This window comes from Priestia sp. FSL P4-0332 (genome assembly GCF_038005845.1).
GTDB lineage: Bacteria > Bacillota > Bacilli > Bacillales > Bacillaceae_H > Priestia.
In genome coordinates, this window is record NZ_JBBOUA010000001.1 from 4,958,603 (window position 1) to 5,135,788 (window position 177,186).

At 38.2% G+C, this 177,186-nt stretch carries 166 protein-coding genes, 4 tRNA genes and 1 pseudogene; 42 read left to right on the forward strand and 129 right to left on the reverse strand.

The features are described from left to right. Positions 1-46: 46 nt before the first annotated feature. The 7 genes from MKY06_RS26040 to MKY06_RS26070 all read right to left on the reverse strand — a co-directional run bounded on the left by MKY06_RS26040 (position 47) and on the right by MKY06_RS26070 (position 6,597). Positions 47-640: a ComF family protein gene (locus tag MKY06_RS26040; protein ID WP_236019578.1), complete on the reverse strand. Its 594-nt coding sequence runs from the start codon at positions 638-640 to the stop codon at positions 47-49. A 95-nt stretch (positions 641-735) separates the two neighbouring features. Beyond that, positions 736-2,244 carry a DEAD/DEAH box helicase gene (locus tag MKY06_RS26045; RefSeq protein ID WP_098196942.1) on the reverse strand — a complete coding sequence of 503 codons (1,509 nt, stop codon included), beginning with the start codon at positions 2,242-2,244 and terminating at the stop codon, positions 736-738. Positions 2,245-2,323: 79 nt separating this feature from the next. Further along, the gene (locus tag MKY06_RS26050) at positions 2,324-3,169 is read right to left on the reverse strand and encodes a DegV family protein (protein ID WP_013059769.1); all 846 of its coding nucleotides are present in this window, start codon (positions 3,167-3,169) and stop codon (positions 2,324-2,326) included. Positions 3,170-3,275: 106 nt separating this feature from the next. Beyond that, positions 3,276-3,713 (reverse strand): YaaR family protein, encoded by a 438-nt coding sequence (locus MKY06_RS26055; protein WP_013059770.1) that lies wholly within the window; start codon positions 3,711-3,713, stop codon positions 3,276-3,278. Between the two features lie 119 nt (positions 3,714-3,832). Next, positions 3,833-4,264: a flagellar export chaperone FliS gene (fliS, locus tag MKY06_RS26060; RefSeq protein ID WP_340961787.1), complete on the reverse strand. Its 432-nt coding sequence runs from the start codon at positions 4,262-4,264 to the stop codon at positions 3,833-3,835. A gap of 423 nt (positions 4,265-4,687) precedes the next feature. Then, positions 4,688-5,371, reverse strand: a complete 684-nt coding sequence (locus tag MKY06_RS26065; RefSeq protein ID WP_013059772.1) for a response regulator — start codon at positions 5,369-5,371, stop codon at positions 4,688-4,690. Positions 5,372-5,448: 77 nt separating this feature from the next. Then, positions 5,449-6,597 carry a sensor histidine kinase gene (locus MKY06_RS26070; RefSeq protein WP_013059773.1) on the reverse strand — a complete coding sequence of 383 codons (1,149 nt, stop codon included), beginning with the start codon at positions 6,595-6,597 and terminating at the stop codon, positions 5,449-5,451. A gap of 439 nt (positions 6,598-7,036) precedes the next feature. Between MKY06_RS26070 and MKY06_RS26075 the strand changes: the two genes are divergently transcribed. Further along, a complete protein-coding gene (locus tag MKY06_RS26075) occupies positions 7,037-7,672 on the forward strand; it encodes a YigZ family protein (protein WP_029319369.1) in 636 nt (211 codons plus the stop codon). A gap of 196 nt (positions 7,673-7,868) precedes the next feature. After that, the gene (locus tag MKY06_RS26080; protein ID WP_013059775.1) at positions 7,869-8,867 is read left to right on the forward strand and encodes an LCP family protein; all 999 of its coding nucleotides are present in this window, start codon (positions 7,869-7,871) and stop codon (positions 8,865-8,867) included. 40 nt (positions 8,868-8,907) lie between these two features. Here MKY06_RS26080 and MKY06_RS26085 read toward each other — a convergent pair whose 3' ends face one another. Next, on the reverse strand, positions 8,908-9,960 hold the full coding sequence (locus MKY06_RS26085; RefSeq protein ID WP_013059776.1) for a glycosyltransferase family 4 protein: 1,053 nt from the start codon (positions 9,958-9,960) through the stop codon (positions 8,908-8,910). A gap of 629 nt (positions 9,961-10,589) precedes the next feature. On the opposite strand from MKY06_RS26085, the gene MKY06_RS26090 reads away from it, so the two are divergent. Then, on the forward strand, positions 10,590-11,123 hold the full coding sequence (locus tag MKY06_RS26090; protein ID WP_013059777.1) for an NfeD family protein: 534 nt from the start codon (positions 10,590-10,592) through the stop codon (positions 11,121-11,123). 20 nt (positions 11,124-11,143) lie between these two features. Further along, the gene (locus MKY06_RS26095) at positions 11,144-12,673 is read left to right on the forward strand and encodes a flotillin family protein (RefSeq protein ID WP_013059778.1); all 1,530 of its coding nucleotides are present in this window, start codon (positions 11,144-11,146) and stop codon (positions 12,671-12,673) included. A gap of 36 nt (positions 12,674-12,709) precedes the next feature. On the opposite strand, the gene MKY06_RS26100 is transcribed toward MKY06_RS26095, so the two are convergent. From MKY06_RS26100 to galU, 3 genes are all read right to left on the reverse strand, one after another. Beyond that, complete coding sequence (locus MKY06_RS26100; protein WP_013059779.1) at positions 12,710-13,417, reverse strand: WecB/TagA/CpsF family glycosyltransferase; 708 nt, start codon at positions 13,415-13,417, stop codon at positions 12,710-12,712. 66 nt (positions 13,418-13,483) lie between these two features. Further along, complete coding sequence (locus tag MKY06_RS26105; protein ID WP_013059780.1) at positions 13,484-14,767, reverse strand: nucleotide sugar dehydrogenase; 1,284 nt, start codon at positions 14,765-14,767, stop codon at positions 13,484-13,486. Between the two features lie 244 nt (positions 14,768-15,011). Next, on the reverse strand, positions 15,012-15,896 hold the full coding sequence (gene galU / locus MKY06_RS26110; protein WP_029319374.1) for a UTP--glucose-1-phosphate uridylyltransferase GalU: 885 nt from the start codon (positions 15,894-15,896) through the stop codon (positions 15,012-15,014). Between the two features lie 241 nt (positions 15,897-16,137). On the opposite strand from galU, the gene MKY06_RS26115 reads away from it, so the two are divergent. The 3 genes from MKY06_RS26115 to MKY06_RS26125 all read left to right on the forward strand — a co-directional run bounded on the left by MKY06_RS26115 (position 16,138) and on the right by MKY06_RS26125 (position 21,667). Next, entirely contained in the window at positions 16,138-17,700 is a 1,563-nt protein-coding gene (locus MKY06_RS26115) for a replication initiation protein (RefSeq protein ID WP_098277599.1), read from the forward strand. After that, on the forward strand, positions 17,693-20,323 hold the full coding sequence (locus tag MKY06_RS26120) for a DEAD/DEAH box helicase (RefSeq protein WP_064472198.1): 2,631 nt from the start codon (positions 17,693-17,695) through the stop codon (positions 20,321-20,323). Before MKY06_RS26115 ends, MKY06_RS26120 begins: the two co-directional genes overlap by 8 nt. A gap of 297 nt (positions 20,324-20,620) precedes the next feature. Further along, positions 20,621-21,667 carry a C40 family peptidase gene (locus tag MKY06_RS26125; protein ID WP_063670706.1) on the forward strand — a complete coding sequence of 349 codons (1,047 nt, stop codon included), beginning with the start codon at positions 20,621-20,623 and terminating at the stop codon, positions 21,665-21,667. 537 nt (positions 21,668-22,204) lie between these two features. Here the strand turns inward: MKY06_RS26125 and ssb (MKY06_RS26130) are convergent. Beyond that, positions 22,205-22,567, reverse strand: a complete 363-nt coding sequence (ssb, locus tag MKY06_RS26130; RefSeq protein WP_016765913.1) for a single-stranded DNA-binding protein — start codon at positions 22,565-22,567, stop codon at positions 22,205-22,207. Positions 22,568-22,663: 96 nt separating this feature from the next. On the opposite strand from ssb (MKY06_RS26130), the gene MKY06_RS26135 reads away from it, so the two are divergent. Together MKY06_RS26135 and MKY06_RS26140 are read left to right on the forward strand one after the other, a co-directional pair. Next, the gene (locus MKY06_RS26135) at positions 22,664-23,101 is read left to right on the forward strand and encodes a YwpF-like family protein (RefSeq protein WP_014457773.1); all 438 of its coding nucleotides are present in this window, start codon (positions 22,664-22,666) and stop codon (positions 23,099-23,101) included. A 523-nt stretch (positions 23,102-23,624) separates the two neighbouring features. After that, the gene (locus MKY06_RS26140; RefSeq protein WP_013059787.1) at positions 23,625-24,047 is read left to right on the forward strand and encodes a helix-turn-helix domain-containing protein; all 423 of its coding nucleotides are present in this window, start codon (positions 23,625-23,627) and stop codon (positions 24,045-24,047) included. A gap of 28 nt (positions 24,048-24,075) precedes the next feature. On the opposite strand, the gene fabZ is transcribed toward MKY06_RS26140, so the two are convergent. The 41 genes from fabZ to MKY06_RS26345 all read right to left on the reverse strand — a co-directional run bounded on the left by fabZ (position 24,076) and on the right by MKY06_RS26345 (position 60,093). Next, entirely contained in the window at positions 24,076-24,510 is a 435-nt protein-coding gene (fabZ, locus tag MKY06_RS26145) for a 3-hydroxyacyl-ACP dehydratase FabZ (protein ID WP_013059788.1), read from the reverse strand. A gap of 83 nt (positions 24,511-24,593) precedes the next feature. Beyond that, on the reverse strand, positions 24,594-25,415 hold the full coding sequence (locus tag MKY06_RS26150; RefSeq protein ID WP_098277600.1) for a flagellar hook-basal body protein: 822 nt from the start codon (positions 25,413-25,415) through the stop codon (positions 24,594-24,596). Positions 25,416-25,438: 23 nt separating this feature from the next. Further along, positions 25,439-26,263 carry a flagellar hook-basal body protein gene (locus MKY06_RS26155; RefSeq protein ID WP_029319385.1) on the reverse strand — a complete coding sequence of 275 codons (825 nt, stop codon included), beginning with the start codon at positions 26,261-26,263 and terminating at the stop codon, positions 25,439-25,441. Positions 26,264-26,377: 114 nt separating this feature from the next. After that, on the reverse strand, positions 26,378-27,379 hold the full coding sequence (locus MKY06_RS26160; RefSeq protein ID WP_013059791.1) for a rod shape-determining protein: 1,002 nt from the start codon (positions 27,377-27,379) through the stop codon (positions 26,378-26,380). A gap of 186 nt (positions 27,380-27,565) precedes the next feature. Beyond that, positions 27,566-27,829, reverse strand: coding sequence for a sporulation transcriptional regulator SpoIIID (gene spoIIID, locus MKY06_RS26165; RefSeq protein ID WP_013059792.1), 264 nt, complete (start codon positions 27,827-27,829; stop codon positions 27,566-27,568). A 275-nt stretch (positions 27,830-28,104) separates the two neighbouring features. Beyond that, positions 28,105-28,935: a M23 family metallopeptidase gene (locus MKY06_RS26170; protein ID WP_028409695.1), complete on the reverse strand. Its 831-nt coding sequence runs from the start codon at positions 28,933-28,935 to the stop codon at positions 28,105-28,107. A gap of 162 nt (positions 28,936-29,097) precedes the next feature. Then, positions 29,098-30,120, reverse strand: a complete 1,023-nt coding sequence (spoIID, locus tag MKY06_RS26175) for a stage II sporulation protein D (protein ID WP_013059794.1) — start codon at positions 30,118-30,120, stop codon at positions 29,098-29,100. 162 nt (positions 30,121-30,282) lie between these two features. Further along, positions 30,283-31,587, reverse strand: coding sequence for a UDP-N-acetylglucosamine 1-carboxyvinyltransferase (gene murA / locus MKY06_RS26180; protein ID WP_013059795.1), 1,305 nt, complete (start codon positions 31,585-31,587; stop codon positions 30,283-30,285). A 31-nt stretch (positions 31,588-31,618) separates the two neighbouring features. After that, positions 31,619-32,359, reverse strand: a complete 741-nt coding sequence (locus tag MKY06_RS26185) for a YwmB family TATA-box binding protein (protein ID WP_013059796.1) — start codon at positions 32,357-32,359, stop codon at positions 31,619-31,621. Between the two features lie 160 nt (positions 32,360-32,519). Further along, a complete protein-coding gene (locus MKY06_RS26190) occupies positions 32,520-32,756 on the reverse strand; it encodes a DUF1146 family protein (protein WP_013059797.1) in 237 nt (78 codons plus the stop codon). Positions 32,757-33,030: 274 nt separating this feature from the next. Further along, complete coding sequence (locus MKY06_RS26195) at positions 33,031-33,435, reverse strand: F0F1 ATP synthase subunit epsilon (RefSeq protein ID WP_013059798.1); 405 nt, start codon at positions 33,433-33,435, stop codon at positions 33,031-33,033. Positions 33,436-33,461: 26 nt separating this feature from the next. After that, positions 33,462-34,883: a F0F1 ATP synthase subunit beta gene (gene atpD, locus MKY06_RS26200; RefSeq protein ID WP_013059799.1), complete on the reverse strand. Its 1,422-nt coding sequence runs from the start codon at positions 34,881-34,883 to the stop codon at positions 33,462-33,464. A gap of 36 nt (positions 34,884-34,919) precedes the next feature. Beyond that, positions 34,920-35,777: a F0F1 ATP synthase subunit gamma gene (locus MKY06_RS26205; protein WP_013059800.1), complete on the reverse strand. Its 858-nt coding sequence runs from the start codon at positions 35,775-35,777 to the stop codon at positions 34,920-34,922. A 105-nt stretch (positions 35,778-35,882) separates the two neighbouring features. Further along, entirely contained in the window at positions 35,883-37,391 is a 1,509-nt protein-coding gene (gene atpA / locus MKY06_RS26210; protein WP_013085461.1) for a F0F1 ATP synthase subunit alpha, read from the reverse strand. Positions 37,392-37,406: 15 nt separating this feature from the next. After that, complete coding sequence (locus tag MKY06_RS26215; RefSeq protein WP_025601428.1) at positions 37,407-37,952, reverse strand: F0F1 ATP synthase subunit delta; 546 nt, start codon at positions 37,950-37,952, stop codon at positions 37,407-37,409. Next, positions 37,949-38,467 (reverse strand): F0F1 ATP synthase subunit B, encoded by a 519-nt coding sequence (locus tag MKY06_RS26220; RefSeq protein WP_013085463.1) that lies wholly within the window; start codon positions 38,465-38,467, stop codon positions 37,949-37,951. The genes MKY06_RS26215 and MKY06_RS26220 overlap by 4 nt, the downstream gene beginning before the upstream one ends. Positions 38,468-38,569: 102 nt before the next feature. After that, positions 38,570-38,782 (reverse strand): F0F1 ATP synthase subunit C, encoded by a 213-nt coding sequence (gene atpE, locus MKY06_RS26225; RefSeq protein WP_013059804.1) that lies wholly within the window; start codon positions 38,780-38,782, stop codon positions 38,570-38,572. Between the two features lie 90 nt (positions 38,783-38,872). After that, positions 38,873-39,583, reverse strand: a complete 711-nt coding sequence (gene atpB / locus MKY06_RS26230) for a F0F1 ATP synthase subunit A (protein WP_013059805.1) — start codon at positions 39,581-39,583, stop codon at positions 38,873-38,875. 18 nt (positions 39,584-39,601) lie between these two features. Then, the gene (locus tag MKY06_RS26235) at positions 39,602-39,973 is read right to left on the reverse strand and encodes an ATP synthase subunit I (protein ID WP_013059806.1); all 372 of its coding nucleotides are present in this window, start codon (positions 39,971-39,973) and stop codon (positions 39,602-39,604) included. Positions 39,974-39,979: 6 nt separating this feature from the next. Continuing rightward, a complete protein-coding gene (locus MKY06_RS26240) occupies positions 39,980-40,201 on the reverse strand; it encodes an AtpZ/AtpI family protein (RefSeq protein WP_013059807.1) in 222 nt (73 codons plus the stop codon). A gap of 297 nt (positions 40,202-40,498) precedes the next feature. Continuing rightward, entirely contained in the window at positions 40,499-42,691 is a 2,193-nt protein-coding gene (locus MKY06_RS26245; protein ID WP_098277601.1) for a S8 family serine peptidase, read from the reverse strand. Between the two features lie 68 nt (positions 42,692-42,759). Next, positions 42,760-43,911: a non-hydrolyzing UDP-N-acetylglucosamine 2-epimerase gene (wecB, locus tag MKY06_RS26250; RefSeq protein WP_025601419.1), complete on the reverse strand. Its 1,152-nt coding sequence runs from the start codon at positions 43,909-43,911 to the stop codon at positions 42,760-42,762. A gap of 22 nt (positions 43,912-43,933) precedes the next feature. Then, positions 43,934-44,563, reverse strand: coding sequence for a uracil phosphoribosyltransferase (upp, locus tag MKY06_RS26255; RefSeq protein ID WP_013059810.1), 630 nt, complete (start codon positions 44,561-44,563; stop codon positions 43,934-43,936). 213 nt (positions 44,564-44,776) lie between these two features. Continuing rightward, positions 44,777-46,021 (reverse strand): serine hydroxymethyltransferase, encoded by a 1,245-nt coding sequence (glyA, locus tag MKY06_RS26260; RefSeq protein ID WP_013059811.1) that lies wholly within the window; start codon positions 46,019-46,021, stop codon positions 44,777-44,779. Between the two features lie 117 nt (positions 46,022-46,138). Beyond that, positions 46,139-46,711: a TIGR01440 family protein gene (locus MKY06_RS26265; protein WP_029711154.1), complete on the reverse strand. Its 573-nt coding sequence runs from the start codon at positions 46,709-46,711 to the stop codon at positions 46,139-46,141. Between the two features lie 14 nt (positions 46,712-46,725). Then, positions 46,726-47,187 (reverse strand): ribose 5-phosphate isomerase B, encoded by a 462-nt coding sequence (gene rpiB, locus MKY06_RS26270; protein WP_025601414.1) that lies wholly within the window; start codon positions 47,185-47,187, stop codon positions 46,726-46,728. Between the two features lie 80 nt (positions 47,188-47,267). Next, positions 47,268-47,696: a low molecular weight protein arginine phosphatase gene (locus MKY06_RS26275; protein ID WP_025601411.1), complete on the reverse strand. Its 429-nt coding sequence runs from the start codon at positions 47,694-47,696 to the stop codon at positions 47,268-47,270. A 50-nt stretch (positions 47,697-47,746) separates the two neighbouring features. Then, positions 47,747-47,902 (reverse strand): hypothetical protein, encoded by a 156-nt coding sequence (locus MKY06_RS26280; RefSeq protein WP_155660731.1) that lies wholly within the window; start codon positions 47,900-47,902, stop codon positions 47,747-47,749. Between the two features lie 22 nt (positions 47,903-47,924). Next, a complete protein-coding gene (locus MKY06_RS26285; RefSeq protein ID WP_013059815.1) occupies positions 47,925-48,485 on the reverse strand; it encodes a manganese efflux pump MntP in 561 nt (186 codons plus the stop codon). Between the two features lie 67 nt (positions 48,486-48,552). Next, entirely contained in the window at positions 48,553-49,593 is a 1,041-nt protein-coding gene (locus tag MKY06_RS26290) for an L-threonylcarbamoyladenylate synthase (protein ID WP_025601926.1), read from the reverse strand. A gap of 192 nt (positions 49,594-49,785) precedes the next feature. Beyond that, positions 49,786-50,232 (reverse strand): GNAT family N-acetyltransferase, encoded by a 447-nt coding sequence (locus MKY06_RS26295; protein ID WP_029319403.1) that lies wholly within the window; start codon positions 50,230-50,232, stop codon positions 49,786-49,788. Between the two features lie 85 nt (positions 50,233-50,317). Continuing rightward, a complete protein-coding gene (gene spoIIR, locus MKY06_RS26300; protein WP_055991595.1) occupies positions 50,318-51,208 on the reverse strand; it encodes a stage II sporulation protein R in 891 nt (296 codons plus the stop codon). A gap of 120 nt (positions 51,209-51,328) precedes the next feature. Further along, a complete protein-coding gene (gene prmC, locus MKY06_RS26305; RefSeq protein ID WP_029319407.1) occupies positions 51,329-52,180 on the reverse strand; it encodes a peptide chain release factor N(5)-glutamine methyltransferase in 852 nt (283 codons plus the stop codon). After that, positions 52,180-53,247 carry a peptide chain release factor 1 gene (gene prfA / locus MKY06_RS26310; protein WP_013059820.1) on the reverse strand — a complete coding sequence of 356 codons (1,068 nt, stop codon included), beginning with the start codon at positions 53,245-53,247 and terminating at the stop codon, positions 52,180-52,182. Before prfA ends, prmC begins: the two co-directional genes overlap by 1 nt. A gap of 138 nt (positions 53,248-53,385) precedes the next feature. Then, entirely contained in the window at positions 53,386-54,000 is a 615-nt protein-coding gene (locus MKY06_RS26315) for a thymidine kinase (RefSeq protein ID WP_153252841.1), read from the reverse strand. Positions 54,001-54,204: 204 nt separating this feature from the next. Beyond that, positions 54,205-54,405: a 50S ribosomal protein L31 gene (rpmE, locus tag MKY06_RS26320; RefSeq protein WP_013059822.1), complete on the reverse strand. Its 201-nt coding sequence runs from the start codon at positions 54,403-54,405 to the stop codon at positions 54,205-54,207. Between the two features lie 154 nt (positions 54,406-54,559). Further along, positions 54,560-55,834, reverse strand: coding sequence for a transcription termination factor Rho (gene rho, locus MKY06_RS26325; protein ID WP_013059823.1), 1,275 nt, complete (start codon positions 55,832-55,834; stop codon positions 54,560-54,562). A 526-nt stretch (positions 55,835-56,360) separates the two neighbouring features. After that, positions 56,361-57,647, reverse strand: coding sequence for a UDP-N-acetylglucosamine 1-carboxyvinyltransferase (locus MKY06_RS26330; protein ID WP_013059824.1), 1,287 nt, complete (start codon positions 57,645-57,647; stop codon positions 56,361-56,363). A gap of 207 nt (positions 57,648-57,854) precedes the next feature. Continuing rightward, complete coding sequence (gene fsa, locus MKY06_RS26335; RefSeq protein ID WP_013059825.1) at positions 57,855-58,499, reverse strand: fructose-6-phosphate aldolase; 645 nt, start codon at positions 58,497-58,499, stop codon at positions 57,855-57,857. A gap of 137 nt (positions 58,500-58,636) precedes the next feature. Further along, positions 58,637-59,494 (reverse strand): class II fructose-bisphosphate aldolase, encoded by an 858-nt coding sequence (locus MKY06_RS26340; RefSeq protein ID WP_013059826.1) that lies wholly within the window; start codon positions 59,492-59,494, stop codon positions 58,637-58,639. Positions 59,495-59,718: 224 nt separating this feature from the next. Continuing rightward, positions 59,719-60,093: a response regulator gene (locus tag MKY06_RS26345; RefSeq protein ID WP_087944205.1), complete on the reverse strand. Its 375-nt coding sequence runs from the start codon at positions 60,091-60,093 to the stop codon at positions 59,719-59,721. Between the two features lie 237 nt (positions 60,094-60,330). Between MKY06_RS26345 and MKY06_RS26350 the strand changes: the two genes are divergently transcribed. Continuing rightward, entirely contained in the window at positions 60,331-60,861 is a 531-nt protein-coding gene (locus MKY06_RS26350) for a DUF2529 family protein (protein WP_057275279.1), read from the forward strand. Positions 60,862-60,900: 39 nt separating this feature from the next. On the opposite strand, the gene MKY06_RS26355 is transcribed toward MKY06_RS26350, so the two are convergent. The 9 genes from MKY06_RS26355 to MKY06_RS26395 form a co-directional block, all read right to left on the reverse strand. Next, positions 60,901-62,508 carry a CTP synthase gene (locus tag MKY06_RS26355; RefSeq protein WP_013059829.1) on the reverse strand — a complete coding sequence of 536 codons (1,608 nt, stop codon included), beginning with the start codon at positions 62,506-62,508 and terminating at the stop codon, positions 60,901-60,903. 320 nt (positions 62,509-62,828) lie between these two features. Next, a complete protein-coding gene (gene rpoE / locus MKY06_RS26360; protein ID WP_013059830.1) occupies positions 62,829-63,365 on the reverse strand; it encodes a DNA-directed RNA polymerase subunit delta in 537 nt (178 codons plus the stop codon). 350 nt (positions 63,366-63,715) lie between these two features. Then, positions 63,716-66,958, reverse strand: coding sequence for a fused isobutyryl-CoA mutase/GTPase IcmF (gene icmF, locus MKY06_RS26365; RefSeq protein ID WP_098277602.1), 3,243 nt, complete (start codon positions 66,956-66,958; stop codon positions 63,716-63,718). After that, positions 66,955-67,599, reverse strand: a complete 645-nt coding sequence (locus tag MKY06_RS26370; RefSeq protein ID WP_013059832.1) for a TetR/AcrR family transcriptional regulator — start codon at positions 67,597-67,599, stop codon at positions 66,955-66,957. The genes icmF and MKY06_RS26370 overlap by 4 nt, the downstream gene beginning before the upstream one ends. A 28-nt stretch (positions 67,600-67,627) precedes the next feature. After that, a complete protein-coding gene (locus MKY06_RS26375; protein WP_025601786.1) occupies positions 67,628-68,761 on the reverse strand; it encodes an acyl-CoA dehydrogenase in 1,134 nt (377 codons plus the stop codon). Between the two features lie 11 nt (positions 68,762-68,772). Next, positions 68,773-69,900: an acyl-CoA dehydrogenase gene (locus MKY06_RS26380; protein ID WP_025601785.1), complete on the reverse strand. Its 1,128-nt coding sequence runs from the start codon at positions 69,898-69,900 to the stop codon at positions 68,773-68,775. Between the two features lie 12 nt (positions 69,901-69,912). Then, on the reverse strand, positions 69,913-70,767 hold the full coding sequence (locus tag MKY06_RS26385; protein ID WP_025601784.1) for a 3-hydroxybutyryl-CoA dehydrogenase: 855 nt from the start codon (positions 70,765-70,767) through the stop codon (positions 69,913-69,915). 15 nt (positions 70,768-70,782) lie between these two features. Then, positions 70,783-71,946 (reverse strand): acetyl-CoA C-acetyltransferase, encoded by a 1,164-nt coding sequence (locus MKY06_RS26390; RefSeq protein WP_013059836.1) that lies wholly within the window; start codon positions 71,944-71,946, stop codon positions 70,783-70,785. A 104-nt stretch (positions 71,947-72,050) separates the two neighbouring features. Beyond that, positions 72,051-74,162 carry a (Fe-S)-binding protein gene (locus MKY06_RS26395; protein WP_029319419.1) on the reverse strand — a complete coding sequence of 704 codons (2,112 nt, stop codon included), beginning with the start codon at positions 74,160-74,162 and terminating at the stop codon, positions 72,051-72,053. 198 nt (positions 74,163-74,360) lie between these two features. Between MKY06_RS26395 and cls the strand changes: the two genes are divergently transcribed. Together cls and uvsE are read left to right on the forward strand one after the other, a co-directional pair. Further along, complete coding sequence (gene cls / locus MKY06_RS26400; RefSeq protein WP_049815259.1) at positions 74,361-75,554, forward strand: cardiolipin synthase; 1,194 nt, start codon at positions 74,361-74,363, stop codon at positions 75,552-75,554. Between the two features lie 24 nt (positions 75,555-75,578). Then, positions 75,579-76,532 carry a UV DNA damage repair endonuclease UvsE gene (uvsE, locus tag MKY06_RS26405; RefSeq protein ID WP_013059839.1) on the forward strand — a complete coding sequence of 318 codons (954 nt, stop codon included), beginning with the start codon at positions 75,579-75,581 and terminating at the stop codon, positions 76,530-76,532. Between the two features lie 31 nt (positions 76,533-76,563). Here uvsE and argS read toward each other — a convergent pair whose 3' ends face one another. The 4 genes from argS to speE all read right to left on the reverse strand — a co-directional run bounded on the left by argS (position 76,564) and on the right by speE (position 80,640). Next, entirely contained in the window at positions 76,564-78,234 is a 1,671-nt protein-coding gene (argS, locus tag MKY06_RS26410) for an arginine--tRNA ligase (RefSeq protein WP_025601750.1), read from the reverse strand. Then, positions 78,231-78,671, reverse strand: coding sequence for a DUF1934 domain-containing protein (locus MKY06_RS26415; RefSeq protein ID WP_014457736.1), 441 nt, complete (start codon positions 78,669-78,671; stop codon positions 78,231-78,233). The genes argS and MKY06_RS26415 overlap by 4 nt, the downstream gene beginning before the upstream one ends. Positions 78,672-78,858: 187 nt before the next feature. After that, positions 78,859-79,737 carry an agmatinase gene (gene speB, locus MKY06_RS26420; protein WP_216888906.1) on the reverse strand — a complete coding sequence of 293 codons (879 nt, stop codon included), beginning with the start codon at positions 79,735-79,737 and terminating at the stop codon, positions 78,859-78,861. A 75-nt stretch (positions 79,738-79,812) separates the two neighbouring features. Then, the gene (speE, locus tag MKY06_RS26425) at positions 79,813-80,640 is read right to left on the reverse strand and encodes a spermidine synthase (RefSeq protein WP_013059843.1); all 828 of its coding nucleotides are present in this window, start codon (positions 80,638-80,640) and stop codon (positions 79,813-79,815) included. Between the two features lie 266 nt (positions 80,641-80,906). Here speE and MKY06_RS26430 point away from each other — a divergent pair, with 266 nt between their 5' ends. Continuing rightward, positions 80,907-82,973, forward strand: coding sequence for a transglycosylase domain-containing protein (locus MKY06_RS26430; protein WP_289920428.1), 2,067 nt, complete (start codon positions 80,907-80,909; stop codon positions 82,971-82,973). A 37-nt stretch (positions 82,974-83,010) separates the two neighbouring features. Here MKY06_RS26430 and MKY06_RS26435 read toward each other — a convergent pair whose 3' ends face one another. After that, positions 83,011-83,523 (reverse strand): YwhD family protein, encoded by a 513-nt coding sequence (locus tag MKY06_RS26435; protein ID WP_013059845.1) that lies wholly within the window; start codon positions 83,521-83,523, stop codon positions 83,011-83,013. Between the two features lie 19 nt (positions 83,524-83,542). Then, positions 83,543-84,187, reverse strand: a complete 645-nt coding sequence (locus MKY06_RS26440) for a site-2 protease family protein (protein ID WP_013059846.1) — start codon at positions 84,185-84,187, stop codon at positions 83,543-83,545. A gap of 274 nt (positions 84,188-84,461) precedes the next feature. Between MKY06_RS26440 and MKY06_RS26445 the strand changes: the two genes are divergently transcribed. Beyond that, the gene (locus tag MKY06_RS26445; protein ID WP_013059847.1) at positions 84,462-84,647 is read left to right on the forward strand and encodes a 2-hydroxymuconate tautomerase; all 186 of its coding nucleotides are present in this window, start codon (positions 84,462-84,464) and stop codon (positions 84,645-84,647) included. 46 nt (positions 84,648-84,693) lie between these two features. Here MKY06_RS26445 and MKY06_RS26450 read toward each other — a convergent pair whose 3' ends face one another. The 3 genes from MKY06_RS26450 to MKY06_RS26460 form a co-directional block, all read right to left on the reverse strand. After that, positions 84,694-85,203, reverse strand: a complete 510-nt coding sequence (locus tag MKY06_RS26450; RefSeq protein WP_029319424.1) for a YwgA family protein — start codon at positions 85,201-85,203, stop codon at positions 84,694-84,696. A gap of 23 nt (positions 85,204-85,226) precedes the next feature. After that, on the reverse strand, positions 85,227-86,534 hold the full coding sequence (locus MKY06_RS26455; protein ID WP_013059849.1) for an HD domain-containing protein: 1,308 nt from the start codon (positions 86,532-86,534) through the stop codon (positions 85,227-85,229). 193 nt (positions 86,535-86,727) lie between these two features. Then, on the reverse strand, positions 86,728-86,952 hold the full coding sequence (locus tag MKY06_RS26460; RefSeq protein ID WP_013059850.1) for a DUF1450 domain-containing protein: 225 nt from the start codon (positions 86,950-86,952) through the stop codon (positions 86,728-86,730). Between the two features lie 201 nt (positions 86,953-87,153). On the opposite strand from MKY06_RS26460, the gene MKY06_RS26465 reads away from it, so the two are divergent. Beyond that, positions 87,154-87,828, forward strand: a complete 675-nt coding sequence (locus MKY06_RS26465; RefSeq protein ID WP_289920435.1) for an RsfA family transcriptional regulator — start codon at positions 87,154-87,156, stop codon at positions 87,826-87,828. A gap of 128 nt (positions 87,829-87,956) precedes the next feature. Then, positions 87,957-88,808, forward strand: a complete 852-nt coding sequence (locus tag MKY06_RS26470; RefSeq protein ID WP_013059852.1) for a lipoate--protein ligase family protein — start codon at positions 87,957-87,959, stop codon at positions 88,806-88,808. 31 nt (positions 88,809-88,839) lie between these two features. Here MKY06_RS26470 and pta read toward each other — a convergent pair whose 3' ends face one another. Further along, positions 88,840-89,811 (reverse strand): phosphate acetyltransferase, encoded by a 972-nt coding sequence (gene pta, locus MKY06_RS26475; RefSeq protein WP_013059853.1) that lies wholly within the window; start codon positions 89,809-89,811, stop codon positions 88,840-88,842. 276 nt (positions 89,812-90,087) lie between these two features. Between pta and hemQ the strand changes: the two genes are divergently transcribed. From hemQ to gerQ, 3 genes are all read left to right on the forward strand, one after another. Further along, positions 90,088-90,831, forward strand: coding sequence for a hydrogen peroxide-dependent heme synthase (gene hemQ / locus MKY06_RS26480; protein ID WP_013059854.1), 744 nt, complete (start codon positions 90,088-90,090; stop codon positions 90,829-90,831). 177 nt (positions 90,832-91,008) lie between these two features. Continuing rightward, on the forward strand, positions 91,009-91,431 hold the full coding sequence (locus tag MKY06_RS26485) for a cell wall hydrolase (protein ID WP_289920439.1): 423 nt from the start codon (positions 91,009-91,011) through the stop codon (positions 91,429-91,431). Between the two features lie 26 nt (positions 91,432-91,457). Beyond that, positions 91,458-91,943: a spore coat protein GerQ gene (gene gerQ, locus MKY06_RS26490; protein WP_029319433.1), complete on the forward strand. Its 486-nt coding sequence runs from the start codon at positions 91,458-91,460 to the stop codon at positions 91,941-91,943. A gap of 24 nt (positions 91,944-91,967) precedes the next feature. On the opposite strand, the gene MKY06_RS26495 is transcribed toward gerQ, so the two are convergent. The 3 genes from MKY06_RS26495 to MKY06_RS26505 all read right to left on the reverse strand — a co-directional run bounded on the left by MKY06_RS26495 (position 91,968) and on the right by MKY06_RS26505 (position 93,450). Further along, on the reverse strand, positions 91,968-92,339 hold the full coding sequence (locus tag MKY06_RS26495; protein ID WP_013059856.1) for a DUF423 domain-containing protein: 372 nt from the start codon (positions 92,337-92,339) through the stop codon (positions 91,968-91,970). Positions 92,340-92,354: 15 nt separating this feature from the next. Further along, the gene (locus MKY06_RS26500) at positions 92,355-92,672 is read right to left on the reverse strand and encodes a YwdI family protein (RefSeq protein WP_029319435.1); all 318 of its coding nucleotides are present in this window, start codon (positions 92,670-92,672) and stop codon (positions 92,355-92,357) included. A 103-nt stretch (positions 92,673-92,775) separates the two neighbouring features. Then, complete coding sequence (locus tag MKY06_RS26505; RefSeq protein ID WP_057275270.1) at positions 92,776-93,450, reverse strand: uracil-DNA glycosylase; 675 nt, start codon at positions 93,448-93,450, stop codon at positions 92,776-92,778. Positions 93,451-93,627: 177 nt separating this feature from the next. Here MKY06_RS26505 and MKY06_RS26510 point away from each other — a divergent pair, with 177 nt between their 5' ends. Next, on the forward strand, positions 93,628-94,074 hold the full coding sequence (locus MKY06_RS26510; RefSeq protein WP_013059859.1) for a staygreen family protein: 447 nt from the start codon (positions 93,628-93,630) through the stop codon (positions 94,072-94,074). Between the two features lie 305 nt (positions 94,075-94,379). Then, positions 94,380-95,882, forward strand: a complete 1,503-nt coding sequence (zwf, locus tag MKY06_RS26515; RefSeq protein ID WP_029319439.1) for a glucose-6-phosphate dehydrogenase — start codon at positions 94,380-94,382, stop codon at positions 95,880-95,882. 42 nt (positions 95,883-95,924) lie between these two features. Here the strand turns inward: zwf and gndA are convergent, their stop codons facing one another. Further along, positions 95,925-97,337, reverse strand: a complete 1,413-nt coding sequence (gene gndA, locus MKY06_RS26520) for an NADP-dependent phosphogluconate dehydrogenase (RefSeq protein WP_013059861.1) — start codon at positions 97,335-97,337, stop codon at positions 95,925-95,927. Positions 97,338-97,733: 396 nt separating this feature from the next. On the opposite strand from gndA, the gene MKY06_RS26525 reads away from it, so the two are divergent. Beyond that, positions 97,734-98,969 (forward strand): PucR family transcriptional regulator, encoded by a 1,236-nt coding sequence (locus MKY06_RS26525; protein ID WP_025601831.1) that lies wholly within the window; start codon positions 97,734-97,736, stop codon positions 98,967-98,969. A gap of 242 nt (positions 98,970-99,211) precedes the next feature. After that, positions 99,212-100,345 carry an alanine dehydrogenase gene (gene ald, locus MKY06_RS26530; RefSeq protein ID WP_013059863.1) on the forward strand — a complete coding sequence of 378 codons (1,134 nt, stop codon included), beginning with the start codon at positions 99,212-99,214 and terminating at the stop codon, positions 100,343-100,345. 62 nt (positions 100,346-100,407) lie between these two features. Here ald and MKY06_RS26535 read toward each other — a convergent pair whose 3' ends face one another. Further along, positions 100,408-101,097, reverse strand: coding sequence for a hypothetical protein (locus MKY06_RS26535; protein ID WP_223269013.1), 690 nt, complete (start codon positions 101,095-101,097; stop codon positions 100,408-100,410). A gap of 357 nt (positions 101,098-101,454) precedes the next feature. Between MKY06_RS26535 and pdxK the strand changes: the two genes are divergently transcribed. Beyond that, complete coding sequence (pdxK, locus tag MKY06_RS26540) at positions 101,455-102,279, forward strand: pyridoxine/pyridoxal/pyridoxamine kinase (protein ID WP_013085513.1); 825 nt, start codon at positions 101,455-101,457, stop codon at positions 102,277-102,279. A 33-nt stretch (positions 102,280-102,312) separates the two neighbouring features. Here pdxK and MKY06_RS26545 read toward each other — a convergent pair whose 3' ends face one another. After that, the gene (locus MKY06_RS26545; protein ID WP_013059866.1) at positions 102,313-103,182 is read right to left on the reverse strand and encodes a Cof-type HAD-IIB family hydrolase; all 870 of its coding nucleotides are present in this window, start codon (positions 103,180-103,182) and stop codon (positions 102,313-102,315) included. A gap of 88 nt (positions 103,183-103,270) precedes the next feature. Next, complete coding sequence (pgmB, locus tag MKY06_RS26550; protein ID WP_061859834.1) at positions 103,271-103,978, reverse strand: beta-phosphoglucomutase; 708 nt, start codon at positions 103,976-103,978, stop codon at positions 103,271-103,273. 276 nt (positions 103,979-104,254) lie between these two features. Here pgmB and MKY06_RS26555 point away from each other — a divergent pair, with 276 nt between their 5' ends. The 9 genes from MKY06_RS26555 (at position 104,255) to MKY06_RS26595 (ending at position 114,325) form a co-directional block, all read left to right on the forward strand. Beyond that, positions 104,255-105,892, forward strand: coding sequence for a PTS transporter subunit IIBC (locus MKY06_RS26555; protein WP_013059868.1), 1,638 nt, complete (start codon positions 104,255-104,257; stop codon positions 105,890-105,892). A 4-nt stretch (positions 105,893-105,896) separates the two neighbouring features. Beyond that, positions 105,897-106,682, forward strand: a complete 786-nt coding sequence (locus tag MKY06_RS26560; protein WP_289920456.1) for an endonuclease/exonuclease/phosphatase family protein — start codon at positions 105,897-105,899, stop codon at positions 106,680-106,682. A 291-nt stretch (positions 106,683-106,973) separates the two neighbouring features. Then, a complete protein-coding gene (locus MKY06_RS26565) occupies positions 106,974-108,074 on the forward strand; it encodes a glycosyltransferase family 4 protein (protein ID WP_078082235.1) in 1,101 nt (366 codons plus the stop codon). After that, positions 108,071-109,009, forward strand: a complete 939-nt coding sequence (locus MKY06_RS26570) for a glycosyltransferase family 2 protein (protein WP_013059871.1) — start codon at positions 108,071-108,073, stop codon at positions 109,007-109,009. Before MKY06_RS26565 ends, MKY06_RS26570 begins: the two co-directional genes overlap by 4 nt. A 2-nt stretch (positions 109,010-109,011) precedes the next feature. After that, positions 109,012-110,730, forward strand: a complete 1,719-nt coding sequence (locus MKY06_RS26575; RefSeq protein ID WP_013059872.1) for a DUF6020 family protein — start codon at positions 109,012-109,014, stop codon at positions 110,728-110,730. Further along, positions 110,730-111,065, forward strand: a complete 336-nt coding sequence (locus tag MKY06_RS26580) for an EamA family transporter (protein ID WP_013059873.1) — start codon at positions 110,730-110,732, stop codon at positions 111,063-111,065. The genes MKY06_RS26575 and MKY06_RS26580 overlap by 1 nt, the downstream gene beginning before the upstream one ends. Beyond that, positions 111,058-111,390 carry an EamA family transporter gene (locus MKY06_RS26585; RefSeq protein ID WP_013059874.1) on the forward strand — a complete coding sequence of 111 codons (333 nt, stop codon included), beginning with the start codon at positions 111,058-111,060 and terminating at the stop codon, positions 111,388-111,390. The genes MKY06_RS26580 and MKY06_RS26585 overlap by 8 nt, the downstream gene beginning before the upstream one ends. Positions 111,391-111,420: 30 nt before the next feature. Continuing rightward, a complete protein-coding gene (gene murJ / locus MKY06_RS26590) occupies positions 111,421-112,923 on the forward strand; it encodes a murein biosynthesis integral membrane protein MurJ (protein WP_013059875.1) in 1,503 nt (500 codons plus the stop codon). 25 nt (positions 112,924-112,948) lie between these two features. After that, entirely contained in the window at positions 112,949-114,325 is a 1,377-nt protein-coding gene (locus tag MKY06_RS26595) for an O-antigen ligase family protein (RefSeq protein ID WP_078082236.1), read from the forward strand. A 27-nt stretch (positions 114,326-114,352) separates the two neighbouring features. Here the strand turns inward: MKY06_RS26595 and MKY06_RS26600 are convergent, their stop codons facing one another. The 9 genes from MKY06_RS26600 to MKY06_RS26640 all read right to left on the reverse strand — a co-directional run bounded on the left by MKY06_RS26600 (position 114,353) and on the right by MKY06_RS26640 (position 125,809). Continuing rightward, the gene (locus MKY06_RS26600) at positions 114,353-116,152 is read right to left on the reverse strand and encodes a cation:proton antiporter (protein ID WP_280166969.1); all 1,800 of its coding nucleotides are present in this window, start codon (positions 116,150-116,152) and stop codon (positions 114,353-114,355) included. A 230-nt stretch (positions 116,153-116,382) separates the two neighbouring features. After that, the gene (gene cydC, locus MKY06_RS26605) at positions 116,383-118,128 is read right to left on the reverse strand and encodes a thiol reductant ABC exporter subunit CydC (protein WP_289920466.1); all 1,746 of its coding nucleotides are present in this window, start codon (positions 118,126-118,128) and stop codon (positions 116,383-116,385) included. Next, on the reverse strand, positions 118,128-119,840 hold the full coding sequence (gene cydD, locus MKY06_RS26610) for a thiol reductant ABC exporter subunit CydD (protein WP_340961664.1): 1,713 nt from the start codon (positions 119,838-119,840) through the stop codon (positions 118,128-118,130). The genes cydC and cydD overlap by 1 nt, the downstream gene beginning before the upstream one ends. After that, on the reverse strand, positions 119,840-120,856 hold the full coding sequence (cydB, locus tag MKY06_RS26615) for a cytochrome d ubiquinol oxidase subunit II (RefSeq protein ID WP_098449250.1): 1,017 nt from the start codon (positions 120,854-120,856) through the stop codon (positions 119,840-119,842). The genes cydD and cydB overlap by 1 nt, the downstream gene beginning before the upstream one ends. Next, positions 120,843-122,249, reverse strand: coding sequence for a cytochrome ubiquinol oxidase subunit I (locus tag MKY06_RS26620; RefSeq protein ID WP_029319462.1), 1,407 nt, complete (start codon positions 122,247-122,249; stop codon positions 120,843-120,845). Before MKY06_RS26620 ends, cydB begins: the two co-directional genes overlap by 14 nt. Positions 122,250-122,550: 301 nt before the next feature. Continuing rightward, complete coding sequence (locus MKY06_RS26625) at positions 122,551-123,006, reverse strand: threonine/serine exporter family protein (RefSeq protein ID WP_013059882.1); 456 nt, start codon at positions 123,004-123,006, stop codon at positions 122,551-122,553. 14 nt (positions 123,007-123,020) lie between these two features. Continuing rightward, on the reverse strand, positions 123,021-123,782 hold the full coding sequence (locus tag MKY06_RS26630) for a threonine/serine exporter family protein (RefSeq protein WP_029319463.1): 762 nt from the start codon (positions 123,780-123,782) through the stop codon (positions 123,021-123,023). Positions 123,783-123,926: 144 nt separating this feature from the next. Then, positions 123,927-124,937 carry a LacI family DNA-binding transcriptional regulator gene (locus tag MKY06_RS26635; protein WP_063670742.1) on the reverse strand — a complete coding sequence of 337 codons (1,011 nt, stop codon included), beginning with the start codon at positions 124,935-124,937 and terminating at the stop codon, positions 123,927-123,929. 95 nt (positions 124,938-125,032) lie between these two features. Then, positions 125,033-125,809 carry an alpha/beta hydrolase gene (locus MKY06_RS26640; protein ID WP_029319467.1) on the reverse strand — a complete coding sequence of 259 codons (777 nt, stop codon included), beginning with the start codon at positions 125,807-125,809 and terminating at the stop codon, positions 125,033-125,035. Between the two features lie 189 nt (positions 125,810-125,998). Between MKY06_RS26640 and MKY06_RS26645 the strand changes: the two genes are divergently transcribed. Then, positions 125,999-127,384, forward strand: coding sequence for a sugar porter family MFS transporter (locus MKY06_RS26645; protein WP_063670744.1), 1,386 nt, complete (start codon positions 125,999-126,001; stop codon positions 127,382-127,384). A 33-nt stretch (positions 127,385-127,417) separates the two neighbouring features. Here MKY06_RS26645 and MKY06_RS26650 read toward each other — a convergent pair whose 3' ends face one another. Both MKY06_RS26650 and proB read right to left on the reverse strand, forming a co-directional pair. Then, on the reverse strand, positions 127,418-128,662 hold the full coding sequence (locus tag MKY06_RS26650) for a glutamate-5-semialdehyde dehydrogenase (protein ID WP_098277610.1): 1,245 nt from the start codon (positions 128,660-128,662) through the stop codon (positions 127,418-127,420). Further along, complete coding sequence (gene proB / locus MKY06_RS26655; RefSeq protein ID WP_035438596.1) at positions 128,659-129,492, reverse strand: glutamate 5-kinase; 834 nt, start codon at positions 129,490-129,492, stop codon at positions 128,659-128,661. Before proB ends, MKY06_RS26650 begins: the two co-directional genes overlap by 4 nt. Before the next feature lie 244 nt (positions 129,493-129,736). Between proB and cstA the strand changes: the two genes are divergently transcribed. Then, a complete protein-coding gene (gene cstA / locus MKY06_RS26660) occupies positions 129,737-131,545 on the forward strand; it encodes a carbon starvation protein CstA (protein WP_029319473.1) in 1,809 nt (602 codons plus the stop codon). A 275-nt stretch (positions 131,546-131,820) separates the two neighbouring features. Then, positions 131,821-133,281, forward strand: a complete 1,461-nt coding sequence (gene katA / locus MKY06_RS26665) for a catalase KatA (protein ID WP_029319474.1) — start codon at positions 131,821-131,823, stop codon at positions 133,279-133,281. A 326-nt stretch (positions 133,282-133,607) separates the two neighbouring features. Here katA and MKY06_RS30740 read toward each other — a convergent pair. Further along, a pseudogene (locus MKY06_RS30740) lies at positions 133,608-133,763 on the reverse strand (ATP-binding protein); the annotation flags it as partial. 283 nt (positions 133,764-134,046) lie between these two features. Here MKY06_RS30740 and MKY06_RS26670 point away from each other — a divergent pair. Further along, positions 134,047-135,498: an alpha-amylase gene (locus MKY06_RS26670; RefSeq protein ID WP_013059891.1), complete on the forward strand. Its 1,452-nt coding sequence runs from the start codon at positions 134,047-134,049 to the stop codon at positions 135,496-135,498. A 30-nt stretch (positions 135,499-135,528) separates the two neighbouring features. Here MKY06_RS26670 and MKY06_RS26675 read toward each other — a convergent pair whose 3' ends face one another. From MKY06_RS26675 to MKY06_RS26685, 3 genes are all read right to left on the reverse strand, one after another. After that, positions 135,529-136,962, reverse strand: a complete 1,434-nt coding sequence (locus MKY06_RS26675; RefSeq protein ID WP_029319476.1) for an anion permease — start codon at positions 136,960-136,962, stop codon at positions 135,529-135,531. A 278-nt stretch (positions 136,963-137,240) separates the two neighbouring features. Continuing rightward, a complete protein-coding gene (locus MKY06_RS26680) occupies positions 137,241-138,440 on the reverse strand; it encodes a class I SAM-dependent rRNA methyltransferase (protein ID WP_025601888.1) in 1,200 nt (399 codons plus the stop codon). A gap of 192 nt (positions 138,441-138,632) precedes the next feature. Continuing rightward, positions 138,633-139,670 (reverse strand): PepSY domain-containing protein, encoded by a 1,038-nt coding sequence (locus MKY06_RS26685; protein ID WP_098277612.1) that lies wholly within the window; start codon positions 139,668-139,670, stop codon positions 138,633-138,635. A gap of 233 nt (positions 139,671-139,903) precedes the next feature. On the opposite strand from MKY06_RS26685, the gene MKY06_RS26690 reads away from it, so the two are divergent. Both MKY06_RS26690 and MKY06_RS26695 read left to right on the forward strand, forming a co-directional pair. Then, positions 139,904-140,587, forward strand: coding sequence for a response regulator transcription factor (locus tag MKY06_RS26690; protein WP_029319479.1), 684 nt, complete (start codon positions 139,904-139,906; stop codon positions 140,585-140,587). Further along, positions 140,584-142,029 (forward strand): sensor histidine kinase, encoded by a 1,446-nt coding sequence (locus MKY06_RS26695; RefSeq protein ID WP_098277613.1) that lies wholly within the window; start codon positions 140,584-140,586, stop codon positions 142,027-142,029. Before MKY06_RS26690 ends, MKY06_RS26695 begins: the two co-directional genes overlap by 4 nt. Positions 142,030-142,070: 41 nt before the next feature. Here MKY06_RS26695 and MKY06_RS26700 read toward each other — a convergent pair whose 3' ends face one another. After that, positions 142,071-142,913 (reverse strand): PepSY domain-containing protein, encoded by an 843-nt coding sequence (locus tag MKY06_RS26700; protein WP_013059897.1) that lies wholly within the window; start codon positions 142,911-142,913, stop codon positions 142,071-142,073. A 381-nt stretch (positions 142,914-143,294) separates the two neighbouring features. Between MKY06_RS26700 and MKY06_RS26705 the strand changes: the two genes are divergently transcribed. Both MKY06_RS26705 and MKY06_RS26710 read left to right on the forward strand, forming a co-directional pair. Next, positions 143,295-145,193, forward strand: a complete 1,899-nt coding sequence (locus MKY06_RS26705) for a PhoX family protein (protein WP_098399574.1) — start codon at positions 143,295-143,297, stop codon at positions 145,191-145,193. 416 nt (positions 145,194-145,609) lie between these two features. Further along, positions 145,610-146,608 carry a tRNA dihydrouridine synthase gene (locus MKY06_RS26710; protein WP_029319482.1) on the forward strand — a complete coding sequence of 333 codons (999 nt, stop codon included), beginning with the start codon at positions 145,610-145,612 and terminating at the stop codon, positions 146,606-146,608. A 169-nt stretch (positions 146,609-146,777) separates the two neighbouring features. Here MKY06_RS26710 and rlmH read toward each other — a convergent pair whose 3' ends face one another. The 24 genes from rlmH to MKY06_RS26830 form a co-directional block, all read right to left on the reverse strand. Next, entirely contained in the window at positions 146,778-147,257 is a 480-nt protein-coding gene (rlmH, locus tag MKY06_RS26715; RefSeq protein ID WP_013085547.1) for a 23S rRNA (pseudouridine(1915)-N(3))-methyltransferase RlmH, read from the reverse strand. 83 nt (positions 147,258-147,340) lie between these two features. Continuing rightward, entirely contained in the window at positions 147,341-147,499 is a 159-nt protein-coding gene (locus MKY06_RS26720; RefSeq protein WP_013059901.1) for a CxxH/CxxC protein, read from the reverse strand. 73 nt (positions 147,500-147,572) lie between these two features. Then, positions 147,573-148,805: a S1C family serine protease gene (locus MKY06_RS26725; RefSeq protein WP_098277617.1), complete on the reverse strand. Its 1,233-nt coding sequence runs from the start codon at positions 148,803-148,805 to the stop codon at positions 147,573-147,575. 57 nt (positions 148,806-148,862) lie between these two features. Continuing rightward, entirely contained in the window at positions 148,863-149,657 is a 795-nt protein-coding gene (locus tag MKY06_RS26730) for an MBL fold metallo-hydrolase (protein ID WP_014457688.1), read from the reverse strand. A gap of 18 nt (positions 149,658-149,675) precedes the next feature. Further along, positions 149,676-150,455, reverse strand: coding sequence for a two-component system regulatory protein YycI (locus MKY06_RS26735; RefSeq protein ID WP_098277615.1), 780 nt, complete (start codon positions 150,453-150,455; stop codon positions 149,676-149,678). After that, entirely contained in the window at positions 150,442-151,809 is a 1,368-nt protein-coding gene (locus tag MKY06_RS26740; RefSeq protein WP_028409756.1) for a YycH family regulatory protein, read from the reverse strand. Before MKY06_RS26740 ends, MKY06_RS26735 begins: the two co-directional genes overlap by 14 nt. Further along, positions 151,800-153,707 carry a cell wall metabolism sensor histidine kinase WalK gene (walK, locus tag MKY06_RS26745; RefSeq protein WP_013059906.1) on the reverse strand — a complete coding sequence of 636 codons (1,908 nt, stop codon included), beginning with the start codon at positions 153,705-153,707 and terminating at the stop codon, positions 151,800-151,802. The genes MKY06_RS26740 and walK overlap by 10 nt, the downstream gene beginning before the upstream one ends. A 6-nt stretch (positions 153,708-153,713) precedes the next feature. Further along, complete coding sequence (gene yycF, locus MKY06_RS26750; protein WP_013059907.1) at positions 153,714-154,421, reverse strand: response regulator YycF; 708 nt, start codon at positions 154,419-154,421, stop codon at positions 153,714-153,716. A 262-nt stretch (positions 154,422-154,683) separates the two neighbouring features. Next, positions 154,684-154,756, reverse strand: a tRNA-Phe gene (locus MKY06_RS26755). 4 nt (positions 154,757-154,760) lie between these two features. Beyond that, positions 154,761-154,836 (reverse strand) — tRNA-Asp (locus MKY06_RS26760). Between the two features lie 35 nt (positions 154,837-154,871). Next, a tRNA-Glu gene (locus MKY06_RS26765) sits at positions 154,872-154,943 on the reverse strand. Positions 154,944-154,958: 15 nt separating this feature from the next. Continuing rightward, positions 154,959-155,031: transfer RNA gene (locus tag MKY06_RS26770), tRNA-Lys, on the reverse strand. Positions 155,032-155,200: 169 nt separating this feature from the next. Continuing rightward, positions 155,201-156,487: an adenylosuccinate synthase gene (locus tag MKY06_RS26775; RefSeq protein ID WP_013085553.1), complete on the reverse strand. Its 1,287-nt coding sequence runs from the start codon at positions 156,485-156,487 to the stop codon at positions 155,201-155,203. Between the two features lie 187 nt (positions 156,488-156,674). Continuing rightward, positions 156,675-158,039 carry a replicative DNA helicase gene (dnaB, locus tag MKY06_RS26780; protein ID WP_013059909.1) on the reverse strand — a complete coding sequence of 455 codons (1,365 nt, stop codon included), beginning with the start codon at positions 158,037-158,039 and terminating at the stop codon, positions 156,675-156,677. A 116-nt stretch (positions 158,040-158,155) separates the two neighbouring features. Further along, a complete protein-coding gene (gene rplI / locus MKY06_RS26785) occupies positions 158,156-158,605 on the reverse strand; it encodes a 50S ribosomal protein L9 (protein ID WP_013059910.1) in 450 nt (149 codons plus the stop codon). Beyond that, on the reverse strand, positions 158,602-160,575 hold the full coding sequence (locus tag MKY06_RS26790) for a DHH family phosphoesterase (RefSeq protein ID WP_013059911.1): 1,974 nt from the start codon (positions 160,573-160,575) through the stop codon (positions 158,602-158,604). Before MKY06_RS26790 ends, rplI begins: the two co-directional genes overlap by 4 nt. A gap of 36 nt (positions 160,576-160,611) precedes the next feature. Further along, the gene (locus tag MKY06_RS26795; protein ID WP_013059912.1) at positions 160,612-161,556 is read right to left on the reverse strand and encodes a YybS family protein; all 945 of its coding nucleotides are present in this window, start codon (positions 161,554-161,556) and stop codon (positions 160,612-160,614) included. 138 nt (positions 161,557-161,694) lie between these two features. Further along, the gene (gene rpsR / locus MKY06_RS26800) at positions 161,695-161,934 is read right to left on the reverse strand and encodes a 30S ribosomal protein S18 (RefSeq protein WP_013059913.1); all 240 of its coding nucleotides are present in this window, start codon (positions 161,932-161,934) and stop codon (positions 161,695-161,697) included. A 66-nt stretch (positions 161,935-162,000) separates the two neighbouring features. Continuing rightward, positions 162,001-162,501 (reverse strand): single-stranded DNA-binding protein, encoded by a 501-nt coding sequence (gene ssb / locus MKY06_RS26805; RefSeq protein ID WP_013059914.1) that lies wholly within the window; start codon positions 162,499-162,501, stop codon positions 162,001-162,003. A gap of 48 nt (positions 162,502-162,549) precedes the next feature. Then, positions 162,550-162,837, reverse strand: coding sequence for a 30S ribosomal protein S6 (gene rpsF, locus MKY06_RS26810; RefSeq protein WP_013059915.1), 288 nt, complete (start codon positions 162,835-162,837; stop codon positions 162,550-162,552). A 189-nt stretch (positions 162,838-163,026) separates the two neighbouring features. After that, entirely contained in the window at positions 163,027-164,127 is a 1,101-nt protein-coding gene (ychF, locus tag MKY06_RS26815; RefSeq protein ID WP_028411917.1) for a redox-regulated ATPase YchF, read from the reverse strand. A 170-nt stretch (positions 164,128-164,297) separates the two neighbouring features. After that, a complete protein-coding gene (locus MKY06_RS26820) occupies positions 164,298-164,495 on the reverse strand; it encodes a DUF951 domain-containing protein (RefSeq protein WP_013059917.1) in 198 nt (65 codons plus the stop codon). A gap of 14 nt (positions 164,496-164,509) precedes the next feature. Next, on the reverse strand, positions 164,510-165,403 hold the full coding sequence (locus MKY06_RS26825; RefSeq protein ID WP_029319512.1) for a mechanosensitive ion channel family protein: 894 nt from the start codon (positions 165,401-165,403) through the stop codon (positions 164,510-164,512). Between the two features lie 67 nt (positions 165,404-165,470). Then, complete coding sequence (locus MKY06_RS26830; RefSeq protein WP_013059919.1) at positions 165,471-166,484, reverse strand: YkvI family membrane protein; 1,014 nt, start codon at positions 166,482-166,484, stop codon at positions 165,471-165,473. Positions 166,485-166,570: 86 nt separating this feature from the next. On the opposite strand from MKY06_RS26830, the gene yyaC reads away from it, so the two are divergent. After that, complete coding sequence (gene yyaC, locus MKY06_RS26835) at positions 166,571-167,191, forward strand: spore protease YyaC (RefSeq protein WP_013059920.1); 621 nt, start codon at positions 166,571-166,573, stop codon at positions 167,189-167,191. Positions 167,192-167,223: 32 nt separating this feature from the next. Here the strand turns inward: yyaC and MKY06_RS26840 are convergent, their stop codons facing one another. The 10 genes from MKY06_RS26840 to rpmH form a co-directional block, all read right to left on the reverse strand. Beyond that, the gene (locus tag MKY06_RS26840; RefSeq protein ID WP_013059921.1) at positions 167,224-168,093 is read right to left on the reverse strand and encodes a ParB/RepB/Spo0J family partition protein; all 870 of its coding nucleotides are present in this window, start codon (positions 168,091-168,093) and stop codon (positions 167,224-167,226) included. Then, a complete protein-coding gene (locus MKY06_RS26845; RefSeq protein WP_013059922.1) occupies positions 168,065-168,847 on the reverse strand; it encodes a ParA family protein in 783 nt (260 codons plus the stop codon). The genes MKY06_RS26840 and MKY06_RS26845 overlap by 29 nt, the downstream gene beginning before the upstream one ends. 117 nt (positions 168,848-168,964) lie before the next feature. Beyond that, positions 168,965-169,840, reverse strand: coding sequence for a nucleoid occlusion protein (gene noc / locus MKY06_RS26850; RefSeq protein ID WP_013059923.1), 876 nt, complete (start codon positions 169,838-169,840; stop codon positions 168,965-168,967). A 135-nt stretch (positions 169,841-169,975) separates the two neighbouring features. Further along, positions 169,976-170,692, reverse strand: coding sequence for a 16S rRNA (guanine(527)-N(7))-methyltransferase RsmG (rsmG, locus tag MKY06_RS26855; RefSeq protein WP_029319514.1), 717 nt, complete (start codon positions 170,690-170,692; stop codon positions 169,976-169,978). Positions 170,693-170,722: 30 nt separating this feature from the next. Further along, on the reverse strand, positions 170,723-172,612 hold the full coding sequence (gene mnmG / locus MKY06_RS26860) for a tRNA uridine-5-carboxymethylaminomethyl(34) synthesis enzyme MnmG (RefSeq protein ID WP_013059925.1): 1,890 nt from the start codon (positions 172,610-172,612) through the stop codon (positions 170,723-170,725). A 22-nt stretch (positions 172,613-172,634) separates the two neighbouring features. Next, positions 172,635-174,023 carry a tRNA uridine-5-carboxymethylaminomethyl(34) synthesis GTPase MnmE gene (mnmE, locus tag MKY06_RS26865; RefSeq protein WP_029319516.1) on the reverse strand — a complete coding sequence of 463 codons (1,389 nt, stop codon included), beginning with the start codon at positions 174,021-174,023 and terminating at the stop codon, positions 172,635-172,637. Positions 174,024-174,328: 305 nt separating this feature from the next. Beyond that, complete coding sequence (gene jag, locus MKY06_RS26870; protein WP_340961688.1) at positions 174,329-174,958, reverse strand: RNA-binding cell elongation regulator Jag/EloR; 630 nt, start codon at positions 174,956-174,958, stop codon at positions 174,329-174,331. After that, complete coding sequence (spoIIIJ, locus tag MKY06_RS26875; RefSeq protein ID WP_013059928.1) at positions 174,955-175,719, reverse strand: YidC family membrane integrase SpoIIIJ; 765 nt, start codon at positions 175,717-175,719, stop codon at positions 174,955-174,957. The genes jag and spoIIIJ overlap by 4 nt, the downstream gene beginning before the upstream one ends. Positions 175,720-175,833: 114 nt before the next feature. Further along, entirely contained in the window at positions 175,834-176,187 is a 354-nt protein-coding gene (gene rnpA, locus MKY06_RS26880; protein ID WP_013059929.1) for a ribonuclease P protein component, read from the reverse strand. 110 nt (positions 176,188-176,297) lie between these two features. Then, positions 176,298-176,432 (reverse strand): 50S ribosomal protein L34, encoded by a 135-nt coding sequence (gene rpmH, locus MKY06_RS26885; protein WP_013059930.1) that lies wholly within the window; start codon positions 176,430-176,432, stop codon positions 176,298-176,300. Positions 176,433-177,186: the final 754 nt, after the last annotated feature.

Consider the following 177,186-nt stretch of genomic DNA (forward strand, 5'->3'; position numbering starts at 1 on the left):
TTTGTTTTTTATTTTACTATCGGTCAAAGTTTTAAATTATACATCTTCATGCACGAATTAAAGTGAGCGAACGAACTGAACGTGCCCCAGCTTCCTGCAAACAACTTGCCGCTTGGCGCACGGTTGCTCCTGTTGTATAAATATCATCAATCAAGAGAAATTCTTGATTCGTAACCATTGAGGAATCGACTACTTTAAATTCCAGCCTTTCTGCCAGCCGACTTCGCCTATTTTTCTTTGATTGCTTTGTTCCTGAACAGCGAACAAGAGGCATTTCTATGTTGTCACTGATCAGTTCAGCTAGCGCTAAAGATTGGTTAAACCCTCTCTCATATAATCTCTCGTCCGTTAAAGGTATAGGAACTAGTATAGCTTTTGGATTACATTCTTTTTTATAGCACTTATACCACTGCTCCTTGAATGCTTGGATAATTTCATAATCTCCTTGAAATTTAAAACGTTCTATTATGCTTTGCATAAAATCATTGTACGTATAAAGAGAACGGTTGAAAAAAGAAGCATCATTCCATTTCTGACAGTCCATACATGTGTCTAGCTCATAATGAGAAGAAGCGAGGTCTGCAAGAGAACGGCCGCATCCCCTGCAAATGCTACTGGTGATGATGGAACATTTTTGCAAGCAAACAGTGCAAATCCTGGCCGTTGAAGAAGGTTTTAACAATGATCTCCAATCGAAAGAAGAGACAAGAGGTTCAAAACAAATCAGACATATTGTCATCGATCAACCAGCCCTTCCTTATAAGCTAGAGCATTCATATATTCAATATGCTCTTTTGCTTTTCGCATAGACAGAGACTGCCCATAATGAAAAAAGACCACGTCTCCCGTTGGAAATTGAGCACTCCTCCCCACTCTTCCTGAAATCTGAACAAGAGCACTTTCAGTAAAAATCGTTTCTTCTGCTCCTAATACTGCAACATCTATGTTGGGAACCGTTACGCCTCGCTCTAATATTGTTGTCGTTACTAAAATAACTAGCTGCCCTTCTCTAAATTTCATTACTTTTTCTTTTCGCTGGGAATCTTCAGCATGGACACCGTCTACCTTTTCGGTTAGCTTCCGAATCATGTCTGTGATCGGAGCAATCCACTTAATTTGCGGGACGAAGATAAAGCATTGTTTCCCTTCATTTATTCTTTTTTTCAGCCATTTCTCAACATTAGCAGGCAAAGTATCTGTTTTCATTTTTTTCTTCCAATTGCCACACCATTCAAACCGAGGAACAGGAATAAGCATTCGGTGATAGCGGGCTGGAATTTTAACTACTTGTTTTTTCCCTTGCTCAACGTCTTTTTTTAATGATTCATTTGGAGTCGCTGTTAAATAAATCTTTGATGCAGCGTGTTTAGCTGCTTTTGCAACAGCATAGTGCAGCATAGGCTCTGTCGAATACGGGAATGCATCTACTTCGTCAATAATCAGCACATCGAATGCTTGATAATAATGCAGAAGTTGATGAGTGGTGGAAATAATAAGAGAGGATTCATGAAAACGGTCTTCGCTGCCTCCATACATAGCCAGCACAGACATATCCGGAAATGCCGATTGAATTCTTGGCTTTAACTCAATAACTACATCTGTTCTTGGAGTAGCAATACAGACTTTCTTTCCGCTGTTCAATGCTGCTTCAATACCTTTAAATAAAATTTCCGTTTTTCCTGCTCCGCAAACAGCCCAAATTAACAGCTCTTCATCCTTTTTTATAGCTTGAATGAGTTCATTTGAAGCACGTTCTTGAGCTTTAGACAGCATTCCTTTCCAATTCATCACGCTGCTTTTTGGCAGGACATTACTTGTTGGTCCTTCCCAGTTTATAAAAGGTGTGCACTCACTTACTTTCCCCATTACAATACACGCTCGGCAATAGTAGCACTCCTGGTGACATCTACTGCATGGAAATGAAGCAAAATAAAAGGGGCTATCACTTCCACACCGGTTGCATTTATATCTGTTTTCTTTCTGGGTAAGTGCTTTTTGATAGGAAATATATCCGTTTAGATAATGTTCATGAATGAGAGATAAAGGATAGGGAGTCTGAGTTAGTAGAAGTTGCTTTCCGCTTAGAGAACGCTGAAGATCTAAAGAGTAGGGGTATGAAGGATTTAAAGGTGGAGTTCTCCACGTATCGATTTTTGAGAGAGGAAAAGCAGCTGGGCTAGGTACTTGAACGGGATTTAGCAATTCTTGTTTAACAGTAAAAAGCATATCTTCATTCCTTTCCATTTTTATCGTACACATCTATATACGCAAAAAAAGGTGTTTTTTCCTGCAAAAAAACCAAATCAAATGATTTGGTTTTCGATTACTTTTTATACCAGCCTATACCGATGGCACCTTCACCTAAATGTGTGCCAATGACAGCGCCAAAATAAGAAAGGCTCCATTCAATATGAGGATATTCTTGTTCTAACTCTCGTTGAATTTCTTTTGCTTCATTTTCACGATTAGAATGAATAACTACAGCCTTCATAGGTACGTTTTCTTTTGCATCCTCATCAAGAAGCTCGGTAATTCGTTTTAATGCTCGTTTACGCGTACGAATTTTTTCAAACGGAACAATTTTTTTAGATTCAAAATGGAGCACGGGCTTTACTTGAAGCAGACTTCCAATAATAGCCTGAGCAGCATTTAGACGACCTCCACGCTGCAAGTGAGATAAATCATCTACCATAAAATACGCACGCATTGATAGTTTCATCTCTTCAAAACGCGCAATGATTTCGTCAGGATGTTTATTTAATTGGACCATCTCGGCTCCTTCAATCGCATAAAAGCCTTGAACCATACAGCTGATTTCTGAATCAAATACGTGCACGTCAAAGTCTTCTACCATGCTACCTGCCGTCAAAGCACCCTGATACGTTCCGCTAATTCCACTAGATAACGTAATAACGATAGCAGCATCGAATTGATCTCGTTTTAACTGTTCAAACAACTCTACAAATTCTCCGATAGCAGGCTGAGAAGTGGTTGGAAGATTTTTTGCTTCTTTAATTTTTTCAAAATATTGATCTGCAGTCATATCTACTTCTTCACGATATGTTTCTTCACCGAAAATAACGCTTAGCGGCACCATATGTATATGATAGTTTGATCGAATTTCCTCTGATATATAGGCGGTACTATCTGTAATAATTGCTGTTTTCATAAGATAGGGATCCATCCTTTGTTATATAAAATAATTTCACTCTATTCTACAACATTTAGGATTAAAATGCATGTAACGAGAGGTTTACCTATTAGTAAAAGCTCCCTCACGTATACATATTAATTAACAAACCTTGAATTTCTCCAACCCGCTTGAGTAAATTTAAACTGTCTTTTTCTTTTTGAAGGATATCATTTGTCAAGTCAACTAGTTTCGTATCCACTTCTTTCACTAACTTATATACTTTAGTCGTTCCTCTATGATTAAATCCTCTTTCTTCATGAAGTTCAAAACCATTTTTAACCACTTCGTTCATAAACTGCTTCACAAGCGTCTTGTATTTCCGCAAAGAATCAATAGTTTGACTTTTCACTAACTGCTTTCCCTGTTCTTCAATTTTATTTATCACTTGAGTTAAATGTTCATAGGTTAGTTCTTTTTGCTTCTTGGCCATTACTCCTGTAAATGAAACCGAACCACTTACTTCTTTTTCTCTAATGAGATTCATGGAAGAAGAAAGACTGTTAATTCGCTGTACCTCCACTATGTATCTCTCCTTTCTCTGTTAGTATACACTCCATTCAATTTAGACTTTTAGATGTGCTAGCTTGATTAGCTGAAAGTTTCGAGAGGCATCTGATGCGTGGATATGATGATTATCCTTTAGCTAAGAATGATACTTATGTGCTGTTCATAAGAAGACAGCTTGTTTTTTCGGAGCGAAGAGGTAACTTTAGGCGTCGCTTTTAACACTTCATTCCAAGCGTTAGAAAGCTTCTTCATCATTTGTTGAACTTCACATAAAATAAATGTATCTTTTTTTAAATTAGCCCTAATTAATCGCTCAGACATATAGTTGTATAGGGTATCTAACTGCTCTGCAATGATACCTGCTTGATATGTTAAGCCAATTCCTAGCCGATATAAAATATCGTTGCACTGTTTAATTTTTTCAATCGCTGTAAAATAATCGCTGTGTTGAATTGCTATAACAGCTTCATCAATATTTTGAATAAATTTTTCATATATCATAGCTGTTAGCTCTTGCGGAGATTTATGATAGATTAATTCTTCCGTTATAAAATTCAGCTTCATCACCTTCTTGTCTTCTTTAAATCAGTTTTCTATTTATTTCACTAAAAGCTAACTTTTAAATTTTTTAAAGGACACCAGTTGAGGTTTGAATAAATTCTTCTACGACCTCATATGTATCTGAATGTATTAAAGACCTTTTTTTACAAGAGCATGCATCAACTTGATGGACATTGTTTTGAGGTATGGATGCTTTCGTCGAAGGTTGTAGGATCCTCAAGATTCCCTTTATGCTTAAACGAAGTTAAAGGACGAGTAAATGTGTAAAGGTATCATCCTTTGCCTTCCTAAAAGATATTTTCTCCCCTTAACTTATCGGTTGTTTTCCTCTCTCATTAAACATGACTTTTTACCTACAATTTCAAAAAAAGTTATAAAAAGAAAAAAAAAGTCCGATATACCTAGTGGTATATCGGACTTTTGAACTTATCTTACTTCTACCCAACCGTTTTTGATTGCCACAACAACAGCTTGAGTACGATCATTTACATTCATTTTTTGCAAAATATTACTCACATGGTTTTTAACGGTTTTTTCACTAATATATAATGCTTCTCCGATTCCTCGGTTACTTTTACCATCAGCTAACAGTTGTAGCACTTCGCACTCACGACGTGTTAACAAATGTAGTGGACGGCGAATCTCAATTGGTTCGTGCGGATAAGAAGACGATTGTCCTTGAGCTGCTAGTCGACGGTACTCTTTTACTAAACTATGCGTTACCTTAGGGTGTAAATATGAACCACCTTCTGCAACTACTTTCACCGCCTCAATTAACGCATCCGCATCCATTTCTTTTAGCAGATAGCCTCGTGCACCTGTTTGTAAGGCATGAGTTACATATGTCTCATCATCATGGATAGATAAAATAATAACTTTAGCGTCCGGATTTACTTCTACAAGCTTTTTCGTAGCTTCTACACCGTTTACAGCCGGCATGTTAATATCCATGATTACAACATCAGGTTGATGTTCTTCTACAAGGTCAATAACTTCGCTACCGTCGTCACCTTCTGCAACTACTTCAAAATCTTTTTCGAAATCTAAAATTCTTTTTACTCCTTCACGGAATAATTGGTGATCGTCGATTATGATAATTCTTGTCTGCATGTTTGATTCCTCCCCAAATCGAACAACAAATGTTTTACTCTATATTGACCCCTATTTATATACATATCTCTGCCTTTTTAAGCGGCTATAATCGGTACTTTAATCATAACAAGCGTGCCTTGGTTAATTTTCGAATGAACAGAAATAGTCCCATCTAACAAATCAACACGCTCTTTCATTCCTATTAAGCCGAACGAATTCTCTTTTTTCTCTTCTTGATTAAAACCGCAGCCGTCATCTTTGACAAGCAAAATAGCGTGTTCATTGTTGAACTCTATCTTCACTTGGATTTCCGTCGCGTCTGCATGTTTTAATGCGTTCGTTACAGCTTCTTGCACTAAACGAAACAGTGCTACTTCTAATTTTGAAGCAGTTCGCTTCTCTTGTCCAATGGAAATAAACGTAATCCGAGGCTTGCCTTCGTTATAATCTTCGATTGTATCAAGATATTTACGCAGCGTCGGAATTAGACCTAAGTCGTCAAGTGCCATCGGTCTTAAATCATATATAATTCGACGCACTTCGTATAGGGCAGAACGAACCATTTTTCGTAAATCTCGAATTTCTTCCATTGCTTCTTTTGCACTACGTTCCCGGTAAATTCGGTCAATTAATTCCGATCTCATCATAACATTTGCAAGCATTTGAGCTGGGCCGTCATGAATCTCTCTTGACAAACGTTTCCGTTCCTCTTCCTGAGCTTCAATAATCCGAAAGCCAAAATACTCTTTTTGAATGGCATCTTCTACTATTTCCCCTACTTGTTTTAAATCACTTGTTAAATAATTTAACACAACGGAAATTTGACCTACTAGGTGATCTGCACGTTTAATCGTTTCTTCTAATGTAAGCAAGCGTCTTTCTAGTTCATCTCGACGATTACGCAGCTGATATTCGCTTTGCTGATTCATCAGCAGCTTGGTTTGTAATTCGTGTGCTTTTTCATAAGCGTCTTTTACTTCAGGCTCTGAATAAATTTGAAAATGTCGGCTCACATCAGACAAACGCTTTCGAGCCAACCTTGCCTGAGTTTCCAATTTATCGCCTTGCTCTATCGTCTCAAGAACTTTCCCTTTTAACACTTCTAACTCTTCTTTTATTTGCTGATATTCTTGTCTGGCATCTTCAGAAAGGCGATAGACTTCATTTTTACTATCTCCCACTGTGCCAATAATCTTCTCGAAAATTTCATCAAGTGCCTTGCTTGTTAATTTATGTTTCGACATTTACTCACCCCAAACTATACTCACATTCGGAGAAATGTCTATACGTTCATGCTATATATAGTATTCGTATGACCTATCTGAATTGTGAGGATAAGATCCATATTTTCTCCCTATCTGACTTTTTATATCCAAAAAGTAACGGTTGTTTTTAGTACCCTCAAACTCGACATCAATCGACGCTTGACTCGCGTTATTTGAATAGATTACCATTTACGCTCACTCTTCAACAGTGACTAACTGCCTGTTTAAACCATTTCATTATTTAGCTATACAAGCCTGCACACTCTTTTATTATAACGTATATTCTGTATAGCTTGTTCAAGTGATGTTGAATTTGATTAATTGATGTCTTTTCATAAACATTTTATACTAATAGCAAGTAAACAGTACGTAAATACCCGTTTTTCTTCTATTTATAACGCTAAGGAGGATTTTTTGATTGTTATCACAATATTATACCGTAAAACAAGAAGGTTCACATGAAATCACTATTCAAAAATCTAGATTCATTTGTCATATGAAACGTGTAACAACTGAGGAAGAAGCTCAGCAATTTATCCAAGACATTAAAAAACAGCACTGGAATGCTACTCATAACTGTTCAGCTTACCTAATTGGAGAACGAGATCAATTTCAAAAAGCAAACGATGATGGAGAACCAAGTGGAACAGCAGGCGTACCAATGTTAGAAGTGCTCAAAAAAAGAGGCTTAAAAGATACCGTGGTCGTCGTTACGCGCTATTTCGGAGGCATTAAATTGGGCGCAGGTGGCTTGGTGCGCGCGTATGGAAAATCCGTTTCCGAAGCGTTAAATGAACTAGGTACAGTCAAACGAACTCTCATGGCGGTTATGCATACAACCGTCGACTATACATGGCTTGGAAAATTAGAAAATGAGCTTCGCAGTTCCGTTTATCTATTAAAAGAAATCCACTATGCAGATATGGTAGAGATTGAAACATTTGTAGAGGAAGCTCAAACAGAAGCATTTACTGAATGGATGACCGAGCTAACAAACGGCCAAGCAAACATTCGAGCAGGTGAGACTACCTATTTAGAAGAAGATGTAGAATGAATTATTTACTCTTATTAAAAAACATTGTACAATTGATAAATAGCGCAACTATTCTGATGGTTGCGCTACTTGTCAATGAGTAAAAAACCTCGTACAGATGCATAGCTTTGACGAGTTTGATTCATACATTCCAATTTATAACACATACTAAGTGTCACAATAAGTGTTCGAATATACGAATAAAAGGAGAAACCGTATGGCTCAATATAGACGTTTTCAAAAAAGAGTAAACAAACGGAAAAGAAAACGAAGGCTTTTTACATTTTTTCTGTTACCTATCCTTATTTTAGGGCTTTCTGCAACCGCTTATGGCTCTTATTTATTTGTTAAAGCTAAAACAGTAGCTTCTGATTCTTATGAAGGACTTGGAGATCGCGATAATTCTCCTATGCGTGATCGTAAAATCGATCCCAAAAAAGATGATATATCTATTTTATTTATGGGCGTAGATGATAGTGAAACCAGGAAATTCGGAAAATCAGCCCGTACGGATGCTTTAATTTTGGCGACCTTTAACGAAACCAATAAAACCGTAAAGCTTGTAAGCATACCTCGAGATTCGCGGGTTTATATACCTGAAGTGAACAGAAAAGATAAAATTACTCATGCACATGCTTACGGAGGTCCAAAAGCAACTGTAGAAACGGTAGAACAGCTGTTTAATGTCCCTGTTGATTACTATGTTAAAGTGAATTTTAAAGCTTTCACAGACATTGTAGACTCACTTGGGGGAATCGATTTTGATGTACCTTATGCGATGAGTGAAAAGGACTCAAAAGATCGTCATAATGCTATTGTCTTAAAACCAGGAAATCAACATTTAAATGGCGAAGAAGCGTTAGCTGTTGCTCGAACACGAAAACAAGACAACGATATTGAGCGAGGAAAAAGACAACAGCAGTTGATTGAAGCCATGATTAAAAAAGCTGCTTCCATTGGATCACTAAATAAATATGGAAATCTTATCGAAGCTGTTGGCGATAATATGAAAACGAATTTAATGTTCGGTGAAATGCTTTCGTTTTATGATTATGCTTCGAAAAAAGTAGACATCGAAACCATTAACTTAGACGGTAGCGATGAAAAAATTAACGGCGTGTACTACTTTAAACTAGACAATGATTCAGTGGAAAAAGTAAGTGAAAAGCTCCGCAAGCATTTAGGCATTGAATCAACTTCAGATACAACAGAATAATTAAAAAGACCTCTTGGATATCCAAGAGGTCTCTTTTTAATTAATTTTTTAAACGAAGTCCACGAACCATGTTAAGAATTGGCCTATATGTCTTATCAACTAGTCCTATCTTTTCAACAATAATTTCAATGGCTACAAGGAGGATAGCTAGTACAAGAAAAGACCCCCACATTGTTTGTACCTTTGAGAAGATAACTGCCGCTAAACCAAATATCGCACTCATTCCATAAATAATTAAAACCGTTTGTCTATGGCTGTACCCTAAGCGCAACAAGCAATGATGCAAATGAGATTTATCAGGAGCCGATAGCGGTTGATTTTTTACGATTCGGCGAATAATAGCAAAGAACGTATCTGAAATTGGTACCCCTAAAATAATAACTGGAACAATGAAGGAAATAACCGCTACATTTTTAAATCCTAACAGAGACAATACAGAAATCATATAGCCTAAAAACAGTGCTCCTGTATCGCCCATAAAAATCTTAGCGGGGTGAAAGTTGTAAAACAAAAATCCGAGCGTACTTCCCAATACGATGAAACCCATGCTTGTCACAAATACATTGCCCATCATAATAGCCATACCCGAGATGGTAATCAATACAATAGAGGAAACGCCGGCAGCTAATCCATCCAATCCATCAATTAAATTAATAGCATTGGTAATTCCTACAATCCATAATACCGTAATTGGAATACTTAACATTCCGAATTCTAATTTTCCGCCAAACGGCAAGTTAATGAAGTCAATTTGGACTCCACCGTATACAACAACAATTAATGTCGCTACTAGCTGACCGCCTAATTTGATTTTAGCGGATAGCTCAATCATATCATCTAAGACACCGGTAATGATGATAATGATGCTTCCGATTAAAATCGGCAGCGCATATTTACTGTCAGGCTGTAAAACGAGGTATCCAATAAGAAAACTAAAAAATATCGCCAAACCTCCAAGGCGAGGCATAATTTTTTGATGAACTTTTCGTTGATTTGGTTTATCCGTTGCACCTATTTTAAACGCCAGCTTCTTAACCAGCGGAGTGATCAGAATAGATGTAATAAAACAAATAAACAAGGTCAAATATAGCATGGAGACCCTCCTCAGGTTTATGTTAACCAAAACCATAAAAAATGTATCCAACTTTATATAATTGGATAGTATTTCAAATTGTGTATAACAATAATTACTTACTTATTCCCAAAATGGATTATATCACAATGATTCTACTACTTAAATAGAAATTTATTCTCAAAAATTAGCACATTTACAAACTATCAATAGAAAAGAACTGTATTTTTTGGTGTATAAACAGCTGATTTACTTTATTCTTATGTGGTTATTTTATGTAGAACATTTTCTTTACTATACTTTATGAAAATATAAGCGAACTCCCCCCTTTTCGTCTAATTTATTCGTCATCTCTAACTCTTTTTCCTTTTTATTAAGCATATTTAAACCTTTATTTTTATTTCACATGGCCCCACTCATTATATGAACAAACTTTTGACCTATGCATGTCCACTATTTCAAACCACATTCACTGAATCGTTGTCCTTATCTTATATCATTTAAAAGTTAAAATATAGTGAAATGGATAGAGATGAAATTAAACAAAAAAAGGAATTTTATCAAAAAAATGAAACTTTTTTTGATACGCTTCGTAATACATAGTAGGAACAGCATCAATCATCTTACATAAAGGGGGTGTTGAATGAACTATGTTCGGTCTATCTGTTCAAACAGTGTATTTGTATGGATTAATTATCTGCGGAAGTCTCACCTTCTTATACATTTTATTTAGCGATTTGTTAGATGGATTATCTGAAGCGATACCTTTTTTTAACCCCACTCTTCTTTTTTCTTTTTTAACATTCTTTAGTGCCAGTGGATATTTGTTCACCTATACGTCATTGCAAAATTATTGGATTATTTCAATTTCCGCTCTTATTGCCCTTCTACTCGTTATTTTGCTCAACGTTTTTGTATTGATTCCTTTATCATCGGCTGAAGAGTCTCTTGCTTTTACTGAAGATTCGTTAAAAGGAAGACTTGGTACCATTATTACTTCCGTTCCTGCAGATGGTTATGGAGAAGTATTTATCGAAGGCGTTAGCGGCACTATCTCCAAACCCGCAGCCAGCTTTAAAAACACTGCTATACCTTTAGGCAGCAAAGTGCTTGTTGTAGATATACAAAGGGGCAACGCACTCGTTGTGATTTATGAAGAAGTTATGACCAATCACTCATTATAAATAGTATTAGGGGGAGTTTTATGTTTTCAACACCTATATTAGTTGTCGTTGGAATTGTTGTTTTTTTATTAATTGCGCTGATTGCCGTATTTATTACAAAATACCGTACAGCAGGTCCAGATGAAGCGTTAATTGTAACAGGAAGCTATCTGGGAAACAAAAACGTGCACATCGATGAATCCGGAAACCGCATTAAAATTGTTCGCGGCGGCGGTACGTTTGTGCTGCCAGTTTTTCAGCAGGCTGAGCCTCTGAGCTTGCTGTCAAGCAAACTGGAAGTATCTACACCTGAAGTATATACAGAACAAGGTGTTCCTGTTATGGCTGATGGGGTATCAATCATCAAAATTGGAGGTTCTATTTCAGAAATTGCAACGGCCGCTGAGCAGTTTTTAGGCAAAGCAAAAGAAGATCGTGAAACCGAAGCTAGAGAAGTCTTAGAAGGTCACCTTCGCTCGATTCTTGGTTCTATGACGGTAGAAGAAATTTACAAAAACCGTGAAAAATTCTCTCAAGAAGTACAGCGCGTAGCTTCACAAGATCTAGCTAAAATGGGGTTAATTATTGTATCGTTTACAATTAAAGACGTTCGGGATAAGAACGGCTATCTAGAATCTTTAGGGAAACCTCGTATTGCTCAAGTTAAGCGAGATGCTGACATCGCAACAGCGGAAGCTGAAAAAGAAACAAGAATCAAGCGTGCTGAGGCTCATAAAGATGCCCAAAAAGCGGAGCTTGAGCGAAATACAGAAATCGCGGAAGCTGAAAAAATGAATCAGTTAAAAACCGCTGAATATCGTCGCGAACAAGATATTGCCAAAGCTCGTGCTGACCAGGCATATGATCTAGAAACAGCTCGCGCGAAACAAGATGTAACAGAACAAGAAATGCAAATCCGCATTATTGAACGTCAGAAACAAATTGAATTAGAAGAAAAAGAAATTCTTCGTCGTGAGCGTCAATACGATTCTGAAGTAAAAAAGAAAGCTGATGCAGATCGTTACTCTGTTGAGCAATCCGCAGAAGCTGAAAAAGCAAAACAGCTTGCTGAAGCAGACGCCAACAAATATCGAATTGAAGCAATGGCTAAAGCTGAAGCTGAACGCGTTCGAATTGATGGTTTAGCAAAAGCTGAAGCTCAGCGTGCCCAAGGTGAATCTGAAGCTGAGATTATCCGCTTAAAAGGTTTAGCTGAAGCAGAAGCTAAACAAAAAGTAGCTGAAGCATTCGAGCAGTTCGGTCAAGCGGCTATTTTAGATATGATTATCAAGATGCTTCCTGAATATGCAAAACAAGTTGCAAGTCCTTTAGCAAATATCGACAAAATTACGGTTGTGGATACAGGAAGCAACGGTGAAAACAGCGGAGCTAATAAAGTGACTGGCTATGCAACAAACTTAATGTCTTCTCTTCAAGAATCGCTGAAAGCATCCTCAGGTATAGATGTGAAGGAATTGATTGAAAACTTTTCTGGAAAAGGAAATGTGCGACAAAGCTTGCACGAACTAACGGATGAAATCAAGCAACAAAACAAGAAAGAAGATATCTAAAAATAAAAAGCATGCGGACATAATCCGCATGCTTTTTTAACCTCTTAACACTCGGAGAAGAAACCTAGGTAATTCTAACTGACGCTTCCATCTCCATGGTTCTTTTAACAGTCGATAAAGCCACTCTAAACCAAACTTTTGAAAAACAGCAGGTGCTCGGTTCAATCGTCCTGAAATAACATCGAACGAGCCCCCTACGCCTTGATAAACAGAAGGATTGAGTTTCTCTTTATGAGCAATAATCCAATTTTCTTGGGCTGGACTGCCTAAAGCCACAAAAACAATTTCTGCTCCTGAATCATTAATCGTACGTTCAATGACTTCTTCATTTTTTTCGTAGCCATTTAATGTTCCAACAATTAAAATCCCTGGAAACATCTCTTCCAACTTAGCTTTGGCTTCATCTGCAATTCCAGGCTTGGCTCCGTATAAAAAAATTCTTTTACCGTTATTCGTTGCTTCTTTACACAGCTTCAGCATCATATCAATACCCGTTACACGCTCACGAATACGTCCCTTTTTGAGCTTTGAAGCTAAAATCACACCGATTCCATCTGGAATTTGATAAGTCGCTTGATTTAATAGTGACTTTAATTCCCTGTCTTCTTGTGCTTTCATAATTTTTTCAGGGTTGATTGCTACAATAAATGATTTTCGGCCTTTATCTATATCCTGAAGTAACTTTACCGCTAGCTCATCGTACGTGTCGCTACAAACGTCTATTCCTAAGATGTTTTCCTTCATTAAATCACCCGTATGTTGATTTTTTAGTTTTTTACAAACGAAAGACAGGCTGTTCAGCCCGTCTTTTTATAAAGTAGAAACTTTTGAATCACCAAGTAACACTACGTCAAAGCCTGCTGCTTTCCATTGATCACGCTGAATGCAGTTTTTCGTATCAAAAATAACTTTTGTACGCATGTGATTTTCAACAGCTGATGGAAGAAGCTCTTTGAACTCATTATGATCTGTTAAAATAAGAATCACATCCGCATGTGCAACAGCTTCATCCAAACTTTGCGTCTGACGTTCGATTTTATTCTCTTTGATATGAGGATCAAATGCTGTGTAATCAACGCCCAGCTTTTCTAAATGATGAAGTACATCTGTTGATGGACTTTCACGCATATCGTCAATATTTCCTTTAAAAGCTAAACCTAAAACAGCTACACGTCCATGTTGAATGCCCTTTTCATCTAGTAGGCTTTTCGTTTTCAATGCTGTATATTCAGGCATTGAATCATTTGTATGACGAGAAAGAGAAATAATTTTTGCCAGTTCTGGCTGAAGCTCCGTTAAGAACCAAGGGTCAACAGCAATACAGTGGCCGCCTACACCAGGACCTGGTAAATGAATGTTTACACGTGGATGATAGTTCGCTAACTTAATCGCTTCCCACGCATTTACACCAATTTTTTCACTGATTTTTGCCAGCTCATTTGCAAACGCAATGTTCACATCACGATATGTGTTTTCGATTACTTTCACCATTTCAGCTGTTGTAGCATCCGTTACGTGAATATTTCCTTTTACAAATGTTTTATAAAGCTCAACAGTCAAACGACTAGACTCTTCGTTAATACCACCGACAATACGGTCATTATTTACTAGTTCCTCAAATACCTTTCCTGGAATAACGCGTTCAGGTGAATGAGAAACAAATAACTCACTGCCTAATTCTAAACCAGTTTCTTTTAGCACAGGTAGCATAACGTCTTCTACTGTACGCGGAGGAACTGTGGATTCTAAAATTACTAAATTTCCTTTACGAACGTAAGGAACAATCGATTTTGTGGCTTCTCGAACATAGTTCAAGTTTGCCGTTTTATCTTCATTAATTGGTGATGGTACAGCAATAATAAAAATATCCGCCTCTTCAGCTGTTGTGCCTACCGTGAAGTGTCCGTTGTCAACTGCTGATTCTAAACGTTCTTGTAAGCCGTTTTCTTCTATATGAAGTTGCTTATTTTTAATTAATTCTACTGCTTTTTCATTTACGTCGACACCATGTACATATAAGCCGTGATTGGCAAACATAACAGCTGTCGGTAAACCTATATATCCTAAACCAACTACACACAATTTCTTTGTCATTGCAGAAAATCTCCTTTATATGACATGCTTAATAAATAAAACCTATCTGATATTATATCGAAAAATGTCATTTCATGATAGCATTTATATAAAAACATGAAATAATTTCTTTTACTTATTATTATGTAACATTTTATGAGAATTCATCAATAAATGATATAACCATCTTTTGTACAACGATCTCTAACCCAAAAGAACTATTGAAAATCTCCTTGATTCCCAATAGTTCCCTAGTAAATATATTTTACATATGCCCTTCTTTTTCGACAATTTCTCTAAAATAGCTCACTAACTCTTCTCGCAGCGGTTCTCTTTGCAGAGCTAAATCAATTGTTGCTTTAATGAATCCAAATTTATCTCCAACATCATAACGTTTTCCTTCGAAATAATAAGCAAGAACACGTTGAAATTCATTCAGACGTAAAATAGCATCTGTTAATTGAATTTCTCCTCCTGCGCCAATCTCTTCTCTACTTAAAATATCAAAAATTTCTGGTGTTAAAATATAGCGCCCCATAATTGCATAGCCTGAAGGGGCCTCTTCTGGATTCGGTTTTTCAACGAGCGTTTCTACGTCTAATAATCCTTTTTCAAGAGGCTCTCCTTTAGGACCTACAATTCCGTACTTTGAAGTTTCTTTCCTAGGCACCTCCTGTACACCAACTACAGCGCATTCATATTTTTCGTATACGTCCATTAACTGTTTCAAACAAGGTGTTTCTGATTGAACTACATCATCGCCTAGCATAACAGCAAAAGGTTCATCTCCGATAAAACTTCTTGCACAGTGAATGGCATGACCTAATCCTTTGGGTTCCTTTTGACGAATGTAGTGAACATTAGCCAAATTCGAAATCCCCTGCACTTCTTCGAGCATGTCCCACTTTTCCTTTGCGGCTAATGTTTCTTCTAACTCATATGATTTATCAAAATGATCTTCGATTGCTCGTTTTCCGCGACCGCTTACAATTAAAATATCTTCAATACCTGATGCTACTGCTTCTTCCACAATGTATTGAATCGTTGGTTTATCTACAATTGGCAGCATTTCTTTAGGCTGTGCTTTTGTAGCCGGCAAAAAGCGTGTCCCTAATCCAGCTGCTGGAATAATAGCTTTACGAATTTTCACTTACTTTTCCTCCTGTCAATGTCAATCGTGCTTATTGGTTATAGTATAGTAAGTCTGCGATTGAGTATGTACACAAAGTCATGTTGAGTCCATTTCTTTTTATAAAGAGTCATGTTGGATTCTGCTTTATCATAACAAAAGATTTTGTATAATTCTATTTTTATCATTTATAATGAAAAGAAAATTAATCACTTATAAATATAATTTTATGCTCCATTTATGTATAGAAAGGAATGGGATTATGAGTTCGTTTTCAGATCACTTACAGCACCAATTTATACATCATTTCCCGTACAGTGATGCAAGCTATCGTACGAATGCCCAAGCAGGATTAGACCTTTACCGTACCCATTCATTCTTCATTTTGCACAATGATGAACAGATATTAAACGTTAAAATCGATTCGTTTTATGTTGAACTAAACAAGCAGCTGCTCCCTGAAAGTACCTGTTCTTGTCAGCATAACGGATTTTGTGAACACTGCTTTGCAGCGTTTTTTTATATGTATTCATTAATAGAACCGCTTGCGCCCCTATTCAAAGAATGGCGAAATCATGAAAAAGCAGCTTTGACTATGCTATCTGCCAAACAAGTGTTAAAAAAGCCGAAGGCAACTTTTCAAGAGTGGAGACAAACTTTTGAGGAGCAGTATACGCTTTTTATGCAGGGGCGGAACGAAAATGACCGTTCCATTTATCACGAATATTATCAGTACTATTACCGTGCTTTAGTGAAAAAGGCTCCTGAGCACCCATTGCTTTATGCTTTATTTTGTATGTATGGAGCGGTCCATACATTCTATAAACTATCAGCTCAATTACAGGCACATCAGCTTTCTACTAACATCGAGGAATCATTTGTATATAGTCACGTCTACAAAATAACAAATGAAATTTATGCTACCGCTGATTCATTAAAGCAAACGAAATACGATGGAGATGCATTATCTATTATAGAGGACAGCATTCCATACATCCGAGAATTATTGCATAAAGATATGCCTTTACAATACGAACGTATTGAGATTTATCGCGTTATTTGGCAAAAAGTCTTCACGTTAGAAAAGTGGCGAAAAACTGAGGAAAGCGAATTAAAAGCCAAGCACGTTTCTTTTATAAACAATACAGCTCTTTCCTATCTTTTATTCCTTCAAGAAAAAGATGGCGAAGCAAAAGAACGTTTGAGCGATGAAACACTACAAATGATTCCCTATCTTATTCCTTGGTTAAATGATTTATTGCACGAAAAAGAAACTGACCGCTTTGCTCAGTGGGGCTCTTATATAATGGCCTATATAGGAGATTACGTACGCACCGTTCCGACTACTTATCAAGGAAGCCGAAACATGGTCTCCATGATTGTAAATTTATTTCAGCACTATAAAGACTTAACGAACGATCAAACTTTGTATACTGAAGCATTACAAACATTACTTCCCTATAGTTTTATTGAATACAGTGATTTTCTATATGCTTCTGACCAATTGAAAAAGTGGGTTGAATTACAGGTGCTTCTTCAATATGACAGCATCAAATATGACGAGCAAACGATAGAAGCCTTAAAACAAAAAGATGAAAAGCTGGTTATTCCTCTTTATCATCAAATGATTTCAAAGCTGATTTATGAAAAAAAGAAAAGCAGTTATCAAGAAGCCTATATCTACTTACAAGAATTAAAGAGACTTTATCTACAAATGAATCGCTCTCTACTATGGGAACATTATATGGAAGAATTAGCGATAAAAACGAAGAAACAGCGCGCGTTTCAACAACTATTAGAAAAAGGAGATTTACTGAATGTTTGATTTGTTTCATTTAACACTTGAAGTCGAACCTGTACACGGTGACTTTTTTCTCTACTGTGTATCACCTAGCGGCCAAATTTTGCTCCCTGATACATGGAAAGATGCGCTGTTTCTATGGCATGAACAGACCTATTACGGAAGCGAAGCTACACAGGTTGAGATTAATGGAAAAAAAGGAATTCTTCTTTCTGCATGGCAAATGTTCACTTTCATACAACTACCTATTCAACAGCATGTGTTGAAACCGGCTTTGTCCGCTTCAGCGGAAGCTTATCAGCAAATTGCAGTCGATATGACAAAGAGGATTATCCAAGGGAAATTTCATTCTCTTCCTTTAAAAAAACAAATGACTGGATCGCTTTCACAAGCTGATGAGCAAGAGTGGCGAGCACAAATTAAAGAGAGCCTGTTAAAAAAAGAAGGAAAGGACTTTTTAATAAGCATAGAAGGCGAGAGCTATAATCCTCCCTTTGACCTTTCATTGCGTATTGTAGAGCCAACGACCGATGGAGATGTATGGACGGCTGAAACATTCGTGATTCCCCACGATGAAGCCAAAGAACCTTTTATACTGGGAAGAACGCTTCCTAAAGAGTGGAACCACTACGAATCATATATCGCTTACGAACACGAACGATGGAAAGCATTGGCTCCTACTTTATACCAAAAAGGCGCGTTTATTCAGTCTGTCCTAACAGATGAGGAAGTATGGGAATTTCTAACTCAAGATAGTCCAGCATTGATTAAACAAGGTGTCTCTATCCATTTGCCAAGCTGGTGGGAATCATTAAAAAAAGCCACCATCAAAGTATCTGGCGCTATAGAAAATACTTCATCTGCATTGTTTGGTAAGCAAGCTATCAGCAGCTTCCGCTGGTCATTTTCTATTGGCGATCAAACTTTCTCAGAAGAAGAGTTTCGGAAATTAGTCGAACAAAAACGCCGATTATTATCTATTAACGGACAGTGGATTCAACTGGATTCTAGATTAATTAAACAAGCGCAGAAAATTGTTAAAGAAGCTAGTAAAAAAGGCGTCTCAATTCATGAAATTTTAAAAACGAAGCTAACCTACATGGCAGACAGTAAAACCGATGAAGAAGAGGTAAAAGTTGAGTTCCAACTCCCCGCTTCCTTTCAATCATTTATTACATCCTTAACGGATTTAGAACGGCTGCCGGAAGTGCTGCCTCCCTCTGAATTTAAAGGTGCATTAAGACCTTATCAGCAGCAAGGTTTGAATTGGCTCATGTTTTTGAGAAAGTTTAACTTAGGAGGATGTCTAGCAGATGACATGGGGCTAGGTAAAACCATTCAATTAATTGGTTATTTAACAAATATTCATCAGTTACATAGCTCTCCTTCTCTTATCGTTTGCCCAACTTCTTTAATTGGAAACTGGGAAAAAGAATTACAGAAATTTGCCCCTTCTCTTCGTGTTCATGTTCATTACGGGCCGAAAAGAACCAACGGATACGCATTTGAGAAGATATGTGAAAGTACTGACGTTGTGATCACGACTTATCAAGTTGCTCTTTTGGATGTCGAATTGTTGAAAGGGTTTATGTGGAACAGCATTTCCTTAGACGAAGCACAACATGTTAAAAACCCGCAGACTAAACAGGCGAGAGCCATCCGTCAGTTGCAAGGAAGACACAAAATTGCGCTTACTGGAACTCCAATTGAAAACCGTCTGCTGGAACTATGGTCATTATTTGAATTCATCAATCCTGGTTACTTAGGAACAATCAATTCATTTAAAAACCGATTTGTAGCAGGCATTGAAAAAGGCGAGAAACCTGAACGAACTGTTGAGCTTAAAGCACTCATTCAGCCTTTCTTATTGAGAAGAACAAAACAAGATAAAAACATCGCCCGCTCACTGCCTGATAAACAAGAACAAAAAGAATATATCCCGCTGACAGCGGAACAAGCTTCACTTTACCAAGAGCTAGTTCAAGGAATGCTTCAAGAAACAGAGGAAAAAACAGGATTTGAACGAAAAGGCATGATTTTGCAAACACTAAATAAGCTAAAATTATTATGCAATCATCCAGCTTTGTACTTAAAGGAAAGTGCAGCTAAACAAACGGTACGGCGATCTCATAAAAGTGAAAAAATTATTGAACTCGTAGAGAGCATTCGCACACAGCAAGAAAGCTGTTTAATCTTTACTCAGTATATTGAAACAGGACTCATGCTGCAAAGAACCTTAGAAAAAGAAATCAACGAGCCGGTTTTATTCCTTCACGGAAGTTTGTCAAAAGAACAACGAGATGCGATGGTTGCTCAATTTCAAGCAAGGAAAAAAGCCATCTTTATCCTTTCTCTTCGCGCAGGTGGAACTGGATTGAATTTAACAGCTGCAAATCACGTTATTCATTTTGACCGATGGTGGAACCCTGCCGTTGAAAACCAAGCAACCGATCGCGCCCATCGAATTGGGCAGAATAAATTTGTTCATGTTCATAAGTTTATTACAAGAGGAACGATTGAAGAAAAAATTGATGAAGTGATGAATCAAAAACAACATCTAAACAATGAACTCATCCAAGGAGATCAATGGGTAACAGAACTTTCTAATAAAGAACTACAAGAGCTTCTTGCATACAGAAATGAATAAGAAAAATTATAAAATGTGTTACAACGTTACTAAAAAGAGGACTTTTTTACTTGTCCTCTTTTTTTATTAGATCATTCGACACAAAAAAATAAGTGCAAATCATTCTCCAGCTACTGATAAAGATACAAAAAGCGCAATAAATAGCGTTTTTTGTATAAAAAGGTATTTTTATAGCGAAAAAGACCCTTTACTTTCTCTTTAAATTCCAGCATATTTATACATATAATATTTTTGTAATTTAATAGACATATTGGAAAAATAAATACGAAACATTTACATAATTAGGGGGATTTATTAATGAAAAAAAGGCAGCTCGCTTTATCTCTAGGCGCCATTGTTGGCGGGACATTCTTATATCAAGCTTCAGCTGAAGCATCTGCTTCAACTGTTCAAGTGAAAGCTGGAGATACACTTTGGTCATTATCTACCAAATACCATACAACGGTAGAAGCTTTAAAAAGCGTAAATAAGTTATCTTCAAATACAATTCACATAGGACAAACGTTATCTATTCCTTCCGCTTCAACCTCTCAACCATCTAATAAGGAAGAAAAGCCTTCAGCTCCTGCTACTGGTTCGACCTATAAAGTTCAAAGCGGCGATACCCTTTGGAAAGTTGCTACTCGTTTTAATATGAACGTAGAAGAATTAAAACGTTTGAACGCTCTTTCTTCTAACATTATTTACATTAACCAAACGTTAAAAGTAAATGGAAGCAATAGCGCATCGACTCCAACTACGAGTAAACCAGCAGAAACTCCTTCTAAGGATGCAAACGGAACTTACAAAGTTCAGCGTGGAGATAGCCTATCTAAAATAGCTTCGACATTTCACATGAGCGTCAGTGAGCTAAAACAAATAAACGGATTAACGTCTAATACGATTTATGTAAATCAACAATTAAAGGTATCAAAAAGCAGCCAAACAACTACGCCAACAACAAAACCAAGTACATCCACACCTTCAACTTCTAACGGAACATTAAATGTATCGCAAATGATTTCAGATGCAAAACGTTATATAGGTGTTCCTTACAAATGGGGTGGCACAACTCCTTCTGGTTTTGACTGCAGCGGATTCATTTATTACGTAATGAAACAACAAATTTCTACAACGCGCTATACGACAGCTGGTTATTGGAGTGTATCAACACCTGTCAGTAATCCACAGCCTGGAGACTTAGTGTTTTTTAATACATATTCTAGCGGTCCTACACATATGGGCATTTACCTCGGTAATCGTCAATTTATTCATGCTGGATCTTCTACGGGTGTAACCATCGCAAGCTTAGATAACAGCTACTGGAGCAAGCGCTACTTAGGGGCAAAAAGATTTTCTAAATAATTGATAGAAGCTGAAACAAAAGTATTTTAGTTGGAGGAAGATCCGAACGAGTTTGATTCTTGATGGAGAATCAAACTCGTTCGGATTTTTTCATTGGTAGGGTGGACGTAGGTTTCATATATGTAGGTTCTTCTAGCTGTTGAGCGGAGGGCAAAGCGAAGACTCCTGCGGGAAAAGCAGAATAGATGAGACCGCGCGCAAGTGAAGAGGAGGCTCATAGGCCGTCCGCGGAAAGCGAATCCTTGCACGGAAATCAACAGTGGTGTAACAAGTGATCCATACTAGCTCACCCCATTTGTTTGTCTTTAGATTGCATTAATTCAGTTATGTCTCAACCTCTTATATACAGCAAAAAAACCGTTAAATGATTTAACGGCTGAAATAGAGGAATAGTTCGGGGGTAGTGAATACTTTAGTTTTCTCTCTTGAGAACATAGAAAGAGCCTTGCTCTTAAAAAGGATCTATCTTCTATTATGATAGATAAGAGGAATTAAAACCTTAGCTGAACTAATCACCCCCTTTCATACTAGATAACTTTATTCTTCTTGTTGATTTGAATCAAATGAAGAAAAACCGGATGGCTTTCCACTTAAAAACTTAACAGCATCAGCCACAACGTCGGTCATATATACTCGTTGCTGAAGATTATTTTCAAATGTGCGCGTTTGTACACGCCCTACCACACCTACAACCGCTCCTTTATCACAGTAAGCAGCCGTATTTTCTGCATTTTTTCTCCACAGAGTAATGTTGACAAAATCAGCATCATATTCACCTTCAACATTTCGAAACGTTCGATTAATTGCTAAAGTAATAGTAGATACTGCAATCCCTTCATGGGTATATCGAAGCTCAGGTTTTTTTGTCAGTCTTCCTACAAGAACAATATGGTTAATCATAGTCTACCACTCCAACTGATTGAATAATGGGAATCTTTAAGCTCATTCATGTTATAATATGGATAACCTACTATTTACGTAAAGGAGGAAACATCAATGAAAACATTTAAACTTGTGTCATTTCAATTGGTTGATGATCAAGAAAAGCGTCAGTCTGTCTCACTAACTAATGGCCTTATTATTAATAAAGAAGACGGCGAAAATAACTGGATTTTAGAAGCAGTTATCGATAAGAAATGGTACGATGAATTTCATGTTTTGTTGAAAGATAAACAAAAAATGACGGTAGAAGCTAAAATTACGAAAGAAACAAATGATCCGGCTACCTTTATAGCTACCGTGGCTTCCATTACTTCAATTGGTGAAAATCGTATTAGTTTGTTGATGAAAGGTGTTTTAAAAGAACGGAGACTTCATTATGCTGAAATGCTCTTAGAGGATTTAATTAACCAAGGGTTATCAGGTCAAGATTTACTTCAACAGTTCAAACTGCAGCTTCGAAACAGACCGATAAAAAGTACATCTAAAAAATAAGTCAAGTCATCTCAAGGTGTCTGGATTTAAAAGAGAGGATTATTGTTTGCGGTCTTTTTCGTTGGTCCATGAGAAGGGTAAAGAAAAGAGAACTCACTGGAGAGGTACCTTTCTTTTTTTCCTAAAAATAAATGAGCACAACTAGAGCGTTTGAAGCGATTATCTCTTATGCGAGCGCCTTGCCTTTTCAAATAAAAATTTGTCATTTTTTCACTCCTTTTTCTTTGTAATTCGTATATTAATGCATTTTTCCCCGTTATTCAACCATTTTTTTCAATATACCGAACAAAAAATAGGATTTTTTTACTATAAAAACCTCTATTTTTGTTCTTTTTTTTATATCCATGCAGAAAAATGAATCTTTTTAGAGAAAAAAAAGAAATAAAAACAGGTTTTATTCCCTTTATTGCAGAAGGTAAAGTGTATATGTTTCATATTGTGCGAATTCAGCATGTTACAAAGAACATGAACTACATTCGAACAATAAGACATATACTTATCTTTACGAAATCAGGTGATGCATATGAAGGATTTTGGAGAAAGAATTAAACATTTCAGACTAAAAGGAGGATTTTCACAAGAAGAATTAGCAAATCAGTTGAATGTTTCTCGTACAACTATTTCAAAATGGGAATGTTCGAAACAAACGCCTTCCATTTTTGATTTTCTATCTCTATGTAATTGTTTTCAAATTACGCTGGACCAACTTATTGAGCCTTCCTCTTATAAACAAGATCATTTACATGACTTCCAACTTCTTTACTTAACAAGAAAATGTGAATCGGATTCACACGACGAGACCATTTTAACCCTCATAGATAAACAGCCCTTATTGAAACATGTGCTCTTACAATTTTCATCTCTGTCACCAACACTTCAAAAAGAGTTGCTAATGGATATTATACCTTTATTAAAGAAACTTTTTTCTGCTTTGCAGCGTCAATAAAAAAAGCTGCATCAGCAGCTCTTATGTACTATTCTTTTTTATCGCCTAAAGCAAACATAATATCTGTTTCGCAGACTAACTCTCCATCTACAGTTGCGATACCTTTTCCTTTGCCAATAGATCCACGCGCACGTACAATTTCAACCTCTAAACGCAGTTGATCACCAGGTCTTACTTGCTTTTTAAAACGGCAGTTGTCAATGCCTGCAAAAAATGCTAAACGTCCTTGATTTTCTTCTTTTTTTAGCATAGCTACTGCTCCTACCTGAGCCAAAGCTTCTACAATTAAAACCCCTGGCATCACAGGATAGTCAGGGAAATGCCCGTTAAAAAATTCTTCATTGGCAGATACGTTTTTTAAACCAACTGCTTTTTTTCCCTCTTCCACTTCTAAAATGCGATCGACCAATAAAAATGGATATCGATGTGGAATAATTTCTTTAATTTGTTCAATATCAAGCATAAATAAGTCTCCTTTCAAACCGCATGTAACATACGATACTATTATCAATATACAGAATGCTCAATTGAGAAGCAACTACTGGCTTAGGCTCTGATTCCATTAACCAAGCCCATCATTTGATCTGCAATTGAAATAGAGCGGGAATTAAATTGATACGCACGTTGAGCAATGGACATATCAGTAAGTTCTTTACTCAAATCTACATTTGATTGTTCCAATTTCCCTTGCTCTACGCCTGCTGTTTCTCGAGCTTTTCCAGTCAAATCTGTAAACATATTCGGTTGGTTCATCCCTGCTCGAAAGGCAAATAGATTTTCTCCTTTAGCTTCTAGCACCTGCGGCTTTTGGACATTTGTTAACCCAAGTGTAAACTGGTCAACGCCCGTATTCGTAGTAACCGTTATCGTTCCACTTCCATCAATTTGTATATCTTTGAACGCGTTATTGAAAATAATAGCTTGACCATTTTCCCCCAGCACATCCTGACCAGAACCGTTTACTAATTTAACATCGTTCGGGCCTTCAGGGCTAAGATGAAAAGAACCATCTCGCGTATACTGTACAGGCTGTTGGGAATCGTTTACGGCAACTTGAAAATAAACGTTTGGATTTGAGGCAGCTACATCTAATAGTTTATCTGTATTCTGAAAAGCACCCTGCGTCATATTCAAGCTCGTTTGATCTAAATAAGCGCCTGTGCCTTGCCGAATTCCGGCTGGCGTAAGCCGCTTTTCTGTTCCCTTATCTTCTTGATTGTTTACTTGTTGATACAGCATATCATTAAATGAAGCATCTCTCGCTTTATATCCTGGCGTATTTGTATTAGATAGATTATGACCAATGACATCAAGCTGCTGCTGCAGCTGTCCCATCGTATTGGCCGCTGTTATCATTGTACGGTTCATCCTTCTCATCTCCCCCGTTGCTTTTAGCGCACACGCCCAATTTCATTTGCCGCTTTATCCATGCTTCTATCGTAAGCTTGCATTATTTTTTGATTTGCCTCAAAAGCTCTGTAAGCCGTTAGTAAATCAGTCATACTTTGAGCAGCATCTACATTGGAACGTTCAACAAATCCTTGCTTTAACTGATAAGAAATGCCTGGATTATTCCTTGCTGAAGGCAAGGGCTGATTGTTCAGCGTTTCATACAATCCATTCCCTGCCTTTTTAATCGTTTGTAAGTCACTAGCATAAGCAATATCGATTTGTGCAACCTGCTGATTATTTTCCGTTACGTTACCTTGTGAATCAACTGTAAAGTTTTCACTTTTTAGTTGAATTGGTTGATTATTTGTATTTAATACATAAGCTCCGGTAGACGTAGTTAAAAACCCTTCCTGATCTAATGTAAAATTACTGTTTCTTGTGTATTGAGGCGTATTATCAGGGCTTTGTACCACAAAAAATAGTCCGCCCTCTTTTGTAGGCATATTTTGCTCCATCAATGCAATATCAGTTGATTGAGACGTTTGCTGAAGGTCACCTTGTGTAAAATTTGGAACTGTTTCTTGCATATACACGCCCGTATTAATCGCACCTATGTCTTTTTTGTTCTGAACAGAGATGCTACGGTCAGTAGGTAAATCTTCAGATTCCATTCGCTGCAGCAACATATCAGGAAATGCCTTTAACGTACCTTGATCTGCTTTAAATCCTGGCGTATTAGCATTTGCTATGTTATTCGTTAATAAGTCAGTTTGACGCTGTTGAGACAGCATACCCGCTGCTGCCGTGTAAAACCCTTTAAACATACTTCATCCTCCTTACAAATAAACGTTGTTCGTTATAGCCAGCTCACAGAGTATAATAGATAAAAGAAGAGACTCCTCTGTATGAAACGAGCCAATAGAGGAGTCTTCATTTATTTAAACAATATTGCGACGAGATAGTTTATCAATATTATCGAGCATAATACCTGTTCCAACAGCTACACAACCCATTGGATTTTCTGCAATTAGCACAGGCACCTTTAATTCTTCCGCTAACAGCTGATCCATACCGTGAAGCAATGCTCCACCGCCAGTTAAAATAACGCCTCTGTCTATAATATCGGCAGAAAGTTCGGGAGGTGTACGCTCTAATACACTTTTCGAAGCTTGTACAATGACGCTGACAGACTCTCTAAGTGCCTCCTCTACTTCTTCAGAATAAACAGTAACCGTACGAGGTAGGCCTGAAACCATGTCTCGCCCTCGAATGTCCAACTCTTCATTACGAGCTTTAGGAAACACCGTACCAATTTTCACTTTAATTTCTTCTGCTGTACGCTCTCCGATTAAGAGCTTATATTTTTGCTTAATGTACTGCAAAATTTCGGCATCAAAACGATCACCAGCCATCTTAATAGAAGCTGCTGTTACGATATCGCCCATTGAAAGGACGGCCACATCGGTTGTACCTCCACCAATATCTACGACCATATTTCCGCTCGGCTGAAAGATATCCATTCCAGCGCCAATAGCCGCGACTTTTGGTTCTTCTTCCAAATAAATAGTTTTTCCACCGCTCTTTTCAGCAGCTTCGCGAATTGCTTTTTGTTCAACAGAAGTAATATTTGTTGGACAACAAATTAAAATGCGCGGCTTGGATAAAAAACCTTTTACATTTAATTTGTTAATAAAGTGTTTGAGCATAGACTCTGTAATTTCGAAGTCAGCGATAACACCATCTTTTAAGGGACGAATGGCAATAATATTACTGGGCGTTCTTCCTACCATACGTCTCGCTTCTTCCCCTACTGCTAGCACTCTATTTGTATTTTTATCAATCGCCACAACAGACGGTTCATTTAACACAATTCCTTTGCCTTTAACGTGAATTAAGACGTTAGCTGTACCTAAATCGATACCAATGTCTTTTGCTAACATACCTTAAATCCTCCTTCTATTTACATATCTTTGCATGATAACCATTCTTTTTTCCTAATTTACTATTTTATCACAATTTGTATATGTATGTTGTTATTAGCAAAAATATTTATTATATACCTATTTTATCCAAAAAATAAAATGCCCTATACTACCTCTATAAAAAAGGCAATATTGGGCATTTTTTCATTTTACAGTTTCTTCTTCCTTTTTGTACTTTAATTTTGTTGCTTCTCCTCCACGCAAATGCCGAATAGATTTATGATAATCAAGAATTTCTTTTACTTCATTTGCTAACTCAGGATTTATTTCTGGTAGACGCTCTGTTAAATCTTTATGGACAGTACTTTTCGAAACGCCAAATTCTTTCGCAATTACACGAACTGTTTTCTTTGTTTCTACAATATACTTTCCAATCTTGATAGTTCTCTCTTTGATGTAATCGTGCACACTACTCGCCCTCCCCAAATTGGATATGAGAAGTATCCAAGGGAATGTATATATTATCCCTTTTCTAACATTCTCTTTATAGGTTTGTAACAGTTTATTAGCTTGTGTGCAGATATATGCTAGAAAAGTCAGTAAGGACAAGTGATTTCTTATATTTTTTTGAAAATTTAGTGTTTTTTATTTACTTTTTTAACATAATGCATCTCATTTTAGAAAAATTCATAAAAAAAGAAGCTCGATTTTATCCAGCTTCTTTTCATATTTATGGTCTTGCCTTATGCATTTGGTTTAGACGTATCTGTTGAAGGTTGTTTTGAATCTTTATCTTCTTTAGTCTTTTCATCAGATGATTTTTCGCTATCCTTTGATTCTTCAGAAGAAGAGTCGTCTTTTGGTTCTGTCACTTCAGCTGCTTTGACTTCTTTGATAGAACTAACAGATTTTCCAAAATAACTGCTTGGATTAATTGCTACACCATCTTTACGAACTTCAAAATGCACATGTGTTTTTGCTTCTTGATTATATAAGCTTTTTCCAGCTTTTGCGATCGTTTGGCCTTGTTTAACAATATCTCCTACTTCTACATCAGCTTTCTCAAGAGATTGATACTGTGTGACTAAACCATCTTTATGATCAATTTCTACTACATAACCTAGTAAAGGATCTTTTGTTGCTTTTGTTACTGTACCGCTAGCTGCTGCTACAACATCAAATGATTTATCTCCCTTAACAGCTAAGTCAACACCTGTATTTGGATGATACGTATTGTTGTAGAAAACTAGTGCTTCTTCTTGCTGTTTTTCAGATGCTTGATCGTCGTAGAAAGGCTTTTTCACGATAGCTGATGCTTCACTAGCAACTGGCATTTTTAAATTTTCAAGCGAAGCATTTACCTCTACAGCGTCGTCTCGATAAGCCGTACCGTCTTGGCTATAGCCGCTTTTGTCTTCTTTGCTAATATCGTTTCCATTAGCTTGAAACCAAAGGACTGCTGTAAGAATAATTGCTGCACTCGCTAAATAGATAGCCGGGAACACCCAACGCTTTCTAACTAATTTTTGAACTTTCGATTTTGGAGAAGTACGTTTCTTTTCTTCCTCTCTCATATATCATCACCTCAGCAATCAGTCTGAACACAATTGAATGAATATATACACAGCGATAAAAAATTTTTTTCGATTATTTTTCAACAGATGAATCTAAAATATACATTTTATTTAAAAAAAGTGAAAACCATAAAAAAAGACCCTGCTATAAGGGTCTTTGAATTAGCGTTTAGCTGTCAATTGTGCAACAAACTGATCGTTAGGGGTAATCGCAACACCTGTATAATAATGAGTAACAATATCTTTATACGTTTTTCCTTCCAGTGCCATACCATTTGCTCCGTACTGACTCATCCCAATACCATGTCCATATCCTTTTGTGTTGATGATAATTTCATTACCTTTTTTTGTCCAATGAAAGTCGGCTGACGATAAACCCAGTTTTTCCCGAACATCTTTTCCCGACAGTTCTTTACCGTTTATCTTTACGTAATCTACGCGCTGCCCCGGCGTTCTAGAGACGATTTCACCTACTGATCCACTGTTTGTTAATTTCACTCCAAGCCTCTGTTCAAAGCTAGCAACAGACATTACTTTCTGATTTGTAAATTCAGGGGACTTTTTATCCCATGGACTAGCTACACTTTTTAGATAAGGAATGGAATTCTTCCAATACGCTTCTGAATTTTCAGTGTAACCATTGCTCGTAGAAAAGAACGTAGCATTAATTGGCTTATTTTTATACGTAAGAATTTGACCTTGGGTGTCCTTCACTGCTTCTTGAATTTTTTTGATTTTCCAATCATAGTCTTTGTTCCATCTGCTTCTTAGCTCATCTTTATTTAAATATACTTGGTACTCTACGGTATCAGTCACATCCGCTCCTTGGGGAAGATGACTATTTCCATTCATCATAGTTTGCACAATATAGGTTCTGGCTGCCAAACTTTGAGCCTTAAGTGCTTCAAGCTCAAAAGTAGCAGGCATTTCAGCTGCTACTACCCCTACAAGATAGTCTTCAAGCGGCAGTTTTTCTACTTTTTTCGTTTCCGTACGATAAACACTGACGTCAAGAGGAGACGCTGTCACTTTTTGTAGTTTTTCGGTTTTTGGGGTCTGTTTGACATTTTCATGTAGCTTTCCATCTGTCTTTTCAGTAAAAGGAACAACGAGAAGTGTTGGGATGAGTAACACAACGAAAAAAAAGATGACTCCTAGTACGACGATTGGCTTTGCTTGTTTCATGAACGCCTAGCCTCCATATCTATTATTTTGACAAGGAACACCTATATCCCTATATTCCATATGTATGGAGGTGGACAACCTTTTATGACAGCAAACCGGCCATAAGGGTCGTCCAACGACAAAAAAAGCATCTCGCTATGAGATGCTTTTTTTATGACATATTTATTTGACGTCTGAAGCCTGTTGAGTTTGTTCTACTTGCTTTGTTTCGTCATTTACACGTTCAATATCAGCGCCTAAAGCGGCTAATTTATTGTGGAAATTTACATAACCACGATCAAGGTGTTTTAATTCCGTTACACGCGTATAGCCGTCTGCTACAAGTCCTGCTAATGTTAACGCTGCTGCTGCACGAAGATCTGTTGCTGCTACTTCAGCGCCTTGTAGTTGAGAAGGTCCGTTAATAATAACAGAGCGCCCTTCAATTTTAATATCAGCGTTCATGCGGCGAAACTCTTCTACGTGCATAAAGCGGTTTTCAAAAACTGTTTCTGTAATCATACTTGTGCCTTCTGCTGCTAATAATAATGCCATCATTTGAGATTGCATATCCGTAGGGAACCCTGGATGAGGCATTGTTTTAATATCTACTGATTTTAGCTTTTCAGGTCCTACAACACGTAAGCCGTCGCCTTCTTCAGTAATTTCAACACCCATTTCTTCCATTTTAGCAACAAGTGAACTGATGTGCTCTGCTACTGCACCGCGTACAAGTACGTTTCCACCTGTAATAGCTGCTGCTACCATGAATGTTCCAGCTTCGATACGATCTGGAATAATTGCATGTTCTGCACCATATAATTTATTAACACCTTCAATACGGATCGTACCAGTTCCTGCACCGCGAACTTTAGCGCCCATTGCGTTTAAGAAGTTTGCTAAGTCGACAATCTCAGGTTCTTTTGCTACGTTTTCCATAATTGTAGTGCCTTCCGCTAATGCTGCTGCCATCATAATATTTTCTGTGGCACCTACACTTGGGAAGTCTAAATAAATTTTAGCACCTTTTAGTCTTCCTTCAACTTTTGCATCAATAAAACCATTTCCTACTTGAACTTTAGCACCCATTGCTTCAAAGCCTTTAAGATGCTGATCAATCGGTCTTGATCCAATCGCACATCCGCCAGGTAAAGCTACACGAGCCTCACCTGTACGCGCCAATAAAGGACCCATTACAAGTACTGAAGCGCGCATTTTTCTTACATATTCAAAAGGTGCATCTGTTTTTAACTCTCTTGATGCATCTACAACTACACGATTTGTTTCAAAATCTACTTCTGCATTCAGATGTCTTAAAACTTCGCCAATCGTAAATACATCGGAGAGAGCTGGTACATCATTTAGAATTGTTTTTCCTTCACTAGCTAATAAGGTTGCAGTGATAATAGGTAAAACGGCGTTTTTTGCTCCTTCAACTTTAACTGTACCGCTTAATCTATTTCCACCGCGGACGATGATTTTTTCCAAGGTATTCCCCTCCGCGTCCATTTTCTCTATATTAATATTCAGACGTAATGATAGGTGTGCCAACAACTATGGTTGTTTGACCGCCCATTCTTGTCTTGCGTAATGCAATTTGTAAGTTCATTTCCTGCTTTTTCGTTTGAAGAGCTTCTTTCCACAGTCCAGTATATGCTGAAACAGAGGTAAATGACTCTTCCACTAGAGATTCCACTGGTTTAGCATTGAAAGCTCGTAATAGGTCTTGAATTTCAACAGACAAAACACTTTCCATCTTATCATTGATTTCCCCCGTTGCACAAGAGAAAATTATGGGTTCTGATAGGAAAATTTTTTCATAATTTGTCTGAAATACATTTTGAAAATGGGTCATATTTTTTTCTTTTAAACCTTGTCCCGTTACATGATACGATATGTACGCATTGCTGTGTTCATCGATCGCATAAGTTAACAGAATGACTTCGTTCACATCTTCACTTTTGCGTGTACCTATTGCTTTCCATAGGTCTCTTTCCCTCTTCACTTCCCATTTAAAACCTCTAAAATTACTTTTAATACTTTTAGCTTGCGAATAAAAGGTTTTTTGGTCAGTAACAGCTTTTACTTCTTCTCTTGCATACAACGATACTTCAGTTAACGAAACATGCTGCTTATTTAAGGTGTGAACAATCTTCTCAATAGTAGTTTCATTGTTTTGGGCATTGCTCACATAACTTCCATGATATACGAATAAGCCAGTAATGAAAATAGCCAAAAAGACACTAATTTTTTTAAACATTTCGCCACTCCCTCTCCGTACTCATCAGTCTTTCCAGAAGGCGATGATACATACATGAAAAGGGTCGTCATATTTAGACATAGCGACATACATTAGCGTATAAATTCGTATATCTTCAATGAATGAACGTCTATTTTATCATAGACTCATAGCTTGCCAATCATTGAAAAAATGAGGGAATGCGCTGTGACCAAAATAAATAATCCAAAAAGAAATTACTTACTGTTGATGAAATCGTAATGGTCAATAAAATAAGCATTAATTTTGCTTGAAACACATGATTAGGTTTCATCAGCTTTTCAATTTGAAAGCCCTGCAAAGCATACCAAGTAATCACAATAAAAATCAAATGTGAAATCATGGTTAGTAACGTTTGCTGTTCAATTCCTCCAAACAATAAAAGCACTCCTTTTAAACACCATATGAAAAGAAGAGACGATCATCGTCTCTTCTTTTCATATTAAAGCACACTTATGCAAATTCGTAAACGGTAACATGAAAAACATTTATTTTATTCCCTATTTTAAGATCCTTTTCCATTATTGAGCAAAATAAAGAAGATGGATGCGCTTAGTTAAATGGAATATATAATCATAGATCAATGCTATTTGCTCTTCCCCTTGCGCATAATAGAGCAAAAAAGCCCTCTCATTCGTTTGAGAGGGCTTTTTTTAGAACTTACGTTGACTAATATCTAAACGATTGACTGCCCGTTTCAAGGCAATTTCAGCACGCTTAACATCAACGTCATCTTGTTTGCTATCAAGGCGCATTTCAGCGCGCTTTTTCGCTTCTTCTGCACGAGCTACGTCAATCTCTTCAGCTGTTTCAGCAGCCTGTGCAAGAATTGTTACTTTGTCAGGTCTTACTTCAAGAAATCCTCCGCTAACAGCCACAAGTTCTGTACTGCTTGCTTTCTTCAAGCGGACGGCTCCAATTTGTAAAGGAGCAACCATCGGAATATGGCCATGTAAAATACCAAGCTCACCGCTCTGTGCTCGGGTACTTACCATTTCCACTTCTGATTCGTAAACTGGGCCATCAGGAGTCACTACACTGACATGGATTGTCTTCATTTAAAAAACCTCCTATGTCCCTTAAATTAAACTTCTACTCCCATACGTTTCGCATTTTCAATAACTTCTTCAATGCGACCAACTAAACGGAACGCATCTTCAGGTAAATGATCGTATTTACCTTCCAAGATCTCTTTAAATCCTTTAACAGTTTCTTTTACAGGAACATAAGAACCTTTTTGACCTGTAAATTGTTCTGCTACGTGGAAGTTTTGAGACAAGAAGAATTGAACGCGACGAGCACGTTGTACAACAAGTTTATCTTCATCAGATAACTCATCCATACCTAGGATTGCAATGATATCTTGTAACTCTTTATAACGCTGTAACGTTTGTTGAACTTGACGCGCAATTGCATAGTGCTCTTCTCCAACAATTTCAGGAGATAAAGCGCGAGATGTAGATGCTAATGGATCTACCGCAGGGTAAATACCCATCTCTGATAATTTACGCTCTAAGTTTGTTGTTGCATCTAAGTGAGCAAATGTTGTCGCTGGAGCTGGATCCGTATAGTCATCGGCTGGTACGTAAATCGCTTGAATCGATGTTACAGAACCTACGCTTGTTGACGTGATACGCTCTTGAAGCTGACCCATTTCCGTCGCTAATGTTGGCTGATAACCTACTGCTGATGGCATACGGCCAAGTAATGCTGATACTTCTGAACCCGCTTGTGTGAAACGGAAGATATTATCGATAAAGAATAATACGTCTTGACCTTGTTCGTCACGGAAGTATTCTGCCATTGTTAATCCTGTTAATGCAACACGTTGACGTGCACCAGGTGGCTCATTCATTTGTCCAAATACCATAGCCGTCTTCTTAATAACACCGGAATCTGTCATTTCATGGTATAAGTCATTACCTTCACGCGTACGCTCACCTACACCAGCGAATACCGAAATACCGCCGTGCTCTTGAGCAATGTTATTGATTAACTCTTGAATTAATACTGTTTTACCTACACCGGCACCACCGAATAGACCGATTTTTCCACCTTTAATGTAAGGAGCTAATAAGTCTACTACTTTAATACCTGTTTCAAGAATTTCAGCTTGTGTAGATAGATTTTCGAACTTTGGTGCTTGACGGTGGATTGGATCACGACGTGCACCTGCATCGATTGGGGCGTCTAAGTCGATTTTTTCACCTAATACGTTGAATACACGACCTAACGTAACGTCACCAACTGGTACTGAGATTGCTGCACCTGTATCTTCTACTTCTAATCCACGAACTAAGCCGTCAGTGGATGACATTGCTACTGTACGAACTGTGTTATCACCTAAGTGAATCGCAACTTCTAATGTTAATTCGATTGCAACTTCACTTGCACTGCTCGGTTTATGTGAAATTTTAAGGGCGTTATAAATTGCCGGAAGGTGTCCGTTGTCAAACTTTACGTCTACAACTGGACCCATGATTTGAGTAACGCGTCCTTTTGTCATCGTGTTCCCTCCTAACTTGCTTTTCCATTAAACTTTCTATTCTAACGCTGCCGCTCCGCCAACAATTTCCGTAATTTCCTGGGTAATTGCCGCTTGACGTGCACGGTTATATGACAATGTAAGATTATTGATAAGATCTTTTGCGTTGTCTGTTGCACTTTTCATCGCTGTCATACGAGCAGCATGCTCACTTGCTTTTCCATCAAGCAGGCCGCCGTAAATTAAACTCTCTGCATACTGAGGAAGTAATACTTCTAAAATCTCTTCTTGTGATGGTTCAAATTCATAACCAACAAGTTTACCAGAAGGTTGAAGATCTGTTAGAGGCAATAGCTTCTTCTCCGTCACTTCTTGTGAAATCGTATTGATAAAGTGATTGTAGTATAAGTAAAGTTCATCAAACGTACCGTCCGCAAACATTTGAACTGTTTGTGAAGCGATTCCTTGAATGTCAGCAAAAGCTGGCTGATCTGCTAAGCCTGTGATTTCAAGCAAAACCGGAATACCGCGTTTTACGAAGAAATCTCTCCCTACTCGTCCAATTGCAATCACACCATATTCATCAGGTGATTGATGGCGTTCTTCAATAGCTTGAGATACTTTTCGCAAAATATTACTGTTATATGCTCCTGCTAGACCGCGATCTGAAGTGATTACGATATAACCAGTCTTCTTCACGCTGCGCGCAGTTAACATTGGATGTGAAGCGCCTCTGCTGCCAAGGGCTACGCTTGAGACTACCTCTTGAATTTTTTCCATATATGGAACAAACGATTTTGCATTTTGTTCCGCTCTATTCAGCTTTGCAGCTGAAACCATTTCCATTGCTTTCGTAATCTGGCTCGTTTTTTTCGTCGATGTGATTCGAGTTTGTATATCACGTAATGATGCCAAAGGTTTCACCACCTTGTTTTAGAAGATCACGTGGTATGAAAGGTGAACAAATGTTCACCTTCACCTTATTGAAAGATTGTCTTAACATACCATGCTGACAATATATTATTCAGATGCAATAAATGTTTTCTTGAATTCTTCAAGTGCTGATTCGAATACGCCAGCTTCAGGAAGGCCACCAGTTGTACGGATTGATTCAAGTACTTCTTTACGGTTTGATTCTAACCATGTTAAGTACTCGTCTTCAAAGCGTGTAATATCTGATACTGGAACATCATCTAAGAAGCCTTTTGTTAATGCGTAAAGCACAGCTACTTGTTTTTCTACGCGAAGCGGTTTGTGTAAACCTTGTTTTAAGATTTCAACTGTACGCGCTCCTCGATTTAATTTTGCTTGAGTCGCTTGGTCAAGATCAGAACCGAACTGAGCAAATGATTCAAGCTCACGATACGATGCAAGGTCTAGACGCAGTGTACCTGCTACCTTTTTCATCGCTTTAATTTGTGCAGATCCACCTACACGTGATACAGAAAGACCAGCATTAATCGCAGGACGTACACCTGAGAAGAATAGATCTGACTGTAAGAAAATTTGTCCGTCTGTAATCGAAATTACGTTCGTTGGGATATAAGCAGATACGTCTCCTGCTTGCGTTTCAATAAATGGAAGAGCTGTTAATGAACCTCCACCTTTTGCGTCCGATAACTTTGCCGCACGCTCTAATAAACGAGAGTGCAGGTAGAATACATCCCCTGGATACGCTTCACGACCTGGAGGACGGCGTAATAGTAATGAAAGTTCACGATAAGCTGATGCTTGTTTTGTTAAGTCATCGTAAATAACAAGTACGTGCTTACCGTTATACATAAACTCTTCACCCATTGTTACTCCAGCGTATGGTGCTAAGAATAATAGTGGAGCTGGTTGTGAAGCTGATGCTGTTACAACGATTGTGTAATCTAGAGCACCGTGTTTACGTAATGTCTCTACTACGTTACGAACTGTTGATTCTTTTTGGCCAATCGCTACATAGATACATACCATATCTTGATCTTTTTGGTTTAAGATTGTATCGATTGCTACCGATGTTTTACCCGTTTGACGGTCACCGATAATTAACTCACGCTGTCCACGACCGATCGGCACAAGTGCGTCAATCGCCTTGATACCTGTTTGAAGCGGCTCATGTACTGATTTACGATCCATAACGCCAGGTGCAGCACCTTCAATTGGACGTGTTTTTGTTGTTTCTACTGGGCCTAAGCCGTCTACTGGCTGACCTAATGAGTTAACAACACGACCGATTAACTGCTCCCCTACTGGAACTTCCATGATGCGTCCTGTACGGCGAACTTCGTCACCTTCACGGATTTCCGTGTATGGTCCTAAAATAATGATACCTACATTGTTTTCTTCTAAGTTTTGTGCCATTCCCATGACACCATTTGAAAATTCAACCAGTTCTCCAGCCATGACATTGTCGAGGCCATGAGCACGTGCGATACCGTCCCCAACTTGGATAACAGTACCTACATCACTCACTTTAATCTCAGACTGATAGTTTTCAATTTGCTGCTTGATCAGCGCACTAATTTCTTCAGCTTTGATGCTCATGAATTTCACCCCTATCTACGATCTGTGTGCAAGAAGTCCTCGGTGGATCGTTTCTAATTTGCTGCTAATGCTGCCATCATAGATACGATTACCAATGCGAAGCTTCACGCCGCCGATTAGGCTTTTATCTACTATATTTGAAATATTTAACGTATGTTTTCCAACTTTAGAAGCAAATGATTGCGAGATTGCTCTTTTCTCATCTGCACTTAAAGGTTTGACAGAATAAACAGTTGCATCTGCCACGCCACGTACTTCGTTCGCTAGGAAACGATACTCTTGTACCATTTCGCTAACAATTTGAATGCGGTGACGCTCTAATAATAGAAGAACCGTATGTTGAACAGTTGGTGAAAGTTCAGCAAATGCCTCACTTACAAACTGTTTTTTTCGCTCAATTGTAATTTTTGGATGAGTTAATACATCCATTAATTCAGGTGTTTTAGCAAACACCTCTTCAACGATTTGTAGCTGGTCTTGCATTTCATCGATCATCTGTTTTTCTGTTGCTAATTGAAAAAGAGCTAGTGCATAGCGTTTGGCTACAGCTGGTTGACTCATCGTACATCCCCTACTTCTTGGATATATTCATGAATTAACTTCTCCTGATCTTGTTCAGAAAGTTCTTTTTCAATAACTTTCGACGCAATTAAAACAGATAATGAAGCAACTTGCTCACGTAACGCAGCAACTGCTTGATCTTTTTGCTGTTCGATTTCTTGTTTTGCTGCAGCTTTTAGACGCTCAGACTCTTCGCGTGCTGCCGCAATGATTTCTTCTTTTTTATCTTCTGCAGACTTTCTAGCGTTTTCCATCATTACTTGCACTTCTTGACGAGATTGCTTTAAGATTTCACGCTGCTCTTCAACAAGCTTCTTCGCTTCCTCATTTTGCTTTTCTGCTTCATCAATCTCACCGGCAATATGCTCTTCACGTTTTTTCATGATTCCCATTACAGGACCAAACGCGAATTTTTGAAGTAACGCAAGTAGGATAAGGAACATCACTAATTGGAAAAGAATATCTCCACCATTAATGCCTGCTGCTCCTAACACAAACATGTTCGACACGGCCATGTTCACTCCCTTCAGAGACTCCACATATATAATTTACTTATTAAAGACATAAAGTAATGGCGAAGGTTCTTTTGAATGATCTTCGCCACATGTAACACATTATTATTTACCTTGTACCATGAATGCAATAACTACGGCGATAATTGGAAGCGCCTCAACTAAGGCAACCCCAACGAACATCATTGAAGTTAATGTACCACGTGCTTCTGGTTGGCGAGCCGTGCCTTCAATCGTCTTAGAAACGATAAGACCGTTACCAATACCAGCACCTAGTGCCGCTAAACCAATCGCAATTGCAGATGCTATTAAACCCATTTTATAAAGTCCTCCCTTAATATATATGATTTTGTTTAACTAAGTTTTGTTTTGTCCAAATTGGGTATTACTTGAACAAAGCTTTATAAATTAATGGTCGCTACTCACTTTGTGAGATAAATAAACCATCGTTAACATTGTGAAAATGAAGGCCTGAATTGCGCCTACAAAAATACTGAATCCTTGCCATAAAAGCATTGGAATAGCAGCTCCAATTGTACCTAAGAAGCCTGTTGTTGCTAAACCAGCTAGCAAGCTTAACAAAATTTCCCCAGCATAAATATTACCGTAAAGACGAAGGCCAAGCGTTAACGTATTGGCAAACTCCTCGATAATCTTAAGCGGGAATAAAAATGCCATTGGCTTGAAGTAATCTTTCGTGTATGCAGAGAAACCTCGCATTTTAATACCATAATAATGTGATAGTACAACTACCATAACGGCTAACGTCAGCGTAATTGCTGGATCAGCGGTTGGCGATTTCCACCATAAGTTATGGTCAATCACGATGGCAAATGGAAGACCCAACATATTTGACACAAAAATGTACATAAGTAAAGTTACACCTAGCGTCAAAAAGCGGCCACCTGTTTTCCAATCCATATTGCTATTAACGAGTCCTTTAACAAAATCTAAGACCCATTCAATAAAGTTTTGTGCACCGCTTGGCTTCATAGCAAGAGTACGAGTACATAAAACTGCAATTAAGAATACAATAACAGAAGCTACGGTAACCATAAGCAAGTTACTTTGACTAAAAGTAAGGCCTAGAAACTCTATAGTTGGTGATTCATGACCCAACTGTGTTCACCTCTCTTTCTATCTTCTACGCATATTTTGAACAACTAAATCTATGATAATGACAACGTAATACGTCATTAATCCCACAACTACACTAATAATATGAAAGGTTTTTGGATAAGAGATGGTAATCACAACTGCGAGAGCAGCTGTTGCAAATCTTACAACAGTCCCAATTGAACGGGGCTTTTTCCCCTCATCCAACGCCTGTCCAAACTGCTCAAACTTTCTTACTAAGTTCCACAAATTATACAAACTCAGGGCGGTTCCTAAAATTAAACCTGCAAAAACAGCCTTATAACTTGTAAATCCCCAGCCGAGAACGTATAATGCTAACAAATACAATATGTATGAACGAAGTCTTGGAAAAACGTGCTGCAAATCCTGCATGAATTATTAATCTCCTGAAAAAAAATGGTGGACTGTCCGCAGCATCATAAAAACACCTGCTGCTAGCCCTAAAAGAAGGCCTAAAATCAAAAATAGTGGTTCGGTGTCAAGCCATTGATCAGCCCATCTTCCAGAGAATAAGCCAATTAAGACTGAACCTGCTAACTGTGATAGAATGATTGACACTAATGCCATCGCTTGCAAAGGATGACGGTTGCGATCTTTCATAAGCTCATACCCCTTTTGCAAAATTTTCTTTTTTCCGAATTCTCTATCGTTTTTATAGCTCAATATATGATAGAAAGGCAAAAAAAATTGCTAAAAAAGGTAAAAACAGCTAATAAAATACACAGAAATATCAACGGTTTTCACAGGTTGAAAACCTTATCATTTATATTCCCTGTAAGCATACAATAGCGTATATTTAATGTCAATGTGTTTAAGCTAAAAACTTCACAATCTCTTCTTATTGTTCACATTTCTGCCACACATAAAACCTCTTCAAATGAAAACATTTAAAGAGGTTCATTCAATCGTTATTGTACTTTGTACAACCTGCTCTTGTCTATGCTTTTTCACAAATGCAAATATTTGGTACGACCCCGGTACAAGCGATTCATCAATCGTTATTTTTCGTTTTCTCATGCCTCTTTCTACATCAACGTCAACATCTAAATACGATACAAACTGTAAAGACTGCTTATCAAAAAGAGCCACGCCTAACTGATCTGCTCCTTCAGGCAAAAACAGTTCATAGCTATACGTATTTTTCTCTTTTTCCGCTGCTACTTGCAATCCCATGACACGAGGATAATCTGGAATGCTAACCATGTACATATAAGGAAGCGAAAATGTTTCACGTGAATCATTTATTTCCAAATATCCGTCATATATACCTTTATTTTTAAAACGGGGCTGCACCGATAAAGTGACAGCTATTTCTTTTGTCTGATGGGGCTGCACCGTGACGGGTAATGGAACATCCCAGTTCACTCCTTCATCCCTTTTTGGAACGTTTAAGCGATACGTTTTTGCTTTATCAGACTGGTTATCAATTTTAAATGATAAGACTTTCTTTGATGGGCGCGTAAAAATACCGAAAGATAAAGAAGATGGATAAAATAAAGAGTCTGCTGTGACAGCTTTTGCTATTTGAATTCTCCCGGCTCCTTGTTCATATACGCGATACGTTTGGCCATTTAGCTGCTGCATTACTTTACTTGTGTTCATCAATGAAGCTTTGACTTGTTCAGGAGACCAGTTCGGGTGAGCTTGTAAAATAAGAGCGCACGCTCCAGCTACATGGGGCGCAGCCATACTTGTTCCATGCATGCGTTCATATCCCCCAGGAACTGTACTATTAATGAAGTAACCAGGTGCGACGACGTCCGGCTTGATTCCCCAAGTAGTCGTTACAGGTCCTCTTGAACTGAAAGATGTGAGCAAGTCTTGCACCACTTGCTTGCCAGTGCGTAAGTATGGCTGTTGAGACTGAATGTGTTGATTAATGGTATCACCGCTTTTTTTACTTACCCATATCACTGGAATATTTACTGACTCTTGTAGTTTACCGATTATGCTTTTTTCAGTCGGGCTATATAAAAGAACAGCTTTTGCTCCAGCCTGTTCAGCTTGTTTAATCTTTTTTTCAACCGCATTTCCTTCTACTTTTAGCAAAATGACGTTACCCAACGCATGCTTTTGCTCTTTGGAATATTCTTCATTTATTACACGCAGCGTTTGATTAAACGTCCATGGACGAGACCCTTCTACTGGCGCCATCATAATTTTTTCTTTGTTAAATCCAATTGTTAGAAATTGAACTGTTGTCGGGGAAACAGAAGCGCCAACGGAAATAGCTTTTCCCGCTGTACCTGGAGAGCCCACGGTCCATAAACCTGGACCTGAATTGCCGCTAGATGTGACCGTTACAATTCCTTTTTCAACAGCCCGATCTAATGCTAAGCTTGTTGGTAAATCAGGACCATTCACATCATTTCCCAATGATAAATTAATAATATCTACATCATCTTGAATTGCTTTTTCGATAGCTAGAATAACACTTTCAGACGTTCCAGCTCCTCCAGGTCCAAGAGCTCGGTATGCGTAGATCTCTGCTTCAGGTGCTACACCTTTAATATTTCCATTTGCTGCAATAATACCAGCTACATGAGTGCCATGCAGAGTAGGCTCTCCTTGCTCCCGAGTGGTTTCCATCGGCTCATAATCTTTATCTATTACATCATACCCTCCTCTGTAGGTTTGTTTTAAATCGGGATGAGAATAATCAACACCCGTATCGATGACGCCTACTTTGATCCCTTTTCCTGTTAAGCGCTGATTATAAGTATCAAATAAGCCTCTTACCTGTTCTGAGCCAATGAAGGTTACGCTATTTTCTTCTGCAACCTGGTAGTTTTTAATAGAATGTGAACTAATAATAGAAGGATTATGAGATAGGTTTTCAAAATCCGAGATGGAGCCATTTAACGAAAGTCCTGTAAACACCGTATGAAATTCGCTCTTAATCTTTATATTAGGATAATTTTTTTGTAGCTGACTTTTAAATTTGGCGAATTTTTCTTTTTTAATCATGACAATTATTGATTTTTCTTGATGATGCATTTCTTGTTTTATAGAAGGAAATGTGGGATTGAGCGACATTTGCCCTCCCCCGCTTCCCAATATAAAGCTAATCATTAACCATTTAATCCACATAAAAAAAACACCTCTCACACTATCGTGTCTCAAAGAGACACTTTTCATGTGAAAGGTGTTTAGAAATCTTACGAAAGCGGATTAAAAGCTTCCGGTCTGTTTTCACGACGGTTGAAATAGTAGCTAATAGCATCACAAATGCGTTTAGAAGCTAAGCCGTCTCCGTAAGGATTCGATGCTTGTGACATTTGCTTATATACGTCTTCATCTATTAACAGCTCTTTTGCTAGCGCATAAATCGTTTCTTCTTCCGTTCCTGCTAGTTTGAGCGTTCCTGCTTCAATTCCTTCCGGTCGCTCTGTTGTATCACGAAGTACCAATACAGGTACGCCTAATGAAGGAGCTTCTTCTTGAACACCGCCCGAATCTGTCAAAATAATATGAGCGCGCTCAGCGAAGTTATGGAAGTCAATTACATCTAACGGTTCAATTAAATGAATGCGTGGGTCATTTCCTAAGATATCGTTTGCTGTTTCTCTAACTACCGGATTCAAATGAACAGGATACACAACTTGCACATCTTCATGTTCATCCACAATACGTTTAACAGCACGGAACATGTTTTTCATTGGTTCGCCTAAATTTTCGCGGCGATGCGCCGTTAATAAAATAAGACGATCATCTCCCAATTTCGTTAACACTTCATGCTCATATGTCTCTTTTACTGTCGTTTTTAACGCATCGATAGCTGTGTTTCCAGTCACAAAGATTCGCTCTTCTTTTTTATTCTCTGCTTGCAAATTAGCTGCAGACTTATCTGTCGGAGCAAAGTGCAAATCAGCGAGAACGCCTGTAAGCTGACGGTTCATTTCTTCCGGATATGGAGAATATTTATTCCATGTGCGCAAACCTGCTTCAACATGTCCCACCTGAATTTGATTATAGAAAGCTGCTAGTCCGGCAATAAACGTCGTAGTTGTATCGCCGTGTACAAGTACGATGTCCGGCTTTACTTTTTTCATTACGTCGTCCAAACCTTCTAATCCTCTGGTCGTTACGTCCATAAGAGTTTGGCGATCTTTCATAATGTTAAGGTCATAGTCAGGCTGAATGTCAAAAATGCTCAATACTTGGTCTAACATTTCACGGTGCTGAGCCGTTACTGTAACAATCGCTTCGAACTCCTCCGGTCGCTTTTTAAGCTCTAGCACTAGAGGGGCCATTTTAATTGCTTCTGGTCTTGTCCCGAATATCGTCATTACTTTAATTGGCTGCTTCATGTTCATCACCCGAATCTACAAATTATTTTGTACCGAATAAACGATCCCCTGCATCACCTAAACCTGGAACAATATATCCATGGTCATTTAACTTTTCATCTAATGCTGCAATGTAAATATCTACGTCAGGGTGTGCTTCTTTTACGATTTCCACGCCTTCAGGAGCAGCAATTAAACACATAAATTTAATGTTTTTGGCGCCTCTTTTTTTAAGAGAGTTGATTGCTTCTACAGCTGACCCTCCTGTTGCAAGCATAGGATCTACTACAATAAAGTCACGCTCTTCTACATCATTAGGTAGCTTTACATAATATTCAACAGGCTGTAATGTTTCTGGATCACGATATAAGCCAACGTGTCCAACTTTAGCAGCTGGCATTAGTTTTAAAAATCCATCTACCATGCCGATACCAGCACGAAGAATTGGAACGATACCAAGCTTTTTCCCTGCAATAACTTTTGACTTTGTTTTGCAAACCGGTGTTTCAATTTCAACGTCTTCTAGCGGTAAATCACGTGTCGCTTCAAAAGCCATTAAGCTTGCCACTTCATCAACTAATTCACGAAACTCTTTCGTTCCCGTTTTTACATCGCGTATGTAAGTTAATTTGTGTTGAATAAGCGGGTGATCAAATACGTATACTTTGCCCATTGATATCTCTCCTTATATATAAAGATGTACACATTAAAATACCATTCAACGAATTGAATGGTACGTACTAGTAAAAACATATCTCTTGCTAATTAAATTTATACATTGCATTCATTTTACAGAAAAAAGTTTTTGAGTTCAAGCATTATTCAAAAAATGATTGAATTGCTACCACTTTCTCCATAAAAAAACAGGCACAAAGGCCTGTCTCTCTTAAAGTGATTTATACATTTCAAACTTGCTTGTTAAAGCTTCAACGCGTGTTTTAGCTTCAGCTAGCTTTTCTTCATCTTCAATATTTTTAAGCGTTAATCCGATGATAGAAGCAATTTCATCCATCTCTTCTAAGCCAAATCCGCGAGTTGTAACCGCAGCTGTACCAATACGGATACCGCTTGTTACAAATGGGCTTTGCTCATCGTAAGGAATTGTATTTTTGTTTGTTGTAATACCTACATCATCAAGTGCTTTTTCAGCTACTTTACCTGTCAAATTCATTGAACTTACGTCGATTAACACAAGGTGATTGTCTGTTCCTTCAGATACAAGAGCAAATCCTTCTTTCTTTAATCCTTCTGCTAAACGATTAGCATTGTCGATGATATTTTGAGCATAGTGCTTAAATTCATCTTGTAATGCTTCACCAAATGCTACTGCTTTTGCAGCGATAACGTGCATCAATGGACCACCTTGAATACCAGGGAAGATTGACTTATCAATCTTTTTCGCAAATTCTTCTTTACATAAAATCATACCGCCGCGTGGTCCACGTAGTGTTTTATGTGTTGTAGTTGTAACGAAATGAGCATGTGGCACAGGATTTTGATGAAGTCCTGCAGCTACTAGACCAGCAATATGAGCCATGTCTACCATTAAATAAGCGCCTACTTCATCAGCGATTTCACGGAAACGCTTGAAGTCGATTGCGCGTGGATATGCGCTTGCACCAGCCACAATTAATTTTGGCTTATGTGTACGAGCTTTTTCTAATACATCATCGTAGTTAATACGATGTGTTTCACGATCTACGCCATATTCGATGAAATTGTACTGAACACCACTAAAGTTAACAGGACTTCCGTGCGTTAAGTGACCGCCGTGCGATAAATTCATACCAAGTACTGTGTCTCCAGCCTCTAAAACAGTGAAGTATACAGCCATGTTTGCTTGTGCACCTGAGTGAGGTTGAACATTCACGTGCTCTGCTCCGAAAATTTCTTTTGCACGATCACGAGCTAAGTCTTCTACTACGTCTACGTGTTCACAACCGCCGTAGTAACGTTTAGCTGGATAGCCTTCAGCATATTTATTTGTTAAAACTGAACCTTGTGCTTCCATTACCGCTGTTGTTACAAAGTTTTCTGAAGCAATTAGCTCAATCTTAGTACGTTGTCTTTGTAATTCATCCTTGATCGCATTATAAACTGCTGGATCTTGTTGCATTAGTTGTTTCTCCATCAAAATCCTCTCCTCATTTCGTATTCGCAATGTTCGTTATTTGTTGATTCAACTACATTGTAACATGATTTATTTAGAATAAAAAAGAAAAAATGTGTATTATTTTAATATATTTAATTACGAAAGTTCGTAAAACGCTCTCATTCCACCAATTAGTTTTGGACGCGTCTTTGCTACAGTAACATGAGCGTGTCCAACTGCGTTTAACGTACAACGAACGGGTACTGCGACATGCTTTAAATGCATACCAATGAATGTATCTCCAATATCAATACCGGCATCAGCTTTAATAAACTCTACCAAAACAGGATCTTTAAGCTGGCCATAGGCCTGTGTAGCCATCGCTCCGCCTGCTTTATGGATAGGAACAACACTAACGATTTCTAAACGCTCTTTGCGAGCTAATTCTCTTTCTACTACCAGTGCTCGATTGAGATGTTCACAGCATTGAAATGCTAAGTGGACACCCGTTTTTTTTCGAAAATCTGCTAGTGTATCAAAAATCATTTCTGCGACTTCCATGGCGCCTGCGGTTCCTATTTTTTCACCAATTACCTCGCTTGTACTGCATCCAATGACAAGTGTATGTTCTGAAGACAACTGCACTCGTGCTAAAAAATCAGATAAAACTGTTTCCAACTGCTCTTTCCATTTCGTAAGTTCAGACACGTTTTTCTTCCTTTCTTTCATTGAATACGTTCACATTATACAGTTACTGTTGCATCGCTTTGCTGCTCATACTGTTTAATTTTATTCACGCGATTTTCATGTCGGCCGCCTTCAAATTCTGTCATTAACCAAATTTTCGCAATTTCACGTGCAAGTCCCGGCCCAATGACACGTTCACCCATTGCCAAAATATTGCTGTCATTATGTTCTCTTGTTGCTTTTGCACTGAACGTATCATGCACTAGAGCGCAGCGAATTCCTTTTACTTTATTAGCTGCTATACTCATACCGATGCCTGTTCCACAAATAAGAATGCCTCGACTTACTTCTTGGCTCGCCACTTTTTGAGCAACGGGAAGTGCATAATCCGGATAGTCGACAGACGCTGTGCATTCACACCCTAAATCCACATATTCAATATTTAATTCTTCCATTAAAGAGATAATTTCCTGTCGCAAATTTATACCTCCGTGGTCAGATGCAATAGCTACTTTCATCTTTGTTTCCTCCTCATACATACCTTCGTCTTATATTAAATTTCTGTTCATTTTAAGTCAGCAAAAATTTATGGAACCTTTTATAATTTGTCGACTATTTTGTTAATCATACGCTCTAACTCTTCTAAAGTCTGTTCGTACGTCTGTAATGATCCGCCAAACGGATCAGATACTTCACCTTGCTCGTCGGCAAATTCTTTTAGCGTAAATAATTTATCACTTACGTATGGAGCTTGGTTCAAAATCAGCATTTTATGCTGATCCGTCATCGTAAAAATATAAGTAGCCCACATCAATTGTTCTTCCGTTAATGCTACCGAAGCATGAGAACAAGCTATGCCTTTCTGGTGAAGGGCAACTTGTGCATGAACAGAAGCTTCACTTCCATTTGAAGCGAATACACCTGCAGACTTCACGTTTATTCCATCTATCTCTTTAGCTTTGAGCAACGCTTCTGCCATAGGGCTGCGGCACGTGTTTCCTGTACATACAAATAAGATGTTTTTCAAGATACATCCTCCCTTGCTTTCACTATGTTCGACTATGTTGATATTCCACCCTATTGTATCTCTATTGCTTGCATAAATCCAGTTAGCTTTTCCGGGTATTTTTTATCCATTACCGCTTCATCCATCTCGAAAAAACGACTTCGCTTTCCTTCTTTTATCGCTGCAATCCAAAAGAAGCAAAAAAAGACCATAACCTGAATGGTCATGATCCTTTACCTATTTATATAGTTAAAAAGGTAGTAACAATTTGATTCCAAAAGCTAATAAAATGCTTCCGCCCAGTGCCTCACTATATGAACCAAGCCAGCCTTGCACTCTTCTGCCTAGCAGCAGTCCTAACCAAGTTAATAGCATACTCACTACGCCAAAAACAATAATGGTCAAAAACGTTCTTGCTCCAAAAATACCTAAGCTAAGTCCAACAGAAAAACTATCTAGACTCACGCTGAGCGCAAAAAATAACAGTCCAAAGCCAACTGGTTTGATAAACGGCGTATCGTCATGCTTAAAGGAGGAATAAATCATCTGCGCCCCAAGAATCAGCAATAAAATTCCACCGCCATAGGTAGCAAACATTCCAAGTTTATCAGACAAAAGTCGTCCAATAAACATGCCTAACAGCGGCATCCAAATATGAAATACACCGATAACAACACCAATGTAGAAAATTTGGCGAAAGCGTAAACGAATTAATCCCATTCCCAAACCAACTGAGAAAGCATCCATTCCTAAGGCAAACGCCATAATGACTAACGTGATCATTTCACTAATTAACTGAGATACATTCATCTTTACCCTCCTCGGACGTGCTCCTATTTCAAAATATGCACATTCGAAAAGGTTTAGAAGATGAATTTTATTGCTTAATCACGTGATGTCCTGCAGCTTTCATTAATCGGTTCATAACGGCATGACCGACTCCTTCTTCAGAAAAACTTTCACTAACGATAATATCTACGTCACACTCATTAAATGAACGAAGCGACTCGTATAAATGGCTAGCAACCGTCTCTAAATTTGAACGAGATCCACATGTGATAACCGCATCCGCTTTATACGCATCTTCATGTTCAGATGTCGTTAATACCCCCACTCGCTTACCCTGATCTTTATAGCCATCAATAATAGACTGGAAAAAATCTGAACTGCCGTCAACGATGACAAGCGGTGAATCAGGTGCGTAATGCGTGTATTTCATACCTGGAGATTTTGGCGCTTCTTTATCACTTAGTAACGCTCGATCTACTTTTACGGGACCAATGACATTTTCCAACTCTTTCTGAGTAATGCCGCCCGGCCGTAAAATGATAGGAATCTCTTCTGTACAATCAAGGACAGTTGACTCTACTCCTACCCCTGTTGCTCCTCCATCTACAACTCCGCTAATACGCCCTTCTAAATCATTCATCACATGATGAGCTAGAGTGGGACTTGGCTTGCCGGAAAGGTTTGCACTAGGAGCTGCGATAGGCAAAGCCACTTTTTTTAATAATGCGAGGGCTACTGGATGTGAGGGCATTCTCACTGCGATGCTGTTTAAACCAGCCGTAACCTTATCTGAAACTCGATCTTTTTTGGGTAATATTACTGTAAGAGGACCCGGCCAAAAAGCATCGATCACTTTCTCTGCTTTTGAAGGAATCGACTCTACAAATGTATGAAGCTGCTCTTTATCTCCAATATGAACAATAAGAGGGTTATCACTAGGACGTCCTTTCGCTGCAAAAATTTTATCCACAGCTTTATCCGATGTTGCGTCTCCTCCTAATCCATACACCGTCTCTGTAGGAAAAGCAACCACTTCGTGATTGCGCAGCAAATCTGCTGCTTCTTCTATCTGTGGATAAATATCTTTTTCGTTCGTAAAATTATCCACAACCCATAACTTAGTTTCCATCTTCTTCAACTCCTTTTTCTTTCTATATCTAGGTTTTTTTTACTTTAAAAGTACAATATGTATCAAAGATAGTAAAATACATGCATTCATTATATCAACAAACAAGCTTTATCCACAAAATGTGGATAAAGCTTATGTTTTTGTGAATAACATTGTGGATACCCCATTAAAATGATTTATCCACATTTTCTTTTAACTAGCTGCATAAAACATCACATAGACATCCTGAGGGTTTGGTAACTTTTTTAAATAAGAATGTTCTTTTAACAACTCAGGCAGTGCACTGTAAGATGTTTGCTGAAAATTCATCATTTGAAAAAAATGTAGAGAAGATGCCTTATTTGTTAGTAAATATAGTTGCTTCACGCCATGCTTTTGAGCCAGCTGGACGATGCTTTTAAATAGCAGCAGAATATCAGATTGAATTAAAGAAGGAGACACGACAAGGGAGCGGAGAATTCCATCCACACCTTCTTTTTCAAACCCAACTGTTGCTAGCAGCTCGCCTTCTTCATTTTCCATTATGACAAATTGATGAATATGCTCTTCCACACCTGCTGTGCTGATGCCCGCTTTTTGTAAAAACTGCTGAATTCGAATATAATCATTTTCACTGGCAATTTTTAATTGTTCTCTCATTTTAATCACCTCAACTTGTTTTCTAGTAACAAATCTATGAGATAATTAAAAAAAGTAGAACTGAATTTTATTTTTAATGATTCTATTAATTAAATACTGACGATACCCATTCTACTACAAAAAACTTAACTTCTACAGAATCTTCTTTTGATTTAGAATCAGCTTTTTTCTTAGATGAAACAGACTTTTCAGCTTCTTTACTTTCCTTTTTTTCAGCCTTAGCACTTGTGTCTTCCTTTACTGTACTTGTATCTTTTGCAATTGCTTCTTTAGAAGATACTGTTGGTTGAGAAGATTCCTCAGCTTTCTGCTCAATAGAATCCGATGTAATAGTTGCAGATTGAATTTCTGTTTTCACTGCAGGCTCTTTACTTTCAGCCGATTTGTCATCTGTTTTGTCTGCAGATTTTGATTCAGAAGCTGCTGGTTTCTCTTTTTCTTCCTTTGGCTCTTCTTCAGATGGCTCCGGCGCTTTTACCGCTTCACCGTTTGAGAAATCTAAGAAGCATAAAGGAGGAAATAGTACACACCACCAGTTTGCTCCCTCTCCTTTGCCAAGAGTAATAAGCACGGCTTCATACTCACCTGCTGGATATAAAAACTGACCGTACAACTTAGTAGGAAACTCTACTTTTCCGAATTTAACATGAACAGATTCATTTACGCCTTCTTCTTTTAGCACTTCTTTCGCAATTGTTTCAAGCGCCGGCAAATTTTCTTTAATTGTTTTTCGAGCTACAGTTACAGATGTTAAATCTTTTACCCATTCTGTGATTTGTTCGTTCACGCGGTCACGAATCAGACGTTTTACGTACTGGTCTTTTTCACCGTCGCTGTTTGCTAAAATACGCAGTCGAATTGCCTCGTCTGGAATGACTGCAGGCTGATCTGCCTGCACTTGGTTATGTGTATATATAAGTTGAGCATTTGCTCCAATAATTAATAAAATAAAATAAATGATAGCATATTTCTTCATTTCGGCCACCGCCCTTTCATAGGAACAGTATGGCCGAAAGCAAGATATCTTAAACTAGTAATTTAGTAAAAAAATGCATGATTTTCAAAAATCAAAGGGAAAATTATTCCCTCTGATTTTTTAGTTCTCGCGAAGTTGTGCAAAAACCATTCGATCTTTTCCATTAATATCATATACACATTCTACAAAAGCTGTCGGAAACGTTTTTTGCAGCATCTCAGCTACATCTTTTGTCTGTCCGGCCCCAACTTCAAATCCAATAATACTATTTGACTTCGTCACATATGGCAACTCTTCCATGAAACGTCGATAAAAATCCAGGCCATCTTTTCCACCAAAAAGAGCTCGGTTTGGCTCATGATCTTTTACCACTGTGGATAACTCATCATCTGCTGGAATATAAGGCGGATTAGACACAATTACATCAAATTTCTGATTCGATAATAGAAATGGTTGTAATAGATCTCCCTGTATAAACGTGACAGCAGCGTCCAAATTTTGAGCATTTTCTTTGGCTACGCTTAAAGATTCTATAGCTATATCTGTTGCTGTAACTTCCACTCTGTCAAGCTCTAAAGCTAAAGTGATAGCAATTGCCCCACTTCCCGTTCCAATATCTACAAGCTCAATAGGCTGGTGTTGAAATTCTTTTTTTATTCGAGAAATCATTCCGTATACCAGCTCTTCCGTTTCGGGTCTTGGAATTAATACATGTTCGTTTACAATAAATGAACGCCCGTAAAATTCTTCTGTCCCAATTAGATATTGTACAGGCATACCTGTTTTATGAGCATGAACATCTTGTTCAAATCTTTTTAGGATTTCTTCTTCTAGTTCTTCCTGCAGAGAACCTAGCAAATGAGTTCTCGTCATCTGCAAGTGATGGCGAAGCAAGAGTTCTCCCGCGTTTTCATCTCGCTTTGCCTCTTTCAAAAAAGAAGAAGCCCACTTAAGGGCTTCAAATACTTTCATTAGTTCGAATCTTCCATTCGGCGCGCTTGGTCTTCCATGACTAATGCATCGATAATTTCATCAAGCTTGCCTTCTAAGATTTGATCTAGCTTTTGAATCGTCAGACCAATACGGTGGTCCGTTACGCGATTTTGCGGGAAGTTATACGTACGGATACGCTCGGAGCGATCTCCTGATCCAACTGCTTGTTTGCGCGTTGCATCGTACTCTGCTTGTGCTTCTCGCTGGAACTTATCGTACACGCGAGCACGCAATACTTTCATTGCTTTTTCTTTATTTTTAATCTGAGACTTTTCATCTTGACATGATACCACTGTATTTGTTGGTAAATGCGTTAAACGAACGGCTGACATCGTCGTATTAACACTTTGGCCACCTGGTCCACTTGAAGCAAATGTATCTACACGGATGTCTTTTTCATGAATGTCCACTTCGACTTCTTCCGCTTCAGGAAGACATGCTACCGTTGCTGTAGATGTATGAATACGACCGCCTGATTCTGTTTCAGGAACTCGTTGAACACGGTGTGCACCGTTTTCAAATTTCATCTTTGAGTACGCACCTTTACCGTTAATCATAAAGATAATTTCTTTATAACCGCCTACTCCAGTAGTCGTTGCTTCCATTACTTCTGTTTTCCAGCCTTGTGATTCAGCAAAGCGCGAATACATGCGGTACAAATTAGCTGCGAATAATGCTGCTTCATCTCCACCAGCCGCTCCACGAACCTCCATGATTACGTTTTTATCATCGTTTGGATCTTTTGGAATTAATAAAATACGTAGCTTTTCAACTAGCTCTTCTTGCTGCGTTTCTAACTCGGCAATTTCTTCTTTTACCATGTCACGCATATCTGCATCAAGCTTATCTTCAAGCATCGTTTTCGCTTCTGATAGCTGCTCTTTTACATCTTTGTATTCCTGATAAGCGGCTACCGTTTGTTGTATATCTGATTGTTCCTTCGAATATTCTCTCAACTTAGAGGGGTTGTTTACGATCTCAGGGTCACTCAGAAGTTCGTTTAACTTCTCATAGCGCGCCTCTACCGCTTCTAAACGATCAAACACGTCATTCACCTCATTCTTTATCCATAACATTGTAATTATAGTATAGCTTTAAAATAGAGTCAAAACCTTGTTAATACACGTATATGAACAAAAAAACAGAACTGCGCGTTCTGTTTTTATCATCATAAAATTCTTGCTTTATTTTTCGACCATTTCGCTTGAGTCCACAGACACAGCTTGTCCTTTAGACTTTTGCACAACGTGGCAATGACGACATCTTGGTTCGTACGATTCCGACGCACCGACTAAAATAATAGGGTCGTCATAAGAAGCAGGCTCACCGTTAATCAAACGCTGCGTACGGCTCGCAGGAGAGCCACATGAAGCGCACACGGCCTGTAGCTTTGTTACCGACTCTGCAATAGCCATTAACTGCGGCATTTGTCCAAAAGGTTCACCTTTGAAGTCTTGATCTAACCCCGCTACAATCACACGAAAGCCTTGATCTGCTAAAGATTGAACAATTTCTAAAATATCTGTGTCAAAAAACTGTACTTCGTCTATCGCTACTACGTCTGTCTCTTCATTTACTCGCTTTAAAATATCGCGCGATGCCGAGATTGAATAAGCCATAACAGATGTACCATTATGTGAAACGACAGCTTCTTCGCTATATCGATTATCAATTGCAGGCTTGAATACTTGTGCTTTTTGTTTAGCAAACTGCGTACGGCGCACACGTCGAATCAACTCTTCTGATTTCCCTGAAAACATACTGCCACAAATTACTTCTATCCAACCGCTTTGTTTCATTACGTACACCACTGCGGGACTCTCCCTTCTTCTCGTTCCGTTTCTGAGCGAACCGCTACTAACTTAATCTACGTCTTCTATGTAGATCTTATTCTTATGATAAAGTACCCACTTTTTTATCAAGCAGACACTGTTTTTCTACTTTTATAAGCAAAAAAACAGGCAAGAAGTTAAGCTACTTGCCTGTTTGTTTCGACAATGTGATTATTTAATACCGTATTTTTTGTTGAAGCGATCAACACGGCCACCAGCTTCAGCGAATTTTTGACGACCAGTGTAGAATGGGTGACATTCAGAACAAGTCTCAACGCGGATCTCTTCTTTTACAGAACCACTTTCAAATTCGTTTCCGCAAGTACATTTAACCATAACTGTTTTATAGTTTGGATGAATTCCTGTTTTCATTCGTTTCATCTCCTTCCGCCCTGAATCATTCTGAAACAGAGTTTATTGATAAAGATAGTGATGAAATAATAACTATTTCACTGTGTACTTTATCAACACACATGATGAAATTATAACAAGGGTTGTATGCTTTTGCAACCACATGTTTTATAACTTATCGTTTATTTGCTAGAAGCGTTTTTTTCTCTTCCGTTAACATCGAGAAGAACTCTTCATTTGTCTTTGTTTGACGTAAACGTTTTAAGAATTTTTCTGCAAAATCAGGAGCATCTGCCATTGATTTACGAATTGCCCATAAGTGGTCTAAATGCTCTTTTGGAATTAACAGCTCTTCTTTACGTGTGCCTGAGCGACGAATATCAATCGCAGGGAAGATACGTTTTTCAGCTAGTGAACGATCTAGATGCAGTTCCATGTTACCTGTACCTTTAAATTCTTCATAAATAACATCATCCATACGAGAGCCTGTATCAATTAAGGCTGTTGCTAGAATGGTTAAGCTGCCTCCATCTTCAATGTTACGAGCAGCTCCAAAGAATCGTTTTGGACGGTGAAAAGCAGCTGGGTCAATACCCCCTGATAGTGTACGACCGCTCGGTGGAATAACTAAGTTATATGCACGAGCAAGTCTTGTGATGCTATCCATCAAAATGACAACATCTTTTTTGTGTTCGACTAATCTCATCGCACGTTCAAGGACAAGTTCCGCTACTTTAATGTGGTTTTCTGGCACTTCGTCAAATGTAGAACTGACAACATCACCGTCAACCGAACGCTCAATGTCCGTCACTTCCTCAGGACGCTCATCGATAAGAAGGACAATCAATTCTGCATCAGGATGATTTGTTGTAATGCTATTAGCAATTTCTTTTAACAGCATCGTTTTACCTGCTTTTGGCGGCGCGACAATTAGTCCCCTTTGCCCAAATCCAATTGGTGAAATCAAGTCAATAATACGCGTAGAGAAACTTCTTGGCTGAGTTTCTAGCAGCATTTGCTCATTTGGATAAATTGGCGTTAGCGCTGGAAAATGCACGCGATCTTTTGACGTTTCCGGATCTTCTCCGTTTACTGCTTCTACATGTAATAATCCGTAGTAGCGCTCATTTTCTTTTGGAGGACGAACTTTCCCCGATACCTTGTCTCCATTACGCAGATCGAAGCGACGAATTTGTGAAGCTGAGATATAAATATCTTCTGAACTCGGTGAATAGTTAATTGGTCGTAAGAAACCGAATCCTTCTGACTGAATAATTTCAAGAACGCCTTCCATAAATAAAAGCCCATCTTGTTCAGCTTGAGCCTTTAAAATAGCAAAGACAAGTTCTTTTTTCGTTAATTTACTATAGTACGAAACTTTATACTCACGAGCATGTTCATATAGCTCTTTTAATTTCATATTTTCTAAACTGGATAATGTTAAGTTCATTAGGACACCACGCTTTATAATGAATAATTTTTAACCGTTCCTCCCATATTAAATTCAAATATAAAATTGAGAGATGATATGGATGGAATAAATCTGTGAAAATGGAGAATATAACCTTTGAAGTATAATAAGTAGAATCAATTGATTAACTATACACTTTTAGAAGAATAATTCCGACATAAAACCATTTATATTATCTTGATAAATTTAACGTAGCAATTTATATTCTAACCTTTTTCTATCTTTTTAATCAATCTTTTTTTACTTTAGAAGATGAATAAAAAAAAGGAAATTTAATAGCTTACGAGAAGCGAGGAAAACCTTTTCATAATTTCACATTAAAGGAAATAAACTGGACGTTAAAATTAAGAAGTGAAATTTATCTTTTAGCTTCCCTTTTTATCTATTTACCCTATTCATAAATATATAAGCTACACAGACATAGAAGAACGCTCCTACGCCTGTGTAGCTTATTAAAAAGCTCATTTCTAAACTTTGCTTTCATGACTGTGGCACCGATTTGCCTCTATGAATTTTGAAATTGCTCAATTTCCTCTTGAGTCATCTCTTCACGCCAAATCATTGCCCCTAAATCCGATAGCTTGTCTACTAAATGACTGTAACCTCGGTCAATGTGCTCTAAACCCGTTACCTCTGTAATCCCTTTGGCCATTAAGCCAGCGGTTACGAGAGCTGCTCCTGCTCGTAAGTCCGACGCTTTCACACGTGCACCTTGTAAGTGAATGGGGCCATTAATAATAGCAGAACGTCCTTCTACCTTAACAGATGCATTCATTCGTCTCAGTTCATCAATATGCTTAAACCTTGCACCGTAAATTGTATCCGTCACAACGCTTGTACCAGACGCTCTTGTTAGAAGCGTCGTAAATGGCTGCTGTAAATCAGTTGGAAAACCTGGATATACTAGCGTCTTAATATCTACGGGCTTCAATAGCTGACGAGTCGCTACAAGAATCTGATCTGAGCTTGTTTCGATATGAATACCCATCTCACGCATTTTAGCCGTTAATGACTCCAAATGCTGAGGGATAACGTTGTCAACAACAACTTCTTTTCCCATACTCGCTCCCATGATCATATATGTGCCTGCTTCAATTCGGTCTGGAATGATGGAATGACGGCATCCTTTTAATTGATCTACTCCATCAATTCGAATAACATCTGTACCTGCACCTTTAATACGGGCACCCATACTTGTCAGTAACGTAGCTACATCAATAATTTCAGGCTCTTTGGCAGCATTCTCAATAACGGTACGCCCTTTTGCTCTTACAGCAGCGAGCATAATATTGATTGTTGCTCCCACGCTAACAACGTCTAAATAAATTCGAGCACCAATCAGTTCCTCAGCTCGAATGTAAATAGCTCCTTGTTCATTTGTTACTTTAGCGCCAAGAGCTTCAAAGCCTTTAATGTGCTGATCAATTGGTCTAGGACCAAGGTAACAGCCTCCTGGAAGCCCAACTACCGCTTTTTTAAAGCGTCCCAACATCGCCCCCATTAAATAATAAGAAGCGCGTAATTTTTTTACTTTCCCGTTCGGTAAAGGCATTGCAACCATTCCGGATGGATCTACTGTTAATTCGTCGTTATCAATGGTTACTTTCCCACCAATTTCTTCAACTAAATCCCCTAATAACTGCACGTCTGAAATATCGGGCAGACCTTCAATTGTAACAGGTGACTCGGCTAAAATTGTTGCTGGAATAAGCGCAACGGCACTATTTTTAGCACCACTGACGCGGACGGATCCACTTAAGGTAAAGCCACCTTGTATTTTTAACTTTTCCATTTATAGCTCCCTTCTAGTGAAAGAAAGTTTCTCACCTAGTAATTGAGGAAAATTTTGGTACAAAGAATACCTAAAAGAATGGCTATTTTTCCTATTACCTACTAGTGTACACGAAAATGAAAAAATCATGTATAGTTTCGACAAGATAAAAGAAAAATATGGCATTCACCTGTCAGGATGGTAAATGCCACACAAATTTATACATGTTTAGACATTTCGTTTTTCCCAATCTGCCAAAAATTGGTCAATCCCTGCGTTTGTTAACGGATGTTTGAACAATTGCATTAAAACTTTGTAAGGAATTGTCGCAATATGTGCTCCATTTTTTGCAGCTTCTGTTACGTGCATCGGATGACGAATAGATGCTGCAATAATTTCTGATGGAATGTCATGAATCGCAAAAATATCTGCGATATCTGAGATTAAATCGAGACCATTAAAACCAATATCGTCTAATCTTCCTAAGAAAGGCGATACGTAAGTAGCACCTGCTCTTGCTGCCATTAACGCTTGGTTAGCTGAGAAAATAAGCGTAACGTTTGTCTTAATACCTAAACTAGTAAATTCTTTTACTGCTTTTAAGCCATCTGGAGTCATCGGTACCTTGATTGTAATATTCGGCGCAATCGCAGCAAGCTCTTTTCCTTCGCGAATCATGCCTTCTGCATCAAGCGCAATCACTTCTGCACTTACAGATCCTTCAACGAACTCTGTAATTTCACGAAGACGATCTTCAAACGTGATGTTCTCTTTAGCTACTAAACTAGGATTTGTTGTAACCCCCGCTAACAAACCTAATGAATGCGCTTCCTTAATTTCGTCTAAATTAGCCGTATCAATAAAAAACTTCATGAATGCCATCCCCCTGTGTTATGTATTCAGAATGATAAGAAAATTATAGTAAAAATAAAACCGCCTTACAATAAAAATAAGACGGTTTTATTTTTCAGACTCAACTAACTGCAAACAGGCAATCCGAAGATTTCAAATTATGCTTTGTTAGAAGAACCGAATTCACGCATTTTACCTTGAACCGTTTCTTTGATTGCTTCGCGAGCAGGTCCTAAGTATTTACGTGGATCATATTGTTCAGGTTGCGCAGCTAATACTTCACGAACAGCTTTAGCTGAAGCAATTTGGTTTTCAGTGTTTACGTTGATTTTAGCAGTACCTAAAGAAACTGATTTTTGGATATCTTTTGTTGGAATACCAGTTCCACCGTGTAAAACTAATGGTAAGCCTGTACGATCTCCGATTTCTTTCATTTCAGCAAAACCTAGGTTTGGTTCACCTTTGTATGGTCCGTGAACTGATCCTAATGCTGGAGCTAAGCAATCGATACCTGTACGGTTAACAAGTTCTTCACACTCGTTAGCATCTGCATAGATAACGCCCTCAGCAATAACGTCGTCTTCTTGTCCACCAACAGTTCCTAGTTCTGCTTCTACAGATACTCCGTGGAAGTGAGCTAGTTCAACTACTTTAGAAGTAATTGCAATGTTTTCTTCAAATGGGTGGTGAGAAGCATCGATCATTACAGAAGTGAATCCAGCATGGATTGCTTTTGCACATGATTCAAAGCTTGAACCGTGGTCTAAGTGAATTGCAACTGGTACTTGAACGTCGTAATCTTCGATTAGAGCTTCAACCATTGCTACAACAGTTTTGAAACCGCCCATGTAGCGTGCTGCACCTTCAGATACACCAAGAATAACTGGAGAGTTTTCTTCTTTTGCTGCTTGAAGAATAGCTTGAGTAAACTCTAAGTTATTTAAGTTAAATTGACCTACTGCATAGCCTTGTTCTTTTGCTGTAATAAGCATTTCTTTCATTGATACTAAAGGCATATTGAAATCCTCCTTAAAATCAACCTTAGATTAGATGCTAACCAAAAGGCACACTCAAATAGTATGCTCTTGAATTGAGTGTTTCATGTAGAAACAACGCGCATCTTTACATAATAGATTGTCGAATTATGAATACAGTAATTAGGATACCAACTAACAATGAAAACAGCAACATTTTTAGGCTGATATTCAAAATTTGTTAGGATGAAAACCCTACCAAAACCTTAATTCGACTTTACTGGTATATATTCCCTAACAACTTTTCGGATTTCATCAATATCAAACGGTTTTGCAAAGTGTGTTAATGCTCCTAAATCTTTTGCTTCTTGAATCATATCCAATTCACCATAAGCGGTCATAATGATGACTTTAATCGTTTCATCGTGCTGCTTTAACCTTTTTAAAATTTCAATTCCATCCATTCCTGGAATTTTCATATCTAATAAGACAAGATCCGGTGCTTGCTCTTTTGTAATATCAATCGCCTGGAAGCCGTTCGCCGCTTGAAATGTCGTATAGCCTTCTTTTTGTAGCACTTCCGTTAATAAAATACGTATACCATACTGATCATCAACAATTAAAATTTTCTCTGCCAATATAATCCCACCTTTTATATTCCTCTTCTACAGACAAAACTAACATATGTATTTCGCCTTTAAAACAAAAATCCCTGCTTATTAGAGAAATTGTTACAAAACATAGCTTTTTTTGTCATCCATCTAACTTCATTGCACTTTACTTTCATTGTAGCTCATTTCAAGATAGAATACAGATAGCTTTTTTCGTTATAATGTGTAGATAGACGGCTTTAGCCGCTTAAATCGAAGGGAGATTCTATGCTTAAAATTTTCACAACTCAACTTTCAGGTTTTTTTAAACGAATTGAAGAACAAGAAGAATTCCAATTTGAAGATGCCGCGCGTATTTTAGCACAGGCCTCTGTCGGAGAAGGATTTATCTATATTTATGGTGTAGAAGAAATGCACGCCATTACGCTTGAAGCACTAAGCAGTGCGGAACCTTTAAGTCAGGCAAAAGCTTTGCCTTTACATGAATTAGATCAGCTGACTAGCGTTGATCGCGTACTGCTTGTCTCTCGATTTTCAACAGATAATAAAGCAGTGGAAATAGCTGAACGTTTAAAGAAACAGGATATTCCATTTGTTAGCATTGCTGCTGTTCCTAAAGAGATAGCCGAACCTTCTTTAACAGCACTCGCAGATGCTCATATTGATACAAAATTGTTAAAGCCGCTTATTCCTGGAGAAGACGGCTCAAGATTTGGTTTTCCAGCAATGATGGTCGCTTTATACGCGTACTACGGTTTAACTTTCACATTAAAAGAAATCGTAGAAGAATATGAATAAAAAACACGCTGTCTAAAGACAGCGTGTTTTTTATTTCACTTATTTGTTTTGGCTTGACTCCATTGATGCGCGAATAAATTCTCTGAACAATGGTTGCGGTCTTGTTGGACGAGATGTGAACTCTGGGTGGAATTGTGAAGCCAAGAACCATGGGTGATCTTTTAGCTCTACAATTTCAATTAAACGGCCGTCTGGGCTTGTACCAGAGAAGATAAAACCTTTCTCTTCCATTTGTTGACGGTATTCGTTATTAAATTCATAGCGGTGACGATGACGCTCATATACCACTTCATCTTGATATGCTTCATATGCAAGCGTATCTTCAGACAATTTACAAGGGTATAGTCCTAAACGCAGTGTACCGCCTAGGTCCTCTACGTCTTTTTGTTCTGGTAATAAGTCGATAATTGGATAATTTGTTTCAGGTGCAATTTCCGCTGAATGTGCGCCTTCTAATCCTAATACATTACGTGCAAACTCAACTGATGCCAGCTGCATACCTAAGCAAATACCTAAGAATGGAACCTTTTGCTCACGTGCATATTGTGTTGCTACAATTTTACCTTCAATTCCACGATCACCAAATCCACCTGGAACTAAGATACCGTCTACATCGCCAAGTAAATCTTGAACATTTTCTTTTGTTACAAATTCAGAATTTACCCACTTAATGTTTACATCTGCATCGAATGCATATCCAGCATGTTTCATTGCTTCTACGACAGAAATATAAGCATCTTGAAGCTCTACATACTTACCAACCAATGCAATTTTTGTCGTATTTGAAAGTCCTTTTACTTTCTCAACCAGTGCTTTCCACTCAGTCATTTCTGCTTCTTTGCAATCTAATTTCAAGTGATCGCATGTGATTTGATCTAGGTGCTGCTCTTGTAGAGATAGTGGAATTTCATATAATGTTTCAGCGTCTGCACACTCAATAACCGCTTTTGGATCAATGTCGCAGAATAAAGCTAACTTGTCTTTCATATCTTCAGAAATTGGCATTTCCGTACGAACAACGATAACATTTGGCTGAATACCTAAGCTACGTAATTCTTTTACACTATGCTGTGTCGGTTTTGTTTTCATTTCACCAGCAGCTTTTAAATATGGCACAAGTGTACAGTGGATATACATAACGTTGTCACGGCCAATATCGCTTTTGATTTGACGAATAGCTTCTAGGAAAGGAAGTGATTCAATATCTCCTACCGTTCCGCCGATTTCAGTAATAACAACGTCCGCATTTGTTTCTTTACCTGCACGGAAAACGCGTTCTTTAATTTCATTTGTGATGTGCGGAATAACCTGAACTGTTCCGCCTAAATAATCACCGCGACGCTCTTTTTTCAATACTGTTGAATATACTTTACCTGTTGTTACGTTGCTGTAGCGATTTAAGTTGATATCGATAAAACGCTCATAGTGACCTAAGTCTAAGTCTGTTTCCGCGCCGTCATCCGTTACGAATACCTCACCGTGTTGGTATGGACTCATTGTTCCTGGGTCTACGTTAATGTATGGATCAAACTTTTGAATCGTTACGTTCAACCCACGGTTTTTTAATAAACGGCCTAAAGAAGCTGCTGTAATCCCTTTTCCTAGAGATGATACAACACCGCCTGTTACGAAAATATACTTTGTCATCTATACTTCCCCCTCTAAATAATTTGAACTGTACAATATTAAAAGTTTTCACATAAACAATCACAATTCATTCATTGTGCATGCGAAATTATAAGAAACCTTATGAATGTGAAACGTTCAAGAACCAAAAGAAAGTTTCTATCAAGGATTTATAAGAACATATCGGGGTGTAAAACATGGATAGATAAAATAAAAAAATTGCTCCCAATACCAAAACTGGATTGGGAGCAATAGTCTATTTTAAATAAAAACTTTTTAAATGCTTGTTTAAAGAGCCCAAAAAAGATTCTACCTACTTCGCTTGAAAAAGTCAAGAAGGATTATTTTTCTTTTTCGTCCTCATAATCTTCTTCTTCGTCTTCCTCATCATCGTCTAGATCATCTTCTAAATCGTCAAAATCGTCTTCTGCAAGATCATCTTCATCTTCTTCTAGCTCGTCAATGTCTTCAAAATCTTCTTCTTCGTCTAGATCATCAACATCTTCATAATCCAAATCTTCTTCTAAATCATCAAAATCTTCAACTTCTTCAACAACAGCTTTTTTCGCTTTTTTCTTTTTAGGTTTTGCAACCGGAATAACTTCTTCTTCAGCTTGGTCAAAAGGATACCATCCACGAAGACCCCAGTGGTTGTCCCCTACTGTTAAAAAGCGACCATCAATATTAATATCTGTATAAAACTGAGCTAATCTCGTTTTTAATTCTTGATCTGACATTTCAGCTGCTGCTTTAATTTCAGCAATAATTTCTTGGAATGACATTGCTTGACGATCTGTTTTTTCTTCTAGAAGCGCATAAGCAATCTCAATCATCGACATTTCTTTTAAATCCGTTTTTGAGTACTGTGCTAAACTCAAATCTGGCACATCCTTTCTATGGCTATGTATATCGAAAATCTATTAAATCAATTCATCATATGTGTAAATGATGGAAACGAATAAATACATACCATTCATTATAAACAAATTCAATACATTTATGCTAGCCTCGTTTCTAAAATTCTCGAGAATTTCGCATAAAACAACGAAAAAACAGACATTTTATCACTATAATACATTCTACTTAATACGCCAACAGCATCCTTTAACCAAAAGGAATTCACCATCAGTTATTCTGACTCCGCTAGGGTTAGGTCTATAAAAGCCGAGATGACCAACAAACGGTCATCTCGGCTTTTAATATATCACTATATACTAACGATACATTATTACATATTTCGGCGATATTGCCCACCGCATTCATATAAAGCTCGCGTAATTTCTCCTAAGCTGGCTACTTTAACGGTCTCCATTAACTCTTTAAAAATGTTCTCTCCTTCTGTTGCAGCTTTCTTTAACCTTTTCAGCGCATCTTCTCTTTTTTCTTCATGCTGCTGTTGAAACTTCTGAAGCTGATTAATTTGATGATTTTTTTCTTCTTTTGATGCGCGGGCTAACTGCATGTCATCAACTGAGGAATTTTCCTCTTCATTTGGATTAATATACGTATTTACTCCTATAATAGGTAAAGCTCCCGTATGTTTTTGCATCTCATATTCCATCGATTCATCTTGAATCTTACCTCGCTGATACTGCATTTCCATCGCACCTAAAACGCCGCCTCGATCATTTAAGCGTTGGAACTCAGCCAAGACCGCTTCTTCTACCAAGTCTGTTAGTTCATCAATAATAAAAGAGCCCTGTAGTGGATTTTCGTTTTTAGTTAATCCATGCTCTTTTGTAATGATTAATTGAATGGCCATCGCTCTTCGTACAGATTCCTCTGTCGGTGTTGTAATTGCTTCATCATACGCATTGGTATGAAGAGAGTTGCAGTTGTCATGAAGAGCCATTAAGGCTTGCAGCGTCGTACGTATATCATTAAAATTAATTTCCTGTGCATGAAGCGATCGGCCGGATGTTTGAATATGATACTTAAGCTTTTGACTGCGTTCATTCGCGCCGTATTTATCACGCATCACAATTGCCCAGATTCTTCTCGCTACACGTCCGATAACCGTGTATTCAGGGTCAAGTCCATTACTAAAGAAAAAAGATAAATTAGGAGCAAAATCATCAATGTGCATGCCTCGGCTCAAGTAATATTCCACGTACGTAAAACCGTTGGCTAATGTAAACGCGAGCTGAGAAATTGGATTGGCTCCTGCTTCAGCAATATGATAGCCTGAAATAGAAACAGAATAATAGTTGCGCACTTTCTCGTCAATAAAGTACTGCTGAATATCTCCCATCATTTTTAATGCGAATTCTGTGGAAAAAATACACGTATTTTGCCCTTGGTCTTCTTTTAATATATCCGCTTGAACGGTTCCTCTCACTTGTTTCAACGTACCCGATTTTACGTCCTCGTATTCCTCTTCTGTTAAAGGACGCTTCAGCTCCTCTTCCTTCTTTTCCACCTGCTGACTGATAGCTGTATTCATAAACATAGCTAGTAATATTGGAGCCGGCCCATTGATCGTCATCGAAACGGAAGTCGACGGATGGCAAAGATCAAATCCCTTATACAAGAGTTTCATATCATCAAGCGTACAGACATTTACGCCGCTTTCGCCAATTTTCCCGAAGATATCCGGCCTTGGATCCGGATTTTCTCCATAAAGCGTTACAGAATCAAACGCTGTACTTAAACGCTTAGCCTCATCATCTTTTGACAAATAGTGAAAGCGGCGATTTGTTCGTTCTGGTGTTCCTTCGCCTGCGAATTGGCGCTTAGGATCTTCTCCTTTTCGTTTAAACGGAAAAACACCTGCTGTATAAGGAAACGCACCCGGCACATTTTCTTTATAAAGAAAACGAAGAACTTCCCCGTATTCTTCAACTTTTGGAAGGGCCACGCGCGGAATACGCAGTCCTGATAGGGTATCAACTTGCAGAGAGGTTTTAATTTCTTTATTTCTTATCTTTGTAATAAGTTCTTCTTGCCCATACTGACTTTTTAATTTAGGCCAGTTTTCCAGCTTTTCAATCGATTCAGCCGTTAGCTGTTTTTGATATTTCTCCTTTAGCTGAGTGAGCTCTTGCTTGGCCGTTTCTGTTTCCACTTCCTCCAGAGCACCCTCTAGCTGATAAAATTTACGCGCTGTTTGCACTTGAACATCCGTATTGCGGTGATAAGAGCGAACGCTATTTACAATCTCCTGTAAATATTGCTGTTGATCATTAGGAATGATGGTATATTTCTTTTCACTTACGCGCTCTGATGATTTTTCTACGTGCCAAGACGTACGGCATGTTTGATGCAGATGATTTACAAGATCTTCAAATAAAATATTTGTTCCCCCGTCGTTGAACTGACTCGCAATTGTTCCGTAAATTGGCATATTAGAGAGATTATTTTCAAACAGCTGATGATTGCGCTGATATTGACGCTGCACTTGTTTTTTTGCGTCTTCGGAACCTTTTTTTTCAAATTTATTGATTACAATAAAGTCTGCGTAATCAATCATTTCAATCTTTTCTAACTGCGACGGCGCGCCAAATTCGCTTGTCATTACATAAAGAGAGACGTTTGCAATATCTTTAACTTGAGCATCAGCTTGCCCGATGCCGCTTGTTTCGACAATGATAATGTCGAAACCCGCTTTTTTCACGACGGCAATTCCATCTCGAATGGCCGCCGATAGCTCATGTCCAGATGAACGTGTGGCCAAACTTCTCATATACACACGAGGAGACGCTGCGATGTTCATGCGAATTCGATCCCCAAGAAGCGCTCCTCCGGTTTTTTGTTTAGTTGGATCAACGGATAAGACAGCTACATGAATATCTGGAATATGTTCAATAAACCTCCTTACTAATTCATCCGTAAGCGAACTTTTCCCCGCTCCTCCTGTTCCTGTGATTCCAATAACCGGTATTTTTTGATCCGTCTCGCTTTCGATTACACTTTCTCGGATTTCTTCAAGAGCGGCTGCATGCTCTTTTGTGTATTCATAGGCCTCATTTTCAGCGCATGTAATAAGCTGGGCAATTAAACGGTCATTAGCCGGCGTTAAGGTTCGATCCTTCGGCAGTGCAGGGGGATTGGTGTAATAACAATCATCGATCATAAATTGAATCATGCCTTCTAAACCCATTTTTCGTCCATCTTCCGGAGAAAAGATTTTAGAAATGCCGTAATCATGAAGCTCTTGAATCTCACTCGGAATAATTACCCCTCCTCCTCCGCCATAAATTTTAATATGAGAAGCCTGTTGTTCTTGGAGTAAATCGTACATATACTTAAAATATTCTACGTGGCCGCCTTGATAAGAAGAAATGGCAATCCCCTGAACATCCTCTTGTATGGAAGCGTTAACAATTTCTTCAACAGATCGGTTATGCCCCAGGTGAATGACTTCTACCCCCTTGGCTTGAAGAATTCGTCTCATAATATTAATGGACGCGTCGTGGCCGTCAAACAGGCTAGAAGCGGTTAAAAAACGAAGCGGTCTTTTGCTTGTATTCAAACTGTCTCCCCCTCACACAGTTGTTGAAATGAAAAATTTTTAAGTAAAAAATCTAACTGCATATTTGTATATTCTTCTAATGAATAATGCTTTTGCAGCCACCATCTGCGAAATGCCCACATCTGACCCTGAACAAATAAATGATGAGCAAACAGCGAAATTTCTTTATCCGTAAGTGCAAATTGATTGTTTTCTACGCAGCCTTCGATAATAACCTTAAACATTTCAACCATATCTAGCTCTTTTTTTAATACATATGGAAGCGCATCTTTAGACAACGATTTCGCTTCTTGGTACATGACTAATACTTCATCTTGAAGCTCATCCACAACTTTAAAATAGTGCTGAATCGCTTGTTGAAGCTCAGCGATTGTATAACGATCCACTACCATCTCTTCTAATCGCACTCTCACTTCATCGTAAATATTGTCACATACAAGATATAAAACATCTTCTTTAGATTGAATATATTCGTAAAGCGTACCAATGCTGAACCCAGCGGCTTTGGCAATTTCCCTTGTTGTTGTTCGGTGAAAACCTTTTTCCTTAAATAGCGTGACGGCCCCTTTAATCATTTGATTACGACGCTCTACAATCAGCTTTTCATCTTTAATGGATGTGAGAACTTCTCTCTTTTTCATTTTTTTCACCTCTCCTACAACAAGTGTTTTATTTAGCAAGATACCTAGAAATGACAAGACGCTGAATCTCTTGTGTCCCTTCATAAATTTGCGTGATTTTTGCATCTCTCATAAAACGTTCTACTGGATAATCTTTTGTATAACCGTATCCTCCAAATACTTGAACAGCTTCTGTCGTTACTTTCATTGCTGTATCCCCAGCATATAATTTTGACATGGCTGATTCTTTGCCATATGGCAGCCCTTGGGACTCCAGCCAAGCAGCTTGATAGGTTAACAGTCTTGCAGCTTCTATACTCGTGGCCATGTCGGCTAGCTTAAAAGCAATTCCTTGCTGAGAAATAATTGGCTTACCAAATTGCTGACGTTCCTTGGCATAAGCTACGGCCGCATCTAACGCCCCTTGAGCAATTCCTACAGCCTGCGCTGCAATGCCATTTCGGCCGCCATCTAGTGTCATCATCGCAACTTTAAATCCTTCTCCTTCATTTCCTAGCAAATTTTCTTTTGGAACACGGCAGTCCTCGAAAATAATTTCTGTGGTAGGTGAAGAGCGAATGCCCAGTTTCTTTTCTTTTTTACCAACTGAAAATCCCGGCATATCTTTTTCAATAATAAAAGCGCTCGTGCGTTTTTCATTGGGGTCGATGCGAGCAAATACAACGTAAATATCCGCTTCGCCGCCGTTTGTAATAAAGATTTTAGAGCCATTTAAAATATAATCTTCTCCGTCCTTTACGGCGAGCGTTCTCATTCCTCCTGCGTCTGATCCAGCACTCGGTTCGGTTAATCCATAAGCACCTATTTTCTCACCCGTTGCCATAGGTTTCAGGTATTTTTGTTTTTGTTCTTCTGTTCCGAATGTATAGATTGGCCAGCCGGCTAGAGAAGTATGAGCCGACAAAGTAACGCCTGTCGATGCACATACTCTAGACAGTTCTTCAACGGCAATGCAATAAGCTAGATAGTCACTGCCAATTCCTCCGTATTGCTCCGGCCATGGAATACCTGTTAATCCTAGATCAGCCATTTGCTTAAAGATTCCTCTGTCAAAACGTTCTTCTTCATCTCGTTGTGCAGCTGTCGGAGCCACTTCGTTTTTGGCAAAGTCCCGCACCATTTTTCGAATCATTTCGTGTTCTTCTGAAAGTTTAAAAAACATGATTATTCCCCCTATAATTGACTGCTAATGACGATGCGCTGAATTTCGCTTGTACCTTCGTAGATTTCGCATACTTTGGCATCGCGAAAATACCTCTCTACTGGATAATCTTTCATATAACCATAACCTCCCAAAACTTGAATCGCATCGATTGCTACATTCATCGCTGTTTGGGAAGCAAATAATTTCGCCATTGAGGCTTCTTTTTTACAAGGAAGTTTTTGGTCATATAAAAAAGCGGCTCTATACATTAAAAGCTTCGCTGATTCAACGGCCGTTTCCATATCAGCCAGCTTAAAGGCAATACCCTGCTGAGATAAAATCGGTTTTCCGAATTGATATCGTTCATTTGCATAGTTTTTAGCTGCCGTTAACGCACCTTCAGCAATCCCTACCGCCTGAGCAGCAATACCAATTCTTCCGGCATTTAAATTAGCCATCGCAATTCGAAAGCCTTCACCTTCTTCTCCGAGACGATTTTCTACAGGTACCTGCATATTTTCAAAGTGCAGTTGAACCGTTCGAGAACCGTGAAGACCCATCTTATGTTCATCTTTTCCTACTGAAAATCCCTCCATCGTCTTTTCAACGATAAAAGCGCTCATCCCTCTCGACCTGCGTTCGGGGTTCGTTTTAGCAAATACAATATACGTATCCGCTTCTCCGCCGTTTGTAATGAAAAGCTTTGAGCCATTTAAAAGATAGTGGTCTCCTTTTCGTTCTGCCTTTGTTTTTAAGCTTGCAGCATCAGACCCTGCACTAGGTTCGGTTAAACAAAAAGCACCTAAATATTCACCTGTCGCCAGTTTTTTTACATATTTTTGTTTTTGATCTTCCGTCCCAAATACGACAATAGGATTCGTACCTACAGAAGTATGAACAGACAAAATGACGCCGAGGGCTGGACTTACTTTTGATATTTCGTGGATGGCAATCATGTACGACACAAAGTCCAGTCCGCCCCCTCCGTATGCTTGAGGAACGGGAATGCCCATCAGGCCAAGATCAGCCATCTGCTTTAATAAACCTCGAGGAAATTCACCCTTTTCCATGTTTGGCACAGCCGCAGCGACTTCTTTTTCACTAAAATCAGCTACCATCTTTTTAATCATGTGTTGTTCAGACGTAAAAAAGATCATTTCGCCACTCCTTTATGTTTCGTACGTAAAAAATCCTTTTCCTGTTTTTCGACCAAGCCACCCTGCCTTTACATATTTCCTAAGCAATGGACAAGGACGATATTTGTCATCACCAAACCCTTTATGAAGCGTTTCCATAATGAATAAACATGTATCGAGGCCGATGAAATCTGCTAATGTCAAAGGTCCCATTGGATGGTTCATTCCTAGTTTCATCACTTGATCAATATCCTCTTCGTTTGCTACACCTTCATAGAGCGTAAACACAGCTTCGTTAATCATTGGCATTAAAATTCGATTTGAAACAAACCCTGGAAAATCATGAACTTCCACCGGGGTTTTATTTAATTTTTTCGTTGTTTCATAGACTGCTTGATACACTTCATCGGTAGTAGCCAGCCCTCTAATAATTTCAACGAGTTTCATCACCGGAACAGGATTCATAAAGTGCATGCCAATTACTTTTTCAGGTCGAGTGGTCACAGCTGCAATTTCAGTAATAGGAAGCGAAGACGTGTTGGTTGCTAAAACAGTATGACTCGGGGCTAACGAATCCAACTCCGCAAAAATGGCTTGTTTGACTTCCATCTTTTCCACAACCGCTTCGACAATTAAATCTGCTTTTTGTGCTGCTGTTATTTCATTTGCCAGGTGAAGGCGCTCCATAATTTCTTCATATTCCTTAGCTGAGAGAGAACCTTTTTCCACCTGCTTTTTCAGACGTTTATCAATACCTTCTATTCCTTTTTGTGTATTTTTTTGATCAACGTCATACAAAGAAACTTGATATCCGCTCGCAGCAAATACTTGTGCAATTCCTGCTCCCATCTGACCTGCTCCAATAACCATAACTGTTTCAATATTCAAGTTGGTATCCCCCTTTTACACTTCTACCATGATGGCATCACCTTGGCCGCCGCCGCTGCAAATAGAAGCAATGCCCAGGCCGCCGCCTCGTCGTCTTAATTCATGAATGAGCGTTACAACAATACGGGCACCGCTTGCTCCAATTGGATGTCCAAGTGCTACTGCCCCCCCGTTCACATTTACTTTTTCAGCCGGAAGTCCCGCAATCTCCATACTCATCAACGCTACTGCTGAAAAAGCTTCATTGATTTCAAACAGCGCAATATCGTCTGCTGTTTTATTTGTTTTTTGCAGTAGCTTGTTAATAGCAAACCCAGGCGTTTTCGGAAATTCCCTTGGCTCCATCGCAAGAGAAGTATGGTTTACAATCGTAGCCAACGGCTCATAGCCATTTGCTTTTGCTACATCTTCATCCATTAGCATGAGCGCAGCTGCTCCATCATTCACGCTAGGTGCATTTCCTGCTGTAATAGTTCCGCTGTGACCAAATACAGGCCGAAGAGACGAGAGTTTTTCTAACGACGTATCTTTTCTTGGTCCTTCATCTTTTTGAACCGTTATCGTTCCTTTTTTAGACGGAATATCAACTGAAATTCTTTCTGCAGTCCATATCCCTTTCTCTTCTGACTCCACCGCTAATTGATGACTGCGAAGGGCCCATTCATCCTGCTTTTCTCGGGAAATATTCATTTCAGAAGCTATTTCATTTCCATACGTACCCATTTGAACTCCTGTAAAGCTGCATGTCAATCCGTCATGAACCATCAAATCCGTCACAACACTATCTCCCATACGGAATCCCCACCTTGCTTTTGGAAGAAGATACGGTGCGTTACTCATCGATTCCATTCCACCTGCAATGATTGTTTTTGCTTCTCCTAATCGAATCAGCTGATCAGCAGTTGTAATGCTGCGCATGCCCGATGCACAAACTTTATTAATGGTTTCCGTCTCTACTTGCCACGGTAAACCTGCATAATGCATGGCTTGCCTAGAAGGCAGTTGTCCTTGGCCCCCTTGCAGTACGCACCCCATAATAACGGAATCAATTTCTGTACGTCCCTTTGATGCTGCTTGAATCGCTTTCCCGCCTAGTTCTGCCGCTTTTAGTCCACTTACGCTGCCACCTAATTTTCCAAAAGGTGTTCGAACTGCACTCACAATAACTGTTTTCCCCACTATTGTTTCCTCCTCTTTTTCCTAATCTTTGTCCTTCCCGATTGAACGCTTGCTCAATTTCCTTTCTGTAAAAAGTAGAGATGAAGACCATCTCTACTTTTCCTTTATGAAACCTGTTCTTGCACGTCACCATAAATTGACTTTTCAAGCAGTTCTGCTACGTCATACGTATGAACCTGTTCTTCTACTTCTTTTGCTTTTGTTCCGTCACTTAGCATCGTTAAGCAGTACGGGCAACCTGAACTGATAATGCTTGGGTTAACGGCTAAGGCTTGTTCCGTGCGCGCTACATTAATGCGCTGGCCGGTCGTTTCTTCCGTCCACATTAACCCTCCTCCTGCTCCACAGCACATACCATTTTCACGGTTGCGATCCATTTCAATCAAACGAACACCTGGAATCGCTTTCAAAATTTCTCTTGGTGGACTGTATACTTCGTTATATCTTCCTAAATAACAGGAATCATGGAAGGTAATTTTTTCATTAACCGCGTGTTTTGGTGACAGCTTACCTTCTTTCACTAACATAGCTAATAATTCTGTGTGATGATACACTTCTCCTTCAAAACCGAAATCTGGATATTCATTTTTGAAGATATTGTAAGCATGTGGATCAATCGTAACAATTTTTTTGATTTCATTTTTTTCAAATTCAGCGATATTTTTAGAAGCTAACTCTTGGAATAAAAATTCATTGCCCAACCTGCGCGGCGTATCACCAGAATTTTTTTCTTTATTTCCTAAAATCGCAAATGAAACACCCGCTTCATTGAGAAGCTTTGCAAACGATAGAGCGATTTTTTGGCTGCGGTTATCATAAGATCCCATCGAACCTACCCAGAACAAATACTCAAACGTTTCACCGGCTTTACTTACTTCTTTAACAGTCGGAATGTGAACATCTTCTCTTACATGCCGCCATTCTTCACGCTCTTTTCGATTTAATCCCCAAGGGTTTCCTTGACGTTCAATATTCGTCATGGCACGCTGAGCATCCGCGTCCATCTTTCCTTCAGTTAATACTAAAAAACGTCGTAAATCTATGATCTTATCTACATGCTCGTTCATTACTGGACATTGATCTTCACAGTTTCGGCACGTTGTACATGCCCAAATTTCTTCTTCTGTAATGACATCTCCGATTAAAGCTGGATTATATTCTGCTGTTGCTGCAGCCTCTGCTCCGCCTTGGCTGGCCGCCATCATCGCCAGCTGATTCCCTTTTGTTTTGGAGAATGCATACGTAGGAACCCAAGGTGCCTTAGATGTCACAACCGCTCCTTTTTCTGTTAAGTGATCGCGCATCTTTAAAATTAAATCCATTGGAGATAAAATTTTCCCTGTACCCGTTGCCGGACACATATTCGTACATCGACCGCATTCTACACAGGCATATAAATCAATAAGCTGATGCTGTGTAAATTCTTCAATCTTTCCAACTCCAAACGTCTCCTGCGTCTCATCTTCAAAATCAATCTTTTCAAGCTTACCTGGCTTAGAAACACGGTTAAAAAATACGTTAGCCGGTCCAGCCAGTAAATGAGCATGTTTTGATTGAGGAACATATACTAAAAACGTCAATAACACGGCTAAGTGAATCCACCATGAAACATAAAAAATGGAAATAGCGGCAACATCATTGATTCCCTTAAACAAGATGGCAATAGATGACGCAATCGGTTCTGTCAATGCTGGTTCATGATTATGCCAGATGATTGACATAGCGTTTCCAACCAGCACTGACAGCATAAGTGCTCCAATAAAAATCAGTACTAAACCAGATTTAAACCCTCTTTTTAAACGCACAAGCTTTTCTACGTAGCGGCGGTGAAAAGCCCAGACAACTGCTACTAAAATCAAAAACGTCACAATTTCTTGAAAAAATGTAAAGCCGGGATATAAAGGTCCAAGCGGCAAATGTTTACCTGGAAGCAAACCTTTTATAATGAAGTCTAACGCGCCGAACTGAACTAAAATAAACCCATAAAAAAACATGACGTGCATAATTCCACTTTTTTTATCTTTTAACAGCTTCTTTTGTCCAAACACGTTCACCCAAATTTTTTGCAGCCTTTCTTTTAACCGCTGATCAAATTCAACTTTTTTTCCTAATTGAATATACTCAATGCGTGTGCGAATTAAATATACAAACAAAGAAACAGCGTAAGCGGTTACAATAATAAAAAAGAGAAAATTCACCCACAGCAACCCTGTCATCTCGTCCCCTCCTTGAATAATTTGTTACCTTTCTTTCCTCCTGACGACTAAATTTTCTGATAATATATCTGTTTTCATTGTATATAATGAATGAGCATTCAGTCAATATCTTTTCTTTCTTTTGTTCATATTCTATTTAAACAAGGTGACACTAAGAACAACATAAAATGTATTTACATCGGGAAAAGAGGTGACATGATGAGCGGCATGGTTGTAATTTTACTTTTTATTATTTTTATTGCTTGGCTTGCAATTGACCTTGGCGTTGGAAAGAAAGTATTTTCTCAGGCTGAAAATACATTTCCAAAGCGCAGTGCTTCTCTTTTTTTGTTCGCAGACGGGAATGTCTTGTATAAAGATTTATTTCACGAAATAGAAAATGCCTCTTCATTTATCCATTTATCGTTTTACATCGTACAAAATGATGAAGTTAGCCAAGATTTTTTAGATTTACTAGTCCAAAAAGCACAGCAAAATATTGAAGTCCGGTTATTGGTAGACCGTGTGGGAAGCTATAAAATCAAGAAAAACAAAATTGCATTCTTAAAAAAACAAGGTGTTCATTTTGCTTACAGTCGAACGCTACGGTGGCCTTATTTGTTTTATACACTCAACGCACGCAATCACCGTAAAATGGCCGTTATTGATGGGAAAGTGGGCTACATTGGCGGTTTTAATATCGGAAGAGAATATTTAGGACTCGACGCCAAGCTTGGGGTGTGGAAAGATTACCACCTGCGTATGGAAGGTGAAGGTATCCAAGATCTTCAAATGCAGCTGTTGAGCGACTGGTATGCTGCTACCGGCTTAGACCTGCGTAAAATGGAAAGATACTTTCCACCAACCTCTGAAGGAGACTATGTTATTCAGCTACAGTCGACTGAAGGTTTTTCACTTGAAGAAAGCTTTTTATCGATTATCAACCAAGCCAATAGGGAATTGTACATAGGTACTCCTTATTTTATTCCAAGTGAACCTTTGATGAATGCTTTATTGCAAGCTCGTGCACGGGGAGTACAAGTTCATATTTTAATTCCAATGCGTGCAGATCAACCGCTTGTTCATCATGCTGCGTTTGCCTATCTTCCTACATTACTTCAAGCAGGCTGTATGATTTATCAATATTATTACGGTTTTTACCACGCAAAAGTATTAATTGCAGACAATGTTATCTGCGATGTAGGAACGGCTAATTTTGATAAAAGAAGCTTGTTCTTAAACGCTGAAATCAACTGTTTAATCTATGATGCCACATATATTGAAGAGGTAAAGAACAGCTTTAAAGCTTGTATGGGGGAATGCCCGGTTTTGTCTTTAGAAGATGTCAAAAACCGAACATGGAGTGAAAAATTAAAGCAAGGATTTGCAACCTTTATTTCTCCGTTACTTTAATGAACGAAAAGAGGAAGATTTATCATGAAAATTAGATTTGGCTATGTATCACATGCCCTGTCGCTTTGGGACTGCTCACCTGCTAAAACCCTCACGTTTACTAGATGGAAAAAAATGAAAAAAGACGAGAGACTGGATAAGCTTCATCACGTCACAAAACAAAATTTGAATCATACTAAGCGCGCTTTACATTTTAATATTGCTCATGAAATTATGCTGTATCGATTATCATCTTCTCTTGTCCCTTTAGCGACTCATCCTGAAGTAGATTGGAATTACATTGATGCGTTCCAAGACGATTGGTCAGAGATAGGAGAATTGATTCGGAATCATCAGCTGCGCGTGAGTTTTCATCCCAATCAGTTCACATTATTTACAAGCGATAAAAAACATATTACAGACAATGCGGTAAAAGATATGGATTATCACTATAGAATGCTTGAAGCGATGGGAGTAGCCGATCAAGCCCTTATTAATATTCATGTAGGAGGAGCCTATGGCAATAAAGAAAAAGCGATCGGTCGATTTCATGAAAACATTCAAACGCTGCCACCTGTCATTAAAAAGCGCATGACTCTTGAAAATGATGATAAAACATATACAACTGAAGAAACATTAGCTGTATGCGAAAAAGAGAAAGTCCCTCTCCTTTTTGATTATCACCACCACAAAGCAAATGAAGGAGAAGAACCTCTTGAATTATTGCTCCCTCGTATCTTTGACACGTGGAAACATATCGGGTTAAAACCAAAAGTACATATCTCTTCTCCTAAATCTGAAAAAGAATTTAGAAGTCACTCTGATTATGTCTCAACTGATTTTATCGCACCTTTTTTGCAAATAGCTAAAGATATCGGACAAGATTTTGACGTAATGATTGAAGCAAAGTTAAAAGATAAAGCGATGCTAAAATTAGTGGAAGATTTAGCATCAATGAGAGGAGTAAAGCGTACGGGAGGCGCCACGCTTGTTTTTTAAATAAAAAAAGAGCCAAGAGGCTCTTTTTTTGTTACATTTTTTCAGGTGCTGAAACACCAATTAGTTTTAAGGAGTTTTGAAGCGTTACTTGAACAGCTTTCACTAGTTCAATACGTGCTTTACTTGTTTCTACATTATCGCTGTCTAATACTTTTTCTGCATTATAGAAGCTATGGAACGTAGAAGCAAGATCAAATACATAGTTCGTAATGCGGTGGGGAATACGTTTTGTTGCTGCTTCCGCTACGGCCTGAGGGAACTCTCCGATTTTCTTCAGCAGTTCCATTTCTTTTTCTGCACTAATTAATGAAAGGTCAGCGCCAGATGTTGATTGAATCCCCATCTCTTCACCTTGACGAAGAATACTGCAAATACGGGCATGAGCATATTGCGCGTAGTATACAGGATTTTCATTAGATTGAGAAACAGCTAAATCTAAATCAAAGTCTAAATGTGTATCCGCACTTCTCATCGCAAAGAAGTAGCGAGTTGCATCAAGGCCTACCTCTTCTACTAGATCACGCATTGTTACTGCTTTACCTGTACGTTTGCTCATCTTCATTTTTTCGCCATTTTGATACAGTTGAACCATTTGAATAATTTCTACTTCCAGCGTATCTTTTTCATAACCAAGCGCTTGAATCGCCGCTTTCATACGAGGAATATATCCATGGTGGTCGGCTCCCCAAATGTTAATTAGCTTATCAAATCCGCGTTGAATTTTGTCTTGGTGATACGCAATATCTGGTGTTAAGTACGTAAATGAACCGTCATTTTTAATTAACACACGGTCTTTATCATCACCAAATGTCGTAGAACGGAACCACGTAGCACCTTCTTCTTCATATACATGGCCTTGTTTTTTCAGCGTTTCAAGTGCAATTGAGATTTTATCATTTTTATAAAGAGACGTTTCAGAATACCATACGTCAAATTTCACACGGAACTGTTCAAGATCACGCTTTAATTTAGCTAACTCATAATCTAACCCGTATTGACGGAAGAATTCAAAACGCTCTTCTTCAGAAGCATTTGCATACTTGTCTCCGTGCTCTTTTGCTAGCTCTTTTCCGATGTTTATAATGTCAGCACCATGATAGCCGTCTGCAGGCATTTCTTTCTCTAAACCAAGAGCCTGCATGTAGCGTGCTTCTACTGAATAAGCCAGGTTATTAATTTGGTTACCAGCATCATTGATATAATATTCACGTGACACATCGTAACCTGCTTTTTCAAGAACATTACATAATGAGTCTCCAACTGCAGCACCGCGGGCATGTCCTAAATGTAAATCCCCTGTCGGATTAGCTGAAACAAACTCAACCTGTACTTTTTGTCCGTTCCCTACGTTTGTTTGACCGTACGCTTCACCAGCTTTTACAATCGTTGGGATAAGCTCTGTTAAATAAGAATTATTCATATAAAAGTTGATGAATCCAGGGCCTGCAATGTCAATTTTCTCGATAGATGCTTTTGATTTATCGAAGTTTGCTACAAGCTCTTCAGCGATAACACGCGGTGCTTTTTTGGCAATACGAGCTAGCTGCATAGCCATATTGGTAGAATAATCACCATGTGTTTTATCTTTTGGGGTTTCTAATAGAACTTCTGGAAGTTCTGCTTTTTCAGCAAGTCCTGCTTTGACCACAGCATCTTGAATTTCAGCTTTTAATTTTTGCTGCACTTGTTCGACGATGTTCATTTTTTCTCCTCCTTGAATGTAATGGTTAACGCATATTTCCCGGTAGGCTGACCCTGTACTTCTAGATCATACGTTAAAAATAATCGACCCTTTTGAGTCATTTGTTTATATTCAATGTTATGAGCGAATGTTAGTAAATCCATACGTCCATAAGGGCTTATATAAGTTCCTTCGATCTGTACCTTTTTACGAAACGATTGCTTCATTTGAACAGCACCGGTTCGATTAATTGATACTTCATCTTCGCTAATTTTCACCATTGTTCTAATATCTCCGATTTCCTCTTGGCGCTCTGTGTATGTAAGATAAATTTTCGATCCTTTTTCATAATACATACCTTTTGCATTTACCGATGTTGTCTCTTTTCGGTGACCATCGCGGATATCCGTCACAATTTTAACTTCAATGGGTTTCTTGACTTCTGAAGCGTTACTCACAAAAGACACTTCCTTATTAAAATGAATACGTTATAACTTAAATAGTATAAACATTCTAAAGAAAGAATTCAATAATACTTCAAAGGAAATATGATAGGTACGCCGAGAATTCACCTTTTTACAGGACGTGACGCATTCACATATTCCAAATAAAAAAGGCAGCCACAGCGGCCGCCTTTTACTTTATTTATTTCTTTTGTACCCAGCCTAAGATCATTTCGCGAATAAGCTTGCTTGCTGTATTAGCTGTTTGTTCAGACGGATCATAAATTGGAGCTACTTCTACTAAATCTCCCCCGACAATGCGAAGATCTGATTTAGCAATTGCGTGAATAGAAGCTAAAAGCTCTTTTGACGTGATACCGCCTGCATCTACTGTTCCTGTACCAGGAGCGTGCGCTGGATCTAATACATCGATATCAATTGTTACATAAACAGGACGACCTGCAAGTGTTGGTAGAATCTCTTTTAACGGCTCTAGAACTTCAAATTTTGAAATATGCATGCCGTTTTCTTTTGCCCATTGAAATTCTTCTTTCATTCCTGAACGAATACCAAATGAATAAACATTCTCCGGTCCGATTAGTTCTGCAACTTTACGAATCGGAGTGGAATGAGAAAGTGGTTCTCCTTCATACTCTTCACGAAGGTCTGTATGAGCATCCATATGGATAATGGCCAAATCCGGGTATTTTTTATACATAGCTTTCATAACAGGCCAAGAAACCAAATGCTCTCCGCCCATGCCTAATGGGAACTTGTCTGCTGTTAAAAGCTGGTCGATATACTCTTCAATCATATTTAAGCTGCGCTGAGGATTCCCAAATGGAAGTGGAATATCTCCTGCATCAAAATATTTTACTTCCTCTAGCTCTCGATCTAAATACGGGCTGTATTCTTCTAATCCAATTGATACTTCACGAATACGAGTTGGGCCAAATCGTGAACCTGGACGATAGCTAACTGTCCAGTCCATTGGCATTCCATAAAGAACCGCTTCACTTTCTTCAAAAACAGGGTGACTGCCGATAAATACATTACCTGAATAAGCTTCATCAAAACGCATATTTTGTTCCTCCTTCATTATTCATAGAAAAGATGCCAGCCTTAAACCTCTGGCATCTCACTTGTATGTGATAACTTATTTAATAAGATCTTGCACAAATTTAGGTAAAGCAAATGCGGCTTTGTGCAATTCTTTTGTGTAATACTTTGTATCAATATCGAAGAAACGATCTTCGCTTACTTCTAATGGATCATGTTTCTTTGACCCCATTGTAAATGTCCATAAACCGCTTGGGTACGTTGGAATATTTGCTACGTATAGACGTGTAATCGGGAAGATTTCTCTTACATCACGCTGAACATTTGAGATAAGTTCTGGCGTAAACCAAGGGTTGTCCGATTGAGCAACAAAGATACCATCTTCTTTAAGTGCTTTTGAGATACCTGCATAGAATCCTTTTGTAAATAAATTTACAGCTGGACCTACTGGCTCTGTTGAATCCACTAAAATGACATCGTATTCGTTTTCGCTTTTAGCGATGTGCATAAATCCGTCATCTACTTGTACATCAACACGAGGATCTTCTAGTTTGCCCGCAATTGAAGGTAAGAATTTTTTTGAGTACTCAATAACTTTTCCATCGATATCAACTAACGTCGCTTTTTTTACGCTTGGGTGTTTTAAGATTTCACGGATTACGCCTCCGTCTCCTCCACCTACAACTAGTACGTTTTCTGGATTTGGATGCGTAAATAACGGTACGTGCGCAACCATTTCATGATAAACGAACTCATCTTTTTCTGTTGTCATTACCATACCGTCAAGTAGGAGCATGTTACCAAACTCTTCTGTTTCAACCATGTCTAATTTTTGAAACTCCGTTTGCTCTGTATGTAAAGTGCGATTAATTTTAGCTGTAATACCAAAGTTCTTTGTTTGCTTTTCTGTGAACCATAATTCCATTTCAAACTCTTCCCTTCTATTTTGAGAATTAACCTATGCATAGATTACCCTAACATAATTTATACAAACATGAAAAAAGTATAGATGAATTCAGCAAAAAAGCAAGTAAAATTTTTAGCAATGGAGGTTTAAAACCACCTTTTCTATTTCATACTGATGATAGATACAAGCTTTAGAATCTACTTGCATCGCTCTTTTAATAGAATTTTGTTGTGTTGAAAACAACATGTACGGTGCATAGTGACACATATTGGTGGTGAATAGAAATGGAAACGGTATTAACCGAACATTTAAAAAAGGCAAGACGCATCTTCCGAATTCTTCTCGTCCTTGGTATATTAGCGGGGGCTTTATTATTGTTTGCCTACATAAGCATCTTTCTCTACGCCAAAATCGCTGGCCCCCCTCCGCTAAACGTTTCTCAAACAGCTGTTTTCTACTCAGCAAACGGTAAAGTTCTTGATGAAGTTCACAATGGACAAAAGCGCTACTGGGTTTCACTTAATCAAATTTCACCTTACGTAAAAGATGCGACTTTAGCCGTTGAAGATAAGCGCTTCTATGAGCATCACGGCTTTGATATGCATCGAATCGCCGGAGCAGTTGTAGCTGATATAAAAGCTATGGGAAAAGTACAGGGTGCGAGTACCATTACTCAGCAGTATGCACGAAACTTGTTTTTAGAGCACGACAAAACGTGGACTAGAAAGCTTCAAGAAGCTCTGTATACGATTCGGTTAGAAATGAATTATAGTAAAGACCAAATTCTAGAAGGCTACATGAATACGATTTACTACGGTCATGGAGCTTATGGAATTGAAGCTGCAGCTAGGCTGTATTTTGATAAGCACGCCAAAAATTTGACGTTAAGTGAAGCGAGTATGTTAGCAGGTATTCCAAAAGGCCCTAGCTACTACTCTCCTCTTATTCATCAAGAAAATGCAAAAAAACGACAAAATATCATTTTATCTCTTATGAAAGAGGATGGAATTATTACAGCCAAGCAAGCAACAAAAGCGCTTGTAACACCTCTAGCATTCGCAAAGCCTGCCGAAAAAGATCCTAATAAAGAAGATGCTTCTTACTTTATGGATGCAGCGCTAGCAGAATTAAAGCAAGATTTAGGCATTGATGAAACCATGATTTACACAAATGGACTTCGCGTTTATACAACGCTGGATGAAAAGATGCAGCGAACGGCAGAAGAAAAAATGAAGGATGTTATCAGCAGCTCTTCAGACGTACAAAGTGCATTTGTTGCGATGAATCCTAAAAATGGACAAGTGAAAGCTCTTATTGGTGGAAGAGATTATGAAAAGAGCCCGTTTAATCGCGCGACTCAAGCAATAAGACAGCCTGGCTCAACGATGAAGCCATTTTTATACTATGCGGCGTTAAAAGATGGTTTTACTGAATCTACTCCAATGAAAAGTGAAGAAACGACGTTCAAATTGGAAGATGGCGTTTCGACATACACGCCTAGTAACTATCACAATTATTATGCAGATGCTCCTATTACAATGGCTCAAGCCATCGCGCTTTCAGATAATATTTATGCCGTAAAAACGCATTTGTTCATTGGGGAAAACCGCTTGATTGAAACTGCTAAAACACTTGGAATATCATCACCTTTAAAGAAAGTTCCATCTTTAGCTCTTGGAACTTCGCCTGTCAAAGTCATTGATATGGTTAATGCGTACGGCATCTTTGCTAATGGCGGAAAAGAAATTCGTCCAACATTTATTAAACGAATTGAAACCCATGACGGAGAAGTTGTTTATCAAGCTCCTTCCGAACAGAAACAAGTCATTGATAAGCGCTATGCTTTTCTTACTACCCATTTAATGACAGGCATGTTTAATCAAAAGCTAAATGACTATACAACCGTCACTGGAAAGCCTATTTCTAAATATGTATCTCGTCCTTACGCGGGAAAATCCGGCACAACCTCTACGGACAGCTGGATGATTGGCTACTCTCCTCAGCTCGTTTCAGGCGTTTGGGTTGGATATGATCAAGGAAGGACAATGGATGATGTAGCTGAAAAAGGATACGCAAAAAAAATGTGGGCATTATTTATGGAAGATGCTTTAAAAGGGAAGAAAAAAGAAAAGTTTAAAGCACCAAACGGATTAATGAGCGTAAACATTAATCCTCAAAATGGAAAGTTAGCATCCAAATCATGCCCTGTTCAATATAAAGCTTATTATTTAACTGGAACACAGCCAAAAACATATTGTACTGACCACATCGATCATGCAGCAAAAACGAAGAAAAAAGAGCGTGAAAAAGAAGATAAAAAGTTTCACTGGTTACCCAAATGGTTTGATTAAAAAAAGCTTAAGGCCAAGGCCTTAAGCTTTTTTAGCATTACGATGTTTGAAGCGCTTCTTTTAAGTCATCATTAGATAACGTCCAAATTTCTTCATTATGAGACTTCAAAAACTCACGAAGCAAATCCTTAGACTTGCTATCCATTTCTTCCACCATAATGCGTCGTTTTAAGGATTTATCCATTTTGTTTACATGTTCAGGAAGTGACTTATAGCCGCGGCGTATTTCACGATCAACGGTCATTTCACATGCTGTCATACCTGCGTAGTAAGGTCCTTCTTGCTTGCGATCAATTGTTACCCACACAAGCCAATATAACTTGCCGTTTGGCACCTCGTCTTTATTCGGTAAGAACTTAATTCCTTTTTCCACTACACTTCTTGCATGCATCGCACCGATATCCACAAATACTTCTTCATCGCTCGGACAAACAAAAACTGGTGAAATGTTTTCTAAACTTAACGCTCCAACCCCGTAACCGCCGTGGCCGTCGGTTGAATCGTCTTTTATGATATTAAATCCTATACTTTTCTTTTTTGACTGAGTCATAGTAAGCCTCCTCTATTCATTAAATCAGTGGTGCTAATATCTGCTGAAAGATATTCATAACAAACATTGCTGCTCCGTTTAGAAGCGGCCAGATCACAATTCGATCCAGAGGTGTAATCACAAGAATCAAAAATACAAAAATGCCCCAAGACTCATACTGCGTCATTTTGGCTCGCGTGGACGGCGGAACGAGATCTTCAATCACGCGGTAGCCGTCTAAAGGCGGAAAAGGCAACAAGTTAAATACACCTAGCGTTAGGTTTATTTGAATAAATAATGTAACAAAACGATAAAGCGCATCATTGTCCACTGCGGCGTTATTCATCAAATAATAAATAAGCAAGCCGATAAATGCCAGCACCAAATTGCTAAACGGTCCCGCTATCGATACTAGAATACCAGCTAAACGTGGCTTTTTAAAGAAATAGCGATTAACAGGAACCGGCTTCGCCCACCCAAAACCTGCGATGATTAACAAAAGCGTTCCAAATGGATCTAAATGAGCCAGCGGAGAAAGCGTTAGCCTTCCTTGCTTTTTAGCCGTGTGGTCTCCAAATAAATAAGCTACATACGCATGTGCGAACTCATGCAGCGTGAATGCAACAATAAGCGTCATTACCACGTAAGGAAGGTCTTGCAATGAAAAAGCTAAAAAATGTTCCACTCTTTATCTCCTTTATTTTAAAATAATTTCTACCTATCACATCTACTAGATGAATCTTTTTTTGCGGTAAGAAAGATACAAGGTTTCTTCAAATATGCCCTAAAAGTTCTCAAAGACCAGCGATGTGCTTCCTTTAGGCACACCTGTTTTTTTATATCGATGTTATTATAAAAGTATACTACAGATTATGGCCTCCATCACTATCTCATACTGTCATTTTATTCAGAAAACGGGTACACTAATCATATAATGATCAAAAAGGAGTGTACACATTATGCCAGTTGTAACTGTTAAAATGCTTGAGGGCCGTACAGATGATCAAAAAAGAGCTCTTGTTGAAAAAGTAACGGATGCTGTTGTTGAAACAACAGGTGCAGCACCTGAAAAAGTATCCATTATCATCGAAGAAATGTCTAAAAACCATTACGCTGTAGCGGGCAAACGCATGAGCGATCAATAACGCCTACATAAAAAAGATGCCATAGGAATGAACCTATGGCATTTTTTTAATGGACAGACAGCGTTGCCTGAAGTTTTTCAATATATTTGTATGCTTCTGAAATGTCTTCTTCTGTATAGTTTTGCTTACGCTTTAACGTAAACACTTTTTCTTTTACTTCTTCTTTCGGTAAATTATCGAAATATAAAATCGTAGAGACAAGCTCCAAAAATTTCGAGCTTTGTTCGTTCATATCCTTCATACATTCCTGCAAGTGAGGAAGTTCTAAGTCATAGTGGCTTAGAAATCCTTCCCCCGCTTCTGTTAATACGTAGCGATACTGCATATACCCGCCTTTTTTCTCTTTAACTTCACTTAAAAAGCCTAAGTTACACAGCTCTTCAATTCGAAGCGTTAATTCCTCAGAATAAGGTCCAAAAAAGTGAAAATTATACTTTTCATAAAAAGGAAACTTCAGCTTTTTTCCGATAAATATCATCTTTTGTAACTTTTTTCTGCCAACAACTTCTCCCGCCGCGGAAAATACTTTCACAATCTTTGCGTGATCGTTTAACACAGCCCCTTCAACTCCTATACTATTTAACTCTGATCTCCTTTTAGTAAGTTTATAATCTGATCTTTAACTTTTCGCTTAGACGACAATTGATCAATGAGATCTTGTGGAAAATATAATTTATGATCGGTTCTCTTTTTCCCTGAAATTGCTTCAACAATCTCCGACTGACGTGATAATTCACGCACTTCATTATTTGGCATCAACAGATGAATCGGCAAACGCTCTTCCTCTTCACCCGGTCGATAAAAATCGTATGGTAAGTCGCTTGAAGAATCGACGACTAAATAATAATCTGGATTAATGCCCGCTTTTTTAAATAATGTTGTAAGCTCCATCCACATCTTCATTTGTGAATTCGGATTAAACTCAATGTATTTAAAAAGCTGACGATTCATAAATCTTCGGCATAGATCAGATAAAATTTCATCCTCTTCTTCTTCCCACGCTTGAAAATAAAATAAAATAACAGATTCATCTAATTTCAAATACTCTTTTAGCGATATTTCTTCTTCAAAAATCGAATAAAAATGAGTTGGCTCCTGCTTAAACTCATAGTAATGATGATGGAGCTCTTTTGCACGATGTAAAATTTTTGTCAAAATCACTTCAGCACTTCTCGTAACAGGATGAAAATACACTTGCCAGTACATTTGATAGCGGCTCATAATATAATCTTCAACCGCATGCATACCGCTGTGTTTAATCACGGCTTGGTCTTCCCGAGGGCGCATAACACGCAGAATTCGCTCCATATCAAAATGACCGTAGCTTACTCCTGTGTAATACGCATCACGCTGCAAATAATCCATGCGATCTGCATCAATTTGACTGGAAATCAAACTAACGACAAGCTTATTTTCATATGTTTTCGCAATTACTTCAGCCACTTTTTTAGGAAAATCCTTTCCTACTTTCGTTAACACTTGATTTACCTCTGTGTCACCTACGATAATGGCTTGTGTAAATTCTTCATGGTCTAAGTGGAAAACCTTCTCAAACGAATGTGAAAACGGACCGTGACCTAAATCGTGCAGTAAAGCAGCACAAAGACAAAGAAGACGCTCATCTTCATTCCATTCAGGGCGTCCTTGAAAACCGTCATCAATAATACGGCGCACAATTTCATAAACACCTAAGGAATGACTAAAACGGCTGTGCTCAGCCCCATGAAACGTTAAGTATGTCGTTCCTAGCTGTCTAATACGACGCAGCCTTTGAAATTCGGCTGTCCCAATTAGCTCCCAAATAACACGATCTCTTACATGGATATAGCGGTGAACAGGATCTTTAAATACTTTTTCTTCACTGAGTTTTTCATTAGGATATGTCATTTACATACCTCTCTATCTTCACTTTGTTGTTGCTATAATTTTTCGACACTTACTTCCTATTTTCCTATTCAGAATAAAAAATCACCTTGTCAAGCAACCAAGGTGATTTACCTAACAAACAAGGCGATTCTGTTTGTAAGAAGCTCGTTCGACAAATAAGTAGCAGAAAAGCAGCTATTTATTGTTTCACTATCTATTTTTTTACTTTTTTCTCAATCTTCTCGATTAATTCATCCTCTGTTGGCGCTGCTACAGGACGGTTGTTTACAAATGCAAATGACTTTTTACGTCCGGGTCCACAGTAAGACTGGCAGCCGATTTGTACTTCAGCTTGTTCATCTATTTTTTTAAGTCGAGGTAACAACGTTTTGACGTTTGTTGCCTGACAATCATCACAAATTCTAAATTCATTTGCCATGTTGACACAATCCTTTCAAAATTGGTTCATCATTTTGTCTAAGGGGTATTTTACCCCTATTTGAAGTCCGATGCAAGTTAAAGAAGAAAGCAAAATCTATCATACTCCTAGAAGAAATGGTATAAAGTATGGATTTTTTGTACATGATGATACTACAAAACATGATTACTATGAGTCATGGAAAATAGAGGAGTGAACAAAGTGAAAGATAGACAAGATGCTTGGACAGAAGAAAACGACTTATTATTAGCTGAAACAGTATTGCGCCATGTCCGCGAAGGAAGTACGCAGCTGAATGCGTTTGAAGAAGTTGGAGATGAATTAAATCGCACTTCAGCAGCATGTGGATTCAGATGGAATGCTGTGGTACGCCATCAGTATGAAAAAGCACTTCAGCTAGCCAAAAAACAGCGAAAACAGCGCATGCGTGCACTTGGACAAGAGCAAGGCAAAAAGAAATTATTATATACGCCACCAGCATCTGTAGAGCATGTGGAACAAATGATGTCTGCACCTACAGCAACATATAGCTTATCTGAAACACAAGTAGAAAAAAGCAGCAGTGAAGAGCTTTCAATAGCTGACGTTATTCGCTTTTTGCAAACAATGCCAAATCAAGCGAGCAATTTACAGGCATTGCAAAGCGAAAACAAACGCTTGATGCAAGAAAATACAGAATTAGCTAAGAAAAACACAGAGTTGGAAAAACAAATCAAACATCTCGAGGCAAATGCTACTACTATTCAAGAAGACTATGAAACATTAATGCAAATCATGAACCGTGCGCGAAAGTTAGCTCTATTCGATGAAGAAGAACGTTCTTCTACTACATTTAAAATGGATCGTAACGGAAATCTTGAGAAAATGGCTGAATAAGCTACATGAACGAAGAAAGAGGGATGTCAAACTTGGCTCTTCTTTCTTCTTTTTCTATTTTACAGCCAATGACACGACGCCTTTATGCTATAATATGTTCGTTTACTGTTTATAAAGGGGTTTGAGATATGCAGCAGAATAGTTTAAAGCTTTTAGCACAGCCCGCTTGGCGTATTATTGATCAATCCAGTCTAGGTCCTCATTTTGATGCCCGTCATTCTTTTGCCATCGATGACACGCTTTGTACAACCGTTGGAAGAGGTGAATCTCCAGCTGTCATGCGCTCATGGGTGCATCACGATACGATTGTATTAGGCATCCAAGATACAAAGCTCCCTCATTTAGCTGAAGGTGCAGCTTATTTACATGAACAAGGATATAAAACAATCGTCCGCAATTCAGGCGGCCTCGCTGTCGTACTTGATCAGGATGTTCTAAACATTTCTTTAATTTTTCCTGATGCAGAAAAAGGAATTGATATTGATCGTGGATATGAAGCCATGTTTGATTTGATTAAGGTCATGTTTGCATCTTACGGGACAGCAATTGAAGCGAAGGAAATCGTAGGCTCTTATTGTCCCGGCAGCTTCGATTTAAGCATTCGCAATCAAAAGTTTGCAGGCATTTCACAGCGACGCGTTCGCGGCGGAGTGGCTGTACAAATTTACTTATGCGTTAAAGGAAGCGGTTCTAAGCGTGCTTCTCTCATTCAAGAGTTTTACAAAAAAGGTCTCCAAAACACGGAAACTAAATTTTCATACCCAGATATCGAGCCTCACACAATGGCTTCTCTATCTGAACTATTACAGATTGAGTTAACTGTATCTGATGTCATGCTGCTTTTATTGCAAACACTGAATAGTATGAGCTCTTCTCTTGTAAATATGCCTTTAAATGCTACTGAACAAGAGCTGTTTGAGACGCAGCTGCAGCGCATGTATGACCGCAACGAAAAAGCATTAGGTTCATTAGCCGAATAAAAAAACTCCGCCCTAGGACGGAGTTTTTTTATTACAATGCTTGAGCTGCTGTGATTAAAGCAAGCTTGTACACATCTTCTTCGTTACAACCGCGAGATAGATCGTTTACTGGTTTGTTTAGACCTTGTAAGATTGGACCTACTGCTTCGAAGTTTCCTAGGCGCTGTGCAATTTTGTAACCAATGTTACCTGCTTCAAGGCTTGGGAATACAAATACATTTGCATCTCCTTTAATCACTGAACCTGGTGCTTTCTTTTCAGCTACAGAAGGAACAAATGCTGCGTCGAATTGAAATTCGCCGTCTAATGTTACGCTTGGTGCTAATTCTTTTGCAATTTCTACTGCGTTTGCTACTTTTTCTGTTTCCGGAGATTTTGCTGATCCTTTTGTTGAGAAGCTTAGCATAGCAACACGAGGATCAATATCGAACATTTCAGCTGTACGAGCACTTTCGATAGCAATTTCAGCTAAATCTTGGCTATCAGGTGAAATATTGATTGCACAGTCAGCAAATACGTATTTTTGATCGCCACGAACCATGATAAATACGCCAGATGTTTTCTTAACACCTTGTCTTGTTTTGATAATTTGTAGAGCAGGTCGCACTGTGTCTGCTGTAGAATGAGCGGCTCCGCTTACAAGACCGTCCGCTTTGTTCATATGAACAAGCATTGTGCCAAAATAATTTTCATCTAATAAAATTTTGCGAGCATCTTCTTCTGTTGCCTTACCTTTACGACGCTCAACAAATGCTGCTACCATTTCATCAAATTCAGAGTAGCTTTGAGGATCTAAAACCTCAACACCGTCTAATTTTACGTTTAGTTCTGCTGCTTTTGATGCTACAGCGTCTTTGTTTCCAACAACGATAGGCTTTAAGATATTGTCGGCAGCTAAACGAGAAACAGCACCTAATACGCGCTCATCTAATCCCTCTGGGAATACGATTGATACATCGCTAGCTGATACTTTTTGTTTTAAACCTGTAAATAAATCACTCAAAGTAAATCCTCCTCGATATGTAAAAAACTTTTCTCATAATAGGATACTCCACTTTTTTTAAAAATCAAAGGCATGTCCTTCAAGAATCCATGATTACAAAAAAGTCTTTTAATTCTTAATTTTCCGCTAACACCTAAAATAAAACCTGTTTTTACTTTGCGACAATTGTTTAAAGTTTAGTCACAAAATCACAGGTTTTTCATTCCAGTTCTTCGGACAAACTATGATATAGTAGAATTGGAATTTATCATAATCGGACAATAGGAGTGAAACGAAATGGCAGAAGCAGCACAAACATTAGACGGTTGGTATGCACTTCATGATTTCCGTTCAATCGATTGGGGCGCTTGGAAGCAGTTATCAAGCGACGATCGCCAAGCGGCCATCCATGAATTTTTAGGTTTGATTGAGAAATGGAAAGGAACTGAAGCTGAGAAGCAAGGCAGCCATGCTTTATATACCATTGTCGGCCAAAAAGCAGACTTTATGCTAATGCTTGTTCGTCCTACTATGGAAGAACTAAATGAAATTGAAACAGAATTTAATAAAACAAAGCTTGCTGAGTTTACCATTCCTACTTATTCATACGTATCAGTAGTTGAGTTAAGCAACTACTTACCTGCTGGGGAGGATCCTTATGAAAATCCTCAAATCCAAGCTAGACTATATCCAACTTTACCAAAAGCTAGTCATGTTTGCTTTTATCCAATGGATAAACGTCGTCAAGGAAATGACAATTGGTACATGCTTCCTATGGAAGAACGCCGCAGCTTAATGCGCAGTCATGGAATGATTGGACGTCAATACGCTGGAAAAGTAAAGCAAATCATTACGGGTTCTGTTGGTTTTGATGATTATGAGTGGGGCGTTACTCTTTTTGCAGATGACGTACTTCAATTTAAAAAATTAGTATACGAAATGCGTTTTGACGAAGTAAGTGCTCGCTACGGGGAATTTGGCAGCTTCTTTGTCGGAAATTTATTAAAAGAAGAAGCTATTGCACGTTTTTTACACGTTTAAACTAAGCCGCAAAAGCGCTCATCGCTTTTGTAACGCCTAGAGCAATAAATATCAATGAGCTTTATCTAAAAAACCTGTTTCCAAGTGGAAACAGGTTTTTTATTTTCTAGCCATGGCATATTCGCACTTACAGGACCATATATATACAACAGTGTCACAAGTAAGCGAGGTGGGATAATGGCAGTCGTTGCACACAACGAAGAAAATGTTAAGCTCCTAGCCAGACTCATTCGAGCTGAAGCTGAAAGTGAAGGAAAACAAGGGATGTTACTGGTAGGAAATGTAGGCGTGAACCGCGCTAAAGCTCCCTGTTTAGATTTTAGAAATATAAGAACCATTCGTCAGATGGTGTTTCAAAACCCAGGCGGATTTGAAGCAACTCAAAAAGGCTACTTTTATCAGCGTGCCCGCCAGTCTGAAATTACACTTGCACGACGTGTATTAAGAGGGGAACGTTTTAACCCCGCGGAAAACTCACTGTGGTTTTTCAAGCCCAGCGGCGACTGTCCTGCTCAATGGTATAACCAAAATAACACAGGACGATTTAAATCTCACTGTTTCTTTGCACCAACTCAAGCTGATTGTCCAGGAGTTTACTAATTTCTTTTTGTTTGAAGGAGGTTCCTATGAAAAAACCAAAGTCTAATCAACCGCAACAGCAATATATGCAAAATCCGTATATGAGTCCAAACTACCCTTATTATATGCCTCAGCCGCAGCAGCCCCAGCCAGGCGGCCAGCAGGTTCAAGGGCAAGGGCAAAGCCAAGGAGGTCCGCCCCCTACCTCTTCTGGAGGCAGTGGTGCTCCGCAAGACCCAAATCAACTGCCCATTGAAGAATCATATATTGAAAATATTTTACGTTTAAATCGAGGAAAAATAGCGACTGTATATATGACGTTTGAAAATAATACGCAGTGGAACGCGAAAGTCTTTAGAGGGGAAATTGAAGCAGCCGGACGCGATCATATCATTTTAAGTGATCCACAAACTGGCACTCGTTATTTACTGCTTATGGTTTATCTCGATTACATCACTTTTGAGGGTCCAATCAAATATAATTATCCGTTTAGCGGTGGAGGCCAGCAGTTGAGCAATTATTCTCCGCGTTAAAAAAACCCCTTTTCAGGGGTTTTTTTATAGCCATTTTACAGCTGCAACAACAATTAAAATCCAAGCCACAATAAACGCAACTCCACCTAGCGGAGTAATCGCGCCGAGAACTTTAATACCGGACGTACTTAATACATAGAGACTGCCTGAAAACAGCACAATCCCCGCGAACATAATCCAGCCCGAAGCTGTTAACAGAGAAGATTGAGGAAATTTGCTTAATAGAAACGCAATGACAAACAGCCCCATTGCATGGAACATTTGGTACTGCACTCCCGTTTTCCATACCTCTAAATACTTCTCTGAAATTTTCCCTTCTAACCCGTGTGCTCCAAAAGCACCAAGAGCAACCGCTAACATCGCATTGATTGCACCGATTATTAAAAATAGTTTCATGTTTTTCTCCTCACTTTAGAAATCAAACAGACTATCGCCATTTGCATCATCTGATTTCAATTTCGTTCCCTCAAAATTAGGTTTGGATGACTGAATAATCTGTTGCTGCATAATCTCAGGAGATTGCATCATTTCCGGTGAAGACATTACAACAGGCTTTGAAACCGAGACAGGTTTCGATACTGAAACCTCTCCATTTTGATCTAATGCAAGCTCACACAGTGCTTTTATGGCAACCAATTGATCTCGAACGTTCGCACTATTCGAATGGTGCTTTGCTTTTTGTACTTCTGCACTAATTTTATCAAGGAGCTGCGCCATTTTTATATCCATGTAGACACCTCATCTTACATTCAATATGACTTTATACAGCTATTTTATCAAAAGATGAAATAGGAGGCTATGTCTGAAGCTAATCTTCATGAAATGCTCACTTTTACACATCGTCAATTTGCCAATCAATGGATTGACGTCCGTATTGGAGCAAAAACTCATTTGCTCGTTGAAAGTGATTATTGCCAAAAAAGCCTCGATTAGCCGAAAATGGGCTAGGGTGCGGGCTTTCCAAAATTAAATGGTGCGAATGGTGAATAAGCTCTTTTTTAGCTTGTGCATGCTTGCCCCACAGCAAAAACACAACTGGCTCCTCTTTTTGTGCCACTAATTCAATAATACGGTCCGTCAGCTGCTCCCACCCTTTTCCTTTGTGAGAGTTCGCTTCTCCTCTTCTAACCGTTAAAACAGTGTTAAGCAAAAGAACGCCTTGTTCTGCCCATTTGACTAAATAACCGTTATTCGGAATGTGATAATCCATTTCATTTTTCAGCTCTTTGTAAATATTCACTAAAGAAGGCGGTGTTTTTACTCCTGGTTGAACAGAGAAGCTCAGTCCATGCGCTTGATTTGGTCCATGATAAGGATCTTGTCCCAATATGACCACTTTTACATTTTTATAATCCGTATAGTGTAAAGCATTAAAAATATCATATTTATCAGGGTAAATGGTGTGGTGATTATATTCATCCACTAAGAATTCTCGAAGCTGTATGTAATAGTCTTTTTGAAATTCTTCTTCTAATAAAGGAGCCCAGTCATTTTTTAAAATACTCATTGCTTATCACCTCATAATAATCTTTTTTGTTATTTTATCGTAAACTCTGCCCCCTGCTCAAACGTTGCCTGCTTTAAATATGCTGAGAGCCTGGGCATATTTTAATATTGTCATGTTCAATGAAACTTTGTATACACTTATAAAGAGTGTATTTTTATATTAAAGGAGGGATTCCATATGATCATCAGCAATCCCCACCAAATAGACGTAACCTACAGCCTGGGTGTTACACCCGTTGAACCGATGATACCAAGAAAATACACCGTTTTCCCAGGTCAACACACTTCTGTTCCTTCCATTCAAATCGGCATTGAATTTGCCTACGATCATATGCAAAAAGAGCGGAACGAATATTTAGCATCCTTCGTCTTTGATAAAGGTTTTTATTCCCTTACTGTGTATTATTATATCGGTGCACATACATCAACAGATGGAACCATTACACGCTACCTTCACTTTTTAGAACAGCTCCCTGTTATTCTATCGTCCATCTATTACGCTGATGCTTCTTTTTTCGAAAAACATCCACTTTTAATGCACTGTCCTATTTTTATCATCGCCGATAGCCCTGACTTGCCATTTTCAACAAAAAAATCTATCGGTTCCCTGTATCAATATAAATAAATGAGAAAAGCTACTGTTAAAATAACGGTAGCTTTTTCTCCGTATTCGAAACAAAATACTTTTAAACTTGTTAAAAACATGGAATAATAACTACAAATTGTTTTAATCTATTTGCGTTAACCCTTTAAAATCGTTACAATTTATTAGTAGTTCTATACATAAAGGAAAAGGTAAACAAGCAATCATTCGTTTGTTTATAAAGGCCGAGTTTAACGGGCAATGAATCCCCAGATTTCATTTAAGTGTTGTCTGTTAAAGCGGAAAAAAATTGAACGTAACTACGACAAAGTGAGGTCCTAGAAGTAATGACAAATGTACAACCAAAATCCATTATCGTAATTTTTGGCGCTACAGGTGATTTAGCAAAACGTAAGTTATTCCCCTCTATTTTCCGCTTATATAAAGCGAACAAACTATCGGAAGATTTCGCTGTTGTTGGTGTCGCAAGAAGACCTTGGACTAACGACGAATTACGCGAAAATGTAAAAAAATCAGTGAGCAGTTTCAAAAACAGTGACGCTGACATTGAAAAGTTTGCTTCACATTTTTATTACCAACCGTTTGACGTAACAGATGTCGCTTCTTATCAAGAATTAAAAAGCCTAACAGAAAGCCTTGATGAGCAATACAACGTGCCTGGAAATCGTATTTTCTATCTAGCAATGGCACCTGAATTTTTCGGAACAATTGCTTCGAATTTAAAAAATGAAGGTTTAACACAAACAGACGGTTGGAGTCGCCTAGTCATTGAAAAGCCGTTTGGCCATGATTATCCTTCTGCTAAAGAACTAAATGAACAAATTCGCCATGCATTTAAGGAAGATCAAATTTATCGTATCGACCACTACCTCGGTAAAGAAATGGTGCAAAATATCGAAGTTATCCGTTTTGCAAATGCTCTATTTGAACCGATGTGGAACAACCAATACATTTCAAACATCCAAATTACGTCTAGCGAGACGCTTGGTGTAGAAGACCGTGGCCGTTACTATGAATCTTCAGGTGCCCTTCGAGATATGGTACAAAACCATATGCTTCAAATGGTGGCCCTGCTTGCAATGGAACCGCCAATTAAATTAACACCGGAAGAAATTCGCAGTGAAAAAGTAAAAGTATTGCGTGCTCTTCGCTCTTTATCAGTAGATGAAGTAGATGATTATTTTGTACGAGGCCAATACGGCAAAGGTGTACTTGAAGGAGAAGAAGTGATCGGCTATCGCGAAGGAAACTCGGTTGATCCTGAGTCTAATACCGCTACATTTGTATCTGGTAAGCTTATGATTGATAACTTCAGATGGGCTGGCGTACCAATTTATATCCGTACAGGTAAACGCATGAAAGAAAAAGCAACGACAATTGTTGTACAGTTCAAAGACTTACCAATGAACCTGTACTTCAATAAAGATAAAGAAATTCACCCAAACCTGCTTGTCATTCATATTCAACCGGAAGAAGGCATTACGCTTCACTTAAACGCGCGTAAAACGCCGGGTTCAACATCGTCCACACCAATTAACTTGAACTATTGCAATAACTGTGGAGATAAAATGAATACACCGGAAGCTTATGAGCGCCTTATTTATGATTGCATGCTTGGAGATGCAACGAACTTTACTCACTGGGATGAAGTAGCCCTTTCTTGGAAGTTTGTTGATACCATTTCAGAAGCATGGGAAAGCACAAAAGCACAAAACTTCCCGAACTACGAATCAGGTTCAATGGGACCAAAAGAATCAGATGCATTGCTTGCTGAAGACGGTTTTCACTGGTGGCCAGTCGGCGAAGACAACTTCTCACCTAAAGAGTAAATAAAAAAAGCAGCTGTAGTATACAGCTGCTTTTCTTGTTTTTTATTTTAACCACTCAGTATGGAATACGCCCTCTTTATCAACACGTTGATATGTGTGAGCTCCGAAGTAGTCACGTTGCGCTTGTAAAAGGTTCGCTGGTAACGTTTCTGTACGGTAGCTGTCATAGTAAGCTAATGCACTTGAGAAACTTGGTACAGGAATACCTTGTTTAACCGCAATTGAAATAACTTCACGAAGAGCCGACTGATAGCCTTCTACGATATCCTTGAAGTATGGGTCTAATAATAAGTTTGTTAGATCTGCATCGCGATCGTAAGCTTCTTTAATTTTTTGTAAGAATTGTGCACGGATGATACAACCACCACGGAAGATCATTGCAATATCACCGTACTGTAAATTCCAGTCATATTCTTCAGAAGCTGCTTTCATTTGAGCAAACCCTTGCGCATATGAACAAATTTTACTCATGTACAATGCTTTACGGATTGCTTCTACTAATTCGGTTTTATCACCTTCAAATGCAGCTGCATTTGGACCGCTCAATACTTTGCTTGCTTTTACACGTTCTTCTTTCATAGCTGAAATAAAGCGCGCAAATACAGATTCCGTAATGATTGGTAGTGGTACACCTAAATCAAGCGCACTTTGGCTTGTCCATTTACCTGTACCCTTTTGACCTGCAGTGTCTAAAATAACGTCTACAAGTGCTTTACCTGTTTCTTCATCTTTTTTCGTAAAGATATCAGCTGTGATTTCAATTAAGTAGCTATCTAGCTCGCCTTTATTCCATTCAGCAAATACTTCATGTAGTTCATCTGTTTCTAAACCTAATACGTTTTTCATAATGAAGTATGCTTCACAAATTAACTGCATATCGCCGTACTCGATGCCGTTATGAACCATTTTTACGTAGTGACCTGCACCATTTGGTCCAATGTATGTGCAGCAATCATCGCCTTCAACTTTCGCTGAAATAGCTGTTAAGATTGGTTTTACAAGTTCATATGCTTCTTTTTGTCCGCCAGGCATGATTGAAGGTCCTTTTAATGCACCTTCTTCTCCGCCGGATACGCCTGTACCGATGAAATGGATACCTAATTCTTCTAGCTCTTTGTTACGACGAATTGTATCCTGGAAGAATGTATTTCCGCCATCGATTAAAATGTCGCCTTTTTCTAAGTATGGTTTTAACGAATCAATTGTTGCATCTGTAGCAGCACCAGCTTTAACCATTAATAAAATTTTACGCGGTTTTTCAAGAGAATTAATAAACTCTTCCACACTGTATGTACCTGCAAAATTTTTACCTTCTGCTTCTGTTTTTAGGAACTCTTCTGTCTTTTCAGGAGAGCGGTTATAAACTGAAACAGAATAGCCTCTGCTCTCAATGTTTAGCGCCAAGTTTTTCCCCATAACCGCTAAACCGATAACACCGATTTGTTGTTTTGCCATGTTAAATTCTTCCCTTCATGTGTAATATGAATTGGTCAACCTAATCGTAACTGAACATATCATAAAGAAAGTTACAGATTCAAGTTTGATATAACCATAATCATACGTTTTATTATACACATTTGAAAAGAATCATGCTCACCGAACATTGATTATTTTGAAGAAAATTTCGATAAAATAAGCGAAATGAACGCAGTTACTAATCATCCGTACATTCTTAACTACCTTTAGACGCATTTTAACATTTTCTTAAACAATTACTTTTGTTAAAATATTAAGCAGTTAATCATTTCAATGAATTGATGATCAACACGGTTGTTACCGTTTTACTATATTTATTGCAGCTAAAAAAGCTGTACTAGTACTTATTTTGTTTTATGAAGAGGGATTTTATATATGACGAAACCAATCAAAGATCCGTTCAAGGAAAATTTTGATACGCTTGAAGAATTCGCTGATCGCATTAGCGAAGTATTGAACTGTCCTATTACCATTGAAGATGCTAATCATCGCTTATTAGCTTATAGCACCCATGACGAAAGAACGGACCAGGCGCGTATTGCCACGATTATTGGAAGAAGAGTTCCGGAAAAAGTCATCAACAACTTATGGAAAGAAGGCATTATTCCTAAACTGCTTGAGACAAATGAACCTGTGCGTGTGAAAAATATAAATGAAATTGGACTTGGAGATCGTATAGCTATTTCCATCTGGAAAAATGAAGAAGTTCTAGGATTCATCTGGGCTGTTGAAATTGAGAAAGCCTTAGGCAACGAAGAAGTAGAGCTATTAAAAAAAGCTGCGAATGTATTAAAAAATAAATTGCTACAGCTTCAAATTCGAAAGTATAAACGAGAGGAACGTTCACAGGAATTATTCTGGAAATTATTAACTGGTCACATTAAGTCTCGCCAGGAAATTTCAGAAGCGTTTTATGAAGCTCAAATTACAGCTCCATCAACGTTTTCCATTGCTATCTTCCGCTTCCAAGAAGATATTACGCCTGAAGCTGAACGTCAAATCTCGTATATGCTAAAAACGATGCATCGCTTGAAAATCGTTCTTTATACGATTGATTGCAATGACTTAATCTTACTGCTTTCTTTGGATGCGGTTGAAAACCCTCTTGATGAACAGCGAGATTTTGCAGACTATTTTAGAGGCAACATGTATGAACGCTTTGATGTTACTCAAATTAAAGCCAGCTGCAGCAGTATTTATTCATCGCACGATCATATCGAAAAAAGTTATAAAGAAGCCTTGAACGTATTAGATATGAAAAGTAAGTTTCCAGAAGAAACGAAAGAGATTATTAACTATCAGGAATTAGGTATTTATCAATTTCTTGATGTTATTTTAGAGAAGCGCGTGCAAGATCAATTTGAAAACCATTCTTTAAAGAAGCTAACTGATTACGATCTTCGTCATAATAGTAACTTGGTGGAGACTCTCGAAGTATTTTTAAATAATGATAATAACATTAACGAAGCAGCAAAAGAATTAAATGTGCATATGAATACACTTAGCTATCGATTAAAGCGAATTTCAGAGATTGGTGATATTAACTTAAAGGACGTTAATCAAAAAATGACTCTTTATATTGATATTAAGTTAATGAAATATAAAAAATAACAGATAATGTAACTTCTTTTAACATTGAGCTATTCGTTTATTAGAAAATAAATGAACAGCTCTTTTTATCCCCTTATGATGTTAGATATCCTTACACAAAAATTAAAAATTCTAATAAGTAAGCGTTTACATTTGTGTGTTTAAACAAAAACCACTTCTTCAATTCTTCTTTCTAGACAAAGAAATTTCATAAAACTTTCTTTATACTAAAGGTACACAAACGACCAAGGGGGAAATTAATCATGATTATTGGCGTACCAAAAGAAATCAAAAACAACGAAAACCGAGTAGCGATTACACCAGCAGGCGTAGCATCATTTGTTGGTACAGGTCATCGTGTATTAATTGAAAATGAAGCGGGTATTGGAAGTAACTTCACAAACGAAGATTATGTAAAAGCTGGAGCTGAAATTGTTGAGACAGCAGCTGACGTTTGGGCACAAGCTGAAATGGTTATGAAAGTAAAAGAACCACTAGCAAGTGAATACGGCTATTTTAGACCAGGTCTTATCTTATTCACATACCTTCACCTAGCAGCTGAACCAGCACTAGCAAAAGCATTAAAAGATAGCGGCGTAACAGCCATTGCTTATGAAACAGTAGCAGTAAATCGTACATTGCCTCTATTAACACCTATGAGTGAAGTAGCAGGACGTATGGCTGCTCAAATCGGTGCTCAATTCCTTCAAAAATCAAATGGTGGAAAAGGAATTTTATTAGCGGGTGTTCCTGGAGTTAGCCGCGGAAAAGTAACGATTATCGGAGGCGGCGGTGTTGGTACAAATGCTGCAAAAATCGCAATCGGTCTCGGTGCTGATGTAACAATTATTGATTTAAGTCCTGAACGCCTACGTCAATTAGACGATATCTTTGGCAACCAAATCAATACGCTAGTGTCAAATCCTTACAATATTGCGGATGCAGTAGCAGAGTCAGATTTAGTGATTGGCGCAGTATTAATCCCAGGTGCAAAAGCTCCAAAACTAGTAACAGAAGAAATGGTGAAAACAATGAAGCCAGGTTCTGTTATTGTTGACGTAGCAATCGACCAAGGTGGTATCGTTGAAACAATCGACCACATTACAACACACGATCAGCCGACTTATGAAAAGCACGGGGTTGTACACTATGCAGTTGCAAACATGCCGGGAGCAGTTCCTCGCACATCAACAATTGCTTTAACAAACGTAACCGTACCTTACGCACTTCAAATTGCTTCTAAAGGTGTTCACAAAGCAATCGCTCAAAACGAAGCGTTAAAATTAGGAGTGAACGTTGCAAACGGAGCCATTACGTACGAAGCAGTTGCACATGATTTAGGTTATGATTATGTGTCAGTAGACGTAGCTCTTGAAAAAGAATTAGCTTCTATCTAATAAATAGTGAAAAACGTCCTTAACCCGCTGTTAAGGGCGTTTTTATTTTGCATGAACAACAATTAGCTATAAAAAACACGACTATTTAAAGCTTTGTGTATCTGTTCACTGGTAATCTCCGGTACTATTGGCCAGAATTCAGGAGTAGGAAACATAAGGTTACTAGGCGTTCTATTATGATTTCCATCTAGTTCATGAAAAGGTTCTGGATCATCCGTCTCGTTAAAACGATTCGTAATAAACATAAAATGACCCAATTCATGTGCGAGAAGATACTCATCTGTACTTGCATTTGTCATAATAATAAGCGGAAAAGAATTATAAGTTACAGCGAGAGTAGATGAATAATCAAAATTAACAGGCCCAAATCTATTTCCATTCATGTAAAATACATACACATCAGCATTTTGACAAACTTTTCGGCCAGTTTTAAGCATTGCTTGTACCATTGTAAGATGACTAGACCCTCCAATTGGAAAATTTTCCGCATTACTAACAATGCCACTGATGTTTTCCAAAAAAACAACTGAACGTGTAATAGTAAATGTAACACCTTGGATTAATCGGTTTTTCTCATATTGTTTCCATATTTTATTAGCAGCCGCTATGTCTCTTTTTACACGATTGGGAACTATAGACTGATTATCTGTGGAGTTTCTACCAACTTTAGCTCCTGGTAATACAATTATACAAACATTTAAAGTGCCTGCCTTAACAGTTCGGAAGTGATTGTTTGTTAAATTTGAATTCATATAATAATCTTTGTGGTTTTTTTTGCGAGGTTGTGATTTATTGAAAGAATACGAATCGTCTTTATAACTGTCATGATTAGAATGTTTTTTTATGTGAATCACCCTTTCTTAAGTTTCTCTTTATTTTATTCATGAAAAGAAAGAGTGCTTGTGCCATAAGTTAAAAGAGGCTAAGACAAAAGTATACACTTAGGATTCATACAGTTTTTAGAAATTGAATATCTACATTAAAAGCGATAAAATAAAAGAAAAAGTGAATGGAAGAAATTTATCTAAAACACATTGGGCAGCTAAAAACCGACCGGTGGAAGTTTTACTCTATTTTCTCTATGAACTTAAAATACGGGAGGATTTTTTATGACAATGAATAAAGCATTAACCATTGCGGGTTCTGACAGCAGCGGCGGAGCTGGCATTCAAGCAGATTTAAAAACATTCCAAGAACTAGGTGTTTACGGAATGACAGCTTTAACAACAATTGTAACAATGGATCCCGATAACAGCTGGTCTCATAACGTATTTCCACAAGAAGTTTCAACTGTTGAACAGCAGTTGAAAACAATTGTAAAAGGCGTAGGCGTACAAGCTCTAAAAACAGGTATGCTTGGCTCAGTGGAAATTATTGAGCTAGCCGCAAAAACAATTGAAGAATATGGTTTAAAAAATGTCGTAGTAGATCCTGTGATGGTATGTAAGGGAGAGGACGAAGCGCTTCACCCCGAAACAACTGTCAGCTTGCGTGATGTACTAGTTCCAAAAGCAACAGTCGTAACGCCTAACTTATTTGAAGCTAGTCAATTAAGCGGACTTGGTCCTATCAAAACGGTGGATAAAATGAAAGAAGCAGCCGTCAAAATTTTTGACCTTGGTGCCGAATATGTATTGATTAAAGGCGGAAGTAAATTGGCGCATGAAAAAGCAATCGATTTGCTTTATGATGGAAAGACGTTTGAGATCTTAGAGTCTGAACGTATTGAAACGACATTTACGCACGGTGCTGGATGCACATACTCAGCTGCGATTGCCGCTGAATTGGCAAAAGGCAGTGACGTCAAACAAGCTATTTATACAGCAAAAGAATTTATTACAGAAGCAATTCGTCATTCGTTTGCTTTAAATCAATATGTTGGACCAACAAACCACGGTGCATACCGTCGTAACAAGGAGAAAGTAACAAACTAAAAAGCATGCCTAAAGGCATGCTTTTTAGTTTGCTTATTGTTTAACTGTTTCAAGCGCATTTAAAATAGCTTGAGCTACGCCGTGCTCGTCATTTGTTCCTGTTACGATATGGGCAAATTCTTTAATTTCTTGAGGGGCATTCCCCATCGCTACAGCACGTCCAACTCGCTGAAACATCGATACGTCGTTATAATTGTCTCCAATGGCCATCGTTTCTTCTAAAGAAATATGGCGCTCTTGAACAAATGATGTAACTGCAATTCCTTTTTGAGCATTTTCATCATTTATTTCAATATTTTCTTTACCAGATGCACTGACTGCAATCGAATCTAACTTCACAAGTTCTATTTTTGCCTGTTCTAACTTTTCTTCGTCAAAAGAGAAAGCAAGCAGCTTATAAATGTCCTTGTTTGGATCTTGAAACAACGCTTCATACTCTTCAATAAGCTTTACTCTGCCGCTATTGAAACGCTCTTTTGCCGCTTCTAACGATTTTTCATAATTATCTTTTAAGCTAGCGCTTAAATAAATATCCATTAATACCGACAAAGCTTTTTCATAGTCATTTGAATACGTACCTTCACTTGTATAGACTTCAAAGTACAACTGAAACTTCTTAAAAATATTTTCTACTTCGCGAATAGATTCCATCGTCATGCCTACTGAATATTGTTTTTCCCCTTGTGGATTCCGAAGCTCTGCTCCGTTTGCACAAATTAAATATGTATGAAGTCCTGCTTCTTCTAAAACATAACGGGCCTCTTCATAAGAACGTCCCGTAGCAATAACAACTTCCACCCCTGCCTTTTGAGCTGTCTTAATCGCTTGGGCATTTTCTTTACTTACAACTTGTTCACTATTTACTAAAGTTCCATCCATATCGATCGCAATACATTTAATCATGATGTACCCCTTCCTATGTATCTTTGCTCTCTTATTTTATTCTAGCATATGTTTTTTTGCGCTTTGCTACTTGCATGTAAAAGATTTACTAATTTTTTGTATACGCTCTGTTATAATCTGTTCCTTTTCTTGCTTTTTCGAAAACCTCTTTGATCGTCTTTAAATGCAAATCAGCTGTTGAATATACGTGAAAATTCATATCCTCTTCCTTCAGATGCTTACCAACGCCGATAGAAACCATATCTGTTTGATTAATAGCTTTTATACCCGCCTCTCCATCTTCTATGGCCACACATGCATAGGGTGTTACTTTTAATTGATCGGCAGCTGTCAAAAATATTTCTGGATGTGGTTTTCCCTTCTTTATTTTTCTCACATCCACAATGCAATCAAAAAAAGGACGTATTCCTAACGCATCCACTACAGTATTTGCATTTGAACTAGAAGAAGCAATCGCCGTTTTAATACCTTGTTTTTTACAATCCTCTAACAACAATTGTATTCCTGGAAGTAAGTGATTCTTTGTCATTTCCTTTATTAATGCTTGATAATGCTTATTCTTTTCATCAGCAAGCTGTTCTTTTTTTTCCACTGTGAGACGTACGTTGCCTTGTGCAGCAATGAGCTCTACAGTTTTCACTCGGCTGATTCCCTGCAGCTGCTGATTCAGTTCTTCAGAAAATGAAACGTTAAGTTGATCTGCTACTTTTTTATTTGCTTTATAATATAAATGTACCGTATCTGCAATAACACCGTCTAAATCAAAAATAATCGCTTGTAGCTCTTCTTTTTTCATATTATCCTCCTCTGTACTTGTCTTTATGCCATTATTTGAATGCTTTTATTACATTCCATCATGTTAAAATACCGTTGATATTGTTCACTTTATCATAAAAATTTTTTCATCATTTATGATTCATGAATAAATTTTTCAAAAAAAGAGAAATTACAGTCTTGCATTATGAAAGCCCTTTTATTACAATAGGATTATGCAAACGGTTGCACTATCTTGGAAATATAGTTTATCAAAAAAATAAAATGAAAACCCATACATAGGGGAAGGGGAAAAACTATGAAAAAGTTCTTTTCATTTGATTTTTGGCAGAAATTTGGTAAGGCTTTATTAGTAGTAGTAGCGGTTATGCCCGCAGCTGGTATTATGATTTCACTTGGAAAGCTAGTTGCAATGACTGGGGGAGACATCACTGCTGTACAAACAATTGCACGCGTGATGGAAGATATAGGTTGGGGTATCATTACAAATCTTCACATCTTGTTCGCTGTTGCCATCGGGGGATCTTGGGCAAAAGAACGTGCTGGCGGTGCATTTGCTGCACTCATTGCATTCATTCTTATTAATCGAATTACAGGAGCCATTTTCGGAGTTAAAGCAGAAATGCTCTCAGATTCAAAAGCAACGGTTCAATCACTGTTTGGACAAGAATTAGTTGTAAAAGACTACTTCACATCTATTTTAGGATCTCCCGCTCTTAACATGGGAGTGTTCGTAGGAATTATCGCTGGGTTTTTAGGCGCGAATTTATTCAATAAATATTACAACTATGATAAATTGCCTGAAGCCCTTTCGTTTTTTAACGGTAAGCGCTTCGTACCATTTGTGGTCATCGGTGGTTCAGTTGTAACGGCACTGCTTTTATCCATTGTATGGCCGTTTATCCAAGGTTCATTAAACAGCTTCGGACAGTGGATTGCAACATCTAGAGACACAGCTCCTATTCTAGCACCATTTATTTTCGGAGCATTAGAGCGCCTGCTTCTTCCATTTGGTCTTCATCATATGCTGACAGTTCCTATGAACTACACGGAGCTAGGTGGTACGTACAAAATTTTAACGGGTTCTGGAGCAGGTTCCACTGTTGCTGGTCAAGATCCTTTATGGCTTGCTTGGATTGCAGATTTAAATAATTTCCGCGCTGCAGGAGATATGGACAGCTACAAACAGCTCTTACATGACGTTACACCTGCACGATTTAAAGTAGGACAGATGATTTTATCTTGTGCGTCATTAATTGGAATCGCTTTAGCAATGTATCGTAACGTAGATCCTGACAAACGTTCGAAATATCGTTCAATGTTCTTTTCAGCTGGACTAGCTGTTTTCTTAACAGGCGTAACAGAACCGATTGAATTTATGTTCATGTTCGCGGCACCTCTTCTATACGTCGTATACGCCATTATGACGGGACTGGCTTTTGCCATTGTTGATATTGTTCATGTTCGAGTACACTCATTTGGTGTAATTGAACTATTAACACGTACACCAATGATTATCAAAGCCGGACTATGGACTGACTTAATGAACTTTGTCATCGCCTGCCTTGTATTCTTTGGCTTAAATTTTGGAGTGGCAAACTTCTTAATCAAACGTTTTAACTTCCCAACGCCGGGACGTAACGGAAACTATATCGATGAAGAAACAACTGCAACAAGCAGCAAGCAGGTGAAAAATGATTCGCTTGCCCCAGTCATTATTGGACTGCTTGGCGGAGAAAACAATATTGAAGACGTTGATGCTTGTATGACTCGCTTACGTGTAACGGTAAAAGATATACATGCCGTTGCAGGAGAAAGTGAGTGGAAACAAAATGGAGCCCTTGGTTTAATCTTGAAAGATAAAGGGGTACAAGCTATTTATGGACCTAAAGCGGATGTTTTGAAATCCGACATTCAAGATTTGTTAGGAGCTTAACATAATGAAGCTATTAACGTTAAATTGCCACTCTTGGCAAGAGGAAAATCAGCTAGACAAGTTATCTTGTCTAGCTGAAGTAATTAAAAAAGAAAAATATGATGTCATTGCTTTACAGGAAGTAAGCCAAAAAGTAGACGCACCTTATGTATATGACTACATTCGTAGCGATAATTACGCTTGGCTTTTAGCAAAAGAACTGGGTAAGCAAGGTGAAGACTATCAATTGGTATGGGATTTATCTCATATAGGCTATGAAGTGTATGAAGAAGGAATTGCCATTTTAACGAAACACCCGATTATTGAGGAGCATTCATTTTTTGTTTCACAAACGTCAAATATTGACTATTGGAAAACGAGAAGAATTGTTGGAGCAACAATCGAATATGAAAAAGAACTCCTTACGTTTTATTCTTGTCATCTTGGCTGGTGGGATGACGAGGAAGAGCCGTTCAAGCAGCAAGTTGATACGCTGCTAGCTCATGTACACAAAGATAACCCATTTTTCCTACTCGGAGACTTTAATAATAACGCTCATAGACGAAATGAAGGTTACGACTACCTGTTGAGCCAAGGCCTCTATGATACGTATACTCTATCGAACAAAAAAGACAGCGGTATTACAGTTAAAGGTAACATTGCTGGATGGGATGATAATGAACGGGCACTGCGCCTTGATCTAATTCTATCGAGTCATGCGCAGGATATTCAGTCATCAACTGTGGTTTTTAACGGCATACATTATCCCGTTGTTTCCGACCATTTTGGGGTAAGCGTTGAAGTGAAATAAGTGACATAAAGCGAACGAATAGCGTTCGCTTTTTTTCGTGTGATTATGATGATGTGAAAATCATCTTCTTTACTGCTTTATCTATCGTTTTAGAAGTGTCCGATAAACTTTCGCATTTTAAAAAGTAGGTGTGCTATAATATTGTGATGTTGGCGATATGCAACCCATTTTTGCATGTTTATCGATGAAATCGCTCAACTTAATAGTAAGATGATACATGTAAGCTCTATTTAAATGAACACCCGTTGTCATTATCATAAACTAATAAAGAAAAATAGGTGTGAAACAATCATGAAAATTTTGTTGATTTCAAATATGTATCCTTCGGAACAATTCCCAAGCTATGGTGTATTTGTTCAAAACACTGAAAAAATTTTAGTTCAACATGGTATTCAAGTTGATAAAATTGTCATGCAAAAAAAGACAAGCAAATTAAGCAAGCTTTTTAGCTATGCTTCTCATTATGCTAATGTCGTCTTGACGGGCTTGACAAAAAACTACGACTACCTTTACGTACATTATGCATCTCATAATGCTCTTCCGCTGCTGATTCTTAAAAAGCTAAAGAAGAATGTGAAGATTGTGACAAACGTGCATGGTTCAGACGTTGTACCTGAAGTACCTTCACAGGAAAAGTATCAGCCTAGAGTAAATGACTTATTGCAACATTCCACTAAAATTATTACTCCTTCTCCTTATTATAAAGGGCTCGTTGAAGAGAAATATAAGATTCATAACCCAATCTATATTTTTCCAAGCGGAGGAGTGAATAAAGATCTGTTTCACCCTTATGCAGATAAAAGCAAAGCTTATCAAGAACTAAACTTGGACCCTACTATCCGTTATCTTGGATGTGTAAGCCGCATTGATGTGGGTAAAGGATGGGAATACTACCTGCAAGCAATTGCAAAAGCTGAACAACAAATGCCCACTTCTTACAAATACCTATACGTTGGAAGCGGAAAAGACGAAGCTGCATTTAAGGAAATGATCAAGACTCTGGGCCTAGAGGAAAAAGTCATCCATTTCCCTCTCCTTCCTCAGTCCTCTCTTGCTTACGTATATAATGCGATTGAAGCATTCGTGTTTCCGACCGTAAGAAAAGGAGAAAGTTTGGGCTTAGTCGGCCTCGAAGCTATGGCTTGCGGAGCACCCGTAATTGGGAGTCAGATTGGTGGTCTAAAAGATTACATTATAGACGGAAAGAATGGTCTATTCTTTGAGCCTAAAAATGTAGACGAACTAGCTTCACAGCTACAGGCTTTTATTAATCTTCCTGAAGATGTGAAACAGCAAATGTCTCAACAGGCGTTACAAACAGCAAACCGCTACACAGTAGATGTAATTGCTGAACAACTCCCAACAATTTTTTTTGATGAGGTGGAAAAATGAAAGTCGCAGTTTTAATTCCTTGTTATAACGAGGAAGTAACAATTGGAAAAGTAATTGACGATTTCAAACGCGAACTGCCTAGTGCAGATATTTATGTGTACGATAACAATTCAAAAGATCGCACAAGTGAAATTGCACTTGAACACGGGGCAATCGTCAAAAAAGAATTCAAGCAAGGAAAAGGAAACGTTGTACGTTCGATGTTTCAAGAAATTGATGCAGATTGTTATGTCATGGTAGATGGGGATGATACGTATCCTGCAGAATTTGTTCATCAATTAATTGAGCCTATTAGAAATCGAGAAGCTAACATGGTCATTGGAGATCGTTTATCAAACGGAACGTATCTCGAAGAAAACAAACGTGCTTTCCATAATTTTGGTAACAACTTAGTACGTTCTTTAATTAACGGCCTGTACAAAAGCAACATTAAAGATATCATGACAGGTTATCGTGCGTACGATAAATTATTTGTAAAATCAATACCTGTGATGAGCCCGGGATTTGAAATTGAAACAGAAATGAGTCTTCACGCGTTAGATAAACGCTTCCGCCTAAAAGAAATCGCGATCGATTATCGCGATCGACCTGAAGGCAGCGAATCGAAACTTAATACGTTCTCTGATGGATTTAAAGTGTTACGAATGATTTTTACGTTATTTAAAGAGTACAAGCCGCTTCAGTTCTTCTCCATTTGGACAGTGTTATTTATTGTCGCAGGATTAGCTGTTGGTGCTCCAGTACTTTATGAATTTTTTGATACAGGCTTTATTACTAAAGTACCTTCATCTATCTTAGCAACTGGATTGATGGTGTTAGGTGTTTTATCTTTCGTCTGTGGATTAATTCTAGATACAATCGCTTCATTAAATCGCAAGCAATATGAATTAGAACTAAATAAAAAAATTGAACAGATTGAACAAGTAGGAGAATAACAATGATGAAGAATAAAAAAAGTATTTTGCTGCTTACAGTAACAGCTTTAATTATTCTTATCGGTTTAAGTATTGGTAATCCAGACGGTGTTCAATATCTTTCCCTTTTTGCTGCACTTGTATTTACCATCATAAGCTCTATTTTTATTTATAAAAATAGAGCTTATGCTTCATTTAAACCGCTAGAATGGCTATTGCTGATTGTTTTTTCGTTTATCGTACAGTTTTCGCTTTTAGATAACTTACATATGACGAGCTCAACTATTTTTTCACTCGTTTTGTATGCCATCAGCCGTACTTTATTGGCAATGCTGCTGACGGCCGCTGTACTCAGCGCTATCAAACAGATAAACGATTTTCACTATAAATTTGCACACCCAAAGCGTTACCTAGGAATTGTTACGATTCTTATTTTAGCTGTTAGTCTATATTACTGGTTCGCCTTTTTCCCAGCGGCCATGACTCCCGATTCATTAGCACAGTGGAGACAGGCACATAACGGAGAATTTAACGATTGGCATCCTATTATGATTACGTGGCTGATTATGCTGCTGACAAAAATATGGGATAACCCAGGAATTGTAGCATTCACGCAAATTGTTGTTGTAGTAAGCATATACGCCTATACGTTTGACTTTTTCATTAAACGCAAAGCACACCCTGTTATGATTGGACTTTTAACAGCTATTATTGTCATTATTCCAAGCTTTTTAATCTTTTCAATTATTATTTGGAAAGATATTTTATACAGTGCTTTTCTGCTGTTTTTTACGGTGAATATTGCAAAAATCTATTTATCAGAAGGTGCTTGGATTAAAAGTAAAGCAGGCTTTTTCTTACTTTTACTTTCCGCATTTGGAGTAGCTTTCTTTAGACATAATGGTTTTCCTGTATTTGTTTTGACTTTCCTTTTAATGATCGTCTTATTCAGAAAAAATTGGAAACCTCTTGTCACGATTTTCTTAGTCGTCTTTATTTTACAAAAGATTGTTACAGGCCCTGTGTTCACTTGGCTTGATGTACAGCCTTCGGATCCAAATGAAGCTTTGTCTATCCCAACTCAACAAATCGCAAACATCATTTCAAATGATGGGGAGATGTCAAGAGAAGAGCGCGAATATTTTAATAAAGTGCTTCCTATTGAATTGTGGAAAGAAAAGTACAATCCATATAAAAGCGATCCTATTAAATTCACTTGGAAATACTACGACCGCGAGTTTATTTTTAATGATCTAGGTCTTTATTTTAAGAATTATGCTAGCATTGTCATCAAAAATCCTTATCTAGCAACGGAAGGCTTTCTCAAACAAACGGCTTTAGTATGGCAAATCAATCCTTTTAAAGATGGTTACACAGATACGTATGTAACCAACATTTATTACGGCAATGATTTAGGTCTTAAAAATAAAGTAATCGAGCCGTTTATTACGCATACTGCCAATGCTTACTTAGCTATTTTTAAGCACCCTGTTTTTACATTCTTATGGAAACCAGCTTTTTATCACTGTGTCATTTTATTATTTTCATTAATGCTAGTGATTCGAAGAGGAATTACGTCACTTATTATCGTCATTCCTTGGGCTCTTAACACGCTTTCTGTTCTTGCGGCATTGCCGGCTCAAGATTTTCGATATTTATTAGCAAGCGTATTTGTGTCTTTCTTCTTTATTGGTCTTCCTTTTGTCCGATTTGATCAGAAAGAAAGGGATGTGACCTCCTGATGGAGAGCAATTACAACAAAAAGCTAGGAATCACACTCATTATCGTGGCTTCCCTGTTTACAGCTGTTGGACAACTTTTTTGGAAGTTGTCCGAAGCTTCATTTAACTTAAATTTAATTATTGGTTTTTTTCTTTATGGATTAGGAGCGGTTTTTATGATTGCCGCTTTTAAATTTGAAAGAGTTTCCTTACTTCATCCATTTTTAAGCCTAGGATACGTAATCAGCATTGCTCTTGGTTTCTTTCTATTAAATGAAACCATTAGCCCTATGAAGCTGGTCGGTACTCTTATTATTATCGTAGGTGTAATTTTAGTAGGTGGCCAAGATGAATAGTATCCCGCTTTTAATTATTATGACCCTTTTAGGTTCAGTTGGAGCTGTCTTTTTCAAGTATATTTCTACGTATTTAAATGAAAAAAAGATAAAGCTAGCGCTTATTTGCTTTGTGGGTGGCGGCCTTTTTTACGGGACGGCAGCTCTGCTTAACGTGTATGTTTTAACGCTGTTACCTTATTCTATTGTATTTCCGCTCACGTCTATTACGTATATTTGGACATTAACATTCGGTTACTTTCTAATTAAAGAAAAAGTTACAACAAAACAAGTTATCGGCTGTATTCTTCTAATTGTCGGATGCTTCTTTATTGCTAATAGTTGATGAGATAACTTGAAAAGGTAGGAGTTTCGCATGAAAAACTTAAAATTCGCGAGCATTTTACTGCTCATATCAACATTATTTTTGAAATTTTCTAGTATGATTCGTGATTTAGTTATTGCTAACTATTTCGGTACAAGTTATATCGTCGATTCATACAACGCAGCAATGATCATTCCAAACGCTTTTATTTTATTTATGTTAACGGGGATGAAGGATGCGTTTATTCCTAGTTATTTACGTTATGAAAAAGAAAATAAAGGAAAGGTTCATTTGACTAATATTGTTAAATCAACCTTTCTTATTTGTTTCATTATTTCGGTTCTCGGATCAATTGCCGCTTTCTTTTACTTTCCCGCTTCGTATTCTAATTTTTCCAAAGCAGCAATTGAACTAGGAATTTATACGGGCGTTATGTACTTCTTATCTCTTTCACTAGTTGGAGTGAATGCCGTATACGAAGGTGTATTTGATGCACGAAGTCAATATTCTTTCTCCGTGTTTTCTCAAACGGTTGTCGTACTATTTACGATTTTAAGTACAATCCTATTACATTCAATTATGGGCGGCTATGCAATTGCTCTTGGCTATTTTATAGGAACAATTGCTTCTTTCTTAATTAAAGTTGTCTATTTTAAACCGCAGCATCTGCTGTTATGGAAGCAAAAAATTGACCGTGATGAAGTGGTGGCTTTTTATAAAGTATTCATCCCTGTTGGTGTGACCATTATGGTCGGTCAAATTAATTTAACTGTAAACTTCTTCTTTGCTGGCTCCTTTGGTGAAGGTGTTATTTCATACTTAAATTACGCCTTCAGACTTGTAAGTATTCCCCAGGCAATATTCGGGGTTACGGTCGCAACCATTATTTATCCGCTGATTGCAAGAGCCATTTCTGAAAAAGATGAAGAACGCTTTAAATCAGGAATTGAAAAAGGGATTACGTTTATGCTGATGCTGCTAATTCCGACGATTGTTATTATGATCTTTTATATGAAAGACATTGTAATGATTGCTTATCAGCGCGGTGCATTTGACGCACATTCAACGTTAAAAACAACGGATGTATCTTATTATTACCTAGGTTCGGTGTTTTTCTATTCGCTGCAAGCTGTTCTTGCAAAAGGATTTTATTCTCTTCAAAAAGGTTATCTTATTATGAGAGCAGGCTTATTATCCATTGTGTTAAATATCATCTTTAACATGATTTTCACTAAATTTATGGGATACCAAGGATTAGCACTTTCCATGTCAGTGGTTGCCTTTTTCTACACGGCCATCGTATTCGTTATGCTGGCAAAACAAATCAATCACTTCCATTACGGATATCTAGTGAAAGAAACAGGAAAAATTCTTTTAGCTTCCGTACCTGTTGCTATCGTCATGTTCTTCTTAAAGGACATCGCATTTTTGAATTCATTACATGTTATCTTACGATTTGGTATTGTCTGTATTGCAGGTGGTTTAGTATACTTAATGTCGACGCTATTATGCAGAGTAGAAGGTGTTATGCTTTTAGTTAAAAGAAAACGTTAATTCACGTAAAACAGGAGAGTACTATATGAAGAACACATACTGGTTATTTTTTCTGTTCGTTGGTTTTATTTCAATTCAGCCAATTATTGATATGCTAACGACGTACATGGTTTTGAACATGGATAGTGGTCTCTCAATTGGGGTTGTTATTCGCTTTCTATATATGATTTTTGCAGGTGTCCTACTTTTAGTGTTTGCCAAACAGTCAAAATGGGCTAGATATTCGATTATCTACCTTATTGCTTTTGCACTCTTTCTTGGACTCAATATCTACTTAAATCATCAATGGAAAGATCCTTATTATATTGGGCAAGAAATTAAATTTTTCAATAAGGTTGTTTATATGAACGTTACCTTACTTGGAATGATTGTGATGTTTTCACATTATCGATCGTCTGTGGATGTAAAAAGAATACTGAGCAAAAACTTATTGACTGCTTCACTCATCATCAGTATTGTTTTTATCGGTACAATGCTAACAGGTACAGCACTAGAGAGTTATCAGTATAATAAAATCGGATTCAAAGGCTGGTTTTATGCAGCGAATGAGCTAGGGGCAACCATTGCTATTTTGCTTCCTCTGACACTGCTTTTAGCTTTAGATAAAGTACGTTCGTTTTCAAAAGCTTATTACTGGATTCCTTTTATCTTATTAGCCGTTTCATCCATCATGCTTGGAACGAAAGTAGGCTTAGGTGCCGTTATTCTTTCTTTAGTTGTAGCAACAGTTGTCTTATTTGCAAAATTATTTACGAATAAACGCAGCTTAATTAAAGCCAACTTAGTAATCTCAATTCTGCTTTTAATTGTAACCGGAGCAACTACTCCGATTTCTCCAGCTTATAAAAACACATATACGCACATCGATATGTTAGAAGCTAAAAAAGAGAAAACAGAGAAAGAAAAGCCGGAAAAGAAAGAAAAAGAAAAGCCTGCTAAAAAGAAAAAACAAAAGGAATCAAATTTAGATGACAAAGATATTCAAAATCTGATTCTAAGCAGCCGTGAGCAATTTTTAGCTCATCATAAGGAAGAGTATGCAAAAGCACCTATTGCACGAAAAATGATAGGTATGGGCTTTTCTGGTGACTATACCAAGCAGCTTCCGCCAAAGATGATTGAAATGGATTTTTATGATTTGTTTTTCTCTTTAGGTATCATCGGATTTTTACTATGGGTTCTTCCACTTCTAGTAGTTGGTTTAACCGTGTTGGTTCGATTATTTAAAGACCCATCACAGCTTCTGGATGAAAGCTTTATGATGTATAGTACAGCAATTGTATTAGCTCTTGGAATTGCTTTTGTAGCTGGGCATGTCTTCACCGCACCAGCCGTTACCATCTATTTTGCAGCAGCTGCTGCTTATCTGTTCGTCATTCATTTTAAACAAAGACAAGCATAAAAAACAGGCCATTGAAGGCCTGTTTTTTTATCTTTTTAATGGCTGAAGGCTTAATACCGTATCACCCGCATTAACGTTTATTTCTTGATCATGAGCAAAAAAACTCAATGCCTTTCCTTGCTTGCTCACTGCTAGTAAAAGAGAATCATCGCTTTTCTCCTCAAGATATGTTTCATACGTATATTCATCCGTAATTTTTGTATTGTAAATCGTATATCCGTGCTCCATTTTATGATGCAGAAACTCCCACGTAATTCCTTTCTTAAAGAGCATGCGTCCTCTTACTGTGTGCATAATTTCATCGACGTCTTCTCTTGAATCTTCTCGGTCACGAATGCTCAATTGAAAAACATTGTTCCGCCCCATATCTTGAAGAAAAGCAGTACAAACAAGCGCATTATATGCATCTAACTCAGTTGCAGCAATCACGTATTCATAAGGAGTTAAATCTAGATGATATTCCGTTTGCTCAGCTAGAACTTCTCCGTGATACACATCTACTTCCGCTCTGCGCGCAACTCTTAAACGCTCCCACGAAGAATCAGCAACTAATACTGGATAGCCCAGCTGTTTTAACTTGGAAGCAAAGGCAACCGTAAAATCATTGCTTCCTACAAGCAAAATACCAGGTTCTTCTCCAATTGATAAATCAAGCTTCTTAGCTAGCCATGAAAGGGAAAAACCGTGTGCACAAACCGTAGCAAACACTAAAGCAAATGTCAGAGTTGTTAGGATGGAAGCATCTTTAAATCCTTCATCAATTAGTACTTTCGCAAAGTAGCTCGAGACCGTTAACGCTACAATTCCGCGCGGGGCAATCCAGCCAATCAGTATTTTTTCTTTTATAGATAAATCTGTCCCTACCGTTGATAAAAAGATGGAGACAGGTCTGACAATAAACAGCATAAGTAAAACAAACAAAATAATATTCCAATGAAAAATTTCAGTAATGGTCTTCATCGTCAGTCCAGCCGTTAACATGATAAAAATAGTAGAAGTCAATAGAACCGAAATGTTTTCTTTAAAATGTCGCATATCACTAATAGATGAAATATGCATATTAGCAAGCGTAATCCCCATCGCTGTTACTGCTAGAAGACCTGTTTCATGCTTAATTTCATCAGCTACCGTAAAGCAGGCAATAACGACAATAAATACGACCGGAGATTTTAAATACTCTGGAATATGACCCTTTTGAAACATCCATCCTATTCCGCGGCCAAGAAGCCACCCTATTAAAACAGCAATAATAGAGGCTGCAAAGAAAAAGAGAATTGTTTTTCCACTCACTTCTCTCAGCACTAAAAATTGAACAATTTCAAACGAAAAAACGGCCAGCAGTGCACCAAATGGATCAACAATAATACCTTCCCATTTTAAAATCGCTGCTGGTTTTGGTTTTAATTTAGCTTGTCGTAAAAGAGGTAAAATCACGGTTGGACCCGTCACAATAAAAAGCCCTCCGATAACAATTGCCACCGCCCATGATAAATCCGCTATATAATGAGCAGCTAAAGAGCCTAAAATCCAAGCTAGCATGGCTCCGAGCGTCACAATGCGAAACACGGGCTTTTCGATTCCCCTTACCTCTCTCATGTCTAAATTCAAGCTGCCTTCAAATAAAATAACAGCTACAGCAATCGATACAAAAGGATCAAAAAGCTGAGCAAATTGTGCTTTAGGATCAATTAAACCTAAAATAGGGCCTGTTAGTAGTCCGATAATTGACATCACGACAATTGCTGGTAACTTAAATCTCCAAGCCAGCCACTGAGATAGAACTCCTAGTCCCACTACGAGCGTGATATGTATAAGCATAGGTTCCATTGTATCTTCCTTCTCTCGTTCGCATAATGTGTATATATTTTCCCTAAAATAAACCGATGTTATACAGGAAGAAACAAACACTACCTTGTTTTACCACTTTTTCAAAAATGCTAAACGCATACTCTTTTCTTTGAATCCAAACTGCTTTCTTTCTTTCATTCGACACATATTTTACTCGTGTTTGTCGAATTTCACTTTATTATCAAATAATAAAAAGCCTTTAGCTTCTGCTAAAGGCTTTTTGCCGGATGATCCAATTCATATAGCTTTTGATAGTGACTGTTCGTCGCAAGTAATTCGTCATGCGTTCCTCGAATGGCTATCTTACCATCTTGGAAAAATAAGATTTCATCCATTTTTTCCATCCCAACTAAATTATGCGTAACCCAAATTAGGGTTTTGTCTTGAAGAGTTTCAAAGATAGTGGATAACAGACGCTTTTCAGTGATAGCATCCAACCCTGCAGTTGGCTCATCTAGCATAACAATTGGCGTATGCTGAAGCAGAACACGTGCTAACGCAATCCGCTGACGTTCTCCTCCCGAGAAGCGCTGACCTGTTTCGAGCATCGGCGTTTGATATCCTTGGTGCAAACCTTCCACAAGGGAGTGCATATTCACTTGCTTCATGGCCTCAATTACTTCTTCTTTTGTGGCCTCTTCATTAGCTAGTAATAAATTGTTGGCTACGCTTGTATTAAATAAATAAGGATTTTGATTTAATACAGAGATGAGTTTTGGTATATCTTCACGAACTTCAGCAACAGACTGACCGTTTAGCTGAACTGTACCTTCTGTAGGTACTAAGGAGCCTTGCAGCAACTTTAATAGAGTCGATTTTCCAGCTCCACTCTTGCCAAGAATCGCAATTTTTTTCCCTTGCTCGACTTGAAATGAAAGATCATGAATTACTGACTCCTCCTCATTACTATAGCGAAAGCTTACATGCTCAACTTTTAATCTAACCGAATTCCATGAACCTTTATAAGGTAGAGAAAGAGTATGTTTTTTCTTTTCGTTCACATCTTCCCAGTTCTTTTCCATTGCCTGTACTCTATTTAATGATTCTTCAAACTGAGGAATCTTTTCTACTGCATTAGATACTGGCAGCAGCGCTTCAGATAAAGGAAATACTACTAAAATAAAAGCAGCAATAAACACACCTGCAAGCTCTTTATCTGCAAAAAGAGAAGCCCCAAACCAAATCATTGTGACAATTAAACCTGCTACAACAAGTTGTCCAAACAATTCTCGATAATACGTCCATAGTTTAAGCTTACGATCCATGCCGTCTAACTCATTTTCTGTTTTGTTATACGAATGAAAAAATGACTGCTGCTGACCGCTTAACACCCAATCAGCCACTCCTAAAAAGCCGTCTGTGACCTTGGCATATAACTGTGCTTTGCTTGATTTATATCGCTGATTGGCTGCCTTCATATGCCAAAGGGAAAAAAGCGGCATCACTACTACTAATAAAAATAAATAGATGGCAATCAAACATGCAAACTTTAGGCTAAAGAATCCTAAAGCTACAATCGAAATAACGTATAAAATAACAGCTGAAATTGTTGGAAGAATGGTACGCAAGAATAAGTCTTGTAAACTTTCAATATCTTCCGCGAGAACTCCTAAAACATCTCCTGTTTGATAGCGAGATGTAGCAATTAACGGTTCAATCAAATGATAAAGACGTGTACGCATTTTAGCTAAAATACGAAGAATAAAATCGTGACTGACAAGACGCTCCGCATAACGGAAAGCGGCTCGGCTTAAACCAAATGTACGCACAAGTACAATTGGAACATACACCAATAAAATCGTTTCTGGCCGTAAGGAAGAAGCTGAAATCAAATAACCTGACGTGAACATTAACGCGCAAGCAGAACCAATCGTTAACATGCTTAGTAATAAAATAGAAAAGATACGATATTTATATGTTTTAAAGTAGGGCCATATCCAACTTTTATATTTCATCATATCTCCTCCTCTTCATGTAAAAATTGATAGTAAGCTCCTTTTTTTCGAATCAGTTCTTGATGATTACCGATTTCTGCAACTTTTCCGTCCTCTATTACAACAATGAGATCCATGTCTTTCATCCAATGCAGACGGTGTGTAGCTAAAATAAATAACTTCTCTTGGAACATCGTTAAAATATCTTGCTTTAATTCATATTCCGTTTCAATATCGACTTGTGCCGTTGGTTCATCAAGCATAATAATAGGGCGGTCGCTTAGAAATGCCCTTGCTAGAGCAATTCTTTGAGCTTGGCCGCCGCTAAGCTGCCGTCCTCCATCTCCGATCATTTCATTTTCCTTATCAGACATCTGTTGAATCATAGATAAAAGCCCTGCTTTCGTTAAAGCATCTTCATAATCATATGAGCCGCCTCTATCTTGATAAAATTCAATATTTTCTTTTACTGTTCCATTAAAAATAAATGGATGCTGAGGGATATACGTAATCTGCTTTTGCCAAGCATCTGAGCGTAAATCAATTGGCACGCCGTTTACTTCAGCAGAGCCTTCTGTAGATTGCACAAAGCCGCTTAGTATATCAATAAGCGTCGATTTTCCAGCGCCGCTTTTTCCGATGATTCCAATTTTCTTCATTCCTTTAACATGCAGTGACACATCTTCAAGGGAAGGTGGATGCTCTTCGTCATATTTGACGGTGATATGCCTTAATTGAAGTTCACTGCTTTCAGTCCAACTAGGAACATCTTCTTTTTTAGTCGGCGTTTTTTCAGCCTGCTTCACAATCTTAAGTAATGCATCTCCGGATTCTTTTCCGTCTAATGTTTCATGGTAATCATTTCCAACTTCTCGTATCGGCAGGAAGTATTCAGGCGCCAGCAATAAAATCATAAGTGCAGGCTCTAATGTCATCGAACCATTCACCAGCCGCAAACCAAGCATAACAGCTACGATGGCTACAGATAACATCGTAAAGAAATCTAAAGCAAACGTAGATAAAAAAGCAATTCGGAGCGTTCCCATTGTCGCTTTTCGATAACGGTCACTGACTCTTTCAATCGTTTCAGCATGCTCCTTACTTTTCCCGAGAAATGTTAAAGTTTCTAACCCTCGAAGCGAATCTACAAAGTGGTTCGACAACACGTGATATGTCTCCCATTGGCTATCTATTTTTTTTTGTGCAGCCAGTCCGAGCAAAATCATAAATAAAATTAAAATTGGCATGGTCACAAGTAAAATAATGCCTGAAAGCCGATCATGATACCAAACGAAAGCAAGCACTAGCCAAGGTGTAACGCTAATGGCGGCCAGTTTAGGCAAAAACAGCTCGAGATAAGCGCGAAGCTTCTGTAGGCCTGTGGTGATGAGCGTCACCAAGTTTCCTGTTCCTTCATCTTTGGTAAAACGCGGTCCTAATGCAAAAATGCTTTTCATGACTATCAAACGCAGTTCCTGAGTCGTTTTGACTCCAAATTGATATGACGTTTTTTTCACTATAAAACCTATGATCTGACGAACCATAAAGGCAGACAAAAACAATCCGATTGCTTTTGTCTGCGAAGTTAAACTTTCACCATGAAAAAGAGCGGTAATTACTTCGGCGAGCCACTTAGCTTGAAAAATAATGGCTACACTTTGAATAGTAATAAGCCCTATTAACATGGCAAGAACCATTTTTATTCCGTTGTAAACCATTAAATTTCTACCCATTAATACTCCATATGCTCCTTATGATCTACACGCTTTCTGAAAACGTAGTAGCTCCAAATTTGATAACCTAACACAAAAGGCAGTAACGCAATAGCAGCGTAAGACATAATCTTTAAGGAATAATTCCCTGATGCTGCATTATGAATCGTTAAACTATAGCTTTCATTGATTGAACTAACCAAAACGTTTGGAAACAATCCTGCAAATATAGAGGAAATTGATAAAATCAAAATTAAGCCAGACATAGCAAATGCCCATCCGTCTTTTTTACGTGTAAGGAAAAATCCTGCTAGTAAATACACGAAAATACCGATGAAAAATGTATATAGCATCAAGCGGCTATGATTACTGAATAAATCTGTTTCAAAAAACGTCATGCCTGAAAAGATAAGAAGTAATAAGGCATTTATAGGCAAAAGCTTCATAGCGACTTTCCGTGAACGATCTCTAATATCGTCCATCGTACGGATCGTCGCAAAAATAAGTCCGTGCCATAAGCAAAGCATTGTTAACGTAACGCCGCCTGTGATGGTATATAGATTAACAATATCGGAAAAGCCGGCATTCATTTGCATGTTGCGCTCAACAGGCAGTCCTTTCATTAGCGCTGAAAATAAGATACCAAAAATGAGCGGTGGAAAAAGACTTCCAAAGAAGATAACCCAATCCCATGCATTTTTCCACGCTTGTTTTTCAACTTTCCCTCGAAATTCAAATGCTACACCGCGGCCAATAAGCGAAAGCAAAAGAAGAACAAAAAGAACATATGACCCGCTTAATAGCGTTGCATACCAGTTTGGAAAAGCGGCAAACATAGCACCGATTGCTGAAATTAGCCAAACTTCATTTGCATCCCAAAAAGGACCAATTGTATTAATAAAAGCTCGTCGCTCTAATTCGTTTCTTCCTAAAAAACGAGACACCATGCCAATCCCAAAATCAAAGCCTTCTAAAAAGATAAAACCAACAAACAGAATGGATACTAGTAAATACCAGAATTCATTAAGAGAAAACATTGTATCCCTCCTTTGTAAACGGATCAGTTGATACTACTTTTGTATGTGCTTCGTGATCGTGATCTGGACCTTTTTTAATTTCTTTAACGAACAAGAACACCATAATCACAGCTAAAATTAAATAAAAGAACGAAAACGAGATAATAGAAAACAGCAATTCACCTGCTGTTACACCAGGAGACACGGCATCTTCCGTTTTCATATAGCCAAATACAACCCAAGGCTGACGGCCAATCTCTGTCATAATCCAACCTGCTGAGCTTCCAAGGAACGGAAAGGCAATGGCAATCGTCATAATACGTAAAAATAGTTTGCTTTCTTGAAGTTTTTTACGAGAAAGCAAGTACGTGCCCCAAATACCTAATGCACATAATACCCCACCTAGACCAGCCATAATGCGGAAACTCCAAAATGTTGTCCGAACGGGTGGAATATAATTTCCTGCTCCATATTTCGCCGTGTACTGCTCCTGCAGCTGGTTCATCCCAGGAACGGAACCTGAAAATTTCCCGTATGATAAGAAGCTTAATAAATAAGGTATTTTGATTTCACTCGTATTTTTCTTTTCATCGGGGTGAATATTTGCTGTTACCGTCCAAGCGCCTGGACTCCCGCTGTTTTCCCATAATCCTTCACTTGCGGCCATTTTCATCGGCTGTGTTTTAACTAAGTATCCAGCCTGTTCATGACCAGATAACGCAATTCCTACACCTGAAACTAACCCTACAATAATGGCAACTTGAAATGATTTTTTGGCAAAAGCCACATGTTTTTTCTTCAAGAGCATAATGGCACTGACACCCGTGATAAAAAAGGCGCCTGTTGCAAACGAACCTAAAATGGTATGAGGGAATTCAACCCACAGCTGACCGTTTGTTAACAATTTAAAGAAGTCATTCATTTCTAAACGTCCATTATTCAGCTCCATTCCAACCGGATGCTGCATAAAAGAATTAGCCGTTAAAATAAAGAACGCTGAAAAAATAGTACCTAGACTAACAAGCCAAATACATAGACAGTGCAGCCATTTAGGCAAACGATCCCACCCGAAAATCCACAGTCCGAGGAAAGTGGACTCCATAAAAAACGCGAGCAGTGCTTCAATAGCAAGCGGCGCACCGAATACATCTCCTACAAACCGTGAGTACTCTGACCAGTTCATGCCAAACTGAAATTCTTGTAAAATACCTGTTACGACTCCGACAGCAAAGTTAATCAGGAATAAGTGCCCCCAAAACTTTGCCATTTTTTTATACTGTTCATCTTTTTTTACTACGTACATCGTTTCCATGATCGCTACTAAAAAGACAAGACCGATAGATAGCGGTACAAAGATAAAATGAAACAGCGTCGTTGATGCAAATTGAATACGTGATAGTATAACTGTATCCATCTTCTTTCTCCTCTCATATATAAGAACATTCATCATTTCCGTAGATACTTTGCTTATTTCTGAGCATCTTTTACTTACATTGTGAAACATTGAGCATAATAATTCGAGATATATGCTCAATGTTTCACATACATATGTAATATCTCTCTTTCTATCTACATAGTATAGTCTATTTTTTTAGCTGTGCACGTACATTTTTTGAACGTTTTTAGACTAAAACGTGACTTTCTTGTGACAAAAAAGTGAAGGATCTCTTTATTTTTTTCATAAAAAAAGCACGCTCTGATTTGAGCTTGCTTCTCTACGGTCGATATTTTGCTTTGGCATTTAATTTAGATTGACGAATGATTTGGTTGATGACTTCAGAAAACACAATACCAATGGCAATTGAACCTGAAATCATAAAAGCTTTCGCTGCAAGACTAATCGCTTCATTATAGTTATTTTCTACAAAGTTACGCATGGCATCGTATGCTGTTCCTCCTGGAACTAGCGGAATAATACCTGCTACGGTGAAAATAATGATCGGCGTTCGGTAAATTTTTGCGTAAATTTGACTAATAATAGCAATAAAGAAGGCCGATGCAACTGTGCTTGGAATTTCATCTACGCCATAGAACGTTAGCAAATAGTAAATGAGCCAGCCAATCATTCCGACAAAGCCACTTTTTAATAATGATTCACGTGGAACATTAAAAATGATCCCAAATGCTGCTGAAGCAATAAAACTTGTAATTATCTGCTCTACGATATGCATATGATGCCTCCCTTCTATAGAAGCGTAAATACAATGGCAATACCTGCACCGATAGCGAATGCCGTCAGAAACGCTTCTGCTCCTTTTGATAATCCAGACAGTAAATGTCCTGCCATTAAATCTCGCACTGCATTGGTAATGGATAAGCCAGGAACGAGAGGCATAACGGATCCAATAATAATTTTATCAATTTGCGTGCCTAGTCCTGAAGCAACTAAAAGAGCTGATAAAAGTCCAATAACTAACGAAGCGGTAAACTCAGCAAAAAAGCGAATCGGAATAAGACGGTGGAAATACACCACGGTTAAAAATCCGAGACCTCCTGAAAACATAGCTGGAATAAAGTCCGACCATAAACCTTGAAACATGATTAAAAAGCATCCGCTAGAAATGGATGCAGCTGCAAGTTGAACCCATAGTGGAAAAGCTACGTTCGTTGCTTCAATTTCTTGTAGCATTTCATACGCTTCCTCCAAGGAGATGTGTCCTTGACTGATTGTTCTTGAGACGCTATTTACCATGGTTACTTTTTTTAAATCTGTCGTTCGTTCCGAAATACGAATTAACTTCGTTTTCGTCGGTTCTTTCGTTTCAAGTGAAAACATAATCCCTGTTGGCGTCACATAGCTGTGGGATTTTTTTATACCGTAAGACGCTGCAATCCGCATCATTGTGTCTTCTACTCGATACGTTTCTGCTCCGCTTTCTAACATAATTTTACCTGCTAGTAAGCTAACGTCCATAATTTCATATTTATCTAATTTTTGTTGTGTCATCAAATCGCTCCAAACATATTAAAGCTTGGTTTTTTCCCCTACAGCATACAGTGTATAAGAAAGAGGGAAGTGGACGCAATGGTTAATGCAAAAAAGTGTGGACTTTTTGTCTCACACTTTCAGGAATAGTATATACATTCCTTATCAATTCATACGTTTTGTGGTCTCGCGCTCTACTAATACAGGTGCCATTTTATACTGCATCTGATCTATTTCTTGCTGATCCTGAATTTGCTGAAGTAAGAGGTTTACTGCTTTTTCAGCCATTTTTTCCATCGGTTGACGGATAGTTGTTAGTGGAGGATGCGCTTCACTAGCTTCTGTAATATCATCAAACCCTATAACAGACAAATCTGCTGGAACGTGAAGCCCATTTTGCCACGCACAGTGTATCACTTTCAGAGCAATGTAATCCGTAGCACAAATAAGCGCAGTTGGAGGCTCTGGATGATGAGCTAGCTTATTTATAAACTGATATAGTTCATCTGAGTTATTCATATCTTCTTTCACAAACTTTGCGTTTGCTGACGGTACATACTGATAAAAAAGAGACAGACGGTGTTCGACTCCGCTTACAGCTTTTCCAACGAACCCTATATTCTTATGACCAAGGTCCGTTAAGTGAGCAACAGCTAATTGCATTCCCACCGCATCATCTACATGTACAATCGGCCAAAGTGCAGAAGAGGCGTCTCCTGTAAGAGAAACGTAAGGCGTTTGATATTGTTTTAATATATCTACAAACGGATGCTGAGCAGCTACATAGTCTAATAAAATGACCCCATCAAACCAATGGTTCATCATAACATTTAATTGACGCTCAGCCGTTGTTTCTTCGTAATCCGTGTGTCCAATAAGAACATCCATCCCTCGACTTTGGACTTGTTGCTGTACCTTTTTTAATAGTTCAATTAGAAACGGATCTTTTAAATCTCTAATTAATATCCCGATAATTCCTGTTTTTTGGGCCCGCAGAGCTGCCGCAAATGGATTCGTCTGATACCCTAAATGAGCTGCTGCTTTTAGTACTTTTTGTTTAGTTTTTTCACTGATTTTAATTTTACCGTCTTTATTATTGAAGATTCTTGATACCGTAGCTAATGAAACTCCCGCTTCTTTTGCTACTTCTGTAATCGTGACTTTTTTTCTCCCCATTCGTACCGACTCCTATTTTCTTTTAGTCTATCGACCAAGTAAACATTTTTCTTTATTATACTACTAGAAGCCGGAACCACCGAAAACTACCTTCCCTACTTTTCACTAAACAGCCACTTTAACACATCTTGAATTTTTTGATCCCAATATGCCCAGTCGTGACTTCCTTTTCCTTCTTCATATGTAAAACAAATAGGCTCTTGCTTACATCGCTCGGAAAAACGTTTATTTTCCTGATATAAAAAATCTTCCGTTCCACAGCATTGATAAATACGCGGAGTCACTTCTCCATAGCGCCGGCGATTTTCAAGCAGCCAGAAAAGATCATCTTCAGGTCTAATAACAGGCGGCATGCCAAAAATCAAAGGATAATCTAAGAACTGAACTTCTCCTCGCCCTCCAAGCCCTTCAACGTCCATCACTCCTGATAAACTGGCAGCTGCAGAAAATTGATGTGGTTTGCGAAACGCCCATTTTAAAGCGCCGTACCCTCCCATAGAAAGGCCAGCTACAAAATTATCTTCTCTTTTTTCCGATAATGGAAAGAATGATCTAGCCAATTGAGGAAGTTCTTCTGTTACAAACGTCCAATACTTTTTTCCATAAGCCATATCTCTATAAAAGCTACGATCTACATTTGGCATTACAACTGCAAGTCCTAATTCTGATGCGTAGCGTTCAACCGAAGTCCTTCTCATCCATATCGTATGATCATCAGAAAGACCGTGTAATAAATAGAGCGTAGGGTGTTTCTCACTTCTTGTATTGGTTTTTAAACCAATTTGACATTTTGTTTGCTGCGGTATCAAAACGTTCATTGAAGTACTTATTTGCAATACTTCTGAAAAAAAATCACATTGCATAAATGCCATATTTCTCTTCCCCCCTATTTTTTCTTCCCTATTGATTGATAACAAAACGTACATAATTCATATAAAAGTTAAAAAATAGTTTGATTATTTACAATTTTTAGTTTAACATAAAAACATCTTTTATGAAAACGTTTTACGTATAACGTTTTTTTATTAAAATAATGACCGTGATTCAAAGGAGGAATTTATATGGGGATAGTAAAAGTAACTTCTGACGAGTATAAGGAGCAAAAAGGAAATCTATTTTTCGTGATTTTCATTTCATGTGCAGCTGCTTTTGGAGGGTTACTTTACGGCTATGACACAGCCGTCATTTCAGGAGCTATTGGGTTGATGGAAGTACATTTTAATCTTAGTCCAACGATGGTAGGTTTTGTTGTATCTAGTCTGCTGCTCGGTGGTGCCGTTGGGGTACTTGCTTCAGGGAAACTGAGTGATCGATTCGGTAGAAAAAGCATCTTACTTTTAGCAGCTTCTTTATTTATCGTGTCCGCAATTATGCAAGCGCTATCTTCCTCCATCTCTTTTGTGATTATTTCTCGAATTATTGGAGGACTAGGCATTGGTATGGCTTCTGTTCTTTCGATTACCTATATTTCTGAAATAGCCCCTCGGCACATGCGCGGCCGCTTAGGCTCTCTTTATCAATTTGCTGTTGCTGTTGGGATTGTTTCTGTCTATTTTGTAAATGACTACATTTTATCTATTGGGGAAGACGCTTGGCAGAATTCCACGGGATGGCGCTACATTATCGGCGCTTCTGGCATTCCAGCTCTTTTGTTTCTTCTTATCCTTTCTACTGTTCCTGAAAGTCCGAGGTGGCTGGTAAAAGCAAACCGCACTTTAGAAGCTATGGACATTTTAATTAAAATCAATGGTACACAGATTGCACGCCAAGAGCTGTATCATATTGAGCAATCGTTAAAAGAAAATCAACCGGCTTCTCTTTCGCTTTTTAAAGAGGCTGGTCTTCGAAAAGCGCTGCTTATTGGTATTCTACTTGCAGCCTTTCAACAGCTTGTCGGAATTAATGCCATTATTTATTACGCCCCGCAAGTTTTTGAAGCAGCTGGAGCTAGAGGAGATTTATCGCTCCTTGTTACGTCTATGATTGGTGTAGCTGCCTTTTTAGGCGTTCTTTGTTCCATGTGGCTTATCGACCGGATTGGCCGCAAAGCTTTATTGCTTATTGGCACAGCTGGTATGGCCGTTACGCAGCTTCTCGTTTCCTTTGGATTTCATTCTCAGGGTACTGAAGGGTTGACTACTAGTTTACTTATTGTTTTTTATTTATTTCTTTTTAATATTTCTATGGGACCGGTTGTATGGGTTGTGATTTCGGAAATTTTTCCTAATCACGCGAGAGGCTATGCAATGTCTATTTCTACGTTTTTCTTGTGGATAGCTAATTGGTTTGTATCTCAGTTTTTCCCTATCCTTTGGAACAAAGCTGGAGGATCTTTCACATTTTTATTCTTTATGATTATGTGTATTGCTTCATTTTTGTTTATATGGAAGTGGGTTCCGGAAACAAAAGGAAAGTCACTTGAAGAAATTGAACATATATGGAAATAAGAGAAGCCTGGGCATATGCCTCAGGCTTCTTTTTTATCGAATTTGTCCATCTCCGTAAATAATATATTTTAGCGTTGTTAATTCCTTTAATCCCATCGGTCCACGCGCATGAAGCTTTTGTGTACTAATTCCGATTTCTGCCCCGAAACCAAACTCTTCTCCGTCCGTAAACCTCGTTGAAGCATTCACATAAACAGCGGCTGAATTAACGCGCTGTAAAAAACGCTGAGCATGAGCATAATTTGTTGTTACAATCGCTTCAGAGTGATGTGAACTATGAACATTAATATGGGAAATCGCTTCATCGATATCATCTACGATTTTAACCGCCATGATGAAATCCAAGTATTCTTTCTTCCAATCCTCATCCCCTGCTGGAACAAGATCTGGAACGATTGTTAGCGCACGTTCATCACCGCGTACTTCTACATCTTTCTCTCGTAGCGCTTGAACAATAATCGGCAAAAATTCATGAGCCGCTCGTTCATGAATAATCAGCTTTTCGGCTGAGTTACACACCGCTGGACGAGATGTTTTTGCATTAATGACAATATTGGCCGCCATGTCACCGTCATATGCTTCATCAACATAAATGTGGCAGTTCCCAGTTCCTGTCTCAATAACGGGAACCGTTGCATTTTTTACCACCGCTTCAATTAAACCAGCACCGCCTCGAGGAATTAATACATCGATATATTCATTTAATTTCATTAACTCCAGTGCTGTTTCTCTCGACGTATCTTCAATAAGCTGTACGCTATGCTCAGGCAATCCTGCACTTGCCGCAGCTTGAGATAATACAGAAACAATCGCTTGATTCGAATAAAACGCCTCGCTGCCTCCGCGCAAAATAACTGCATTTCCTGCTTTTAAGCATAAGCCTGCTGCATCACACGTAACGTTTGGACGCGCTTCATAAATAATTCCTATGACACCAATAGGTACACGCTGCTGCCCAATTTGTAAGCCATTTGGTCGCTTCGCCATAGACAGCACTTCTCCTACTGGATCGGAAAGCACAGCTACTTGGCGCAGGCCGTCTGCCATTCCGTGAATCCGCTCTTCATTTAAAGATAGGCGATCCAACATAGCTTTTGACGTGCCTTTTTGAACGGCTTTTTCTACGTCTAATTTATTTGCTTTTAAAATCGCTTCTTGCTGACTCAATAAAGCAGCCGCCATTTTATAAAGTGCCTGCTGTTTTTGTTCGCTCGTTACATTTCCTAAGAAATAAGAGGCTTCTTTTCCCTGCTTTCCTTTAAGCTGCAATTCACTCATTTCATTACTCCTTCAGCTTGTTTTAAGAATAACGTTCCAATTTCTTGGCCTTCAATAATATCTCGCAAAATACTTGGTTCTTTACCATTTGCTAGGATTAAGCTCACGCCTGCACTTGTAGCTGTTTTAGCAGCGGTAAGCTTTGTGACCATTCCGCCTGTTCCAACGTCAGTTCCACTATCTCCAGCAAAATTCTCAAGCTCCGGTGTGATGCCATCTATTACTTTCATTAATTTAGAGTTAAGGTTTTTTGTGGGATCTGAATCAAAGAAACCGTCAATATCAGATAAAATAACAAGTAAATCTGCGTGAATCAAAACTGAAACAATGGCGGATAAATTATCGTTATCTCCAAAACGTACGATGTTTTCAATCTCATCGATTGCAACTGTATCGTTTTCATTCACAATAGGAATTACTTTGTCTTCAATTAATTTTTCAAACGTGTTCACAACGTTATTGCGCACATGTTCATCTTCGATTACATCTTTCGTTAACAGTACTTGACCAACGATGTGGCTGTACTCACCAAAGAATTTACTATAGATATGCATAAGCTCACATTGCCCGACAGAGGCCGCTGCTTGTTTGTCTCGAATAGAAGTTGGCTTTTCTTTTAACTTTAGTTTTTTTACTCCTACTTGAACAGCACCTGATGTAACAAGCACAACTTCTTTTCCTGCATTCATTAAATCAGATAAAACACGCGCTAGTTTTTCAATGCGTGCTAAGTTAATATCTCCATTATCATAGGTCAACGTAGATGTCCCTACTTTGACTACAATACGCTTGCTATTTTGTAACTCTTGACGATGGTTCACTCTTTTCATCTCCCTAACTAAAAACACCTAAATGCGTACTAATTTTTTTAAAAATTATAGCAGAGATTATGCGAAAAGTCTTATAGTTTTTCAAAGGGAATTTGAACTTTCTAATTTTTTAAATAATTAAGGGAAAAACTGGTGATAAAAGCGCTTTCTTCTTTTATAATGAAAGTTGTAAGGGGAACACACAATTACATAACGTTGTGTAGTAGTACAAACATCAGACAACTAAGGGATAGGGGGATTTGTAATGAATGCGGTTACCATTGTTATTGGATCTATCTGTATTTTAATGATTGCGTATCGGCTTTATGGAACATTCATGGCTGTTAAGGTCTTGAAACTAAACGATGCGCAAAAAACGCCAGCACATGAGCTTGAAGATGGAAAAGATTATGTGCCAACCAACCGATGGGTAACATTTGGTCATCACTTTGCAGCTATTGCAGCTGCTGGTCCGCTTGTTGGACCTATCTTAGCAGCTCAGTTTGGCTATTTGCCCGGACTGCTCTGGCTTTTAATCGGAGCTGTAATCGGAGGAGCCGTTCACGATGCAGTTGTGTTATTTGCATCTATGCGCCAAAAAGGCCAGTCGCTTTCAGAAGTGGCTAAAAAAGAGCTAGGACCCGTCGCTGGTTTTTGTACAGGTTTAGCTATGCTTTTTATCATTACCATCACAATGGCCGGTTTATCTATGGTCGTGTTACACGCACTTGAGAAAAATCCTTGGGGTACATTCGCTGTTGGAATTACGATTCCGATTGCAATGGGGGTAGGTATTTACCACAAAAAAACCGGTAATTTAAAAGCGGCTTCTACCGTCGGCTTCATTTTAATTTTAATCGCCGTATTTAGCGGTCCTTATATTCAAGGAACAGCTTTAGGAGATTTTTTAACGCTAGATATTAAAACACTTTCAATTATTCTTCCCGTTTATGCATTTTTCGCAGCGGCCTTGCCCGTTTGGCTGCTTTTAGCACCTCGAGATTATTTAAGCAGCTTTATGAAAATTGGTGTCTTTATCGCGCTGATTGTAGGCGTGTTTTTCGTAAATCCAGCAATTCCATTTCCTGCAGTTACTGAATTTATTCACGGAGGCGGCCCTATTTTAGCAGGACCTGTGTGGCCGTTCATTTCCATTACGATCGCCTGCGGTGCTATTTCCGGCTTCCATGCATTTGTTGGTTCAGGGACAACCCCTAAGATGCTTGACCGCTGGAGTGACATTAAAGTTGTAGGCTTCGGGGCGATGTTAGTCGAATGCTTGGTAGGAATTATGGCATTAATTGCCGCAACAGCTTTACATCCTGGAGACTACTTTGCAATCAACTCTACACCTGAAGTGTTTAAAACGCTCGGTATGAACGTGACAGCTCTTCCTCAGCTTAGCCAAGAGATTGGTCTAAACTTGGAAGGCCGTACAGGCGGCGCTGTTACACTGGCTGTAGGCATGACGTATATCTTCACGGAAATTCCTTGGTTCAGCCACCTGTCTTCTTATTTTTTCCAGTTCGTCATTATGTTTGAAGCAGTGTTTATTTTAACTGCTATCGACGCTGGCACACGCGTTTCCCGCTATTTAATTCAAGACTTTTTCGGTGAATTTTATAAGCCTTTGAAGCGAGTAGACTGGCTTCCCGGGTCCATTTTTGCAAGCGCCCTAGCCTGTTTTATGTGGGGGTACTTATTGTTCTCAGGAGATATTGGCTCCGTTTGGGCGCTGTTCGGCGTATCGAATCAGTTAATGGCCTCTATTGGTTTAATTATTGGAGCAACCGTCATTCTTAGAATTGCAGATAAACGTTCCTATATGCTTACTTGCCTTATTCCATTAGCCTACCTTTACGTGACGGTTAACTACGCGGGTTATTGGATGGTTAAGAATGTGTATTTAAATGAAGCTGCGGCAGGTTACAGCATATTAAATGCGACTCTTTCAATCATCATGCTTATACTCGGTCTCATTATTATGATAGCCGCGATTCAAAAATGGACACAGCTTTGGCGCACGCCTCAGGCTGAGCTGGCAGCGAAAGCAAACTTAACACAAAATATATAAAACGAACACGCTTGCTTATATAAGCAAGCGTGTTTTTGATATGGTAATAGCCGGTCAAAATAATTGCACACCAGGCATTTTTATTATTAAACTAAATATACTATACAGAAAATTTTTAAAATAGTTCGTACACTTCACATGCTATATACCCCATTGGCTACATCTCAAAATCAACACTTTAAATTATAATAATTATAATTTAGTATTGATTTTTTATTTAAAAATGTTATTATTATTTCTAACATAATAAAATTCAAATAAGAGGTGGTTCTAAGATGACAACAAACAAGAATAACCTAACGACTAGTTGGGGAGCTCCGGTTGGAGATAATCAAAATTCAATGACCGCTGGTTCACGCGGACCTACTTTAATTCAAGATGTTCACCTTTTAGAGAAATTAGCCCATTTTAACCGAGAGCGTGTTCCCGAACGCGTCGTACACGCAAAAGGCGCCGGTGCCCACGGCTATTTTGAAGTGACAAATGATGTTTCAGCCTATACAAAAGCAGCTTTCCTTTCTGAAGTAGGAAAACGAACGCCTCTATTTGTTCGCTTTTCAACAGTAGCTGGTGAAAATGGCTCAGCAGATACCGTTCGCGACCCTCGCGGGTTTGCTGTTAAATTTTATACAGAAGAAGGAAACTACGACTTAGTCGGAAATAATACACCTGTATTTTTCATCCGAGATGCGATTAAATTTCCTGACTTTATTCATACACAAAAACGCGATCCACGCACACATTTAAAAAACCCGACGGCCGTTTGGGATTTCTGGTCTTTATCTCCTGAATCTTTGCATCAAGTTTCTATTTTAATGTCTGACCGCGGTATCCCGGCAACTTTACGCCATATGCATGGATTTGGCAGCCACACATTTAAATGGGTTAATGCCGAAGGAGATGGCGTTTGGGTAAAATATCACTTTAAAACAGAGCAAGGCGTAAAAAATCTGTCTCCAGACGTAGCTGCAAAGCTAGCTGGTGAAAATCCAGATTATCATACTGAAGATTTATTTAATGCCATTGAAAAAGGCGATTTCCCTTCATGGAAGCTGTACGTTCAGATTATGCCATTAGAAGACGCTGATACGTATCGCTTTGATCCGTTTGACGTAACAAAGGTTTGGTCACAAAAAGACTACCCGTTAATTGAAGTAGGTCGCATGGTCTTGGACCGCAATCCAGAAAATTATTTTGCCGAAGTGGAGCAAGCTACATTCTCACCTGGAACGCTTGTACCAGGAATTGACGTATCACCTGATAAAATGCTGCAAGGTCGACTATTCGCATACAGCGATGCACATCGCTACCGCGTGGGTGCTAACCACCAAGCGCTACCGATTAACCGTCCGCGCAATGAAGTAAATAACTATCAGCGTGATGGTCAAATGCGCTTTGACGATAACGGCGGCCGTTCTGTTTACTACGAGCCAAACAGCTTTGGTGGTCCGACAGAATCTCATGAAAACAAACAAGCGGCATACCCTGTTTCAGGCGTTGCCGATAGTGTTGCATATGATCATAACGACCATTACACGCAAGCAGGTGACTTATACCGCCTTCTAAGCGAAGACGAGCGTACACGACTAGTTGCAAACATCGTTGAAGCTATGAAGCCTGTAGAAAAAGAAGAGATTAAACTGCGTCAAATTCAGCACTTCTACAAAGCGGATCCAGAGTATGGAACACGCGTTGCAGACGGTTTAGGATTATCTGTTCCGCAGCAAGTAAAATAAAGAGATCAGTTTTCCAAATGAGAAAATAAAGGTATTTTTCTCATTTTAGATTTTCATTTATTATCAATTAGTTTAACATTTTATCACTAAATAAGTATCCATATTTTATGGATACTTATTTAAATTCTTGTAAAAAGAGGAAGGGATGAAGAAATGATTGGACAAAAAATAAGATGTAATCAGTGTGATAGAGAAATAAAAGTACTAAAGCACAGTACACTTTGCGGTTGCGGAATAAAATTACGAACGCTAAAAAAAGAGAAGCAACCAGCATAATGAGGTTGCTTCTCTTTTTTTACTAGATATGCTGTTTATATTCACTCACATTAAAGAGTAATCGTTACTTTAAATAAATCTCCGTCAATTTCAATATTCAGTTTTCCTCCGTGCAAATCAATAATTGACTTAGCAATAGCTAAACCAAGTCTAGAGTCTTTGGTTTACCTCGAGGTATCCCCACTTTTAAAACGTTCAAACCGCTCCTCGTTTACAACTAGAATCGCATATTCGTCCATTGATTTCTCACTCTCCTTTCAAAAGTATGTCATGGGTCATTTCGTCTATGGGTTTTACTGTAAACTGCATTTTTTAAGAAAAAAGAAGAAAAAATTTTAAGATTTTCTTAAGCTTCATATGTTGAAAAAGGTTTAAAGAATAGGGATAACAGGAACGTTAAAAGAAAAAATATAATCAATTCCTCATTTGATTCTAAAGAACTATCCGTGAGCGATTATATCTTTTTATTTAAAAGGAGGATGATTTAACTTGGAACGGAATCATACAATTATGCAATTTTTCGAATGGCATGTGCCAGCTGATGGCGAGCATTGGCAACGCCTCAAAGAGCTCGCTCCTCAACTAAAAGAACAAGGAATTGATTCCGTGTGGATTCCCCCTGTTACAAAAGGTGTTTCATCAGAGGATAATGGCTACGGCGTTTACGACTTATACGATCTTGGCGAATTTGATCAAAAAGGAACCGTTCGTACAAAGTATGGAACCAAGCAAGAGCTGCATGATGCGATTGATGCCTGTCATAATCACGGAATTAATGTCTATGTGGATATTGTGATGAATCATAAAGCTGCAGCAGATGAAAAAGAAACGTTCCACGTCATTGAAGTGGATCCCATGAACCGAACAGAAGAAATTTCTGAACCTTTTGAAATTGAAGGGTGGACAAAGTTTACATTTGAAGGGCGCGGCGATCAATATTCTTCTTTCAAATGGAACTTTAATCATTTTAACGGCACTGATTACGATGATAAAAATGGAAAAGAAGGCGTTTTTCGTATTGCCGGGGAAAACAAAAGCTGGAACGAAAATGTCGATCAAGAGTTTGGCAACTACGATTATTTAATGTTTGCGAATATTGATTACGATCACCCTGAAGTTCGAGAAGAAATGATCAAATGGGGAAAATGGTTAGCAGACACCCTGCAGTGCGACGGTTATCGATTAGACGCCATTAAACATATTAACCACGATTTTATTAAAGAGTTTGCCCACGAATTGTCCTCTTCTCAAGAAAAGCCATTTTATTTTGTGGGAGAGTTTTGGAATCCAGAGTTAACAGCCTGTCAGGAATTCCTAGACGTGATTGATTATCAAATTGATTTGTTTGACGTATCGCTGCACTATAAACTGCATGAAGCCTCTCAGCAAGGAAGAGATTTTGATTTAACCACAATTTTTGATGATACATTAGTCAAGACTCACCCTTTGAATGTTGTCACATTTGTAGATAACCATGACTCTCAGCCAAATGAATCTTTAGAATCTTGGGTAGAAGATTGGTTCAAACAAAGTGCTTACGCTCTAATTTTACTTCGTGAAGACGGCTATCCTTGTGTGTTTTACGGAGACTATTTTGGGATAGGCGGAGAGCACCCTATTGAGGGAAAAGAAAAAGATATTTCCGCTCTCTTGCATGTACGCTATGACAAAGCATACGGTCAGCAAGACGATTATTTTGATCACCCGAATACCATTGGATGGGTAAGGCATGGTGTAGAGGAATTTGAGAAGTCTGGATGCGCTGTGGTGATGTCAAACGGCGAAGATGGCGAAAAGAGAATGTTCGTCGGCGAACACCGAAGTGGACAAACGTGGATCGACTTCACAAACAACCGAGAAGATCAAGTTGTGATTGAAGAAGATGGCTACGGACAGTTTCCTGTAAATGGCGGCTCTGTATCCGTTTGGGCTGAAGCATAAAAAAAACAGTGGCCTGCGCCACTGTTTTTTTTACCATAGACCGAGCAGTTTCCACCACAAGCCGCCAATTCCAATCCAAATGATAATATGAATAATTGAAATTAAAAAGCCGAGCGACCACCATTTTTGCTGCGTTACATATCCACTACCGAAGAACACCGGTGCCGGTCCACTGCCGTAGTGAGTTAAACAGCCAAATAAATTGCTAAAGAACGCTAAAATTAATGCTGACAGTAACGGAGGCGCACCAGCGGCCACGATGACAGATAAAAATGCTGCGTACATAGCGCTGACGTGAGCCGTATTACTCGCAAAAAAGTAGTGAGAATAAAAATACGCAACAGCTAGTACAATCAACGCCGTCATCCAAGACATATGACTAACAGTGCCTTTCATCAGATCACTGAACCAAGGAATCATGCCTAGATCATTTAAGAAGGTTGCCATCATAACCAACACAGCAAACCAAACTAATGTATCCCATGCTCCCTGTTCTTTTTTGATGTCCGACCAGCTTAGTACTTGCGTTAAAAGCAGCGTACATAGACCAATAAAAGCAGTTGTTGTTGCATTAATATTTAAATTAGCTCCAAAAATCCACAGCACAAGAAGAAGTAAAAATACGCCAATCATGTACCATTCTTCTTTCTTTAGCGGACCCATCTCATTTAATTTTTTTACTGCAATTTCAGATGCTTCCGGTGTTTCTTTTAATTCTGGCGGATACAGCTTATAAATAACAAGCGGAATAACAATTAAACTAATAATTCCAGGTACAATTGCAGCCGCTGCCCAGCCAACCCATGAAATAGTCTTTCCTGTAATTTGTTCCGTCATTTTAACAGCAAGAGGATTGGCCGCCATTGCTGTTACAAACATAGCGGATGTGATCATATCTCCTTGAAACGATACTTTTGTTAAGAAAGCACCGACTCTGCGCTCCGTACCGTCTCCAGTTCTCGATCCATATGTTTCGGATAAAGAACGAATGATTGGAAGAATAATTCCTCCAGCTCGTGCTGTATTAGACGGCATTGCAGGTGATAAAAGCAAGTCACTTACGATAAGAGAATACGATAATCCCAACGTCTTTTTACCGAACAAACGAACGAAGATATAGGCAACCCTTGTTCCTAGACCAGTCTTAATAAAACCTCTAGAAATAAAGAATGCAATAACGATTAACCAAATCGTCGTATTTTGAAAACCGCTGAGCGATTGTTCAAGTGTTAATGTATTAGTTAATACAATAATGGTTAAAGATAAAATAGCTACACTGCCTAATGGCAATGGTTTAATGATAAGCCCTACGATAGTAGCCACAAAAATAGCGAATAAGTGCCAAGCCTTCACATCAAGTCCGGACGGAGGTGTAATAAACCATAAAACAAGTCCGATTGCCAGACAAATTAATAAAGGAATAAATTTCACTTCGCCGGCAGGCTTTTTTGTTATTTCAGCCATAATCTTTCTCCTTTCATGTTTTTTAATAATAGTAGTAGTATGCTCTTTCTACTTCGTACCCAATACTTATCCCATTTAAAATAAAATAATTGTAAAAATACGTTTCGTAAGGATGATATTGTAAAATTGTGAAGTATTGAGCATAATTCCTTTATTATTTTATCATATATATTGACAATATTTATCTCCTACCTTCATTTTGTCCCCTTCAAATAGCTTGTAATCGTTATTTTATCAAAAATAAATAAACTGCATGAGTTCATCATGCAGCCTTGCATTTAGCGATTTATTTTTTGAATAAACACGACTTTTAAATAATTACCTGACTTAAATTCTTTTATTGTTTTAAAATCAGATGGAAGAGCGAACTGCTCCATCATTTTGTACCGTTCCCCTTTTTCATTAAAAGCTTTTTCAATAAACGAATGGAATTTTTTCATATCAAAATTGCTTGCATTCGTAGATGCTACAATGACACCGTTTGGCTTTGTAAGCGCAATGGCTTCTTTTAATAAATCTTTGTAGTCTTTTGCCGCGCTAAACGTATGCTTTTTCGACTTAGCAAAGCTTGGCGGATCTAGCACCACAAGATCGAAGGTCATGTTCTTCTTGACCGCATATTTAAAATACTTGAAAACATCTTCTACGATAATGTCCTGTGCTTCGTGATCAATTCCATTTACACTAAATTGCTCAATTGTTTTTGCCAAGCTGCGGTTGGCTAAATCGACACTTGTTGTTTTCGCAGCTCCTCCAAGAGCGGCCGCCACTGAAAATGCGCCTGTATACGAAAACATATTTAGCACGGTCTTTCCTTTTGCATATTTATCTCGAATCGTTTTACGGACGTCTCGCTGATCTAAAAAGACTCCCACCATCGCTCCGTCATTTAAGTAAACGGCAAAACGAATACCATTTTCTTTTACAATTAAAGGGAATTCACCTTTATCCCCTGCTACAAAATCATCTTCTTCAATATACTGCCCCTTTACGTTAAAACGTTTTTTCTGGTACAGCCCTTTAAAGTTAGGCGCAGACTTTAAGGCTTCAATGACGTATTCTTTAAATTGATAAATTCCTTCACTATACCAACTCATGACGTAATATCCGTCATAATAATCAATAATCAAGCCGCCGATTCCGTCACCTTCACTATTAAATATGCGAAAAGCAGTTGTGTCTTCAGACGCATAAAAGTCATGACGAGATGAAATAGCTTGCTGAATTTTTCTAGCAAAAAACGCCGCGTCAATTTGCTCACTTTTCTTCTTCGTAAGAATCCATCCGTAGCCTTTGTTTTGTTTTCCATAATAGCCTTTGGCTAAAAATTGATTCTTGGGAGTAACTAAGTTAATAATAACCCCTTCTTCTTGCAGTTTATGACCATCAACAAGCGCATCTTTTTCAATGAGTGGATAACCCTTGTTCACTTTTTTAATAAAAGCTTCTTTGGCTATAACTTGTACTTCTTTTCTCATGTGTACACCCTATCTATTTAATTTATTTCATTCTAGTTCTATCCATTTTACAACAATAATCTACATTTATCTTAACATAGATAAACAGCCCCGTTTCTAGTTATAAATAGAAAAGCAGAGGATGCCTTGAAGCACCCTCTGCTTGATATGAATGAAAAATGAAATGTATGTTTTATGTTTTAAGATAAAAAATTATGAGCACTCTTGTCCCGTATAAGCATCGAACTTAAGCGTCTGCTGCTTGCTTCCGCTAACTAAGGTTACTACGTATACAGTTATTGAGTTTTCTGTTATAAGCTCAATATGCTCTACTTTTCCTTCTTGATGTTTTAAAGCAAGATCTTTTACAGCGTTCTCCGTTAACAGTTGAAGCTTATCTTGTTTTACATTTGTGATTTCACCCGAAACCGCATCGATTGTAACCGTGTATTCCGTATTATCTTTGATTATTTTCACTGTGAAAATCGCTGCATTTTGATCATATTCTACCATTTTCACCTTACCTGCATATGTAGCCAATGCAAGATCTTTTGCATCTTGTCTCGTTAATACCTTCACTTCTTGCTGAGAAGTATTAACTACTTTTCCTGTGAAAGCATCTAACGTTACTGTATATTGAGTGCTATTTTTAAGAATCACTGCGACATACTGACTAGCGGATTCTTTAAATTCTAGACTATATACGTAACCACTATATTGTTTAACAATTGCTTCTTTTATTTTTTGCTCTGACATTAGCTGCAGCTCTTTTTTATTCTCATGAATGACTTTTCCCGTTAGACCATCTACAGTTAACGTATATTCTACTTTGCCATCTACTACAGTTAACGTATATTCACGCGTTTCTTTGTTAAAGGTAATAGATTGAATAGCGCCTTTATACTGCTTAGAAACAGATTCTTTCACTTGATTTTGTGCCCATAACTTCACTTCTTGCTTCTTTACTACTTTTCCAGTGCTCGCACTTACTTCTACAATTCTTTGCTCCAGGTTATTCGTTACAATTGTAATTACATACACACTTGATTCCTGCTTAAATTCCGTAGACGTAACTGTCCCTTTGCAATCTTGTAGAGCAATACCTTTTGCCTGAGCTTGCGAGATACTCACATGTTCAGTTGCTTCTGCTTTAGCTGTCTTCATTTCTGCAGCGTGACTCGTTGTAATAGAGCTAAATGCAATTGCAGTTCCTAAAGCAGATGTAGACAATACTTTTGCCCATTTAATCATCCTTGAATTTCCTCCTTTTTCACCATTAGACTTTCCGTCTAATTTATGGCGTTTTATCTAGTACGCCGTCCATTATGCAAAAGATTTCTGAGAATAAGACGAATAGAAGCTTAAAGTTAGCTGAAGATATAAGAATAGCTACTATTTTTCAGCTTGCTTTCAGCTATTATTCAGTGCTGTTTCAGATAAAAAAGCATAATAGAAAGTAGAGGAGCAAAGGAGTTTTCAACATGATGGAACAACTAAAAGGAATTAAAGTCTTGCTTATAGATGACGAACCAACTATTTTACAGTTTTTATCTTTGGGTTTAACGAATGAAGGATTTGATATTAAAGCTACCCAAGACGGAATTGAAGGAATTAATGTAGCCAAAGAATTCAAGCCCCATATCGCTATTGTAGATGTTATGCTTCCAGGAATGGATGGATTTGAAGTATGCCGCTTGTTGAAGAAAATGGGGAATATAGCTGTCATTATGCTAACAGCAAAAGATCAAGTAGACGATCGAGTAAAAGGGCTGACTATTGGAGCAGATGATTATATGGTCAAACCTTTCAGTTTTGAAGAACTTCTTGCGCGCATTCAAGCTAGAATCCGCAATCAATTTCCCAACTTATTAGACGAAGTATCAATCGGTCCATTTAAAATTGATGACCGCCGCAAAGAAATTAAATACCTTAATCACATACTTGATTTATCCCCTACTGAATATGCACTCTTAAAATTCTTGGTTATTAATCACGGTCTCGTACTAAGTAAATCCACCATTTTAGATCGAGTGTGGGGATATGATTTTGGAGGAGAAGAAAACATTGTAGAAGTATACATTCGATCACTGAGAGAAAAATTACAGGACCATAGCCGAACCGTCATTCGAACGCTTCGCGGTGTAGGATACCGGATTGATATTTCATGAAGCACAAACGGTTCTTTCATCTGAACTCTCTTCGCCTTCAGCTCTTATTCAGAAGTTTGCTTGTTATTTTGAGTTTACTGATACTGATAGGCTTGTTTCAATACGTGTTCATGAAGCAATTTATTTACACGAATAAAATTAAAAGCATCGAAGACCAAATTCACTTGATTCCCGATGATGTCTGGAAACATGATATTGAAACAAGCCAGAATGTAAAAAGATCAAGACCCATGGTTTATTTCCCGGGTGTTAATATTACCTTTATCAATCAAAAAAGCACATTTTTACGGCTGGCTAAGGATCCACATCATTCTTACTTTCCTAAGCTTTCTGCATCTACATATAAACAAGTAATGAAAAACATCAAACAGCCGGACAACACGGTGAGCCTCATAAAGAAAATCGATGGTCATCAAGAGCAAGTCATTGTTTTAAAACCAATTGTCTTTGACGGAGAAATCCAGGGAGTTATTCAAATCAATACTCCAACAGAATCACTAAGAGACCTGTTAATCAGACAAATGATAATCTTTTTAATGCTTTCACTTACTGCAATGACCATTGCTTTTTTTGTTTTTTCTTCTGTTTTAAAACAGACGTTAATCCCTTTGTTTACTATTACTAAAAAAGTGGAGCATATTAATGCAGGAAGCTTACATGACCGCTTGCCTGTTAATCAAGGACAAATCGAAATGGATCGCCTTTCTCTTTCTATTAACGAAATGCTTGAGCGTCTTGAAGAAGCATTTAAAGCTGAAACAGATGCCAAAGAACAAATGCGGCGCTTTGTGGCGGATGCTTCTCATGAACTGCGAACGCCGCTTACATCCATTCATGGCTTTTTAGAAGTTTTACTAAGAGGGGCTAGCAGTAATCCAGACCAATTAAACGACGCATTAAAAAGCATGTATGGGGAGTCCAAAAGACTGCGCAAACTGATTCAGGATCTTCTGCTTCTTGCTCAGCTTGATCAACTTCCGACGTTTCAAAAAGAGTGCTGTTTTGTAGATGAATTGATTTTAGATATGAAACCTCAATTAATGCTATTGGCCGGGAACAGAAAAATTTTATTCGACTTCCCAAGCCCTTTACCATCAGACATTAACAAAGATCAATTTAAACAAGTTGTTTTAAACTTATTTTCCAACGCAGTACAGCATACAAATCCAACTACAGGAGTTATTCAAGTGATAGGAAAAGCAAATGAGAAAGAATTTTCATTAACAATACAAGATAACGGTCACGGCATTCCTCTAGAACACCTTGCTCATTTATTTGAGCGATTTTACAAAGCTGATGCTTCACGCTCTCGAGCATACGGAGGAGCAGGTTTAGGTTTAGCCATCAGCGCATCTATTATAGAGCTGCACAGGGGAAAAATACGTGTAAAAAGCAAATTAAATGTAGGAACTGCTTTTGAAATTGTATTGCCCTTAACGTAAAAAAAGACGATTGCTGTAAAGCAATCGTCTTTTTTATCAAATCAGCACACTTTTCCTGTTTGAGGGCTTATTTTTACAGTATGTTTTACATTGTCTGTTCCTTTGATCACAAACGTGTATGCTTGTTCACTGAACGAAACAGATTGAACCGTTCCTTTGTGCTGTTGAAGAGCAGCTTGTTTAGCTTGTTCTTGTGTAAACTTTACCGCTTCGACTTTAATTACTTTTCCAGTTTCAGCGTTTACTTTCACATGGTGATCTTTGTTGTCTTTTCCGTGGATCAAAAATGTGTATACATCATTTGCATATGAACTTGATTGAATCGTTCCGCTGCAATTTTTTAATGCAATCGTTTGAATCTGTGCTTTTGTAAATGCAGCGCTTTGAATTTGAATCACTTTTCCACTTTGTGCATTCACTTTTACGTGGTGATCACGGCTATCTTTTCCGTGAATTAAGAACGTATATACTCCATCGTTGAAGCCTACCGACTTAACCGTTCCTCCACAGTTTTTCAACGCTACTGCTTGTGCCTCACTTCGAGAAAAAGATAGTTTTTCAACCTTTACCACTTTTCCGCTGTGTGCATTTACTTTCACGTGATGGTCTTGATTATCTTGTCCGTGAATTAAAAACGTATAGGCGTTATTTTCAAAAGAAACTGATTGAACCGTTCCTCCGCAGTTCTTTAAGGCAATTGCTTTTGCTTGAGCTTGCGTATATGTTGCCGCTTCGGTATGAGCCGACGCTTTTGTTGAAGTAATGTGCTGGCCGTCTGAAGCAAATGCGCTTGTCATTGAACCAAGAGCGATAGCTGTTCCAATTGTGGCACCTCCCACCGCTTTTGCTACTACTGCTTTTCCTGCTAATACTTTTCCAATCATGATTATACCTCCGCCTAATTTCCAATGTATTTACAGCACAAGCTAAAGTTTTTAGCAGCGGTCATTTATCAAAATAGCGCTATTGGAGTAACGTTTTTTTCTGCTAAAATACCTTTCACTTTTGCTGTACGAGCCAAAGCGCTTCCTGTCGCCTTTAGCTATGTGTTTATTGTAAGAGCAGAACATGAATTCACTGTGAAGCCCAGCTGAATGCTATCTGAACAAATTCTGAAAGATAGCTGAATAACTTCTAGTTAAACTTGTCATGTAAATGTTCAACGTTCTTAACGACAGCTCAACAAATCCAGCGCTTCTCTTTATATTTCCTCAACAATCAAATGATTTAATAAGTGTATGAATACAATTTGGAGGTTATCAACCATGAAAAAACGAGTATCTCTTGGACTATCTCTCACTCTTTTAGCTTCTAGCGCCGCTTCTGCTTTTGCAGCAGAGCATCATCCAGTTCAACATCCAAAACAAATCAAAAGCGTCGAGTTTCAGCCAATGAAAGCACCTACTACGATTGAAAATATGATTAAAACGTATACAGAGGCATCTGTAAAAGTAACGTATAAAGATGGAAGCGTTGAAGAAACGCCGCTTAACTATAATCAACTCTTTCTTTCAAAAGATAAAATTGTCGATAATAAAGGGGAATTAATCGCCGCAGGTACACCGATCGATGCAAACGGGGATCCAATTATTGACCGAAGCGTTCCTGATAAGCCCTCACCGTACGTATCAGACGCACCGGATTCAAACAGCTTTATCACCATCAACGGTAAGTCTTATATTATTTCACATTATGAATATGAATCCGTTAATAATGCTGGAAAAGAGATTTCCGGTCTTCCTGCTTCAATGACGCTTACACAAGTTGACCGAGATGATAAAACAGGAAAACTAACCGTCAACCATGCTAAAAAAATTGATTTTTCTAATGTGAATGGTTTATGGACGCCGTGTAATGGCTCTACAACAGATTGGGGTACTCACCTTGGTTCAGAAGAATACGAGCCTGATGCACGTGCTTTTGAAGACCCTTCATCTAGCTCTTATAAAGACGTCACGAACTTCGCTAAGCTTTATTTCGGTGACACGTCAAAAGCAAATCCTTACTACTATGGCTGGATTCCAGAAATTTCAGTGGATGAAAGCGGCAATGCGTCCGTCGTAAAACATTACAGCACAGGTCGTTTTTCACACGAAATGATGCAGGTACTTCCAGATAATAAAACCGCTCTTTTTGGCGATGATGGATCTAATACCATGATGTTTATGTATGTAGCAGATAAGGAGAAAGACTTCTCAGCAGGAACGCTTTATGCAGCAAAATTCAAACAAACGAGTACGAACAATGGAGGTAAAGGCGACCTTCATTGGATTAAGCTTGGCCATGCAACAGACAGTGAAGTGAAAACAATAATCGACAAAGGCACAAAATTTAGTGATATTTTTGAAACAGCTGAACAGCCTACAAAAGGATTTAAAGCAGTCAAAACCGCCGCAAGTAAAAAAGTTGAATATTTAAAAGTAAAGCCTGGCATGGAAAAAGCAGCTGCCTTTTTAGAATCACGCCGATACGGTGCAATTTTAGGTGCAACATCTGAATTCAACAAGATGGAAGGACTAACGGTTAACAAAAAAGATAAAAAAGCGTATATGGCTATTTCTTACCAAAATAGTGCCATGCTAAAAGAATCTGGTGCTGTCCAAGATGATATCCAGCTTCCAAGATTAGAGTCTGGTGTGACCTACCAGCTGAACTTAGGATCGCATCAAAAAGACCAAGCAAAAGGCAAGATTAACAGTCGCTACGTTCCTGCAAGCATGGAAGGGCTACTGATTGGACAAGACCTAGAAAAAGCAGATGCATACGGTAATACAGCGGATCCAAATAAAATTGCCAACCCTGATAACCTTACGTATTCAAATGACTTAAATACACTCTTTATCGGAGAAGACAGCTCACTGCACACAAACAACTTCGTATGGGCTTACAATGTAAAAACCAAAAAACTATCGCGCATTCTTTCAGTTCCAGTGGGAGCAGAAGCAACAGGACTTCGTGCAGTAGAAAACATTAAAAACTCTCGCTACGTACTAAGCAACTATCAGCACCCGGGCGAGGACATCAGCGACAAAAATATTACCGCTGTTGATAAAGAAGAGCTAGCTAATGCAATGAAAGAAAGCATTGGCATTCAAGAAACAGGTGGTGTAGGATACATTTCTGGACTGCCTTCTAAGGACGGCGCTCCTTACAAAAAGCATTAATACGTAATGAAGCCACGTCTGTTGTACAGTGACAGACGTGGTTTTTTATATATTATATAGTAAAAGTTATTTATAAAATCGTTTATCGTAATCATAATTATGGTGAATACTTTATAATATCCTTAGAGAAAGTGCCTAAACACAAACCAAATGCTTTAGGATATTTATTCGCAGGTATCCGGTACATGCCTTCAGGCTCGCTTTTAATTGCTTATACCCCACTAATACTAGATATAAAATTTGTTTCAATAAGTATTTCCAGCAAAACAAAACCACTCGTTCCCTTGCACTTTTCGTTCCATACCATTAAAGTATATATTGGTTGAAGTTTATACTGGCATTCAACCTGATAAAAGAAATTACACTTTTTAATTTTGGGAATATGTTTTCCCTAAAAGAAAGGGTTTAGATATAAGATGAAAGATAATTTTTGGCATGAGTTGCCGCGTCCGTTTTTTATTTTGGCACCGATGGAAGCTGTGACGGATGTCGTTTTTCGCCATGTTGTGACCGAAGCAGCACGACCTGACGTATTTTTTACAGAGTTTACGAATACGGAAAGCTACTGCCACCCGAAAGGAAAAGATAGCGTAAAAGGACGATTGACGTTTACAGAAGATGAACAGCCAATCGTTGCGCATATTTGGGGAGACAAGCCTGAATACTTCCGTCAAATGAGTATCGGCATGGCCGAAATGGGCTTTCGCGGAATTGATATTAATATGGGCTGTCCTGTACAGAACGTTGCAGGAAACGGAAAAGGTTCTGGTCTGATTCGCCGTCCAGATACTGCGGCTGAGATTATCCAGGCAGCCAAAGCTGGAGGGCTTCCAGTAAGCGTAAAGACTCGTCTTGGCTATACGCAAGTTGATGAGTGGTACGACTGGCTGAAGCACATTTTAGAACAGGATATCGTGAACCTTTCTATTCACCTTCGTACGAAAAAAGAAATGAGCGATGTTGACGCGCACTGGGAGTTAATTCCGGAGATTAAGAAGCTTCGTGACGAAGTTGCGCCTCATACGCTACTAACAATTAACGGTGATATTCCTGACCGCCAGAAAGGTCTTGAACTTGCTGAAAAGTACGGCGTTGATGGAATCATGATTGGACGCGGAATTTTCCATAATCCGTTTGCGTTTGAAAAAGAAAAGAAAGAGCACACAAGCGAAGAGCTATTAGAACTTCTTCGCCTGCAGCTAGATCTTCATGATAAGTATTCTGAGGAATTAGAGCCGCGCCCTTTCAAACCGCTTCGACGCTTTTTCAAAATTTACGTTCGCGGATTCCGCGGTGCAAGTGAATTAAGAAATCTACTCATGAGCACGGAAACAACTGACGAAGTGCGTGCGTTGCTTGATGAGTTTAAAGACAGAGCTGGAGTGAAAGAAGACGAAGGTTTTTCTGTTTCTTAAATAAGATCTCGTTTGCTTAAACTCAATTGTTCTAACATTTTATCGGAGAGAAGAATCTCTTGTTCTTTTTTATAGACGTGTGCTATTTATCCACATATGATAAAAGCTGAGGCAGAAGGTTTTACATTTCCTTCTGCCTCAGCTTTTAATAAAAAAATATCCACACGTTCTATTTATGATAAGGTTCATTTCGAATAATACGAAAAGCTCGGTAAATCTGTTCTACTAATACTAGGCGCATAAGCTGATGAGGAAACGTCATCTTTGAAAAAGAAAGGGCTGCGTTTGAGCGTTTCATTACTTCGCTGCTTAAACCAAGCGACCCGCCAATGACAAACGCTATTTTGCTTTTTCCGTAGGTAGCTAATGAATCAATTTCTTTTGCGAGTTCCTCGGAAGATTTTTGTTTTCCGTTAATAGCTAATGCGATTACGTGAGTATCGTCTGAGATTTTCGCTAAGATGCGCTCTCCTTCTTTTTGTTTCACCTGTTCCATTTCAGATTCACTTAAGTTTTCTGGCGCTTTTTCATCTGCAAGCTCAATAATTTCTACTTTTGCATAGCTTGATAAACGCTTTAAATATTCTTGAATGCCTTGTTTTAAGTATTTTTCTTTTAGCTTCCCAATGGTTATAATAGAGATATTCACAGGCTATTCTCCTCTCTTCTATCTCTTATCCACAGATATTATCCACATATCCACATGCTATATCCACATTTTGTATAAGAATATTAGTTCCCTACTACATATACAGCTTCATTGTCACAATATTCACAGCTTTTTTTGTCAGTGGAATTTTCTATTTTTTCAAAAACCGGCGCTAGCTCAATCTCATCTACCATTACATCCAGCGCTAGTTCTGTATGTTCTAAACAGCAATATATCTTCATGTATTTATCTTCCTTTCTCTATTCTTTTCATTAAAAAACCACAGGAGTTTATCCCCTGTGGATAACTTTTCTTTCACTTCATTTGACGCGTTAATTTTACTTCTGTGGATTTCTTTTTGCCATCGCGATAGAACGTTACGTTCATTTTATCGCCAATTTCTTTTTCAATGTAGAGGTGTTTGCGAAGTGTCGCAATGTCCCTTACTTTGCTGTGATCTAACTCAACAATCACATCATATTCCTTTAATCCGGCTTTAGCGGCTGGCGAACCTGGCTCGACTTTTAGAACAGCAACTCCGTTTACTACATCATGCGGTAACTTAAGGGTTTCTTTTAAATGATACCCTGATACCTCACTTAATGATAGTGTACTAACTCCAAGATACGGACGTCTGACTTCACCATATCGTTCTAAGTCATTAATAATGGGCCTAGCCATGTTGGTCGGAATGGCAAGACCAATGCCTTCTACTGCTTCTTGGGCAATTTTCATGGAATTAATACCGATTAATTCACCATCAATATTAACAAGAGCACCCCCGCTATTACCAGGGTTAATGGCGGCATCTGTTTGAATAACTTCTGATTGCCAATCAGGGTTTCCATCGCCATTCAAATCTTGAGGAATGACACGGTTAACCCCTGAGACAACTCCTTGTGTAACGGAGCCAGAAAATTGAAGGCCTAACGGGTTTCCAATAGCAATCACTGGTTCACCAGCTTTAAGCTTATCAGAATTTCCGAAGGTAGCCACTTTTGTCACGTGGCCTGCGTCAATTTCAAGAACTGCTAAGTCCATTAAATCATCGCTGCCAAGAATTTTAGCCGATACCCTTGTACCGTTACTGAAGCTCACTTCAATTTCGTTAGCGCCTTTAATGACATGATAGTTTGTCACAATATAAGCTTTGTTGCCTTGCTTTTTGTAAATAACACCTGAGCCCGTTCCGGCATCAGTTCGTTCATCATTCCAAAAGCTTTCAGAGTTCTGAATGTTTACAACTCCTACAACTGCTGCATTGGCTTCAGAAACAGCTTTTGTGACGGCCGTAGTGACGTCAAGAGATACTGATTTTTGGATGGTAGATCCCGTTTGTTCATCTCTATTTTCATCCGTCATCCATCCATCTGGCAAAATCCCGTTCCTCACCAAGGCTGGCATAAGAAGCAGTACAATAAGTGCACCTATAATTGCTCCAATCAGAGCAGAAGCGAAATATCCTCTGCGGCGTTTAGGCGGCCGACTATTTGGCTCTTGGCCTTCATCATAATGTTCCACACTATCACCGAACCCTTCATTTATCATCGTGAATGTCTGCATTCACGTACTAAATGAAGTTATTTTTCGCTTCCTTTCTAGAGACTATACATAAACAATATCAGTTGGTCTTTTTGGGTCTGTATCACATAGGAGAATATTGTCCTCTACATTGATGTCTTTTTGTTGTAACACTTGCGCAACAGACATGCGGGCAATTTCCTTCATGTTATTGTCTTGACTCAAATGCGCTAAGTAAATGCGTTTGGTTTGATCTCCAATCACATCTGCCATTGCAAGAGCCGCGTCTTCATTTGATACATGTCCCACGTCGCTTAGAATTCGTCTTTTAATGCTCCAAGGGTAGCGCCCCATTCTCAGCATTTCAACATCATGATTGCTTTCAAATACGTACATATCGCTATTTTTAATCGTACCTTTCATGCGGTCACTTACATAGCCGGTATCCGTAATAAGGGTTAATTTTTTAGATCCTTGATGAAAGACATAAAACATAGGCTCTGCAGCATCATGCGAAACGCCAAAAGACTCCACTTCCAATTGGCCAAACGATTTCGTTTGGCCAATTTCAAAGTGAAACTTCTGTTCCGTATCAATGTTGCCGATCAAGCCATCCATTGCGTTCCACGTTTTTTCATTTGCGAAAATAGGGAGCTTATATTTACGTGCCAGAACACCTAGTCCTTTAATATGGTCACTATGTTCATGAGTCACTAAAATTCCTGATAAATCCGGGATATTGCGATTTACTTGTTGAAATAGAGCTTCCATTTGTTTTCCGCTCAGCCCTGCATCAACTAGTAAGGAATGTTCTCCATCACTTACTAAAATCGCATTTCCTGTGCTCCCACTCGCTAGCACGCTGAAATGCAGGCTCATTTATCTCACTCCAAATACTTATTTATTTCCTTTTTTAATAATCTGCCCTTCAAAGGCATTGACAAAATAACTCGTGTCTCCATTTACAATAACATGCCAAGTTGGTGCTAAAACTTGAGAATTTAATAACGGCAGATCAAACGTATAGTACCCAAACTCTACTTTTGTTACAGAATCTTTCTTTTTCAATTCACCCTTCAAAAACAAATTTTCCAATGCTTTTAAAGGCGTTAAAACATCCTGCTCATCATCCAACGTTTTCACAGAACCCAGCATCGTTTGTTCATAAGAAATAATTTCATCTTTGTCATTTAAGTGAGCAACAATCATGCCATTTTCATTATCAAAGATTTTATGCTTCTTATATTTTTGAAAGAATGTAACTGTTTTTTTCTCTTTGTTAACATTCCATAGCTCATAATCCTTACCTGAGATCACATACCGTTTTAGAAATTGACTTAGCTTTGCTTCGGGACTTTTTTCAGGTACTGAAAAAGGTTTTTCTAATGCGCTTCGAATTGTTTTTTCCTCAAGCAGCGTTGCTTTTTGTTCTTTAAGCTTTTTTAAATCTTCATCTTTAAACAGTTTGCTTTTAGCATTTAACGACGAAGCTTCCTTCACATCTACAGGTAAATGTTTATATTCAATGCCTTCACTCGTTAATTGTTCTTCAACGCTCGACTCTACAAATAGAGAGTACTGATCTTCTTGATGAGTTTTAAAAATCTGATAGCCTAAGTAAATATTAAGAATCAAGAAAGTGAAAATAAAGATGGTTTTTGTTCTATTCCAATCCATCGTTATCGCCTCCTTCGGTCGGCGGTGCAATTCGATACCACTTGCTATTATAATAATAGAACCAAGAAGGAACGAGTTTGACAGAGTTAGAATTAAACTCAACCGTCTTTTCACCGGTTTTTGGCTGCTGTGAGACTTCTTCTAGCTGATAGCCTATTGAAATATCTTTTAACAGATTCGGGTCAAAGTTTTGGTGTTTTTCAATTAATTGAATCACTTTTTGAGATGACTGCAGCTTTTCTACACTGGAATCCTGTACTCTTACAAAACGATAAAGAGGACGACGGTAATTTAAAATCTCCGCATTTCCCCATCTCTGATATATTTCAGTCATTCCCTGATTGCTGTACACGGGATAGTTATCTTTATAATAACGATAGCTAATTTCTTTTGTAATACGATTCCAGCTGTTGAACCTGTAATTAGATTCCGTCCAGCCGCCGTGGTCATTAACGAAGCTAAAGCTGCGATTTATTAAATTATAATCTTCCATTACCTCGGTCGTAGAATTTACAAGATTCACATATTCCATCACATCTGTCTTCGTATTAACATTAATCACTTTTGTACCTTCGGTGTAGACATCTCGGTTTGTAGACGTTTCTTTCCGTGCATAGTCTGGGTTGTTAAAAAGCGCTTCTTTATATTTTTCAATATCTAAATGCCTCATGCTCGTATAGTAGACTTCACTATTCATCGTGATATTGTTTTCTGGAAGGAAGATATACCGATTTTTGTTTTCTTTATATACAAAGCTCGGGGCATACGTACGTTTCATTTTATCTTCTAATTCTTTGATATCATCTTTGGCCAAATTCTTGACTGTAACCGAATAAATCTTTTTTTGCTCATAATTCACAAGATACACGCTCACGAAAAAGGAAGGTGTACGCTTAATTTTAATGAGTACACGGTCAAATGTTTGATTAGGCAAAGACGTTTGAGAAAATGAAAAAAGCTGTTGAAATGTTTTTAACGGTAGCGCGTCTGGATACAGCACTTCAATAGAATTGCTTCCATGGACATAATTTAAAAATCCATCAGGAGAAATAGCATCCGAAACGTCCGTCACATTCGAAAATTTCCACTTTTTCATTTCATTTACCCATTTGTTTACATCATCTTCGTCGTGAGACATGTAGTGATTATCGTTTCGATGATAGAGAACTTCTGTTGGAAGAATATGATCTTCTATTTTACTTTTTGAACTCACTTCAACTTCCTGCAAATGTTGATTTTTTGAAATGACCTTATAAGAAGGCTGATACGTCCATATATGATACGTCATAATTAAACTGGAAGCGACGAGAACAACTAAGATGGCCGTTTTGATATGTTCATATCTCATTCCCATTCGTCATCATTCTCACTTTCAATCGGAAGAGTAAAGTAAATCGTTGTTCCTTTTCCTTCCTGACTATCTGCCCAAATACGTCCATCATGTGCTTCAATAATTTCCTTGGCAATAGCAAGCCCTAATCCTGTTCCGCCTAATTTACGCGTTCGTGCTTTATCTACACGATAGAAGCGTTCGAAAATTTTAGCTAAATTTGATTTTGGAATTCCCATACCTTGGTCTTTAATGCTCACAACAATTTCATGCGTATGCTGAGCAATTGAAAATGTAATGGTTCCGCCTTCAGGTGAATATTTTATTGCATTAGAAATAATGTTATCTAATACTTGTGTAATTTTATCTTGATCGATAGCGACATAGATTGCTTCATTTGGCAAGTCGCGCACGAACGAAATACCTTGTTCAATTGTCATTTCAAAGCGATCAATGATGTAATGATAGAACTTCACAAAATTGATTGGGTCACGACTAAATCGGTAGTCTTGGCTATCTAGCTTAGATAATTGAAGCAAGTCGTTAACGAGACGAATCATTCGTTCTGTTTCCGTTTGCGTTACATTTAAAAATGTTGGAGCTAAGTCCTTATCTTGCCATGCTCCTTCTGCAAGCGCATCTAAATAACTGCGCATCGTTGTTAACGGCGTACGCAATTCATGTGAAACATTGGCTACAAATTCTCGGCGATCTTGATCAATTTTCTCCTGCTCTGTAATATCATGCAAGACAATGATAATCCCGTTAATAAAACCGGTCTCTTTTTGAATAGCGGAAATGGTAGCTCTTAAAATAAAGGGATCTGATTTTGTACTAAAGTCCAAAATTAATGACTCTTGATTAGCGAGCAAGCTTTCAAACGTATGCGTTTCTTCAAGATCTAATAGGGAAACAACTGGATCAGACAAAACCGTTTCACGTGAAACATTTAGCATAGCTGCAGCTGGATCATTAATTAAAATTACTCTTCCCTTTCGATCCGTAGCAATAACGCCGTCCGTCATATGAGCTAATACCGAACTAAGCTTGCGGCGCTCCCCTTCTGTAGTTGCCTGTGCTTCTTGAAGCTTTCTTGTTAAGTTGTTGAATGTGAGAGCTAGCTGACCAATTTCATCATACCCGTATACCTTAGCTTTTCTCGTAAAATTCCCTTTGGCCATCTCAAGTGCTTGTTTTCTCATTTCAGACATTGGACGAGTAATCGTCTGAGCTAAAAACACGCCTAAAATAGCTGTAATAAAAAGAGCAATCACCGTACCTGCCTTAAAGATCTGATTGATATTACTCATTTGATCGTAAACAGGCTCCATGGAAGCTGTTAAGTAAATAGCACCTAAGATTTCTTCGCTAGACTGAACTTTTCCATTTTTATTAGTTGAATTTGATTGACTGGCACCTACTTTATCCTGTAAACGAATAGGCTGTATCATAACTCTGATTCGCTGTCCGCTTTGATCAACAAATACATTATCAGAGTTCGTTCCTGCTAACAACGCATTTGTAATCGCTAAATCATTAGTCTTTTTACCTATGATCTGTTGAGGATTTGAGTTCGATGTAGCAATGATTCTTCTATTTTGGTCAATGACTCTTACTTCAGAGATGTCATTCATATCATTTGAAGCTAAATTGGGTCTTGAAGCAAAATCTCGTAAAATAGTCTTTAAGTCTTCCTCAAGAGTGGGCGAATCATCATCACGATTTTTCACCATTTCTTGTCCAATGTTATACGTCAGCAAGTCTGTCCGCTCTTGAAGAGACGTTCGAAAGTTGTTAACTAATTCTTTTTCTAATTGTCGTGCAAAATAGACCCCAATAATTTGCATCGCAATTAAAATGAGCAGCACATAAATCAATACAAACTTTAAATGAATAGATTGCAGGAGCCTTACTTTCTTCATCTAAAATTACTCCTGCTCTGGGCTGCGTAAATAATAGCCTACTCCACGTCTTGTTACAATCCACATTGGATGGCTTGGATTATCTTCAATTTTTTCACGTAATCTTCGAACTGTTACATCTACCGTACGCACATCACCAAAATAGTCATAACCCCATACAGTTTGAAGCAAGTGTTCACGCGTCATGACTTGTCCAATGTGCTTCGCTAAATAATGCAGCAGCTCAAATTCACGGTGAGTCAGTTCAATCGTTTCTCCGCGCTTAGACACGATATAAGCATCTGGGTGAATAACAAGTGCTCCAATTGTAATTTCATTCGTTTCGCTTTCTTCCGTTGGAGCAGCTACCTGCTGATGTCTACGCAAATTAGCTTTTACACGTGCTAATAATTCACGCGTACTAAACGGCTTAGTTACATAATCATCTGCACCTAATTCTAGACCTAAAACTTTGTCAATTTCAGAGTCTTTTGCTGTTAACATGATAATTGGCATATCATATTTTTTGCGTACTTCTCGGCAAACTTCCATTCCATCTTTCTGAGGAAGCATAATATCTAATAAAATCATTTCAGGCTGTACTTCTTCCACTTTTTCAAGTGCTTCTACGCCATCATAAGCACAAAATACTTCGTAACCTTCTTTTTGCAAATTAAACTTTAAAATATCTGCAATCGGCTTTTCGTCATCTACGACTAAAATACGTTTATCCATGATCATCGTTCTCCTTTATTAGTTGAAGCAAAATATAAAAGATAGTATTCATACTGTTTGAATACCGTAGTTTTATTATACTTGATAACCCTTGAAACGTCACAAGTTCATCCTCTACTATACATGAAGATATATGATTTTCAACCATCTCTAAATACAAAAGTAATATATTACCACAAAAGAGATACAAAGCAAATAACGTTTTCTTTTAAATGTAAATAAAAGAAAAAAGCATGACTTTAAATAAAGTCATGCTTTTTGATGGCTCGGGACGGAATCGAACCGCCGACACAAGGATTTTCAGTCCTTTGCTCTACCAACTGAGCTACCGAGCCAAAATGGCGGTCCCGACGGGAATCGAACCCGCGATCTCCTGCGTGACAGGCAGGCATGTTAACCGCTACACCACGGGACCTCAGTCTATATGCTATGTATTAAAAATATTAAAAATGACCCGTACGGGATTCGAACCCGTGTTACCGCCGTGAAAGGGCGGTGTCTTAACCGCTTGACCAACGGGCCACGTTGTAACAAAAGTGAGCCATGAAGGACTCGAACCTTCGACCCTCTGATTAAAAGTCAGATGCTCTACCAACTGAGCTAATGGCTCATGTTATATCTCTTAGCGACGCTTATTATAATAACATGATATTTCATATGAATGCAATAGTTTTTTTAAAACTTTCTTTTTATTATTGAGCTTTTTTTAAAAATCTTGTTAACAAAGCACCAATTATAAATAAAAAAAGGTTAGCTCACGAGGAGCTAACCTTTTTTATTTAGCTATATACACCACGTAATACATTTGTTTGTGTGCGATCTGGACCTACAGAGAAAATAGATAAAGGAATACCCGTTAATTGAGACACTCGCTCTAAGTAGTGGCGAGCGTTATCAGGTAACTCATCTAATGTTTTCACACCCGTAATATCTTCTGTCCAACCTGGAAGCTCTTCATATACAGGTTCGCATTCTGCAAGTGTTTTTAAGCTAGCAGGGAATTCTTCCATAACTTCCCCTTTATAACGGTAAGCTACACAAATCTTTAATGTCTCAATTCCCGTTAATACATCAATTGAGTTTAAAGATAAATCTGTGATTCCGCTAACGCGACGAGCATGGCGTACAACTACACTGTCGAACCAACCTACACGGCGAGGACGACCAGTTGTTGTACCATATTCACGTCCTACTTCACGGATTTGATCACCGATTTCGTTTGTTAATTCAGTTGGGAAAGGACCGTCACCAACACGAGTTGTATACGCTTTTGATACACCTACAACGTGTTTGATTTTAGATGGACCTACACCAGAACCAATTGTTACTCCACCCGCTACTGGGTTTGAAGATGTAACAAATGGATATGTTCCTTGGTCGATATCTAACATAACACCTTGTGCGCCTTCAAATAGTACACGACGTCCTTCGTCTAACGCATCATTTAATACTACTGATGTGTCAACAACATATTTTGCAACTTGTTGACCATACTCATAGTACTCATCTAAAATTTCTTCTAATGTAAAGCCTTCTACTTCATACATTTTTTCAAGAAGGCGATTCTTTTCAGCTAAGTTTTGTGTTAATTTTGCTTCAAATACTTCACGGTCTAGTAAATCGGCAATTCGAATACCAACACGTGCTGCTTTATCCATATAAGCTGGTCCAATACCTTTTTTCGTTGTACCAATCTTATTTTCACCTTTACGTTCTTCTTCAACTTCATCTAATTTTAAATGATACGGAAGAATCACATGAGCTCGGTTACTAATACGTAAGTTTTCTGTTGTTACACCGCGATCATGTAAGTATTTTAATTCTTGAACAAGCGCTTTTGGATCGACAACCATACCGTTTCCAATTACACATGTTTTGTCATTATAAAAAATACCTGAAGGAATTAAATGTAACTTATAAGTTTCACCATTAAACTTAATTGTATGACCTGCATTGTTCCCACCTTGGTAACGTGCAATCACTTCTGCATTTTCTGATAGGAAGTCTGTAATCTTCCCTTTTCCTTCATCTCCCCATTGTGTTCCTACTACAACGACTGAAGACATATCTTAAGCACCTCCGCTTAGTAAGCAACAGCTCACTACGACATAATTTAACCATGGATAAGTGTATCAATTTATCACGCTAAAGTCAATTAAATCCGAACGATTTAACAAAAGTTATTACAAATATATCGTATTTTGCGGAACGAATGCGATAACAATAAAATAAAACCTCTCATATTGAGAGGTTTTATGCACCAGGCGGCACTCCTGCGTCATCAAAGCGCCGCTCGAGATTAACGAATTTATTGTACTCTTTTACAAAGGCAAGCTGTACGGTTCCAACTGGACCGTTACGCTGCTTGGCTATAATAATCTCGATAATATTTTGATTTTCTGTATCTTTTTCATAATAGTCTTCACGATATAAGAAAGCTACGATATCGGCATCCTGCTCAATACTTCCGGATTCACGGATATCAGACATCATTGGTCGCTTATCTTGTCTTTGCTCTACTCCACGGGAAAGCTGTGATAAGGCGATAACAGGAACTTCTAATTCACGAGCTAAAGCTTTTAACGCACGAGAAATTTCAGATACTTCCTGCTGTCGGTTTTCTCCGCTTCGTCCATTTCCTTGAATGAGCTGTAAGTAGTCAATTAAAATCATCCCAAGCCCGCCTTCTTGTTTCAAGCGACGACACTTAGAACGAATTTCACCTACACGAATACCCGGTGTATCATCAATATAAATCCCTGCATTAGACAAAGATCCCATTGCCATAGTGAGCTTTCCCCAGTCATCAGCTGTAAGCGAACCTGTACGCAGCCTTTGTGCATCAATATTTCCTTCCGCACACAGCATCCTCATAACAAGCTGCTGAGCACCCATCTCTAAACTGAAGATGGCTACGTTCTCATCCGTTTTCGTTGCAACGTTTTGCGCAATATTTAAGGCAAAAGCCGTTTTACCTACAGATGGTCGAGCCGCTACAATGATTAAATCATTTCGCTGGAACCCTGCTGTCATTCTATCTAAATCACTAAACCCGGTTGGGATACCTGTAATGTCACCTTTTCGATTGTGAAGAACTTCGATATCATCGTACGTTTGTACAAGTACATCTTTGATATTTTGAAACACACCGCTGTTTTTCCGCTGTGCTACTTCTAAAATGTTTTTTTCCGCTTCATTTAATAAAACTTCCACTTCGTCTTCCCTTGCATATCCTTCTGAAGCAATATGCGTTGCAGTACGAATTAAACGGCGTAAAATCGACTTTTCTTCTACGATTTTACCGTAATACTCTACGTTTGCAGCCGTTGGAACAGAGTTAGCTAAATCACTTAAATACGATACGCCGCCAACTTCTTCTAGGATTTTTTGGTCAGCTAATTCAGACGTTACCGTTACCAAATCAACCGGTTCACCTTGGTCAGAAAGTTTCAGCATACATGTAAAGATTTTCTGGTGCGATGCCCGGTAAAAATCTTCAGGTATTAGCAGTTCAGATGCTAAGGTTAAAGAAGAAGGCTCTAAGAAAATGGCCCCTAATAGCGCTTGCTCTGCTTCAATATTCTGAGGCGGAAGACGATCAGCAAAAAGATCACTCATATTTCTATGCCCCTCTTATATTCTTTCAGTATTTTCTTTCATCATAAATGTTGGCGCGAACAAATACAAGTCCGCGCCAACCCTTTATATTATTTACTTATTTCTCAATCTTACGTTTATTTTTGTTCAGTCACGTGTACCTTTACCGTAGCCGTTACTTCCGGGTGTAATTTAACCGGTACATTTGTGTAGCCTAATGCGCGAATTGCATCATTTAATTCAATTTTACGCTTATCTACTTTAATTTTGTGCTTTTTCTTTAATTCTTCAGCAATTTGTTTGCTTGTGATAGAACCGAATAAACGGCCACCTTCACCAGATTTTGCTGTTAATTCAACTGTTAGTTCTTCAAGAGTTGCTTTTAACTCTTTGTTTGCTTGAAGTTCTGCAGCTGCATCTTTTTGCTCTCTATTTTTTTGTGCTTCTAATACTTTCACATTACCGCCTGTAGCTTCAACAGCATAACCATTTTTTAATAAGAAGTTATGTGCATAACCGTCTGAAACATTTTTCACTTCACCTTTTTTGCCTTTTCCTTTTACATCTTTTAAGAAAATTACTTTCATGATTTTTTACCTCCATCTAAGTACTCATCAATTGCTTGTTTAAGCCGTTCTTCAGCTTCATCCAAACTAATGTCTTGAAGCTGAGTAGCAGCATTCGTTAAGTGGCCTCCGCCTTGGAGACTTTCCATAATAACTTGTACATTGATATCTCCCAGCGATCTAGCACTAATGCCAATTAGATTATCCCGTCGCTTAGAAATAACAAACGAAGCAACCACTCCACTGATTGAAAGCAGCGTATCTGCAGCTTGCGCAATTAACACTTGATCATACATTTTGTTTGGTTCAGCTCGTGAAATGGCAATACCTGCTGTATAAATCTCTGCATGTTCAATAAAGCGTGCTCGCTGTACATATTGCGTGATATCTTCTTTTAAAAACTTTTGAACAAGAACCGTATCTGCGCCTTGAGAACGTAAAAAGGACGCTGCATCAAACGTACGAGATCCCGTGCGTAATGTAAAGCTTTTTGTATCGACAATAATACCGGCTAAAAGTGCTGTTGCTTCTAGCATATCAATTTTAAATCGTTTTGGCTGGTATTCAAGAAGCTCAGTAACGAGTTCTGCTGTCGAGGAAGCATATGGCTCCATATAGACAAGAAGAGGATCTTCGATAAAGTCTTCTCCTCGTCTATGATGATCAATGACCACGACATTTTCAATACGATTTAATAACCTTTCTTCAATAACCAGGGACGGCTTATGCGTATCTACTACTACTAAAAGAGTATCATCACTCACAAGATTTAAGGCTTCTTCAGGCGTAATAAATCGTTCCCACAGGCCTTCTTTCTTTTTAATCTCTTCCAGCATTCGCTGAACACCTGTGTCGATATGATCAGGATCTAATACAATAAAACCGTCTTTCTGATTTACTTGGGCTACTTTTAGTATCCCAATAGCAGCTCCTACAGCATCCATATCCGGATACTTATGACCCATGATAATCACTTTTCCACTCTCTGTAATGAGCTCTTTTAACGCGTGAGAAATAACCCTTGCACGTACGCGCGTCCGTTTTTCCATTGGGTTTGTCTTACCCCCAAAGAATTTCACTTTTCCATTCGGCTGTTTAATCGCTACTTGGTCTCCACCACGACCTAAGGCCAAATCCAAGCTAGATTGAGCCAAAGCACCCAGTTCGGGTAAATCAGCCGCACCAGCCCCAATACCGATACTCAATGTAAGCGGTATATTTTGTTTAGACGTCTCTTCTCGAACTTGGTCTAAGATAGAAAATTTACTTCGCTCTAAATGAATTAAGATTTGTTCATTCATAATCGCAATAAACTTTTCAGAAGACGTACGTTTAATAAAAATACCGTATTCTTGAGCCCAATTATTTAACATTGAGGTTACTTGGCTATTCAAGTTACTTTTAACTTGATCATCCATTCCTTGCGTTAGTTCATCATAATTATCTAAGAAGATAATTCCTAAACTTGTTCGTTCTTCTTCATACAATTTTTCGATTTCTATTTGCTCTGTAATATCAAAGAAGTACAGTAAGCGCTCGTCTCGTTTAATCACCACTTTGAATTTCCGATCATGCAATGTGACAACTTCTGTTTCCACTTCTTGTTTGATCAGTGGAATAATGCTTTCGGCTACATCGTATAATGATCTTCCCACTAGTGTGTCTTCACCCAGACAAGATGCTAGAAAAGGATTGGTCCATTCAATTTGATATTCATCATTAAACAACATAATCCCAATCGGCATTTCCATTAATGCCTCTTCGCCTACTTTTTTCAGCCGATGAGACAGCATTGAAATATAGGTTTCAAACTCATCGGACAGCATTCGCTCCATTCTCATGTATAGAAAAAGACAGGCTAATAGTAATATAAAGCCTATCATTCCTATGATCCAATTATGATAGGTCACGATACCTACTAAAATCAGAGCTATACTATACAATGAGTAAAATGGATAGCGAATGACGTTCTTTTTTGTAAAGACAGGCATCCATTTCAGCTCCTACTTTTTTAAGTTCCACAATATCTACTTTTTTGTGTCTAATTGTTTTCTTAAATTAAATCCTAAATCAATTATACCTAAGATGCGCACAATTTGAAGGATAATTGGAATAATTAATGCTAAAATTGTTACAACAATTGGAATTGCTTTGGCATACCCTTTTTGATGTGAGAAATAGAAAATAAAAGAGATCCCTTGTAACACTACTAACATTTGCAGTCCCATCACGATGTTGATAATAGCTACGTACATAAATGTACCTTGTTCAATATTAAAAGATGGGAAGGATAAGATTAATGCAATCAAATAATACCATAGAATACTTTTAGGAAGTTTGAATTCACGAAAAGGCGGGAATGCTTGCACCTCATAACCTGTTCTTTTAAGAATAGGCGTAGCAATAAGCTGAGAGAAAAAGGCCAGAATAACTCCACCTATAACAATTAATAGAGGCAACAGATTTTTAAACATATCAAATGCATCTCTCATTTGGTCAATTTGAGATTCCTTAACGTCTTGTCCTAAACTTTTCATCATTTCAATACTTTGATTAATCGATTGATCTAAAGCATTATTTATTTGCTCCATTAAATTAACATTAAAAATGACATTTGCTCCTACGAACAATAAAAGTAAACCTAAACTAAATGCAACCGTGCCGCCTAGTAAAATGGTATACCTTTTTTGTTTTTGTCGGTAAAGCATTCCTATTGCTAATCCACCAATACCAAATACAAATGTAAAAGGAAGAGTCAACACATTTCCAAATAACAAAGTCAATAACAACCCTACTACTAAAAATAATATTGCCTTTTTCCACCCATGACGAACGGTATACACAATAAATGGAACAGCTAGCGCTAGTTGAAAAATGGTTCCCACAACAGGTATGTATAGTGAAAAAAGCAACAGCGCCACAAACAGCGCTAAAAGAGCTGCTCCTTCTGTAATATATCGAATTCCTTTCACAACTTCACCTCGTTGATATAGACTATTATTTATTTTATCGATTCAGTTAGTAAGAAGCAACTATTTGGCAAAAGAGTACCTATGTAATGTAAAAAGAGGCAGTAAGGGAATCCTTACTGCCTCTTTTTATACCGTTCATTATTCACCAGAAACATATGGTAATAATGCCATTTGACGAGCGCGTTTGATAGCGATCGTTAATTTACGTTGGTATTTAGCGCTTGTTCCAGTTACACGACGAGGTAAAATTTTACCACGCTCTGAAACGAATTTTTTAAGCATATCTACATCTTTGTAATCGATGTGAGTGATGCCGTTTGCTGTGAAGAAACAAACTTTACGACGTCTGTTGCGTCCACCTTTACGTCCACCTGCCATTTTGATACGCCTCCTTCCGCTTAAAAGTTTCTATAAAATTTTATACTCCGGATAATCTACTGCGAATTAAAACGGTAAATCGTCATCAGAAATGTCAATTGTCTCGCCATTATTTGCAAATGGATCATCATCAACGCGAGTATAACCTTGATTACCTGAGTTACGGTTCTGATTATCTCCAAATGGAGAGCCTTGTCCAGATCCTCCAGTGTTAGCAAAGTTACTGCGTTGCGTATCCCCACCGCCACTTTTCGGCTCTAAAAATTGCACACTTTCCGCTACAACTTCCGTTACGTATACACGACGACCGTCTTGTCCTTCGTAACTGCGAGATTGTAGTCGACCATCAACACCAGCTAAACTTCCTTTTTTAAGGAAATTGGCTGCATTTTCAGCCTGACGACGCCATACAACACAGTTGATGAAGTCAGCTTCACGTTCACCTTGCTGATTTGTAAATGTGCGGTTTACCGCTAAAGTGAATGTTGCAACCGCTGCTCCACTCGGGGTATAACGTAATTCAGGATCTTTGGTTAAGCGTCCTACGAGAATTACGCGATTCATCATCAGAACCACTCCTTAAGGAAATAAAACCCAATTTATTTAAACGTTTAATTATGCTTCTTGTTTAACAACGATATGACGGATAATGTCTTCGTTGATTTTCGCAAGACGATCAAATTCAGAAACTGCTTCTGAAGTAGCCGCCACGTCAAGAATCATGTAGTAACCGTCACGGAAATCATTGATTTCGTATGCTAAACGACGTTTACCCCATTCTTTAACATTTGCGATTTCAGCACCATTATCAGTTAATACGCCGTTGAAGCGCTCAACTAATGCTTTCTTTGCTTCGTCATCAATGCTTGGACGGATGATGTACATTACTTCATACTTTCTCATCACTGTCACCTCCTTTTGGTCTAACGGCCCGAAACGGGCAAGGAGCAATAAAATATTACTCACGAATTAAAATTATAGCACACTACCATAGGCAAAGCAATACGCATTGCCGCCTGTTTCGTAAATATACGCTAATATTTTCACATACGACAAAAGCCGAAAGAAAATATTTTCTTTCGGCTTTTAATCTTATACGTTAAAGCGGAAATGCATAACGTCTCCGTCTTTTACGATGTATTCTTTTCCTTCTAAACGTACTTTTCCGGCTTCACGAGCTGCTCCCATTGTTTTGGCAGCTAATAAGTCTTCATATGATACCGTTTCTGCACGAATAAATCCGCGTTCAAAATCTGTATGAATAATACCTGCACACTCAGGAGCTTTCATACCTTGTGTAAACGTCCACGCCCGTACTTCTTGCTCACCAGCTGTAAAGTACGTAGCTAATCCAAGTAAATCGTACGCTGCACGTACAAGCTGATCTAGACCTGACTGTTCAATGCCTAGTTCTTCAAGGAACATTGCTTTTTCTTCTCCTTCAAGTTCAGCAATTTCAGATTCAATGCGTGCGCAAACAACGATTACTTCTGCACCTTCACTTGCCGCATACTCGCGCACTTTTGCTACATATTCGTTAGCAGATGCATCGGCTACTTCATCTTCAGCAACGTTTGCTACATAAAGAATAGGTTTGATCGTTAGCAAGTGAAATTGTTTTACTAACTTCATTTGTTCTTCTGTAAATGATACAGCACGAGCTGGCTGATCACTTTCAAATGCATTCTTTAGTTTCTCTAGAATTTCGTATTCATACATTGCTTCTTTATCTTTTTGTTTAGCCATTTTTTGAACACGGCCGATACGCTTCTCTACCGTTTCTAAATCCGCTAAAATTAATTCTAAATTAATTGTTTCAATATCTGAAATAGGGTCTACTTTTCCTGAAACGTGCGTGATGTTTTCATCTTCAAAACAACGTACAACGTGACAAATTGCATCTACTTCTCGAATATGAGATAAGAATTTGTTTCCAAGACCTTCACCTTTACTAGCACCTTTTACGATTCCAGCGATATCTGTGAATTCAAATGCTGTTGGAATTGTTTTTTTAGGTTTTACAAGCTCTGTAAGTTTTTGAAGACGATGATCAGGTACTTCTACAATACCCACGTTAGGATCAATCGTACAGAAAGGATAGTTCGCAGATTCTGCGCCCGCTTGTGTAATTGCATTAAATAATGTTGATTTTCCAACGTTCGGAAGACCAACAATTCCAGCTGTTAAAGCCATATATTTATTCACTCCTCTTTATATATCCGAAACAAGTTAACCTGTCACAATTATAGTGAGTCAACTTTTGAAATACAAGTTTAATAAAGAACCTTTAGTCGCATCATGTTAAGATACTTCATTTTGTCCCACCTTACAGTATAAGGCATAAACATAGAAAATGCATGAGGTTATTCCTCATGCTTTACAAGAATTTTTTTCATTTTACGTGCAAAATCACGTCGTGGAATCATTACGCTGTGGCCGCAGCCTTCACATTTAATGCGGATATCCATTCCCATTCGAATGATTTTCCATTCATTTGTACCGCAAGGATGAGGTTTTTTCATTTCCACAACGTCATTTAAACCAAATTCTTTTTCCGTCATCAGCTCTCTCCCCCTTATTTCCCTTTCAACGTCGACGAATGCTGTGCTTCTTCTGTACGATTATACATAACCATACGAGGAAATGGAACTTCAATGCCATGTTCATTTAGCCTTGTACGCACTTCTTTACGAATCATACGAGAAATATGGAAATGCCTCATTGGTTTTACTTCGCTTGTAATCCTCATTGTGACTTCAGTTGCATGGATATTTTGAACCCCCAGCAATTCAGGCGTTTTAACCATATCTTCATAGCGGCTTGGCAATTCTTCTAAGAGCTCTAAAATCACTTGTTCTGCTTTTTGTATGTTTTCTTCATAAGAAATGCTTACATCAACAAAAGCTACGCTGTTATGTAACGAAAAATTAGTGACCTCCACAATACTGCCATTGGGCAAAATATTAATTTCGCCTGTCCAACTCTTAATCTTTGTTGTTCGCAACCCAATTTCTTCTACAGTTCCCTCAAATGTTCCTACTCGAACATAATCGCCAACGGAGAACTGATCTTCAAAGATAATAAAAAATCCCGTGATGATGTCTTTCACTAAGTTTTGAGCACCAAACCCTACCGCGAGCCCTACGATTCCAGCCCCCGCTAGCAATCCTCGAACATCTACCGATAATGTTTCTAAAATCATAACTCCGGCAACGAAATAAATAACATAAGAAAAAACATTCTGAAGCAAACGGACCATGGTAGCTTCTCGTCGCTCAGAAATACGCAGAGGGCTATTTGTGCGAACCTCTACAAATTTATTTAACGCTTGCTTTCCAATTCGAATTAAAAACATGGAAATAAGCAGAATCAACAGAATTTTTATGAAGCCTTCTCCAATGTGTGCCCACGTTTCTTCTTGAAAAAACGGCTCAAATACGTTCTTAAAAACTGACGTCAACGAATTCATACTACATGTAGCTCCTATCGTAACATACTCTACATACGAGAAAGTTTTAATCTATTGTAGCAAGTTTCTACGAACTTTTGTAGCGATTTCGAAATGGATATAATAGAACGGCTGTTACTAAAAATAAATTGACGATTCCATACATTGGATACAAAACGGCAATCAAAGTAGAAAAACCTAACTTTGTAAAGGGAATCATTAAAAGTAGCCAGCAGGCTGCCAGTTTCCAAAGAGATTGCACCTTTTCAGTATGAAAACGCGCGGTCAGTCCTAAGATTCCCGATACGGCTGTTGTATAAATTGCAATGAGCAAAACAATGCTCATTAAAAACAGCATCGTATAAGGAAAGTCTTTAAGAATAGCGAATAATGGAATTTCATAGGAAGAAAGAAGGCCTGAAACTTGAATAAGCGATTCATTATAAATAAAGGAGAGCCCCCCTAATAAAAAGCCACTGCCAACACTTGCAATATAAATCTCTTTTTTGCTTTTAATTTCCTTTCCAATTGTAGATAATACCGCGACAAGAGGAAGAATATTTAAAGCTGTAAAGGTAAACGCAGCAGGCCAATTATGCTGAAGATGCCAATCAGTTACTCCAGGATGACGTAAAACAAATGTAAGAAGGACGCCAGCTAGTCCAATCATTAAGATTGGCATAACGAAAGAATTGATAGAAAGAAGCCCATTTAATCCTCTTGAAAAAACAAAGACGATAAACGCACTAAGAGCGCCAATTCCCCACCAATAAGGAACATGCCACATTTCCAATGTCGCCCCGCCGCCCGCGATCATAATCACCGTCGTCGTAAACAAATAAAAAACGATTAAAACATCATAGGCTGCAGCCCATCTCTTTCCTATTAATTCAATTAGCACTGGGTAAAATTGATTGGTTCGGTAGCGATAGCTGATTTGCATAATCACATTGCAAGAAATCGCAAAAATAATAGAAAATAGAAAAATAGCAAGTCCGCTTTCTTCGCCAAAAAACTGCCATAGCTCTCTCCCTGAAGCATACCCAGCGCCTATCATGGTTCCCATAATTAAGAATATCCATTTACATCCTGCTCTCCACATCGATTTTCCCCCAATCCATGAAATATATGTATAGAATCTTCAAAATCTTCGTATACTGTTACTATTATGTATAAGGAGTGGACCCTATGAATTTAAAATCTCCCTTCTTTGAGAAGACACAACATTCAACCCGCGTATTTCATGATGAAGAATCTGCTACAAAGAAGCTGAGTACACAGTTACTATCTTTACTTCCAGCACAGAAAGACAGACCAATTGTTTTTGTATGTATTGGAACGGACCGTTCAACTGGGGACTCATTGGGTCCATTAGTCGGAACGAAACTGAATGAAAAAAAAGTTTCATCTTTTCACATTTTTGGAACGTTAGAAGAGCCTGTTCATGCTGTTAATTTGAAAGAAACGTTAAAACATATTCAAAAGCTTTTCCCGAATCCTTTTATTATTGGAATTGATGCTTGTTTAGGTCGTATGAAAAGCGTAGGCTCTGCATCACTTGGAATAGGACCCGTTAAACCAGGAGCAGGAGTTAATAAAGAATTGCCGCCAGTCGGGGATATTCATATAACAGGGGTTGTCAACGTGAGCGGATTTATGGAGTTTTTCGTCTTGCAAAATACGAGGCTTCACCTCGTTATGTGCATTGCCGATTTAATTGCGAAAAGTATTGAGACTGCGCACAACGAACGAGAGAAAGAGTTTAATAATTCTTCGGTTTACCAACCTGTAAGACATTATAAACAATAAAAAAGGTTGTCCTAAAACTAGGACAACCTTTTTTATACAGAAGATTTGTTAGTCTGAGAAAGATCGTTAAATAATTCAAGAAGACGGTTTAAATCTTCTTTAGAGAAAAATTCGATTTCAATTTTTCCTTTTTTCTTGCTTTGTGTAATGTGAACAGAGGTACCAAAACGCTCACGAAGCTGTGTTTCACTTTGTTTTATAAATAAATCTTTATCTTTTTTAGTTTTTGATGTTTCACGTGGAACGGCTTTATTTAAGTGGGCAATATAAGCCTCTAGCTGTCTAACATTCAATTGTTCCTTGCGTATTTTTTCAACGACTTTAGGTAGAAGAGCTTTATTTTTCAAACCGACTAGCGTACGCCCGTGGCCCATAGACAATTCATTAGTAGAAATGAGGGTTTGAATTTCCTCAGGCAACTGCAAGAGGCGAACATAGTTAGCAATATGAGGTCGGCTTTTTCCCAGTCGTGTAGCAAGTTGCTCCTGTGTCATATCGAGCTTATCCATAAGCAATTGATAAGCGGTTGCTTCTTCAATTGGCGTCAAATCTTCACGCTGTAAATTCTCCAACAAAGCTAGTTCCATCATTTGCTTTTCTGAAAAGTCTTTTATAATGACAGGAACAGTAGCAAGGTCGGCTTCTTTAGCAGCTCTAAATCGTCTTTCACCCGCTAAGATTTCATAGCCTTTAATGCTTTTGCGAGCTACAATAGGCTGTAAGATGCCATGATGTAAAATGGATTGCTTTAACTCATTAATTGCTTCTTTATTAAACGTTTTACGTGGTTGATAGGGGTTGGGTCTGAGTTCGTGAATAGCAACTTCCTGAATTGAATCATCAGCCTGTGCATCTAAGCCTGAAAATAAGGCATTAATTCCTTTCCCTAATCCTTTCGCCATTATAAATCACTTCCTTTGCAAGTTCCGTATAAACTGCGGCCCCTCTAGATCTTGCATCATATAAGATAATTGGTTCACCATGACTAGGTGCTTCGCTCAAACGAACATTTCGAGGAATAATCGTTTGATAAACGCGATCCTGAAAGTACTTCTTCACTTCTGCTGTTACCTGCAGTCCTAAATTTGTGCGTGCGTCAAGCATAGTCAACAATACACCTTCGATACGCAGTTGATTATTCAAATGTTTTTGGACTAATCTAACGGTATTTAGCAGTTGACTTAATCCTTCAAGCGCATAATATTCACACTGTACAGGTATTAAAACAGAATCAGCTGCCGTTAAAGCATTTAATGTCAGTAAACCAAGAGAAGGGGGACAATCAATAATAACATAATCAAAGTGATCTTTCACCGTTTCTAAAGCTCTCTTAAGTCGAACTTCACGTGAAATAGTCGACACTAATTCAATTTCTGCACCAGCTAATTGAATGGTCGCGGGAATGATTGATAAATTTTCGACGGCTGTTGAACGCACAACGTTTTTGGCTTCCATATCTTCCACTACTACATTGTAAATACATTCATCTACATCTGCTTTATCTATGCCAACTCCACTCGTAGCGTTACCCTGTGGATCTCCGTCTACAAGTAGAACCTTTTTTCCTTGTTCAGCTAAACAAGCTCCTAAATTAACAGCGGTTGTTGTTTTTCCAACTCCACCTTTTTGATTCGCAACTGCCACAATTTTCCCCATGTTGTCACCTACTTTCATTTCCATCCCATTTGTCCAGACAGTTTAATTGTTCATTGAATTTTCTGACGAAAAACTTTGATAAAAAAGCCTCATCAAAAAAAGATGAGGGCTATTTCTTTATTTTTTCGGAATCTTAATAGTAAACTGAAAATATTCATCAAACTCTTCTTCTTCCGTGTTTAATGAAATACCGCTGTCACTAACCATTGTCAAGGATTGACGAATTGTATTCATTGCAATACGCGTATCTTTACTAAACGCTTTTCTTTTAGCTTTTGGCTTTTTAACCTGCGTTTCTAACAATTTAACTACTCGATCTTCCGTTTGTTTTACATTTAATTGTTTTTCAATAATCTCAGCTAATACTTGAAGTTGTTTTTCTTGATTTTTGAGGGGAATGAGCGCTCTTGCATGTCGCTCTGTAATCAATTTTTGTTTGATTGCTTCTTGTATTTCAACAGGAAGCTTTAACAAACGAAGCTTGTTTGCAATTGTGGATTGGCCTTTTCCTAAACGTTGAGCTAATGCCTCTTGGGTAAGATTATGTAACTCAATTAACTTTGCGTAGGCTAGTGCTTCTTCGACAGCCGTTAGCTCTTCACGTTGTAAGTTTTCTATTAAAGCCACAGAGGCCGTTTCTGTATCGTTAAAATGTTTCACAATTGCAGGAACCGTATCCCATCCTAAGCTTTGTACAGCTCTCCACCGGCGTTCTCCAGCAATTAATTCGTATTCTTCGCCCTCAGTCGGTCGAACCACAATAGGTTGAATAATACCGTGTGTATGAATAGTAAGAGCTAGCTCTTCAATTTTTGCTTCATTAAACACAGTACGCGGCTGATAACGATTCGGAATAATACTTGAAACCCTAATTTGTTTTACTTCATCTCTTAAAACTTTTTCGACATTTTCATCTTGGACAGTTTCAATCTCTACATGAATATCCTCATCTTTTTCTTTTAAATTAAAAAAACGTGAAAAAGCAGATTTCATAGTCCCACACCACCTTCAGGAAAATCCCGCCTTAAACTAATTCGATGTTTTTTAATCATATCCTGCTTTCTAAACAGAAAATATAGAGAAGAAAATGTTTCATATGAAACATTCTCTTCTCTATCTATTTAATACCTACTCTAGTGGAAGCTTAACTGGGGTACCAGGTTTTCTAGGATATTTTTTAGGCGTTTTCTTGATTTTGTCTATTAAAATAATGTAACGTTCACTTTGCTCCAAAGGCAATTGGAAATGTTCAATCGACTTCACTTTTCCACCTAATACTTGGAATGATTTTTCTCCATTTTTTAATTCCTCAGGGGCAGAAGCACCTTTCATTGCTAAAAAGCGTCCTCGTTCTTTAACAAGCGGTAAGCAAAATTCATTAAGAACCGAGATACGCGCCACGGCTCTTGCCGTTACAAGATCGAATGATTCGCGAATCGTTTCTTTTTTACCAAATGTTTCAGCTCGATCATGACATAGTGTGACATTGTCTAGTTCAAGCTCATTTACAAGATGCGTTAAAAACGTAATACGCTTTTGTAACGAATCAACGATTGTTACATGCAAATGCGGGAAGCAAATTTTGATCGGAATACTTGGAAATCCTGCTCCTGCACCTACATCACACATGGATTCAATTTCTGTAAAGTCTTGAAAAAAAGCAGCTGAAATAGAATCGTAAAAATGCTTTTCATACACTTCACCGTGATCAGTGATAGCAGTTAAATTCATTTTTTCGTTCCATTCCACTAAAACTTGATAATACTTTTCAAATTGATTCAGCTGTTTAGAAGAAAGAGAAATTCCCTTTTCCTCTAATAGCTGTTGAAACTGTTGAATATTCATTGAGTTTCCCTTTCTTCGCGCCTAAGAGTTTTAATCATTTGATACTTTAGCGATGCGCCCTTGTTCAATATAAACAAGCAAGATTGAAATATCAGCTGGGTTGACTCCAGAAATACGTGATGCTTGCGCTACCGTTAGTGGACGCACTTGGTTTAATTTTTGACGTGCTTCTGTAGCTAAACCGTTAATTGCATCATAATCGATATAATCAGGAATCTTTTTGTTTTCTAACTTCTTCAAGCGTTCAACTTGCTGAAGTGATTTCTGAATATATCCTTCGTATTTCACCTGAATTTCTACTTGTTCAGCTACTTCAGGATCTACCGTCTCATCAGCTGGTGCTAATTGATGAATATGAGTATATGTCATTTCAGGACGGCGAAGTAAATCTGTCGCACGAATGCCATCTTTTAATTCGCTGCCGCCAGCTTCTTTAATCAGTTGTTGAACAGCTTCATTCGGCTTAATAATAAAGGAGAAAAGACGTTTCTTCTCTTGCTCGATTTCCGCTTTCTTCTGTTCAAATTTAGCATAGCGCTCATCGCTGATTAATCCTAGTTCACGACCAATTTCAGTAAGGCGTAAATCAGCGTTATCATGACGAAGCAATAAACGATATTCTGCACGAGACGTTAGCAGACGGTACGGTTCATTTGTTCCTTTTGTTACTAAATCATCCACCAATACACCGATGTAAGCATCAGAACGTCCTAAGATGACTTCTTCTTGTTCCAGCGCTCTTCTTCCCGCGTTAATTCCAGCAAGAAGACCTTGGCCTGCAGCTTCTTCATAACCAGATGTTCCGTTAATTTGTCCAGCCGTATAAAGATTTTTAATTTTCTTCGTTTCAAGCGTTGGCCATAACTGAGTCGGAACAATTGCATCATATTCAATAGCATAGCCCGCACGCATCATTTGGACTTTTTCAAGACCAGGAATTGTCGCAAGCATTTGACGCTGTACGTGCTCAGGAAGGCTTGTTGATAGTCCTTGAACATATACTTCTTGCGTATTTCGTCCTTCTGGCTCTAAGAAAATTTGGTGGCGCGGTTTATCATTAAAGCGCACAACCTTATCTTCAATAGATGGACAGTAGCGTGGTCCAGTACCTTTGATCATCCCAGAATACATAGGAGATAAGTGAAGGTTGTCATCAATAATTTGATGAGTTTGTTCACTTGTATATGTTAACCAGCAAGGCAGTTGATCTGTAATGTACTGTGTTGTTTCGTATGAGAAAGCACGAGGCACATCATCCCCAGGCTGAATCTCCGTTTTGCTGTAATCAATAGTTGAGCTATTAACACGAGGTGGAGTTCCTGTTTTAAAACGGACCATGTCCAGCCCTAACTCCTCTAAGTGTTCAGAAAGCTTAATAGCCGGTTGTTGATTATTAGGACCGCTTGAATATTTTAGTTCACCTAAAATAATTTCCCCGCGTAAGAATGTCCCTGTCGTAATAACAACTGTTTTAGCTTTATACACAGCTCCCGTTTGAGTGACAACGCCCGTACATACACCGTCTTCTACGATTAATTGTTCTACCATACCTTGCATAAGCGTTAGATTTTCTTCATTTTCTAACGTTTTTTTCATTTCATGCTGATAAGCAAATTTATCCGCTTGAGCTCTAAGTGCTCGAACAGCTGGACCTTTTCCTGTGTTTAACATTCTCATTTGAATATGAGTTTTATCGATATTTCTACCCATTTCTCCGCCAAGAGCATCAATTTCACGTACGACAATACCTTTTGCAGGACCGCCTACAGAAGGGTTGCAGGGCATAAATGCCACCATGTCTAAGTTGATGGTCAACGTTAACGTTTTAGCACCCATACGCGCAGAAGCAAGTGCCGCTTCACAACCTGCATGACCTGCTCCAATGACAATAACATCATATTGTCCACCTTCATATTGCATAATAGTAGCCTCCTTTAATAATCTATTTTCCTAAACAGAATTGAGAGAACAACTGATCAATTAAGCTTTCGTGAACAGCATCACCAATAATTTCACCTAATAGTTCCCACGTTCTTGTTAAATCAATTTGGACGATATCGATTGGAACACCACTTTCAATGCCTGTGATGGCCTCATCGATAGCTCCTCTTGCTTGCGTTAAAAGCGCAATATGTCTCGTATTAGATAAATATGTTAAATCTTGAGATTCAATTGTTCCTCCAAAGAAAAGAGCTGCGATTGCTTCTTCAAGCTGATCTACTCCTTGTTCTTGAAGGAGCGAAGTCGTCACTACTGGATGATCACCAGCAAATTGCTGCACTTCCTCTAGATTAATTTTTTGCTCAAGATCTGTTTTATTCACAATCACGATAACGTCCATGCCTTTTACAGCTTCAAATAGCTTTTTATCTTCGTCCGTTAGTTCTTCATTAAAATTCAACACAAGCAAAATTAAATCTGCTTCTTTCAAATACTGACGGGAGCGTTCCACACCAATTCGTTCTACAATATCTTCTGTTTCACGAATTCCAGCTGTATCAACTAATCGCAGAGGAACTCCTCGCACATTGACGTACTCTTCGATTACATCTCGCGTCGTTCCAGGAATGTCTGTGACAATGGCCTTTGCATCTTGCACTAAACTATTTAGAAGAGAAGATTTCCCTACATTAGGACGTCCAATAATAACCGTAGCCAATCCTTCTCTTAAAATTTTTCCTTGATGAGAGGTTTGAAGAAGCTTATCAATTTCTTGGCGTACATTTGAAGCTTTTTCGATCAATACTTGGTGAGTCATTTCCTCTACATCGTCATATTCTGGGTAGTCAATGTTTACTTCTACATGGGCAAGTGTTTCGAGAATTTCCTGCCGTAAATGACGTACTAGCTTGGACAAACGCCCTTCCATTTGGCCAATCGCCATATTCATCGCTTTATCTGTTTTGGCACGAATTAAATCCATTACAGCTTCTGCTTGTGACAAGTCTACTCGACCATTTAAAAATGCTCGTTTTGTAAACTCACCCGGCTCAGCTAAACGGGCACCATTTGCAATAACTAACTGCAGCACACGATTAACGGATACAATTCCTCCGTGACAGTTAATTTCAATAATGTCTTCTCTAGTAAATGTCTTGGGACCTTTCATAATGGAAAGCATCACTTCTTCGACGACTTGCTCTGTCTTGGGATCTACGATATGACCGTAGTGAATAGTATGAGAAGCTACGTCTGTTAATCGTTTGTTCGAAACGCTTTTAAAGATACGATCTGCAATCGTAATGGCTTCTTCACCACTCAGGCGGACGATGGCAATAGCTCCCTCTCCCATTGGTGTAGAAATGGCCGCAATTGTATCAAAATCTAGCACCAACTTCACCTCATTTCATTTTATAAACCTTTTATTTTAAACGATGTTATATACTATCATCGTTAACAATTTTACACGAACAAAAACATCTATTTTAAGGCCCGTAATTTGTATGAACCAAATAAATAGAATACCACAATTCACAGATTTGGAACATCTCTAACGTTCTTCTGTTATGCACAGCAAGAAAAACAGGCAGTATGTACTATTTTAACTTATCCACATGTGAATAACAACGTATGTAACTTGATTTTTTGAACGCTAGCTTGATAAAAGTAAACATAAAAAAGCACTAGCGCATTTTGCTAGTGCTTTTTTCCGACGGGCTGAACCAAAATACTTCTTTTCGGTTCTTTTCCGATAGAGTGTGTCTCAACTAAAGAATTTTTAGCTAACACTTGGTGAATCATTTTTCTTTCATGCGAAGGCATTGGTTCTAGTTGAACAGGTCGATTCGTTTTAATCGCCTGATTCGCTATTTTTAATGCCAGTTTTTCGACCATTTCTTTTCGTTTTTCTCGGTAGCCTTCTGGGTTTAATACAACATTTAAAAATTGCTGACTGTATCGATTAGCTACCAGTTGTGTGAGAAGCTGGAGCGCATTGAGGGTTTGTCCATGTTTTCCAATCAGCATTCCCGCTGAATCGCTACTAATCTCAATTATGCAGTTTCGCGAGGTTTTTTTGACGTTCGTATGAATCGAAATCCCCATTTCACGGCTAACATTTGTAATAAAATGAACCGCTTCCTCTACAGGGTCAACTATTTTTGTAACTTTTACAACTGCGGGTTTTCCCTTAAAGATTCCTAAAAATCCTTTTTTGCCTGGTTCAATTATTTCTACATTTGTTTGATTTCGCTCTACTTCTAAAGCATCTAATGCTTCTTGAACAGCAGCTTCAATCGTCTGGGCCGTAATTGTGATTTCGTTCATTTTTTAACCCCTTCAATATTCGCTTGTTTTAAGTCTGGCCCTTTAATGAAGTAGGTTTGAATAATCATAAATAGATTTCCCACTACCCAATAAAGAGATAAAGCGGCTGGAAAATTGATTGCAAAAACGACAATCATGATCGGCATAACCCAAAGCATCATAGCCATTTGAGGATTTTGATTTGCATTTCCGGCCATCATCATCTTTTGCTGAATAAACGTTGTGATTCCTGCGACAACTGGTAAGATAAATAGCGGATCACGCGCACCTAAATCAAACCATAAAAAGCTGTTGTTTGCGATTTCTGACGTTCGTGTAATCGCGTGGAAAATTCCGATAAGAATGGGCATTTGAATTAGAATTGGGAAGCACCCAGCTAAAGGATTTACTCCGTAAGTTTGGAATAATGCCATCGTTTCTTTCTGCAATTGCTGCTGCGTCTGGGCATCTTTTGAACTGTACTTCTCCTTTAACTTCTGCATTTCGGGCTGAAGCGTCTGCATTGCTTTCGTGTTTCTCATCTGTTTAATCATAAGCGGTAGAATAAGTAAGCGAATCAGGATTGTGACAACGATGATCGCAACTCCATAGCTTTTAAATACCTCCGCCAGATACGTAATGACTAATGACAGCGGATACACAACATACTCATTCCAAAAACCTTTACTATCATCTGTAATAGGTTGGTTAATTTCCGTACAACCCGCTAAAACAGTTAATAGAAAGATAAGCGTTATCCCTAAAAACAACTTCTTCTTCACCTGTTTTCCTCCTTCTACATGTTCACCTTTCAATTCTGAAAGTGCGTCAAAATCCATTATATAAGGATGCGGTAGAAAAACAACAGCTATTAAAGGCTTTTCTTCTATTGTTTATTAATCGTTTTGTCTATGTGTAAGTAATTTGCCACGCTTAAAGACATGCTGCAAGCTGCTTTTAATTTCTTCATAGCTCATTGTTGCAGCAGGCTGCCTTGCAATTACAATATAATCTTTGTCTTGCTTCAAATACGGTGTGAATTCAAACATAATTTGTTTAGCAAGGCGCTTAACTCGATTACGAGTCACGGCATTTCCAATCTTTTTGCCCACGGAGAATCCTACGCGGAAATGTTCTTGATCCGGTTTGTCTAGAACATACAAGACAAATTGGCGATTCGCTACGGACTTGCCCTTTTTAAAAACTGTTTGAAATTCATCATTCTTTTTTATACGATATCTTTTTTTCATTTTTAACAACTCCTGCCCTTTTTCAGGTCATGCTTTTATGTAGTCCCTACAGGAACAGAGGTGATTTTAGCCTTATAAAGCGAAAAAAGACCACTGGCGTCAGTGGTCTATTATGCTGATAATACTTTTCTTCCTTTACGACGACGACGAGCTAAAACTTTACGTCCATTCGCTGAGCTCATACGAGCGCGGAAACCGTGTACTTTACTGTGCTTACGTTTGTTTGGTTGGTAAGTTCTTTTCATCTATAAACACCTCCTCGAGGAATAACTGAAAAAGACAGTCCTTGCAATTATAATGAAAAGACTAAGAAGATGTCAATGTTATTTAAAAAATAAAATTTTCAATCTCTTGGTTTCATTATCTGTTTTACTCAATCTTCTTCATTCTAATATCTTTATAACCCAATTGTCTATACCTAATCAATAAAATTCATTGATTTATTAAAGAAAAATTTTTTCCTTTTCATCTCTTTTTCTTTCTCTACCAGCTGCGATCGCATCCTTACTGAACAAAACTACAACAATACAGGTTATAAAAAGCCTCTTTTTTATTCAAATTCTTCTCTTAAACCATTGTGGATAAGTTTTTTCGACATTTTTCTACTTTTCCATTTCTTATCGACAACTCATGCACACTATCTTGTGTTGTGGAAAACTTTTCTCCACAAGGTGTAGTGATTGTGGATAAGTTTCGAAAATTCATTGCATCATGCCGAATTCTTTGATATTATATTTTTGTTTTCACTCTTAATTACTTTTCCACAGTTGGTTTTTATCCACAAACTGTGGACAACTTGTGGACATCATTTCCACTATCACTGTATAAAGTTATCCACACCATGTGGAATCTGTCGAATAGTCGACTTTCTTCTATAATATATATTTACCCACATAATAGCAATTGTATAAATATAAATTTTTTATGCATAAGGTTTTGTACAGGTTGTACAAGGGTTGTACAAAGCGCATAAAAGCTAGAAAAAGGAGGGATTGCTCG

Excerpts from the sequence above, each read along its gene's own strand:
- MKY06_RS26580 (WP_013059873.1), top strand. The coding sequence starts at position 110,730 with ATGGAGAGCAATTACAACAAAAAGCTAGGAATCACACTCATTATCGTG.
- speB (WP_216888906.1), bottom strand. The coding sequence starts at position 79,737 with ATGCGTTTTGATGAAGCTTATTCAGGTAATGTATTTATCGGCAGTCAC.
- MKY06_RS26470 (WP_013059852.1), top strand. The coding sequence starts at position 87,957 with ATGCAGCAGAATAGTTTAAAGCTTTTAGCACAGCCCGCTTGGCGTATT.
- MKY06_RS26430 (WP_289920428.1), top strand. The coding sequence starts at position 80,907 with ATGGAAACGGTATTAACCGAACATTTAAAAAAGGCAAGACGCATCTTC.
- ychF (WP_028411917.1), bottom strand. The coding sequence starts at position 164,127 with ATGGCTTTAACAGCTGGAATTGTTGGTCTTCCGAACGTTGGAAAATCA.
- MKY06_RS26245 (WP_098277601.1), bottom strand. The coding sequence starts at position 42,691 with ATGTGGATTAAATGGTTAATGATTAGCTTTATATTGGGAAGCGGGGGA.
- zwf (WP_029319439.1), top strand. The coding sequence starts at position 94,380 with ATGACAAATGTACAACCAAAATCCATTATCGTAATTTTTGGCGCTACA.
- MKY06_RS26290 (WP_025601926.1), bottom strand. The coding sequence starts at position 49,593 with ATGGAAACTAAGTTATGGGTTGTGGATAATTTTACGAACGAAAAAGAT.
- hemQ (WP_013059854.1), top strand. The coding sequence starts at position 90,088 with ATGGCAGAAGCAGCACAAACATTAGACGGTTGGTATGCACTTCATGAT.
- MKY06_RS26675 (WP_029319476.1), bottom strand. The coding sequence starts at position 136,962 with ATGGCTGAAATAACAAAAAAGCCTGCCGGCGAAGTGAAATTTATTCCT.
- MKY06_RS26690 (WP_029319479.1), top strand. The coding sequence starts at position 139,904 with ATGGAACAACTAAAAGGAATTAAAGTCTTGCTTATAGATGACGAACCA.
- uvsE (WP_013059839.1), top strand. The coding sequence starts at position 75,579 with ATGAAAATTAGATTTGGCTATGTATCACATGCCCTGTCGCTTTGGGAC.
- upp (WP_013059810.1), bottom strand. The coding sequence starts at position 44,563 with ATGGGCAAAGTATACGTATTTGATCACCCGCTTATTCAACACAAATTA.
- MKY06_RS26135 (WP_014457773.1), top strand. The coding sequence starts at position 22,664 with ATGAAAACATTTAAACTTGTGTCATTTCAATTGGTTGATGATCAAGAA.
- MKY06_RS26505 (WP_057275270.1), bottom strand. The coding sequence starts at position 93,450 with ATGAGTATTTTAAAAAATGACTGGGCTCCTTTATTAGAAGAAGAATTT.
- MKY06_RS26065 (WP_013059772.1), bottom strand. The coding sequence starts at position 5,371 with ATGCAGACAAGAATTATCATAATCGACGATCACCAATTATTCCGTGAA.
- glyA (WP_013059811.1), bottom strand. The coding sequence starts at position 46,021 with ATGGAGAAACAACTAATGCAACAAGATCCAGCAGTTTATAATGCGATC.
- MKY06_RS26845 (WP_013059922.1), bottom strand. The coding sequence starts at position 168,847 with ATGGGGAAAATTGTGGCAGTTGCGAATCAAAAAGGTGGAGTTGGAAAA.
- MKY06_RS26220 (WP_013085463.1), bottom strand. The coding sequence starts at position 38,467 with ATGGCCGTGTCGAACATGTTTGTGTTAGGAGCAGCAGGCATTAATGGT.
- MKY06_RS26455 (WP_013059849.1), bottom strand. The coding sequence starts at position 86,534 with ATGACATATCCTAATGAAAAACTCAGTGAAGAAAAAGTATTTAAAGAT.
- MKY06_RS26070 (WP_013059773.1), bottom strand. The coding sequence starts at position 6,597 with ATGTCGAAACATAAATTAACAAGCAAGGCACTTGATGAAATTTTCGAG.
- noc (WP_013059923.1), bottom strand. The coding sequence starts at position 169,840 with ATGAAATCTGCTTTTTCACGTTTTTTTAATTTAAAAGAAAAAGATGAG.
- MKY06_RS26650 (WP_098277610.1), bottom strand. The coding sequence starts at position 128,662 with ATGAGTGAATTGCAGCTTAAAGGAAAGCAGGGAAAAGAAGCCTCTTAT.
- MKY06_RS26500 (WP_029319435.1), bottom strand. The coding sequence starts at position 92,672 with ATGGATATAAAAATGGCGCAGCTCCTTGATAAAATTAGTGCAGAAGTA.
- atpA (WP_013085461.1), bottom strand. The coding sequence starts at position 37,391 with ATGAGCATCAAAGCTGAAGAAATTAGTGCGCTGATCAAGCAGCAAATT.
- prmC (WP_029319407.1), bottom strand. The coding sequence starts at position 52,180 with ATGAAAGTATTTGAAGCCCTTAAGTGGGCTTCTTCTTTTTTGAAAGAG.
- MKY06_RS26560 (WP_289920456.1), top strand. The coding sequence starts at position 105,897 with ATGAAGCTATTAACGTTAAATTGCCACTCTTGGCAAGAGGAAAATCAG.
- MKY06_RS26740 (WP_028409756.1), bottom strand. The coding sequence starts at position 151,809 with ATGGGAATGAGATATGAACATATCAAAACGGCCATCTTAGTTGTTCTC.
- MKY06_RS26460 (WP_013059850.1), bottom strand. The coding sequence starts at position 86,952 with ATGGCAAATGAATTTAGAATTTGTGATGATTGTCAGGCAACAAACGTC.
- MKY06_RS26315 (WP_153252841.1), bottom strand. The coding sequence starts at position 54,000 with ATGAAACAAAGCGGTTGGATAGAAGTAATTTGTGGCAGTATGTTTTCA.
- MKY06_RS26595 (WP_078082236.1), top strand. The coding sequence starts at position 112,949 with ATGAAGAACACATACTGGTTATTTTTTCTGTTCGTTGGTTTTATTTCA.
- dnaB (WP_013059909.1), bottom strand. The coding sequence starts at position 158,039 with ATGAGTGATCTTTTTGCTGATCGTCTTCCGCCTCAGAATATTGAAGCA.
- MKY06_RS26140 (WP_013059787.1), top strand. The coding sequence starts at position 23,625 with ATGAAGGATTTTGGAGAAAGAATTAAACATTTCAGACTAAAAGGAGGA.
- MKY06_RS26775 (WP_013085553.1), bottom strand. The coding sequence starts at position 156,487 with ATGTCTTCAGTCGTTGTAGTAGGAACACAATGGGGAGATGAAGGAAAA.
- pdxK (WP_013085513.1), top strand. The coding sequence starts at position 101,455 with ATGACAATGAATAAAGCATTAACCATTGCGGGTTCTGACAGCAGCGGC.
- MKY06_RS26370 (WP_013059832.1), bottom strand. The coding sequence starts at position 67,599 with ATGAAAAAGAGAGAAGTTCTCACATCCATTAAAGATGAAAAGCTGATT.
- MKY06_RS26435 (WP_013059845.1), bottom strand. The coding sequence starts at position 83,523 with ATGACTCAGTCAAAAAAGAAAAGTATAGGATTTAATATCATAAAAGAC.
- MKY06_RS26085 (WP_013059776.1), bottom strand. The coding sequence starts at position 9,960 with ATGCTATATTTGACCTTGTTTATTTGTTTTATTACATCTATTCTGATC.
- MKY06_RS26825 (WP_029319512.1), bottom strand. The coding sequence starts at position 165,403 with ATGAATTCGTTGACGTCAGTTTTTAAGAACGTATTTGAGCCGTTTTTT.
- MKY06_RS26265 (WP_029711154.1), bottom strand. The coding sequence starts at position 46,711 with ATGAAAGAAAGGAAGAAAAACGTGTCTGAACTTACGAAATGGAAAGAG.
- MKY06_RS26050 (WP_013059769.1), bottom strand. The coding sequence starts at position 3,169 with ATGAAAACAGCAATTATTACAGATAGTACCGCCTATATATCAGAGGAA.
- MKY06_RS26105 (WP_013059780.1), bottom strand. The coding sequence starts at position 14,767 with ATGACAAAGAAATTGTGTGTAGTTGGTTTAGGATATATAGGTTTACCG.
- MKY06_RS26565 (WP_078082235.1), top strand. The coding sequence starts at position 106,974 with ATGAAAATTTTGTTGATTTCAAATATGTATCCTTCGGAACAATTCCCA.
- cydD (WP_340961664.1), bottom strand. The coding sequence starts at position 119,840 with ATGGGTAGAAATTTAATGGTTTACAACGGAATAAAAATGGTTCTTGCC.
- MKY06_RS26330 (WP_013059824.1), bottom strand. The coding sequence starts at position 57,647 with ATGGAAAAGTTAAAAATACAAGGTGGCTTTACCTTAAGTGGATCCGTC.
- MKY06_RS26295 (WP_029319403.1), bottom strand. The coding sequence starts at position 50,232 with ATGAGAGAACAATTAAAAATTGCCAGTGAAAATGATTATATTCGAATT.
- yyaC (WP_013059920.1), top strand. The coding sequence starts at position 166,571 with ATGAATTTAAAATCTCCCTTCTTTGAGAAGACACAACATTCAACCCGC.
- MKY06_RS26735 (WP_098277615.1), bottom strand. The coding sequence starts at position 150,455 with ATGGATTGGAATAGAACAAAAACCATCTTTATTTTCACTTTCTTGATT.
- atpE (WP_013059804.1), bottom strand. The coding sequence starts at position 38,782 with ATGGGTTTAATAGCATCTGCAATTGCGATTGGTTTAGCGGCACTAGGT.
- MKY06_RS26355 (WP_013059829.1), bottom strand. The coding sequence starts at position 62,508 with ATGACAAAGTATATTTTCGTAACAGGCGGTGTTGTATCATCTCTAGGA.
- MKY06_RS26840 (WP_013059921.1), bottom strand. The coding sequence starts at position 168,093 with ATGGCGAAAGGATTAGGGAAAGGAATTAATGCCTTATTTTCAGGCTTA.
- pgmB (WP_061859834.1), bottom strand. The coding sequence starts at position 103,978 with ATGAAAAAAGAAGAGCTACAAGCGATTATTTTTGATTTAGACGGTGTT.
- MKY06_RS26635 (WP_063670742.1), bottom strand. The coding sequence starts at position 124,937 with ATGGGGAGAAAAAAAGTCACGATTACAGAAGTAGCAAAAGAAGCGGGA.
- MKY06_RS26115 (WP_098277599.1), top strand. The coding sequence starts at position 16,138 with ATGAGTTCGTTTTCAGATCACTTACAGCACCAATTTATACATCATTTC.
- katA (WP_029319474.1), top strand. The coding sequence starts at position 131,821 with ATGACAACAAACAAGAATAACCTAACGACTAGTTGGGGAGCTCCGGTT.
- MKY06_RS26240 (WP_013059807.1), bottom strand. The coding sequence starts at position 40,201 with ATGAAAGATCGCAACCGTCATCCTTTGCAAGCGATGGCATTAGTGTCA.
- MKY06_RS26700 (WP_013059897.1), bottom strand. The coding sequence starts at position 142,913 with ATGATTGGAAAAGTATTAGCAGGAAAAGCAGTAGTAGCAAAAGCGGTG.
- ald (WP_013059863.1), top strand. The coding sequence starts at position 99,212 with ATGATTATTGGCGTACCAAAAGAAATCAAAAACAACGAAAACCGAGTA.
- MKY06_RS26280 (WP_155660731.1), bottom strand. The coding sequence starts at position 47,902 with ATGACCATTCAGGTTATGGTCTTTTTTTGCTTCTTTTGGATTGCAGCG.
- MKY06_RS26600 (WP_280166969.1), bottom strand. The coding sequence starts at position 116,152 with ATGGAACCTATGCTTATACATATCACGCTCGTAGTGGGACTAGGAGTT.
- MKY06_RS26485 (WP_289920439.1), top strand. The coding sequence starts at position 91,009 with ATGGCAGTCGTTGCACACAACGAAGAAAATGTTAAGCTCCTAGCCAGA.
- rplI (WP_013059910.1), bottom strand. The coding sequence starts at position 158,605 with ATGAAAGTAATTTTCTTAAAAGATGTAAAAGGAAAAGGCAAAAAAGGT.
- MKY06_RS26185 (WP_013059796.1), bottom strand. The coding sequence starts at position 32,359 with ATGTTTAAAAAAATTAGTGTCTTTTTGGCTATTTTCATTACTGGCTTA.
- MKY06_RS26725 (WP_098277617.1), bottom strand. The coding sequence starts at position 148,805 with ATGATAAATGAAGGGTTCGGTGATAGTGTGGAACATTATGATGAAGGC.
- proB (WP_035438596.1), bottom strand. The coding sequence starts at position 129,492 with ATGAAAAGAGTGAACCATCGTCAAGAGTTACAAAATAGCAAGCGTATT.
- fliS (WP_340961787.1), bottom strand. The coding sequence starts at position 4,264 with ATGAAGCTGAATTTTATAACGGAAGAATTAATCTATCATAAATCTCCG.
- argS (WP_025601750.1), bottom strand. The coding sequence starts at position 78,234 with ATGAACATCGTCGAACAAGTGCAGCAAAAATTAAAAGCTGAAATTCAA.
- MKY06_RS26705 (WP_098399574.1), top strand. The coding sequence starts at position 143,295 with ATGAAAAAACGAGTATCTCTTGGACTATCTCTCACTCTTTTAGCTTCT.
- MKY06_RS26350 (WP_057275279.1), top strand. The coding sequence starts at position 60,331 with ATGCTTAAAATTTTCACAACTCAACTTTCAGGTTTTTTTAAACGAATT.
- walK (WP_013059906.1), bottom strand. The coding sequence starts at position 153,707 with ATGAAGAAAGTAAGGCTCCTGCAATCTATTCATTTAAAGTTTGTATTG.
- MKY06_RS26630 (WP_029319463.1), bottom strand. The coding sequence starts at position 123,782 with ATGACACAACAAAAATTAGATAAATATGAAATTATGGACGTTAGCTTA.
- MKY06_RS26095 (WP_013059778.1), top strand. The coding sequence starts at position 11,144 with ATGTTTTCAACACCTATATTAGTTGTCGTTGGAATTGTTGTTTTTTTA.
- MKY06_RS26720 (WP_013059901.1), bottom strand. The coding sequence starts at position 147,499 with ATGAAGATATATTGCTGTTTAGAACATACAGAACTAGCGCTGGATGTA.
- MKY06_RS26585 (WP_013059874.1), top strand. The coding sequence starts at position 111,058 with ATGAATAGTATCCCGCTTTTAATTATTATGACCCTTTTAGGTTCAGTT.
- rho (WP_013059823.1), bottom strand. The coding sequence starts at position 55,834 with ATGAACTTAACATTATCCAGTTTAGAAAATATGAAATTAAAAGAGCTA.
- MKY06_RS26695 (WP_098277613.1), top strand. The coding sequence starts at position 140,584 with ATGAAGCACAAACGGTTCTTTCATCTGAACTCTCTTCGCCTTCAGCTC.
- MKY06_RS26155 (WP_029319385.1), bottom strand. The coding sequence starts at position 26,263 with ATGTTTAAAGGGTTTTACACGGCAGCAGCGGGTATGCTGTCTCAACAG.
- MKY06_RS26685 (WP_098277612.1), bottom strand. The coding sequence starts at position 139,670 with ATGATTAAATGGGCAAAAGTATTGTCTACATCTGCTTTAGGAACTGCA.
- rpmE (WP_013059822.1), bottom strand. The coding sequence starts at position 54,405 with ATGAAAACAGGAATTCATCCAAACTATAAAACAGTTATGGTTAAATGT.
- MKY06_RS26120 (WP_064472198.1), top strand. The coding sequence starts at position 17,693 with ATGTTTGATTTGTTTCATTTAACACTTGAAGTCGAACCTGTACACGGT.
- MKY06_RS26710 (WP_029319482.1), top strand. The coding sequence starts at position 145,610 with ATGAAAGATAATTTTTGGCATGAGTTGCCGCGTCCGTTTTTTATTTTG.
- MKY06_RS26215 (WP_025601428.1), bottom strand. The coding sequence starts at position 37,952 with ATGAGTCAACCAGCTGTAGCCAAACGCTATGCACTAGCTCTTTTTCAA.
- MKY06_RS26100 (WP_013059779.1), bottom strand. The coding sequence starts at position 13,417 with ATGAAGGAAAACATCTTAGGAATAGACGTTTGTAGCGACACGTACGAT.
- MKY06_RS26340 (WP_013059826.1), bottom strand. The coding sequence starts at position 59,494 with ATGCCTTTAGTATCAATGAAAGAAATGCTTATTACAGCAAAAGAACAA.
- rnpA (WP_013059929.1), bottom strand. The coding sequence starts at position 176,187 with ATGAAAAAAAGATATCGTATAAAAAAGAATGATGAATTTCAAACAGTT.
- MKY06_RS26395 (WP_029319419.1), bottom strand. The coding sequence starts at position 74,162 with ATGACAGGGTTGCTGTGGGTGAATTTTCTCTTTTTTATTATTGTAACC.
- ssb (WP_016765913.1), bottom strand. The coding sequence starts at position 22,567 with ATGATTAACCATATTGTTCTTGTAGGAAGACTGACAAAAAAACCTGAG.
- MKY06_RS26195 (WP_013059798.1), bottom strand. The coding sequence starts at position 33,435 with ATGAAGACAATCCATGTCAGTGTAGTGACTCCTGATGGCCCAGTTTAC.
- MKY06_RS26830 (WP_013059919.1), bottom strand. The coding sequence starts at position 166,484 with ATGTGGAGAGCAGGATGTAAATGGATATTCTTAATTATGGGAACCATG.
- speE (WP_013059843.1), bottom strand. The coding sequence starts at position 80,640 with ATGGAATTATGGTTCACAGAAAAGCAAACAAAGAACTTTGGTATTACA.
- MKY06_RS26170 (WP_028409695.1), bottom strand. The coding sequence starts at position 28,935 with ATGAGAGAGGAAGAAAAGAAACGTACTTCTCCAAAATCGAAAGTTCAA.
- cls (WP_049815259.1), top strand. The coding sequence starts at position 74,361 with ATGAGCGGCATGGTTGTAATTTTACTTTTTATTATTTTTATTGCTTGG.
- MKY06_RS26555 (WP_013059868.1), top strand. The coding sequence starts at position 104,255 with ATGAAAAAGTTCTTTTCATTTGATTTTTGGCAGAAATTTGGTAAGGCT.
- MKY06_RS26445 (WP_013059847.1), top strand. The coding sequence starts at position 84,462 with ATGCCAGTTGTAACTGTTAAAATGCTTGAGGGCCGTACAGATGATCAA.
- MKY06_RS26380 (WP_025601785.1), bottom strand. The coding sequence starts at position 69,900 with ATGATCTTTTTTACGTCTGAACAACACATGATTAAAAAGATGGTAGCT.
- MKY06_RS26545 (WP_013059866.1), bottom strand. The coding sequence starts at position 103,182 with ATGATTAAATGTATTGCGATCGATATGGATGGAACTTTAGTAAATAGT.
- MKY06_RS26235 (WP_013059806.1), bottom strand. The coding sequence starts at position 39,973 with ATGCAGGATTTGCAGCACGTTTTTCCAAGACTTCGTTCATACATATTG.
- yycF (WP_013059907.1), bottom strand. The coding sequence starts at position 154,421 with ATGGATAAACGTATTTTAGTCGTAGATGACGAAAAGCCGATTGCAGAT.
- spoIID (WP_013059794.1), bottom strand. The coding sequence starts at position 30,120 with ATGAAACAAGCAAAGCCAATCGTCGTACTAGGAGTCATCTTTTTTTTC.
- MKY06_RS26790 (WP_013059911.1), bottom strand. The coding sequence starts at position 160,575 with ATGCCTGTCTTTACAAAAAAGAACGTCATTCGCTATCCATTTTACTCA.
- MKY06_RS26090 (WP_013059777.1), top strand. The coding sequence starts at position 10,590 with ATGTTCGGTCTATCTGTTCAAACAGTGTATTTGTATGGATTAATTATC.
- MKY06_RS26125 (WP_063670706.1), top strand. The coding sequence starts at position 20,621 with ATGAAAAAAAGGCAGCTCGCTTTATCTCTAGGCGCCATTGTTGGCGGG.
- cydB (WP_098449250.1), bottom strand. The coding sequence starts at position 120,856 with ATGTTTTCTCTTAATGAATTCTGGTATTTACTAGTATCCATTCTGTTT.
- MKY06_RS26160 (WP_013059791.1), bottom strand. The coding sequence starts at position 27,379 with ATGTTAGCAAAAGACATTGGTATCGATTTAGGTACAGCTAACGTCTTA.
- jag (WP_340961688.1), bottom strand. The coding sequence starts at position 174,958 with ATGAACGAAATCACAATTACGGCCCAGACGATTGAAGCTGCTGTTCAA.
- spoIIR (WP_055991595.1), bottom strand. The coding sequence starts at position 51,208 with ATGAAGAAATATGCTATCATTTATTTTATTTTATTAATTATTGGAGCA.
- fsa (WP_013059825.1), bottom strand. The coding sequence starts at position 58,499 with ATGAAGTTTTTTATTGATACGGCTAATTTAGACGAAATTAAGGAAGCG.
- MKY06_RS26820 (WP_013059917.1), bottom strand. The coding sequence starts at position 164,495 with ATGACGGAAAAAGAATTTGGTTTAAATGACGTTGTGGAAATGAAAAAA.
- cydC (WP_289920466.1), bottom strand. The coding sequence starts at position 118,128 with ATGAAATATAAAAGTTGGATATGGCCCTACTTTAAAACATATAAATAT.
- fabZ (WP_013059788.1), bottom strand. The coding sequence starts at position 24,510 with ATGCTTGATATTGAACAAATTAAAGAAATTATTCCACATCGATATCCA.
- MKY06_RS26375 (WP_025601786.1), bottom strand. The coding sequence starts at position 68,761 with ATGTTTTTTAAACTTTCAGAAGAACACGAAATGATTCGAAAAATGGTG.
- cstA (WP_029319473.1), top strand. The coding sequence starts at position 129,737 with ATGAATGCGGTTACCATTGTTATTGGATCTATCTGTATTTTAATGATT.
- rpmH (WP_013059930.1), bottom strand. The coding sequence starts at position 176,432 with ATGAAAAGAACTTACCAACCAAACAAACGTAAGCACAGTAAAGTACAC.
- mnmG (WP_013059925.1), bottom strand. The coding sequence starts at position 172,612 with ATGCAATATGAAGGTGGACAATATGATGTTATTGTCATTGGAGCAGGT.
- MKY06_RS26680 (WP_025601888.1), bottom strand. The coding sequence starts at position 138,440 with ATGAGAAAAGAAGTACAAGTTATAGCCAAAGAAGCTTTTATTAAAAAA.
- MKY06_RS26640 (WP_029319467.1), bottom strand. The coding sequence starts at position 125,809 with ATGGCATTTATGCAATGTGATTTTTTTTCAGAAGTATTGCAAATAAGT.
- MKY06_RS26535 (WP_223269013.1), bottom strand. The coding sequence starts at position 101,097 with ATGAATTCAAATTTAACAAACAATCACTTCCGAACTGTTAAGGCAGGC.
- murJ (WP_013059875.1), top strand. The coding sequence starts at position 111,421 with ATGAAAAACTTAAAATTCGCGAGCATTTTACTGCTCATATCAACATTA.
- MKY06_RS26570 (WP_013059871.1), top strand. The coding sequence starts at position 108,071 with ATGAAAGTCGCAGTTTTAATTCCTTGTTATAACGAGGAAGTAACAATT.
- gndA (WP_013059861.1), bottom strand. The coding sequence starts at position 97,337 with ATGGCAAAACAACAAATCGGTGTTATCGGTTTAGCGGTTATGGGGAAA.
- MKY06_RS26645 (WP_063670744.1), top strand. The coding sequence starts at position 125,999 with ATGGGGATAGTAAAAGTAACTTCTGACGAGTATAAGGAGCAAAAAGGA.
- MKY06_RS26150 (WP_098277600.1), bottom strand. The coding sequence starts at position 25,415 with ATGAACCGTACAATGATAACAGCGGCCAATACGATGGGACAGCTGCAG.
- MKY06_RS26525 (WP_025601831.1), top strand. The coding sequence starts at position 97,734 with ATGACGAAACCAATCAAAGATCCGTTCAAGGAAAATTTTGATACGCTT.
- gerQ (WP_029319433.1), top strand. The coding sequence starts at position 91,458 with ATGAAAAAACCAAAGTCTAATCAACCGCAACAGCAATATATGCAAAAT.
- ssb (WP_013059914.1), bottom strand. The coding sequence starts at position 162,501 with ATGATGAATCGCGTAATTCTCGTAGGACGCTTAACCAAAGATCCTGAA.
- MKY06_RS26575 (WP_013059872.1), top strand. The coding sequence starts at position 109,012 with ATGATGAAGAATAAAAAAAGTATTTTGCTGCTTACAGTAACAGCTTTA.
- rpsF (WP_013059915.1), bottom strand. The coding sequence starts at position 162,837 with ATGAGAAAGTATGAAGTAATGTACATCATCCGTCCAAGCATTGATGAC.
- MKY06_RS26510 (WP_013059859.1), top strand. The coding sequence starts at position 93,628 with ATGATCATCAGCAATCCCCACCAAATAGACGTAACCTACAGCCTGGGT.
- MKY06_RS26285 (WP_013059815.1), bottom strand. The coding sequence starts at position 48,485 with ATGAATGTATCTCAGTTAATTAGTGAAATGATCACGTTAGTCATTATG.
- MKY06_RS26080 (WP_013059775.1), top strand. The coding sequence starts at position 7,869 with ATGGCTCAATATAGACGTTTTCAAAAAAGAGTAAACAAACGGAAAAGA.
- MKY06_RS26730 (WP_014457688.1), bottom strand. The coding sequence starts at position 149,657 with ATGAGCCTGCATTTCAGCGTGCTAGCGAGTGGGAGCACAGGAAATGCG.
- rpsR (WP_013059913.1), bottom strand. The coding sequence starts at position 161,934 with ATGGCAGGTGGACGTAAAGGTGGACGCAACAGACGTCGTAAAGTTTGT.
- rpiB (WP_025601414.1), bottom strand. The coding sequence starts at position 47,187 with ATGAAAGTAGCTATTGCATCTGACCACGGAGGTATAAATTTGCGACAG.
- MKY06_RS26625 (WP_013059882.1), bottom strand. The coding sequence starts at position 123,006 with ATGCATATCGTAGAGCAGATAATTACAAGTTTTATTGCTTCAGCAGCA.
- MKY06_RS26620 (WP_029319462.1), bottom strand. The coding sequence starts at position 122,249 with ATGGATACAGTTATACTATCACGTATTCAATTTGCATCAACGACGCTG.
- atpD (WP_013059799.1), bottom strand. The coding sequence starts at position 34,883 with ATGACAAAAGGACGCGTTACTCAAATCATGGGTCCAGTTGTAGACGTA.
- wecB (WP_025601419.1), bottom strand. The coding sequence starts at position 43,911 with ATGAAGCAGCCAATTAAAGTAATGACGATATTCGGGACAAGACCAGAA.
- MKY06_RS26045 (WP_098196942.1), bottom strand. The coding sequence starts at position 2,244 with ATGGAAAGGAATGAAGATATGCTTTTTACTGTTAAACAAGAATTGCTA.
- rsmG (WP_029319514.1), bottom strand. The coding sequence starts at position 170,692 with ATGAATATTCAACAGTTTCAACAGCTATTAGAGGAAAAGGGAATTTCT.
- MKY06_RS26495 (WP_013059856.1), bottom strand. The coding sequence starts at position 92,339 with ATGAAACTATTTTTAATAATCGGTGCAATCAATGCGATGTTAGCGGTT.